Annotated in this window: 195 protein-coding genes, 1 tRNA gene, 1 other RNA gene and 3 pseudogenes (2 of these 200 cut by a window edge); 107 read left to right on the top strand and 93 right to left on the bottom strand. The window is 72.8% G+C overall.

What is annotated here, in order from left to right; translation table 11 throughout:
* Positions 1–545 carry the beginning of a protein kinase domain-containing protein gene (locus tag ACSLTV_RS05425; RefSeq protein WP_435611711.1) on the bottom strand. Its footprint begins 1,690 nt before the window's first position, so the window shows 545 of its 2,235 coding nt (coding positions 1–545); it begins with the start codon at positions 543–545; the stop codon falls past the left edge of the window.
* Between the two features lie 89 nt (positions 546–634).
* A complete protein-coding gene (locus tag ACSLTV_RS05420) occupies positions 635–3,772 on the bottom strand; it encodes an efflux RND transporter permease subunit (RefSeq protein ID WP_432135617.1) in 3,138 nt (1,045 codons plus the stop codon).
* A gap of 259 nt (positions 3,773–4,031) precedes the next feature.
* On the opposite strand from ACSLTV_RS05420, the gene ACSLTV_RS05415 reads away from it, so the two are divergent.
* Positions 4,032–4,610, top strand: coding sequence for a Uma2 family endonuclease (locus tag ACSLTV_RS05415; protein WP_432135618.1), 579 nt, complete (start codon positions 4,032–4,034; stop codon positions 4,608–4,610).
* Between the two features lie 3 nt (positions 4,611–4,613).
* On the opposite strand, the gene ACSLTV_RS05410 is transcribed toward ACSLTV_RS05415, so the two are convergent.
* The 4 genes from ACSLTV_RS05410 to ACSLTV_RS05395 all read right to left on the bottom strand — a co-directional run bounded on the left by ACSLTV_RS05410 (position 4,614) and on the right by ACSLTV_RS05395 (position 7,712).
* Positions 4,614–5,294 (bottom strand): response regulator, encoded by a 681-nt coding sequence (locus ACSLTV_RS05410; RefSeq protein ID WP_432135619.1) that lies wholly within the window; start codon positions 5,292–5,294, stop codon positions 4,614–4,616.
* Complete coding sequence (locus ACSLTV_RS05405; protein WP_432135620.1) at positions 5,291–6,523, bottom strand: sensor histidine kinase; 1,233 nt, start codon at positions 6,521–6,523, stop codon at positions 5,291–5,293. Before ACSLTV_RS05405 ends, ACSLTV_RS05410 begins: the two co-directional genes overlap by 4 nt.
* A 93-nt stretch (positions 6,524–6,616) precedes the next feature.
* Positions 6,617–6,895 carry a PspA-associated protein PspAA gene (gene pspAA, locus ACSLTV_RS05400; RefSeq protein WP_432135621.1) on the bottom strand — a complete coding sequence of 93 codons (279 nt, stop codon included), beginning with the start codon at positions 6,893–6,895 and terminating at the stop codon, positions 6,617–6,619.
* Between the two features lie 34 nt (positions 6,896–6,929).
* On the bottom strand, positions 6,930–7,712 hold the full coding sequence (locus ACSLTV_RS05395) for a PspA/IM30 family protein (RefSeq protein ID WP_432155748.1): 783 nt from the start codon (positions 7,710–7,712) through the stop codon (positions 6,930–6,932).
* 237 nt (positions 7,713–7,949) lie between these two features.
* On the opposite strand from ACSLTV_RS05395, the gene ACSLTV_RS05390 reads away from it, so the two are divergent.
* The 3 genes from ACSLTV_RS05390 (at position 7,950) to ACSLTV_RS05380 (ending at position 10,531) form a co-directional block, all read left to right on the top strand.
* The gene (locus ACSLTV_RS05390; protein WP_432135622.1) at positions 7,950–8,579 is read left to right on the top strand and encodes a DUF3043 domain-containing protein; all 630 of its coding nucleotides are present in this window, start codon (positions 7,950–7,952) and stop codon (positions 8,577–8,579) included.
* An 83-nt stretch (positions 8,580–8,662) separates the two neighbouring features.
* Positions 8,663–9,364 (top strand): methyltransferase domain-containing protein, encoded by a 702-nt coding sequence (locus tag ACSLTV_RS05385; RefSeq protein ID WP_432135623.1) that lies wholly within the window; start codon positions 8,663–8,665, stop codon positions 9,362–9,364.
* A gap of 81 nt (positions 9,365–9,445) precedes the next feature.
* Positions 9,446–10,531: a S1C family serine protease gene (locus tag ACSLTV_RS05380; protein ID WP_435611710.1), complete on the top strand. Its 1,086-nt coding sequence runs from the start codon at positions 9,446–9,448 to the stop codon at positions 10,529–10,531.
* A gap of 111 nt (positions 10,532–10,642) precedes the next feature.
* Here the strand turns inward: ACSLTV_RS05380 and ACSLTV_RS05375 are convergent, their stop codons facing one another.
* The gene (locus tag ACSLTV_RS05375) at positions 10,643–10,855 is read right to left on the bottom strand and encodes a hypothetical protein (RefSeq protein ID WP_432135625.1); all 213 of its coding nucleotides are present in this window, start codon (positions 10,853–10,855) and stop codon (positions 10,643–10,645) included.
* 112 nt (positions 10,856–10,967) lie between these two features.
* Between ACSLTV_RS05375 and ACSLTV_RS05370 the strand changes: the two genes are divergently transcribed.
* Positions 10,968–12,176 carry a bifunctional adenosylcobinamide kinase/adenosylcobinamide-phosphate guanylyltransferase gene (locus tag ACSLTV_RS05370; protein ID WP_435611709.1) on the top strand — a complete coding sequence of 403 codons (1,209 nt, stop codon included), beginning with the start codon at positions 10,968–10,970 and terminating at the stop codon, positions 12,174–12,176.
* Positions 12,177–12,373: 197 nt separating this feature from the next.
* Here ACSLTV_RS05370 and ACSLTV_RS05365 read toward each other — a convergent pair whose 3' ends face one another.
* Positions 12,374–13,312, bottom strand: coding sequence for a class I SAM-dependent methyltransferase (locus tag ACSLTV_RS05365; protein WP_432135627.1), 939 nt, complete (start codon positions 13,310–13,312; stop codon positions 12,374–12,376).
* Positions 13,313–13,473: 161 nt separating this feature from the next.
* Here ACSLTV_RS05365 and cobT point away from each other — a divergent pair, with 161 nt between their 5' ends.
* Positions 13,474–14,652 carry a nicotinate-nucleotide--dimethylbenzimidazole phosphoribosyltransferase gene (gene cobT / locus ACSLTV_RS05360; protein WP_432155751.1) on the top strand — a complete coding sequence of 393 codons (1,179 nt, stop codon included), beginning with the start codon at positions 13,474–13,476 and terminating at the stop codon, positions 14,650–14,652.
* A 174-nt stretch (positions 14,653–14,826) separates the two neighbouring features.
* Here the strand turns inward: cobT and ACSLTV_RS05355 are convergent, their stop codons facing one another.
* Positions 14,827–15,648: a hypothetical protein gene (locus tag ACSLTV_RS05355; RefSeq protein WP_432135629.1), complete on the bottom strand. Its 822-nt coding sequence runs from the start codon at positions 15,646–15,648 to the stop codon at positions 14,827–14,829.
* Between the two features lie 177 nt (positions 15,649–15,825).
* On the opposite strand from ACSLTV_RS05355, the gene ACSLTV_RS05350 reads away from it, so the two are divergent.
* Positions 15,826–16,623, top strand: coding sequence for an adenosylcobinamide-GDP ribazoletransferase (locus ACSLTV_RS05350; RefSeq protein WP_432155752.1), 798 nt, complete (start codon positions 15,826–15,828; stop codon positions 16,621–16,623).
* A 19-nt stretch (positions 16,624–16,642) separates the two neighbouring features.
* Here ACSLTV_RS05350 and ACSLTV_RS05345 read toward each other — a convergent pair whose 3' ends face one another.
* From ACSLTV_RS05345 to ACSLTV_RS05325, 5 genes are all read right to left on the bottom strand, one after another.
* The gene (locus tag ACSLTV_RS05345) at positions 16,643–17,440 is read right to left on the bottom strand and encodes an endo alpha-1,4 polygalactosaminidase (protein WP_432135631.1); all 798 of its coding nucleotides are present in this window, start codon (positions 17,438–17,440) and stop codon (positions 16,643–16,645) included.
* Entirely contained in the window at positions 17,437–18,081 is a 645-nt protein-coding gene (locus ACSLTV_RS05340) for a spherulation-specific family 4 protein (RefSeq protein ID WP_435611708.1), read from the bottom strand. Before ACSLTV_RS05340 ends, ACSLTV_RS05345 begins: the two co-directional genes overlap by 4 nt.
* Positions 18,078–19,547, bottom strand: coding sequence for a hypothetical protein (locus tag ACSLTV_RS05335; RefSeq protein WP_432135633.1), 1,470 nt, complete (start codon positions 19,545–19,547; stop codon positions 18,078–18,080). The genes ACSLTV_RS05340 and ACSLTV_RS05335 overlap by 4 nt, the downstream gene beginning before the upstream one ends.
* Positions 19,544–21,067, bottom strand: coding sequence for a GT4 family glycosyltransferase PelF (pelF, locus tag ACSLTV_RS05330; protein WP_432135634.1), 1,524 nt, complete (start codon positions 21,065–21,067; stop codon positions 19,544–19,546). Before pelF ends, ACSLTV_RS05335 begins: the two co-directional genes overlap by 4 nt.
* Positions 21,068–21,188: 121 nt before the next feature.
* Positions 21,189–23,219: a hypothetical protein gene (locus tag ACSLTV_RS05325; protein ID WP_435611707.1), complete on the bottom strand. Its 2,031-nt coding sequence runs from the start codon at positions 23,217–23,219 to the stop codon at positions 21,189–21,191.
* A gap of 367 nt (positions 23,220–23,586) precedes the next feature.
* Between ACSLTV_RS05325 and ACSLTV_RS05320 the strand changes: the two genes are divergently transcribed.
* The 5 genes from ACSLTV_RS05320 (at position 23,587) to aceE (ending at position 32,485) form a co-directional block, all read left to right on the top strand.
* On the top strand, positions 23,587–25,137 hold the full coding sequence (locus ACSLTV_RS05320) for a leucyl aminopeptidase (RefSeq protein WP_432135636.1): 1,551 nt from the start codon (positions 23,587–23,589) through the stop codon (positions 25,135–25,137).
* 260 nt (positions 25,138–25,397) lie between these two features.
* Positions 25,398–26,786, top strand: a complete 1,389-nt coding sequence (lpdA, locus tag ACSLTV_RS05315) for a dihydrolipoyl dehydrogenase (protein WP_435611706.1) — start codon at positions 25,398–25,400, stop codon at positions 26,784–26,786.
* Positions 26,787–26,857: 71 nt separating this feature from the next.
* On the top strand, positions 26,858–28,642 hold the full coding sequence (gene sucB, locus ACSLTV_RS05310; protein ID WP_435611705.1) for a 2-oxoglutarate dehydrogenase, E2 component, dihydrolipoamide succinyltransferase: 1,785 nt from the start codon (positions 26,858–26,860) through the stop codon (positions 28,640–28,642).
* 183 nt (positions 28,643–28,825) lie between these two features.
* On the top strand, positions 28,826–29,458 hold the full coding sequence (locus ACSLTV_RS05305; RefSeq protein WP_432135639.1) for a GntR family transcriptional regulator: 633 nt from the start codon (positions 28,826–28,828) through the stop codon (positions 29,456–29,458).
* 315 nt (positions 29,459–29,773) lie between these two features.
* Positions 29,774–32,485 (top strand): pyruvate dehydrogenase (acetyl-transferring), homodimeric type, encoded by a 2,712-nt coding sequence (aceE, locus tag ACSLTV_RS05300; RefSeq protein WP_435611704.1) that lies wholly within the window; start codon positions 29,774–29,776, stop codon positions 32,483–32,485.
* A 69-nt stretch (positions 32,486–32,554) separates the two neighbouring features.
* Here the strand turns inward: aceE and ACSLTV_RS05295 are convergent, their stop codons facing one another.
* Together ACSLTV_RS05295 and ACSLTV_RS05290 are read right to left on the bottom strand one after the other, a co-directional pair.
* On the bottom strand, positions 32,555–32,698 hold the full coding sequence (locus ACSLTV_RS05295; protein ID WP_432135641.1) for a methionine/alanine import family NSS transporter small subunit: 144 nt from the start codon (positions 32,696–32,698) through the stop codon (positions 32,555–32,557).
* The gene (locus ACSLTV_RS05290; RefSeq protein ID WP_432135642.1) at positions 32,698–34,302 is read right to left on the bottom strand and encodes a sodium-dependent transporter; all 1,605 of its coding nucleotides are present in this window, start codon (positions 34,300–34,302) and stop codon (positions 32,698–32,700) included. The genes ACSLTV_RS05295 and ACSLTV_RS05290 overlap by 1 nt, the downstream gene beginning before the upstream one ends.
* Positions 34,303–34,443: 141 nt before the next feature.
* Here ACSLTV_RS05290 and ACSLTV_RS05285 point away from each other — a divergent pair, with 141 nt between their 5' ends.
* Positions 34,444–35,427 carry a helix-turn-helix transcriptional regulator gene (locus tag ACSLTV_RS05285; RefSeq protein ID WP_435611703.1) on the top strand — a complete coding sequence of 328 codons (984 nt, stop codon included), beginning with the start codon at positions 34,444–34,446 and terminating at the stop codon, positions 35,425–35,427.
* Positions 35,428–35,592: 165 nt separating this feature from the next.
* Positions 35,593–36,111: a DUF4240 domain-containing protein gene (locus tag ACSLTV_RS05280; RefSeq protein ID WP_432135735.1), complete on the top strand. Its 519-nt coding sequence runs from the start codon at positions 35,593–35,595 to the stop codon at positions 36,109–36,111.
* A gap of 11 nt (positions 36,112–36,122) precedes the next feature.
* Here the strand turns inward: ACSLTV_RS05280 and ACSLTV_RS05275 are convergent, their stop codons facing one another.
* Together ACSLTV_RS05275 and ACSLTV_RS05270 are read right to left on the bottom strand one after the other, a co-directional pair.
* Positions 36,123–36,488: a hypothetical protein gene (locus tag ACSLTV_RS05275; RefSeq protein WP_435611702.1), complete on the bottom strand. Its 366-nt coding sequence runs from the start codon at positions 36,486–36,488 to the stop codon at positions 36,123–36,125.
* Positions 36,472–37,392, bottom strand: a complete 921-nt coding sequence (locus ACSLTV_RS05270; protein WP_435611701.1) for a peptidoglycan recognition protein family protein — start codon at positions 37,390–37,392, stop codon at positions 36,472–36,474. Before ACSLTV_RS05270 ends, ACSLTV_RS05275 begins: the two co-directional genes overlap by 17 nt.
* Positions 37,393–37,583: 191 nt before the next feature.
* Here ACSLTV_RS05270 and ACSLTV_RS05265 point away from each other — a divergent pair, with 191 nt between their 5' ends.
* Positions 37,584–38,768: a MarP family serine protease gene (locus ACSLTV_RS05265; protein WP_432135646.1), complete on the top strand. Its 1,185-nt coding sequence runs from the start codon at positions 37,584–37,586 to the stop codon at positions 38,766–38,768.
* A gap of 10 nt (positions 38,769–38,778) precedes the next feature.
* On the opposite strand, the gene ACSLTV_RS05260 is transcribed toward ACSLTV_RS05265, so the two are convergent.
* Positions 38,779–39,270, bottom strand: coding sequence for an N-acetyltransferase family protein (locus ACSLTV_RS05260; protein WP_432135647.1), 492 nt, complete (start codon positions 39,268–39,270; stop codon positions 38,779–38,781).
* A 71-nt stretch (positions 39,271–39,341) separates the two neighbouring features.
* Between ACSLTV_RS05260 and ACSLTV_RS05255 the strand changes: the two genes are divergently transcribed.
* Entirely contained in the window at positions 39,342–40,229 is an 888-nt protein-coding gene (locus ACSLTV_RS05255) for a TIGR01777 family oxidoreductase (protein WP_432135648.1), read from the top strand.
* A 184-nt stretch (positions 40,230–40,413) separates the two neighbouring features.
* Positions 40,414–41,961 carry an NAD(P)/FAD-dependent oxidoreductase gene (locus tag ACSLTV_RS05250; RefSeq protein WP_435611700.1) on the top strand — a complete coding sequence of 516 codons (1,548 nt, stop codon included), beginning with the start codon at positions 40,414–40,416 and terminating at the stop codon, positions 41,959–41,961.
* A gap of 439 nt (positions 41,962–42,400) precedes the next feature.
* Here ACSLTV_RS05250 and ACSLTV_RS05245 read toward each other — a convergent pair whose 3' ends face one another.
* On the bottom strand, positions 42,401–43,885 hold the full coding sequence (locus ACSLTV_RS05245; protein WP_432135650.1) for a regulator: 1,485 nt from the start codon (positions 43,883–43,885) through the stop codon (positions 42,401–42,403).
* A gap of 233 nt (positions 43,886–44,118) precedes the next feature.
* On the opposite strand from ACSLTV_RS05245, the gene lipB reads away from it, so the two are divergent.
* The 4 genes from lipB (at position 44,119) to ACSLTV_RS05225 (ending at position 47,297) form a co-directional block, all read left to right on the top strand.
* Positions 44,119–44,919, top strand: a complete 801-nt coding sequence (gene lipB / locus ACSLTV_RS05240) for a lipoyl(octanoyl) transferase LipB (protein WP_432135651.1) — start codon at positions 44,119–44,121, stop codon at positions 44,917–44,919.
* A gap of 135 nt (positions 44,920–45,054) precedes the next feature.
* A complete protein-coding gene (gene lipA, locus ACSLTV_RS05235; RefSeq protein ID WP_432135736.1) occupies positions 45,055–45,990 on the top strand; it encodes a lipoyl synthase in 936 nt (311 codons plus the stop codon).
* A 268-nt stretch (positions 45,991–46,258) separates the two neighbouring features.
* Entirely contained in the window at positions 46,259–46,459 is a 201-nt protein-coding gene (locus ACSLTV_RS05230; RefSeq protein WP_432135652.1) for an SCO2195 family GlnR-regulated protein, read from the top strand.
* 136 nt (positions 46,460–46,595) lie between these two features.
* Positions 46,596–47,297, top strand: a complete 702-nt coding sequence (locus ACSLTV_RS05225; protein ID WP_432135653.1) for a DUF4191 domain-containing protein — start codon at positions 46,596–46,598, stop codon at positions 47,295–47,297.
* A 232-nt stretch (positions 47,298–47,529) separates the two neighbouring features.
* On the opposite strand, the gene ACSLTV_RS05220 is transcribed toward ACSLTV_RS05225, so the two are convergent.
* A complete protein-coding gene (locus ACSLTV_RS05220; RefSeq protein ID WP_432135654.1) occupies positions 47,530–47,997 on the bottom strand; it encodes an RDD family protein in 468 nt (155 codons plus the stop codon).
* 208 nt (positions 47,998–48,205) lie between these two features.
* Here ACSLTV_RS05220 and glnA (ACSLTV_RS05215) point away from each other — a divergent pair, with 208 nt between their 5' ends.
* The 5 genes from glnA (ACSLTV_RS05215) to pspAB all read left to right on the top strand — a co-directional run bounded on the left by glnA (ACSLTV_RS05215) (position 48,206) and on the right by pspAB (position 52,418).
* A complete protein-coding gene (gene glnA, locus ACSLTV_RS05215) occupies positions 48,206–49,615 on the top strand; it encodes a type I glutamate--ammonia ligase (protein ID WP_432135655.1) in 1,410 nt (469 codons plus the stop codon).
* Between the two features lie 274 nt (positions 49,616–49,889).
* A complete protein-coding gene (locus tag ACSLTV_RS05210; RefSeq protein ID WP_432135656.1) occupies positions 49,890–50,186 on the top strand; it encodes a DUF3303 family protein in 297 nt (98 codons plus the stop codon).
* A 202-nt stretch (positions 50,187–50,388) separates the two neighbouring features.
* The gene (locus ACSLTV_RS05205; RefSeq protein ID WP_432155767.1) at positions 50,389–50,679 is read left to right on the top strand and encodes a hypothetical protein; all 291 of its coding nucleotides are present in this window, start codon (positions 50,389–50,391) and stop codon (positions 50,677–50,679) included.
* A 234-nt stretch (positions 50,680–50,913) separates the two neighbouring features.
* Entirely contained in the window at positions 50,914–51,828 is a 915-nt protein-coding gene (htpX, locus tag ACSLTV_RS05200) for a zinc metalloprotease HtpX (RefSeq protein ID WP_432135658.1), read from the top strand.
* Between the two features lie 2 nt (positions 51,829–51,830).
* A complete protein-coding gene (gene pspAB, locus ACSLTV_RS05195) occupies positions 51,831–52,418 on the top strand; it encodes a PspA-associated protein PspAB (protein ID WP_432135659.1) in 588 nt (195 codons plus the stop codon).
* 216 nt (positions 52,419–52,634) lie between these two features.
* Here the strand turns inward: pspAB and ACSLTV_RS05190 are convergent, their stop codons facing one another.
* Positions 52,635–53,975: a DUF2252 domain-containing protein gene (locus ACSLTV_RS05190; protein WP_435611699.1), complete on the bottom strand. Its 1,341-nt coding sequence runs from the start codon at positions 53,973–53,975 to the stop codon at positions 52,635–52,637.
* A 310-nt stretch (positions 53,976–54,285) separates the two neighbouring features.
* Here ACSLTV_RS05190 and ACSLTV_RS05185 point away from each other — a divergent pair, with 310 nt between their 5' ends.
* Positions 54,286–55,479 carry a winged helix DNA-binding domain-containing protein gene (locus tag ACSLTV_RS05185; RefSeq protein WP_435611698.1) on the top strand — a complete coding sequence of 398 codons (1,194 nt, stop codon included), beginning with the start codon at positions 54,286–54,288 and terminating at the stop codon, positions 55,477–55,479.
* A gap of 93 nt (positions 55,480–55,572) precedes the next feature.
* On the opposite strand, the gene ACSLTV_RS05180 is transcribed toward ACSLTV_RS05185, so the two are convergent.
* The 4 genes from ACSLTV_RS05180 to ACSLTV_RS05165 all read right to left on the bottom strand — a co-directional run bounded on the left by ACSLTV_RS05180 (position 55,573) and on the right by ACSLTV_RS05165 (position 59,103).
* Positions 55,573–55,887, bottom strand: coding sequence for a hypothetical protein (locus ACSLTV_RS05180; RefSeq protein WP_432135662.1), 315 nt, complete (start codon positions 55,885–55,887; stop codon positions 55,573–55,575).
* A gap of 221 nt (positions 55,888–56,108) precedes the next feature.
* The gene (locus ACSLTV_RS05175) at positions 56,109–56,570 is read right to left on the bottom strand and encodes a hypothetical protein (RefSeq protein ID WP_435611697.1); all 462 of its coding nucleotides are present in this window, start codon (positions 56,568–56,570) and stop codon (positions 56,109–56,111) included.
* Between the two features lie 602 nt (positions 56,571–57,172).
* Positions 57,173–58,360, bottom strand: coding sequence for a helix-turn-helix domain-containing protein (locus ACSLTV_RS05170; RefSeq protein ID WP_435611696.1), 1,188 nt, complete (start codon positions 58,358–58,360; stop codon positions 57,173–57,175).
* A gap of 101 nt (positions 58,361–58,461) precedes the next feature.
* A complete protein-coding gene (locus ACSLTV_RS05165) occupies positions 58,462–59,103 on the bottom strand; it encodes an HAD family hydrolase (RefSeq protein ID WP_435611695.1) in 642 nt (213 codons plus the stop codon).
* A 143-nt stretch (positions 59,104–59,246) separates the two neighbouring features.
* On the opposite strand from ACSLTV_RS05165, the gene ACSLTV_RS05160 reads away from it, so the two are divergent.
* Positions 59,247–59,609 (top strand): arsenate reductase family protein, encoded by a 363-nt coding sequence (locus tag ACSLTV_RS05160; protein ID WP_432135668.1) that lies wholly within the window; start codon positions 59,247–59,249, stop codon positions 59,607–59,609.
* Positions 59,610–59,745: 136 nt separating this feature from the next.
* Complete coding sequence (locus ACSLTV_RS05155) at positions 59,746–60,456, top strand: hypothetical protein (protein ID WP_432135669.1); 711 nt, start codon at positions 59,746–59,748, stop codon at positions 60,454–60,456.
* Between the two features lie 3 nt (positions 60,457–60,459).
* On the opposite strand, the gene ACSLTV_RS05150 is transcribed toward ACSLTV_RS05155, so the two are convergent.
* Positions 60,460–61,347 carry an alpha/beta fold hydrolase gene (locus ACSLTV_RS05150; protein WP_432135670.1) on the bottom strand — a complete coding sequence of 296 codons (888 nt, stop codon included), beginning with the start codon at positions 61,345–61,347 and terminating at the stop codon, positions 60,460–60,462.
* A gap of 79 nt (positions 61,348–61,426) precedes the next feature.
* Here ACSLTV_RS05150 and ACSLTV_RS05145 point away from each other — a divergent pair, with 79 nt between their 5' ends.
* The 6 genes from ACSLTV_RS05145 to ACSLTV_RS05120 all read left to right on the top strand — a co-directional run bounded on the left by ACSLTV_RS05145 (position 61,427) and on the right by ACSLTV_RS05120 (position 68,254).
* Positions 61,427–61,882, top strand: a complete 456-nt coding sequence (locus ACSLTV_RS05145) for a MarR family transcriptional regulator (RefSeq protein WP_432135671.1) — start codon at positions 61,427–61,429, stop codon at positions 61,880–61,882.
* Positions 61,883–62,304: 422 nt separating this feature from the next.
* Positions 62,305–63,336 carry a glutamine synthetase gene (gene glnII / locus ACSLTV_RS05140; protein ID WP_432135672.1) on the top strand — a complete coding sequence of 344 codons (1,032 nt, stop codon included), beginning with the start codon at positions 62,305–62,307 and terminating at the stop codon, positions 63,334–63,336.
* A gap of 136 nt (positions 63,337–63,472) precedes the next feature.
* Entirely contained in the window at positions 63,473–64,498 is a 1,026-nt protein-coding gene (locus ACSLTV_RS05135; RefSeq protein ID WP_432155772.1) for an NAD-dependent epimerase/dehydratase family protein, read from the top strand.
* Positions 64,499–64,627: 129 nt separating this feature from the next.
* Positions 64,628–65,914, top strand: coding sequence for a sensor histidine kinase (locus ACSLTV_RS05130; RefSeq protein ID WP_432135674.1), 1,287 nt, complete (start codon positions 64,628–64,630; stop codon positions 65,912–65,914).
* Positions 65,899–66,555: a LuxR C-terminal-related transcriptional regulator gene (locus ACSLTV_RS05125; protein ID WP_432135675.1), complete on the top strand. Its 657-nt coding sequence runs from the start codon at positions 65,899–65,901 to the stop codon at positions 66,553–66,555. The genes ACSLTV_RS05130 and ACSLTV_RS05125 overlap by 16 nt, the downstream gene beginning before the upstream one ends.
* Positions 66,556–66,727: 172 nt before the next feature.
* The gene (locus tag ACSLTV_RS05120; RefSeq protein WP_432135676.1) at positions 66,728–68,254 is read left to right on the top strand and encodes a DUF1996 domain-containing protein; all 1,527 of its coding nucleotides are present in this window, start codon (positions 66,728–66,730) and stop codon (positions 68,252–68,254) included.
* Positions 68,255–68,356: 102 nt separating this feature from the next.
* On the opposite strand, the gene ACSLTV_RS05115 is transcribed toward ACSLTV_RS05120, so the two are convergent.
* Entirely contained in the window at positions 68,357–68,761 is a 405-nt protein-coding gene (locus ACSLTV_RS05115; protein ID WP_432135677.1) for a hypothetical protein, read from the bottom strand.
* 150 nt (positions 68,762–68,911) lie between these two features.
* Here ACSLTV_RS05115 and ACSLTV_RS05110 point away from each other — a divergent pair, with 150 nt between their 5' ends.
* From ACSLTV_RS05110 to ACSLTV_RS05090, 5 genes are all read left to right on the top strand, one after another.
* Positions 68,912–69,412 (top strand): tetratricopeptide repeat protein, encoded by a 501-nt coding sequence (locus tag ACSLTV_RS05110; protein WP_432155774.1) that lies wholly within the window; start codon positions 68,912–68,914, stop codon positions 69,410–69,412.
* Positions 69,413–69,461: 49 nt separating this feature from the next.
* A complete protein-coding gene (locus ACSLTV_RS05105) occupies positions 69,462–71,396 on the top strand; it encodes a hypothetical protein (protein WP_435611694.1) in 1,935 nt (644 codons plus the stop codon).
* A gap of 94 nt (positions 71,397–71,490) precedes the next feature.
* Positions 71,491–72,369, top strand: a complete 879-nt coding sequence (locus tag ACSLTV_RS05100; RefSeq protein ID WP_432135680.1) for a metal-dependent hydrolase — start codon at positions 71,491–71,493, stop codon at positions 72,367–72,369.
* Positions 72,369–73,409 (top strand): PDR/VanB family oxidoreductase, encoded by a 1,041-nt coding sequence (locus tag ACSLTV_RS05095; protein ID WP_432135681.1) that lies wholly within the window; start codon positions 72,369–72,371, stop codon positions 73,407–73,409. Before ACSLTV_RS05100 ends, ACSLTV_RS05095 begins: the two co-directional genes overlap by 1 nt.
* Positions 73,410–73,465: 56 nt before the next feature.
* On the top strand, positions 73,466–74,182 hold the full coding sequence (locus ACSLTV_RS05090; protein WP_432135682.1) for a TetR/AcrR family transcriptional regulator: 717 nt from the start codon (positions 73,466–73,468) through the stop codon (positions 74,180–74,182).
* 7 nt (positions 74,183–74,189) lie between these two features.
* Here ACSLTV_RS05090 and ACSLTV_RS05085 read toward each other — a convergent pair whose 3' ends face one another.
* Positions 74,190–74,543, bottom strand: coding sequence for a 5-carboxymethyl-2-hydroxymuconate Delta-isomerase (locus ACSLTV_RS05085; RefSeq protein ID WP_432135683.1), 354 nt, complete (start codon positions 74,541–74,543; stop codon positions 74,190–74,192).
* Positions 74,544–74,577: 34 nt separating this feature from the next.
* Positions 74,578–79,968: a pullulanase-type alpha-1,6-glucosidase gene (gene pulA / locus ACSLTV_RS05080; RefSeq protein ID WP_435611693.1), complete on the bottom strand. Its 5,391-nt coding sequence runs from the start codon at positions 79,966–79,968 to the stop codon at positions 74,578–74,580.
* A gap of 212 nt (positions 79,969–80,180) precedes the next feature.
* On the opposite strand from pulA, the gene ACSLTV_RS05075 reads away from it, so the two are divergent.
* Positions 80,181–82,247: a carbohydrate-binding module family 20 domain-containing protein gene (locus ACSLTV_RS05075; protein ID WP_432135685.1), complete on the top strand. Its 2,067-nt coding sequence runs from the start codon at positions 80,181–80,183 to the stop codon at positions 82,245–82,247.
* Between the two features lie 304 nt (positions 82,248–82,551).
* On the opposite strand, the gene ACSLTV_RS05070 is transcribed toward ACSLTV_RS05075, so the two are convergent.
* The 4 genes from ACSLTV_RS05070 to ACSLTV_RS05055 all read right to left on the bottom strand — a co-directional run bounded on the left by ACSLTV_RS05070 (position 82,552) and on the right by ACSLTV_RS05055 (position 87,721).
* Entirely contained in the window at positions 82,552–84,228 is a 1,677-nt protein-coding gene (locus tag ACSLTV_RS05070) for a glycoside hydrolase family 13 protein (protein ID WP_432155810.1), read from the bottom strand.
* A 164-nt stretch (positions 84,229–84,392) separates the two neighbouring features.
* Positions 84,393–85,304: a sugar ABC transporter permease gene (locus ACSLTV_RS05065; RefSeq protein WP_435611692.1), complete on the bottom strand. Its 912-nt coding sequence runs from the start codon at positions 85,302–85,304 to the stop codon at positions 84,393–84,395.
* Positions 85,305–85,317: 13 nt separating this feature from the next.
* Entirely contained in the window at positions 85,318–86,322 is a 1,005-nt protein-coding gene (locus ACSLTV_RS05060; RefSeq protein ID WP_432135687.1) for a carbohydrate ABC transporter permease, read from the bottom strand.
* A gap of 118 nt (positions 86,323–86,440) precedes the next feature.
* Complete coding sequence (locus ACSLTV_RS05055) at positions 86,441–87,721, bottom strand: extracellular solute-binding protein (protein WP_432135688.1); 1,281 nt, start codon at positions 87,719–87,721, stop codon at positions 86,441–86,443.
* Positions 87,722–88,230: 509 nt separating this feature from the next.
* On the opposite strand from ACSLTV_RS05055, the gene ACSLTV_RS05050 reads away from it, so the two are divergent.
* The gene (locus tag ACSLTV_RS05050; protein WP_432135689.1) at positions 88,231–89,265 is read left to right on the top strand and encodes a LacI family DNA-binding transcriptional regulator; all 1,035 of its coding nucleotides are present in this window, start codon (positions 88,231–88,233) and stop codon (positions 89,263–89,265) included.
* 132 nt (positions 89,266–89,397) lie between these two features.
* Complete coding sequence (locus tag ACSLTV_RS05045; protein ID WP_432135690.1) at positions 89,398–90,258, top strand: phosphatase PAP2 family protein; 861 nt, start codon at positions 89,398–89,400, stop codon at positions 90,256–90,258.
* A gap of 241 nt (positions 90,259–90,499) precedes the next feature.
* Here the strand turns inward: ACSLTV_RS05045 and ACSLTV_RS05040 are convergent, their stop codons facing one another.
* From ACSLTV_RS05040 to glnA (ACSLTV_RS05030), 3 genes are all read right to left on the bottom strand, one after another.
* Positions 90,500–93,508, bottom strand: a complete 3,009-nt coding sequence (locus ACSLTV_RS05040) for a bifunctional [glutamine synthetase] adenylyltransferase/[glutamine synthetase]-adenylyl-L-tyrosine phosphorylase (RefSeq protein ID WP_432135691.1) — start codon at positions 93,506–93,508, stop codon at positions 90,500–90,502.
* 156 nt (positions 93,509–93,664) lie between these two features.
* The gene (locus ACSLTV_RS05035) at positions 93,665–93,910 is read right to left on the bottom strand and encodes a hypothetical protein (RefSeq protein ID WP_435611691.1); all 246 of its coding nucleotides are present in this window, start codon (positions 93,908–93,910) and stop codon (positions 93,665–93,667) included.
* Between the two features lie 176 nt (positions 93,911–94,086).
* Positions 94,087–95,448 (bottom strand): type I glutamate--ammonia ligase, encoded by a 1,362-nt coding sequence (gene glnA, locus ACSLTV_RS05030; protein WP_432135693.1) that lies wholly within the window; start codon positions 95,446–95,448, stop codon positions 94,087–94,089.
* Between the two features lie 395 nt (positions 95,449–95,843).
* Between glnA (ACSLTV_RS05030) and ACSLTV_RS05025 the strand changes: the two genes are divergently transcribed.
* A complete protein-coding gene (locus ACSLTV_RS05025; RefSeq protein WP_432135694.1) occupies positions 95,844–97,031 on the top strand; it encodes a globin domain-containing protein in 1,188 nt (395 codons plus the stop codon).
* Positions 97,032–97,034: 3 nt separating this feature from the next.
* Here the strand turns inward: ACSLTV_RS05025 and ACSLTV_RS05020 are convergent, their stop codons facing one another.
* Complete coding sequence (locus ACSLTV_RS05020; RefSeq protein ID WP_432135695.1) at positions 97,035–97,472, bottom strand: RrF2 family transcriptional regulator; 438 nt, start codon at positions 97,470–97,472, stop codon at positions 97,035–97,037.
* A 259-nt stretch (positions 97,473–97,731) separates the two neighbouring features.
* On the opposite strand from ACSLTV_RS05020, the gene ACSLTV_RS05015 reads away from it, so the two are divergent.
* From ACSLTV_RS05015 to ACSLTV_RS05000, 4 genes are all read left to right on the top strand, one after another.
* Positions 97,732–98,454 carry a DUF3105 domain-containing protein gene (locus ACSLTV_RS05015; RefSeq protein WP_435611690.1) on the top strand — a complete coding sequence of 241 codons (723 nt, stop codon included), beginning with the start codon at positions 97,732–97,734 and terminating at the stop codon, positions 98,452–98,454.
* Positions 98,451–99,119, top strand: a complete 669-nt coding sequence (locus ACSLTV_RS05010) for a DUF305 domain-containing protein (RefSeq protein WP_435611689.1) — start codon at positions 98,451–98,453, stop codon at positions 99,117–99,119. The genes ACSLTV_RS05015 and ACSLTV_RS05010 overlap by 4 nt, the downstream gene beginning before the upstream one ends.
* Before the next feature lie 119 nt (positions 99,120–99,238).
* Entirely contained in the window at positions 99,239–101,179 is a 1,941-nt protein-coding gene (locus tag ACSLTV_RS05005) for a S53 family peptidase (RefSeq protein WP_435611688.1), read from the top strand.
* A gap of 126 nt (positions 101,180–101,305) precedes the next feature.
* Positions 101,306–103,345, top strand: a complete 2,040-nt coding sequence (locus ACSLTV_RS05000) for an NAD(+) synthase (protein WP_432135699.1) — start codon at positions 101,306–101,308, stop codon at positions 103,343–103,345.
* A gap of 32 nt (positions 103,346–103,377) precedes the next feature.
* Here the strand turns inward: ACSLTV_RS05000 and ACSLTV_RS04995 are convergent, their stop codons facing one another.
* From ACSLTV_RS04995 to ACSLTV_RS04985, 3 genes are all read right to left on the bottom strand, one after another.
* On the bottom strand, positions 103,378–104,436 hold the full coding sequence (locus ACSLTV_RS04995; protein WP_432135700.1) for an endonuclease/exonuclease/phosphatase family protein: 1,059 nt from the start codon (positions 104,434–104,436) through the stop codon (positions 103,378–103,380).
* 179 nt (positions 104,437–104,615) lie between these two features.
* Positions 104,616–105,245 carry a TetR/AcrR family transcriptional regulator gene (locus ACSLTV_RS04990; protein ID WP_432135701.1) on the bottom strand — a complete coding sequence of 210 codons (630 nt, stop codon included), beginning with the start codon at positions 105,243–105,245 and terminating at the stop codon, positions 104,616–104,618.
* Between the two features lie 61 nt (positions 105,246–105,306).
* The gene (locus tag ACSLTV_RS04985; protein ID WP_432135702.1) at positions 105,307–106,899 is read right to left on the bottom strand and encodes an MFS transporter; all 1,593 of its coding nucleotides are present in this window, start codon (positions 106,897–106,899) and stop codon (positions 105,307–105,309) included.
* A 178-nt stretch (positions 106,900–107,077) separates the two neighbouring features.
* Here ACSLTV_RS04985 and panB point away from each other — a divergent pair, with 178 nt between their 5' ends.
* The 3 genes from panB (at position 107,078) to ACSLTV_RS04970 (ending at position 110,013) form a co-directional block, all read left to right on the top strand.
* Entirely contained in the window at positions 107,078–107,953 is an 876-nt protein-coding gene (panB, locus tag ACSLTV_RS04980; protein ID WP_432135703.1) for a 3-methyl-2-oxobutanoate hydroxymethyltransferase, read from the top strand.
* Between the two features lie 174 nt (positions 107,954–108,127).
* Positions 108,128–109,153, top strand: a complete 1,026-nt coding sequence (locus ACSLTV_RS04975) for an ATP-binding cassette domain-containing protein (RefSeq protein WP_432135704.1) — start codon at positions 108,128–108,130, stop codon at positions 109,151–109,153.
* Positions 109,150–110,013 (top strand): ABC transporter permease, encoded by an 864-nt coding sequence (locus tag ACSLTV_RS04970; RefSeq protein WP_432155782.1) that lies wholly within the window; start codon positions 109,150–109,152, stop codon positions 110,011–110,013. The genes ACSLTV_RS04975 and ACSLTV_RS04970 overlap by 4 nt, the downstream gene beginning before the upstream one ends.
* A gap of 12 nt (positions 110,014–110,025) precedes the next feature.
* On the opposite strand, the gene ACSLTV_RS04965 is transcribed toward ACSLTV_RS04970, so the two are convergent.
* Complete coding sequence (locus ACSLTV_RS04965; protein WP_435611687.1) at positions 110,026–113,700, bottom strand: AfsR/SARP family transcriptional regulator; 3,675 nt, start codon at positions 113,698–113,700, stop codon at positions 110,026–110,028.
* A gap of 37 nt (positions 113,701–113,737) precedes the next feature.
* Positions 113,738–114,112, bottom strand: a complete 375-nt coding sequence (locus ACSLTV_RS04960) for a DUF6578 domain-containing protein (RefSeq protein WP_432135707.1) — start codon at positions 114,110–114,112, stop codon at positions 113,738–113,740.
* 118 nt (positions 114,113–114,230) lie between these two features.
* Between ACSLTV_RS04960 and ACSLTV_RS04955 the strand changes: the two genes are divergently transcribed.
* The gene (locus ACSLTV_RS04955; protein WP_432135708.1) at positions 114,231–115,004 is read left to right on the top strand and encodes a site-2 protease family protein; all 774 of its coding nucleotides are present in this window, start codon (positions 114,231–114,233) and stop codon (positions 115,002–115,004) included.
* Here ACSLTV_RS04955 and ACSLTV_RS04950 read toward each other — a convergent pair.
* Both ACSLTV_RS04950 and npdG read right to left on the bottom strand, forming a co-directional pair.
* Positions 114,986–115,168, bottom strand: coding sequence for a hypothetical protein (locus ACSLTV_RS04950; protein ID WP_432135709.1), 183 nt, complete (start codon positions 115,166–115,168; stop codon positions 114,986–114,988). The two genes, ACSLTV_RS04955 and ACSLTV_RS04950, sit on opposite strands and share 19 nt — an antisense overlap.
* A gap of 59 nt (positions 115,169–115,227) precedes the next feature.
* Positions 115,228–115,947, bottom strand: coding sequence for an NADPH-dependent F420 reductase (gene npdG, locus ACSLTV_RS04945; protein WP_432135710.1), 720 nt, complete (start codon positions 115,945–115,947; stop codon positions 115,228–115,230).
* Positions 115,948–116,087: 140 nt separating this feature from the next.
* Between npdG and ACSLTV_RS04940 the strand changes: the two genes are divergently transcribed.
* Complete coding sequence (locus ACSLTV_RS04940; protein WP_432155784.1) at positions 116,088–116,690, top strand: hypothetical protein; 603 nt, start codon at positions 116,088–116,090, stop codon at positions 116,688–116,690.
* Between the two features lie 147 nt (positions 116,691–116,837).
* Here the strand turns inward: ACSLTV_RS04940 and ACSLTV_RS04935 are convergent, their stop codons facing one another.
* The gene (locus ACSLTV_RS04935; RefSeq protein ID WP_432135712.1) at positions 116,838–117,071 is read right to left on the bottom strand and encodes a hypothetical protein; all 234 of its coding nucleotides are present in this window, start codon (positions 117,069–117,071) and stop codon (positions 116,838–116,840) included.
* Positions 117,072–117,134: 63 nt separating this feature from the next.
* Between ACSLTV_RS04935 and map the strand changes: the two genes are divergently transcribed.
* Positions 117,135–117,992 carry a type I methionyl aminopeptidase gene (map, locus tag ACSLTV_RS04930; RefSeq protein WP_432135713.1) on the top strand — a complete coding sequence of 286 codons (858 nt, stop codon included), beginning with the start codon at positions 117,135–117,137 and terminating at the stop codon, positions 117,990–117,992.
* Positions 117,993–118,100: 108 nt separating this feature from the next.
* Positions 118,101–118,748 (top strand): heme oxygenase (biliverdin-producing), encoded by a 648-nt coding sequence (locus tag ACSLTV_RS04925; protein WP_432135714.1) that lies wholly within the window; start codon positions 118,101–118,103, stop codon positions 118,746–118,748.
* A gap of 31 nt (positions 118,749–118,779) precedes the next feature.
* Here ACSLTV_RS04925 and ACSLTV_RS04920 read toward each other — a convergent pair whose 3' ends face one another.
* Both ACSLTV_RS04920 and ACSLTV_RS04915 read right to left on the bottom strand, forming a co-directional pair.
* The gene (locus tag ACSLTV_RS04920) at positions 118,780–119,016 is read right to left on the bottom strand and encodes a hypothetical protein (protein ID WP_432135715.1); all 237 of its coding nucleotides are present in this window, start codon (positions 119,014–119,016) and stop codon (positions 118,780–118,782) included.
* A gap of 152 nt (positions 119,017–119,168) precedes the next feature.
* Entirely contained in the window at positions 119,169–119,813 is a 645-nt protein-coding gene (locus tag ACSLTV_RS04915; RefSeq protein ID WP_432135716.1) for a PhzF family phenazine biosynthesis protein, read from the bottom strand.
* A 230-nt stretch (positions 119,814–120,043) separates the two neighbouring features.
* Here ACSLTV_RS04915 and efeO point away from each other — a divergent pair, with 230 nt between their 5' ends.
* Genes efeO through ACSLTV_RS04895 form a run of 4 tightly spaced genes read left to right on the top strand, consistent with a single transcriptional unit; the run spans position 120,044 to position 124,336 of the window.
* The gene (efeO, locus tag ACSLTV_RS04910) at positions 120,044–121,198 is read left to right on the top strand and encodes an iron uptake system protein EfeO (RefSeq protein WP_435611686.1); all 1,155 of its coding nucleotides are present in this window, start codon (positions 120,044–120,046) and stop codon (positions 121,196–121,198) included.
* Positions 121,199–121,214: 16 nt separating this feature from the next.
* A complete protein-coding gene (efeB, locus tag ACSLTV_RS04905; protein WP_432155788.1) occupies positions 121,215–122,468 on the top strand; it encodes an iron uptake transporter deferrochelatase/peroxidase subunit in 1,254 nt (417 codons plus the stop codon).
* A gap of 4 nt (positions 122,469–122,472) precedes the next feature.
* On the top strand, positions 122,473–123,360 hold the full coding sequence (gene efeU, locus ACSLTV_RS04900; protein ID WP_432135719.1) for an iron uptake transporter permease EfeU: 888 nt from the start codon (positions 122,473–122,475) through the stop codon (positions 123,358–123,360).
* Positions 123,329–124,336 (top strand): hypothetical protein, encoded by a 1,008-nt coding sequence (locus ACSLTV_RS04895; protein WP_432135720.1) that lies wholly within the window; start codon positions 123,329–123,331, stop codon positions 124,334–124,336. The genes efeU and ACSLTV_RS04895 overlap by 32 nt, the downstream gene beginning before the upstream one ends.
* A gap of 65 nt (positions 124,337–124,401) precedes the next feature.
* On the opposite strand, the gene ACSLTV_RS04890 is transcribed toward ACSLTV_RS04895, so the two are convergent.
* The 3 genes from ACSLTV_RS04890 to ACSLTV_RS04880 form a co-directional block, all read right to left on the bottom strand.
* Positions 124,402–125,139: a bifunctional DNA primase/polymerase gene (locus tag ACSLTV_RS04890; RefSeq protein WP_432135721.1), complete on the bottom strand. Its 738-nt coding sequence runs from the start codon at positions 125,137–125,139 to the stop codon at positions 124,402–124,404.
* A 90-nt stretch (positions 125,140–125,229) separates the two neighbouring features.
* Positions 125,230–125,850, bottom strand: a complete 621-nt coding sequence (locus tag ACSLTV_RS04885) for a TetR/AcrR family transcriptional regulator (protein WP_432135722.1) — start codon at positions 125,848–125,850, stop codon at positions 125,230–125,232.
* 101 nt (positions 125,851–125,951) lie between these two features.
* Positions 125,952–126,953 (bottom strand): Gfo/Idh/MocA family protein, encoded by a 1,002-nt coding sequence (locus ACSLTV_RS04880; RefSeq protein ID WP_432135723.1) that lies wholly within the window; start codon positions 126,951–126,953, stop codon positions 125,952–125,954.
* 93 nt (positions 126,954–127,046) lie between these two features.
* Here ACSLTV_RS04880 and ACSLTV_RS04875 point away from each other — a divergent pair, with 93 nt between their 5' ends.
* From ACSLTV_RS04875 to ACSLTV_RS04865, 3 genes are all read left to right on the top strand, one after another.
* Positions 127,047–128,351, top strand: a complete 1,305-nt coding sequence (locus ACSLTV_RS04875) for a multidrug effflux MFS transporter (RefSeq protein WP_435611685.1) — start codon at positions 127,047–127,049, stop codon at positions 128,349–128,351.
* A complete protein-coding gene (locus ACSLTV_RS04870) occupies positions 128,300–129,481 on the top strand; it encodes a serine hydrolase domain-containing protein (RefSeq protein WP_435611684.1) in 1,182 nt (393 codons plus the stop codon). Before ACSLTV_RS04875 ends, ACSLTV_RS04870 begins: the two co-directional genes overlap by 52 nt.
* A gap of 460 nt (positions 129,482–129,941) precedes the next feature.
* Positions 129,942–130,961: a small ribosomal subunit Rsm22 family protein gene (locus ACSLTV_RS04865; RefSeq protein WP_435611683.1), complete on the top strand. Its 1,020-nt coding sequence runs from the start codon at positions 129,942–129,944 to the stop codon at positions 130,959–130,961.
* 30 nt (positions 130,962–130,991) lie between these two features.
* On the opposite strand, the gene ACSLTV_RS04860 is transcribed toward ACSLTV_RS04865, so the two are convergent.
* A complete protein-coding gene (locus ACSLTV_RS04860) occupies positions 130,992–132,671 on the bottom strand; it encodes an alkaline phosphatase D family protein (protein ID WP_435611682.1) in 1,680 nt (559 codons plus the stop codon).
* A gap of 156 nt (positions 132,672–132,827) precedes the next feature.
* Between ACSLTV_RS04860 and ACSLTV_RS04855 the strand changes: the two genes are divergently transcribed.
* Positions 132,828–133,598 carry an SDR family oxidoreductase gene (locus tag ACSLTV_RS04855; protein WP_432135728.1) on the top strand — a complete coding sequence of 257 codons (771 nt, stop codon included), beginning with the start codon at positions 132,828–132,830 and terminating at the stop codon, positions 133,596–133,598.
* A 257-nt stretch (positions 133,599–133,855) separates the two neighbouring features.
* On the opposite strand, the gene ACSLTV_RS04850 is transcribed toward ACSLTV_RS04855, so the two are convergent.
* Complete coding sequence (locus ACSLTV_RS04850; RefSeq protein ID WP_432135729.1) at positions 133,856–134,182, bottom strand: nuclear transport factor 2 family protein; 327 nt, start codon at positions 134,180–134,182, stop codon at positions 133,856–133,858.
* A 263-nt stretch (positions 134,183–134,445) separates the two neighbouring features.
* Here ACSLTV_RS04850 and ACSLTV_RS04845 point away from each other — a divergent pair, with 263 nt between their 5' ends.
* The 4 genes from ACSLTV_RS04845 (at position 134,446) to ACSLTV_RS04830 (ending at position 137,882) form a co-directional block, all read left to right on the top strand.
* Positions 134,446–135,027, top strand: a complete 582-nt coding sequence (locus ACSLTV_RS04845; RefSeq protein ID WP_432135730.1) for a DoxX family protein — start codon at positions 134,446–134,448, stop codon at positions 135,025–135,027.
* Positions 135,028–135,072: 45 nt separating this feature from the next.
* Positions 135,073–135,474 carry a MazG-like family protein gene (locus ACSLTV_RS04840; protein ID WP_435611681.1) on the top strand — a complete coding sequence of 134 codons (402 nt, stop codon included), beginning with the start codon at positions 135,073–135,075 and terminating at the stop codon, positions 135,472–135,474.
* 28 nt (positions 135,475–135,502) lie between these two features.
* Positions 135,503–136,072, top strand: a complete 570-nt coding sequence (locus tag ACSLTV_RS04835) for a TerD family protein (protein WP_435611717.1) — start codon at positions 135,503–135,505, stop codon at positions 136,070–136,072.
* Positions 136,073–137,168: 1,096 nt separating this feature from the next.
* Positions 137,169–137,882, top strand: a complete 714-nt coding sequence (locus tag ACSLTV_RS04830; RefSeq protein ID WP_432135732.1) for a hypothetical protein — start codon at positions 137,169–137,171, stop codon at positions 137,880–137,882.
* A gap of 143 nt (positions 137,883–138,025) precedes the next feature.
* Here ACSLTV_RS04830 and ACSLTV_RS04825 read toward each other — a convergent pair.
* The 3 genes from ACSLTV_RS04825 to ACSLTV_RS04815 form a co-directional block, all read right to left on the bottom strand.
* Positions 138,026–139,206, bottom strand: a protein-coding gene (locus tag ACSLTV_RS04825) for an IS3 family transposase (RefSeq protein ID WP_435611680.1) whose coding sequence is annotated in 2 segments (ribosomal slippage) — positions 138,026–138,919 and positions 138,922–139,206 — 1,179 coding nt in all. Because the reading frame shifts where the segments join, the coding sequence is not laid out codon by codon here.
* 44 nt (positions 139,207–139,250) lie between these two features.
* Entirely contained in the window at positions 139,251–139,664 is a 414-nt protein-coding gene (locus ACSLTV_RS04820; protein WP_435611679.1) for a hypothetical protein, read from the bottom strand.
* Positions 139,665–139,724: 60 nt separating this feature from the next.
* Positions 139,725–139,952 (bottom strand): hypothetical protein, encoded by a 228-nt coding sequence (locus tag ACSLTV_RS04815; RefSeq protein WP_432137735.1) that lies wholly within the window; start codon positions 139,950–139,952, stop codon positions 139,725–139,727.
* Positions 139,953–140,063: 111 nt separating this feature from the next.
* Between ACSLTV_RS04815 and ACSLTV_RS04810 the strand changes: the two genes are divergently transcribed.
* The 4 genes from ACSLTV_RS04810 (at position 140,064) to ACSLTV_RS04795 (ending at position 147,176) form a co-directional block, all read left to right on the top strand.
* Positions 140,064–142,166, top strand: a complete 2,103-nt coding sequence (locus ACSLTV_RS04810; protein WP_435611678.1) for an AAA family ATPase — start codon at positions 140,064–140,066, stop codon at positions 142,164–142,166.
* Complete coding sequence (locus ACSLTV_RS04805; protein ID WP_435611677.1) at positions 142,159–143,418, top strand: McrC family protein; 1,260 nt, start codon at positions 142,159–142,161, stop codon at positions 143,416–143,418. The genes ACSLTV_RS04810 and ACSLTV_RS04805 overlap by 8 nt, the downstream gene beginning before the upstream one ends.
* A gap of 402 nt (positions 143,419–143,820) precedes the next feature.
* On the top strand, positions 143,821–144,933 hold the full coding sequence (locus ACSLTV_RS04800; protein ID WP_432137733.1) for a PASTA domain-containing protein: 1,113 nt from the start codon (positions 143,821–143,823) through the stop codon (positions 144,931–144,933).
* 29 nt (positions 144,934–144,962) lie between these two features.
* A complete protein-coding gene (locus tag ACSLTV_RS04795) occupies positions 144,963–147,176 on the top strand; it encodes a competence protein CoiA family protein (protein WP_432155797.1) in 2,214 nt (737 codons plus the stop codon).
* 44 nt (positions 147,177–147,220) lie between these two features.
* On the opposite strand, the gene ACSLTV_RS04790 is transcribed toward ACSLTV_RS04795, so the two are convergent.
* Both ACSLTV_RS04790 and ACSLTV_RS04785 read right to left on the bottom strand, forming a co-directional pair.
* On the bottom strand, positions 147,221–147,412 hold the full coding sequence (locus tag ACSLTV_RS04790) for a DUF397 domain-containing protein (RefSeq protein WP_432137731.1): 192 nt from the start codon (positions 147,410–147,412) through the stop codon (positions 147,221–147,223).
* Positions 147,409–148,308, bottom strand: a complete 900-nt coding sequence (locus ACSLTV_RS04785) for a helix-turn-helix domain-containing protein (protein WP_432137730.1) — start codon at positions 148,306–148,308, stop codon at positions 147,409–147,411. Before ACSLTV_RS04785 ends, ACSLTV_RS04790 begins: the two co-directional genes overlap by 4 nt.
* Positions 148,309–148,476: 168 nt before the next feature.
* Between ACSLTV_RS04785 and ACSLTV_RS04780 the strand changes: the two genes are divergently transcribed.
* Positions 148,477–148,929 (top strand): ATP-binding protein, encoded by a 453-nt coding sequence (locus ACSLTV_RS04780; RefSeq protein ID WP_432137729.1) that lies wholly within the window; start codon positions 148,477–148,479, stop codon positions 148,927–148,929.
* Between the two features lie 783 nt (positions 148,930–149,712).
* Complete coding sequence (locus tag ACSLTV_RS04775) at positions 149,713–151,260, top strand: FG-GAP-like repeat-containing protein (protein WP_432137728.1); 1,548 nt, start codon at positions 149,713–149,715, stop codon at positions 151,258–151,260.
* A gap of 419 nt (positions 151,261–151,679) precedes the next feature.
* Here ACSLTV_RS04775 and ACSLTV_RS04770 read toward each other — a convergent pair.
* Together ACSLTV_RS04770 and ACSLTV_RS04765 are read right to left on the bottom strand one after the other, a co-directional pair.
* Positions 151,680–152,366, bottom strand: a pseudogene (locus ACSLTV_RS04770) (hypothetical protein); the annotation flags it as partial.
* Positions 152,365–152,550 (bottom strand): annotated as a pseudogene (locus ACSLTV_RS04765) (NERD domain-containing protein); the annotation flags it as partial. The pseudogenes ACSLTV_RS04770 and ACSLTV_RS04765, both read right to left, overlap by 2 nt.
* 391 nt (positions 152,551–152,941) lie before the next feature.
* Between ACSLTV_RS04765 and ACSLTV_RS04760 the strand changes: the two are divergent.
* Positions 152,942–153,070, top strand: a complete 129-nt coding sequence (locus ACSLTV_RS04760) for a DUF6408 family protein (protein ID WP_432137727.1) — start codon at positions 152,942–152,944, stop codon at positions 153,068–153,070.
* A 49-nt stretch (positions 153,071–153,119) separates the two neighbouring features.
* Here the strand turns inward: ACSLTV_RS04760 and ACSLTV_RS04755 are convergent, their stop codons facing one another.
* From ACSLTV_RS04755 to ACSLTV_RS04730, 6 genes are all read right to left on the bottom strand, one after another.
* On the bottom strand, positions 153,120–155,126 hold the full coding sequence (locus tag ACSLTV_RS04755; protein WP_432155798.1) for a DUF2075 domain-containing protein: 2,007 nt from the start codon (positions 155,124–155,126) through the stop codon (positions 153,120–153,122).
* A 290-nt stretch (positions 155,127–155,416) separates the two neighbouring features.
* Positions 155,417–157,327, bottom strand: coding sequence for a DNA/RNA helicase domain-containing protein (locus tag ACSLTV_RS04750; RefSeq protein ID WP_432137726.1), 1,911 nt, complete (start codon positions 157,325–157,327; stop codon positions 155,417–155,419).
* A gap of 201 nt (positions 157,328–157,528) precedes the next feature.
* Complete coding sequence (locus ACSLTV_RS04745; protein WP_435611676.1) at positions 157,529–164,296, bottom strand: DUF3320 domain-containing protein; 6,768 nt, start codon at positions 164,294–164,296, stop codon at positions 157,529–157,531.
* Positions 164,297–164,569: 273 nt separating this feature from the next.
* An RNA gene (gene rnpB / locus ACSLTV_RS04740) (RNase P RNA component class A) lies at positions 164,570–164,968 on the bottom strand.
* A gap of 73 nt (positions 164,969–165,041) precedes the next feature.
* Positions 165,042–165,551 carry a TetR/AcrR family transcriptional regulator gene (locus tag ACSLTV_RS04735; protein WP_432137740.1) on the bottom strand — a complete coding sequence of 170 codons (510 nt, stop codon included), beginning with the start codon at positions 165,549–165,551 and terminating at the stop codon, positions 165,042–165,044.
* A gap of 22 nt (positions 165,552–165,573) precedes the next feature.
* A complete protein-coding gene (locus ACSLTV_RS04730; protein WP_432137724.1) occupies positions 165,574–166,029 on the bottom strand; it encodes a DUF4260 family protein in 456 nt (151 codons plus the stop codon).
* Positions 166,030–166,157: 128 nt separating this feature from the next.
* On the opposite strand from ACSLTV_RS04730, the gene ACSLTV_RS04725 reads away from it, so the two are divergent.
* From ACSLTV_RS04725 to yaaA, 3 genes are all read left to right on the top strand, one after another.
* Positions 166,158–166,907: a MerR family transcriptional regulator gene (locus ACSLTV_RS04725; protein WP_432137723.1), complete on the top strand. Its 750-nt coding sequence runs from the start codon at positions 166,158–166,160 to the stop codon at positions 166,905–166,907.
* Positions 166,904–167,494, top strand: a complete 591-nt coding sequence (locus ACSLTV_RS04720) for a hypothetical protein (protein WP_432155800.1) — start codon at positions 166,904–166,906, stop codon at positions 167,492–167,494. Before ACSLTV_RS04725 ends, ACSLTV_RS04720 begins: the two co-directional genes overlap by 4 nt.
* A 112-nt stretch (positions 167,495–167,606) precedes the next feature.
* Complete coding sequence (gene yaaA, locus ACSLTV_RS04715; RefSeq protein WP_432137721.1) at positions 167,607–168,389, top strand: peroxide stress protein YaaA; 783 nt, start codon at positions 167,607–167,609, stop codon at positions 168,387–168,389.
* 71 nt (positions 168,390–168,460) lie between these two features.
* Here yaaA and ACSLTV_RS04710 read toward each other — a convergent pair whose 3' ends face one another.
* The 4 genes from ACSLTV_RS04710 to ACSLTV_RS04695 all read right to left on the bottom strand — a co-directional run bounded on the left by ACSLTV_RS04710 (position 168,461) and on the right by ACSLTV_RS04695 (position 172,343).
* A complete protein-coding gene (locus tag ACSLTV_RS04710; RefSeq protein ID WP_435611675.1) occupies positions 168,461–169,747 on the bottom strand; it encodes a bifunctional RNase H/acid phosphatase in 1,287 nt (428 codons plus the stop codon).
* 9 nt (positions 169,748–169,756) lie between these two features.
* A complete protein-coding gene (locus ACSLTV_RS04705) occupies positions 169,757–170,500 on the bottom strand; it encodes a zinc ribbon domain-containing protein (protein ID WP_432137739.1) in 744 nt (247 codons plus the stop codon).
* Positions 170,497–171,351 carry a Nif3-like dinuclear metal center hexameric protein gene (locus ACSLTV_RS04700; protein WP_432137719.1) on the bottom strand — a complete coding sequence of 285 codons (855 nt, stop codon included), beginning with the start codon at positions 171,349–171,351 and terminating at the stop codon, positions 170,497–170,499. The genes ACSLTV_RS04705 and ACSLTV_RS04700 overlap by 4 nt, the downstream gene beginning before the upstream one ends.
* Before the next feature lie 254 nt (positions 171,352–171,605).
* Positions 171,606–172,343 carry a VOC family protein gene (locus ACSLTV_RS04695; RefSeq protein ID WP_432137718.1) on the bottom strand — a complete coding sequence of 246 codons (738 nt, stop codon included), beginning with the start codon at positions 172,341–172,343 and terminating at the stop codon, positions 171,606–171,608.
* A gap of 289 nt (positions 172,344–172,632) precedes the next feature.
* On the opposite strand from ACSLTV_RS04695, the gene ACSLTV_RS04690 reads away from it, so the two are divergent.
* The 3 genes from ACSLTV_RS04690 to ACSLTV_RS04680 all read left to right on the top strand — a co-directional run bounded on the left by ACSLTV_RS04690 (position 172,633) and on the right by ACSLTV_RS04680 (position 175,291).
* Positions 172,633–173,373: a class I SAM-dependent DNA methyltransferase gene (locus ACSLTV_RS04690; RefSeq protein ID WP_435611674.1), complete on the top strand. Its 741-nt coding sequence runs from the start codon at positions 172,633–172,635 to the stop codon at positions 173,371–173,373.
* Positions 173,374–173,600: 227 nt separating this feature from the next.
* A complete protein-coding gene (locus ACSLTV_RS04685) occupies positions 173,601–175,028 on the top strand; it encodes a hypothetical protein (protein ID WP_435611673.1) in 1,428 nt (475 codons plus the stop codon).
* 95 nt (positions 175,029–175,123) lie between these two features.
* The gene (locus tag ACSLTV_RS04680) at positions 175,124–175,291 is read left to right on the top strand and encodes a hypothetical protein (protein ID WP_432137715.1); all 168 of its coding nucleotides are present in this window, start codon (positions 175,124–175,126) and stop codon (positions 175,289–175,291) included.
* A 185-nt stretch (positions 175,292–175,476) separates the two neighbouring features.
* Here the strand turns inward: ACSLTV_RS04680 and ACSLTV_RS04675 are convergent, their stop codons facing one another.
* From ACSLTV_RS04675 to ACSLTV_RS04665, 3 genes are read right to left on the bottom strand one after another with little or no spacing between them, the layout of a single operon-like run.
* Positions 175,477–176,415: a 3-oxoacyl-ACP reductase gene (locus ACSLTV_RS04675; protein ID WP_432137714.1), complete on the bottom strand. Its 939-nt coding sequence runs from the start codon at positions 176,413–176,415 to the stop codon at positions 175,477–175,479.
* Positions 176,415–177,491, bottom strand: a complete 1,077-nt coding sequence (locus ACSLTV_RS04670; protein ID WP_432137713.1) for a Zn-dependent alcohol dehydrogenase — start codon at positions 177,489–177,491, stop codon at positions 176,415–176,417. The genes ACSLTV_RS04675 and ACSLTV_RS04670 overlap by 1 nt, the downstream gene beginning before the upstream one ends.
* A 56-nt stretch (positions 177,492–177,547) precedes the next feature.
* The gene (locus ACSLTV_RS04665; RefSeq protein WP_432137712.1) at positions 177,548–178,423 is read right to left on the bottom strand and encodes a MaoC/PaaZ C-terminal domain-containing protein; all 876 of its coding nucleotides are present in this window, start codon (positions 178,421–178,423) and stop codon (positions 177,548–177,550) included.
* A gap of 258 nt (positions 178,424–178,681) precedes the next feature.
* On the opposite strand from ACSLTV_RS04665, the pseudogene ACSLTV_RS04660 reads away from it, so the two are divergent.
* A pseudogene (locus ACSLTV_RS04660) lies at positions 178,682–179,122 on the top strand (DNA-binding response regulator); the annotation flags it as partial.
* A gap of 94 nt (positions 179,123–179,216) precedes the next feature.
* On the opposite strand, the gene ACSLTV_RS04655 reads toward ACSLTV_RS04660, so the two are convergent.
* Together ACSLTV_RS04655 and ACSLTV_RS04650 are read right to left on the bottom strand one after the other, a co-directional pair.
* On the bottom strand, positions 179,217–179,855 hold the full coding sequence (locus ACSLTV_RS04655; RefSeq protein WP_432137711.1) for a class I SAM-dependent methyltransferase: 639 nt from the start codon (positions 179,853–179,855) through the stop codon (positions 179,217–179,219).
* Positions 179,856–180,005: 150 nt separating this feature from the next.
* Positions 180,006–181,742, bottom strand: a complete 1,737-nt coding sequence (locus tag ACSLTV_RS04650) for an MFS transporter (RefSeq protein WP_435611716.1) — start codon at positions 181,740–181,742, stop codon at positions 180,006–180,008.
* Between the two features lie 254 nt (positions 181,743–181,996).
* Here ACSLTV_RS04650 and ACSLTV_RS04645 point away from each other — a divergent pair, with 254 nt between their 5' ends.
* The 5 genes from ACSLTV_RS04645 (at position 181,997) to ACSLTV_RS04625 (ending at position 186,476) form a co-directional block, all read left to right on the top strand.
* Positions 181,997–182,830: a PIG-L family deacetylase gene (locus ACSLTV_RS04645; protein ID WP_435611672.1), complete on the top strand. Its 834-nt coding sequence runs from the start codon at positions 181,997–181,999 to the stop codon at positions 182,828–182,830.
* A gap of 162 nt (positions 182,831–182,992) precedes the next feature.
* Complete coding sequence (locus tag ACSLTV_RS04640; protein ID WP_435611671.1) at positions 182,993–183,946, top strand: N-acetylmuramoyl-L-alanine amidase; 954 nt, start codon at positions 182,993–182,995, stop codon at positions 183,944–183,946.
* 170 nt (positions 183,947–184,116) lie between these two features.
* Positions 184,117–184,962, top strand: a complete 846-nt coding sequence (locus ACSLTV_RS04635) for a hypothetical protein (protein WP_432137707.1) — start codon at positions 184,117–184,119, stop codon at positions 184,960–184,962.
* Positions 184,963–185,064: 102 nt separating this feature from the next.
* The gene (locus tag ACSLTV_RS04630) at positions 185,065–186,075 is read left to right on the top strand and encodes an LLM class F420-dependent oxidoreductase (RefSeq protein WP_432155812.1); all 1,011 of its coding nucleotides are present in this window, start codon (positions 185,065–185,067) and stop codon (positions 186,073–186,075) included.
* Between the two features lie 101 nt (positions 186,076–186,176).
* The gene (locus tag ACSLTV_RS04625; RefSeq protein ID WP_432137706.1) at positions 186,177–186,476 is read left to right on the top strand and encodes a hypothetical protein; all 300 of its coding nucleotides are present in this window, start codon (positions 186,177–186,179) and stop codon (positions 186,474–186,476) included.
* Between the two features lie 36 nt (positions 186,477–186,512).
* Here the strand turns inward: ACSLTV_RS04625 and ACSLTV_RS04620 are convergent, their stop codons facing one another.
* Genes ACSLTV_RS04620 through ACSLTV_RS04610 form a run of 3 tightly spaced genes read right to left on the bottom strand, consistent with a single transcriptional unit; the run spans position 186,513 to position 189,735 of the window.
* Positions 186,513–187,583 carry a prenyltransferase gene (locus tag ACSLTV_RS04620; protein WP_432137705.1) on the bottom strand — a complete coding sequence of 357 codons (1,071 nt, stop codon included), beginning with the start codon at positions 187,581–187,583 and terminating at the stop codon, positions 186,513–186,515.
* A complete protein-coding gene (locus ACSLTV_RS04615; RefSeq protein ID WP_432137704.1) occupies positions 187,580–188,326 on the bottom strand; it encodes a class I SAM-dependent methyltransferase in 747 nt (248 codons plus the stop codon). Before ACSLTV_RS04615 ends, ACSLTV_RS04620 begins: the two co-directional genes overlap by 4 nt.
* Positions 188,320–189,735, bottom strand: a complete 1,416-nt coding sequence (locus ACSLTV_RS04610) for a glycosyltransferase family 4 protein (protein WP_432155804.1) — start codon at positions 189,733–189,735, stop codon at positions 188,320–188,322. The genes ACSLTV_RS04615 and ACSLTV_RS04610 overlap by 7 nt, the downstream gene beginning before the upstream one ends.
* A 209-nt stretch (positions 189,736–189,944) precedes the next feature.
* On the opposite strand from ACSLTV_RS04610, the gene ACSLTV_RS04605 reads away from it, so the two are divergent.
* On the top strand, positions 189,945–190,601 hold the full coding sequence (locus tag ACSLTV_RS04605) for a TetR family transcriptional regulator (RefSeq protein WP_432137702.1): 657 nt from the start codon (positions 189,945–189,947) through the stop codon (positions 190,599–190,601).
* Here the strand turns inward: ACSLTV_RS04605 and ACSLTV_RS04600 are convergent.
* The 3 genes from ACSLTV_RS04600 to ACSLTV_RS04590 all read right to left on the bottom strand — a co-directional run bounded on the left by ACSLTV_RS04600 (position 190,585) and on the right by ACSLTV_RS04590 (position 193,170).
* Positions 190,585–191,133 (bottom strand): hypothetical protein, encoded by a 549-nt coding sequence (locus ACSLTV_RS04600; protein WP_432137701.1) that lies wholly within the window; start codon positions 191,131–191,133, stop codon positions 190,585–190,587. The genes ACSLTV_RS04605 and ACSLTV_RS04600 overlap by 17 nt on opposite strands.
* A gap of 347 nt (positions 191,134–191,480) precedes the next feature.
* Positions 191,481–191,714 carry a ferredoxin gene (locus ACSLTV_RS04595; protein ID WP_432137700.1) on the bottom strand — a complete coding sequence of 78 codons (234 nt, stop codon included), beginning with the start codon at positions 191,712–191,714 and terminating at the stop codon, positions 191,481–191,483.
* A gap of 4 nt (positions 191,715–191,718) precedes the next feature.
* Positions 191,719–193,170 (bottom strand): aldehyde dehydrogenase, encoded by a 1,452-nt coding sequence (locus ACSLTV_RS04590; RefSeq protein WP_435611670.1) that lies wholly within the window; start codon positions 193,168–193,170, stop codon positions 191,719–191,721.
* A 207-nt stretch (positions 193,171–193,377) separates the two neighbouring features.
* Here ACSLTV_RS04590 and ACSLTV_RS04585 point away from each other — a divergent pair, with 207 nt between their 5' ends.
* From ACSLTV_RS04585 to ACSLTV_RS04555, 7 genes are all read left to right on the top strand, one after another.
* On the top strand, positions 193,378–194,406 hold the full coding sequence (locus ACSLTV_RS04585; protein WP_435611669.1) for an MBL fold metallo-hydrolase: 1,029 nt from the start codon (positions 193,378–193,380) through the stop codon (positions 194,404–194,406).
* Between the two features lie 304 nt (positions 194,407–194,710).
* Positions 194,711–195,961 carry a prenyltransferase/squalene oxidase repeat-containing protein gene (locus ACSLTV_RS04580; protein ID WP_435611668.1) on the top strand — a complete coding sequence of 417 codons (1,251 nt, stop codon included), beginning with the start codon at positions 194,711–194,713 and terminating at the stop codon, positions 195,959–195,961.
* 41 nt (positions 195,962–196,002) lie between these two features.
* A complete protein-coding gene (locus tag ACSLTV_RS04575; RefSeq protein WP_432155813.1) occupies positions 196,003–196,692 on the top strand; it encodes an SCO2322 family protein in 690 nt (229 codons plus the stop codon).
* Positions 196,685–197,806, top strand: coding sequence for an energy-coupling factor transporter transmembrane component T (locus ACSLTV_RS04570; RefSeq protein WP_432137696.1), 1,122 nt, complete (start codon positions 196,685–196,687; stop codon positions 197,804–197,806). The genes ACSLTV_RS04575 and ACSLTV_RS04570 overlap by 8 nt, the downstream gene beginning before the upstream one ends.
* Positions 197,803–199,653 carry an ATP-binding cassette domain-containing protein gene (locus ACSLTV_RS04565; protein WP_435611667.1) on the top strand — a complete coding sequence of 617 codons (1,851 nt, stop codon included), beginning with the start codon at positions 197,803–197,805 and terminating at the stop codon, positions 199,651–199,653. Before ACSLTV_RS04570 ends, ACSLTV_RS04565 begins: the two co-directional genes overlap by 4 nt.
* Before the next feature lie 335 nt (positions 199,654–199,988).
* The gene (locus ACSLTV_RS04560) at positions 199,989–200,891 is read left to right on the top strand and encodes an ECF transporter S component (RefSeq protein ID WP_435611666.1); all 903 of its coding nucleotides are present in this window, start codon (positions 199,989–199,991) and stop codon (positions 200,889–200,891) included.
* A 290-nt stretch (positions 200,892–201,181) separates the two neighbouring features.
* A complete protein-coding gene (locus tag ACSLTV_RS04555; protein ID WP_432158961.1) occupies positions 201,182–201,607 on the top strand; it encodes a transglycosylase SLT domain-containing protein in 426 nt (141 codons plus the stop codon).
* A 77-nt stretch (positions 201,608–201,684) separates the two neighbouring features.
* On the opposite strand, the gene ACSLTV_RS04550 is transcribed toward ACSLTV_RS04555, so the two are convergent.
* Entirely contained in the window at positions 201,685–202,917 is a 1,233-nt protein-coding gene (locus ACSLTV_RS04550; protein WP_432137692.1) for a cytochrome P450, read from the bottom strand.
* Positions 202,918–203,115: 198 nt separating this feature from the next.
* Between ACSLTV_RS04550 and ACSLTV_RS04545 the strand changes: the two genes are divergently transcribed.
* On the top strand, positions 203,116–204,285 hold the full coding sequence (locus tag ACSLTV_RS04545) for a steroid 3-ketoacyl-CoA thiolase (protein WP_435611665.1): 1,170 nt from the start codon (positions 203,116–203,118) through the stop codon (positions 204,283–204,285).
* A 68-nt stretch (positions 204,286–204,353) separates the two neighbouring features.
* On the opposite strand, the gene ACSLTV_RS04540 is transcribed toward ACSLTV_RS04545, so the two are convergent.
* Complete coding sequence (locus ACSLTV_RS04540; protein WP_432158962.1) at positions 204,354–205,328, bottom strand: superoxide dismutase; 975 nt, start codon at positions 205,326–205,328, stop codon at positions 204,354–204,356.
* Between the two features lie 205 nt (positions 205,329–205,533).
* On the opposite strand from ACSLTV_RS04540, the gene ACSLTV_RS04535 reads away from it, so the two are divergent.
* Positions 205,534–205,872: a hypothetical protein gene (locus ACSLTV_RS04535; RefSeq protein WP_435611664.1), complete on the top strand. Its 339-nt coding sequence runs from the start codon at positions 205,534–205,536 to the stop codon at positions 205,870–205,872.
* Between the two features lie 51 nt (positions 205,873–205,923).
* Here ACSLTV_RS04535 and ACSLTV_RS04530 read toward each other — a convergent pair whose 3' ends face one another.
* The gene (locus tag ACSLTV_RS04530; RefSeq protein ID WP_435611663.1) at positions 205,924–207,972 is read right to left on the bottom strand and encodes a bifunctional glycosyltransferase 87/phosphatase PAP2 family protein; all 2,049 of its coding nucleotides are present in this window, start codon (positions 207,970–207,972) and stop codon (positions 205,924–205,926) included.
* 321 nt (positions 207,973–208,293) lie between these two features.
* Between ACSLTV_RS04530 and ACSLTV_RS04525 the strand changes: the two genes are divergently transcribed.
* Entirely contained in the window at positions 208,294–208,965 is a 672-nt protein-coding gene (locus ACSLTV_RS04525; RefSeq protein WP_432137687.1) for an O-methyltransferase, read from the top strand.
* Positions 208,966–208,991: 26 nt separating this feature from the next.
* Here ACSLTV_RS04525 and ACSLTV_RS04520 read toward each other — a convergent pair whose 3' ends face one another.
* The 3 genes from ACSLTV_RS04520 to ACSLTV_RS04510 all read right to left on the bottom strand — a co-directional run bounded on the left by ACSLTV_RS04520 (position 208,992) and on the right by ACSLTV_RS04510 (position 211,180).
* Positions 208,992–209,384: a hypothetical protein gene (locus ACSLTV_RS04520; protein ID WP_432137686.1), complete on the bottom strand. Its 393-nt coding sequence runs from the start codon at positions 209,382–209,384 to the stop codon at positions 208,992–208,994.
* A gap of 229 nt (positions 209,385–209,613) precedes the next feature.
* A complete protein-coding gene (locus tag ACSLTV_RS04515; RefSeq protein WP_432137685.1) occupies positions 209,614–210,291 on the bottom strand; it encodes a hypothetical protein in 678 nt (225 codons plus the stop codon).
* Between the two features lie 229 nt (positions 210,292–210,520).
* Entirely contained in the window at positions 210,521–211,180 is a 660-nt protein-coding gene (locus tag ACSLTV_RS04510; protein WP_432158964.1) for a hypothetical protein, read from the bottom strand.
* A gap of 135 nt (positions 211,181–211,315) precedes the next feature.
* Between ACSLTV_RS04510 and ACSLTV_RS04505 the strand changes: the two genes are divergently transcribed.
* The gene (locus ACSLTV_RS04505; protein WP_432137683.1) at positions 211,316–211,819 is read left to right on the top strand and encodes a GNAT family N-acetyltransferase; all 504 of its coding nucleotides are present in this window, start codon (positions 211,316–211,318) and stop codon (positions 211,817–211,819) included.
* Positions 211,820–211,822: 3 nt separating this feature from the next.
* Here ACSLTV_RS04505 and ACSLTV_RS04500 read toward each other — a convergent pair whose 3' ends face one another.
* The gene (locus tag ACSLTV_RS04500; RefSeq protein WP_435611662.1) at positions 211,823–213,874 is read right to left on the bottom strand and encodes a DHA2 family efflux MFS transporter permease subunit; all 2,052 of its coding nucleotides are present in this window, start codon (positions 213,872–213,874) and stop codon (positions 211,823–211,825) included.
* A 177-nt stretch (positions 213,875–214,051) separates the two neighbouring features.
* Between ACSLTV_RS04500 and ACSLTV_RS04495 the strand changes: the two genes are divergently transcribed.
* The gene (locus tag ACSLTV_RS04495) at positions 214,052–215,239 is read left to right on the top strand and encodes a peptidoglycan-binding domain-containing protein (RefSeq protein WP_435611661.1); all 1,188 of its coding nucleotides are present in this window, start codon (positions 214,052–214,054) and stop codon (positions 215,237–215,239) included.
* Between the two features lie 154 nt (positions 215,240–215,393).
* Here ACSLTV_RS04495 and ACSLTV_RS04490 read toward each other — a convergent pair whose 3' ends face one another.
* On the bottom strand, positions 215,394–216,056 hold the full coding sequence (locus ACSLTV_RS04490) for an HAD-IA family hydrolase (protein ID WP_435611660.1): 663 nt from the start codon (positions 216,054–216,056) through the stop codon (positions 215,394–215,396).
* Positions 216,057–216,220: 164 nt separating this feature from the next.
* Positions 216,221–216,802: a TMEM165/GDT1 family protein gene (locus tag ACSLTV_RS04485; protein WP_432137679.1), complete on the bottom strand. Its 582-nt coding sequence runs from the start codon at positions 216,800–216,802 to the stop codon at positions 216,221–216,223.
* A gap of 374 nt (positions 216,803–217,176) precedes the next feature.
* On the opposite strand from ACSLTV_RS04485, the gene ACSLTV_RS04480 reads away from it, so the two are divergent.
* The 3 genes from ACSLTV_RS04480 (at position 217,177) to ACSLTV_RS04470 (ending at position 219,395) form a co-directional block, all read left to right on the top strand.
* A complete protein-coding gene (locus ACSLTV_RS04480; RefSeq protein WP_435611659.1) occupies positions 217,177–217,821 on the top strand; it encodes an HNH endonuclease family protein in 645 nt (214 codons plus the stop codon).
* 162 nt (positions 217,822–217,983) lie between these two features.
* Positions 217,984–218,436: a DoxX family protein gene (locus tag ACSLTV_RS04475; RefSeq protein ID WP_432137677.1), complete on the top strand. Its 453-nt coding sequence runs from the start codon at positions 217,984–217,986 to the stop codon at positions 218,434–218,436.
* A gap of 341 nt (positions 218,437–218,777) precedes the next feature.
* A complete protein-coding gene (locus ACSLTV_RS04470; RefSeq protein WP_432158891.1) occupies positions 218,778–219,395 on the top strand; it encodes a DedA family protein in 618 nt (205 codons plus the stop codon).
* Between the two features lie 16 nt (positions 219,396–219,411).
* Here the strand turns inward: ACSLTV_RS04470 and ACSLTV_RS04465 are convergent, their stop codons facing one another.
* A complete protein-coding gene (locus tag ACSLTV_RS04465; RefSeq protein ID WP_432137675.1) occupies positions 219,412–219,639 on the bottom strand; it encodes a DUF2277 domain-containing protein in 228 nt (75 codons plus the stop codon).
* Positions 219,640–219,753: 114 nt separating this feature from the next.
* Here ACSLTV_RS04465 and ACSLTV_RS04460 point away from each other — a divergent pair, with 114 nt between their 5' ends.
* Entirely contained in the window at positions 219,754–220,659 is a 906-nt protein-coding gene (locus tag ACSLTV_RS04460) for a ketopantoate reductase family protein (RefSeq protein ID WP_432137674.1), read from the top strand.
* Positions 220,660–220,786: 127 nt separating this feature from the next.
* A complete protein-coding gene (locus ACSLTV_RS04455) occupies positions 220,787–221,116 on the top strand; it encodes a hypothetical protein (RefSeq protein WP_432137673.1) in 330 nt (109 codons plus the stop codon).
* Between the two features lie 80 nt (positions 221,117–221,196).
* Here the strand turns inward: ACSLTV_RS04455 and ACSLTV_RS04450 are convergent.
* Positions 221,197–221,268: transfer RNA gene (locus ACSLTV_RS04450), tRNA-Val, on the bottom strand.
* A 201-nt stretch (positions 221,269–221,469) separates the two neighbouring features.
* Here ACSLTV_RS04450 and ACSLTV_RS04445 point away from each other — a divergent pair.
* The 3 genes from ACSLTV_RS04445 (at position 221,470) to ACSLTV_RS04435 (ending at position 224,362) form a co-directional block, all read left to right on the top strand.
* Positions 221,470–222,240, top strand: coding sequence for a DUF4097 family beta strand repeat-containing protein (locus ACSLTV_RS04445; RefSeq protein WP_435611658.1), 771 nt, complete (start codon positions 221,470–221,472; stop codon positions 222,238–222,240).
* Between the two features lie 74 nt (positions 222,241–222,314).
* On the top strand, positions 222,315–223,718 hold the full coding sequence (locus ACSLTV_RS04440; RefSeq protein ID WP_435611657.1) for a hypothetical protein: 1,404 nt from the start codon (positions 222,315–222,317) through the stop codon (positions 223,716–223,718).
* Between the two features lie 92 nt (positions 223,719–223,810).
* Positions 223,811–224,362: a DUF4383 domain-containing protein gene (locus ACSLTV_RS04435; protein ID WP_432139724.1), complete on the top strand. Its 552-nt coding sequence runs from the start codon at positions 223,811–223,813 to the stop codon at positions 224,360–224,362.
* A gap of 23 nt (positions 224,363–224,385) precedes the next feature.
* On the opposite strand, the gene ACSLTV_RS04430 is transcribed toward ACSLTV_RS04435, so the two are convergent.
* Positions 224,386–224,609, bottom strand: the end of a protein-coding gene (locus ACSLTV_RS04430; protein WP_432139723.1) for an amidase domain-containing protein. 952 nt of this gene lie beyond the right edge of the window; 224 of the gene's 1,176 nt are visible here — the last part of the coding sequence; its start codon lies off the right edge, out of view — the gene reads right to left on this strand; the stop codon is at positions 224,386–224,388.

Here is a 224,609-nt window from a genome sequence, read left to right as displayed (position 1 = left end):
TGCTCCGGGGACATGAAGGGTGGGGTGCCGATCATGTGGCCGGTCTCGGTCAGGGTCTGGTTCTCGGCGGCCCGGGAGATCCCGAAGTCGATGACGCGCGGCCCGTCGTCGGCCATCAGGACGTTGGCCGGCTTCAGATCCCGGTGGACGACGCCGGCGCGGTGGATGTCGCGCAGCGCCTCCACCAGCCCGAGCACCAGTCGCCGCAGCTCGGCGCCGCGCAGCGGGCCGGTGGCGCGGATGCGTTCGGCGAGCGAGGGCGCCGGCACGTACTGGGTGGCCATCCAGGGCCGTACGGCCTCCGGGTCGGCGTCCACGACGGGGGCGGTGAAGGCGCCGCTGACCTTGCGGACGGCGGCGATCTCCTGCCGGAAGCGGGCGCGGAAGACCGGGTTCTCCGCGTACTGGGCGTGGACCAGCTTCACGGCGACCTCGCGCCCGGATCTGGCTCTCGCCCGGTAGACGACCCCCATGCCGCCGGCGCCGAGCCGGTCGACGATCCGGTATCCGCCCAGTGATCTGGGGTCGTCCTTGTGCAGTGGCACCGCCCCGGTCCCCTTCCCCCGAAGAGCAGTCGCGAGCCCCAAGGATATGGGGGCGCGGGAGGGGGGAGGGGACGGGGCGGTCGGCCGGGTCAGACCCCGGCCGGTTCCGGCTCTCCGGAGGTCTCGTCCGCGTCGGCCGTGCCGTCGGCCGGCCGGTCGCCGCCGCCCTTCTTCGCGGCCCGCTTCCTGGCGCGGCGCTCCTTGCGCAGTTCCAGCACGGCGTAGAGGGTCGGGACCAGCAGGAGGGTCAGCAGGGTCGAGGTGATCAGGCCGCCGATCACCACCACGGCCAGCGGCTGGGCGATGAAGCCGCCCTCACCGGTGACGCCGAGGGCCATCGGGAGCAGGGCGAAGATCGTCGCCAGTGCCGTCATCAGGATCGGGCGCAGCCGGTGCCGGCCTCCCTCGACGACGGCCTCCACGACGCCGTACCCCTGCCGCCGGTACTGGTTGATCAGGTCGATCAGCACGATCGCGTTGGTGACCACGATGCCGATCAGCATCAGCATGCCGATCATCGCGGGAACGCCCATCGGGGTGCCGGTGGCGACCAGCAGGCCGATCGCGCCGGTCGCCGCGAACGGGATCGACACCAGCAGGATCAGCGGCTGGGCCAGCGACCGGAAGGTCGCCACCAGCAGCATGAAGACGATCGCGATCGCGGCGAGCATCGCCAGGCCGAGGTTCTTGAACGCGTCGTCCTGGTCGGAGGTGACCCCGCCGATCTCCGCCCGCGCGCCGGCCGGCAGCTTCAGGGCCTTGATCTTCGCCTGCAGCTTGGTGCTCACCGCGCCGGTGTTGTCGCCGGTCGGCTTGGCGGTGACGGTCGCCGCGCGCTGCCCGTCGATCCGGGTCATGGAGACCGGGCCGTCGACCAGCTCTACGGTGGCGATGTCGCCGAGCCGCACCGGGCCGAGCGGCAGGTTCCGCAGTTCCTGGAGGGTCGTCGCGGGCGTGGCCGACTTGATGACGATGTCGCGCTCGGTGTCGTCCAGTGTCGCCTTGGCGACCGGAGTGCCGCGCACGGCCCGGGCGACCGCCATGCCGAGGCTCTGGTCGTCGAACCCGGCCGCGGCGGCCTTGCCGTTGGCCCGGACCGACACCCGCGGCACGCTCTGCGAGAGGTCGCTGGTGACGTCGGTGACGTGGTCGAGGCCCGCCACGGCCTCGCGGACCTGCTCGGCCGCCGTGCGCAGCACCTTCTCGTCGGCCGCCTTGACGACCACGCTGAGGTCCTGGTTGCCGAAGCCGTCACCGGCGGCCACCGTGGTGGTGCCGATGCCGTCGAGCTTCTCCAGGCCGGCCTCGATGCGGTCCTGGACGTCCTCGTAGGACGCCGAGTCCTCCAGCATGACCTGGTACGACGCCTGGTTGCTGTCGGTGCCGCCGCCGAAGGCGGCCATGAAGCCGGAGGATCCGACGGTGACCTGGTAGTCCTTCACGCCCTCGGTGCCGGCCAGCAGCCGCTCGACCTTGCGGGCCTGGACGTCGGTCGCGGCCAGGCTGGTGCCCGGCGCCAGCTCCTGCTTGACGGTCAGCACCTGCTGGTCGCCCGGGTCGAAGAAGTTCGTCTTCAGCAGGGGCGCCATGCCGAACGTGCCGACCAGGACGACGACCGCGAGGGCCACGCTGGTCAGGCGGCGCCGGGTGGCGAAGCGCAGGACGGGCACGTAGACGCGCTGCAGGCGGCTGCCGGCCTCCTTCTCCTCGGCCCTGCGGCGTGCCTCGGCCGCGTCGGCCGGGGTGCCCTTCGGGGCGCGCAGGAACCAGTACGACAGCACCGGGACGACGGTCAGCGACACCAGCAGGGACGCCAGCAGCGCCGCGGTGACGGTGAGGCTGAACGCGCCGAACAGGGCGCCCACCATGCCGCCGACCAGGCCGATCGGCAGGAACACGGCGACCGTGGTCAGGGTGGAGGAGGTCACCGCACCGGAGACCTCGCGCACGGCCGTGAGGATCGCGCTGTGGCGCTCCTCGCCGTAGCCGAGGTGGCGCTTGATGTTCTCCAGGACGACGATCGAGTCGTCGACGACCCGGCCGATCGCGATGGTCAGCGCGCCCAGCGTGAGCATGTTCAGGGACAGGTCGCGGGTCCACAGGACGATCAGCGCGAGGACGACCGACAGCGGGATGGACACCGCGGTCACCAGCGTGGAGCGGATCGACGCCAGGAAGACCAGGATGACGAGGACCGCGAAGAGCAGGCCGAGCCCGCCCTCGGTGGTCAGGCCCTCGATGGCCTTGGAGACGGCGGGTCCCTGGTCGCTGACGACGGTCAGCTCGGCGCCCGAGCCGAGGTCGGCGCGCAGGCCGGGCAGCTTGTCCTCGACGGCCTCGGAGATCGCGACCGCGCTGCCGTCGTGGTCCATGGTGACCATCACGGCGAGGCTGGGCTTGCCGTCGGTGCGGGTGAGGGAGTCGGCCGGGGCCTCCTCCTGCTTGACGGCGGCCACGTCGCCGAGGCGGACCGGGCGCTTGCCGTCGGGGCCGCGGACGGCCAGGTTCTGGATCTGGGCCACGGAGGTGAAGCCGCCGCCGACCCGGACGGTGCGGTTGCTGCCGGCCTCGTCGAAGGAGCCGGCCGCGACGGTCGCGCCGCCCGCCTGGAGGGCCTGGGTGAGGCTCTGGCCGCTCAGGCCGGCCTTCGCCAGCTTGCCGTCGTCCGGGGTGACGGAGACCTGGAGGTCGCGGACGCCGGTGACGGTGACCTGGCCGACGCCGTCGATGTCCTTCAGCGCCGGTACGACGGTGGAGTCGAGCTGGTCGGCCAGCGCCTGCTGGTCCTTGTCCGACGTGACGGCGAGGACGACGGTCGGCATGTCGTCGGTGGAACCGGCGATCACCTGCGGGTCGACGCCGTCCGGGAGCCGCACCCGGGCCCGGTTGACGGCCTGTTGGACGTCGGCGACCAGCTGCTGGGTGTCGTTGCCGTAGTCGAAGGACGCGATGATCAGCGCGTTGCCCTCGCTCGCCGTGGAGGTGACGCCGGTGATGCCGTCGACGCCGTCGAGGTTGTCCTCGATCGGCTCGATGATCTGCTTCTCGACGACGTCCGGGGAGGCGCCCTGGTACGGCGCGACCACCGACACCATGGGCAGTTCGATGGTGGGCAGCAACTGCTGTTTGAGCTGGGGTATCGCGATCGCCCCGAACACGATCGCGATGAGGGACATCAGGCCTATGAGGGCCCGTTGCGCGAGGCTGAACCTCGACAGCCAGGACATGGATCAGGTCTCTCTTCTGGGAGCGGCAGAAGCGGGCGGACGTGTGGTCCTCCACCCTGTTCCATCCCACGATCATGATTCGTAGGCCCCAGGTCCATTTCTTTATGCCTCGCATACTCCGCGCGCAGTACGGGCGGCTGGATCCGGATCCCCCCGGGGACGGACGGGTATGCCACGATCGAGGGAACGGCTTCCGATCTCACGGGCAGGTGATCGTCCGATGGTCCACTCTGGCGACCGACCGAAGGAGGGGCGTGACATGACCGCTGTGGCGCACGAGCCCACCACGCCGGCCGAGGGGCTGCTGGACATCTTCCTCTCCCTCGACACCCCGGAGGGGTTCCGGGCCGAGTTGATCGAGGGGGAGATCGTTGTGACGCCGCCGCCGGACGGGGAGCACGAGCACTTCATCACCAGGCTGATGAAGCAGGTGATCCGGCGATCCCGGATCGACATGGACTTCTCCGGCAACAAAGGACTGATGCTGGAAAAGGGAGGCGACTGCCCGAAGGACCGTGTGGTCCCGGACGGGACCTTCGCTCCCGCTCATCTCAACCTCTACCGCGATGCCGACTCATGGATGCCGTACCACGGCGTGACCATGGTCCTGGAAGTCACCTCGACCAAGCCCAGGACGGACCGCGAGGCCAAACGCCGCTGTTACGCCCGGGCGGGCATCCCGCTGTACCTGCTGGTGGACCGCGACGCCTCCTCGGTCACGCTGTTCAGCGATCCCAAGGATGACGCATACCGTCAGCACTGCACCGTGCCCTTCGGCAAGTCACTCACCCTGCCGGAGCCGTTCGTCTTCGAGCTGGAGACGACTGACCTGCTCTGAGAGTCAGTCCGCCCGTGGCCGTACCAGCCCCGACTCGTAGGCGATCACCACGAGCTGGGCCCGGTCGCGGGCGCCCAGCTTGGCCATCGCCCGGTTGACGTGGGTCTTGACCGTCAGCGGGCTGACCTCCAGGCGTTCGGCGATCTCGTCGTTGGAGTGGCCGCCGGCGACCTGGACGAGGACCTCCCGCTCGCGGCCGGTGAGCGCGTCCAGGCGGGCGGAGTGCAGGGAGTCGGTGCCGTCGGCGCCGTCGGACTGGGCGAGGAAGCGGGCGATGAGGCCCTTGGTGGCGGTCGGGGAGAGCAGTGCCTCGCCGCCGGCGGCGACGCGGATGGCGTTGAGGAGTTCCTCCGGCTCGGAGCCCTTGCCGAGGAATCCGGAGGCGCCCGCGCGCAGGGACTGCACCACGTAGTCGTCGACCTCGAAGGTGGTCAGGATGACCACCCTGACCTGGGCGAGGGACGGGTCGGCGCTGATCAGCCGGGTGGCGGCGAGGCCGTCGGTGCCGGGCATCCGGATGTCCATGAGGACGACGTCCGCCGCTTCCTCCTTGGCCAGCCGCACCGCCTCCGCCCCGTCGGAGGCCTCGCCGACGACCTCCATGTCGGGTTCGGAGTCGACCAGTACCCGGAAGGCGCTGCGCAGCAGGGCCTGGTCGTCGGCGAGCAGGACACGGATGGTCATACGGTCTCCCCCGGCTCCCCCGCCCTGGCGGGGCGGGCTCTCAGGGGCAGGATCGCATGGACGCGGAAGCCGCCGCCGTAGCGGGGACCGGTGGTGAGGGTGCCGTTGAGCGCGGTGACGCGTTCCCGCATGCCGAGCAGGCCGTGGCCGCCGCCGGTCGCGTGCGGCCGGTCGTCCGGCGGGGCGCCGTCGTCGAGAACGGTGATCTCCAGGCGGGGGCCGACGCGGACCACGCTGACCTCGGCCCTGGCCTTTGGGCCCGCGTGTTTCTGCACGTTGGTCAGGGCCTCCTGGACGACCCGGTAGGCGGCGAGGTCCACGGCCGCCGAGAGCACCGTGCCGTCGTCGGCGCGGGCAACCTCCACCCGGAGCCCGGCGCTGCGGAACGTTCCCGCGAGGTCGTCGAGGCGGTCCAGGCCCGGAGCGGGCTCGGTGGGGGCCTCGGGGTCGCCGGACTGGCGGAGCAGGCCGACGGTGGCGCGCAGCTCGTTGAGCGCGCTGCGGCTGGCCTCCCGGACGTGGGCGAGGGCCTCCTTGGCCTGGTCGGGGCGCTTGTCCATGACGTGCGCGGCGACGCCGGCCTGCACGTTGACCAGGGCGATGTGGTGGGCGACCACGTCGTGCAGGTCGCGGGCGATACGCAGCCGTTCCTCGGCGACCCGGCGGCGGGCCTCCTCCTCCCGCGTGCGTTCCGCCCGCTCGGCCCGGTCCCGGATCGCCTGGACGACGGCCCGGCGGCTGCGCACCGCGTCCCCGGCCGTGGCGCCGATACCGGTCCAGGCGAAGATCCCGAGGTTCTCCTGGGCGTACCAGGGCAGGGGGCCGGCGAGCATGGCGGTGCCGGTGAGGACGGTGACGGTGAGCAGGCCGACCCGCCAGGTGGTGGGGCGGTCGGTGGTGGAGGCGACGGTGTAGAGGGCGATGACGGCGGACATCGCGACCGGGGCGCGGGGGTCGCCGGTGACGGACTCGACGACGCAGACGGTGCCGGTGAGGGCGAGGACCGTTCTCGGGGCGCGGCGCCGGAAGACCAGGGCGAGCGCCCCGAGGGTCATCAGCAGCAGACCCAGCGGGTCGGGGGTGTGGATGCCCCAGGTGACGCCGTTCTCGCCGTGCGGGTCGACGAAGGAGCCGGCGACCATGCACAGGAGCACGGCGGTGGCGAGCGCCGCGTCCAGGGCGAGGGGGTGGGCCTGCAGCCGGCGCCGGGCTTCGGCAAGGGGGGGCACTGGGGAGTTACCGTCGCTTTCCGTGACCGGCCGCGGTGTGCCCCGCCGGGGGCTCCGGTCCCGGGGCCTCGGTCCGTGCCCGGCGGGCGGGGGTCAGCCCGGGATCAGGCCGTCGTCACTGAGCAACTCCCGGACGTCGTCCAGGGTGGCGTCCGGGGACGGCAGGATGAGCTCGGAGGGTTCCAGACAGTCGTCCGGCAGGGGCGTGCCGAGGCGGCGGACGGCGTCGAGGAGGGCGGTGAAGGTGCGCCGGAAACCGGCCTCGTCACCGCCCTCCATCTCGGCGAGCAGTTCGTCGTCCAGCTTGTTGAGCTCGGCGAAGTGGGAGTCGTCCAGTCGGACCTGGCCCTCGCCCATGATCCGTACGATCACATCGGCCTCCTCGGCTCCGAGCCCCGGCGCCGGGTCACTGCTTGTCGAAGCGCGGGGTGTCCTGCGGCTGCTGCTGGGGCTGCTGCTGTCCGGTGCCGCCCTCGATGGCCTGCCGGTCCGAGGTGCCCCCGGCCAGCTCCGCCTTCATGCGCTGCAGCTCCAGCTCTACATCCGTACCACCGGAGAGCCGGTCCAGCTCGGCCTGGATGTCGTCCTTGTGCATGCCGGACTGGTCGTCGAGGGCACCGGAGGCGAGGAGTTCGTCGATCGCGCCGGCCCGCGCCTGCAGCTGGGCGGTCTTGTCCTCGGCGCGCTGGATGGCCATGCCGACGTCGCCCATCTCCTCGGAGATGCCGGAGAACGCCTCGCCGATGCGGGTCTGGGCCTGGGCCGCGGTGTAGGTGGCCTTGATGGTCTCCTTCTTGGTGCGGAAGGCGTCCACCTTGGCCTGCAGGCGCTGGGCCGCCAGGGTGAGCTTCTCCTCCTCGCCCTGGAGCGTCGCGTGCTGCGTCTCCAGGTCCGTGACCTGCTGCTGGAGGGCGGCCCGGCGCGACAGCGCCTCGCGGGCCAGGTCCTCGCGGCCCAGGGCGAGCGCCTTGCGGCCCTGGTCCTCCAGCTTGGAGGACTGCGACTGGAGCTGGTTCAGCTGGAGTTCCAGGCGCTTGCGGCTGGTCGCCACGTCGGCGACGCCGCGGCGCACCTTCTGCAGCAGCTCCAGTTGCTTCTGGTACGAGTAGTCGAGGGTCTCGCGCGGGTCCTCGGCCCGGTCAAGGGCCTTGTTCGCCTTCGCGCGGAAGATCATCCCCATACGCTTCATGACACCGCTCATGGGCTTCGCGCGCCCCCTTCTGACGGACTCCAGCTCAGCTGCGACAGAACCCACAGTACGGGCCCTGCCTCCATTGACGCACTGTTCGCGGGATGATGCGCTCATCCCCGAGGACGACTGGGGACCGGCCCTCTCCGGCGTAAGGAGTAGGTGGATCCCGCATCGCCCGCTCTGTCCCTTACGACGTCCGGTGTTGCCGGATCGTTCCCCGCCGGGCGACGGTCCATGCCCGGTCAGCGCTTACCCTTGTGTTTTGTGTTCCGTAGCCGTGCCAAGGAAGAGAAGGCCCAAGCCGCCGACAAGGCGCTGGTGACCGACTCCAGTCAGCCCCGTGACCCGCAGGCCCCGAAGGGCCGGCCCACGCCCAAGCGCAGTGAGGCCCAGGCCCAGCGTCGCAGCGTGGCCAATACGCCGACGACGCGCAAGGAGGCCGCCAGGCGTCAGCGCGACGAGCGCCGCGCCCAGATGGAGAAGCAGCGCCGGGCGCTGGCCGGCGGCGACGAGCGGTACCTGCCCGCGCGGGACAAGGGTCCGGTGCGCAAGTTCGCGCGTGAGTTCGTGGACTCACGGTTCAACGTGGCGGAGTTCTTCCTGCCGATGGCCGTGGTCATCCTGGTGCTGACGCTGGTGCGGGTCCAGCGGGTGCAGGCGCTCGCGCTGCTGCTGTGGCTCGTGGTGATCGTGCTGATCGTGCTCGACTCGATCCTCAGCGGGATCCGCCTGCGCAAGCGGCTGCAGGAGCGCTTCCCCGACGAGAACCGGCGCGGCGCGGTGGCGTACGCGCTGATGCGCTCCCTCCAGATGCGCCGGCTCCGGCTGCCCAAGCCTCAGGTCAAGCGCGGAGAGCGGCCCTGAGCACGAGTTCCTTCTCCGGGGGTGCGGCCAAGGCCTGGCTGAGCAGGATCGGCGGGCTGCGCGATGTCGTACGGCAGGAGCTGGTGGCCCGGCAGCTCGACGAGCAGATCACGGCGCGGTTCCCGGTCGGGCAGCGCCTGCGGGTGCTCGACGTGGGGATGGGACAGGGCACGCAGGCGCTGCGGCTGGCGCGCCTCGGTCACTCGGTGACCGGCCTGGAGCAGGACGCGGCGATGGTCGCCGCGGCCCGCGAGGCGCTGGCCCGGGAGCCGGAGGGCATCCGGGAGCGGATGCGGATCATCGAGGGCGACGGCCGGGACACGGGGGTGCACTTCCTGCCCGGCAGCTTCGACGTGGTCCTCTGTCACGGTGTGCTGATGTACATCGAGGAGCCGGACGCCCTGCTGGCGGGGCTGGCCCGGATGCTCGCGCACGGCGGTCTGCTGTCGCTGCTGGTGCGCAACGGCGACGCGCTGGCCATGCGGCCGGGTCTGTCGGGCGACTGGGCGGGCGCCCTGGACGGTTTCGACACCGTCAGCTACCGCAACCGGCTGGGCCTGGACGTGCGCGCGGACCGGCTGGCCACGCTGACCGGCACCCTCGCGGGGATCGGGGCGCCGCTGGCCACCTGGTACGGGGTGCGGGTCTTCACCGACACGGCGGCCGACGGGGCGGACCTCCCGGCCGATGTGGAGACGCTGCTGGCCGTCGAGGAGCGGGCGGGCCGGACGGACCCGTACCGCGCGGTGGCGGCGCTGCTGCACCTGTGCGGTGTGCGGGGCTGACCCCGTCGGGTCACCGGCCGGCGACCCCCTGTCGGGGGAACAGCGGGGGCGGGATCACCGCTCCGACACGAGACTCGGGGCATGGACGCCTCCCCTGCCCGCGTCGCCCGGACGGCCGCGGCCGTCGCCGCGCTCCTGTGCTGCCTGGCCCCGCTGTCGGGCTGTTCCGGCGGCGGCTCCGGTGACCGGGACGGCGATGCCGCGGCGACCACCGCGCCGGCCGCCGCGCCCGTCGCCAGGGCGGACGGCGATCTGGAGGACGCGTACCAGAAGGTGATCGAGGACGTCCTGCCGTCGGTGGTGCAGATCCGGGCCGGCCGGGCCGTGGGCTCGGGGGTCGTGTACGACGACGAGGGGCACATCGTCACCAACGCGCACGTGGTCGGCGAGGAGAAGACCTTCCGGGTGACGACGGCGGGCAGCGAGGATCCGCTGCCCGCGACGCTCGTCTACTCGTACCCCCAGCAGGACCTGGCCGTCATCGAGCTGGACGAGGTGCCGGACCGGCTGCGGGCGGCCTCCTTCGGGGACTCCTCGAAGGTGGAGGTCGGGCAGATCGTGCTCGCCATGGGGTCGCCGCTCGGGCTGTCGTCGAGCGTGACGCAGGGCATCGTCTCGGCGACCGGGCGGACCGTCAGCGAGAGCGGCGGGGACGGTGGCACCGGCGCGACCATCGCGAACATGGTGCAGACGTCCGCCGCGATCAACCCCGGCAACAGCGGGGGTGCGCTGGTCGACCTGGCCGGGAAGGTCATCGGCATCCCGACGCTGGCCGCCGTCGACCCGGGGTTCGGCGGCAGTGCGGCGCCGGGCATCGGGTTCGCGATCCCGTCTTCGATGGTGCGGACGGTCGCCGACCAGATCATCGAGGACGGCAGGGTCACCGACTCGGGCCGGGCTGCGCTCGGCATCACGGCGCGCACGGTCGTCGACGACGAGTACCGGGCGGCCGGGGCCGCGGTGGTGGACGTGGTGGAGGGGGGCGCTGCCAACAAGGCGGGACTGAGGCCCGGGGACATCATCGTCGGGCTGGGCGACACCCGCGTCACCACGGTCACCTCCCTGGCGGAGGCGCTGGCCGCGGACCGGCCCGGACAGCGCACCACGGTGACCTTCACGCGCAACGGGGAGCGGCGCACGGTCGAGGTGACGCTGGGCGCCCAGTGACGCCCGCGCTCGACGACGTCCTGGGGGGCGACGACATCCTGGGGGCGAAGGCGCCCCGTACGCCGGACGCGGCGAGGGCCGGTGTGCGGCCCCCGCCCGCCTGACGTCAGGTCAGGAGTCCTCGGGGTGGAGGCTCATCGGGCCGTAGATCTCGGTGCCGTCCTCGAAGAGCCTCACCTGGTCCGCGCCGCCGGCCGCCAGTTCCTTCCAGTGCTCGCCGATCCATGACTCGGCGTCACCCTGGGTGGTGAACTCCTCCGGCTCCACCGCGGGCGCGACCTCCGCCCCGTCGGCCTTCTCGAACCGCCACGTCCATGCCGCCATGTACGCCTCCCTGGTGTGAACCCGTGCGGAGCAGGGGCCGGATCTTGGTCCGGCTCCTGCTGGCAGCCTAGCCGGATGCGCAAGACCTGCGGGGACACGCGAAAATCGGTGTGTGGACGTGACTCTGCTCGGTACCGGTGCTCCCGCGGGCCTGCCCCGCCCCGACTGCCCCTGCGCGGCGTGCGCCGGCTCGCTGGGCGAGGACGCCCGGGCCGCCACCGCGCTGCTCGTCGACGGCTCCCTCCTGCTGGACCTCACGCCGGGGGCGGCGTTCGCGGCCGCCCGGGCCGGGCATTCGCTGAGCGGGGTGCGGCAGGTGCTGCTGTCGCACCCGCACGACGGTCCGGCGGTGGAGGTGCCGGCCGGGCTGCCGCAGCCGGTCCGGGTGCCCGACGGGCGGGAGTTGACGCTGCTGACGGGGCACCGGGTGCGGGCCGTGGCGATGGACGCGGGCGGCACCGGGTACGCGGTGAGCGGGCCGGACGGGCAGCAGCTGCTCTATCTGCCGCCGGGGAGCGCGCCGGCCGGGCTGGAGCGGGGGCCGGGGGCCTCCGAGGGGTACGACCTGGTGCTCGTGGACGTGGTGGGGCGGCCGGACGCGCTGGCGAAGCTTCGGGCGGTGGGCGCGGTGGGCCCCACGACGGACGTGGTCGCCGTCCACCTGGACCATGACGTGCCGCCGGGGCCGGAGTTGCGGCGGCGGCTGGCCGCGGCCGGGGCGCGGGCCGTCCCGGACGGCGAGACGCTCGCCGTGGGCGGTTACGACGAGGTGCCCGACGTGCCGCGCCGGACGCTGGTGCTGGGCGGGGCGCGCTCGGGCAAGTCGGTGGAGGCCGAGCGGCGGCTGGAGTCCTTCCCCGACGTGCTCTACGTGGCGACCGGGGGCGCGCGCGGCGGGGACGCCGAGTGGGCGGACCGGGTGGCCGCGCACCGGGAGCGGCGGCCGGGGTCGTGGCGGACGGCGGAGACCTGCGATCTGGTGCCGGTGCTCGGGGGGAGCGGGGCGCCGGTGCTGATCGACTGTCTGTCGCTGTGGCTGACGGACGCGATGGACGCCGTCGGGGCGTGGGACGACGCGCTGTGGGCGGACGGGGGTGAGCGGGAGCTGCGCAAGCGGGTGGCGGAGCTCGCGGCGGCGGTGCGCGGGACCCGGCGGACGGTGGTGCTGGTCTCCAACGAGGTGGGCTCGGGCATCGTGCCGGCCACCGCGTCCGGGCGGCGGTACCGGGACGAGCTGGGGCGGCTGAACGCGGCGGTGGCGGCCGAGTGCGAGGAGGTTCTGCTGGTCGTGGCGGGGCAGGCGGTGGTGTTGCGGGGGTAGGGGCCAGGGGCGGTCGGCACCGGGGCCGGGCCTGTGGCCGGCCGGCGGGGGCACGACCGCACCGGGCCTGTGGCCGGCGGAGACACGCCCACGTCGGCCCTGTGGCCCGCGGGGGACACCACCGCGGCCGGGCCGCCGTGCACGCCGTATGCCGCCGCTGCCGCTGGCGCTGGCGCTGGCGCTGGCGCTGGACCGTCTCAGCCGCCGCCCGTCTTCCGGGCGATCAGGCGGTACGTGTTGGAGAAGGGCGTGTGCCGCAGGACCGGGGACAGGGCCAGGTCCAGGAACAGGGTCAGGGCGGATGCCGGCCGGGCGACGGCCCGCATCCGGGTGCGGGACAGGCGCACGCGTACGGCTGCCGCGAGGTCGCGCGGCAGGTGCGGGGCGCTGCTGTCCGTCGAGACGACGGCGCAGCCCTGCGCCTCCAGTTCGGCGCGGAGGTTGGCGGGCGGGATCAGGTGCAGGTGGCGCGGCTGGTCGTAGGCGGGCCACCACTTGCCCAGCAGCGACGCGGAGGCGCTGGACGGGTCCGGGAGCTCCACCAGCAGGTGGCCGCCCGGGCGCAGGGCCGTGACGGCGGCCCGGAGTTCGGCGCGGGGATCGCTGGTGTGCTGCAGGTGGTGCAGCATGCTGACGACGTCGTAGCGGGCGCGCAGCCGGGACGTCAGCTCGGGCGCCGCGAGACTGCCCACGTGGGCCTCCTCCACCCGGCCGGCCGCGCGGGCCCGCCGCACCCGCGCCGTGGGGTCGAGGCCGTCGAACGCCGTGTAGGTGAACAGCTCCCGCGCCGTCTCCGGGAAGCGCGCGTCGCCCGTCCCCACGTCCAGCCAGCTCTCCGGCTCGGGGAACGCCAGCATCGTCCGGGCGGTGGCGCGCAGCCGTCTGCGGTCGGCGGCGGTGACCGGGTCGGCCGGGTAGAGGGCCAGGCCCTCCGGGGTCAGGCGCGGGTTCTGGAAGGCGTGTGCGCAGTCCCGGCACTCGTCCAGGGTGAAGGTGCCCGGGCGGTGCCGGTGGCGCAGGTCGGGGGTGCGCAGCCGGGTGCGCAGCCGGGTGGAGCCGCACCAGGGGCAGTCGTCGCGGCGGGGTTCGTGGATGGGCCGAGGGGGGCGTGGGGTGCGGGGCGGGCGTGGGGGCATGGACGGTGGCTCCCGGTGCGATACCTGACGGGTCATGTCGTACGACATTCCATGGCAAAACGGAACGTATGGGATCGCGATCCCGGGTGCAAAGACGCGGCGGGAGTGTGGTGGCGATCGCGGCGCGGATCCGTTCGATCGGTGCCGGTACTGTTCGGCGAATGAGCTCGCTTAATCTCGACGACTTCACCGATCTCATCGAGCGCCCCGACGGCGGGGTGCGCCGCGACGCGGAGGCACGCCGGGAACGTCAGATCGTGCCGCCCGGGTCGCTGGGGCGTCTGGACGACCTGGGTGAGTGGCTGGCGGCAGCGCAGGGCCGGGTGCCGGTACGGCCCATCGAGCGCCCGCGTCTCGTCCTGTTCGCCGGCGACCACGGCGTCGCCGAGCTCGACGTCTCGGCGCGGCCCGCGGGCAGCGCCGCGGACCTGGTGCGGGAGGTCCTGGAGGGGGCTCGTCCGGCCGCGGTGCTGGCGCGCCGGCTCGGGGTGCCCGTGCGGGTGGTGGACATGGCGCTGGACTGCGAGCCGGACGCGTTCCCGCAGGACGTGGTGCGCCACCGGGTACGGCGGGGCAGCGGGCGGATCGACGTCGAGGACGCGCTGACCCCCGAGGAGGCCGAGGCGGCCTTCCGGGCGGGCATGGCGGTGGCCGACGAGGAGGCCGACTCCGGTACGGATCTGGTGGTCCTCGGCGACGTGAGCGTCGGCGGCACCACGGCGGCCGGGGTCCTGGTGGCGGCGCTGTGCGGGACCGACGCGTCCGTGGTGACCGGGCGGGGCGGGCTGGCGATCGACGACCTGGCGTGGATGCGCAAGTGTGCCGCGATCCGGGACGCGTTGCGGCGGGCCCGGCCGGTGCTCGGGGACCAGTTGCAGCTGCTGGCGACCGTGGGCGGCGCGGACCTCACCGCGATGACCGGGTTCCTGCTGCAGTGCGCGGTGCGCAAGGTGCCGGTCGTGCTGGACGGTGTGGTGGCGGCGGCCTGTGCGCTGGTCGGGCAGCGGATCGCCTTCCGGGCGCCCGACTGGTGGCTGGCCGGGCACGCCTCCGGGGAGCCGGGGCAGGCCAAGGCGCTGGACCGGATGGCGCTGGAGCCGCTGCTCGACCAGGGGGTGCGGGTCGGCGAGGGCGCGGGCGCCCTGTCGGCGCTGCCGCTGGTGCAGGCGGCCGCCGCGCTGGCCGCCGAACTCCCTGAGCGGGACGGGACACCTTCCGGCGGTCCGGCCGATGCGGAGAAGGACGGGCAGGGCGAGCGGGGCGAGCGGGACGGACAGGCCGAGCAGGGCGCGGAGACCGAAGCGACCGAACAGGCCGAGCAGCGCGAGCGGACCGCATGAGCCGAGTCGGCTGAAGCAGCCGAACAGGCCGAGACAGCCCGGCTGAGCAAGCAGACCGAAGCGGCCGAAGCGGCCGACGGAACCGAGTTCCTGGCGGGGCAGGACCCGGCGTGAGCGGCCCGGCCGCGGGCGCCGGAACGCCGGCACCGCCGCACCCGGACTCCGGCGGCCGGCTCACCGCCCCTCGCCGCCACCCCCGGGCGGCACGGGCTCCGTGCCGTGTTCGGTCTGTTCGGTCGCCTCCGGCAGGGCCGGTGGTGGGGCGTCGGGGGCACCGCCGAGCCAGTTCTCCACGGCGCGGCGAGGGCGGGACCAGCGGCGGTCGTGGCGGTAGGCGCGCAGGGTCGCCCGGGCGCGGGCGCGGGGGCGGTGGGGATAGAAGCGGCGGGCCCAGAGCGAGTTGGGGCGGGCCAGACGGACCGCGCCGACCAGCGCGACGAGCGGGACGATCACCCCGAAGACCGCGACCCGGGTCTTGCCCTTGCCGAGGGCGACGAGCGCGAAGAGGAAGTTGGTGATCACGGTGACGATGGCCGCGCCCCGGTTCTGCAGCTCGTCCTCGGAGAGTCCGTTCACGCCGAACGGGGAGAACCCCGCGAGTACCAGGCCGACCAGGGCGGCCGTCATCACGACGGCCTCGACGCTCTTGCGGCCCTCCTCGCTCCAGTAGACGTCGTCGAGGTGCAGGATCAGCGCGAACTCGTCGAGGACGAGTCCGGCGCCGATGCCGAAGACGACGGCGCTGAGCGCCGGCCCGACGCCGTCGCGGCCGCCGGTCACCGCGCCGAAGCCGCCCACGAGGGTGAGGACGACGCCGGGCACGACGTGGTGGATGTGCACACCGCCGGCCTTCACGTTGCCGAACGGGCCCTTGCCCGCGCGGATGAGCCGGGTGATGACGCGGGTGACGAGGAAGGTCAGGACGAAGGCCGTGAGGGCGAGGAGCAGCGGCAGCTTGCCCGGCTCGACGATGTTCCGGTAGAGCCAATGTCCCATATAGGCACTCTAATCTCTTTTGTCGCTGTCTCACTTCCTCCCCGCCTTCCCTGTCACCCGCCTCCCCTGTCACCCCCTCCCCTGGCCCCGCCCTCCCCTGGCCCCGCCCTCGCCTGTCGTCCCTCCCCAGCCACCGCCCCCTCAGGTGCGGCCCATGGCGGCCGGTAGCCTGCGCGGGTGACCGACACCCCGACGACCCCCTCCCCCTTGGACGGCCTGCGCTTCGCCTTCGGCACACTCACCGTGCTGCCCGTCCACGTCCACCGCTGGGACCGCCCGGCCGCGCGCGGTGGCATGCTCAGCGCCCCACTGGCCGGACTGGTCGTCGGCGGTGCCGCGGCGGGCCTCGGCCTGCTGCTGCTCGCGTCGGGCGCGGGTCCTCTCCTCGCCGCCGTGGGGTCCGTCGCCGTGCCCGCCGCGCTGACCCGCGGGCTGCACCTGGACGGCCTCGCCGACACCGCGGACGGGCTGGGCAGCGGCAAGCCCGCCGAGGACGCGCTGCGGATCATGAAGCAGTCGGACATCGGGCCGTTCGGGGTGGTCACCCTGGTGCTGGTACTGCTCGCCCAGGTGGCCGCGCTGGCCGGGCTCTACGCCGACTCCTGGGCGCAGGGCGCGCTGGGGGCCGTGGTCTCCGCGGTCGCGGCCCGGCTGGCGCTCACCCTGGCCGCGCGGGCGGGGGTGCCCGCCGCCCGGCCGGAGGGGCTGGGGGCGGCGGTCGCGGGTGTGGTGCCGACGGCGGGCGCCGCGGGGGTCGCGGCCGGCTGTGTCGCGCTGGCGGCCGCGGCGGGCGCGCCCGGTGGACCGTACGACGCGATCCGCGCGGCGCTGGCGGTCGTCACCGCGCTGGCCGCCTCCGAACTGCTGCTGCGCCGCTGCACGCGCCGCTTCGGCGGGGTCACCGGGGACGTCTTCGGCGGCCTGGCGGAGACGGCGGCGACGACCGCGCTGGTGGTCCTGTCGCTGGGCTCCTAGCCAGGGGCCCGGCGCGGCCCTAACAGGCCTCGCGCCAGGCGCCCAGCTCGTACTTCTTCAGCAGGGAGCTGAGGCGCAGCCGGCGCGACTCGGCGCAGAAGCGGCTGGTGGGCAGCTCGTACTCGACGTGGAAGACGGCCTTGCCGGCCTCGATGAACGGGGTCAGGGACGCGCACTCGCCGTACTGGGCGCACTGCTCGTTGACCGCGAAGTCGAAGTCGCCGACCAGTTCGGGGATCTGGTCCAGGTCGTTCTTCAGGCCGACGGACATGCCCCGGTCGTGGGCGAGGCGGGCGATCAGCCGGTTGTAGCGGAGCTGGTCGTCGGCGGTCAGGGGGAACCCGGTGTCGTTGAGGTGGCCGTCCATGTTGTCCGGTTCCACCGCGTCGAACCCCTTGTCGCGGCACATGTCGAGCCGCTCGGCCATCAGCGGTTCCAGGACGTCGGTGCGGCGGATGTCGAACCAGCGCTCGCCGGGCCAGCCGTTGCTGCGGCCCACGACGGCCTCGGGGAACGCGTCGGCGTCCGGCCGCCAGTCCTCCCAGGCACCGGTGGACAGGTAGCAGATGACCTTGCGGCCGTCGGCGTGCAGGGCGTCGACGGTCGCCTTCGGGTTGTCGAAGCCGTCGATGTCGTAGACCGGGACGTCGACGGAGGTGTCCAGACGGTCCCTGAGCTGCCACTGCCAGCCGATGCCGGGGTGCGGCACCCAGCGCCCGGCCGTGGGCCGCGGGTCCGCTTCGTCGTCCCGCGGGGTCGTGGTGCAGCCCGCCAGCAGCAGCGCGAGCAGAGTGGTGAGCAGTATCGGGTGTCTCAACGGACCGGCTCCAGGGTGTGCGGCAACGTACCCCAAGGATGATCTCCCGTCCCCGGCACCGCACAGTGCAGTCCGGCCCCGAGGGAACGCGCGAGGCCCGCGCAGTCGGCGCCGGCCGGGACGCCGTGGACGAGGTGGCACTGCACGGCGGCCACCGCGGGGGCCGGGGGCCGCCGTGTGCGGTACGCCGCCCAGGGGTCCTCGAAGGTGACCAGGACGTCGGCGACGCGGGCGTAGCCGGGGTGGGGCGGGGTGCCGGGGTTGAGGGTGAGGGAGCGGCAGCCGGCCGCCCGGACGGCGTGCGCGAGACCGCGGTAGTACGGCAGGTCGCCGGGCCCCGAGGCGACCTGGTCGAGGAACACCCCGTCGGTGGCGTACCAGGCCCGGTGGCGGGCGAGGTCGTCCGCGACCTCGGCGGGCGGGCGCCGCCCGTAGGCGGTGTCGGTGTAGCCCAGCACCCGGACGTCCGCCGCCCGCAGCCGGGCCGCGACCTCGGCGAACGCCGGGTCGGGGACCGTGCCGGGGCCGCTCGCCGGGTTGAGGACGACGCCGTACAACCGGGGGGCGGCGGCGAGGACCGCCGCCCACTCGGCGGGCCGGACGGCCGGGTGCTCGTAGTACGGGACCAGCAGGGTGCTCATCGGTGGGCGGTCGCCCTTCCGAGCAGGGCACCGGCCAGGACGGCCTGGGCGGTGGCCGCCGCCGCGTACACGGCCACGGCGACCGGGTGTGCGGGCAGGTGGTGCAGCAGGGCTCCCGTCTGGGCGAGGGCGGCCAGCGAGCAGACCACGGCGGCACCGAGCACCGCGCCGAAGGACTGCAGCAGCAGGCCCGTCCACAGCACCACGCCGAGCAGCAGCAGTCCGGCCAGCCGCATGCCGGTCGGCTCGGGCGCGTGCGGCCACAGCAGCGCGGCGAGCACCCCCAGGGCGAGCAGGACCAGCAGGTACCCGGCCAGGCACAGCGTCACCGTACGGGCCGTCGCACGCCGGAAGGCGCGCGCGGTGCCGGCCGCGCGCAGCCCGGCCAGGCTGCCGCTGCGGAAGCGGTGCAGCAGCCACTCGGCGGGGCCCATGCTGAGGGTGAGCGCCACGGCGGCGGGCGCGGCCGGCGCGCTGTGCGCCTGTCCCGCGAGCACGTCGCCGAGCGCCGCGTACAGCACCAGGGCCCCGCTGGCCAGCCCGAACAACGCGTAGGGCAGGGAGCCGACCGGCAGCCGGGACACGCCGCCGGCGCGGCCCGGTGCGAACAGCTCGCCCATTTCCCGCAGCGTCGGCCGGACCTCGCGCAGCGCGAGGACCGTCACGGCGCCCGGTGAGACCACCAGGAGCAGGAGCCGCAGCGACGACGGAACGGGTTCGACGAGGGACAGCAGCGCGCCGCCCGTCATCGGGGCCAGGGCGGCCAGCAGGATCCGTTCGCGGCCCAGCACCAGCAGGACGGTCGAGGCCCCGAGATAGCAGGACTGGCCGGCGGCGAAGGCCAGTGCGGCCGGGTGGGCCGGTCCGGTCACCGCGAGCGCGGCCAGCGAGCCGAGCAGGGCGCCCACCGGGGCGCCGACCAGGAGGCAGCGGCGGGCGGCGGCCCGGTCGCCGAGGCCGAGCCAGGTGTAGGCCCGGTGGGACAGTCCCTGGTTCCAGCTCCAGCCGCACAGCGCGCCCGCGAGGAGCGGGACCGTGCCGGCCGGCAGGCCGAGGTCGTCGCGGGGCCCGGCCAGCAGGGGGGCGCCGAGCACGTGGGCGAAGCCGGGGAGGGCGAAGACCAGGCCGCGCAGCAGACAGCCGAGCAGGCTCACCCGCCAGGGGTCGGCCGGCGGGCCGTCGGGGCCGGGGTGGCGGCGCGGGACGCGTGCGTAGAGCTCCTCGGCGAGCGCGAAGGAGTTCCGCACGCCGTACCGCTCGCGTATCTGGTCGTCGGACAGGCCGTCGGACTCCAGCAGGGCGGCTATCTCGTCGGGGTGGACGGCGGCGGCGACGAAGTCGTCGAGTTGCGCGGCCAGTTCGTCGATCGGGTCGGGGGCGGCCCGGCGGGGCGTGGCCCGCTGGTGCGGGATCGTGGGCAGGGCGACGGGGCGGGCGCCCCGAAGCAGCCCCGGGGAGCGGCTCACCAGTCGGTTCCGTCCGTCGCGACGGCCGCGTACCAGGGGTCGCGCAGTTCGGCGGTCCAGTCGGCGACCGTCTCGACGGCCGGCCGGTAGATCTCGGGCAGCCCGGCGAGTTCCTGGTAGACCGTGCGGAAGTTCTCCACGCAGCGGCGCAGGGTGAACCGGTCGATGACCCGCTGCCGGGACAGCTCGGCCAGGCGCAGCCGCCGTTCGTCGTCCTTGAGGAGGGCCAGCGCCGCCGCGGCCATCTTCTCCGGCTCGCGCGGCGGCACCACCAGGCCGGTGTCACCGACGGCCTCGCGTACGCCGCCGACGTCGGTGGAGACGGTCGTACGGCCGCAGGACATGGCCTCGATCAGGGAGAACGGGAAGCCCTCGGAGATCGAGGACAGCATGACGACGTGGCCGGCCGCGTAGGCACGCCACACCTCGGTGACGCGGCCCTCGAAGCTGAGGCCGTCGGTGACGCCGAGTTCGGCGGCGAGCTTCTCCAGTCTCGTCCGGTACGCCTGCCCGCCGGGCGGGACCGGCCCGAACAGGCGCAGCCGGGTCTCGGGCAGCTCGGCGCGGACCGTGGCGTAGGCGTGGATCAGCGTCTCCAGGTCCTTGATGGGGTCGACGCGCCCGCACCAGGTGAGGGTGGGCACGTCGGGTTCCGGTCCGGCGTGCGGGAAGGCGGCGGGGTCGACGCCGTTGTAGACCGTGCGGATACGGTCCGGGGCGGCGCCGCCGCGCTCCTCCCAGCGGCGGTTGTACCGGTTGCACGGGGTGATCAGGTCGGCGGTGCGGTAGCCGTGGGAGTTCAGCGCGCGGTAGAAGGCGAGCATGAACGCCTTGACCGGCCAGCGCTGGGCGTCGCGCCGGTAGCCGAGATAGCGCTCGCGCAGGTAGATGCCGTGCTCGGTGAGGAGGAAGGGCACGCCCTCGAAGTGGCGGGCGGCGAGCGCCGGGAGGGTGGCCAGGCCGCTGCTGACGGCGTGCGCGACGCAGTCCTCGGGCATCCGTGCGGCCAGCGGGCGCAGGGCGTGTTCCAGCAGGTCGGTGGCGGTGAGCGCGTCGTGCACGGTGGGCCGGGCGGCGGCGGTCGGCAGATGCGGCATCGTCCATATCCACATCAGGGAGCGCAGCGCGGTCTCGGTGCGCAGCGCCGCCGGCAGCCGGCCGTCCCGGGCGAGTTCGGCCAGCTCGTACAGGGCGGAGCCGAAGTCGCAACGGGCCTCGGGGTCGAGGAAGGAGAGCAGGAGGCGCTCGTAGGAGTCGGCGAAGCGGCGGCGGGCCCGGCCGACGGGTGCTCGCGCGCGGCCGGGGCGCGGGCCCCAGGTCGGCAGGGTGGTGTGACGGTAGACGTTGGGCGGCAGCTCCCAGGTCACGGGTTCGCGGCCGGTGCCGGTGAGCGAGAGGATGTGGAAGTCCACCTCCGGCATGCCCTTGACGAGTTGGTCGCACCAGGTGCTGACCCCGCCGTGGACGTGCGGATAGGTGCCTTCGGTGAGCATGGTGACGTGACGGCCGGTTCGCGGCATCGCTGCGCTGGCTTCCCCCCTGTATGCGGATGTTGTCCTGGGGGAACTGCGCGCCGGAGGCCGGGTGCGGTCTCGATTCGGCCGGTCGCGCAGTTCCCCGCGCCCCTGAGGGCGTCGGTGTCTACGGCAGCTTCAGGACGACGGCCGTCTGGAGCGCCGCCGGCTGGGTCCAGTCGGAGCGGGCTCCCGCGTACGGGGTGCCGAAGACGGTGGTGCCGAGCAGGAGTTGCCGGCGAGTGCCCTCCGGGGCGGTGAGCGGGATCTCGGTGCCGGACGGGGCCGTCACCGTGACGGTGTCGCCGACCCGGTACGCGGTGACCTCGCCCGCGGCGACGGCGGCCTGCCAGTCGGCGCGGTTCTTCAGCTCGGTGCCGATGGCGGACTGCCGGGCGTTCTGCAGCGGGGTGTTGTCCGCGAACAACGCCCGGTAGCCGGCGAGCACCCGTTCCAGCACCGGGTACAGGATCCGCTCCTCGGCCAGGTTCGACTGGTGGACGTAGTGCGGGCGCGGGTCACCCGACAGGGCGTGGCCGAGGGCGGTGCGGGCCTCCATGGGGACGATGTAGTCGTCGTAGCCGGTGGCGGTGTCCAGCGGGGTGATGCAGGTGGACAGGGGGCTGTCCTCGCAGATGCCGCTGCCGCCGTCGGCCCGGGTGGTGTACACCCAGTTGTACTCGTCGGCCATCTCGGCCTTGGTGCCGACGTTGTAGTAGACGTTCATGGGATGGCGCGGCACGGTCGACGCGAGGCCCACGGCGCGCTGTTCGGGCTCGCGCGAGTTGTCCGAGCCGGTCCAGCGGATGCCGTTGTCGGCGAGCGCGCCGGCCAGGTTCGGGTTGTCGACGGGCTGCTGGGGCAGGGTGCGCAGGCCGGAGTGCTCTCCGGTGACCAGTTCGGTGCGGTCGAGCGGGAGCCCCTTGTTCACGGCCCAGTAGTAGTTGTCGCGGATCTCGGCGGAGATCTCGGAGCGGCTCACCCACCGGATGCTGCCGTCGGCGTTCTTCGCGCAGGTCCACGGGACGGTGGAGGTGTCCTGGACGCAGCCGAGGAAAGGGTGGGTGTAGGTGTGGTTGATCCACCGGTAGCGGGCCCGGTCGGCGAGCAGCCGGTCGGTCAGGGCGTCGGTGCCGCCGCCGTTCTCGGTCTTCCACTCCTCGCCGGCGCCGGCGTTGTAGACCATGTCCAGGGTGAACCCGTGCTGGGTCTGCCACTGGGCGGCGTACGCCGCGTCGGCCGCGGTCATCCGGATCGGCACGGTGCCCGGGCCGTCGCCGCCGACGCAGTCGAGGTCACCCGGGGTGCAGTTGCGTTCGGTGTCCCAGCGGGCGTCGGGCGCGAAGACGTCGTCGACGTGGACGGCGAAGTAGTTGCGGAGCTGGCCGAGGTGGACGCCCTCGGTGAGCCACTCGACGATGCCGCGGGCCAGCAGCCGGAACTGCTGCTGGTACTGGTTGTAGGCGAAGGTGACCACCAGCTCGCGGCGCCCGTCATGGGCGTACTCGCCGACCAGGCTGCCGGTCGTGTCGCCGACGGACACGTCGACGTAGCTGGTGAAGCCCTCCCGGGGCGCGCCCAGGTAGCCGTAGCTCTCCGACACGTCCGGGGCGTTGTCCTCCAGGGTGAACGCTCCGTCGAGGTAGCCGAACCAGCCGCCGCGCCCGGCCGCGGTGACGGCCGCCGGGCGGCCGTCCAGCGGGCCGGTGTAGGAGGCGTAGTCCAGGCCGACCTCCGGGTGGGCCCAGGTGTAGGCGTCCACCTGCGGGATGCCGTAGGTCCGCTCGTAGTCCTCCAGCGCGGTCTGCTCGGCCGAACCGGCGCCGAACGGGGCCTCGTTCGGCAGCACCACGCCCTGGAACCTGGCCCGCGGGGTGCCGCCCGCCGTGTCGCTGAGGAAGCCTGCGTCGACGGTCGGCCGGTCCGGGTCGTTCAGGTCCACGGTGGTGTACGGAACGCCCGTGTTCCTCAGCTGTGCGGTGATCGCCTCGACGGGGCTGTCGCCGTTGTCGACGACCAGCACCTTCAGGTCGACGCGCGGGGTGGTCGCCGCGGCCGCCGTCGGCGCCCCCGCCCCCACCGCGGTCAGCATCCCGGTCGCCGCCGCCAGTGCGGCGGCACTTCGCCATCTGTTCCGGCCGAGCGTGCGCTGCGTCATGGTTCGTCCTCCCCCAGCAAGTGGATCCGCGCGGGTCCGTTTGTGCGCCTCTCGCGGCAGATCCGTGGAATTCACGCGAAACGGTGGGCGGATCGCCGCACCGGACGCGACGAGTGTGACCCAGGTCATGGATTGGAAGGGTCGAGAAATGGCCACGACACCACCCACAGGTGAACGCTCGCAGGAATGAGCGAACGCGCGCGCACGCGTAGGCTCATCCCCGGGTCCGCCCGGCCGGTTCGCCGCGCCGCCGGGACGGCCCCCGTGCGATCGCGCCCGCGACCCCGCTCTAAGGTCGGCTGTCGGGCCGGTCGACCCACTCCGCTCGACCACAGAAACTCCACATCGGAAGCGAGATTTCACCACCGTGACTGCTCTCACTCTCAGCACCGCCGCGGCGCCCGGCCTGCGGGCCGACGCGATCGTGATCGGTGTCGCCAAGGGCTCCGCGTCCGGGTCCGGCGACCTGGTCGTCGCCCCGGGCGCCGAGGCCCTGGACCAGGCCTACGACGGGCGGCTCGCCGGCCTTCTGGACACCCTCGGCGCGTCCGGCGCCGAGGGCGAGGTGACGAAGCTGCCCGCGCCCGCGGGCTTCAAGGCGCCCCTCGTGGTGGCGGTGGGGCTGGGCGGTGAGCCCGAGAAGGACGCGGGTTACGACGCCGAGGCCCTGCGCCGGGCCGCCGGTGCGGCCGCCCGCGCGCTCGCCGGGACCAAGAAGGCCGCCTTCGCCCTGCCGCTGGCCGACGCCGGCGATCTCGGGGCCGTCGCCGAGGGCATCCTGCTCGGCGCGTACTCCTTCGACACCTACAAGGAGTCGAACCGCAAGGGCGCCGGCGCCGCCAAGGCCAAGAACGGCAAGGCGCCGCTCGCCGAGGCCGCCCTGCTCGGCGGCAAGCCGCGCGACGCCGCCCACAAGGCCGCGCTCGCCCGCGCCACGGCCGTCGTCGAGGAGCTGAACCGGGCCCGCGACCTGGTCAACACCCCGCCGAACGACCTCGACCCGGCCGCGTTCGCCGCGCTGGCGCAGACGGCCGCCAAGGACCACGGCATCAAGGTGCAGGTGCTCGACGAGAAGGCGCTGACCAAGGGCGGCTACGGCGGCATCCTGGGCGTCGGCGGGGGCTCCGCCGCAGCACCGCGCCTGGTGAAGCTGTCCTACAGCCACCCGAAGGCGGACAAGCACCTCGCGTTCGTCGGCAAGGGCATCACCTACGACTCGGGCGGCATCTCGCTGAAGCCGGCCGGCCACAACGAGACGATGAAGTGCGACATGAGCGGCGCGGCCGCCGTGTTCGCCGCGGTCGTCGCCGCCGCGCGGCTCGGCCTCCAGGTCAACGTGACCGGCTGGCTGGCGCTGGCGGAGAACATGCCGTCCGGCTCCGCCGTCCGCCCGGGCGACGTGCTGCGCATGTACAGCGGCAAGACCGTGGAGGTGCTGAACACGGACGCGGAGGGCCGGCTGGTGCTGGCCGACGCGCTGTGGGCGGCGTCGCAGGAGAACCCGGACGCGATCGTGGACGTGGCCACCCTGACCGGCGCGATGATGCTGGCGCTGGGCTCGCGCACGTTCGGCGTCATGGCGAACGACGAGGCGTTCCGCTCCACCGTGGTCGAGGCCGCCGAGGAGGTCGGCGAGCCGGCGTGGCCGATGCCGCTGCCGGAGCACCTGCGCAAGGGCATGGACTCGCAGGTCGCCGACATCGCGAACATGGGTGAGCGGATGGGCGGCGGCCTGGTCGCCGGCCTCTTCCTGAAGGAGTTCGTGGGCGAGGGCATCACCTGGGCGCACCTGGACATCGCGGGGCCGGCCTTCAACGAGGGCGGTCCCTTCGGGTACACGCCGAAGGGCGGGACCGGGTCGGCGGTGCGCACGCTGGTGCGGCTGGCCGAGCTGACCGCCGCGGGCGAGCTCGGCTGACGGCCGCCCGCCGCGGCGGGCTCGTCCGCCGCACGGCGGATTCGGGGCGCGGGGGCTTGTCGCACGGCTCCCGCGCCCCCTTGCGTGGGCGGGCGTGGGGTGTCTCACACCCCGGCCCGGCGTCTCGTACCGCGGCGACTAGTGCGAAGATGGGGCTCGGCAGGACAGGGCCCCACCTAAGGGCCGAAGAACGAGCGGCCGGACACCAGCCGCCTGCCGGTCACTGCAGACCGGTGGCGCACATGCATGGAGGACGTGACGTGGCGAACGACGCCAGCACCGTTTTCGACCTAGTGATCCTCGGCGGTGGTAGCGGTGGTTACGCCGCGGCCCTGCGCGGGGCGCAGCTGGGCCTGGACGTCGCCCTGATCGAGAAGGACAAGGTCGGCGGTACCTGCCTGCACCGGGGTTGCATCCCCACCAAGGCCCTGCTGCACGCGGGCGAGATCGCCGACCAGGCCCGCGAGAGCGAGCAGTTCGGCGTCAAGGCCACCTTCGAGGGCATCGACGTCGCGGGTGTGCACAAGTACAAGGACGAGGTCGTCTCGGGCCTGTACAAGGGTCTGCAGGGTCTCGTCGCCTCCCGCAAGGTGACCTACATCGAGGGTGAGGGCCGGCTGTCCTCCCCGACCTCCGTCGATGTGAACGGGCAGCGGATCCAGGGTCGCCACATCCTCCTGGCCACCGGTTCCGTGCCGAAGTCGCTGCCGGGTCTGGAGATCGACGGCGACCGGATCATCTCCTCCGACCACGCGCTGGTCCTGGACCGGGTGCCGAAGTCGGCGATCATCCTCGGCGGCGGTGTCATCGGCGTCGAGTTCGCCTCGGCGTGGAAGTCCTTCGGCGCCGACGTCACGGTCATCGAGGGCCTGAAGCACCTCGTCCCGGTCGAGGACGAGAACTCCTCCAAGCTTCTTGAGCGCGCGTTCCGCAAGCGCGGCATCAAGTTCAACCTGGGCACCTTCTTCCAGAAGGCCGAGTACACCGCCGACGGCGTCAAGGTCACCCTCGCCGACGGCAAGGAGTTCGAGGCCGAGGTGCTGCTGGTGGCCGTCGGCCGCGGCCCGGTCTCGCAGGGCCTGGGCTACGAGGAGGCCGGGGTCGCCATGGACCGCGGCTACGTCCTGGTCGACGAGTACATGCGGACGAACGTCCCGACGATCTCCGCCGTCGGTGACCTGGTGCCCACGCTCCAGCTCGCGCACGTCGGCTTCGCCGAGGGCATCCTGGTGGCGGAGCGGCTGGCCGGTCTGAAGGTCGTCCCGATCGACTACGACGGTGTCCCGCGGGTGACGTACTGCCACCCGGAGGTCGCCTCCGTCGGCATCACCGAGGCCAAGGCCAAGGAGATCTACGGCGCGGACAAGGTCGTCGCCCTGAAGTACAACCTGGCGGGCAACGGAAAGAGCAAGATCCTCAAGACCGCGGGCGAGATCAAGCTCGTCCAGGTCAAGGACGGTGCCGTCGTCGGCGTCCACATGGTCGGCGACCGCATGGGCGAGCAGGTCGGCGAGGCCCAGCTGATCTACAACTGGGAGGCGCTGCCGGCCGAGGTCGCCCAGCTCGTCCACGCCCACCCGACGCAGAACGAGGCGCTCGGCGAGGCCCACCTGGCCCTGGCGGGCAAGCCGCTGCACTCGCACGACTGACCGACCCTCGGTCGACATCCGTCGAACGCGACGACCCAGACTTCCGTAATTCGTTAGGAGCAACCGAAACCATGGCGGTTTCCGTAACCCTTCCGGCGCTCGGTGAGAGCGTCACCGAGGGCACTGTCACCCGCTGGCTGAAGGCCGAGGGCGAGCGCGTCGAGGCCGACGAGCCGCTGCTGGAGGTGTCGACCGACAAGGTCGACACCGAGATCCCCTCCCCCGCCGCCGGCGTTCTGGCCTCCATCAAGGTCGCCGAGGACGAGACCGTCGAGGTCGGCGCCGAGCTGGCCGTGATCGACGACGGCACCGGCGCCCCGGCGGCGGCCCCGGCCCCGGCCGCCGAGGAGGTCGCCCCGCCGGCCCCCGAGCCGGCCCAGGCCGCCCAGCCGTCCGCCGAGCAGGCCGCCCCCGCCCCGGCGCCCACCGCCGAGGCCGCCGCCGGCGGCGGCTCCGCCGAGGGCACGGACGTGGTCCTGCCCGCGCTCGGCGAGTCCGTCACCGAGGGCACCGTCACCCGCTGGCTGAAGTCGGTCGGCGACAGCGTCGAGGCCGACGAGCCGCTGCTGGAGGTGTCGACCGACAAGGTCGACACCGAGATCCCCGCGCCCACCGCCGGTGTGCTGCTGGAGATCGTGGTCGGTGAGGACGAGACCGCCGAGGTCGGCGCCAAGCTCGCCGTCATCGGCGCCCCGGGTGCCGCCCCGGCCGCCGCCGCCCCCGCGGCCCCGGCCGCCGCCGCCCCCGCGGCCCCGGCCGCCCCGGCCCCGGCTCCGGCCGCGCCCGCCGCTCCGGCCCCGGCTCCGGCCGCCCCCGCCGCCCCGGCTCCCGCCGCCGCTCCGGCCCCGGCCGCCCCCGCGGCTCCGGCGCCCGCTCCGGCTCCGGTCACCCCGGCTCCGGCCGCGCCCGCCGCGCAGCCGAGCGACGAGGGCGCCTACGTCACCCCGCTGGTGCGCAAGCTCGCCTCCGAGCACGGCGTCGACCTGGGCTCCGTCAAGGGCACCGGCGTCGGCGGCCGTATCCGCAAGCAGGACGTGATGGCCGCCGCCGAGGCCGCCAAGGCGCCCGCTCCGGCTCCGGCCGCCGCGGCGGCGCCCGCCGCCAAGAAGGCCGCCCCGGCCCTGGAGGTCTCCCCGCTGCGCGGCCAGACCGTCAAGATGCCCCGCATCCGCAAGGTCATCGGCGACAACATGGTCAAGGCGCTGCAGGAGATGGCCCAGCTGTCGTCGGTCGTCGAGGTCGACGTCACCCGGCTGATGCGTCTGCGCGCCCAGGCGAAGGACTCCTTCGCCGCCCGCGAGGGCGTCAAGCTCTCCCCGATGCCGTTCTTCGTGAAGGCGGCGGCCCAGGCGCTGAAGGCCCACCCGGTCATCAACGCCCGGATCAACGAGGCCGAGGGGACCATCACCTACTTCGACACCGAGAACGTCGGTATCGCGGTGGACTCCGAGAAGGGCCTGATGACCCCGGTCATCAAGAACGCCGGTGACCTCAACATCGCCGGTATCGCCAAGGCCACGGCGGAGCTGGCGGGCAAGGTCCGCGCCAACAAGATCACTCCGGACGAGCTGTCCGGCGCGACCTTCACCATCTCCAACACCGGTTCGCGCGGCGCGCTGTTCGACACGATCATCGTGCCGCCCGGCCAGGTCGCGATTCTCGGCATCGGTGCCACGGTCAAGCGTCCGGCCGTCATCGAGACCGAGGAGGGCACGGTCATCGGCGTCCGCGACATGACGTACCTGACCCTGTCCTACGACCACCGTCTGGTGGACGGCGCCGACGCCGCGCGGTACCTGAGCGCGGTCAAGGCGATCCTGGAGGCGGGCGAGTTCGAGGTCGAGCTCGGGCTGTAACCCTCAGGCGTCCGTGCGGTGCCCCGGCCGGTTCCTCCGGCCGGGGCACCGTCGTTTGCCGTGTAAGCCTCGTCTCACCTGCGCCAAAGCGCCCCCGTGCGCCTCTCCACGGCGGCCTCGCGGCCTTATTGTCTTTACGTCGAACGCCCTAGGGGCCGCTGGGCCCTTCCCTGAGGAGCCCTCATGACCGCGCCCGTCATCCACTCGCTGCGCGAGCAGATCCGCGAGCACATCGTGGAGGGGATCGTGAGCGGGCGCTGGAAGCCGGGCGAGCGGATCGTGGAGCGCCGGATCGCCTCCGAGCTGGAGGTCAGCCAGACACCGGTCCGGGAGGCGCTGCGCGAGCTGGAGTCGCTGCGCCTGATCGAGTCGGCGCCGAACAAGGGCGTGCGGGTGCGGAACCTGACCGCGGCGGACCTGGAGGAGAGCTACCCGGTCCGGGCCGGCCTGGAGGCCATCGCGGCCGAGCTGGCGGCGGAGCGGCTGGCGGCGGACTGCTCGGCGCTGGAGTCCCATGTCGCGGCGCTGTACGAGGCGGACCGCAGGTCGGACGGTACGGCGCAGGTGCGGCACACGGTGGCCTTCCACCGCGAGATGGTCCGGGCGGCCGCGAACTCGGTGCTGCTGCACACCTGGGAGGGGCTGGGCATCGAGGTGTTCACCGCGCTGTCGATCCGCTGGCTGGGCACGGTGCAGCAGTCGTACGCCGAGGAGCACGAGGAGCTGGTCCAGGCGTTCCGCCGACGCGACCCGAGGATCGCCGACCTGGTCAAGTCCCACGTCCTGGGCTGCGCCCCGCGCCACGGGAGCGAGTGAGACCGTCCCCGCGAGGCCCCCGCGAAACCGTCCCGGCAGCATCCGAACACCAGAGCAGCCGCCCGCTCAAACGCCGCCCCACCTGCGAAAACAAGGCGGAATGACGTCACCCGGTGCCACTCCCGGAGGCACCGCGTGCCTACTTTCTCGAGATCGAGAGGTTTTCTTCGTCAACCCTTTGATCGATCATCGATCAGGGAGTTACAGTCGCCGACGGGCTTGCCACCCAAGCCCCAGCCCTGTCCTGCCAAAGACCAAGGGCACCCCGAACCCTTACCGATGAGGGAACCCCCTTCGACTGAGGAAGGCGGCGACATGACCGACCCCAACGCCATCCAGCCGAGCGAGCTCGACCAGCTCCCCGACCGGGACCCGGAGGAGACCGCCGAATGGCAGGCCTCGCTGGACGCGGTCGCCAAGGCGGCCGGCCCGCACCGTGCCGCGTACCTGATGCGCCGCACGCTGGAGCGCGCGGAGGGCACCGGCATCGCGCTGCCCAAGCTCCTGGAGACGGACTACGTCAACACCATCCCCACCGCCGCGGAACCCGCCGTTCCCGGTGACGAGGAGATGGAACGCCGGATCACCGCCTGGAACCGCTGGAACGCGGCGGCCATGGTGACCCGCGGCTCCAAGCACGGTGTCGGCGGCCACATCGCCACCTTCGCCTCGGCGGCCTGGCTGTACGAGACCGGCTTCAACCACTTCTTCCGCGGCAAGGAGTCCGGCGACGCCGCCGGCTCCGGCGACCAGCTGTACATCCAGGGCCACGCCTCCCCCGGCATCTACGCCCGCGCCTTCCTGGACGGCCGGCTCACCGAGCGGCACCTGGACAACTTCCGCCAGGAGGCCGGCGGCGAGGGCCTGCCGTCGTACCCGCACCCGCGCCGCCTGCCCTGGCTGTGGGAGTTCCCGACGGTGTCGATGGGCCTCGGCCCGCTCTCCGCCATCTACCAGGCGCGCTTCAACCGGTACCTCACCAACCGCGGCATCAAGGACGTCTCCGCCTCGCACGTGTGGGCGTTCCTCGGTGACGGCGAGATGGACGAGCCCGAGTCGACGGCGGCGCTCGCGCTCGCCGCCCGCGAGGGTCTGGACAACCTGACCTTCGTCATCAACTGCAACCTGCAGCGCCTCGACGGCCCGGTCCGCGCCAACTTCAAGATCGTGCAGGAGCTGGAGGCCCAGTTCCGCGGCGCCGGCTGGAACGTCGTCAAGACCCTGTGGGGCACGGCCTGGGACGAGCTGTTCCAGCTCGACACCACGGGCGCTCTGGTACGCCGACTGCGCGAGGTACCCGACGCGCAGGTGCAGACGTACCAGACCCGGGACGCCGCCTACATCCGCCAGGACTTCTTCGGCAAGGACCCGCAGCTCGCCGAGATGGCCAAGCTGCTGAGCGACGACAAGATCCTGGAGTGCTTCCACCTCTCCCGCGGCGGCCACGAGGCCCGCAAGGTCTACGCCGCCTACCGGGCCGCGCTGGAGTGCAAGGGCGCGCCGACCGTGATCCTCGCCCAGACCGTCAAGGGCCACACCCTCGGCGAGGGCTTCGCGTCGAAGAACGCCAACCACCAGATGAAGAAGCTGACGGTGGACGAGTTCAAGGCGATGCGCGACCTGCTGGAGCTGCCCATCGCGGACAGCGCCTTCGCCGACGGCCAGGTCCCCTACGGCCACCCGGGCGCCGACGCTCCCGAGGTCCGCTACCTCCAGGAGCGCCGCGCCGCCCTCGGCGGTCCGGCCCCGGCGCGCCGCGTCCACCCGGTCGCGCCGCTGCCGGCTCCGGCCGAGAAGGCGTTCGCCTCCTTCGACAAGGGCTCCGGCTCGCAGAACGTCGCCACCACCATGGCCTTCGTCCGCCTGGTCAAGGACCTGGTCCGCGACAAGGAGACCGGCAGGCGCTGGGTGCCGATCGTCCCCGACGAGGCGCGCACCTTCGGCATGGAGTCGCTGTTCCCCTCCCTCGGGATCTACTCGCCCAAGGGCCAGACGTACGAGCCGGTCGACCGCGACCAGCTGATGTACTACAAGGAGGCCCAGAACGGCCAGATCCTCAACGAGGGGATCACCGAGGCCGGTTCGATGGCCGACTTCATCGCCGCCGCGACGTCGTACGCGACACACGGCGAGGCGATGATCCCGTTCTACATCTTCTACTCGATGTTCGGCTGGCAGCGCACGGCCGACCAGATGTGGCAGCTCGGCGACCAGCTCGGCCGCGGCTTCCTCATCGGCGCGACGGCCGGCCGCACCACGCTGACCGGCGAGGGCCTCCAGCACGCCGACGGCCACTCCCCCGTCATCGCCGCGACCAACCCGGCGGCGCTGACGTACGACCCGGCGTTCGCGTACGAGATCGCCGTGATCGTCCGAGAGGGTCTGCGCCGGATGTACGGCGAGGCCCGGCCGGGTGAGGACCAGGACGTCTTCTACTACCTCACCGTCTACAACGAGCCGCTGCCGCAGCCCGCGAAGCCGCAGGCGGCCGGCGTCGACGAGGGCATCGTCAAGGGCCTGTACCGCTTCAACACGGCGGAGTCGGCGGGCCTGTCCCCGGCGGCCAACGCGCCGCGCATCCAGCTGCTGGGCTCGGGCACGGCGATCCACTGGGCGCTGAAGGCGCAGCGGCTGCTCGCCGAGGAGTGGGGCGTGGCCGCCGACGTGTGGTCCGCGACCTCCTGGACCGAGCTGCGGCGCGACGCGCTGGAGTCGGACGCGGCGCTGCTGCGCGGCGAGGAGCGGGTGCCGTACGTCCGGCAGGCGCTGCAGGGCGCCGAGGGCCCGGTCCTCGCGGTCTCCGACTACATGCGCCAGGTGCCGGACCAGATCGCGCAGTGGGTGGAGCAGGACTGGTCCTCGCTGGGCGCCGACGGCTTCGGCCTGTCGGACACCCGGGACGCCGCCCGCCGCCACTTCGGTGTCGACGCCGAGTCGATCGTCGTCGGGGCCCTCGCCCAGCTCGCGAGGCGCGGCGAGGTCCAGGCCGCGGCGGTGAAGGAAGCCCGCGAGAAGTACGGCCTGTAGGACGTCTCCGCACGACGGCCGGACCGGCACCGCCGGTCCGGCCGTCGTGTCGTCGGTGGCCGGTGCCGCTCAGCCCTCCGCGCGCGGGATCCCCGTCTCGTCCGGCTCGGGGCCGGGGTCCGGATGGCGGCGGAGCTGGACGATGGCCGCCAGCAGGCCGCCCCAGACGATGAGCATGGCGATGATCATCATCGCGATGGCGCCGCCGGTCATCAGCGGTCCTCCTTTCCACCCGGGTCGTCCTTGTGGTGGTGGGACTCGTACTCCTCGGCGGTCTCCATGTCGAGGTCGATCAGCCCGCCGCCGGCCGCCTTCCACGGGATCAGGGAGAGCACCACGCCGACCAGCAGCGCGCCGATCGCCACGCTCCACCCCACCGCCAGCAGGAAGTCGGTGGAGTAGCCGGCGTAGTTCTCGTCGAACTCCTTGCGCAGGCTGTCGATCATCATCCAGCCGAGGACCAGGGGGGTGATCAGCCCCAGGCAGATCCGCCACCAGTGGCCGAGCCGCACGGCGGAGGTGGCGTCGGCGTCCCGCTGCAGCTCGGGCAGCTTGCGCAGCACCCAGGCGACCACGACGACGCCGACGAGCGCGGCCAGGGCGATGCCGTACTGGTTGATGAAGTGGTCGGAGGCGTCGAGGAAGTAGACGCCCTCGTCGGTCGGGAACAGCAGGATCGACACGATCGCCACCGCGCCGCCGACGCCGAACACGGCGGGGATGCGGTGCATCCCGGTGCGGTCCTGCACGGCGGAGACGACCACCTGCACGATGGAGATCAGCGAGGACAGTCCCGCGATCACCAGCGACACGAAGAAGACGACGCCGAACAGCCCGCCCGCCCACATCTCGGAGATGATCGTCGGGAAGGCGACGAAGGCCAGTCCCAGGCCCGCGGTGGCCACCTCGTCGACCGGCACGCCCGCGCTTTGCGCCGTGAAGCCCAGCGCGGCGAACACCCCGATGCCGGCGAGGATCTCGAAGGAGCTGTTGGCGAACCCGGCGACCAGGGCGGAGCCGGTGAGGTCCGCGCGCCGGCGCAGGTAGGAGGCGTAGGTGACCATGATGCCGAAGCCGATCGACAGCGAGAAGAAGATCTGGCCGTAGGCGGCCACCCACACGCTGCCGTTGCTCAGTTCGGACCAGTCGGGGCTGAACAGGGCGTTCAGCCCCTGGGCCGCCCCGTCCAGGGTGACGGCCCGGATCACCAGGGCGCCGAAGAAGACGACCAGCAGGGGGATGAAGAGCTTGTTGGCCTTCTCGATGCCGCGCCGGATGCCGAACGCCAGGATGACCAGCACCACGATCCAGACGGCGATGAGCGGCCACATCACGCCGGAGACGTACCCGGAGACGAACCCGGGCTCGTCGGCCGCCTCCAGGAAGGTGCCGAAGAGGAAGCCCTCCGGGTCGTCGCCCCAGGCCTGGTCGGCGGCGAAACCGACGTAGCGGACCGCCCAGGCGATGATCACTGCGTAGTAGGTGGCGATGACGAAGCAGATGGCCACCTGCCACCAGCCGAGCACCTCCGCCGGGCGGGCCATCTGCCGGAGCGCGGCCGGGGGCGAGGTCCGGTATCTGCGCCCGATCGTGTACTCCATGATCAGCAGGGGGATGCCGGCCGTGAGCAGGGCGATCAGATAGGGCACCAGGAAGGCCCCGCCGCCGTTCTCGTAGGCGACGGCCGGAAAGCGCCAGATGTTGCCGAGGCCGACGGCGGAACCGATGGCCGCCAGCAGGAAGCCGGTGCGGGTGGACCACTGTTCGCGGGGTTGACCGGCCGGGTGGTCCGCCGGTTGTTGCGCCATATTCGCCATGTGCGTGTCCTCGTTCAGGGACGTCCCGATGGAACCGCTGAACCGTGAAACCTCGAATGCCGTTCGACGTTAACAGCGGTGCGCGGTGCGCCACAGGGTGCGTACCGCCAGTCGGGTGACCCACGCGGCACAATGACGGACATGCGTGCGGCCCGGCTCATCAGGATGGTGCTTCTGCTGCAGTCCCGGCCCGTCATGACGGCGGCCGAACTGGCCCGGGAGCTGGAGGTGTCCGAGCGGACCGTGACCCGGGACGCGCAGGCGCTGTCGGAGGCGGGCGTGCCGGTCTACGCCGACCGGGGGCGGGCCGGGGGCTACCGGCTGGTCGGTGGATACCGGACCCGGCTGACGGGTCTGGCGCGCGGTGAGGCGGAGGCGCTGTTCCTGTCCGGGGTGCCGGGGGCGCTGCGGGAGATGGGGCTGGCGGACACGGCCTCGGCGGCCCGGCTGAAGGTGTCGGCGGCGCTGCTGCCGTCGCTGCGGGACGCGCCGGACAGCGCCGCCCGGCGGTTCCACCTGGACGCGCCGGCCTGGTTCCGGGAGCCGGAGCCGCCGGAGCTGCTGCCGGCGGTCGCCGAGGCGGTCTGGGCGGACCGGCGGGTCGGCGCGCGCTACCGGCGCGGGGACGAGACCGTCGAGCGGGAGCTGGAGCCGTACGGGCTCGTGCTGAAGGCGGGGGTCTGGTACCTGTGCGCGCGGGTGCCCGGCGGCGACGGGGTGCCCTGGCGGACGTACCGGATCGAGCGGTTCACCGACGTGGAGCCGCGCGAGGAGCGGTTCACGCGGGACCCGGACTTCGACCTGGCCGGCTTCTGGGCGGCGCAGGCGGAACGGTTCGCGCGGTCGCTGCTGCGTACCGAGGTAGTGGTGCGGCTCTCCCCGGAGGGGGCGCGCAGGCTGCCGCACGTCGTCGATCCGCTCGCCGCCCGCGAGGCGCTGGCCGGCGCCTCGGACCCGGACGGCGAGGGGCGGCTGACGGTGACCCTGCCGGTGGAGTCGGAGGAGGTCGCCCATACACAGCTGACCGCCCTCGGCCCGGAGGCGGAGGTGCTCTCCCCCGCGTCGCTGCGCCGCCGGCTGCGCGACGACGCGGCCCGGCTGGCGCGGCTGTACGGCCTCGGGTGAGCGGCGCGGCCGTGGCGGCCGCCTTTCTCGGTCGCGGAGATCCGCGGAGTCCCGGTCGGGGTAATCCGCCGAGTCCCGGTCGGGGAAATCCGCGGAGTCCCGGTCGGGGAAATCCGCGAACTCCGGGTGCGTGGCACCGCCCGAGGCACGATGCTGGAACCCGTGATGGACGAGACCGAGTTCTGGGAGCTGGTGGACTCCTCCCGCGAGGCCGCCGAGGGCGACCCGGAGGAACAGGCCGACGTACTGGTGTCCCGGCTGCTGGAACTGGACCCGGACGCCGTGCTGGACTTCGCCCGTCACTTCGAGGCCCGCTACAACCGCGCCTACCACTGGGATGTGTGGGGTGCCGCCTGGGTGCTGCTGGACGGCGCGAGCGACGACGCCTTCGACTTCTTCCGGTGCTGGCTGATCGGGCAGGGCCGGGACGTCTTCGAGGGGGCCCTGCACGACCCGGACTCGCTCGCCGACCTGCTGGACGACTTCGACGAGGAGATCGACGGCGACGGCGAGGAACTGGGGTACGCGGCCGACGAGGCCTACGAGCAGCTCACCGGCACCGTCGCCCCCGACCTCGGGATCTCCCCGGCGGCCGCCGAACCGGAGGGTACCCCCCTCGACTTCGAGAACGAGCGGGCGCTCGCCGAGCGGTACCCGAAGCTGTGGGACCGCTTCCGCGCGTAGGACCGGTCCGGTCACCCGGCCGGGGTGCGGCGGCGGCCCGTGTCCGACGGAAGGTAAGCCGGCGGCTGCTCGGCCCGTACGAGGTGGCGCGGCGGCGCCCCGTCGGGGTGCTCCAGCGCGGACGCGGTGGCGGCGGCCGGTCCGAGGACCACGGCGGTGACCGCGGCGGCCGCGGCCAGTACCGCCCAGGGCCGCCGGGGGCTCCTGACGTGCCGGCGTCCGCGGCCCGCACGGCCCCCGGGACCGCTCCGGGCGCGTTCGGCACACCCGATGCGGCCGATGCGGCCGATGTGGCCGATGCGGCCGATGCGGCCGATGTGGTCTGTGTGCTGGGTGCGCCCGGTCTCGGTGCGCCGGGTGTCACGCGTGTCCGCCATCTCCCCGCCCTTCGTCGGCTCCTGTCGGCACGACGGTAGGGCGGGGGGCTGGGCGGGCCCTGGGCGGCGGCTGGGGCGTCACTGTGAGGGGACGGCCCTGTAGGCGGGCGGCCTCCCCGCGGATGCCGGGCAGGTGCGCGGACAGGGCGGCGCCGGGGCAGCTCGTCATGTATCCGTCGTCGTGGCCGGCCACGGCGGGCAGCCGGACGGTCGTGCCGGCGGCGTAGCGGCTGCGGCTGTTGCTGGAGGTGAGGGGAACGGTGACGCGGGGGTCGATGTCGGACAGGCCGAGCTTCCAGGCGACGACGGCGGCTATGGCGTCGGTCATCGCCCGGGGGACGGGGACGCCCGCGGTGAAGGTGCCCAGGGCCGCGATGCCCGTGGTGCGGTGGTTGAAGCCCTGGGTGTGGGCGCCGGTGACGGGTCGGTCGACGCCGCCGGCGCGGCCCTCGTAGACGGTGCCGCAGCGGTCCACGACGAAGTTGTAGCCGATGTCGTCCCAGTCGCGGGCGCCGGTCTGCCCGGCGTAGAGGGAACGGATGATGCGGGGCGCGTCGGCGCAGTCGTAGCCGTTGGGCGAGTCGGTGTGGTGGATGAAGACGGCGACCACCTCGTCGTCGTAGCGCGGGGGTGGCTGGGCGCGCCGGGTGAGGGGGTCGAGCCAGGCGGAGCGGGGCACGATGGGCGGCCGGGGCGCGGTGTGGGCGGGGCGGGAGCGGTCGGTGGGCGGCCGGGTGCCGTCGGTGGACCGGGCCGTCGGGGCGTCGCCCTGGGCGCACATCGCGAGGACGGCGACGGCGGCGAGCGCGGGCAGGCCGCCGAGCACCACCAGGGCCGGCCTTCGGGTCGGTCCGCCCGCCCGTGACCGCATCGCCCCCAGCCGTCCGCGCAGCCCTGTCCGCATGGTCCCACTCTCGGGGCGTTCCGGTCCGTCCGCGATGTGTGCTGTGCCACCCGGTGGAACCATCGTCCCGTTCCACGACGTTTTCCGGGTTGCACGCGCGCGTGCACGGCGCGCGGGCCCACGCTCGTGTGGCTGGCTGATCACAGGGCCCTCCCCCCACGTACTCAGGGGTCCGAGAGAAAGGCGGCTCCGTGAACCTCCTGGACATCCTGCTGGTGCTCGTCGTGTCGGCCTACGCCGGCTCCGGCTACCGCCGCGGGCTGACGGCCGGCTGTGTCTCGCTGGCCGGCTTCGTCGGCGGCGCGGCCTTCGGCGTGTGGGTGCTCCCCTGGGTGATGGGCCTGGTGACGCCGGGGACCACGGCGGCGACGGTGACCGCGGTGTGTACGGTGCTGCTGCCGGCGGCCGTGGGGCACGAGCTGGCGGGCCGGCTGGCGGCGCGGCTGCGGCGCGAACTGGACGCGGGTCCGCTGCGGGTGGCCGACGGGATCGGCGGGGCGGTGGCCCACGGGGCGGCGGTGCTGATCGTGGCGTGGGTGGCGGCGAGCGTGCTGGGCGCGTCGTCGTCGCCCTCGGTGACCTCGGCGATCCGGGACTCCCGGCTGCTGGGAGCCGTGCAGGAGACGATGCCGGACACCACCCCGGCCTGGTTCGCGCGGGCCACCACCGCGCTCACCGAGGCGGGGTTCCCGCAGGTCTTCAACCCGTTCGAGCACGAGTCGACGGCCGAGGTGGCCCGTCCGTCCGGGGACAGCGTCACGGCGGCCGCGACGGACGCGGCCCGGCTGAGCACGGTGAAGATCGAGGGGGTGGCGGGCGACCAGGGCCGGGAGGGCAGCGGGTTCGTGTACGCGCCCGAGCACGTGATGACGAACGCGCACGTGGTGGCTGGCATCGACGAGCCGTCGGTGCGGGTGGGGGGCGTCGGCCGGTCGTACCCGGCGCGTGTGGTGCTGTTCGACCCCGCCAAGGACGTCGCCGTGCTGTACGTGCCGCGGCTGCGCGCCCCCGTGCTCTCCTTCGAGCCGTCGGCCGCGCGCGGGGACCGGGCGGTGGTGGCCGGCTACCCGCAGGACGGCGGTCTCGATCTGCAGGCGGCGACGGTGGCGGGCCGGGTGAAGGCGACCGGGCGCAACATCTACAACGACGAGGCCGTGGCCCGGGAGATCTACTCGGTCCGTTCCACGGTCCGCCCCGGCAACTCCGGCGGCCCGCTGCTGACCACCGAGGGCCGGGTGTACGGGGTGGTGTTCGCCCGCTCCACCTCGGACGCGGAGACGGGCTACGTCCTGACGGCCGCCGAGGTCGCCGAGGACGCGCGGCGCGCGGCGGACTCGACGGCCCCGGTGGACACGGGCGAGCTGATCAGCTCCTGACGGGCCGGGCTCACAGCCGCTGCCCCATGAACACGTCGTCGACGTACTCGCCCGCCAGCAGGAACTCCTCCGGCAGGACGCCCTCCACCGCGAACCCCTCGGACTCGTAGAGCCTGCGCGCGGGGGTGTTGTGGCCGAGGACGCGCAGGGTGAGACGGCGGGCGCCGCGCCGGCGGGCCTCGGCCAGGGCCGCGCGGATCAGCGCGCGTCCCACGCCCCGGCCGCGCGCGTCGTCGTCGACGACGAGTCCCTGGATCTGCAGGACGTGGGCGTTGGCGGCGAGCGGGGTGGGGGCGCCGAGCCGGAGGTAGCCGACGGGGCGGCCGGCCACCTCGGCGACCAGGCAGTCCTCCACGGCGTGCCGTTCGCCGAAGAAGGGCGGGAGGGGCGGCTCCGGCTCGGGCATCACCGCGTGCAGGGTGGACCAGGTGCGGTGGTCGAGGGCGGCCAGCTCCGCGTCGTCCTCGGCACGGGCGGTCCGTATGCGAAGTTCCTGGGACATGTGGGTCACCCTACGGCGGCGCTCACGCGATCAGACACGTGTTTCCCGGGTGCGCACAGCAGGATGGACGCATGCGACGTATTGCGGTGGCCGGTGCCTCCGGCCTGATCGGCAGCGCCCTGGTGCGGTCCCTGACCGCCGACGGGCACGAGGTGGTGCGCCTGGTGCGCCGGGCGCCCCGGGACGCGGACGAGGTGCGGTGGGACCCGGAGCGGGAGTACGTGGACACGGCCGGGCTCGCCGGGTGCGACGCGGTGGTCAACCTCGCCGGCGCGGGTGTGGGCGACCGGCGCTGGACGGACGACCGCAAGCGGCTGATCCGCGACAGCCGGGTGCTGGGCACCCGGACCCTGGCGCGGGCCCTGGCCGGGCTGGACGACGGTCCGCGGGTGTGGGTGAACGGCAGCGCGATCGGCTTCTACGGCGAGACCGGCGACCGGGTGACCGACGAGAGCGCGCCGGCCGGGTCGGGGTTCCTGCCCGAGCTGTGCGTGGAGTGGGAGGGCGAGGCGGCGCCGGCCGAGGCGGCGGGGGTGCGGACGGTGTTCACCCGCACCGGGCTGGTCGTGTCCCGGGACGGCGGGGCCTGGGGCAGGCTGTTCCCGCTGTTCCGGGCCGGTCTGGGCGGGCGGTTGGGCGACGGGCGGCAGTACTGGTCGTACATCGCGCTGCACGACGAGGTGGCGGCTGTCCGGCACCTGCTGGACCGTGACGACCTGTCGGGGCCGTTCAACCTGACCGCGCCCGAGCCCCTGACGAACCGTGAGATCACCGAGGCGATGGGGCGCGTGCTGCGGCGGCCGACGGTGTTCGCGGTGCCCGCGCCGGTGCTGCGGACGGCGCTGGGCGAGATGGCGGGGGACGTGCTGGGCAGTGCGCGGGTGGTACCGCGGCGGCTGCTGGAGTCGGGTTTCACGTTCGCGTTCCCGGGGATCGAGGACGCGCTGCGGGCCGCGTGAGAGCGCCCCGTGCGGTCACGTGACGCCCCCTCGGTCCATATGCGACCGTCGTGCGACCGTGCTCTGCTCATGCGCGACTGTTCCTGACCGTTCGCAGCCCTACCCTCGACCCGAACTCGGGTATCCGGGAAGCCAGTTGGGGGCATGACGTCTCCACCGGCCGCGCAACCGCGAGGAGGGGCACGTGCTAGAGCCCGCGTACCAGGCAGACGTCGTCGTGGTGGGAGCCGGGGTCGCCGGACTCTCGGCCGCCCACCGGCTGACCAGCGCAGGTGTGAGGACCGTGGTCCTGGAGGCCGCCCCCTGGGTGGGCGGCCGCATGTCGACCGAGAAGATCGACGGCTTCCGGCTCGACCGGATCGGACAGCTGCTGTCCACCGCGTACCCCGAACTGGGCCGGATGCCGGGCCTCGACGCCCTGGTCCTGCGCCCGTTCGCCCCCGGCGTCCTGCTGCACAGCGGCGGCCGGCACCACCGCGCGGGCGCGCGGACCGGAGTGGGGGGCGCACGGGGCGCACTGCACGTGGTGCGTGCCCTGGCGAGTTCGCCCCGGGTGCCGGGGCGCGCCTGGGGCTCGGGGGCGGCCCGGACGGCCGGGGCGCCGGGAGCGGTGCGGGCGGTCGCGCCCGCCTGGTCTGCCGGGGCGGGCCGGCCGTCGGGACTGCCGCTGCCCTCCGCACCGGCCAGGTCCCGCCCGGCCGGTGCGAGGGTGGGACCGCCCGCCCTCCGGGGGACCGGCGCCGGGCCGGTGCCGCCGCCGCGGGTCCGGCCGGGCGCCCCGCTGGGCACGGCCGTGGACCAGGCCCGGCTGGGCGCCGCGCTGGCGCGGCTCGGCGCCATGCCCGTGGAACGGCTGCTGGCCCGTCCGGAGTCCCCGGCCGGACAGGCCCTCGCCGGCCGGGGACTGCCCGCGCGGACCGTCGACGGGTTCCTGCGCCCGCTGCTCGCCGCCCTGCTGTGCGACCCGGACCTGACCACGTCCAGCCGGTGCGCGGACCTGGCGCTGCGGGCGTTCGCCACCGGCCGGCTGTGTCTGCCGGAGGGCGGTGCCGAGGCGCTGCCGGAGCTGCTCGCGCGGGCCCTGCCGCCGGGCACCGTGCACACCGGGGTGCGGGTCACGTCGGTCGCCACCGACCGGGTCACCACCGCCGAGCACGGGCAGTTCCGCTGCGGTGCGGTGCTGGTCGCCACGGACGCGCGTACGGCGGCCGACCTGCTGCCGGGCCTGCGGGTGCCGGAGTTCCACCCGGTGACGGTCGTCCACCACACCACGGACGAGCCGCCCGCCACCGGGGCGGCGCTGCTGCTGGACGCCGACCGGGGCGGCCCGGTCGCGCACACGGCGGTGGTCAGCGGTGTCGACCCGAGCCGCGCCCCCGCGGGCCGCACGCTGGTGTCGTCCACGGTGCTCGGCACACCGCCGCCGGGCATCGACACGGCGGTCCGCCGCCACCTGGCCCGGCTGTACGGCGTGCCGACGGACCGGTGGGAGACGCTGGCCGTCCACCACACCGCCGAGGCGGTCCCCGCGATGCGCGCCCCGCACGACCTGCGGCGCCCGGTACGGCTGCTGGCGGGGCTGTACGTGTGCGGTGACCACCGGGACACCAGCACGGTCCAGGGCGCCCTGCACTCCGCGCACCGGGCGGCCCGGGCGATCCTCGCGGACCTGGGCACGGCCGGCTCGCTGCACCTCGCCGACCCGGTCCGGACGACCCCGGAAGCCGCGTGACGCTGCCGCGGGGCAGCACACGGGGGAAGGACGCCCCGGGGCACGGACGAGCCGGCCCCACCGTCCGCCCCCGCCCACGGCACGACAGGCGCCGCCGGTCTACCCGGGAGCCCCGGGCTCTCGCATGGTCCCCGGGCCCTCGCGTGGGCCCCGGGGCAGGCGGGGACGGAGGACCCGGGGTGCCCCGGACGGCCGAGGTGACCGGGGCAGCCGAGGTGACCCGGGCGCCCGAGGTGACCGGGGGCGCCCCGGTCGGCCGGCGTTCCGGTCGGCCGGCGCCCCGGACAGCCGGCGCCCCGGACAGCCGGCGCCCCGGACAGCCGGCGTTCCGATGAACCGGACGACCCCGTCAGCCGGCGTTCCGGTCAGCCGACGGGCAGGGCTCCGCAGCCGGTCCGCGGGTCGCCCGGGCGCCCGCCACGGGCGCGGGTGGGCACGGTCAGCCCAGGGCGGCCGCCACCTTGTCGCGGTAGGTGCGCACCGCCGCCGCGTCCTTGTAGGGCTCCAGCCGCCGTTCGAACTCCCTGACGTACTCCACCGCCCGGACCGAGCGCATCTCAGCCGCCTGTCCGGCCGCCTCGGCGGCGAGCTGGCAGGCCTGGTCGAGCTCGCCGAGGCCGAGGCGCGCGGAGGCGAGGACGACCCGGCAGAACAGCCGGCTGCGGGCGTGGGCCGGGGGACGCAGCTGGAGGGCGCGCTCGGCGTGCTGGGCGGCGGCGCGGAACTGCTGGAGGTCCCGGTGGCAGTGGCCGAACTCGTCGGCCAGCTGCGCCTCGTCGAAGAACCGCGCCCAGAACGGCACCTCGTCGCCGGGCTTGGCCGCTTCCAGGGCGCGCTCGGCACGCACCAGCGAGGCGGTGCAGGCCCGGACCTCGCCCAGCACCCCGTGGCCGCGCGCCTCGACGGCGTGCAGCAGCGCCTGCACGGTCGGCGAGGCACCGGCACCGATGCCCTGCTGGGCCACCCGGGCCAGCTGCACCGCCTCCCGCCCGTGGCTCAGATAGACGGCCTGACGGCTCATGGTGATCAGCACGTAGGCGCCGTACGCCCGGTCCGCGGCGGCCTGCGACAGCCGCAGCGCCTGCACGAAGTAGCGCTGGGCGAGGCCGTGCGCGGCGATGTCGTACGAGGTCCAGCCCGCGAGGCGGGTGAGGTCCGCGGCGGCGGCGAACAGCCTGCGGCCGGTCTGCTCGCCGTAGACGCCCCGCAGCATCGGCTCGCACTCGTGCTCCAGGTAGCGCACCAGTGCCTGGCGCGCGTGGCCGCCGCCGTAGCGGTCGTCGAGGGCGCGGAACAGCTCGCCGACCGAGCGCAGGGCGTTGATGTCGCCGCCGGTGACCCGCTGGCCGGGGCCGCGCTCGCCCTGGCCGCGCGGCCGGGCCGGCGCCGCCCCGGGTCCGCCCGGTTCGGCCGCCGTCGGCACCTTGGCCGGGCGGCCCTGGACCGGTACCCGGACGGCGGTCGGCTCGCCGCGGGCCACCTTGTCGTCGGAGCGCCCGATCAGCCAGTCGCGGCTGGGCACGACCAGCCCGGCCGGGGTGAAGGCGATCTTGCGGAGCTCGGCGTGGCTGCCGGAGTCCTTGCGCCACAGCCCGCTGACGATGTCGATGGCCTCCTCGGGGGTGCCGGCGAACTCCAGACCGGCGTACACCGGCGCGCAGGCGTCCAGGCCGAGGTCCTGGGCGGTGAGCCGGCGGCCGAGGCGCCGGGTGAAGACCTCGGCGATCAGCGCGGGGGTGGTGCCGCGCGGCTGCTGCCCGCGCAGCCAGCGGGTGACGGACGTCTTGTCGTATCTGAGGTCCAGCCCGTGTTCGAGGCCGAGCTGGTCCACGCGCCGGGCGAGACCCGCGTTGGAGAACCCCGCTTCTGCGATGAGCGCGGCGAGTTGTCGGTTGGGGGTGCGCTGCGCGGGTCGTTCCGTCATGGTGCGGTGCGGTCTCCTGCCTTCCGGGCCTCTGAAGTGCCCGGATTGCCTGTGAGCAGCCCTTATGGCCTCGTGGACGGCGCGAATGTAGCTGAGCGTAAGCAGGCGGTCGCAACCTTCGGCGTTCGTTCATCCGATCGTGTGAGAATTGCCCGCCGGGCTGACGCGTGGCGGACAGTCGTACAGTGGCGTGGGCGTGTTTCACGCCTGACGACTTCGAGGAGGCGCTTGCCGTGAGTGAGCTGCGGTTCGTCCGGATGGGGTTCGGCGCGGACATGGTCGACTACCAGGTGGCGTGGGACGAGCAGCGCCGGGTGCACGCCGCCCGCTTCGCGGACGAGGCACCCGACACCTGCCTGCTCCTGGAGCACCCGCCGGTCTACACCGCGGGCCGCCGCACCGCCCCGGAGGAGCGCCCGCTCGACGGCACCCCCGTGATCGACGTGGACCGCGGCGGCAAGATCACCTGGCACGGCCCGGGCCAGCTCGTCGGCTACCCGATCCAGAAGCTGCCCCGCCCGGTGGACGTGGTCGCGCACCTGCGCCGCCTGGAGGAGGCGATGATCCGGGTCTGCGCCGACTTCGGCATCACCACCTCGCGCGTCGAGGGCCGGGCCGGCGTCTGGGTGCTGGGCGACCCGGTCGAGGCACGCCCCAGGCTCGGCGGGCTCACCCTCGACTTCGACCCCCGCGCCGCCGACCCGGAGTTCGACCCCCGCCTGAACGGTCCCGAGTACGCCCCGTCCAACGCCGGCCAGCGCCGCGAGGACCGCAAGATCTGCGCCATGGGCATCCGGGTCGCCAAGGGCGTCACCATGCACGGCTTCGCCCTCAACGTGAACCCGGACACCTCGAACTTCGACAAGATCATCCCGTGCGGCATCCGCGACGCGGGCGTGACCTCGCTCTCCTACGAGCTCGGCCGCGAGGTCACCATCGAGGAGGTGCTGCCGGTCGCCGAGCGGCACCTGCGCGACGTACTGGAGAACGCGGACCCGAAGCCGCGCGAGATCGAGAAGACGTCGGCGGCCTGACGTCGGACCGGGCCTTCGGGCATTCGAATCCACGGGCGTACCCTTGGGGGCGCCGAAGAATCAATCGCTAGGGAGCCGGTCGTGTCCGCAGTCGCACCCGACGGGAAGCAAGTGCCAAGCCCTGACGGGCGGCGAATGCTGCGCCTGGAGGTCCGCAACAGCCAGACCCCCATCGAGCGCAAGCCCGAGTGGATCAAGACCCGGGCGAAGATGGGCCCCGAGTACACCAAGATGCAGAACCTCGTGAAGGGCGAGGGCCTGCACACGGTGTGCCAGGAAGCCGGCTGCCCCAACATCTACGAGTGCTGGGAGGACCGGGAGGCGACCTTCCTCATCGGCGGCGACCAGTGCACCCGGCGCTGCGACTTCTGCCAGATCGACACCGGCAAGCCCGAGGCGCTCGACCGCGACGAGCCGCGCCGCGTCGGCGAGTCCGTGGTCACCATGGACCTGAACTACGCGACCATCACCGGCGTCGCGCGCGACGACCTGGAGGACGGCGGCGCCTGGCTGTACGCGGAGACGGTCCGCCAGATCCACCAGCAGACCGCCGCCCGTGAGGCCGGCCGCACCAAGGTCGAGCTGCTGGCCCCCGACTTCAACGCCGTGCCGGAGCTGCTGCGGGAGGTGTTCGAGTCCCGCCCCGAGGTGTTCGCGCACAACGTCGAGACGGTCCCCCGGATCTTCAAGCGCATCCGCCCCGGCTTCCGCTACGAGCGCTCCCTGAAGGTCCTCACCGACGCCCGCGACTTCGGCCTGGTCACCAAGTCGAACCTGATCCTCGGCATGGGCGAGACCCGCGAGGAGGTCAGTGAGGCGCTGAAGCAGCTCCACGAGGCGGGCTGCGAGCTGATCACCATCACGCAGTACCTGCGCCCGTCCGTGCGCCACCACCCGGTGGAGCGGTGGGTGAAGCCGCAGGAGTTCGTGGAGCTGAAGGAGGAGGCCGAGCAGATCGGCTTCTCCGGAGTGATGTCCGGGCCGCTGGTGCGGTCGTCGTACCGGGCCGGGCGGCTGTACCGGATGGCCGTCGAGAAGCGCGGCGGCTTCGTGGCGGGCCAGGCCGTGTGAGGGCTGCCCCCATGGCCGGGCGGCCGACTGTGTGAATTCACGCACAAGCGGCTACCGGCCGGTTCTGACCGGTTCGACGCGGTCCCGCCCGTCCTCCCAGCTGGGGGCACGGGTCGGGGCCGCGTTCGTGTTGCCGGGGCCCGGGATCGGCCGTATCAAGGCTTCATCGGTGTTTGACCGGTCGGTCACGCCCTGGTAACACCAATGAGTGACTCTGCTATCACACCCTGTAGGGCCTTACCCACCGCCACCGAGGGGGGACCTCATCATGCAGGCCGCGCCCGTACGCGCCACCGCCATCCCGTCCTTCACCGACGCGCTGCGCGCCGTCGAGTCGCTGCTCATGAGCGGCGGCCAGCGCACCGCCCGGCGCAACGCCTGGACGTCCGTCCTGGAGGACCGCCGCCGCGCCAAGGACCGCGTCGAGACGCAGCGCGTCCTCGAAGCGGCCGTCTCCGCCCGCTCCTGACCGGCCGCGGCCCCGCCCCAGGGGGCCGTCGCACCGCCGCCCCCGCCCCACGGGGGGCACCCCAGTCCCACCGCTCCCGGCCCGCCCCGGGACACCGCCGTCGTCGGCGCTCCCGCGGCCACGTAGACTTCGTGGCATGGCGAGGAAGGACAACGCGGCCGAGGCCGCGAACCCCGGGCGACTGAAGCAGATCGCCCTGACCTACAAGATGACCCGCAAGGCCGACAAGAAGATCGGTCTTGTACTCGCGGCTGTCGGAATCGTCACCTTCGGTGTCTTCCTCGCGATCGGTTTCTTGATCGGTCACCCCATCTATCTCGGCATCCTGGGCCTTCTGCTCGCCTTCCTCGCGTCGGCGATCGTGTTCGGACGCCGGGCCGAGCGGGCCGCCTTCGGCCAGATGGAGGGCCAGCCGGGCGCCGCCGCGGCCGTACTGGACAACATCGGCCGGGGCTGGACGACCACCCCCGCGGTGGCGATGAACCGCAGCCAGGACGTGGTGCACCGGGCCGTCGGCAAGGCCGGCATCGTCCTGGTCGCCGAGGGCAACCCCAACCGGGTGAAGAGCCTGCTGGCCGCCGAGAAGAAGAAGATGAACCGCATCGTCGCGGACGTGCCCGTGCACGACCTCACCGTCGGCACCGGTGAGGGGCAGGTCGAGCTGAAGAAGCTGCGGACCACGATGATGAAGCTCCCCCGGGTGCTCACCGGACCGCAGGTGACGGCGACGAACGACCGGCTGCGCGCCCTGGGCGACCTGATGAGCAACATGCCGCTGCCGAAGGGGCCGATGCCGAAGGGCATGAAGCTCCCGAAGGGCGGGCCGAAGGGCCGCTAGCCCCCAACCCACGATGCTGTCGGCCTCACGACCAGGCCCCGGGAACCTCCTACGGGTTCAGCCGGGGCCTTCGTCGTATCCCGTCCGCCGCATCCCGTCCGTCGTGTCCCGTCCGTCGTGTCCCGTCCGTCGTGTCCCGTCCGTCGCCGGGCGACGGAATGGCGCTGCCCGGTCGCGCGGTCCTCGCGCTCCCGGACGGCCGGACAGCCGGACTCGGACCGGACAGCCGGGCTCAGATCCGTACCTCCACCGTCCGGGCCAGCCGGTCGTGAAGACCCCGGCCGTCGCGGTCCCAGATCAGGGCCGGGACGGCGAGGCAGAGCAGGAAGGTGCGCAGCAGGGCGCGCAGCGGGCTGACCGTGCCGGTCTCCAGGCTCACGACCCGGATGCCGAAGAGACGCTTGCCCGGGGTGAAACCGATCGTGCCGACGGTGAGGGCACCCAGCGCGAAGAAGACGAGCAGCGCCCAGTTGCTGGTGGCGGGGCTGTAGCCGTCCGTGATGAGGCCGTATGCGATCAAGACGCACAGCGCCCAGTCGACGCCGATGGCACCGAGACGCCGGCCGGGGCGGGCCAGGGAGTTCGGCCCCTCCTCCGGCAGACCCAGCTGCTCACCCCGGTAGCCGAACTCCGCACCGGCGTCCTCCATGGCCGCGCGGGGCCCGGAGAGCCACGATCCGATTGCTTGCCTGTTGTCCACCCGTCCACGGTACTGCGCCCGTATATGCCCCCTGCGCCGAGGGTGGACCGGAGCTAGGCTCGGACCGGGGCCGGTTAACTTCAGCGAAACAAATGGGTCACGCCCGAGAAATCACCCGTCCCTAGGGTCGAGGACAGCGTGTGCCACCGCACTGGCCGCACGAACGAACTACCACCCCGGCATGGCGGTCGGGAGTAGGAGGAGCTGGATGTTCCAGAACGCCGACGAGGCCAAGAAGTTCATCGCGGACGAGGACGTCAAGTTCATCGACGTCCGCTTCTGCGACCTGCCGGGCGTCATGCAGCACTTCTCGCTGCCCGTCGAGGCGTTCGACCCGGACGAGGAGCTCGCCTTCGACGGTTCGTCGATCCGCGGTTTCCAGGCGATCCACGAGTCCGACATGGCGCTGCGTGCCGACCTGTCGACGGCCCGGGTCGACCCGTTCCGCCGCGACAAGACGCTCAACATCAACTTCTTCATCCACGACCCGATCACGGGCGAGCAGTACTCCCGTGACCCGCGCAACGTGGCGAAGAAGGCCGAGGCCTACCTGGCGTCGACCGGTATCGCGGACACCGCGTTCTTCGGTCCCGAGGCCGAGTTCTACGTCTTCGACAGCGTCCGCTTCCGGACCTCGGAGAACGAGTCCTTCTACCACATCGACTCCGAGGCCGGCGCCTGGAACACGGGTGCACTGGAGGACAACCGCGGTTACAAGGTCCGCTACAAGGGCGGCTACTTCCCGGTCCCGCCCGTCGACCACTTCGCCGACCTGCGCGCCGAGATCTCCCTGGAGCTGGCCAAGTCGGGCCTGCAGGTCGAGCGCCAGCACCACGAGGTGGGCACCGCCGGCCAGGCCGAGATCAACTACAAGTTCAACACGCTGCTCGCCGCCGCGGACGACCTGCAGCTCTTCAAGTACATCGTGAAGAACGTGGCCTGGCGCAACGGCAAGACCGCGACCTTCATGCCGAAGCCGATCTTCGGCGACAACGGCTCGGGCATGCACGTGCACCAGTCGCTGTGGGCCGGCGGCCAGCCCCTCTTCTACGACGAGGCCGGTTACGCGGGCCTGTCGGACATGGCCCGCTACTACATCGGCGGCATCCTCAAGCACGCCCCGTCGCTGCTGGCCTTCACCAACCCGACGGTGAACTCGTACCACCGTCTGGTGCCGGGCTTCGAGGCCCCGATCAACCTCGTCTACTCGCAGCGCAACCGCTCCGCGGCCATGCGTATCCCGATCACGGGGTCGAACCCGAAGGCCAAGCGCGTCGAGTTCCGGGCGCCCGACTCCTCCGGCAACCCGTACCTCGCCTTCTCGGCCCTGCTCCTCGCGGGCCTGGACGGCATCAAGAACAAGATCGAGCCGGCCGAGCCGATCGACAAGGACCTGTACGAGCTGGCTCCGGAGGAGCACGCGAACGTCGCCCAGGTCCCGACCTCCCTCCCGGCCGTCCTCGACTCGCTCGAGTCCGACCACGAGTTCCTCCTCCAGGGCGACGTCTTCACGTCCGACCTGATCGAGACGTGGATCGACTTCAAGCGCACCAACGAGATCGCCCCGCTGCAGCTGCGCCCGCACCCGCACGAGTTCGAGCTGTACTTCGACGTGTGATATCGCCCCAGGTCGAAGCGGGTTTCCGCTCGCCTGGACCGTCCTGGGCCGTCGGCCGGCCCTCCCCGCACGGGAGGGCCGGCCGACGGCTTTCGCGGCTCCGGGTGGGCGTGTGCCGCCACCCTCGCGGACCGGGCGACGCGGGAGCGGGACACGGACGGGGGGCGAGATGTTGCTGCCCGGCGCACGCGCGGTGAGGCTGACCCTGACATCAACGGACCCCAGCGGGCGATCGGGACCGAGCCGATCGCGGCGGGCGGAAGGAGCGCAGGCAATGAGGGTCATGCTGAGAGCACGTCTGGACACCCAGGTGTCCAACGAGGCGATCAAGAACGGCACGCTGCCGAAGATCATGCAGTCGATGGCGGAACGGCTCCACGCCGAGGCGGCCTACTTCGGGCCCAGCGAGGGCGGGCGCTCCTGCACCTTCGTCTTCGACATGCAGGACAGCTCCCTGCTCCCCACGATCGCGGAGCCGCTCTTCCAGGAACTCGGCGCGCGGATCGAGATCCAGCCGGTGATGAACACCGAGGACATGCAGAAGGGCCTCGCCGCCCTGCAGCAGGGCTGAGCCCCGGCCGGCGCCCACACCTGATCCGCCGGTCCGCCGGTCCCGCCGCGCCACGGCCCCTGACCTGGAAGTCCGGTCGGGGGCCGCTCGCATGACCGGCCTCCGCGGCCACCGCCGTTTCCCGGGGGCGGGGGTACGGGCGTATGTTCTATCGCATCGTTGCAGTCGTCGACTTCGACAAGGCGGTACGGGGGCGTACGGGATGGCGGGACAGACGCACGGGCGTGGACAGGGGCCCGACGAGCACGGTGACGAGCGCGAGTTCGACCTGCGCTGGGCGGATGCGGCCGAGCACAAGGAGCCGTCCGCGCGGGCGCGGATGCTGGCGGCCCGGTGGCAGGACAGCCCACCGGAGGCGGTGCCGTTCCGGGGGGATCCGGACGGGGTGGGGCGGCAGCGGTCGGGCTGGGGGGCCGTGGCACTCGTGCTGGGGTGTGTGGTCGCGGTGATCCTGGTGCTGGGTTACCTGGGCTTCCAGCCGCCGTACTGGTAGCGGCTGACCCCGTACCAGGAGCTGTCGGCCACCGCCGCCCCGCGCCTTCACGCGGGTCCCCTGGTCAGGGGACATGGGGACATGCGAACATGACCGGGCGCCGAGGCCGACCCCCGCGGTCAGGGACCTTTGCCGGGGCCGGGGCCGTTCGGGACCGTGCCTTCGGCGGGGGGCGGTGCACACTGGGCAGTGGGGCGAGTGTCTGACTGCGGGTGTGACTGCGGGGTGGTACAGATGCGGAGCCGGTTCCAGAGCGATCGGCGGCTGACCGTGCGGATGACGGTCACCATGTTTCTGCTCGGGCTTCTCTACGTGGCGTTCGTGGCGGCGCTGGTGCTGCTGCTGAGGTCGTGGGTGATGGTCGCGGTCGTGGCCGCGGCGCTGCTCGGCGCCCAGTACTGGTTCTCGGACCAGATCGCGCTGTTCGCGATGCGCGGGCGGGTGGTGGAGCGGGAGGAGTATCCCGAGCTGCACGCCGTGGTGGACCGGCTGTGTGCCATCGCGGACATGCCGAAGCCGGTCGTCGCCGTCTCCAGCATGGACATGCCGAACGCGTTCGCGACGGGGCGCAATCCCGACAAGGCCGTGGTCTGCGTGACGACCGGGCTGCTGCGGCGGCTGGAACCCGCCGAACTGGAGGGCGTCCTCGCGCACGAGCTGTCGCACGTGGCCCACAAGGACGTCGCCGTGATCACCATCGCCTCGTTCCTCGGTGTGATCGCGGGTCTGATCGTGCGGTTCGCGTTCTACTCGCAGCTGTTCGGCGGGCGCCGGGACCAGAACACCGCGGCCGTGTTCGCCGCCGTGATGGGCGTCTCGGCTGCCGTGTACGCGGTGAGCTTCCTGCTGATCAGGGCCCTGTCCCGGTACCGGGAGCTGGCCGCGGACCGTGCGGCCGCGCTGCTGACCGGCCGGCCCTCGGTGCTCGCGTCGGCACTGACCAAGGTGACCGGTGACATCGCGCGGATCCCGACGAAGGACCTGCGGACGGCGCAGGCGTTCAACGCGTTCTACTTCACCCCCGCCGCCGGCAAGGAGCCCGGCATCGAGCGCGTGTTCTCCACCCACCCGACCCTGCAGCAGCGGCTGGAGCAGCTGGAGCGGATCTCCGCCGAGCTGGGCGAGGCCGCGGCGCCCGGCGAGAGGTGAGCATGGGACTCCTGGACATCCTGCTCGGCCGGACGAAACCGGTCGCACCCGATCTCGGTCAGCTGTTCGCGCTGCCGTCCGCGGCGATCACTCTGGAGGCGGCGGCCGGCTTCACGCCGACCGGGCAGGGCGCGGTGTGCTTCGCCACGGTGGAGGGCGGGGCCTTCGAGCAGACGCACCGGGAGGTGCGGGCACTGCTGGACGCGGACACCGGCCGCACAGGCCCACCGGTGGAGCTGACCCGGGACGACTACGGCTACTCGTGGCTGGTCTCCCACCGCTCCCCCGACCAGCTCGTGGAGCTGGTCAACGACCTGCACGCGGTGAACAGCGCCCTGGAGGCCGACGGCTTCGGCCCCCAGCTGCTGTGCTCGCTGGCGGGCTTCCGCAGCGCCGACGACGGCCGGCGGCTGGCCCTGGTGTACCTGTACAAGCGGGGTTCCTTCTACCCGTTCGCGCCGCTGCCCGGCGGCGGACAGCGGCGCGACAACGCACTGGAGCTGCAGGTGAAGGCGGCCCTCGCGAACGACCTGCGGATCGAGGGGGACCTCGGCCGGTGGTTCCCGGTCTGGGGCGCGCCCGGCCTGTGACACCCCGCGCGGCTCGGGGGCGGGGTGGCTCGGGGGCCGGGGTCCTGCCCCCGGCCCGCCGGTCGGCCCCTGAGCCCGCGCTCGCGCCGGTGGCGACGCTCCCGCCCGGCCTGCCGGTAGCGGTGGTCGGGAAGGTCGCGGCGGCCGGGGCGGGGCGGTCGGGGCACGCCTCCCGCCAGGTGCGCGCGATCCGCGGCTGCCGCGCGCCGCACACGCTCACACCCCCGGCGCCGCCGCGACGACCCCCGCCGCGATGGCCGCGCCGAGCGCCGCGTGGTCGGCGTCCGTCTGGTCGGCGTACGCGAGGGCGAACTCGGTGACGGCCCGTTCGAAGGTGTCGGCGGAGCCGAGGTAGCCGCCGATGGCGATGCGGTCGCCGGAGCGGGCATGGGCCCGGGCCAGGGCGGTGCCGCACAGGCGGGCGTAGCCGAGCAGGTCGGCCGGCCCCATGCCGGCGACGTCGGCCGAGCCCTTCATGTCGCGCAGCTGACGCCAGTAGAAGGCGCGGCCCTGCGGCCCGGTCATCCAGCCCAGGAAGATGTCCCCGGCGGCCTGCAGCAGCCGCTGCCCGGCGACGACACGGTGGCCGGGATGGACGTACGGCCCGCTCGGCAGGTACTCCTCCAGGACGGCCGGCCGGGCCTCCTTGATCTGCAGGAACAGCGGGTCGTCCGCGTCGCGGCCGGTGAGCAGGACGACGAAACAGCGAGTGCCGACGCTGCCGACACCGACCACCTTGCGGGCGGCGTCGACGAAGCGGTAGCGGTCGAGGAGGAGGCGGCGCTCCTCGGCGAGGGTGGAGCGGTAGTCGCTGAAGATCTTGCGCAGCGCGGCGGTGTCGGAGGCGCCCGCGGGCTCCAGCAGCGGTGGGTCGTGGATGATGCGGCGCTGTCCGTCGACGACCTCGGTGAGCTTGCCGAGGGCCTGCAGGTGGGTGCGGCGGCGGGCGCGGGTGAGGCTGGCTTCGACGCGGCGTCGGGGGCCGGCGGAACGGGCGAGGGCGAGGAGCTGGTCGGCGTCCATCCGGGCGTACCAGACGTCGAGTTCTCCCTGCCGGGCCAGCCGCCGCATGGTGGTGCGGTACGCGGACGCGGCCTCGCGCGCGGCGAGGCGGACCTTGGGCTCCTTGTGGCCGTTCTCGCGTCCGGCGACGGCCACGGAGGCGGCGAGCCGTTTGACGTCCCACTCGAAGGGGCCGGTGTAGGTCTCGTCGAAGTTGTTGAGGTCGAAGAGGAGGGTCCGCTCGGGGGACGCGAACAGGCCGAAGTTGAGGAGGTGGGCGTCGCCGCACAGCTGGACGGTGAGTCCGGTGTGGGGCTGCGCGGCGAGGTCGGCGGCCATGACGGCGGCGGCACCGCGCAGGAAGGACAGCGGTGAGGCGCTCATCCTGCCGTACCGGATCGGCAGCAGCTCCGGCAGCCGGTCCTGGCCCTGCCGCTCCAGCAGGGCGACCGGGTCGTGGCGGTCGACGGGCGGCAGCCATGCGGCGTGTCCGGACCGGGGGACCCGTTTGCGGGCGCGTCTGCCGAGGTCGGCCCGGTCGGTCGGGGTCGTCATGTGCCGCGCCCCGGCTCGGGGCGCACCGGTGTGCGCTGCCGTGGCTTCATCCGGCCTCCCGTCCGCGCGTGCTCACCACTCACGATTCCCCGATGCCAGCAGTGAAAGCCGGACGCGGGCGGGGCGCACGCGGAGTACGGCGGACGGGTGACGGGGCGTTGTCAGTGGCGGCGGGCAGGATGGTGGGAGCGGCGGCGCGCCGCTCGGCACGGCTCGGGCAGGGCTCGGCACGGTTCGGCGGTCGGCGGTCGGCGGTCGGCGGTCGGCGCCTCGGTGCAACGGGTCCGGGACGGTACGGAGGACGGACGGGATGAGTCAGGCACGGCGGCACATCGGGGTGGCGGAGCGACGTGCCCGGCTGGTGGCCCGGCACCGGTTGGCGGCGGAGGCGCGGGCCGGGAGCCCGGAGGAGGTCGCCGACGCGCTGGTGGCGCTGCACGGCTCGGATCCGGCAACGGTGTACCTGGCCATAGGGGCGCGGCTGGCGGAGCCGGCGGCGACGGTGGCGCAGACGGAGCGGGCGCTGTACGCGGACCGGTCCCTGGTGCGGATGCACGCCATGCGGCACACGGTGTTCGTCTTCCCGACCGCGCTGACCGCGGTGGCGCACGCCTCGACGAGCCTGACGGTGGCGGCGCGGGAGCGGGCGTCGCTGCTGAAGAACATGGCGAAGGTGGGTGCGCCGGACGCGGTGTGGCTCAAAGAGGTCGAGGAGTCGACGCTGGCGGTGCTGGCCCGGCTGGGCGAGGCCACGGCAGCGGAGCTGGCGCGGGAGGAGCCGCGGCTGCGGGAGCGGTTCGCACACTCGGTCGGGAAGCCCTACGAGGCCATGCATTCGGTGTCGTCGAGGCTGCTTCGGGTGCTCGGCACGGAGGGGAAGGTGGTGCGGGGCCGTCCGCTGGGCTCGTGGACGTCCAGCCAGTTCCGGTGGGCCCTGGCACCGGAGCACCCGGAGCTGGACGGCGGCGAGGCGCGGGCCGAGTTGCTGCGGCGCTGGCTGGCGGCGTGCGGTCCGGCGACCGAGGAGGACCTGAAGTGGTGGACGGGGTGGCGGGTGTCGGACGTGCGGCACGCGCTGCGGGCGATCGGAGCGCGGGAGGTCGCGGTCGACGGGGGCCCGGCGTACGTGACCGCCGGTGACGAGGAGGAGGTGGCCGGCCCGGCGGAACCGTCGGCGGCGCTGCTGCCCGGTCTGGACCCGACGTCGATGGGGTGGCTGCGGCGGGACTGGTACCTGGCGCCGGAGCTGCGGGGCGCGCTGATCGACCGGGCCGGGAACATCGGGGCGACGGTGTGGTGGGACGGCCGGATCGTCGGGGGCTGGGCCCAGCGGGCGGACGGGGAGATGGAGTGGCGGGTGCTGGTGGAGGGCGGTGTGGGCCGGGAGGCGGAGGCGGCGATCGAGCGGTCGGCACGGCAGTTGCGGAGCTGGCTGGGCGACACCCGGGTGCGGCCGCGCTTTCCGGCGCCTCTCGACAAGGAACTCGGCGGATACGTCAAGTGACGCCGGGGGCGGCCGGGGCCTCGACGATCCGTCGGCAGGGCGGCCTCGAACCGCCTACCGGGTGCCGCGCGGACACGGCACCCGGCGCCGGCGTCACCGGCTGTAGCGCATCAGCGCCCGCACCATGTGGCAGGTGGTGTCGGACGGCGGGTGGACGCCGATCTGCTCGGCCGTGCTGCGGATCGTCTCGTTGCGGGCCTGGTTGGGCATGTAGACGCCCGAGTCGAGCAGGGCGATGGCGAGGCGCATCGCCTTGAGACGGCGGTTGTGCGTCATGTACCACTCCCTGGGGCGCCCGGGCGGCAGCGGCTGCTTCACCACGGGCGTGCACGGCAGTTCGAGCAGGACGGGTCGCTTGGCGGTGGACTGGGTGGGCAGCGGCTTCACCTTGGTTGCGGCAGCGGGCACGGGCATCCTCCTGTCGCGGTCAGGGCCCTCACCGGACACCCCGGCGGGACCCTCGAACACTGCTTCTATTCTACCGGTCACCACTGACAAAAGCCCCTGGCCACAGGGGCTTTGAGGCCGTCACGCGAGCACCTCGGGCCTCATGGGGATCCGGGTCGACCGGGCCCGTGGCGCGGGCCCGGAAGGAGTCCGTCACGGCCGCGGGGGCGCGGCGAACGCCGTCACGGCCGGAGGGCCGAGGCGGGCCCCGGCTTGCACGGTTCGCGGTGTGTGTAGACCGTGGGCGGGAAGCCGGTGGCGGACTCGGGCACGAACGCGTCGTACGGGCGGCCCGGCTCGATGCGGTCGCCGCAGCGCCCGCAGCTCACCCAGTGACGTAACGTCAGCCGGTTCAGCAGCCGCCCGGTCTCGCACAGTGTGGGGCGGTGAGCGCAGTGCCCGCAGCTCTGGACGTGGTCGAAGAACCCCGAGTGGGCGCGGCGGCCCGTGCAGGGGCGGCAGGCGCGGGGGAACCAGCGCTCGGGTGGTTCCCGCTCACCGAGGTCGACGGCCGACTCCGCGTTCAGCGCGTACCCGCACCAGACGCAGGTGGCGCCCCGCCGCTGGCCATCGTCCAGTTCCTGCTGGGCGGGCAGCTTCAGGGCGGCCAGCGCCTCGGACGTGATCTCCAGGGTGCCGTTCACCGGGCCGTCTCCGCTCGGTGGTGGGGGCAGGCGCACGGCGGGTAGTACGTTCCCGGCCTGGCCGGGAGCGAGCCGGGCGCCGGCGGCACGAGGCGCGGGCCGGTGTCGGCGGTGATCGTGCCCGCTCGGTTCACGGTGTAGACGCGAATCGTCAGGCCGCCAGGCTGCCGGCCGGTGTGAGGTACCTGATCGCGCTCTGCCATTGCGGCGCGTGGTGTGCTACTTGTGGGCACTGTCGGCGCTCCTCGTCAGCGTTGACCACGCCCCCGGACCTAGCCCGTCGCGGGGGTCTGTGGCTTCCATGCGGCAGTCACACGGCGGCACCGCTGTACGACATCCGCATGTGACGATCGGCCACACTCGGGTGCTGCCACGGACCACGACGTGTCCTGCCTCGCGCAGCGCTTTGTTCACTGCCCCGCAGTAAAAGCAGGCTTCGCCATGCAGGCGGGCGATGATCACGTCCCCACTGACGACCGTGGGCACGATGTGGAGCACGTCGGGCATGCCCGCCTCCATCCGCTGGGTTCTGCGCGTGCAACAGATGGTGGGGGCAGGAGAAGACCACAAGTACCCCTGTCAGGGGTAGCCGAGGACGCCTGCTACGTAGCGGCGCACCACTCGGCGAAGTTGGTGAGGCTTTCGGAGTCGGCTCGCTTCAGTCGACGTAGGGTGGCGGCGTCCTCACGGACCCAGCGGTGTTCTCGGGTGTGCTGAGGAGCGATGTGACGGGCCACTTTGAGAGATTCGAAGGCGTCGTCGGACAGCCCTGCCCACAGCTGGGCGCGCGCCAGCTCGATGTAGAAGCCTGAGCGCCGCTCAGCCGGAAGGTCCTTCGGCGGCTTCCACTCCCTGGCCACGTCCAGGGCACGGCCGACATGGTCGTCTCCGAGGCTGACAGCGACGGACACCTCGTGGATCCGCACGGAATCCGGACCGAACGCGGTGCCGTAGTAGACGTCCTCACGGACGCGGTCCGCCAGAGCACGGGCTTCGCTGAGGTGGTCGGTAGCCGCCGCATCGTCGCGCGCCCGGCCTGCGACGACGGCAGCCCTCATGTGCAGAGTGCCCGCCACGGCGGCTTCGGCCGACGTGGACGGGGCAGGAACGGCATCCACAGCCTGCTGCAACGCACGCAGTCCAGCGGCATGTAAGCGGGCTGCGAGGAAGGTCTCTGTCCGGACGTACGCGACGGATGCCGTCAGGAGCGGATCACCCGACTCGGGCACTGCCCAGCGCATGAGGTCGATCAGACGAGCGGAGAGATCCCGGGCGCCGAACTTGTAGGCGACGGCGTCGGCGGACCGGCAGGCGCTGACCAGCAGACTGGCAGCCTCGGCGCGCTCACTGGCGACCGCACCATGGTAGGCGCGGGCAAGCTCGGTCAGCAGGTCGGGCAGCTCTCGGGCGATGCGGGAGTATTGCGCGCCCAGCCTCCAGGTCACGGCCTGGCTGACCGCCGTCCGCAGCTCCTGTACAGGGCGGACGAAGCCGTCGTCCGGAAGGTCGTACGCGGCGATGGCAGCCGACAAATCAGGAAGCGCGTCGCGTACGCGGGTGTGTGCCGGGCTGCGATCGGTGCGCAGGCTGCTGGAGTCGACGCCGAGCGCGGCAGCGATGGCTTCGAGGGTGGCCTCGGTAACGCCTCGTTCGCCTCTCTCGATCTTCCGGATGGTCCCGAGTGCGACACAGGACATATCGGCAAGCTGCTGTTGCGTCAGCTTCGGCCGCCTGACGCTGCGATAATAGGCGATCCTTCGGCCCACTCCGCCATCGGTGTTCGCGGCCATGACATCTCCGTTCGACGCACCCGCTTCGGACCGTACTCGCACGGGGGCGCCACGCGTACAGGAACGGCCTCACCAACCCCCGTCCGGGTGGGGCTTGTTCATCAGCCCCCCACGATGGTTCGAAGCTCCATGAGGCTGTCGATGCACCAGTCGGCTGCGGCCACCACCTCCGGGTCACCCGCCCACAGATGCCCCCACGGCCCGCGCCGCAGGTGCGCCACACGCAGTCCTGCCGCACGTGCGGGGAAGACATCGTTGGCCGGATGGTCCCCCACATACACCGTGGCCCTGGCCGGAGCCTGCGCCACCTCCAGCACCCGCTGAAAGAACTCGGGGTGCGGCTTGGCCACGCCCCACTCCCCCGACGTGACAACAAGGTCGGCGGGCAGGCCCAGACCTCGCAGCAGTTCACCTGCCCGGACCGTCTGGTTGCCCGCGATGACGACGCGCGCGCCAGCTGCCCGGAGGGCGGCCAGGGCGGGGCGTACGTCTTCATGCAGGTCGCTGTCGTCGAGGTACTCACCACGGCCGGCCGCCTCGCGCGCACGGTACTCGGCGGCCACGTCGATCCCGGGCCGCATCAGGCGGAGAGCCTCGGCATTGTCCAAGCCGCGGGCGACGACGGCGCCGACGAGCGCGGAGAGCGTGTGGCGCGGGACAGACAGCCAGTCTGCCCAGGAAGCCCAGTACCGGTCGTCTCGGGTGATCGTCTCGCCGATGTCCAACACGATGGTCTCAATCACCTTGCGAGCGTACGGCTCCCTTTCCGGTGCGGGCCCGCCGCGGGAACGGGGGTGCGGCGCTCTGCCGCGCCCCTGTCGGCGGCCCGGCACAAAGCCCCTGGCCACAGGATCCGTCTGGCCGTGCCGCCGGTACCGTGCCCCCCATGGAGATCTGGATCAACCCCGCCTGTTCCAAGTGCCGGGGCGCGCTCACCCTGCTGGACGCCGAAGGTGCCGACTACACCGTGCGCCGGTATCTGGAGGACGTGCCGAGTGCCGAGGAGATCCGGGAGGTCCTCGCGCGGCTCGGGCTCGAACCGTGGGACATCACCCGCACCCAGGAGCCCGCGGCGAAGGAGCTGGGGCTGAAGGAGTGGCCGCGCGACGACGCGTCCCGGGAGCGGTGGATCGGAGCGCTGGCCGAGCACCCCAGGCTGATCCAGCGGCCCATCATCACGGCGGACGACGGTTCGGCCGTGGTCGCCCGCTCCGAGGACGCCGTGCGCGACGCGCTGTCCCGGAAGTGAGTCCGATCCTGGCGGCCAGGGGCCCAACTGCCGCGTGACTCACGTCACTTCACCGACTCCTGTCACCGGCTGAGTCATCCCGTTCGGTATCTCGTACATAGCGGCGTACGCTCCCCTACCTCTTCAGGAGGCGCGCATGTCGCGCAGGAGAACGCTCAGCAAGAAGAAGAAGCTCGCGCTGCTGGTGACCGCGGCGACGATGGCCGGAGGCGGCGCTTTCGTCCTGGCGAGCACCTCGAACGCCGCCCCGCCGGCGCAGACCGCGGCGGAGTCCACCGTCTGCCAGGGCCTGGCCACCGCGCTCGGCAACAACGAGCGGTTCATCGAGGGACAACGGGCCGCCCCGGACGCCCAGTCGGAGGCTCGGATCGCCAACCGGCAGGCGGTCATCGAGCAGATCAAGGTCCAGCAGAAGGCGTCGGGCTGCGTCGTGGGGGAGTCGGCTCAGGACTCCCAGGCGGCGCAGAACGGCGGTCAGGCCGAGCAGGGCGGTCAGGCCGGACAGGGCGGCGAGGGCGACCAGGCCGGGCAGGGCGGCCAGCAGGCCGCGCCGTCCGAGCCCGCCCAGAACGCGGGAAACGCCGGCGGTGCCGCCACCGGACAGCAGGTGTGCAACGGATCCACCGTCACCCTCTCCGGCGAGGGCGGTGCGCCCGCGGCGTCCAGCAACCAGTTCCCGGCCGGAACCCGGCTGAAGGTGACCAACCTCGACAACGACAAGTCCACGACCGTCGAGGTGACCTCGGTCTCCGGCAGCTGTGTGCTGCTGAACAACGCGGCCTTCGAGCAGGTCCGCGAGCCGGGCAAGTTCCTGATCCGCCGGGCGCTGATCGAGAAGGTGGGGTGATGCTCAGGACGACGATGTAGCGCAGTCGCTCAGAAAGTCGCTCAGGCGGCGGCCCAGGGCCGGGGAGGCGCCTTGGGGCAGCGCGTGGTGCGAGACGCCGGGCAGGATCTCCGTCTCGGCATCGCGCAGCACCTTCCCGGCCCGGGCCGTCACCGCCGAGGCGTCGTGCGTCCTGCTGTTCGCGGCCACGAGCAGCAGGACCGGCAGGTCGAGCGCGCGCAGGGCGTCCGCCGACGGGCGCGGTCCGGTCACCGGCCGGGCCGCCGGGAAGCCGGCCGCCGCCTCCTGCAGACGCAGCCAGTCGGGGTCGAGCTCCGCTCCCCCGGCAGCCGCTCCCCCGGTCTCCCAGGTGAGGAAGGCCCGCACCCGGCGCGGGGTGGGCCGCAGCAGCATCGGCAGGGCACGCAACAGGTAGGCGGCCCGGAACCCGGCGAAGCACTGGGTCGGGTCGAGGAGGACCAGACGGCGCACCCGGCGGGGCGCGTGCAGCGTGTGCTGCAGGGCGATCCAGGCGCCGTAGGAGTGCCCGCAGAGGTCGGCCCGCGCCACGCCCAGCCCGTCGGACAGGGCGTCGAGCCAGGCCGAGAGGTCGGCTGCCGTGCGCAGCGGCCGGTCGCCGCCCCTCGCGCTCAGCCCCGGCGCTCCGACGAGGTCGACGGCGTACACCCGCCGTGTCCGGGCCAGTTCACCGGCCTGTGCGTACCAGGACGCCGAGGTCGCTCCCCCGCCGCCCGGCAGGAGCACCAGCGCGGGCGCGTCGCGCGGGCCGCAGACGTTGACGTGCGTGGTGCCGTACGGGGTGGGCACGTCCAGCGCTTCCCGGTCCGCGGGCCATTTCGCCAGCACCTTGTCGTACGCCGCCCGGAAGGCGTCACCGTCGTGGGCGCTCATCGCCGTACCCCCTATTATTTCGCTGAGCGAGACAGTCGTTTCGAAGATACTCGCTGAGCGAGACAAAGGGGAGCCGGGCATGACAGCCGAACCGTCGGCCGAGGCGATGGAGATCGTTCACCTGCTGCGCGCGGTGACCGTCGAACTCGGCCTGCACAGCGCCCGGTTCGCCCAGGACAACGGCATGCATCCCACCGACGTGCGCGCCCTGATCGCCCTCATGGACGCCGCGCGCGCGGACGAGGAGCTCACGGCCGGGCGGCTCGGCGCGGCGCTCGGGCTGAACTCGGCGGGGACGACCGCGCTGATCGACCGCCTGGAGCGGGCCGGGCACGTGCGGCGGGTACGGGGGCGGCGGGACCGGCGGCAGGTGGTCGTCGAGCTGGAGGAACGGGCCGTGGCGCTCGGCCGGGCCCGTTTCGGGCCGCTGATCGAGCGGGCGGTGGAGCTGCTCAGCGGCTACGACGAACGGGAGCGGGCGGCGATCCGAGGGTTCCTGGCGGGCATGCGGGAGGCGGCCGGCGGGGCGGAGTGAACCAGGCCGGCCGACGGACGCGGTGGCGGACGCCGCGGAGTGGTCCCCCGACGGACGCGGTGGCGAGCGTGCGGGAGGCGGACGGCCGGGCAGGAGCAGGAACCGGTCCCCCGACGGACGCGGGCCCCTCCGGCACTCGCCCGCCTCGCACGATCCCATCGCATACGAGCCGCCTCCCCCGGCCGCAGGGGCGGGACAGCAGGGCGGGTCCGTGGGCACCCGCCCTGCCGACTCAACGACGGGGCCGGTGCCCTCACAGCGTGAGCCGGGCCACCGCACCACCAGGTAACACGGGGTTCACACACGAGCAATGGCCGGGAAATCGCCTGTTGACAGGCTCGCGGGCATCAAGCGCGGCGCCCCAGTGCCGCAGCGCCGCAGCACCCGCAAGTGCGTCAGACCCACCCCGAAGGAAGTGGCCCGTGACCTTCAAGGCTGAGTACATCTGGATCGACGGCACCCAGCCGACCGCCAAGCTCCGCTCCAAGACCAAGATCATGGCGGGCGAGCCCGCCGGTCTGGACGCGCTGCCGATCTGGGGCTTCGACGGGTCCTCCACGAACCAGGCCGAGGGCCACGCCTCGGACCGTGTCCTCAAGCCGGTCTTCACCTGCCCGGACCCGATCCGCGGCGGCGACGACATCCTCGTCCTGTGCGAGGTCCTGAACATCGACATGACGCCGCACGAGTCCAACACCCGTGCCGCGCTGGCCGAGGTCGCCGAGAAGTTCGCGGCACAGGAGCCGATCTTCGGCATCGAGCAGGAGTACACCTTCTTCAAGGACGGCTACCCCCTGGGCTTCCCCAAGGGCGGCTTCCCGGCCCCGCAGGGCGGCTACTACTGCGGTGTCGGCGCCGACGAGATCTTCGGCCGCGACGTCGTCGAGGCGCACCTGGACAACTGCCTGAAGGCGGGCCTGGGCATCTCCGGCATCAACGCCGAGGTCATGCCCGGCCAGTGGGAGTTCCAGGTCGGCCCGCTGGCGCCGCTGGAGGTCTCCGACCAGCTGTGGGTGGCCCGCTGGCTGCTCTACCGCACGGCCGAGGACTTCGACATCGCCGCGACCCTGGACCCCAAGCCGGTCAAGGGCGACTGGAACGGCGCCGGCGCGCACACCAACTTCTCCACCAAGGCGATGCGCGAGGGCTACGACGCGATCATCACCGCGTGCGAGTCGCTCGGTGAGGGCTCCAAGCCGCTCGACCACGTCAAGAACTACGGCGCCGGCATCGACGACCGCCTCACCGGACTGCACGAGACCGCCCCGTGGGACAAGTACTCCTACGGGGTCTCCGACCGCGGCGCCTCGGTGCGCATCCCGTGGCAGGTCGAGAAGGACGGCAAGGGCTACATCGAGGACCGCCGTCCGAACGCCAACGTCGACCCGTACCTCGTGACCCGTCTCCTGGTCGACACCTGCTGCTCGGCCCTGGAGAAGGCCGGCCAGGTCTGATCCGGCCCACGGCCGAAGTGAGGGGCGTCCGCCACACCGGCGGGCGCCCCTCACGCCTGTCCCGCCACACCGGCGGTGCTCTGCCCAGGGCAGAAGCCTGTTCCCACCCGCACGGCCGGCCCGGCAGAGTCGGGGCATGAGACTTCTGGTGCTGGGCGGGACGAGGTTCGCGGGACGGGCGCTGGTCGAGGTGGCCGTCGCACGGGGCTGGGACGTGACCGTGTTCAGCCGGGGGCGGGCCCCGGTCCCGGCGGGGGCGCGGACGCTGACCGGGGACCGGACGGCGCCCGGTGGCCTGGCCGCGGCGGCCGGTCCGGCGCACGGGCCCTGGGACGCGGTGGTCGACACCTGGTCGGGGGCGCCCCGCGCGGTGCACGAGGCGGCGCGGCTGCTGCGCGGGCGCGCCGGGCGGTACGTGTACGTGTCGAGCTGCTCGGTGTACGCGTGGGCACCGCCCGCCGGGTACGACGAGAGCGCGCCGGTCGTGGAGGGCGCCGAGCCGGACGCCGAGGGAACCGACTACTACCACGACAAGCGCGGCGGCGAGCTGGCCGCCGTCGACGCCTTCGGCGCGGACGACTCGGTGCTGGTGCGCGCGGGGCTGCTGCTGGGCCCGTACGAGAACGTCGGGCGGCTGCCGTGGTGGCTGACCCGGATGGCGCGCGGCGGGCCGGTGCTGGCGCCCGGCCCGCGCGAGCTGCCCCTGCAGTACGTCGATGTCCGCGACCTCGCGGCATGGCTGCTCGGGGCGGTCGAACAGGGGCTGAGCGGGCCGTACAACCTGATGAGCGCGCAGGGGCACGCCACGATGGGGGAGCTGCTCGACGCGTGCGCAGCCGTCACCGGCTCCGGCGCCGTCCTGCGCTGGGCCGACCCCCGGGTGATCCTCGACGCCGGGATCGAGCCGTGGACCCAGCTGCCGGTGTGGGTGCCGCCCGGCAGCGACCTGCATGACGCGCTGCACTCGGCCGATGTCTCGCGGGCGCTGGCGACGGGGCTGTCGTGCCGGCCGGTGGCGGAGACCGTCGCGGACACCTGGCGGTGGCTGCGGGAGATCGGGGGCACCGCGCCGATGCGCGCGGACCGCTCCCCCAAGGGCCTGGACCCGGAGCTGGAGGCGAAGGTCCTCGCGTCCCTCGGCACTGCCGGGAACGAAAGCTGACGACCCGTACGGCACCGGGGCCGCCCGGCGCAGGGGCGTGCCGCGCGGGCCCGGGGTGTACCTGGCACCACCCCTGACCGGGGGCATCGGGCCAGTGACCGGCGCCGGGGCGGTCGGCACACTGAGGGCATGAAGACCGACACGAGAGACGGCGGGGTCCGGGCGGGTGCCCGGGAGATGCTGCTGACCGTCGCACGGGGGCTCGCGCTGGCCACGGCCATGCTGCCGATCGCCATCATCTGCTTCGTCCTGACCGTCCTGTCCGTGGGGCTGATCCCGATCGGCATCGGGCTGGTCACCACCCCGGCGGTGCTGACGGCGGTGCGGGCCTTCGCCGACGTGCGGCGCCGGCTCGCCGCCGAGTGGTGCGGGGTGGAGATCCGGGCGGCGTACCGGCCGCTGCCCGAGGGCGCCAACCCCTGGACGCGCACCTTCGGGATGCTCCGCGACCCGCAGGTCCGGCGGGACGTGCTGTGGCTGCCGGTGGACATGACGGCCGGGTTCTTCACCGCGCTGCTTCCGGCGGTGCTGGTGCTGTACCCCCTGGAGGGGCTGGCGCTGCCGTTCGGGCTGTGGCGGGCCATGACGGGCGGCGCCTACGGCGAGTACGGGCCGTACTGGTACGGGTTCGTGCCGGTGAGCGGCCAGGCGACCGCGTTCGCGGCCGCGGCGCTGGCCGCGGTCCTGCTCTGGGTGGCCTACCGGTACGCGGCGCGTCTGATGGTCGTCCACTTCCGCCTCACCCGCGCCGTCCTCGGCTCCGGCCAGGCCGAACTCACCGAGCGGGTGCGGGTGCTGACCGAGACGCGGCGGGACGCCGTGGACGTCTCCGCCGCCGAGCTGCGCCGGATCGAGCGCGATCTGCACGACGGGGCCCAGGCCCGGCTGGTCGCGATGGGCATGGACCTCGGCACGGTGGAGGCACTCGTCGAGAAGGACCCCGCGCAGGCCAAGCTGTTGCTGGCGCAGGCCCGCCGGTCCTCCGCGGAGGCTCTCGCCGAGCTGCGCGACCTGGTGCGCGGCATCCACCCGCCGGTCCTGGCCGAGCGCGGACTCGGGGACGCGGTGAGGGCGTTGGCGCTCAGGCTGCCGGTGCCCACGGAGGTGGCGGTGGAGCTGCCCGGGCGGGCGGACGCGCCGGTGGAGTCGGCGGCGTACTTCGCGGCGAGCGAGGTGCTGACCAACGCGGTGAAGCACTCCGGCGCCGACCGGATCTGGGTGGACCTGCACCACGCCGACGGCCTGCTGCGGATCACGGTCACGGACGACGGCCGGGGCGGTGCCGCGGTCGGGGCGGGCTCGGGGCTGGCCGGGGTCGAGCGGCGACTGGGTACATTCGACGGCGTCCTGGCCGTCAGCAGCCCCGCGGGCGGCCCCACCATGGTCACCATGGAGATTCCGTGCGCGTTGTCCTAGCCGAAGACCTGTTCCTGCTGCGGGACGGTCTGGTGCGGCTGCTGGAGGCCTACGACTTCGAGATCGCCGCCGCCGTCGAGTCCGGTCCGGAGCTGGAGCGGGCGCTGGCCGAGCTGTCGCCGGACGTGGCGGTGGTGGACGTACGGCTGCCGCCGACGCACACGGACGAGGGCCTGCAGTGCGCCCTGAAGGCCCGCCGGGCCAGGCCCGGCCTGCCGGTGCTGGTCCTCTCCCAGCACGTGGAGCAGTTGTACGCCCGCGAGCTGCTCGCCGACGGCACCGGCGGGGTGGGCTATCTGCTCAAGGACCGGGTGTTCGACGCGGAGCAGTTCGTGGACGCCGTACGGCGGGTCGCGGCCGGTGGTACGGCGATGGACCCGCAGGTGATCCAGCAGCTGCTGGCCCGGCGCGGCGGGGGCGAGGGCAGGCCGCTGGACCGGCTGACGCCGCGCGAGCGGGAGGTGCTGGAGCTGATGGCGCAGGGCCGCTCGAACGCGGCCATCGCCGGCAAGCTGGTGGTGACCGAGCGGGCCATCGCCAAGCACACCGCGAACATCTTCGTCAAGCTCGGGCTGGAGGTGTCGGACGACGACAACCGACGCGTCCTGGCCGTGCTCGCCCATCTGGACGACGACCGCTGACCTGCACAATTCCCCTGGCCAGTGAGGCAGTTGTGACCCAGCGGGAGCACCGGGTCCGCAGGAAATTTCCGGGGTGGCTGAACACCTCCGGGACGGCGTCCGTATGGGAGGGCGCCGCTTCACTCCTGTCGGGCGCCTCGATGCTGCCCCGCAAGGAAGTCAGAGGAGTTCCATGGGACGCAACACACGTAAACGCCGTTCGTCGATGGCCAACAAGGCCATAGCCGCGTCGGCGGCCCTAGCGCTCGGTGGGGGCGGGCTGATCTGGGCGAACTTCTACGCCTCCGCCCATGAGTCGAACAACGGGTGGAAGCAGAACCAGACGAAGGCCGCCGCCGCCCGGGTGGCGACGATCTCCTGTCCGGATGTGGGTCAGCAGCTGACCGATGTGCCGCAGGGGGCCCGCTCCGGCGTGGCCTGGGAGCTGGCGAACCTCGACAAGCAGATCACCGAGGCGTACGCCCGGCTCTCGTCCACCCGCCGGGCGCAGGCCGGGGATGCGAACTTCGTGCAGAACGCCATCGTCGGCCCGCTCCGGGACAAGCGCATCGCGACGATCGACCGGATCCGCATCAACATCGAGCGGTCCGGCGGCCGGGCCCCGGACAACATGACGCAGTTCGCCGGCTGCACCACCCAGACCGCCGAGACCAACGCCGGCGGGAACGACGGGGGCCAGAACGGCGGCCAGAACAACGGCGGCGGGGACAACAACGGCGGTCAGAACAACGGCGGTCAGAACAACGACGGCGGCCAGCAGGGCGGCATCGGCGGCCAGGCCGGCAACGGCCCCGTCGCCGCGGACTTCGTCGACATCACGAAGGTCCAGCCGAACGTGCCGGCCAAGCCGCGCAAGAACCGCAACGCCTCCACCGGCAGCTTCAGCACCAGCTGCGGTGTGAACGCCAACAAGAACTACAACACCGACAACGTCATCGTGGCGCCCGGCGTGAACAACGGCGCGCACCACACGCACGACTACATCGGCAACCAGAAGATCAACGCCAACTCCAACAACGACACGTTCCTCCAGGGCGGCACCAGCTGCCGGAACAAGAGCGACCTGTCGTCGTACTACTGGCCGGTGCTGCGTCTGCAGGACGGCACCCAGGAGTTCGACCAGAACCAGGACGGCGGCGGCAAGGAGGGCAACGTCGGCCGGATCCTGACCGCCAAGTCGGTCCAGATCAAGTACGTCGGCAGCCCGAAGAGCAAGGTCGTCCCGATGCCGCAGTTCCTGCGCATCATCACCGGTGACGCCAAGACCACCACCAACGGCTTCGCCAACGCCAACGCGCACTGGAGCTGCACCGGGTTCGAGAACAAGGTCCAGCTGACGGAGCAGTACCCGCTGTGCCCGCAGGGCAGCAGCGTGGTCCGGTCGTTCGCGTTCCAGAGCTGCTGGGACGGCCAGAACATCGACAGCGCCAACCACCGCACCCACGTGGACTTCGCGGACGCCAACGGCAACTGCAAGAACGGCTTCAAGGCCATCCCGCAGCTGACGATGCGCCTGGTCTACGACGTGCCGCGGCCGGTCATCGAGAACGGCCAGGTGAAGAACGCCTTCGCGGTGGACGGCTTCCCGGAGCAGCTGCACAAGGCGCACACCGACCACGACGACTTCATCAGCATCACCAAGAACAACCTGGCGAACAAGATCGCCAACTGCATCAACCGCGGCCAGCGCTGCGCGTGACGCGGGCCTGACGGACCGAGAGCCGGCGGTGGGGATCCCCCACCGCCGGCTCTCGTCCGTGCGGGTGCCCGGCTCGGCGCGTGCGGTGCGTGGTGCGCGGCGTCAGCCGACGTGCGCCGAGTGGTCAGTGCCCTCCTCTATGTCCCCGCCGAGGGTCGCGCGCAGCACGTTCACCGTGCCGGTCTCGCCCACGGCGACCCACTTGCGGCCCACGAGGTAGTGGCCGCCGTAGTCCTTGGCGGTGTTGACCCACTCGCGCAGCCCGCGGTCGGTGGCGAAGGTGATCAGTACGAACCTGCCGTCGGCGTTCTGGCAGACGGCCTGGCGGATCTCGTCGGCGTCGGTCTGCATGTCCGGCGCGCACTTCACCTGCGCGGCCAGCCGTTCCAGGCTGCCGGTCGCGGTCTGCGGCACCGGGGCCGCCTCCGGTGTGCCGGACGCGCATCCCGCCAGTGCCAGCACCGCCGCGGCACCGGCCGCGGCGAGCATCGGTCGGGTCACCTTCATGTCTTCCTCCCTGCAGGGGCCTGGACTTGGATACGGCCGCCGCCCGCGGACCGCTCAACGCGCCTCCGCCGACGCGTCCCCCTCCGACGCGCCCCTCTCCGACGCGTCCCCGGGCCGACGCGTCCTCCACGGGCGTGCGACCCTGGCCCGGTGAATCAGGACTGGGAAGACCGTGTGGCCGCCGCCTGGGCCACGTACGACGATTACACCGAAGAGACCGCTCCCGAGTTCCGGGCGCTGATCGGTGCGCTCGCCGACGAGTTGCCGCGGGAGCATCCGTTCGCCCCGTTCGAACGGGCCTGCGCCTGGGACTCCACCGGGCATTCGGACAAGGCGGTGCCGCTGTACCGGGAGGCGCTCGCCCTCGGGCTCGACGGCTACCGGGGCCGGCGGGCGAGGATCCAGCTCTCCAGCTCCCTGCGCAACCTCGGCCGCGCGCAGGAGGGAGTCGAACTGCTGACGCCCGAACTGGACGGCCCTTCGGACGAGTTGGACGACGCGGTGCGAGCCGTGCTCGCGCTGTGCCTGTCCAGTCTGGGCCGCGACCGCGAGGGGCTGTCCCTGGTGCTCGGCGCGCTGGCCCCCCATCTGCCGCGCTACCAGCGGTCGATGGCGCACTACGCGCGGGCGCTGGTTCACCCGGAGGACTGAGTCGTCCGGGTGCCGGTGACCAACGCCCGCCGCGCTCGTTCTGAGGGACGTGCAGTCACAGGATGTCGCCCAGCGCCCCGCCTCCGGTTCCGGACCCGGTCCCCGCGCGGACCGGGTCGTCGACGTCGAGCAGGCCGAGGCCGCGCTCGTCGAGCACTATCCGCGTCTCGTCCGGCTCGCCTACCTGGTGCTGCCGTCGGGCCTCGGCCGCGGCCGGCGGGTGCTGACCGCCCACGCCCTGGCCCAGCGGGCGCTGCCCAGGGGCCGGTCGGCGGTGCCGGTCATCCCGTCCCAGTCGGCCGACCGGGACGGCGACCCCGGGTACGCCTTCGTCCGCCGGCGGGTGGTGCGCTCGGCGCTGGAGGCGGGGCTGCCGCTGATGCGCGTGGCCCGGCCCAAGCGTGCGCAGCTGCCGCCGCTGCTGCCACAGGTGTGGGGGTTGCGGCTGTTCCCGCGCTCCGGCGGTGCCGACGAACTCGCGCTGGACCAGCGGCTGGCCGCCCTGTCCGGCCCGGGCCGGGCGGCGTACGTCCTGCGGGGTCTGGAGAGGCTGCCGGACGGTGCGGTGCGCGAGGTGCTCGCCGGGTGCGGTGTCGAGGACGCGGACGCGGCGCTCGCCGAGGCGGACGCCGTCGGCGCGGACCACGCGCTGCTGGAGTCTCCCGAGTTCGACCCCTGTTCGCTGCAGGCGCGGCCCACCGACCTGATGCGCCGCCGACGGCACGCCAAGGCCGCCCTCGCCGCGGCGGCCGCCCTCGCGGTGTGCGGGGCGCTGATCGCGCTGCCCGGCGGCGGCTGGGGCGCCGACGGCGCCGCCGCCCCGTCGTACGCGCGCAACCCGGCGGCCGAGGCGGCGCTCGACCCGGGCCGGCTGGTGAAGGTCTCCCCCGTCGCCTGGAAGACCTCCTCGCGCACCGACTTCTCCGTCTGGCCGGCGCGCGGCGAACTCACCGGTGACACGGCCCTGTTGCGGCGGGCCCTGGCCGTCTGGGCGCGGCCCGGGGAGCGGGTGCGCGTCTCGGCGACCACCGGCACCCCGTCGGGCGGCCCGGCCGGACCGCCCCAGCTGCTGTACGCGGGGGCCGTCGACCGGGCACGCGTGGTGATCCTCTACGACGGTCTGCGGATCGCCCGCTACGCCGAGCCGAAGGACGGTACCGCCGGGGCGGCGCTGGACTTCGCGCGGGTCGACGGCGCGGCGGGCGCCGAGGCGAGCGCGATGGTGCTGGCCCGGACCGACGGCAACGTCCGCTATCTCACCGCCCCCTGGGTGACCGGGGTGGCCGAGCGGGACCTGTCGAAGCCCGGCGCCGGGGAGATGGACCTGACCCTGGCCCAGGGTGTCACCTCGCCGATGTCCAGCCCCGCCACCCGCTCCGGCGCGTGCACCACGTGGAACGTGCTGCGGGTGACCGACGCGCGGGGCTCGCACCTCCTCAGCGACCTCGGCGAGCTGGTACCGGCGCGGCTGACCACCGGCCGGCCGGGTGCGGCGAAGGACGTGACGGGCGCGGAGGCGCTGCGTACGTGGGCGCCGTTCGCCTGCTCGCTGGGCACGGTCCGCGGGCTCGGGGTGCGCAGTGTGAACGCCTGGCGGTACGCGAGCCAGCCGCTGCCCGACGGGAGCGGGACCGGCAGCTGGGTGTGCACCAGGGCGGAGACCTGGCGCGGGGACGGGACCCGGGCGCAGGCGCAGTTCGCGGTGCCGGGCGGGCTGTTCGGTGCGGTGGCCGCGCAGGCCGGGGACGTCCCGGCGTGCGGTCCGCGCGATCCGCACGTCCTGGCCGGGGTGCTGTGGAAGTCGGAGGGCGGGTCCTGGTACCTGCTCGCGGCGGGCGACAAGGACACCGAGTCGATCCGGGCGACCGGTGGGGTGAAGGGGTCCGGCGACGGTCATCTGCTGGCGCTGCCGGCGAAGCAGGGGGCGCAGGCCGGGCTGGCGGGCACCCTGGAGGGCGGCGGGGCGATCAGCGCGCTGAAGTGAACGATCAGCGCTGAGGTGAACCGCGCGGCCCGGCCCGTGAAATGGGCGCCGCACGGGGATTCCCCCTGGGTCTACCCATCAGTACATTGACAACATGTCTAACAAGGCGGAGCGGATACCGCTCACGGCGCGGAAGGTGTCCTTCTCCTGGGAGGACACCCCGCTGCACTGGGTGCCCGGGGACCCGTTCACCACGCACACCATCAACGTCCTGCACCTGCTGCTGCCGGCCGGCGAACGCTGGTTCGTGCACGTCTACCGGCAGGTGCTGCCGTACATCCGCGACGACCGGCTGCGCGAGGACGTCATCGGGTTCATCGGGCAGGAGGCGATGCACTCCCAGGCCCACGACGAGGTGCTGCCGCACCTGCGCGAACAGGGCCTGGACCCGACGCCCTACACCGCGCAGGTGGACTGGATGTTCGAGAAGCTGCTCGGCGACCGCACCCTGCCACCGGGCCGGGCGCGCCGCTGGTGGCTGATGGAGCGGGTGGCGCTGATCGCGGCCATCGAGCACTACACCGCGTTCCTCGGCGACTGGGTGCTCAACGCCGCGGAACTGGACCGGCGCGGCGCCGACCCCACCATGCTGGACCTGCTGCGCTGGCACGGCGCGGAGGAGGTCGAGCACCGGTCGGTCGCCTTCGACCTCTTCCAGTACGTGGACGGCGGCTACCGGCGCCGGGTGCGGACCTGGGCGCTGGCGTTCGCGACGCTGGTGTTCCTGTGGCAGCGCGGGGTCCGGTTCTTCATGGCGAACGACCCGACGCTCGACGACGGCCGGGCCGGCTTCAAGGACTTCTACCTGCGGGGCCGACGCGGCACCCTGCCCTCGACCGGCGCGCTCCTGCGCTCCGTCCCCCGCTATCTGAGCCGTACCTACCACCCGTCCCAGGAGGGCTCCACCGCCCAGGCCGTCGCCTACCTCGCGAGCTCCCCCGCCGCGCTCGCCGCACAGAAGAGGGCCGCGTGATGCGCAAGCCGCTCGCACTCGCCGTCGCCGCGGGGACCGTACCGCTGGTCAGGCGCGCCCTGCGGCGCCGGATCGAGGACTCGCCGCTGTGGCCGATGCCCGCCCTGCCCGAGCCCGTCTCCGGCCGGCCGCGCTCCCGGGCGCTGCGGCTGCGGATCGCCTCGCACGACAGGATCGCCGACGGGGTCGTACGGCTGCGCCTGGAAGGGCACGACCTGCCCCGCTGGGAACCCGGGGCGCACCTCGACCTGGTGCTGCCGTCCGGACGGGTCCGCCAGTACTCGCTGTGCGGGGACCCGGCGGACACCTCGTCGTACACGGTCGCCGCGCGGCTGGTCGAGGACGGGCGGGGCGGCTCCCGCGAGGTGCACGAACAGCTGCGCGAGGGCGGGGAGATCGAGGTGCGCGGGCCGCGCAACCGTTTCCCGCTGGCCGCCGCCGACTCCTACGTCTTCGTCGCGGGCGGCATCGGGATCACCCCGGTCCTGCCCATGCTGCGGGCCCTGCCGGAGGGCACCGCGTGGCGGCTGCTGTACTGCGGGCGCAGCCGCGCGTCGATGCCGTTCCTCGGGGAGGTCGAGGAACTGGCGGGCGAACGGCTCACGCTGGTCGCCGAGGACGAGGTGGGGCTCCCCGACCTCGACGCGCTGTTCGCGCGGCTGCCCGAGGGGACGGCCGTCTACTGCTGCGGGCCTCAGGGGCTGATGGCGGCCGTGGCCGAGCGGGTGCCCGAGGTGCGGCTGGAGCGGTTCGCGCCCCGCCCGGCGGCCGGCGGCGAGACCGGCTTCGAGCTCGAACTGCGCCGCAGCCGAAGGGTGTTGACCGTGCCGGCGGACCGGAGCGTGCTGGCCGTGGTGCGGGCGGAGCTGCCCGACACCCTCTACTCCTGCGAGCAGGGGTTCTGCGGGACCTGTCAGCAACGGGTGCTGGAGGGCGAGGTCGACCACCGCGACGAGCTGCTCACCGACGGGGAACGCGCCGACTCGATGCTGATCTGCGTCTCGCGGGCGCGCGGCGGACGGCTCGTCCTCGACCTGTGAACAGCCCCGGGAGGTCCGGCCGGTGCGCGGCCTGATCCGATCGGTAAGGTGTTCGCATGAGTACCGGGGTTCGCCGCAGAATGGGCGTCGAGGAGCGGCGGCAGCAGTTGATCGGCGTCGCGCTCGAACTGTTCGCCCGCCGTTCCCCGGACGAGGTCTCCATCGACGAGATAGCGACGGCCGCGGGCATCTCGCGGCCGCTGGTCTACCACTACTTCCCCGGCAAACTCAGTCTGTACGAGGCCGCGCTGAAGCGCGCGGCGGACGACCTGGCGAGCCGGTTCGTCGAACCGCACGAGGGCCCGCTCGGCGCCCGGCTGCTGCGGGTGGTGCGGCGCTACTTCGACTTCGTCGACGACCACGGGCCCGGCTTCGCCGCCCTCATGCGCGGCGGCCCGGCGGTGCCCGCCGACGGCGTCGGCACCCGGGAGCACGTCTCCACCACCAACGCGCTCATCGACTCCGTGCGGCAGCGGGCCTACGAGCAGATCCTGGCGCACCTGGGGATCGGCGACCCGCCGGCCCGGCTGGAACTGGTGGTGCGTTCCTGGATCTCGCTCGCCGAGTCCACGGCGCTGCTCTGGCTGGACGGGCGTCGCATCCCGCGCGGGGAGCTGGAACTGCAGCTGGTGCACGACTTCGCCGCACTCGCGGCGGTGAGCGCGGCCTATGACGACCGGACGCGCGACCTGCTGCGCCCGGCCCTGAAGAACGAGCCGGGTGACGGTCCCTTCGGGGACCTGGTCACCCGGCTCGTCGCTCTGGCGTCCTAGGACGGCTTCAGATCTCCGCCTTCCGGTAGGAGGGGTCGAGGTCGCGGACCTCGGCCGACAGGTGGAGCCGCACGCCGTCCGCCGGTTCGAGGTGCTTGCGCAGCACCTCCAGCACGGCCTCCGTGAGCCTGCCCTTGGTCTCGTCGCTCCGGCCGGCGAGCAGGGCGAGCGTGACGTTCACGATGGCGTGCCCGTCGGCTTCCTCCCCGACGGCCTCGTCCTCGGTGCGCAGGACCCGGGTCTTGCACGCCTCGATCCGTGCGGCAGCCGTCCCGACGACCACCGGGTGCAGCGCGAGCGCGACCTGCTCCCAGTCGACGTGGTCGAGACGCCCGGACCGTTCGATGGTGATCTGCGGCATGAGAACTCCTGTTCCTGCGCTGACGGCGACGGGATCACCCTAGTTGCCGGAACACCGCCACCGTTCGGGCCGGAACCGTGAAGGTGCCGGTGGTCCGCTCGTACGCCGCCCGCTTCACGGTGGCGTCCGCGCCCGCAGCCTGCACCGGGTGCAGCCGGTAGGCCGAGCCGGCGAGCGCGGTGACGGTCTGCCGCTGGGCGTCCGGCGTCGCGTTGAACACGACGACCAGATCACCGAGGCGCATGGTGATCACGCCGGGCGTCTCCTGCGGGCCGGACAGCGGGAAGGACAGCTGCGACTGCACCCGCTCGGCGGTGCCGAGGGAGAACGCCCTCTCCGTCGTACGGATCCGCAGCAGGTCCCGGTACGCCGCCGAGGCGCCGTCGATCTGCGCGCAGCCGACGCCGACCGTGGACAGCAGCGGCTTGGCGTACGGCCACTTGGACTCGTTGTCGGCCGCCATCGGCAGGCCCCGGCCGAAGCCGTTGCCGGCGGCGCAGTTCCAGTGGATGGCGTTGAACCAGTCACCGCTGTCGTAGGAGTTGCGGTCCAGGGACTTGGAGCGCAGCAGGTCGGTGCCGGCCTGGGACAGGGACGGGCCCTGCGAGAGGGTGGCCGTCGCCATGGCGAGGACCTGCATCCGGCCCCGGTCGGCCGCGCTCGTGGTGGCGGGCAGCTTGTAGGTCAGCGCGTCGAACAGCGACTCGTTGTCGTGTGCGTCGGCGTAGGCGAGGGCGTCGCCGGGGGCCGCCGCGTATCCGGCGGGCGCGCCGTTGTAGTCGACGTCGGAGCCCCTGACCTGCTTGCCGCTGGTGTCGGTGAAGCGGTAGCCGGCGAGGTTGCCGGACAGCCCGACCTTGATCAGGTCCTGGTAGTGCAGCAGGCGGGCCTTCTGCTCGGCGGGCGTGCCGTTGTGGGTGGAGGAGTTGGGGTCGGTGTAGAGCCCGGAGGCGAAGCCCTGGACGCCGGGGTCCTCGTCGAAGGGGCCACCGCCGCGCACCGCGTCGCGGGCCCGGTCGGAGAAGGTGGCGATGCCGGTGCCGGCCATGTTCTTCTGGGTGGCCTGCACGAAGCGCGCGTCGTCGGCGACCTCGCCGAAGTTCCAGCCCTCGCCGTACAGGATGATCTTCTTGCCGTCGACGCCGTCCTTCGCGACCGTCAGCGCGTCCAGGGCCTTGCGGACGGCGAGGATGTTGGCCTTCGGGTGGTGGCCCATGAGGTCGAAGCGGAAGCCGTCGACCTTGTACTCCTTGGCCCAGGTGACGACCGAGTCGACGACCAGCTTGCCCATCATGGCGTTCTCGGTGGCGGTGTTGGCGCAGCAGGTGCTGTTCGCGACCGAGCCGTCGGCGAGGAGCCGCTGGTAGTAGCCGGGGACGACCTTGTCGAGGACGCTGGTGCCGGCCTGCCCGGCGGCCGCCGTGTGGTTGTAGACGACGTCCATCACGACGCGCAGGCCGTCCTCGTTGAGCGCCTGCACCATCTTGCGGAACTCGACGTTGCGGGCGGTGCCGTCCGGGTCGGTGGCGTAGGAGCCCTCGGGGACCGTGTAGTGGTACGGGTCGTAGCCCCAGTTGAAGGCGTCCTTCGCGGCGATCGCCGCCACGCACTCCTGCTGCTCGGCGGAGTCGGCCGGCAGGGCGGCCAGGTCGCAGTCGGGGGTCGCCTGGTCGGCCTTCCTCTCGGGGATGGTGGCGATGTCGAACGCCGGCAGCAGGTGCACGTAGGAGGTGCCGGACCGCGCCAGCTCGCGCAGGTGCTTCGAGCCGTCGCTGTCCTTGTCCGCGAAGGCCAGGTAGGTGCCGGGGTGCGCCGCCGTCGGGTCGGCGACGGAGAAGTCGCGGATGTGCAGCTCCTGGATCTGGGCGTCCTTCAGCGGCACCGCCTTCGGCTTGGTGTACGTCGACCAGCCGCGGGGCGCGAGGGCCCGGTCGTGCAGGTCGACGATCAGGCTGCGCTCGGAGTCGGCGGTGAGGGCGAGGGAGTAGGGGTCGGTGACCTTGTTGGTGACGACCTTGCGGACGCTGGGCGCCCACACCTTGACGACGTACCGGTAGGGCTTGTTCTTCCAGGACCGGTGTCCGGTGACCGACCAGACGCCGGTGGTGTCGTTCCGCTTCATGGCGACGGTCCTGCCGTCCAGGTCGAGCGCGACCGACTGGGCGGTGGGGGCCCAGACGGCCAGGGTGGGCCGGCCCTTGCCGAACGTGGGGCCGAGCCTGGCCGCCGTGGCGTCGTACAGGTCGTCGAGGACGCCGGCGATCTGCACGCCGGTCGCGCTGAGCACCGCCCCGTTCACGGCCCGCTGGGAGGCGACGACCTGGCCGCGCAGGGCCGCGCGGACCCGGTCGCGGTCGCGCGGGTCGACCGACCAGGCGGTGTAGTCCTTCAGGTGCGGGAACCTCGCCTTCTGGGCGTCGGTGAGGGCGGTGCGCGTCAGGCGCAGCCACTTCTGGTCGGCGCCGGTCAGGGTGCCGTTCTCCACGGTGATCGAGCCGGTGCGGGAGTAGACCAGCTGGGTGGAGGCGGCCGCCTCGGAGCCGTTCCAGGCGAGGGTGTCCCGGTCGATCCACACCGCCTTGGAGGTGGTCAGGTCGAGCGCCGCCGCGCTGCCGGCGGGCTGCGGCAGCAGGTACTCCTCCTGGCCGCTCAACAGCCACACCTCGTGCCCGTCGGCGGTGAGGTCCAGTGACTGGTCGGCCGGGAGATCCTTCTCGTCGCCCTTGTGGATGATGTAGCTGAGGCTGGTGGCACCCTCGGTGAGCGGCACCTCGAAGACCGCGCCATAGGCATCAGTCTTCACCGGCTCGAGGGGGTTCGACCACTCGGTGGGCCGCGCGGCCCCGGTCCAGGTGTGCAGGCCCCAGCCGTCGTAGTCGCCGCCGGCGCGGTGGTAGTGCAGGACGGCCTTGGTGGTGTCCTGGGCCGGGTGGTCGGGCCGCTCGGTGAGGACGTCGGCCTTGCCCTGCTCGATCCACACCTCGCCCGTCCGGGTGACGTCGATGGCGCGGTCGGCGGAGACGTCCTTCGTGCCGTCCTTGTCGATGACCAGGAAGCCGACGTTGGACGCGCCCGGCTTCAGCTTGACGTAGGCGAAGGCGCCGTAGGCGTCCCGGCCGGCGAAGGGGTGGCTGTCCGGCCAGTCGGTGGCCTCGCCGTCGGCGAGGTCGCCCCAGGCGTACAGGCCCCAGTTCGCGTAGTCGCCGTCGGCGCGCTTGTAGTGGACGACCGCGTGGTCGCGGGAGGAGGCGGTGGGGATCTCCTCGGCGGGCGGGGCGCCCGTGGTGGAGGCGGCGGTGGCGCTCGCCCGGTGGCGGGCGGAGTCGACGACGACGGCCTTGTAGCGCAGGGCGGTCCCGGCGGGCACGTCCTCGCCGATGACCTGGGTGACCTTGTACGGGGCGTGGTCGGCGGAGCCGAGGACGCGCCACGGGCCGTTGCCGGTCTGGGCGGCGAAGACGACCCGGTCGAGCTGCCCCCCGTCGACGTCCGCGCTCAGCTCGACGGTGCCGGTGGCGCCGGCGGCCGGCGCGTGGAGGGTGATCGTGGGCGCGGTGGCCGGTGCGGCGAGCCGGCCGGCCGCCTTGAGGACGATCGCGGAGCCCGCCGGGACGGTGACCGTGATCCTGCGGTCGGCGTCGGAGGTGACCTTCGCGGTGGTGCCGTAGATGCCCTGGAAGGCCATGCCGGCCGAGCCGGTCGCGAAGGTCGCCGTCCTCGCCTCGCCGGCGTTGTTGAACGCGACGACGTACTCGGTGGTGTCCGTGCCGGTGCGGGAGAAGGCGTAGACGCCGGGCCCGTCGGCCGCGTAGCGCTCGGTCTGGACGCCGTCGGTGAGCGCCGGGTTGGCCTTGCGCAGCGCGGCGAGTTCGGCGATCCGCCGGTACAGCGGGGCGGTGGTGTCGTAGGCGTCGCTCGCGTGGGTGCGGTCGGTGCCGATCTGGTCGTCGTCGAGGTAGTCGGCGGTGCGGGAGGCGAACAGGGTCTGGCGGGCGTCCTTGTCACCGCCGTTGCCGGTGAATCCCTGCTCGTCGCCGTAGTAGACGACCGGGTTGCCGCGACTGAGGAACATCAGCTCGTTGGCGAAGCGGTCCTTGGCGAGCAGTTCGGCGTCGGTGGCGTCCGGGTTGTCCTGCTTCAGGAACGTCCCGAAGCGGCCCATGTCGTGGTTGCCGAGGAAGGTGACCTGCTCGTAGGCGTTGGCCTTGTCGGTCGTGTACTTGTAGTCGTCGCCGAAGACGGCGGCCAGCTTCTTCGCGCTGCCGCCCTGGGAGGCGTACTGCCGGGCCGCTTCCTGGAAGGGGAAGTCGAGGGTGGCGTCGAGGCGGCCCTGGGTGACGTACGGCGAGGTGACGGAGGTGTCGGCGGAGTAGACCTCGCCGAACATGAAGAAGTCGTCCCGGCCCCGCTTCGCCGCGTAGGCGTCGAGGGCGGTGGCCCACTGGGTCCAGAACTCCATGTTGACGTGCTTGACCGTGTCGATGCGGAAACCGTCCACGGCGAAGTCGCGCACCCAGCGCTCGTAGATCTTCTCCATGCCGTGGACGACCTCGGGACGCTCGGTCCACAGGTCGTCGAGCCCGGAGAAGTCGCCGTACGTGGTGGACTCACCGGCGTACGTCGAGTCGCCCCGGTTGTGGTACATCGTCGGGTCGTTGAGCCAGGCCGGGACCTTGCTGCGGCTGGTGGCCTTCGGCGTGCGGGGGAAGGAGCCGGCGTCGACCTCGGGGAAGCGGCGGGTGCCGTCGGCGTAGTCCGCGTCGTCGAACGGCCGTCCGTCCTCGGTCAGGTAGGGGAAGGCGCCCTTGGCGAGGTAGCCGTAGGACTTCTCCTCGTAGTCGACGACGTCGGCGGTGTGGTTGGTGATGACGTCGAAGTAGACCTTCATGCCCTTGGCGTGCGCCTTGGAGATGAGGTTCTTGAGGTCGCGGTTGGTGCCGAAGTGCGGGTCGACCTGGGTGAAGTCGGTGATCCAGTAACCGTGGTAACCGGCGGAGGCGTTGCTGCCGGTGCCCTGGACGGGCTGGTTCTTGAAGATGGGGGCCATCCAGATGGCGGTGGTGCCCAGGCCCTTGATGTAGTCGAGCCGCTGGGTCAGGCCCTTGAGGTCGCCGCCCTGGTAGAAGCCCTTGTCGGTGGGGTCGTATCCGGTGGTCAGCCGTGAACCGGTGAGTCCGCCCCTGTCGTTGGCGGTGTCGCCGTTGGCGAAGCGGTCCGGGAGGACGAAGTAGAACTGCTCGCGGGTGGCGTCGTGCCGGGCGGGCGCCGAGGCGAGTCTCGCGTCCGAGGGCGGCGGGGGCGGTGTCTGCGCCTGTGCGGCCAGTGGCTGCACCAGGGCGCTCGCCAGGGTGGCCGCGGTGACCGCCGCGACTCGTCCGACCTGCCGTATTCGGCGCCGCGGGGGCGCCGGCCATCTGGGTGTCACAGGCGTGAACTCCTTGCGATTGCGGCTCGATCGGGGCCCCGGAGGGCCCCACGGGTCCGACCCCGCGCGACCGTATCGCTAACGAAAGCTTTACAGCAAGACTGTTGAAACACACAGCAAGAACTTTCAACAAGAGTCTTGACGTTGCTTGATCAACCACCGCACTCTCACCATGCGTCAGCTACCTCCCCACCCCACATCCGGAGCCGCACATGCAGAACACCCCCCGACCGCCGGGCCTGTTGCGCCGGGCCGCGACCACCGCCGCCGCCGGCGCGCTGGCGCTGGCCGGCGCCCTCGCCCTGCCCGCCACGCCCGCCCAGGCGGACCCCACCGCCTCCGGCGACGTCATCGCCAACCTCTGGTCCTACAACTGGACGTCGGTCGCCGCCGAGTGCACGGACGTGCTCGGCCCGAACGGCTACGGCGCGGTGTGGGTCGCCCCGCCCTCCGAGTCGCTCAAGCAGGCGAACCACTACTGGTGGGACCTCTACCAGCCGTACTCCTACCAGCTCAGCGGTCGCCTCGGGACGGCGGCGCAGTTCGCCGACATGGTGTCCACCTGCCATGCGGCAGGGGTGAAGGTCTACACGGACGCGGTGATCAACCACACCGCGGCCCAGACCGGCACCGGCTATGCCGGCACGACGATCGGGAACAAGTACGACACCCCGGACTGGGACCCCGGCGACTACCACACCTCCGCCGAGTGCAACGACTCGGACCTGATCATCGACGACTGGGCGAACCTCTCCGAGGTGCAGAACTGCGAACTCCTCGGTCTGCCCGACCTGAAGACCGAGAGCGACCACGTCCGCTCGGGCATCGCCGCCTACCTCAACCAGCAGATCGCCCTCGGCGTTGACGGGTTCCGCATCGACGCCGCCAAGCACATGCCGGTCGCCGACCTCAACGCGATCTGGGCCAAGCTGGACGACACCACCTCGGGTGCGCAGCCGTACATCTTCCAGGAGGTCTACCCGGGCGCGACCCCGGCCGCCTCGGACTACTACGCCTCGGGTGACGTCCTCGACTTCACCTACGCGAGCAAGCTGAAGTCGGCCTTCCAGGGCAACATCGGCGACCTGCAGTCCCTGCCCTCGTCCGGGGTGCTCGACCCGGCCGGCTCGGTGTCCTTCGTGACCAACCACGACACCGAGCGCAACGGCATGCACCTGAGCTACAAGGACGGCGACACCTACCGGCTCGCCAACGTCTTCCAGCTCGCCTACAAGTGGTCGACGCCGACGGTCTACTCCGGCTTCGAGTTCTCCTCCTCGGACCAGGCCCCGCCGAACTCCGGCGGCTTCGTCAGCGACACGAACTGCTCGTCCGGCTGGTACTGCCTGCAGCGCGACCCGGCCATCACCGGCATGGTGAAGTGGCACAACGCGGTCGGCTCCGAGGCGGTGGCCAACTGGTCGACGAAGTCCTCGGACGTCATCGGCTTCGGCCGCGGCACGGCCGGCTACATCGCCATCAACAACGGCTCGACGGCGGCCACCCACACCTTCGCGACCGGCATGGCCGACGGCACGTACGCGAACGTCGTCGACAACGGCGCGACGACGGTGACGGTGACGGGCGGCAACGCGACGCTGACCATCCCCGCGAAGGGAGCGGTCGCCTTCTACGATGGCGAGTTCACCCCCTGCACGACCTGCGGGGGCGGTGGCGACCCCGTCTCCACGGTGACCGCCACCTTCAACGAGTACGCCCCGACCTCCGCCGGCCAGGACGTCTACGTGGTCGGCTCCCTGCCCGCCCTCGGCGGCTGGGACCCCGCCAAGGCGGTCAAGCTGTCGTCCGCCGGCTACCCGGTCTGGTCGGGCGCGGTGAACGTGCCGGTGGGCACCTCCTTCAGCTTCAAGTACGTCAAGAAGGACAGCGCGGGCAACGTGACCTGGGAGTCCGACCCCAACCGGTCCGCGACGGCCGGCACCTCGGCCCTGACCCTGAACAACTCCTGGAACCTCGCGGACACCGACGCGACCGACCTCACCTTCAACGTCGACGCCACCACCACCTGGGGCACCGGCGTCTACGTCGTCGGCTCCCTCCCCTCCCTGGGTTCCTGGAACCCGGCGAACGCGATCCCGCTGTCGTCCGCGTCCTACCCGACGTGGAGCAAGGCGGTGATCGTCCCCGGGAGCACGGCCTTCGAGTACAAGTACGTCAAGAAGGACAGCTCCGGGAACGTGACGTGGGAGTCGGGCACCAACCGCTCGTACACGACGGGCACGGCGACCGGCTACACGGCCGCGGACACCTGGAAGTAGCCCTCCGCCCAGGCCCCCGTCGAGTCCTCCACCGCTGATCGGCCCAGGACCCCGGCCCCACCCGGCCGGGGTCTTCGGGCTTGCCGGGTTCGGGAGTCGCCTGCGCGGTCTTCCCGACAGCGCGTGGAGCGACGTGACGCCCGTCGGGAGCACCCCGTCGTGACCGTCCGCCCCGGCGGTACGCGGGGCCGTCCGCCCCGGCGTCCGAGGCCGGCTGCGGGTTCCGTGCGCCGGGTGCGGGGGTGCACACGGCAGATGCCCGCCCCTCCGTGACGGAGGGGCGGGCATCGTCAGGGGCGGAGTGTCAGGCGGTGGTCCACCAGGCCGTCGTGTCGGCCGGGATCTTCGCCTCGCCGTCGGACTCGGCCACCTCGCCGCTGGTGAGGAGGAGACGGCCGTGGACGGGGACGCTGACGGACTCGGCGGTGGTGTTGGTGACGCAGACGAACTCGCCCCGGCGGAAGGCGAGGACGCCCTCGGGGGCCTTGAGCCACTCGACGCGGTCGCCGGTGCCGAGGTCGGCCTGGGCGCGGCGGACGGCCAGTGCCGAACGGTAGAGCTCCAGGGTGGAGTCGGGGTCGCCGGTCTGCGCCTCGACGCTGAGGCCGGCCCACTCGGCGGGCTGCGGCAGCCAGCTGCCGCCGGAGCCGAAGCCGTACGAGGAGCCCTCGCGGGTCCAGGGGATCGGCACCCGGCAGCCGTCGCGGAAGCCGTCCTGGCCGGCGCCGCGGAAGTACGCGGGGTCCTGGCGGACCTCGTCGGGCAGGTCGACGACGTCGGGCAGGCCCAGCTCCTCGCCCTGGTAGACGTAGGCGGAGCCGGGGAGAGCCAGCATCAGCAGGGTGGCGGCCCGGGCGCGGCGCAGGCCGAGTGCGCGGTCGCCGGCGGTGCGGATCTGGGTGCCGAGGCCGGGCGGGTTGGCGAAGCGGGTGGCGTGGCGGGTGACGTCGTGGTTGGACAGCACCCAGGTCGCGGGGGCGCCCACCGGGCGCATCGCCTCCAGGGTGCGGTCGATGACGGTCCGCAGCTGCTCCGCGTCCCAGTCCGTGGACAGGTACTGGAAGTTGAACGCCTGGTGGAGTTCGTCGGGGCGGACGTAGTTGGCGGTGCGCTCGACGGTCGGGGTCCAGGCCTCGGCGACGAAGATGCGTTCGCCGGCGTACTCGTCGAGGACCAGCCGCCACTCGCGGTAGATGTCGTGCACGCCGTCCTGGTCGAAGAACGGCATGACATCGTTGCCCAGCAGCTTGAGCTGGTCGTGGGCGCCGAGGTCGGGCAGTCCGGCCGCCTTCACCAGGCCGTGGGCGACGTCGATGCGGAAGCCGTCGACGCCCATGTCGAGCCAGAAGCGCAGGATGGAGCGGAACTCGTCGCCGACCGCCGGGTGCTCCCAGTTGAAGTCGGGCTGCTCGGGGGCGAAGAGGTGGAGGTACCACTCGCCGTCGGGGACCCGCGTCCAGGCCGGGCCGCCGAAGATGGACTCCCAGTCGTTCGGCGGGAGTTCGCCGTTCTCGCCCTTGCCGGGGCGGAAGTGGTAGCGGTCCCGCAGCGGGGAGCCCGGGCCGTCGGCCACCGCGCGCTTGAACCACTCGTGCTGGTCGGAGGAGTGGTTGGGCACCAGGTCGACGATGACGCGCAGGTTCAGCTCGTGGGCGTCGCGGATCAGGGCGTCGGCATCGAGGAGGTTGCCGAACATCGGGTCCACGGCGCGGTAGTCGGCGACGTCGTAGCCGGCGTCGGCCTGCGGGGAGGCGTAGAAGGGGCTGAGCCACACGGCGTCCACACCGAGGTCGCGCAGGTAGGGCAGGCGGGAGCGCACGCCTTCCAGGTCGCCCATGCCGTCGCCGTTGCTGTCGGCGAAGCTGCGCGGATAGACCTGGTAGATCACCGCGTCCCGCCACCAGTCGCGGCGCTTGGTGACGGCGGTGCCGGGGGCCGGGTCGGTGACGGCGTCGGTGGCGACAGTCTGCTGCTGGCTCATGGCGTCCTTGGCGTCCTTGATGAATAACGGAGTCATGGGTTCGGTCGGGTCGGCGGCGGGTGACGAGGCGGCCGCGGGTCAGCGGGGTCGGATGGACACCGCGGCCGCCACCCGCGCGGCGAACTGCGCGGGAACCTGCTCACCCGGGGGTCGGGCGAAGGGCGTCAGCCCTTCGTTCCGCCCGCGGTGAGGCCCGTCACCAGGTTCTTCTGCACGAGGTAGAAGAACGCGGAGACGGGTATCGCGATCAGCACCGCGGTGGCGGCCATCAGGTTGCGCTGGGCGTCGTGTTCGCTGACGAAGCTCTGCAGGCCGACGGCGAAGGTGTACTTGGTGTCGTCGAGCATGAACGTCGAGGCGAAGGCGACCTCGCCGAAGGCGGTGATGAAGTTGTAGAAGGCGGCGACCGCCAGGCCGGGCCGGGCGAGCGGCAGGATCAGCCGGATGAACGTCCCGAACGGCGAGAGTCCGTCGACCCGGCCGGCCTCGTCGATCTCGAAGGGGATGGTGTCGAAGTACCCCTTGAGCAGCCAGGCGCTGTAGGGCACGGCCGTCGAGCAGTAGACGAGGATCAGGCCGAGGTAGTTGTTGATCAGCTGCAGGTCGGACAGGATCTGGTACATCGGCACGATCAGCACGGCGATCGGGAACATCTGGGTCACCAGCAGCACCCACATCAGCTTCCGGTAGCCGGGGAAGCGCATGCGGGAGACGGCGTAGCCGGTGGTGGCCGCGACGAAGACGCCGATGACCGTGGTGCCGAGCGAGACGATCAGCGAACTCTTCATCCACTCGAAGAAGTTCGTGTGCTGCAGGACGAACGAGTAGTTGTCGAACGTCATCTTGTCCCAGATGCGGCCCGGGTGCAGGTAGTCGTCCTTGTCCGGCCCGAGGGAGAGGAAGACCAGCCAGGCGACCGGGAACAGCGCGATGACGGCGGCGGCGCTGAGGATGCCGTGGGAGGCGAGGGAGGCCAGCGGGCCGCGCTCGCCGCGGCCGCGGACCTTGCCCGCCCGGGCCGACGCGGTGGGGCGCTCGGTCGCCGGGGCGGAGTTCTCGACGGTGGTGGTGCTCATGATGACTCCTGCCTCAGATCGCGAGCTGCTGCTCGTTGCGGTTCAGCCAGCGGCGGTAGAACGAGGTGAACACGACGAGGACGGCCAGCAGCAGCATGCCGTAGGCGGCCGACTCGGCGAAGGCACGCGGCTGCTGTCCGAAGCCGAGGTAGTACGCCCAGGTGACGAGGATCTGCGCGTCGGGGGCGGTGGTGCCGAACAGCAGGAAGATCACGGCGAACTGGTTGAAGGTCCAGATGATGCCGAGCAGCACGACGGTGGAGCTGACCGAGCGCAGGCCCGGCAGGGTGACGTAGCGGAACCGCTGCCAGGCGGTGGCGCCGTCCATCTCGGCGGCCTCGTAGAGCGAGGAGTCGATGGACTGAAGGCCGCCGAGCAGCGAGATCATCATGAACGGCACACCGCACCAGGTGTTGACCATGATCGCGGAGAACCGCTGCCAGAAGGTGTCCTCCAGCCAGGCCGGAGTGGGCAGGTGCAGCGCGTCGAGACCGATGTTGATGATGCCGCCGTCGGCGAGCATGAAGCGCCAGCCGAAGACGGTGACGAACGTCGGGACGGCCCACGGCAGGATGAGGATCAGCCGGTAGAAGGTGCGGCCGCGCAGCTTCTGGTTCAGCAGCAGCGCGAGGCCGAGGCCGATGGAGTAGTGCAGGGCGACGCAGGCGGCCGTCCAGAAGATCGTCCAGATGAAGTGCGACCAGAAGCGGTCGTAGGCGGTGGGGCCCCACAGGATGTCGGCGTAGTTGTCGAGGCCGATGAACTGGTAGGTGGCGTCGATGTGGTTGGCGCCGATCGTGCGCGCGGTGTTGAGGCTGGTGGCGTCGGTCAGGGTGAGGTAGAAGCCGTACACCAGGGGATAGATGACGAGGACGCCGAGGACGACCACCACCGGGGCGATCATCGCGTAGGCGTACCAGTTCTTCTGGTAGCTGCGCTTCAGGCGCTGCCCCAGCCCGGGCCGGGGTGCGCGATCACCGTGGCGCTTGCCCGTGGCGCGGTCGATGGCGACTGTCATGTTCGACACCTTCTGAAAAGAGCGATGACCTGCTGGAAGATCGGTGGGTACGGCGCACAGGCCGGTGGCCGCCGGATCCCTCCCCCCCTGGTCACGGGGATCCGGCGGCCACACGGGCTCACTTGCTGAAGTCCGGCACCAGCTTGGTGATGGCGAGTTCAGCGTTGCTCAGGCCCTTGTCCAGGGGCTCCTTGCCACTGGCGATCTTGGGCAGCTCGGTGTCCAGCGGGCCCCACAGGGAGCTGTACTCCGGCAGCGCGGGGCGCGGCTGGGCGGAGGCGAGGACGGCGCCGTAGCCGGCGATGCCCGGGTCGGCCTTGACCTCGTCGGTGTAGGCGTCGTCACGGGTGGGCAGCGTGGAGTTCTTCAGCGCGATGGCCGACTGGGACTTCGCGCTGGTCATGAACTTGATGAACTTCAGCGCGGCCTGCTGGTGGGCCTTGTCGGAGCCGGCGTAGACCGAGAGGTTGTGGCCGCCGGTCGGGGCGCCCGCCTTGCCGGTGGAGCCGGCCGGGACGGTGGCGATGCCGAGGTTGGCCTTGTCCGCGAAGGCCGAGCCCTTGTAGAAGTTGGTGATCTCCCAGGGGCCCTGGATGATCGCGGCGACCTTGCCGTTGACGAACGCGTCCTGGATGTGGGCGTAGGCGTCGGCGGTGGTGTCGGCCTTGTGCAGGCCCTTGCCGTCGAACAGGCTCAGCCAGGTGCCGTACGCCTTCTTCGCGGCCGGCGAGTTCACGGTGATCTTCTTGGCGTCGGCGTCGACCGTGTCGGTGCCCTCGCCGTAGAGGAAGGGCTGGGCGTAGTAGCCGGCGGTGGCGGAGCCCCAGTAGCCGTCGACGCCGGTCTTGTCCTTGATGGTGGCGGCGGCCTTCTTCAGGTCGTCCCACGTCTTGGGGGCCTCGGTGATGCCGGCCTTCGCGAAGAGGGCCTTGTTGTAGACCAGGGCGAGCGTGTCGGTGACCAGCGGCACGCCGTAGGTCTTGCCTTCGTACTTCGCCTGCTCCAGCAGGTTGGACTTGAACTTGTCCTGCTCGGCGAGGGCCTCGGTGCCGTCCAGCGGCAGGAAGTAGCCCTTCTTCGCGAACGCCGGGGTCCAGCCGACCTCGGAGCGCAGCACGTCCGGGGCGCCGGAGGCGCCGGCGGCGGTGTCGAACTTGTTCTGCGCCTGGTCGAAGGGCACGTTGACGTACTTGACCTTGACGTCCTTGTTGGCCGCCTCGAATTCCTTGATCAGGGCCTGGTACGTCGGCGCCTCGTTCGTGGCGTTCGAGGTGTCCCACCAGGTGATGGTGACCGGCCCGCTCTTCGAGTCGCTGCCGCTGTCGTCCCCGCCGCCGCAGGCCGTCGCCGCGAGGGCGAGGGATGCCACCAGCGCGGTGGCCGCTATGCCACGCCGCATGAGTTCTCCTTGAGGGTGAAAGCCCGTCTGGCTGCAGGGAGCGGTCGTCCACCGTCCCTGCCGACTTCGCCGACTGCGCCGCTGGGGGTGCCCCCGCGTCATGGGACGTGGAGGAGGCCGTCGGGCGACGTGAACGTAACAGCGATGTAAGCGTTGCGAAAGACCTTGCAGAAAAAAAGTGCAAGAGATCTCTGAAGTTATTCGGGCGTGACCTCGACCAGACCGATCCGAGATCGAGCCATGCCTCTTTATGAGGACCGGTTACGCCCCGGTTTCACGCTGCGCGGCACCCCGGGCACGGGTTGTGCAAGACTCTGAAAGCTCTTGCCATCTGTTTGCAGTGAGGGGACCATCGCCGCAGAGGTCCCTTGCAGGAGCAGGAGCCCAGACGCCGACAACACTCACAAGGGAGCGCGATGACGCAGCAGCCCGCACCGGGCCGCCCCCCACTTCGCACCAGGCGTCCGATCGGTGTGCAAGGCGAGACCCGGCCGGTACAGTCGAACCCCGTGACCACACGGCTTGCCGATATCGCTGCGCAGGCGGGGGTGAGCGAAGCGACCGTCAGCCGGGTCCTCAACGGGAAGCCGGGCGTCGCCGCCACCACCCGCCAGTCCGTGCTCGCCGCACTCGACGTGCTCGGCTACGAGCGTCCGGTGCGGCTCAGACAGCGCAGCGCGGGTCTGGTCGGGCTGATAACCCCCGAACTGGAGAACCCGATATTCCCGGCCCTGGCCCAGGTCATCGGCCAGGCGCTGACCCGCCAGGGCTACACGCCCGTCCTCGCCACCCAGACCCCGGGCGGCTCCACCGAGGACGAACTCACCGAGATGCTGGTCGACCGGGGCGTCTCGGGGATCATCTACGTGTCCGGCCTGCACGCGGACACCACCGCCGACACCCAGCGCTACGAGCAGCTGCGCGGCCAGGGGGTGCCGTTCGTCCTCGTCGACGGCTTCTCCCCCAAGGTGCAGGCGCCGTTCATCTCCCCCGACGACCGCGCGGCGATGCAACTGGCGGTCACGCACCTGGCGTCGCTCGGCCACATCCGGATCGGGCTGGCGCTCGGCCCGAAGCGGTTCGTGCCGGTGCAGCGCAAGATCGAGGGGTTCGTCCGCGCGATGCAGGACCAGGTGGGACTGGATCCCGAGACGATCGAGACGGAGCTGGTCCAGCACTCCCTGTACACCCTGGAGGGCGGCCAGGCGGCGGCCACCGCCCTGATCGACCGCGACTGCACGGCCGTGGTGTGCGCCAGCGACATGATGGCCCTCGGCGCCATACGAGCGGCCCGGCAGCGGGGGCTCGCGGTGCCGCAGGACGTCTCGGTGGTCGGCTTCGACGACTCCCCGCTGATCGCGTTCACCGACCCGCCGCTGACCACGGTCCGCAAGCCGGTGCCCGCGATGGGGCAGGCCGCGGTGCGCACGCTGCTCGAGGAGATCGGCGGGACGCCCGCGCCGCACAGCGAGTTCGTGTTCATGCCGGAGCTGGTGGTGCGCGGTTCGACGGCGTCGGCCCCCGGGGGCCGGCATCGTCCCTGAGACGGAGGGATGGCCGGTTCCCCGCCGTGCGCGCGGAGGATCCGGTCACATCCGACCGCGGTAGGACGTGCACGCGCAACCCGACCGGAGGATGATCGGAGGAGAAGGGCTTTTCTGGCAGACTCTGGATTCATGGGTGATTTGCCGGTGACGTCACTGGAAGGCCGCGAAGAGGCCGTTCCGCCCCGCGTCACGGCCGAAGCGACGAATGCGCCGTCACGACGGATTCGCGCCCCCCGTCGGCCCCGGCTGTGGTTCGAGATCCTGCTGATCGCCGTGAGTTACTGGACGTACTCGCTGGTGCGCAACGCGGTACCGGAGCAGCGCGGCGAGGCGCTGCGCAACGCGGACTGGATCTGGCGGGTGGAGCACCAACTCGGCCTGGCCTTCGAGCAGTCGGTCAACCACGCCGTGGGTTCGGTGACTTGGCTGATCGTGGTCATGAACTACTACTACGCGACCCTGCATTTCGTGGTGACGCTCGGTGTCCTGGTGTGGCTGTTCCGCAGTCACCCCGGCCGCTACGCGGCGACCCGGCTGGTGCTGTTCGTGACCACCGCCACGGCCCTGGTCGGTTACTACGTGTATCCGCTCGCCCCGCCCCGGTTGATGCCCGGCGGGCACTTCGTCGACACGGTGCTGGCCCATCAGACCTGGGGCTCGCTGGCCTCCGGTGACCTGAAGGACATGTCGAACCAGTACGCGGCGATGCCGTCCATGCACATCGGCTGGGCGCTGTGGTGCGGGCTGACTATCTTCGCGCTGGCCCGCGCGCCGTGGGTCCGGGTGCTCGGCGTGCTCTACCCCGCCCTGACCCTGGTGGTCATCGTCGCCACCGCCAACCACTTCTGGCTGGACGCGGTGGGCGGCGTCCTCTGCCTCGCCTTCGGCTTCCTGGTGGCCGGGCTCTGGTACGGCACCCTGCCGTACGCCCTGCCGCGCGTGCTACCGCCCCGGGGCTCCGAGGGACGGCTGCTGCCGACCAAGGCATAGCCGGGGCGGGTGGGCGACGGCGGTGGCCTGGCCGTCCCTCCGGACCGCGCCCCTGGAGACGCCACGGGCACGCGGTCCGGTCCCGGCGGGCAGCGACGCCGACGACCTCTCTGGCCGGTGCCTGGACACCGGCGACCTCTCTGCCCGGTGCCTGGACACACCTACGGCACTCCCGCCCGCCGGCCACCCGCCTCGGCCCCGACCCCACCGGCACCGCCGGCCGCCGCGGGGCGCAGAGCCGTCACGCGCCGTAGAACAGTTCGTCCACGACCCCCCGCGCCCGCCGCGCCGTACGGCGGTACGCGTCGAGCAGCTCCCCCACGTGCCCGGGCCCGTAGCCCAGGTACCGGCCCACGGCGGCGAGCTCCCGGCTCTCGGAGGGGAACGTGTCGCCGGCCCGCCCGCGCACCAGCATCACCGCGTTGCGCACCCGTGTCGCCAGCACCCACGCCTCGTCGAGGATCTCCGCGCTCTCGGCGTCGATGAGGCCGGCCGCTCGCGCCGCCGCGAGGGCGTCCCGGGTGCGGGTGGTGCGCAGCCCGGGCTCGGCCCAGCCGTGCCGCAGCTGCAGCAACTGCACGGTCCACTCGACGTCGGACAGCCCGCCCGGCCCCAGCTTGGTGTGCAGCTTGGGGTCGGCGCCACGCGGCATCCGCTCGGCCTCCATGCGGGCCTTGAGCCGCCGGATCTCGCGCACGGCCTCGTCGCCGAGCCCCCGCTCCGGGTAGCGCAGCGGGTCGATCAGCTCGACGAAGCGGCGGCCCAGCTCCTCGTCGCCGGCGACCGGTTCGGCCCGCAGCAGCGCCTGCGACTCCCAGACCAGCGACCAGCGGTGGTAGTAGGCCCCGTACGACTTCAGGGTCCGCACCATCGGGCCCGACTTGCCCTCGGGGCGCAGGTCGGCGTCGATCAGCAGGGGCGGGTCGGCGCTGGGGATCTGCAGCAGCCGGCGCATCTCGGCGACGACCCGGTTCGCGGCCTGGGCGGCCTCCCGCTCGTCCACGCCGTCGCGCGGCTCGTGGACGAACAGGACGTCGGCGTCGGAGCCGTAGCCCAGTTCGTGGCCGCCGAAGCGTCCCATGCCGATGACCGCGAACCGGGTGGGCAGGGTCTCCCCCCAGCCGTCCCTGACCACTGCCCGCAGGGTGCCCGCCAAGGTGGCCGCGGTGAGGTCGGAGACGGCGGCGCCGACCCGGTCGACCAGGGCTCCCTGGTCGGGCTCGGCGGGGCGGGCCTCGGTGCCGTAGGAGCTGACGATGTCCCCGGCGGCCGTGCGGAACAGCTCCCGGCGGCGCACCCCGCGTACCGCGGTGACGGCCTGTTCGGCGGTGCCGGCGCGGCCGACGCCGGCGAGCATCTCCTGCTCCAGGTGCGCGCGCCCGCGCGGCTGGAGGCCGCCGCCCTCGGTTCCGCCGTCGCCGTCGCCGAGCAGGGCCACCGCCTCCGGGGCGCGCATCAGCAGGTCGGGGGCGAGGCGGCCGGCCGACAGCACCCGGGCCAGGTTCTCGGCGGCGGCCCCCTCGTCCCGCAGCAGCCGCAGGTACCACGGGGTCTTGCCCAGCGCGTCCGACACCTTGCGGAAGTTGAGCAGCCCGGCGTCGGGGTCCGCGGAGTCGGCGAACCAGCCCAGCAGGACGGGCAGGAGCGTGCGCTGGATGGCGGCCTTGCGGGTGACTCCGGAGGCGAGCGCCTCCAGGTGGCGCAGGGCGGCGGCGGGGTCGGCGTAGCCGAGGGCGACGAGTCGTTCGCGGGCCGCCTCGGGCCGCAGCCGGGCCTCGCCGGGGGCGAGCTGGGCGACGGCGTCGAGCAGCGGCCGGTAGAACAGCTTCTCGTGCAGCCGGCGTACGACGGCGGCGTGCCGCTTCCACTCGCGGTTGAGGTCCGCGACCGGGTCGGCGCGCAGGCCGAGGGAGCGGCCGAGACGCCGCTGGTCGGTCTCGTCCTCGGGGACGAGGTGGGTGCGGCGCAGCCGGTAGAGCTGGATGCGGTGCTCCATGGAGCGCAGGAAGCGGTACGCCTCGTCGAGCCGGGCGGCGTCGTCGCGGCCGACGTAGCCGCCGGCGGCGAGGGCCTTCAGCGCGTTCAGGGTGGTGCCGCTGCGCAGCGAGGGGTCGGTGCGGCCGTGCACCAGCTGCAGCAGCTGGACGGCGAACTCGACGTCGCGCAGTCCGCCGGGGCCGAGCTTCAGCTCGCGGTCGACCTCGGCGACGGGGATGTTCTCGACGACCCGGCGGCGCATCTTCTGCACGTCGGTGACGAAGTTCTCGCGCTCGGCCGCCTGCCACACCAGGGGTTCCAGGGCGGCGATGTACTCCTCGCCGAGCGCCGGGTCGCCGGCCACCGGGCGGGCCTTCAGCAGCGCCTGGAACTCCCAGGTCTTGGCCCAGCGCTGGTAGTAGGCGAGGTGGCTGCTGAGGGTGCGCACCAGCGGGCCGTTCCGGCCCTCGGGCCGCAGGTTGGCGTCCACCGGCCAGATGGAGCCCTCCACGGTCGTCTCGGAGCAGATCCGCATCATGTGGGAGGCGAGCTTGGTCGCGGCGCGCAGCGCCTTGCCCTCGTCGGCGCCCTCGGCCGGCTCGCCGACGAAGATGACGTCGACGTCCGAGACGTAGTTCAGCTCATGGCCGCCGCACTTGCCCATCGCGATCACCGAGAGCCGGCACAGCGCGGCGTCGTCGGGTGCGGCGGCCCGGGCGAGGGCCAGGGCGGCGCGCAGGGTGGCCGTGGCGAGGTCGGCCAGCTCGGCCGCGCACTGGGCGACGTCCGTGGTGCCGCACACGTCCCGGGCGGCGATGGCCAGCAGGCAGCGCCGGTAGGCGACGCGCAGGCCGACCGGATCGCCGGCCTCGGCGAGACCGGCCTCGAACTCTTCCACGCCGGGGTGCAGGTCGCTCGGCTCGTACTGGACGAGGGCGTGCCAGTCGCGGGGGTGCCGGGCGAGGTGGTCGGCGAGGGCGGCGGAGGCGCCGAGCACGCCGAGCAGCCGGTCGCGCAGCGGCTTGGCCGACGTCAGGGTGTCCAGCAGCTCACGGCGGGCGGTGGGTCCGGGCTGCGCCTCCAGCAGCCGTACCAGGCCGTGCAGGGCGAGGTCCGGGTCGGCGGTCGCGCCGAGCGCGTCGAGCAGGACCGGGTCGTCGCGCACCGGGGCCAGCTCGACGCTGTCGAGGAGACGCTCCGCGGCGGAGGGGTCGGTGAAGCCGTGCCGCAGCAGCCGTGTGAAGGTACTGCTCCTGCGCCCCGGCACCGTCATCTGCGGGCTCCCCTCGGATCAAGGTCGTACGGAGTCGAGCCTAGCCGCAGAGTCCGCGGGAGGCTCCGGGGAGTTCTCGGTGGCGCCGAGGGGGCCCGCGGACGAGGAGGGGCGGCCCGCTCGGGCCGCCCGGTAGGTGTTGCGTGGTGGAGTGGGTCAGCGGTTCTGTCCTGGCGGGGCGTGGCCCGCGGGGTTCTGGTTCTCGCTGTTCTGGGTGAGCCCGTTGCCCGTGCAGGTCGGCTGCTGACCGCCCGGCTCGTGGCCGCCTCCGTTGGTGCACGAGGTGTCCACCGGCTGGATCTTCGCGTCCGCGACGCTCGCGCCGCCCAGGCTCAGTGCGCACACGGCGGCAGCGGCGCCGACGGCCGCCCCGATCCGCTTCGCCCTCAGTCTGCTGGTCATGCGCTCAGCCTCCGATTCCGCTCTCGGCTGTGCGGCAGAACGTCTCGCCGGACTGTCGCGTCTCCTGGCCACGCTTGTCATGGTGTGGAGGAACGTCAAGACGAATCGGGCAGTTATTACGAAATAGTGTGCGTATGAAGGCGCCTCGGACACGGGCGCCTTCACCGGCGGCGCTCCTAGAGAACCGGCAGGCTCTTCCGCAGCTCGAACGCGGTGACCTCGCTGCGGTACTCCTCCCACTCCTGGCGCTTGTTGCGCAGGAAGAAGTCGAAGACGTGCTCGCCGAGGGTCTCGGCGACGAGGTCGCTGCGTTCCATGAGGGTCAGGGCCTCGCCGAGGTTCTGGGGCAGCGGCTCGATGCCCAACGCGCGGCGTTCGGCGTCGGAGAGGGCCCAGACGTCGTCCTCGGCGCCCGGGGGAAGCTCGTAGCCCTCCTCGATGCCCTTGAGGCCGGCGGCCAGGAGGACGGCGTAGGTGAGGTAGGGGTTGGCGCCGGAGTCGATGGAGCGGACCTCGACACGGGCCGAGCCGGTCTTGCCGGGCTTGTACATCGGGACGCGGACCAGCGCGGAGCGGTTGTTGTGGCCCCAGCAGATGTACGAGGGGGCCTCACCGCCGGCGCCGGCGGTGCGCTCGGTGCCGCCCCAGATGCGCTTGTAGCTGTTCACCCACTGGTTGGTGACCGCCGAGATCTCCGCGGCGTGCTTGAGCAGGCCCGCGATGAAGGAGCGGCCGACCTTGGAGAGCTGGTACTCGGCGCCGGACTCGTAGAACGCGTTGCGGTCGCCCTCGAAGAGGGACAGGTGGGTGTGCATGCCGCTGCCGGGGTGCTCGGAGAACGGCTTCGGCATGAAGGTCGCCTGGACGCCCTGCTCCAGCGCCACCTGCTTCATGACCAGGCGGAACGTCATGACGTTGTCGGCCGTGGAGAGGGCGTCGGCGTAGCGCAGGTCGATCTCCTGCTGGCCGGGGGCGCCCTCGTGGTGGGAGAACTCGACCGAGATGCCCATCGACTCCAGCATGGTGATCGCCTGGCGGCGGAAGTCCATGCCGATGTTCTGCGGGGTGTGGTCGAAGTAGCCGGAGTTGTCGGCCGGGGTGGGGCGCGAGCCGTCCAGCGGGCGGTCCTTCAGCAGGAAGAACTCGATCTCGGGGTGGGTGTAGAAGGTGAAGCCGAGGTCGGAGGTGCGGGCCAGGGCGCGCTTGAGGACGTAGCGCGGGTCGGCGAAGGACGGGGAGCCGTCCGGCATGAGGATGTCGCAGAACATGCGGGCGGTGCCGGGGGCCTCGGCGCGCCAGGGCAGGATCTGGAAGGTGGACGGGTCCGGCTTGGCGATCATGTCGGACTCGTAGACCCGGGCGAAGCCCTCGATCGCGGAGCCGTCGAATCCGATGCCCTCGTCGAAGGCCTGCTCCAGCTCGGCCGGGGCCACGGCGACGGACTTGAGGAAGCCCAGCACGTCCGTGAACCACAGGCGTACGAACCGGATGTCGCGCTCCTCCAACGTCCGGAGCACGAACTCCTGCTGCTTGTCCATCTTCCGCTTCCCCATCCTTGCTGGTCAGGCCGCCTGTCTCCGGTGCCGGTCGAGAGGCGGTCGGGCACCTGAGCATCCCACCACAACAGCGTTTCGTCCGCGTTGCCGACCTTGATCGGCCGGCCGGCCCCGGGATGAACGCCCGCGGCCGGCAGGTGTACCGCTCTGCCGCCCATCTTGCCTGCTCGGACCGACATCCGTAATGCCCGGCCCCGCTCGTTCGCACCCCGGCCCCGGTCCGCCGGGGCGCCGCCCGGGTCCGTCCGGTCCCGGCCACTGGTCCGTTCGGCCCCAGGACCGCGGCCGACCGGCCCCAAAACCGCCCAAGGTTAATTGGCATCCCGAATGCAAGTTTTAATGGATGCCGACAGACGGTCGATTCCCAAGGAGCCCTGATGCTGTCCGAGCAGTCCGCTGCCACCGTGCGTGCCACCCTCCCCGTCGTCGGCGCGGCCATAGGCGAGATCACCGAGCGCTTCTACCCGCGCATGTTCGCCGCCCACCCCGAGCTGCTCCGGGACCTGTTCAACCGGGGCAACCAGGCCGCCGGCACCCAGAAGCAGGCCCTCGCGGGCTCCATCGCCGCCTTCGCCACGTACCTGGTGGACCACCCGGACGAGCGCCCGGACGCGATGCTCGGCCGCATCGCGCACAAGCACGCCTCACTGGGCGTCACCGCCGAGCAGTACCCGATCGTCCACGAGCACCTCTTCGCCGCCATCGTCGAGGTCCTCGGCGAGGCGGTCACCCCGGAGGTCGCCGCAGCCTGGGACGAGGTCTACTGGCTGATGGCGAACGCGCTGATCGCGCTGGAGAAGCGGCTGTACGAGGAGAACGGCGGCTTCGAGTGGCGCGAGTGGGAGGTAGTGGAGCGGGTCGCCGAGACCGACGACGTGGCCACCTTCCGAATGCGCCCGGTGGACGGCGGCCCGGTGCGCGACTTCCGCGCCGGCCAGTACGTCTCGGTGGGCGTCCGGCTGCCGGACGGTGCCCGGCAGATCCGCCAGTACACCCTGAGCGGCGCGCCCGGCTCGTCCGTGCGGCAGATCAGCGTCAAGCGGGTCGCGGGCGGGACGACGCCGGAGGGCGAGGTCTCCAACCACCTGCACGCGCGCATCCAGGTGGGCGACGTGGTGCAGCTCTCGGACCCGTACGGCGACCTGGTGCTCGACGGCACCGAGGACACGCCGCTGCTGCTGGCCTCGGCGGGCATCGGCGTGACGCCCATGGTGGCGATGCTGGCCCAGCTCGCCGACCGCGGCCACCGCGCCCCGGTCACCGTGGTGCACGGCGACCGCTCCCCCGCCGCCCACGCGCTGCGCGCCGAGCACCTGGCGTACGCGGCGAAGCTCCCGGAGGCGGACGTCCACCTCTGGTACGAGGAGGACGCGCCCCTCGACAACGGTTCCGGTCTGGTCGACCTGGCCGACGTCCCGGTCGCGCCCGGCACGCGCGCGTACCTGTGCGGACCGCTGCCCTTCATGCGGATGGTGCGCTCCCAGCTGATCGCCAAGGGAGTGGCCCCGGCGGACATCCACTACGAGGTGTTCGGGCCGGACCTGTGGCTGGGCCAGGAGGGCTGAGGCTCAGTCCGGCCGCCGGCCGATCCGCAGCAGCAGCGGGCCGGTGGAGCCGGCGGTGACGTCGGTGATCGTCAACGGGTCCAGCGAGGCGTAGAACGCCTCCTGGGCCCGTCGCAGTGCCCCGCGCAGCCGGCAGTCTGCGTTGAGCGGGCAGGGGGTGTCGCCCTCGCACTCGACGACCTCGGTGTCGCCCTCGAAGGCGCGCACCACGGCCCCCACCGAGACGGTGCGGCCGGCCGCGCTGATGGCGAGCCCGCCGCCGCGGCCCCGGCGGGCGTCGACCAGTCCCATGTGCCGCAGCTCGGCGACGACCTTGGCGGCGTGGGTGTAGGGAACGCCCATGTCGGCGGCGACCTCGCGGGTGGCAGGGGTGGCCGCGGCCTCGACGGCGAGCCGCATGAGGATCCGCAGGGCCAGGTCGGTGGAGCGCAACAGCCGCATGGGAAGCAGCGTAGATAATGCGCATCCCCGGTTCAAAAAATCGTTTCACCCACGGGCCGCCACGGCGGAGAGCGCTTCCCCTTAGGATCAGCGGACTCGAACGTCCCCGCAGTCCCCGCAGTCCCCGCCGTTCCCCCGCTGTCCCCCGCTGTCCCCGGCTGTCCCACCCTCCCCGACATCCCGGTCGCCCCACCGCCCCGACCGGCCCCCACCGCCTCGTCGCTTTCCCGAGCGTCCCCACCCCCAGAAGGACTGGCCCATGGGTCCCGCCGACAAGACCGGCAACGCGGCGCGCACGGCGCGCATAGCCGAGATGCGCCGTGCCGAGCAGGCTCGCGCGCGGCGGACCCGCATCCTGACCGTCGCGGTGAGCGCGGTGGTGGTCGCCGGACTCGCCGCCGGTGGTGTCTTCCTGGTGCGCTCGCAGTCCGACGACGGCGGCGGCGCCTCGGTCAAGGACACGGCCGAGGACACGGCCAAGAACACGCCCAAGGACACGGCGGACGCCAAGAGCTCGGGCGACTTCCCCGCGGACGCCGACGGCGTGCACACCTGGAAGGGCGAGCCGTCCCGCAACCACGTCACGAGGTCGGTGGACTACCCGGTCGAGCCCCCGGTGGGCGGCGACCACCACCCGGTCTGGCTGAACTGCGACGCCCAGGTCTACACCGAGCCCGTGCGCAACGAGAACGCGGTGCACGCGCTGGAGCACGGCGCGGTGTGGGTGACGTACACCGAAGAGGCGTCCGAGGCGTCCGAGGCGGACGTGGCGGCGCTGGCGGCGAAGGTGAAGAGGACGCCGTACACGTTCATGAGCCCGGACGACCGGCAGAAGGACCCGATCATGCTGACGGCGTGGGGGGTGCAGCGCTCGGTGACCGGTGCGGGCGATCCGCACGTCGACGCGTTCCTGCAGAAGTACGTCCAGGGTGCGCAGACCCCCGAACCGGGCGCCTCGTGCACGGGCGGGGCGATGAAGTGAGGAAGCACGTCGCGTGGATCGCGGGGGCCGCGGCAGCCGCCCTGGTCGCGGCCGGCGCCATCACCTACGCGGTCGCCGAGGACGGCGGGCCGGCCGCCTCGGTGCCGACCGCCGACTCGGCGGACGCCGGGTTCGCCCGGGACATGGCGGTCCACCACCAGCAGGCCGTCGAGATGGCGTACATCGTGCGCGACCGCACCGACGACCCCGAGGTGCGGCGCCTGGCCTACGACATCGCGCAGACCCAGGCCAACCAGCGCGGCATGATGCTCGGCTGGCTCGACCTGTGGGAGCTGCCGAAGACGTCGCCGGCCGCGCCGATGGCGTGGATGGGGATGCGCGAACTGCCCGCCGAGGACGGCGCGCTGATGCCGGGCATGGCCACCGGCGCCGAGATGGCGAAGCTCGGCGAACTCGACGGCAGGCAGGCGGAGATCCTGTTCCTGCAGTTGATGACGGACCATCACGAGGGCGGCGTCCACATGGCCGAGGGCTGTGCCGCCAAGTGCGAGGTGGGCGTGGAGAAGCGGCTGGCGCGGGGCATGGTCGCCGCGCAGCGGTCGGAGATCAGGCTCATGGCGGACATGCTCGCGAAGCGGGGGGGCGAAGCCGCGTCCTTAGCGCCCGCCCGGCACCTGGGCCGTGGGCTCGCTTTTGCCAAATGACCCCGGCATTAGGTTACTTGGGCTCTCTTTGATCTTCGCATTCCCCTGGCATGAACGGTTCATCGAAAGAGTGGCGGGGCGAGTCGACCGCTCGCGACGGACCACTTCCAGGGGGCTCCATGAGATCCGAACGTGCCGTGCTGCGCGCCGGTGTGAGCATGGCGGCGACACTGCCGATGCTCGCCGGTGCGCTCGCGCTCGGCATACCCGCGGCGCACGCCGCGGACCACCCGGCCCGGCAGACGCTCGCCGGGACCCGGCCGGCGTGGGCCACGGCCGCCGCCGACCGCGGTGCCACCGCCGACGGCGCCGCGTTCTCCGCCCGCGTCTACCTCGCCGGCCGGGACGCCGCCGGCCTCGCCGCCTACGCCCGGGCCGTGTCCGACCCGCACTCCCCGTCGTACGGCAGGTATCTGAGCGCGGCGCAGGCGCAGAACCGCTTCGGCGCGACCGACGGCCAGGTGGCGGCCGTGAAGTCCTGGCTGACCTCGGCCGGCCTGCGGGTCACCGGCGTCAGCCGGCACTACGTCTCCGTCACCGGTGATGTCGCCGCCGCCGAGCGGGCGTTCGGCACCCAGCTGCACGAGTACCGCAAGGACGGGCGGACCTACCGCGCGCCCGAGCGGACCGCGACGGTGCCCGCCGGCCTGGCCGGGGCCGTGCTCACCGTCACCGGCCTGGACAACGCCCCGCACCGGGCCCGGGCCAAGGACCAGCTGCCCCCGCCGGACCAGGTGTTCCGCAACGCCGGGCCGTTCTCCTCGTACTACGGCTCGAAGACCGCGACCACCCTGCCCGACGCCTACGGCACCAAGGTCCCCTACGCCGTCCGGGGCTACACCGGCAGGCAGCTGCGCGCCGCCTACGGCGCGGGCCGGCGCACCGGGCGCGGGGTGCGGGTCGCCATCACGGACGCCTACGCCTCCCCGACGATCGCCTTCGACGCGGGCAGCTACGCGAGGAAGCACGGCGACGCCAGGTGGCGCACCGGACAGCTCACCCAGGTGCTGCCCGGCGAGTACACCAGGACCGAGGAGTGCTCGGCGGCCGGCTGGTACGGCGAGGAGACCCTCGACGTGGAGGCCGTGCACGCCGTCGCCCCGGCCGCGGACGTCGTGTACGTCGGGGCCGCGTCCTGCTACGACGACGATCTGCTCGACTCGCTGAGCAAGATCGTGGACAACCACCTGGCCGACGTCGTCTCCAACTCCTGGGGCGACATCGAGGCCAACCAGACGCCGGACCTGGCGGCCGCCTACGACCAGGTGTTCCAGTTCGGCGCGGTGGAGGGCATCGGCTTCTACTTCTCCTCCGGGGACAACGGCGACGAGGTCGCGAGCACCGGCACCAAGCAGGTCGACACCCCGGCGAACTCGGCGTGGGTGACGGCGGTCGGCGGCACCTCACTGGCGGTCGGCAAGCACGACAGGTACCTGTGGGAGACCGGCTGGGGCACCGAGAAGGCGACCCTGTCGGCCGACGGCACGAGCTGGACGGCGTTCCCCGGCGCGTTCACCTCGGGCGCGGGCGGCGGCACCAGCCGGACGGTCCCGCAGCCGTACTACCAGAAGGGCGTCGTCCCGCAGGCGCTGGCCACCGCCCACCACGCCGCGGGCAACCGGGTCGTGCCGGACATCGCGGCCATCGCCGACCCGAACACCGGCTTCCGGGTGGGCCAGACGCAGACCTTCCCGGACGGGTCCCAGCGCTACAGCGAGTACCGCATCGGCGGCACCTCGCTCGCCGCGCCGGTGATCGCGGCCGTGCAGGCGCTGGCCACCGAGGCCCGCGGCGGCAAGCCCATCGGCTTCGCCAACCCGGCGATCTACGCCAAGGCCGGCACCCGCGTCTACCACGACGTGACGGACGACCCGACCGGCTCCGGCCTGGCGGTCGCCCGCGTCGACTACGCCAACGGCTTCGACGCGGCCGACGGCCTGGTCACCTCCGTGCGCAGCCTCGGCAAGGACAGCTCGCTGTCCGCGGTGAAGGGCTACGACGCCGTGACCGGGGTGGGCTCGCCCGCCAGGGGCTACGTGGAGTCGTACCGGCGCCGCTGAGTGACCGCCGGCGACGGCACCTCAGGGGGCGCGGGGTGGCCCACACCCCGCGCCCCTTCGCCGTGCGGGAGTGTTCCGCACCCCCGCACCACCCCATCGCGTCGCTCTGACGATTACACTGGCCGGGTGCCTCCCTTGAACTTCTGGTCGATCTATCAGCACGGCTTCGCGCGCGTCGCCGCCTGCACGGGCCACACCGTCATCGCCGACCCGCCCGCCAACGCCGAAGCGGTCCTGCGGCAGGCGCGCCGGTGCGCCGAGGAGGGGGTCGCGGTCGCCGTCTTCCCCGAGATGGTGCTGTGCGGCTACTCGATCGAGGACCTGCTGCTCCAGGACGCGCTCCTCGACGAGGTCGAGGCGGCCCTGGCGAGCGTGGTGGCCGGGTCGGCCGACCTGCTGCCGGTGCTGGTGGTGGGTGCTCCGCTGCGCCACCGCAACCGGGTCTACAACTGCGCGGTCGTCGTGCACCGGGGACGGGTCCTCGGTGTCGTGCCCAAGTCGTACCCGCCGAACTACCGGGAGTTCTACGAACGCCGGCAGATCGCCGGGGGCGACGACGAGCGCGGCGGCACCGTCCGGGTCGGCGGCCGGGACGTGCCCTTCGGCACGGACCTCCTCTTCGAGGCGGCGGACGTGCCCGGGCTGGTGCTGCACGCCGAGGTGTGCGAGGACATGTGGGTGCCGGTGCCGCCGAGCGCGGAGGCCGCGCTCGCCGGGGCCACCGTGCTGGTCAACCTGTCCGGCAGCCCGATCACGGTGGGGCGCGCCGAGGACCGCAGGCTGCTGTGCCGTTCGGCGTCCTCGCGCTGCCTCGCGGCGTACGTCTACGCGGCGGCCGGCCTCGGCGAGTCGACCACCGACCTGTCCTGGGACGGGCAGACCATGATCTACGAGAACGGGGCGCTGCTCGCCGAGTCCGAGCGGTTCCCGCTCGCCGACCAGTACGCCGTCGCCGACGTCGACCTGGACCTGCTGCGGCAGGAGCGGCAGCGCATGGGCACGTTCGACGACAACCGCCGCACCCACCAGGCGCGCACCGGCCACTTCCGGACGGTCGGCTTCGAGCTGGACCCGCCGTTCACCGACCTGGGGCTGCGCCGCCGGGTGGAGCGCTTCCCGTTCGTGCCGGCCGATGCCGACCGGCTCGCCCTGGACTGCTACGAGGCGTACAACATCCAGGTCGAGGGGCTCCAGCAGCGGCTGGCGGCGATCGGCGGCCCGAAGGTGGTCATCGGGGTGTCCGGCGGCCTGGACTCCACGCACGCGCTGATCGTCGCGGCCCGCGCGATGGACCGGGCGGGCCGGCCGCGCAGCGACATCCTGGCCTTCACCCTGCCCGGCTTCGCCACCAGCGACCACACCAAGGGCAACGCCCACCGGCTGATGGAGTCGCTCGGCGTCACCGCGGCCGAGCTGGACATCACGCCGACCGCCCGGCTGATGCTCCAGGAGATGGGGCACCCCTTCGCCTCCGGCGAGCCGCAGTACGACGTCACCTTCGAGAACGTGCAGGCCGGGCTGCGCACCGACTACCTGTTCCGGCTGGCCAACCAGCGCGGCGGCATCGTGCTCGGCACCGGTGACCTGTCGGAGCTGGCGCTCGGCTGGTCCACGTACGGCGTGGGCGACCAGATGAGCCACTACAACGTCAACTCGGGCGTGCCGAAGACGCTGATCCAGCATCTGATCCGATGGGTCATCAGTACCGGCCAGTTCGGCGAGGAGGCCGGCCGGACGCTGGCCGCGATCCTCGACACCGAGATCAGCCCGGAGCTGGTGCCCGGCGAGGAGATGCAGTCCACCGAGTCCAAGATCGGGCCGTACGCGCTGCACGACTTCACGCTCTTCCATGTGCTGCGCTACGGCTTCCGGCCGTCGAAGATCGCCTTCCTGGCCTGGCACGCCTGGCACGACGCGAAGGACGGCGCCTGGCCGCCGAACTTCCCGGAGGCCGAGCGCGTCGCCTACGAGCTGCCGGAGATCCGGCGCTGGCTGGAGGTGTTCTGCCGGCGGTTCTTCGCCTTCGCGCAGTTCAAGCGCTCGGCGATGCCGAACGGGCCGAAGGTCTCGGCGGGCGGTTCGCTCTCGCCGCGCGGCGACTGGCGGGCGCCGAGCGACGGTTCGGCACGGGCCTGGCTGCGGGATCTGGAGCGCTTCGACCAGTAGGCCAGGGCCCGCGGGGCGGCGCGGACAGCGGCTCAGTCGGTGCCGAGGGTCACCCGCGCCGCCACCGGGAGGTGGTCGCTGCCCGTCTCCGGGAGGGTCCAGGAGGTGACCGGCTCCACCCCGCTGACCATGATCTGGTCGATCCGGGCCATCGGGAACGACGCCGGCCAGGTGAAGCCGAACCCGTGGCCGACCGCGCCCTGGGTGGAGCGCATCTGCGAGGTCACGGCGTTCAGCGCGCGGTCGTTCATGGTGCCGTTGAGGTCGCCGAGCAGGATCTTGCGCGACAGCGCGTCGGCGGCGATGGCCTCGCCGAGCGCGTCGGCGCTCTTGTCGCGCTGCCGGGCGGTGAACCCGGCCTCCGCCTTGACCCGTACCGACGGCAGGTGGGCGACGAACACGGCGACCGGCCCCTGCGGGGTGGTCACCGTGGCCCGCATCGCCCGCTTCCAGCCCAGCTTGATGTCGACGGCCCGCACCTCGCTCAGGGGGTACTTGCTCCAGAGCCCGACGGTGCCGACCACCTCGTGGTACCGGTAGGTCGTCGCCAGCGCCTTCTGGTACGTCGGCACGGCGGACGCCTTCAGTTCCTCCAGGGCGAGCACGTCGGCGCCGGCGGCGGCCACGTCGCGGGCGGTGCCGGACGGGTCGGGGTTGTCGGCGTTGACGTTGTGCGTGGCGACCGTGAGGTCGCCGTCGGCGCCGGTCTTGTCGGTGAGCAGCCCGCCGAAGGAGTTCAGCCAGACCGCCGCCGGGAGGGCCGTCGCGATCAGCGCGGTCGCGGACCGGCGCAGCAGCGCGCACAGCAGGAACACCGGGACGAGCAGGCCCAGCCAGGGCAGGAACGTCTCGGTGAGACTGCCCAGGTTGCCGTAGCGGTTGGGGATCCGCGCGTGCAGCAGGAGCACCAGGGACAGGGCCGCCGCGAGGGCGGCCACGACCAGGCCGCGGCGCCAGATCCGCGGGTCGCCGCGCCAGCCCGAGGTGAGCCGGCCGATCAGACGGACCGTCAGGCGCCGAAGCCGGTCGCTCCGGCGCTCGGGACCCGAGCCGCCGTTGTCCGTCTCCGTCATGTACGCCTGCTGCGCCATCCGTCGCCTCACCGCCTGCCGTGCACACCGTCCGTCCCCCGGTTACGACCCTAGGGGATGGGCGGTTCCGTTCCTGCCGTCGGGGACGGCCGTACGGGCAGGAGGACGAGCGGGGCGTCGTCAGGAGTTCCGCGCGGGGCCGCCTCGGGCGCGGCTGTGACCGAACGGGCACATTTCAACTAGTTCTGTGTTGAACTGACGGGGCGTAGGCCCTCCAGCAGCGTGTCCACGATCCGGGCCGACAGGCCCTCGGACAGGTCGCCGTCGGGACGCATCATGGTGCGCAGCAGCATGGGCCCGACCACGATGTCGTTCACCAGGTCGAGGTCCAGGTCGGCGCGGAGTTCCCCGTTCCGCTGCGCCCGGCGCAGGACGTCGAGGGCGAGGCGACGGCGGGGCTCGACGACGCCGTGGTGGTAGGCGTCCCAGACCTTGGGACTGCTCTTCATCTGGGCGTACACGGTGTGCAGGAACGCCGATCCCCGCTTGGCCAGGCCGCGCCGCCGGAGCGTCTCCAGCAGCGCGATCAGGTCGTCGCGCAGACCGGTGCCGGGCAGCTCGGGATCGGGGGGCTCGGCCGCGCGCACGACGTCGACGAAGAGCTCCTCCTTGCCGCTCCAGCGGCGGTAGATGGCGGCCTTGCCGACGCCGGCGGTGCGGGCGATCCGCTCGATGGAGATGTCGCCCAGCGGGACGCCGTCCTCCAGCAGCTTCATCGTCCCTTCGAGGATGGCCCGCTCCACCGCCTCGCTGCGCGGCCGTCCCCGGCCGGGGCTGCCCGCCTCGCCCTGTGTGCCGGCAAGACTCACCTGCGTCGTCCCTTCGTCGTCTCGGGCCAATTCTCCCAGGTCACCACCGGGCCGTCGGCGCCTACTCCGGTACCCCGGCCAGCTCCCGCTCACCCTCGGCCGGTTCACCGGCGGACGGCCGGCCCGGCAGGAACAGCGCGACCACGACCGCGCCCAGCACGGCCACACCGGCCCCGCACAGGGCGGTGACGTGCATGGCGTGCAGGAAGGCGTCGTGGGCGGGTGCGACCAGCGCCTCGCCCCGCTCGCCGAGTCCCGCCGCCACGCCCAGGGTGGCCTCGATGGACTCGCCGGCGGTCTCCCGCACACCCGGCGGCAGCGCGCCCAGGTCGCCCTCGATGCCCGTGCGGTACGACGTCGACAGCACCGAGCCGAGCACGGCGATGCCCAGGGCGCCGCCGACCTGCCGGAAGGTGTTGCTCAGAGCGGACGCGGAGCCGGCCTTCTCGCGGGGCAGCGCCTGCATGATGACGACGCTGGTCGGGGTCATGATGTGGGCCATGCCGGCGCCCATGAGGAAGAAGACGACCTCCAGCAGCCAGATCGGGGTGTCCTCGTCCAGCGTGGCGAACGCCACCAGGGTCGCCGCGATCAGCACCATGCCCGCCGTGGTGGTCGCCCGGTTCCCGAACCGGTCGACGACCAGCCGGGCGCGCGGCGCGAAGACCAGCTGGGCGAGGGCCAGCGGCAGCAGGAGCAGACCGGTCTGCAGCGGCGAGTAGCCGCGCACGCTCTGGGTGTAGAAGACCGAGAAGAAGGTGACACCCATCAGCGCGAAGAAGACCAGCGCGATGACGGAGATCGCCGCCGAGAACACCTTGTTCCGGAAGTAGGAGATGTCGATGGACGGGTGGTCGCTGCGCTTCTCGAACAGGACGAACGCCACGAGCACCGCGAGACCGGCGGCGATGGTCGCGAGGACGGTCGGGTCGGTGAAGTCGGCCAGCTCACCGCCCTTGATGATGCCGTAGACCAGCAGCACCAGGCCGACCACCGACAGCGCCACGCCGACCGGGTCGATCCGGCCGGGGTTCGGGTCGCGGGAGTCGGGCACCAGCCACACCATCAGCGCGAGGGCGACCACCACGATCGGCACGTTGACCAGGAAGACCGAGCCCCACCAGAAGTGGTCGAGCAGCACGCCGCCGGTGATCGGGCCGATGGCGATGGCGAGGCCGACCCCGCCCGCCCAGATGCCGATCGCCTTGGGCTGCTCCTCGCGCTCGAAGACGTTCATCAGGACGGCGAGGGTGGCCGGCATGACGAAGGCCGCGCCGAGGGCCATCAGCGCGCGGAAGGCGATGAGCTGACCCGGTGAGCCGGACTCGGCGGCCAGCGCCGAGCCGACGCCGAACACGACGAGGCCGCCCAGCAGCACCTTCTTGCGGCCGATCCGGTCGCCGAGCAGGCCCGCGCTGAACAGCAGGCCCGCGAAGACCAGGGTGTAGGAGTTGATCGCCCACTCCAGCTCGCTCTGGGTGGCGCCCAGGCCGGTCGGGGCGGGGGTGGAGATGGTCTTGATGGCGACGTTGAGGATCGAGTTGTCGAGCACCACGATCAGCAGGCTGAGCATCAGCACGCCCAGGATCGCCCAGCGGCGACGGTGCACGGCCTCCGGTATGCGGCCGGGTGCGGGAGAAGCGGCAGTGGTCATGCGTCGAGCCTAGGAGGAGAACCCCCGATTTCCGATACGGAACCGTCTCGTATCGGAATTCTTTACTGAGGTCTTACCCACAGGGGGCGCTCTGGCCCCCGTCGGCACGAAGTGCCACCATGGAGGTGGTCCGGGGACGCCGTCAGGGCGCCTCGAGATGACGTAAGGAGCCGTTGCCATGACGCAGCTTTCGGCTGCCCAGAGCGCACCGCACAAGCCCTCCGACGCCGGCAAGGCGCTGTACGGGGGCAAGACCACCCGCCGCATCACCGTGCGCGACATCGCCGCCGCCAAGGAGCGCGGCGAGAAGTGGCCCATGCTCACCGCCTACGACGCGATGACCGCGTCCGTCTTCGACGAGGCCGGGATCCCGGTGATCCTCGTCGGCGACTCGGCGGGCAACTGCCACCTCGGGTACGACACCACCGTTCCGGTCACCCTCGACGAGATGACCCTGCTGTCGGCGGCCGTGGTGCGCGGCACCCGGCGCTCCCTCGTCGTCGGCGACCTCCCCTTCGGCTCGTACCAGGAGGGCCCCGTCCAGGCGCTGCGCTCGGCGACCCGGCTGGTGAAGGAGGCCGGGGTGGGAGCCGTCAAGCTGGAGGGCGGCGAGCGCTCGCACCGCCAGATCGAGCTGCTGGTGGAGTCCGGCATCCCGGTGATGGCCCACATCGGGCTCACCCCGCAGTCCGTCAACGCCATGGGCTACCGCGTCCAGGGCCGGGGCGAGGAGGCGGCCGCGCAGCTGCTGCGCGACGCCAAGGCCGTGCAGGACGCCGGCGCGTTCGCGGTGGTGCTGGAGCTGGTCCCGGCGGAGCTGGCGGCCGAGGTGACCCGGGTCCTGCACATCCCGACGGTCGGGATCGGGGCCGGCGCCGAGACCGACGCGCAGGTCCTCGTCTGGACCGACATGCTGGGCCTGACCTCCGGCCGGGTCCCGAAGTTCGTCAAGCAGTACGCGAACCTGCGCGAGGTGATGACCGGGGCCGCCCGGGCCTTCGCGGAGGACGTCGTCGGCGGAACGTTCCCGCAGGAGGAGCACTCCGTCCACTGAGCCACCGCCGCACCACGGACAGCCCGCCGACTTCCCCCATCGGCGGGCTGTCCCCGTTCCGCCCGGCCCGGCGCGGACGCGCGCCCCGGGGTGTCGGTGGCGTGTCGGTGGTCTGTAGGCGGGTTGTCGGCGGCTGTCGGTCCCCTGTCGGTGGGCGCTGGCAGCGTTCTCGGCATGACGCGCATCGACAACGACCCCGCCGGCGCCGCGAGCGCCGTGACCGTACGGGGACTGGCCAAGCACTACGGCGAGACCAAGGCGCTCGACGGAGTGGACCTGGACGTGCGGGAGGGCACCGTGATGGGGGTGCTCGGCCCGAACGGCGCCGGGAAGACCACGCTGGTCCGCATCCTGTCCACGCTGCTCGCCCCCGACGCCGGACAGGCCACCGTCGCCGGCTACGACGTCGTACGCCGGCCCCGGCAGCTGCGCCGGGTGATCGGGCTCACCGGACAGTACGCCTCGGTCGACGAGAAGCTCCCGGGGTGGGAGAACCTGTACCTCATCGGCCGGCTGCTGGACCTGCCGCGCAAAGAGGCGCGGGCCCGGGCCGACGAGCTGCTGGAGCGGTTCTCCCTGACCGAGGCCGCGCGCCGGCCGGCGGGCACGTACTCCGGCGGTATGCGGCGCCGGCTCGACCTCGCCGCGTCGATGATCGGCCGGCCCGCCGTGCTGTTCCTCGACGAACCCACGACCGGCCTCGACCCCCGCACCCGCAACGAGGTGTGGGACGAGGTCAAGGCCATGGTCGGTGACGGGGTCACGGTCCTGCTGACCACCCAGTACATGGAAGAGGCCGAACAGCTCGCCTCCGAGCTGACCGTCGTGGACCGCGGCCGGGTCATCGCCCGGGGCGGCATCGACGAGCTGAAGGCGAAGGTCGGCGGCCGGACCCTGCGCGTACGGCCGGCCGACCCGCTCCGGCTGCGGCCGCTCGCCGCGCACCTCGACGGCCTCGGCATCACCGGCCTGGCGGCCACCACCGTGGACACCGAGCGGGACTCCCTGCTGGTGCCGGTGCTCAGCGACGAACAGCTCACCGCCGTCGTCGGCGCCCTCACCGCCCTCGGCGTCACCCTCTCCTCCGTCACCACCGAACTCCCCAGCCTGGACGAGGTGTTCCTGTCCCTGACCGGCCACCGCGCCGGCGCCCCGCAGGACACCGTGCCCGCCGACACCCGCGAGGAGGCCGCCGCATGAGCGCCACCACCACCGCCCCCGACCGTACGCCCGCCGCCGCACCGGAAGCCGCACCGGCCGACGCCCCGGCCGACGTCCGGATCCCGCTGCGCGGGCATCTGCGGCACACCGGTGCCCTGATCCGCCGCAACCTGCTGTGGATCCGGCAGGACCCGGAGTCGATGTTCGACGCCGTCCTCTTCCCGATCGTCTTCACGCTGCTCTTCGTGTACGTCTTCGGCGGCTCCATCGGGCAGTCGCTGGGCGCCGCCGGCGGCCAGGAGGCGTACGTGCAGTACGTCATGCCCGGCATGCTGGCCATGATGGGCATGACCATGGCCCAGGGCGTGGGCACCGGCTTCAACACCGACTTCAACTCCGGTGTCATGGACCGTTTCCGGTCCCTGCCGATCGGCCGCGGCTCGGTGCTGTTCGCCAAGATCGCCGTCGAGCTGATGCGCATGCTGTGCGCGACCTGCGTCCTGATGGTGGTCGGCGTGCTGGTGGGCTTCGAGATCACCAACTGGGCCGGGCTGCTGGCCTCCGTCGGCCTGGCCGTGCTCTTCGGCTCCTCCCTGATGTGGGTCTTCCTCACACTCGGCGTGGTCATGAAGAGCGCGCAGTCCGTGCAGGCGATGGGTTTCCTGGTGCTGATGCCGCTGCAGTTCGGCTCGTCGATCTTCGCGCCGACGGAGTCCATGCCGGGCTGGCTGCAGAACTTCACCGACTACAACCCGCTGTCCTCCCTCGCGGACGCCGCGCGCGGGCTGATGGTCGGCGGTCCGGTCGCCCACGGCCTGTGGATGACGGTCGGCTGGTCGGTGCTGCTGACGGCGGTCATGGCGCCGGTGGCCGTCCACAAGTTCCGCACCAAGCACTGAGCCGGTGACCGCTCAGACCAGGGCGGCGGCCTCCTCGTAGGAGAGGCCGCCGCCCTCGGCGTACGCGCGCCGGTACTCCTGCTCGCCGAGCGCGGACCGCACCCGGCCCTCGGCCAGCTCCAGGGAGACCCGCTCCAGTCGGGAACGGACGTGTTCGGGTGTCAGCAGCGCCTCGGCGGCGCCCAGGCAGCGGGCCGCGTCGGCGGCACGCGCACCGTCGTCGACACCGCCGAGAGCCACGGCGGCCACCGTGAGGTAGAGGGGGCGCACTTGCGGGGCGATGGCCTGGGCCAGCGTGTCCCCGGCCCGGTCCAACGCCGTGCGCACCGTCTCCAGGGCCTTCCCCGAGTGGCCGTCCACGGCGTCCAGCCAGGCCTCGGCGCCGAGCAGGAACGCCTCGAAGACGACGAAGTGCGCGATGCCGAAGTCCTGGCGCAGAAGCCGCAGTTGCTCGCGGGCCTCCGCGGTGCGGCCGGTGATGCCCAGCCAGCCGGACAGGAACAGCCGGGCGGCGGGCATGGCCTCGCTGGTGGCGTCCGTGCGGTCGATCACCTCGCGCAGGATGCGCTCACCCCGCTCGTCGTCGCCGGCCTCCAGCAGCACGCTGCCCAGCCGGGCGGCGAGGATCGACTGCTGGGCGCGGGCCCCGAGCCGTTCGGCGTGGGCCATGGCGTCCTCGTAGTCGGCGGCGGCCTCGCGGTAGTCGGCGCGGCGCTCATGGGCCTCCGCGCGGGCGGCCAGCGCCTCGGCCGCGCCCCAGGTGTCGCCCAGGCTCCGGAACCGCTCCAGCGCCTCGTCGGCGTCCCGGGCGGCGTCGCCGACCCATTCGGTGCGGTTGGCGAGCATGTTGGCGCGCAGTTGCAGACAGAAGGCGAGCTCCCAGTCGAAACCCGGGGTCTGCCGGCAGGTGCGGACGTTGGCGTCGATGATCTCGCGCAGCCGCTCCATGTCACCGGTCAGCATCACGGCGAAGAACCAGAGGATGCCGGGGGCACGGCAGGTCTGCGGCAGGCCGGGGACGTAGGTCGCGGCGATGGTGTGCAGCTTGTCCTGGGCCGCCGGGGTCTGCCACGCCTCCATCTCGGTGTGCATGGCGGCGAGGTGGGTCAGGTGCAGTCCGCGCCGGGCCTCCCACAGTTCCTCGCCGGTCAGCGGGGGCGGGGTGTCGGTGCACCGCCGTGTCACCGGGGCGGCCGGGCGGACCGGCTCGGCGAACGGGTCGGGGCCGAGGTCCATGACCGCGCGGGACCAGGTGCGGGACTCGATACGCAGGTCCCGGGTGTGCCAGTACCAGACCAGGGAGTGGACGAGGTACAGCCCCTCCTGCTCGTCGCGCGCGGCGACGGCGCGGCGCAGCGCGGTGCGCAGGTTCTCGTACTCGGTCTCGAACCGGGCGATCGCGGCACGCTGGTGGCGGCCGCGCAGCAACGGGTCGGTGGTGCGGGCGAGTTCGCGGTAGTACGTCAGGTGCGCGCGCTCGGCGTCGGCGCGCCGGCCGGCCTCGTCGAGGCGTTCGCCCGCGTACTCGGCGACGGTCTCCAGGAGCCGGTAGCGCATCTCGCCCTCGTCCGTGGGCGCGGCGGCCACCAGGGACTTGTCGACGAGCGAGCCCAGCGCCTCCAGGGCGACGGGGCCGCACACGGCCTCGGCGGCGGCCAGGTCGCAGCCGCCGGCGAACACCGACAGGCGGGTGAGGACGTCGCGTTCGTCGTCGTCGAGCAGGTCCCAGGACCAGTCGACGACGGCGCGCAGCGTCTGCTGGCGGGGCAGGACGGTGCGGCTGCCGGAGGTGAGCAGCCGGAAGCGGTCGTCGAGGCGGTCGGCGAGCTGCCGGGGGGTGAGCATGCGCAGGCGGGCGGCGGCGAGTTCGATGGCGAGGGGCAGGCCGTCCAGGCGGCGGCAGATCTCCGCGCAGGCCGCCGCGGTCTCCTCGTCGGCGTCGACGCGGAAGCCCGGCCGGGCGGCCGCGCCGCGCTCGGCGAGCAGCCGGAGCGCGACGGGCTGCGGCAGCGGCTCCACGGGGCGCAGCGACTCGCCGGGCACGCCGAGGGGTTCGCGGCTGGTGGCGAGGAGGGTCAGCCCGGGGCAGCGGGCGAGGAGTTCCTCGGCGAGGCGGGCGGCGGCCTCCACGACGTGCTCGCAGTTGTCGAGGATCAGCAGCATGCGGCGCCGGCCGCAGTGCTCGACGAGCCGCTCCACGGGATCGTCGTGGCGCTCGGCGACCGCCCGCATCTCCTCGGCGCCGGCGCTGTGCAGCAGGGTCTCCCGGCCTCCGACGGCGGTCAGTACGGCCCGGGGTACGGCGTCCGGGGCGTCGACCGGTGCGAGTTCCGCCAGCCACACCCCGTCCGGCGCGGCGTCCCGGAACCGTTCGGCGGCCTCCTGCGACAGCCGGGTCTTGCCCGCCCCGCCGGGGCCGAGCAGCGTCACCAGGCGGGCGGTGGCGAGATCCTCCCGCAGATCCTCGATGTCGGCCTCCCGGCCGACGAAGGAGGTGAGCCGGGCACGGAGGTTGCCGGGCGGCTGCGCCCCGGGGCGCGGCCGTCCGGCGTCGGGGGCCGGCCCTGCGGCGGCCCCGGCCGGGTCCGGCGACCCGGACGGCTCCGTCGACCCGGACGAACCGGAACGCACAGGTGCGGCCGGCCCCGCGAGCGGGTCCGGGCCCGCAGACGCTCCCGGAGCCGGGCCGGGGGCCGGATCACCGGACGAGACCGCAGCCGCCCCCGAAGCCACCCCACCCGGAGCCGACGCCGCACCGGAAGCCGCACCCGACGCCCCGGGCGAACCCGAGACACCACCGGAAACCGGACCACCGGACCCGACCGGGGACGCACCCGAAGCCGACGCCGCGCCAGAGGCCGGCCCCGGTGCCGCAGTCGGCGTCCCGCCCGGGGTGGTCGGCTCCTCGGGCGCCGTGGGGCGCCGGGCGGGAGCCGGGGCCGCGGGTCGGGTGGGCGCCCGCGGGGCGAGGAGTTGCGAGTGCAGGGTGCGCAGTTCGGGTCCGGGGTCGGCGCCGAGCCGGTCGGCCAGCAGCCGGCGCACGCCGTCGTAGGCGGCCAGGGCCTCGGCCGAGCGGCCGGCGTCGCGCAGGGCGCGCAGCCGCAGGCACTGCAGGGGCTCGTCCAGCGGATGCGCGTCGCACAGCGCCGTCAGCTCGGGCAGGGACCACTCGGCGTGGCCGAGCGCGAGGGCGGCGGCGTGGCGGGCGCGCAGCGCGTCCAGGCGGCGGGCCTCCCACCGTGCCGTCTCCGGGCCGCTGTCGGGCAGGCCGGTCAGGGCCGGTCCCTGCCACAGAGCGAGGGCGTCGTCGAGGGTGGCGGCGGCCTTGGGGGCGTCGCCGTCGGCCAGCGCGAGCAGACCGTCGGCGGTGAGGCGCTCGAAGCGGTGCAGGTCGACGTCGTCGGGGTCGGCGGTGAGCCGGTAGCCGCCGTCGACCGAGGCGACGGCGTCCGCGCCGAGCGCTCGGCGCAGCCGGCCGACCAGCGCCTGCAGCGCGCCGGCCGCGTCGGCCGGCGGATCGCCCGCCCAGACCTCCGCCACCAGCAGCCCGGCCGGCACCGTCCGCCCGGCCCGCAGCGCGAGGACGGTCAGCAGGGCACGCAGCCGCGCCCCGCCCACGGTGACGGCCGTGCCGTCGGGGCGGAGCACCTGAACGGTGCCGAGGATGCGGTAGCGCACGGGGTTCATTGTCCCTGTCGGTCGGGTGTGCTGGGGACGGCTCGGGTCAGGGGGCGGCCGGGACGTCCAGTGTCACCAGGACGCCCACCTCGTCGTGCCGTACGCCGCGCTCCCCCGGCTCGCCCTGCCGGAACCACTTCGGGCAGCGGTCCACCGGCCGCAGCGACCGGGTGCCGGGTACCGGCTCCCAGGTCCGCGAGCCCGGGCCGGTCTCGGCGTACCCCTGGGTGACCATCAGGATCTCCCGGACGCGGCCGGTGGTCTCGGGCCACTTGTCGCCGTGCCGCTCGACCACGTGGGGCGCCGGGGCGTCCGCGCCGTCGGCGGGCCGCAGCGGCCAGCCGACCTCGTCGCCGACCGCGAACGGCCGGCCGCAGCACTCCATCTGCCAGTCCTCGTAGAACACCTGCCGCATCCCCATGCCCCCACCTTCTCCGGAACCCCTGACCCGCCGCGAGACGTTTTCCGGTGCGCCGGGTACGGTCGGGGCGGTCCGCGCCCACACCGTCGCGCCCATTTCGTGAGAGTCAGGGAGCCCTATGACCACCGCCACCGCCCGCCGGCCCAGCGACCGGCGGGTCAGCCCGGTCTTCGTCGGCATCGTGGCCGTCACCGCGGTCACCGGGTGGGCCACCTGGAGCGGGTTCGCGGAGCAGCCCGGCGTGGCCGTGTTCCTGTTCGTGACCGCCGCCTGGGTCGTCTCCCTGTGCCTGCACGAGTACGCGCACGCGCGCACGGCCCTGCACGGCGGCGACATCACCATCGGCGCCAAGGGATACCTGACGCTGAACCCGCTGAAGTACACGCACGCGCTGCTGAGCATCGTGCTGCCGGTGGTGTTCGTGATCATGGGCGGTATCGGTCTGCCCGGCGGTGCCGTCTTCATCGAGCGGCACCGGATCCGGGGGCGCTGGCGCCACAGCCTGATCTCGGCGGCGGGTCCGCTGACCAACGTGCTGTTCGCCGCCGTGTGCACCGCGCCGTTCTGGCTGGACGCGCTGGACGGCGTCCCGGACGACTTCCGCCTCGCCCTCGCCTTCCTGGCGCTGCTGCAGGTGACGGCCGCCATCCTGAACTTCCTTCCGGTGCCCGGCCTGGACGGCTACGGCGTCATCGAACCGTGGCTGTCGTACGGCGTGAAGCGGCAGGTGGAGCCGTTCGCCCCGTTCGGGCTGCTGTTCGTGTTCGCGCTGCTGTGGGTGCCGTCGGTCAACGCGGTCTTCTTCGACCTGGTCGACACGGTGCTGCGCTTCCTCGGCGTGAGCGAGTTCGAGACGTACTACGGCCGGGACCTCTACCGCTTCTGGGCGTAGGCCGCCGCCCGGCCGCGCCGGACGTAGTACCAGGCCATGTTGGACGACAGGCCCGCCAGCAGCACCCAGACGACGCCAAGCCAGCTGCCCTCGACGAAGGAGACGACGGCCGCGGCCACGGAGAGCGCGCAGACGATCAGGGTGTACACGGCCAGGCGGGGCATGGGGTCGGCTCCTGTGAGGCGGGGGGACACTGCTGTGCCGTCCAGTGTCCCCCATGCGGTCACACGTCCGTGACGCGGAGCCCCGCGTGCGCCTTGTAGCGGCGGTTCACCGAGATCAGGTTCGCGACCAGCGACTCCACCTGGTGGGCGCCTCGCAGCCGGCCGGCGAAGATGCCGCGCATGCCGGGGATGCGGCCGGCCAGCGCCTGCACGGTCTCCACGTCGGCGCGCTCCTCGCCGAGGACCATGACGTCGGTGTCGATCTCGTCGATCTCCGGGTCCTGGAGGAGGACGGCGGACAGGTGGTGGAAGGCGGCGGTGACCCGGGAGTCCGGCAGCAGGGCGGCGGCCTGCTGGGCCGCGCTGCCCTCCTCGGGCTTCAGCGCGTAGGCGCCCTGTTTGTCGAAGCCGAGCGGGTTGACGCAGTCGACGACCAGCTTCCCGGACAGCTCCTCACGCAGGGACTGAAGGGTCTTGCCGTGGCCGTCCCACGGCACGGCGACGATGACGATATCGCTGCGGCGCGCGCACTCGGCGTTGTCGGCGCCCTCGACGCCGTGGCCGATCTCGTCGGCGGCGGCCCGGGCGCGGTCGGCGGCGCGGGAACCGATGATCACCTTCTGGCCGGCCCTGGCGAGGCGGTAGGCGAGGCCCTTGCCCTGCGGTCCGGTACCGCCGAGCACGCCGACGACGTGACCGGAGACGTCGGGCAGGTCCCAGGGGTCCTTGGCGGGAGCCTTACGGGCGGGCGCGGGCTGGGCACTGTCGGTAGAGGTCATGGCCCGACTTTACGCGGCGGCCTCCCCCGGGGCCGGGGCGGCGCTCCTCGCCGCTCCTCGCCCTGTCCGTTCGTCAGGTCGGGGGAACCGGCGGCGAACCGGGTGCCGGGACGGAGGTGACCGGGGCAGGATGCGGCGGCATGGACGCCGTACGGGTCGCGCTGCTGCGCGAGGTGCTTGCCGGGACCGAGTGGCTGGGGGCCACGCGCCGCTTCGCCGGGGCGTTGCGCGGATCGGTGGTGTCGCACGGGGGCGGTCTGCTGCTGGTGGGCACGGCGGCGTACGAGCCGTGGCACCTGGCGGCGCACCTGGTGGACGAGGCGGCCTGGTCGGACACGCCGGAGCTGGCGCCGACGCTGGTACGGCACGCCGCGCGGCCCGGGGATCCGCCGCATCTCGCGGTCGGGCTGGGCCGGATCGAGGCGGCGCGGCGCGGGGAGACGCTGCTGGTGGTGGCGCCGGACGGGGACGCGGCGCTGCTGGAGCGGGTGCACGGGGCGCGGAGGGCCGGTGCGACGGTGCTCGCGTTGGGGGACGGGGACGGTGAGTTGCAGGCCATGGCGCACGAGGGGCTGGCGGTGCCGGAGGGCGCGGAGCTGGACCTGGACACGGTGCAGCACCTGGTGAGCGCGGCGGCCGGCGAGGACACGGTCTCCTCGCCTCCCCGCGGCCGCCGTCGCTTCCGCGACCGCCTGGCCGCCCTGGCGGACTCCCTCACGGCCCCACCCCCGACGCCGTGGTGAGTGCCGTCGCCGACGGGGCCGAGGAGGGGAACGGGAACGGCGGGCCGCCGTCGCGGAGGCCGCGCCGTGATCAGGCCGCCGGGCGGCCGGCCGGTGCGGGCGTGCGACGGCGGGCGCTCGGGTGCCCCCGGTGTGCGGGCGACGCGGTCAGCTCTCGTCCGTCGGCTCGCCGGTCCGCGCGTCGTGCCAGCGCGGGTCGTTCTCCCACTCGAGGTTGCGTTCGCGGGCGGTCTGCAGGGCGTGTTCGGCGTCCTGGCGGGTGGCGTAGGGGCCGAAGCGGTCCTTGGCGGGGCACTCCGGGCCCTCCTCGACCTTCTTGTGCTCCAGGCAGTAGTACCACTCGCCCGGTTTGCCGACCGTACGCTTCTTGAACAGGGCCATGACCGGTTCCTTCCGTCGTCAACGGACATGGTCCCCCATCGCCGCTGTCTTAGACTCGCTGGCATGTCTGGCCAGTCGCTGCTCGTACCAGGGGAGCTGTCTCCCACCCGTTCCGTGCCCGGAAACATCCGCCGTCCCGAGTACGTCGGCAAGCCCGCGCCGGCCCCGTACACCGGACCGGAGGTGCAGACCCCGGAGACCGTCGAGGCGATGCGCGTCGCCGGGCGGATCGCCGCGCGGGCGATGGCGGAGGCCGCGAAGATCATCGCGCCGGGTGTCACCACCGACGAACTGGACAAGGTGGCGCACGAATACATGTGCGACCACGGTGCCTACCCCTCCACCCTCGGCTACCGCGGCTTCCCCAAGTCGCTGTGCACGAGCGTCAACGAGGTGATCTGCCACGGCATCCCGGACTCGACGGTCCTGCGCGACGGCGACATCGTCAACCTGGACGTCACCGCGTACATCGGAGGGGTGCACGGCGACAACAACGCCACCTATCCGGTGGGTGAGGTCGACGAGGAGTCCCGGCTGCTGGTGGAGCGCACCCGCGAGTCCCTCACCCGCGCGATCAAGGCGGTCAGGCCGGGCCGTCAGATCAACGTCATCGGGCGGGTCATCGAGTCCTACGCCAAGCGGTTCGGCTACGGGGTGGTCCGGGACTTCACGGGCCACGGCATCAGCTCGTCCTTCCACTCGGGCCTGATCGTCCCGCACTACGACAGCCCGCACGCCACGACGGTGATGCGGCCGGGGATGACCTTCACCATCGAGCCGATGCTGACCCTCGGGACCCACGAGTACGACATGTGGGACGACGGCTGGACGGTCGTCACCAAGGACCGCAGGCGGACGGCGCAGTTCGAGCACACGCTGGTGGTGACGGAGACCGGGGCGGACATCCTCACCCTCCCGTAGCCCGCGCCCCCACCCCTTTCGGTAACCCGTACGGAGGCCCGTCCCCACCGGGGGCGGGCTCCTGCTTGTACGCTTTTACCGACAGGTCGTCGGCAAAAGGCGGGTTCCATGGATTCCTTCTCGGCCGTCATCCGCACCGCGTCCCACGAGCAGCACACCGAGGCCGAGACTTCCCCCTTCATGAGCGCCCTGCTCGGCGGCAGGCTGCCCGTGAAGGCGTACACGCGCTACACCGAGCAGCTGTGGTTCGTGTACGAGGCCCTGGAGGCCGGCGCCGAGCGGCTGGCGGCCGACCCGGTGGCCGGGCCGTTCATCCGGCCGGAGCTGTTCCGGCTGCGGGCGCTGGAGCGGGACCTGGCCCATCTGCGCGGCCCTGGCCGGCGCTCGGCCCCGACGGCGCTGCCGGCCACCCGCGCGTACGCGGGCCGGGTGCGCGAGTGCGCCGAGCGGTGGCCGGCGGGCTACGTCGCCCACCACTACACCCGCTACCTCGGCGACCTGTCCGGAGGACAGTTCATCCGGGACCGGGCGGAGCGGACCTGGGGGTTCGCGAGGAAGGGCGACGGCGTCCGCTTCTACGTCTTCGAGTCCATCGCCAGTCCGGCCGCCTTCAAGCGCGAGTACCGGGCGCTGCTGGACGCCATGCCCGCGGACGACATGGAGAAGCAGCGGGTGGTGGCCGAGTGCCGACGGGCGTTCACGCTGAACACGGCGGTGTTCCGGGCGCTGGGCGAGGAGTTCCCGCTGTCGGCCTGAGCACGCACGCGCGCCCCGCACCCCGCGCCGTTCACGGCGTGGGCACGGGGCGCGTTCGCGCGACCGTGTCTCCGTGGTGGTCGCGGCAGTAGGCGCCGCCCCAGAAGAGGTCACTGGAGCTGGTGTCGATGCCGCCGAAGTAGGTGTCGCACGCGTCCCTGTCGTTGCAGTGACGCGGGTCGTGCTGGGCGGCGGAGGCGGTGGCCGCGCCCGCGGCGGTCAGCGCGACGGCCATGGCGGCGGCGGCAAGGACTGAACGAATACGCATGGGGTTCCTCTCCCAGGGGGACTGGACATGGCCAGAGGTCCCCTGGCGCCGCCGCGCCCACACGCCGGTCCGTCCGTACGGACGCGCGCCTTCCGCCCGTACGGACGGACGGACCGGCGCCCATCCGTCCGCCTGGGGCGGCACCGCCCGGGTCAGCGCTCCAGGAAGACCCGGCCGCCGATCTCCACCCAGCCGCCCGGCTGCGGAGCGGTGAGGATCTGGGAGCCGGAGCCCTGGGTGATGTTCAGGGCGCGGCCGAGACGGTCGGTGAGCAGCAGGGCCGCCGCACCCGTGGCCTCGTCCTCGTCGATGCCGTCGTCCCGGCCGGGGAAGGCCCGGGCGCGGATCCGCCCCGCCGGCTCGTCCTCCCACGCCCAGGCGTACACCCACTCGCCCTTGGGCGGCACCGGCAGCGCGTCGACCTCGGCGGCGGTGGCGTACGGGCGCAGGGTGCGCGGCGGCGCCCACTCCGGGCGCGCCTCGATCCAGCTGAACTCCCCGTCGAGGCGGGCGCCGACCACGCCGGCGGGAGTGACGAGTTCGGGCACGTCGAGCAGCCAGGCCGCGCCCACGCAGGGGTGGCCGGCGAAGGGCAGGCGCAGGGTGGGTGTGTAGATGTCGATGACGCCGCGCTCGGGGTCGTCCACGAACACGGTCTCGCTGAAGCCGAGCTTTCCGGCCAGTTCCTGGCGGTCGGCGCGGTCGGGGAGCCGCGAGCCGTCGCGGACGACGCCCAGTTCGTTGCCGTAGCCGCCGTTCGGCGCGCAGAAGACCCGGAGCACGTCGTAGTCAGTCACGCGGGCATTGAAGCACCCGGCCGCCACCGCCTTCCTCTTTGAGGTTCCCTTGACCTCCCCATGGGATCTGCTTTGCTCTTCCGTGATCTGATCGTGCTCTTACACCGTCTATGAGAGAGGAATCACGGCATGCGGGGTTATCACCTAGGTATGCCTTAGATAAGTTAGGCAAGCCTCACTGAACCTTGTGAGCTCTCTCACGTACGTTTCAAGCCAGACCAGGAGCCCGAATGCGCGCCGCCAGACTGTCCTTCGTCACCGCCGCCGCGGCCGCGGCGGCCCTGACCGCTGTCACGGGCTGCACGCAGAAGAGCGACGGCGGCGACGGCGACCGCGTGATCAACGTCACCGCCACCGACGACAAGTGCGAGACCTCCGCCAAGGAGATCGCGGCCGGCCACGTCGAACTCGCCATCGAGAACAAGGGCTCCAAGGTCACCGAGGTCTACCTGCTCTTCCCGGACGACCGGGTCGTCACCGAGCGCGAGAACATCGGGCCCGGCACCAAGCAGCGGGTCACCGCCGAGGTGAAGGCCGGCGAGTACCAGATCGCCTGCAAGCCCGGCATGAAGGGCGACGGCATCCGCCAGTCCCTGAAGGTCACCGGCGGCTCGGCCGCGAAGCGCGACCCGCGCCTGGACAAGGCCGTCGCCGAGTACCGCGCGTACGTACAGGAGCAGGCCGAGGCGACGCTCCCGCTGGCCGAGGTGTTCGCCAAGGCCGTCAAGGCCGGTGACCTGGAGGCGGCGAAGAAGGCGTACGCCCCCTCCCGCATCGGCTGGGAGCGCACCGAGCCGGTCGCCGAGTCCTTCGGCGACATCGACCCCGAGGTCGACGTGCGCGAGGACGGCCTGGAGGACGGCCAGGACCCGGCCACCGACTGGACCGGCTGGCACCGCCTGGAGAAGGCCCTCTGGCAGGACAAGAAGATCACCGACCGGGAGAAGCAGCTCGCCGACAAGCTGGTCACCGATCTGGAGGAGTGGGAGGAGCGCGTCGGCACGGCCGACATCTCCCCGACCTCCATGGCCAACGGCGCCAAGGAACTGCTCGACGAGGTCGCCACCGGCAAGGTCACCGGTGAGGAGGAGCGCTACTCGCACACCGACCTGGTCGACTTCAAGGCCAACGTCGAGGGCGCCCAGAAGTCCTACGAACTGCTCAAGCCGGTCGCCCAGGAGAACGACAAGGCGCTGGTCACCGAGCTGGACAAGCAGTTCGCCGCGCTGAACGCGCTGCTGGACGAGTACCGCCCCGACACGTCCTCGTACGACTTCACCTCGTACGACAAGGTGACCGAGGCCCAGCGCAAGGAGCTGTCCGACGCGGTGAACGCGCTCGCCGAGCCGCTGTCCAAGCTCGCGGCCGCCGTCGTCACCAAGTAACCGGAGGGCCACCGACATGACCGACACGGACAGCACCCCGAAGACGCCCACCCGGCGCTCGCTGATCGGCTGGGGCGGTGCCGGGCTCGCGCTCGGCGCCGCCGCGGCCGGTGGCGCGGTCGCCATGGCCCGCACCGGCGACGACGTGGACCCGGCGGGCGCCGACGCCGGTGCCGCGATCGCCTTCCACGGCGCGCACCAGGCGGGCATCGCCACCCCCGTGCAGGACCGGCTGCACTTCGCCGCTTTCGACGTGACCACCGAGGACCGCGCCGCGTTCGTCCAGCTGCTGAAGGACTGGACGGCGGCGGCGCGCCGGATGACCGCGGGCGACGCGGTCGGTGAGGGCGCCTACGGCGGACTGCCGGAGGCGCCGCCGGACGACACCGGCGAGGCCCTGGGCCTCAAGCCGTCCCGGCTGACCCTCACCATCGGCTTCGGGCCCTCCCTGTTCGCGAAGTTCGGCCTCGCGAAGCAGCGCCCCGACGCCCTGGTGGACCTGCCGAAGTTCCCCGGCGACGCCCTCGACCCGCGGCGCAGCGGCGGCGACCTGTGTGTGCAGGCCTGCGCGGACGACCCGCAGGTCGCGGTGCACGCGATCCGCAACCTGGCCCGGATCGGCTTCGGCAAGGTCGTCGTCAAGTGGTCCCAGCTGGGCTTCGGCAAGACGTCCTCGACGACGCCCGACGCGCAGACCCCGCGCAACCTGTTCGGGTTCAAGGACGGCACCCGCAACATCTCCGGCACCGAGACGGACCGGCTCGACAAGTTCGTGTGGGTCGGCGAGAAGGACGGCCCCGACTGGATGACCGGCGGCAGCTACCTGGTCGCCCGCCGCATCCGCATGCACATCGAGACCTGGGACCGCACCCCGCTGCAGGAGCAGGAGGACATCTTCGGCCGCGACAAGGGCGAGGGCGCCCCGGTCGGCAAGGCGAAGGAGCGCGACGAGCCGTTCCTGAAGGCGATGATGCCGACCGCGCACGTCCGCCTCGCCCACCCCGACTCCAACGGCGGCTCGACGATCCTGCGGCGCGGCTACTCCTTCACCGACGGCACCGACGGACTGGGCCGGCTGGAGGCGGGGCTGTTCTTCCTCGCCTACCAGCGGGACGTGCGCGAGGGGTTCGTCCGGATCCAGCGCAACCTCGCCACCGACGCACTGAACGAGTACATCCAGCACGTGGGTTCGGCGGTCTTCGCGGTCCCGCCCGGGGTCCGCGACAAGGACGACTGGTGGGGCCGGTCGCTGTTCGCCGAGGAGGCGTGAGCCGGTGTTCTCCAACTACCTGATCGGACTGCGGGAGGGCCTGGAGGCCAGCCTCGTCGTCTGCATCCTCATCGCCTACCTGGTGAAGACGGGCCGCCGCGACGCGCTGAAGCCGGTCTGGGCCGGCATCGGCGTCGCCGTGGCCATCGCCCTCGCCTTCGGCTGCGCCCTCGAATTCGGCTCGCAGGAGCTGACGTTCAAGGCGCAGGAGACGCTCGGCGGCTCCCTGTCGATCATCGCGGTCGGCCTGGTCACCTGGATGGTCTTCTGGATGCGGCGCACCGCCCGGCACCTGAAGGCCGAACTCCACGGCAAGCTCGACGCGGCGCTGCGGCTCGGCACCGGCGCCCTGGTCGCCACCGCCTTCCTCGCCGTCGGCCGGGAGGGTCTGGAGACCTCGCTGTTCGTGTGGACGTCCGTGCACGCGGCCGGCGACGGCACGCCCCGCCCGCTGATCGGGGCGGGCCTGGGCCTGGCCACCGCGGTGTTCCTCGGCTGGCTGTTCTACCGCGGGGCGCTGCGCATCAACCTCGCCAAGTTCTTCACCTGGACCGGCGGCATGCTCGTCGTGGTCGCGGCGGGCGTGCTGGCGTACGGCTTCCACGACTTGCAGGAGGCCGACATCCTGCCGGGCCTGACGAACCGGGCCTTCGACATCACCGGCGCCATCCCGCCGGACAGCTGGTACGGGACCCTGCTGAAGGGCGTGTTCAACTTCCAGGCCGACCCGACCGTGCTCCAGGTCACGGTGTGGCTGCTGTACCTGGTCCCGACGCTCGCGCTGTTCCTCGCCCCGGTAGGGTTCGCCTCCGGGAAGGGGAAGGTGAAGACACCGGATGACCAGTCGACGCAGTCCAAGGATGACCGGCCGTCCACGGCTCCGCGCTCATGACCGGAGCGGGTTCCGACGGGGGGCGCGCGGCGCCCTCCTGACGGCGTCACTCGCCGTCGTCGCCCTCGCGGCGAGCGGGTGCGTGGTGGTCCACGGGGAGCGCGAGGTCATCCCCACCGCGACGCCCGCCGAGGCCGAGAAGGCGGTCGAGCAGTTCACCGACGCCTACAACAAGGCCGACGCGGCGTACGACGCCTCCCTGGACGCCGAGTACACCACCGGTCCGCTCGGCGCGATCGACGCCGCCCGGCTGCGGGCCGGGCGCGTCAACAACCCCGACGGCAACCCGAAACACACCGACCTGGTGCTGTCGGACGTGAAGTACACCATCCCGCAGAAGGCGGGCTGGCCGCGCTGGTTCGTCGTGGACGCCGCGGCCAACAAGGGCGGCGCGTCGCGCTGGCTGATGGTGTTCCTGCGCAACGACGTCTCCGAGCCGTGGAAGGCGGCGTATCTGATGCTGGTGGCGCCCGACGAGGTACCCCGGTTCGCCGAGAACGCGGACGGGTGGGGCGAGGCCGTCGCCGCCGACGCCGCCGAACTGGCCGTGCCGCCCGGTGAGCTGAGCGACCACTACACGGCGTACCTGCGGCAGGGCGGCGACGGATACGCCGACGGCACGTTCACCGGCGCGCTGCGCGAGCGGCGGGCCAAGAACGCGGAGAAGCCCGGCCTGGTCACGCAGTACATCGACCAGCCACTCGTCGACGGCGACTACGCGCCGCTCGCGCTGCGCACCATCGACGGCGGGGCCGCGGTGTTCTTCAGCAGCCGGCACTTCATGAAGCAGACCGCGGCCCAGGGGGCGGCGGTGCCCACGCCGAACGCCAACGTGCGGGCGCTGACCACCGGGGAGATCAAGCAGTCGCTGACGATGGAGTTCGTCGCGAACACGGTGGTCGTCGACCCGGTGAAGGGCAAGAAGGTGTCGGTGCTGGGCCGGATCGAGGGGCTGACCTCGGGCAAGGGCGAGTGAGGGGCCCGGGGGCGGGCCCGCGGGAGCCTGTCGCGCGGATCGATCCCCGCGCAGGCGAGGAGCCCTCAGTGCCGTAGGGGCCAACCGCCCGTCGGGTGGTCCTCGTGCGCGCCGGCGTGTTTCGCGCAGGCGTCGGTGAGGGCCTCCAGGAGGGTCAGGGGGTCCGGCAGGGGGTTCTCCGGGCCGCGCACCCAGTGGACCGACCGGCCGTCGTCGCCGGGGAGGCGGGCCGGGGGGACCAGGACGTAGGAGCCCCGGCAGTGCCAGCGCAGCCCGGGGTGCTCGTCCATGGTCTCGGGGTGGCAGTCCAGCTCGCAGGGCCACCACTCGTCCTCGTCCTCGGGGGTGCCCCGGGTGAGGGTGAAGAAGGACATCCGGCCGTCGTCGCTCGCCGCGACCGGGCCGACGTCGACACCGGCGGCCAGCAGCCGGTCCAGCGCCTCGCGGCCGGCCTCCAGGGGGACGTCGAGGACGTCGTGGGTCATGCCGGTCGCGGTGATGAAGTTGGCCTGCGGCTGGTGCCGGGCCCAGCGCTCGACCTGGGCGCGGTCGGTGGTGGACTGGGTCTGCCAGGCGAACGAGACCGGGTGCCGGGCGGGGGTGGGGCAGCCCACGCGGTCGCACGAGCAGCCGTAGCCGGGGGCGGGGTGGGCGGCGGGGGCCAGCGGCAGCCCGGCCGCGGCGGCGGCCAGCAGCAGGGCCTCACGGCCGCCGTCGTCGGCGGCCTCCTCGGGAGCGCTGCCGCGCAGCCACCGGGAGAGCTTGCCCCGCAGGCTGGTCAGGCCCTGGAACTCGGCGCTCATCTGTCCCCTCGTCTCGCTGTCGTGCGGACAGCATGCCTCATGGTCCCACCATCATGCGCATCGGGGGGCCGGTGCCCTCAATTCGGACACTCACCGGGGCACCAGCCCGTACAGGGCGTAGTCGACGAGGACGTCCGTGTAGGCGTGGGAGAGCTCACCGGTGCGCTGCAGCCAGCGCTGGGCGAGCGGTGAGACGAAGAGCTCCAGGGCGATGCGCGGGTCGAGTCCGGCCCGTACCTGGCCCGCCGCCTCGGCGGCGCGCAGCCGGTCGACGTACAGCTGGAGGGAGGGTTCCAGCAGCTGGGCCACGAACTCCCGGCCCAGCCCCTCGTCGATCAGGCCCTCGGCGGCCAGCGCGCGGTACGGGACGTCGAAGCGGGGGTCCAGCAGTTCGTCCACGGTGGCGCGCAGCACCGCCTTGAGGTCGGCCGCCAGATCGCCGGTGTCCGGGATGGCGTACGACCGCGGCGCGGCGGCCTCGCCCTGCCCGTCCCGGTCGAGGAAGGCCTCCAGCAGCACCTCCGCCTTCGACGGCCACCACCGGTAGATGGTCTGCTTGCCGACCCCGGCGCGCGCCGCGATCCCCTCGATGGTGGTCCGCCGGTACCCGATCTCCCCGACGAGGGCGAGGGCGGCGTCGTAGATGGCCCGGCGGGACCTCGCGCTGCGGCGGGAGGCGTCGGGCAGCGGTTTGTCAGGGGTTTCGGCCATGGCCGTACGGTACCAATGCGGCGAGACGTCGCGTCTCGCAACGTGCGGGCCGGCATGAGGGGCGCGGGAACCGAGGCCGGCCACCCGCACCCCGGCGGGACCTAGAGACGCTCCCCGGGGTAGCGGACCCCGATCGAGGACCGCACCGCGTCGAGCGTGCGCATCACCGCGAGCGTCCCCTCCAGCGGTACGACGGGCGACTCGCTCTGCCCGGCCCGCACGGCCCGCATGACCTCGCGCGCCTCGTGCCGGAACGTCGTGCGCGGCCCGTCCGCGGGGTCGGCCAGGAACTCCTCCGGCTCCCGACCGGCCCGGTGCAGCACGAACCGCTCGGGGTGGAAGAAGCCCGCCGGGAGGTCGATCCGCCCCCGTGACCCGGTGACCGACGCGGTCGTCCCCGTGCCGCCGTCGATGGAGCAGTGCAGCGCGGCCAGCGCCCCCGAGTCCCAGGACAGCACCGCGCCGGTCTGCAGGTCGACGCCCTCCTCGGAGAGCACCGCCCGCGCGGCGATCCCGTCCGGCTCGCCGAGCAGGAGGTGGGCGAAGGAGACGGGGTACACCCCGAGGTCGAGCAGCGCGCCGCCGCCCTGATCGGGATCGCGCAGCCGGTGCGAGGGCGGGAAGGGCCCCTCCAGCCCGAAGTCGGCCTGCACGGTCCGCACGTCGCCGATCGCGCCGTCGGCGACCAGGTCCGCGAGCCGCCGGATCAGCGGGTTGCAGTACATCCACATCGCCTCCATCAGGAAGCGCCCCTCGCGCCGGGCCAGCGCGACGAGTTCCTCGGCCTCGCGCAGGTTCAGCGTGAACGGCTTCTCGCACAGCACGCCCCGCCCGGCCTCCAGGCACATCCCGGCGGCGGTGCGGTGCGCGGCGTGCGGGGTGGCCACGTAGACGACATCGATGTCGTCGTCCTTGGCGAGCGCAGCCCAGTCGCCGTAGGCGCGCGGGATGCCGAACCGCTCGGCGAACGCCCGCGCGCCGGCCTCGGTGCGCGACGCCACCGCCACGACCTCCGCGTCCGGCAGGTCGATGAGGTCGGCGGTGAACGCGGCGGCTATCCCGCCCGTCGCCAGAACGCCCCACCGCACCGTGTCCGTCGTCATCCCCAGCCCGCCCCTCGCGTCCGTCCGGCAGTCAGTACGAAGTTGTACGAGCTGAGAGCATAGGTGCCGCACGTGTCGAAGAGGGAGGGATACATGGCCGCAGGCGGGCCACCGACGTCGCAATCCACGGAATCCATACCGAACACGCCCCCGGCAGCGGTCGCGGCGCGCGCGGGGCGGCGCACCGGGCTGCTGGTGACGCTGATCCTCGGCGGGCTGACCGCCACTCCCCCGCTGTCCATGGACATGTACCTCCCGGCGCTGCCGGAGGTCACCCGCAGCCTGCACGCGCCCGCCGCGACCGTGCAGCTCACGCTGACCGCCTGCCTGGCGGGGATGGCGCTGGGCCAGCTGGTGGTCGGACCGATGAGCGACCGGTGGGGCCGGCGGCGCCCGCTGCTGGCCGGCCTCGCGGTGTACGTCGTGGCGACCGTGCTGTGCGCGGTCGCCCCGAACGTGCAGCTGCTGGTCGCCTTCCGGCTGGCGCAGGGCCTCGCGGGCGCGGCGGGCATCGTCATCGCGCGGGCCGTGGTCCGCGACCTGTACGACGGTGTGGCGATGGCGCGCTTCTTCTCCACGCTGATGCTGATCTCCGGGATGGCCCCGATCGTGGCGCCGCTGATCGGCGGGCAGATCCTGCGGGTGACGGACTGGCGGGGCGTGTTCGCGGTGCTGGCGGTGGTCGGCGTGGCGCTGACCGCCCTGGTGTGGGCCCGCCTCCCGGAGACGCTGGAGCCCGCCGAGCGGCACTCCGGCGGGGTCGGCGCCGCGCTGCGCTCGATGCGCGGGCTGCTGGCCGACCTGCCGTTCACCGGGTACATGCTGACCGGCGGGTTCACCTTCGCCGCGCTGTTCGCGTACATCGCCGCGTCGCCGTTCGTGATCCAGGAGATCTACGGTGCCTCGCCGCAGACGTTCAGCCTGCTGTTCGGGCTGAACTCGATCGGGCTGGTGGTGGCCGGCCAGGTCAACGGCAAGCTGCTGGTGGGCCGGGTCCGGCTGGACCGGGTGCTGGCGGCCGGGCTCGCGGTGATCGTGACCGCGGCCGCGGCGCTGCTGCTGATGTCGACGGGGGTGTTCGGCGAGGTGGGGCTGGCCCCGGTGGCCGGCGCCCTGTTCGTACTGATGTCGGCGATGGGGCTGGCGCTGCCCAACGCCCAGACGCTCGCCCTGATGCGCACCCGGCACTCCGCCGGGTCGGCGTCCGCGCTGCTCGGCACGTCGTCTTTCCTCGTCGGGGCCGTCGCCTCGCCGCTCGTCGGCGTGGCCGGAGAACACACCGCCGTCCCCATGGCGGTGGTGCAGCTGGCATCGGCTCTCGTGGCGGTGGCCTGCTTCGCGGGCCTGTGCCGTCCCTGGCGGGCCTCCGAGGACGTGGTGGAAGGAGCGGACAGCTGAGCGTGCCGAGACTGCGGGTCGACGCCCCGGAGAGGGCGGGCCTCGACCCCGAACAGATGGCTCTGCTCGCCCGTGGCGTGCGCGGGCTGACGGCCGGTGAGCGCCCGTGGGCGGCGGGCACGGTCGTCGTCGCCGGGCGCGGTCCGGTGATCGCGGTGCGGGAGGCGGCGGGCTGGGCGGTCCGGTACGCGGGCTACGACCCGGAGACCGACCGCGGCGTCGAGCTGCCGCCGGCCGAGCGGGTGCCGATGACCGTGGACACCCCGTTCGACCTGGCGTCGTTGACGAAGCTGTTCACGTCGGTGGCGGCGGTGCAGCAGATCGAGCGGGGGACGCTGGGGATGGACGCGCGGGTGGGTGCCTACCTGCCGGAGTTCCGGGGGGCCGCCGAGCACGGGGTGACCGTGCGGCACCTGCTCACCCACACCTCCGGGCTGCCCGCCGAACTGCCGCTGTACGACTGCGCGGACAACGCGGAACGGCTGGCGCTGCTGCGGGACCGGGGGCCGGTGGCGGCGCCCGGCGAGCGCCACCTCTACTCCGACGTGAACATGCTGCTGTTGCAGCGGCTGCTGGAGCGGCTGACGGGCCGCACGCTGGACGTCCTGTTCCACACCGGGATCACCCGCCCGCTGGGCATGGACTCGACCGGCTTCGGGCCCTGCCCGGGGGCGGCGGCGACGGAGGACCAGCGGCGGCCCTGGGCGAAGGCCGACCGGGGGATGCTGCGGGGCGTGGTGCACGACGAGAACGCGTGGGCGCTGGGCGGTGTGGCCGGACACGCGGGGCTCTTCTCGACCGGGAGCGACCTGGCGGTCTTCTGCCGGGCGCTGCTCGCGGGCGGCGCCTACGGTCCCGCACGGATCCTCGGGTCCGACTTCGTGGAGCTGCTGCTGGCGGCGCCGGGGCTGGGCTTCGCGGTGGACCAGCCGTGGTTCATGGGCGAGCTGGCGGGGCACGGGGCGGCCGGCCACACCGGCTTCACCGGCACCTCACTGGTGCTCGACCCGGCGACCGGCACGTTCCTGATCCTCCTCGCCAACACGGTCCACCCCCGCCGCCGCCCCCCGGACAGCACACCGCGCCGCGACGCGGCGACCCGCCTGGCCCGGGCGGTACGGCCGACTTGACCCGGCCTGCTCGGCCCGGGGCCGCGGGCTGGGGTCGTGGGGGGCGTGCGCCGGGCGAGGCGGCCGGGGTCTCGTGGCCCGTCCTCCGCCCGGCCCCACGCCTACTTGCCCCGGCCTGCTCATCCCAGGGCCGTAGGCGAGGGCCGCGGGCCGGGCGAGGCGGCCGAGGGCTCATGACCGCCCTCCGCCCCGCCCCACGCCTACTTGCCCCGGCCTGCTCAGCCCAGGGGCGTGGGCGGGGGGCGCGTGCCGGGCGAGGTGGCTGGGGTCTCGTGGCCCGTCCTCCGCCCGGCCGCAGGGGGGGAGGAGGCCGTGAGCCGGCCGACGGGGCGCCGGCTGCCTGGCCGCCCGGGGCCGTGGCCCGGGTCACGTGCCTCTCCGCGTCCTCCGGCCGCCCGTCTCCCCCGCGGCCGGCCGGAGGGGCGGGAGCACAGGGCCGGGGGCGAAATAGAATCGGCGGGTGAACCTCCCCCTGTCCCCGGCCGAGAGCCTGCGCGCCGCGCTCGATCGTCTGCTCGACGGCATTCCGCCCCGGCAGGCCGCGCAGGCGGTGGACCGCCTCATCGCCAGCTACCGGGGGGCCACCCCGACCGCCGCCCCGATCCTGCGCGACCGCGCCGACGTCGCCGCCTACGCCGCGTACCGGATGCCCGCCACGTTCGAGGCGGTGCGGTCCGCGCTGGACACGTTCGCGCGGGCGGTACCGGGATGGACCCCGGGCAGCCACGTCGACGTCGGCGGCGGCACCGGCGCCGCGACCTGGGCGGCGGCCGCGACCTGGCCCGGTGAGCGTCCCGTGACCGTCCTGGACTGGGCGGAGCCCGCGCTGACCCTGGGCCGGGAACTGGCCGGCGACCGGCCCGGCCTCGCGAACGTGCGCTGGGAGCGGGCCCGCATCGGCTCCGCCCTCACGCTCCCGGCGACCGACCTCGCCACCGTCTCGTACGTCCTCAACGAACTGACCGCCCCGGACCGCGGCGCCCTCGTGGACGCCGTGGCCGCCGCCGCGCGGGCCGTCGTGATCGTGGAACCGGGGACGCCGGACGGCTACGCCCGGCTGATCGGGGCCCGGGACCGGCTGGTGGCCGCCGGTTTCCGCGTCGCCGCTCCCTGCCCGCACAGCGCGGCCTGCCCGATCGAGCCCGGCACCGACTGGTGCCACTTCTCGGCGCGGGTGAGCCGCTCCTCGCTGCACCGGCAGGTCAAGGGCGGCTCACTGGCGTACGAGGACGAGAAGTTCAGCTACGTCGCCGCCGTGTCCCCGGATGCCGGCGCCCCCGTCGCCCCGGCGCCCGCGCGGATCGTACGGCGGCCGCAGATCCGCAAGGGCCAGGTGCTCCTCGACCTGTGCGAGGCCGAGGAGCGGCTGCGCCGGACCACGGTGACCAAGCGTCACGGCGACCTGTACAAGGCGGCCCGGGACGCCGAGTGGGGGGACGACTGGCCGCCGCCCGCCGGAGACGCCCGGGGCCGGTCGTGAGAGCCCCGGGCACCTGTCCGGTCAGCACGACTAGGCGGGCTTCAGTCCCGGGTCGCCGGCCTCGGTGACGAAGGACGCGGCCGTGGTGAGGGGCGCGCCCGGGGTGGTGACGTACGGCATGGTCTTGAAGTCGGCGCGGGCCAGGTCGTGGCCGAGCCGGACGGTGGCGTAGCCGCGCCGCCCGTCGTAGAACCTCAGGTGCGGGTTGGCCGCCAGATAGGTGGCCCAGTTGGACGGGTGCTCGGAGCCGTTGCCGCCGCTGGAGACGGAGGTGGTGACGATCTCCGTGCCGACGGTGCGCGAGCCGGGGTCGTCGAAGTCCCGCTTGATGTCGAAGCCGTAGTGCACGTGGACGTCGCCGGTGAGGACCATGAGGTTCTCGACGCCGGCCGCCTCCGCGCCCGCGAGGACCCGCTCGCGGGAGGCCGGGTAGCCGTCCCAGGAGTCCATGGAGAGCTTGGACGGCAGGGTGGTGGAGTTGTGCCGGCGGGAGAAGGTGACCTGCTGCGGGACCACGTTCCAGCGTGCGCGCGAGCGGCGCCAGCCGTCGATGAGCCACCGTTCCTGGGCGGCGCCGGTGAGGGTGCGGGCCGGGTCCTCGGACTCCGGTCCGGGGTACCGCCAGCCGTCGCCGTAGGCCTGGTCGGAGCGGTACTGGCGGGTGTCGAGGACGTCGAACTGGGCGAGCCGGCCCCAGTGCAGCCGGCGGTACAGGGTGAGGTCGGGGCCGTCGGGCCGCTGGGGGCGGCGCAGCGGCATGTTCTCCCAGTAGGCGCGGTAGGCGGCGGCGCGGCGCAGCAGGAACTCCTCCGGGGGGACGGAGTTCTCGGGGATGTCGCCGGCGTAGTTGTTCTCGGTCTCGTGGTCGTCGTAGGTGACGACGAAGGGGTGGGCGGCGTGCGCGGCGATCAGGTCGGGGTCCGACTTGTACAGGCCGTACTTGAGCCGGTAGTCGTCGAGGGTGACCATCTCGTGGCGGTAGACGTCGGGCACGGTGCCGGCCGGGTAGGCGCGGGCGCCGGCGACGTCGCTGACCGCGTACTCGTAGAGGTAGTCGCCGAGGTGGAAGACGACGTCCACGTCGTCCTGCGCGAGGTGGCGGTACGCGGTGAAGTAGCCCTGGTCGTAGCGCTGGCAGGAGACCATGCCGAGGGTGAGGGCGGCGGGCCGGGCGCCGGGGCCGGGGGCGGTGCGGGTGCGGCCGGTGGGGCTGATCCAGGTGCCGGCCCGGAAGCGGTAGTAGTAGACGCGGTCCTCGTCGAGGTGGTCGACGTCGACGTGCACGGCGTGGTTGAACTCCGGGTGGGCGACGGTGGAGCCGCGCCGGGCGACGCGGCGGAAGTGCTCGTCGTGGGCGAGTTCCCAGCGGACGGTCACGCGGGAGGCGGGCAGCCCGCCGTCGGGCTGGTGGGGGGCGGGCGCGAGGCGGGTCCACAGCAGGACGGCGCCGGGCCGGGGGTCGCCGGACGCGACCCCGAGGGTGAAGGGGTCGGCGGGGATGCGGGCCGCGTCGAGTTCCGCGGCGGCCGCGGTGCCGGCGGTGGGCAGGCCGACCGCGAAGGCGAGGGCGGCGGCCGCGCCGGTGACGGTGAGGAAGCGGCGCCGGTTCAGGTGGCGGGCGGCGGCGCGGAGTTCGGGGGCGTGCTGGGACTGCCGGGCTGCGGCGCTGACTTCCGGGGCGTGCTGGGACTGGCGGGCTGCGGGTGTCATTCCGGTCCTCCCCTGCGAATGGCTGCAGGAGGCATTGGAGTGGCCGGGGACGACACCGGGGCGACACCGGGACGACGTCGCTCTGGCGCGTGCACGACAGTCGTATGGCGGACGGATCAGTTCCGGATAGCGGACCGTCACCTACGCTGCGACACCATGAATGCCAAGGAAACTGCCGACGAGACCCCCATCGCGCTGGTGACGGGCGCCGGTTCCGGCATCGGCCGCGCGGTGGCCGTGGAACTGCTGCGCGCCGGATGGGCGGTGGCCCTGGCCGGCCGACGCCCCGAGGCCCTGGAGGACACGGCCGCGCGGGTGCCCGGCGCGAACCACCTCGCCGTACGCACGGACGTGTCGCGGCCGGACGACGTGGCCGCGCTGTTCACGGCGGTGCGGGAGCGGTACGGGCGGCTGGACCTGCTGTTCAACAACGCGGGCACGTTCGGGCCGGGCGGGACGCCGGTCGAGGAGCTGCCGTACGAGGCGTGGCGGCACGTGGTGGACACCAACCTCAACGGGGCGTTCCTGTGCGCGCAGGCGGCGTACCGGCAGATGAAGGAGCAGCACCCGCAGGGCGGCCGGATCATCAACAACGGCTCGGTCTCCGCGCACTCGCCGCGGCCGCACTCGGTGGCCTACACGGCGACCAAGCACGCCCTCACCGGGCTGACGAAGTCGCTGTCACTGGACGGGCGGCCGTACCGCATCGCCGTCGGGCAGATCGACATCGGCAACGCGGCGACCGAGATGACGGCGCGGATGGAGACCGGCGCGCTGCAGGCGAGCGGCGAGATCGCGCCGGAACCGGTGATGGACGTCGCCGACGTGGCACGCACCGTACGGCACATGGCGGAGCTGCCGCTGGACGCGAACGTGCAGTTCGCGACCGTCCTGGCGACGACGATGCCGTACATCGGGAGGGGTTGAGCCGCCCACGGGCCGTCAACTGCGCGACCTACACAACCGGAGTTTGGCCATCCGCAGTATTGCGCCCACTAGGAGACCTATGCTCGACTCGTCTCCACGGAACCTTCACACTTGCTGCACGAGGGTTCCGGGAGCCACTCCGAGGGGGGAGGGGGTGGCCGCCCGGGGCGCCGGGTGGGGGTGGGCCTCGCACGGGACCGCGAGGTGCGCACCGGCGCCGGGGCGGCCGCCACACCCCGCGAGCACGGGGTCTCGGGTCATGCCTGCCCGGTCTCGAACCGGGAGATGCGTCCGTCGTCGCCGACCTCGAAGTGCCAGCGGGTGCGCATCTCGCCCCAGGTGTCGTTCCGGTAGCGGGCGACGATGTCCCGGCCGCCGCGGGACTCGTTGTCGACCTCCAGATGACCGTGGGAGGTGAAGATCTCCCGGTCCACCCAGTCGGCGAGATCCCGGTCCGATCCGTCGTCCGCCATGGTCGCGTCGGGGGTGAGGCAGTCGAGGAAGGCCTCCCGGTCCCGGGAGTTCACGGCGGTGACGAAGGCCCGGACGGCCGGATCCCTGAGCTTGGCTGGCTGAATCGTCATGCCCGCAGCCTCACACCGCGCTCCGCCCACCGCACCCGGAGCGCCACCCGAACGGCGTCCCGGGCGGGCCGGACGGGTGTCGCGGGTGCGACGGTGGGAACGCATGGGTTCGGCCACCGGCCGGCCACGGCCGCGGCGCCGCGGCCGTCCGTACCGGAGGTACCGCGCACCACATGCGGTGCACGCACGGCGCACGCATCGGGCACGCACCGCGCACGTCCCGCCCATGTTCCGCCCACGTCCGCACAGGGAGTGACCTGACCGTGACCTCGTACGAGCGAAGTGACCTGGGCCTGCTGCTGCTCCGGCTGGGAACCGGCGGGGTGCTGGCCGCGCACGGCGCGCAGAAACTGTTCGGCTGGTTCGGCGGGCACGGGCTGGCGGGCACCGGCCAGTTCATGGAGTCCGTCGGCTACCGGCCGGGCCGGACCAGCGCGACCATGGCGGGCCTCGCGGAGGCCGGCGGCGGCACGCTGCTGGCACTCGGCCTGGCCACGCCCGCGGCGGGCGCCGCGGCGGCCGGCGCGATGGCCGGCGCCACCGCCGTGCACGCCCCCAACGGCTTCTTCAACCAGGGCGGCGGCTACGAGTACGCGGCCTCCCTCGGCCTGACCGCCGCGGGCCTCGCCGTGGCCGGCCCCGGCCGCCTCTCCCTCGACGCGGCCCTCGGCCACACGGTCAACCGCGGCTGGATGGTCCCGGCCGCCCTCGCGACCACGGCCGCCGCCACCGCCGTGGTCGTGGGCCTGCGCACCCGGCGCCTGCGGCGGCAGCGGGAGGGCGAACAGGAGGCACTGTTCGACCTCGACGAGCGGGACGCGATGCGGAGCGGGCCGGAGGCGTAACGGCACCGGCCGGCGGTGTCACACCTGCGTGGCAAGCTGCGGCCCATGGCTGACCACGACACCACCCCGCTCCCCACCAACCTCCCGGCCGGCCTCTGGCCCACCATCGACGCCCTGCACGCATGGCTGGAGCGCGACGAGTCGGTCGCCGGCCGGGAGGGGCTGCTGCTGCGGATGCTGAAACTGTCGGAGGAGGTCGGCGAGGTGGCCGAGGCGGTGATCGGCGCCGTCGGCCAGAACCCGCGCAAGGGCGTCAGCCACAGCTGGGACGACGTACGGGCCGAGCTGTGCGACGTCGTCGTCACGGCGCTGGTGGCCCTGCGCACCCTGACCCCCGAGCCCCGGGAGGTGCTCACCCGCCACCTGTCCGAGGTGGCGGCCCGGTCCCTGACCGCCGGAGGGGAGAGCGCGGCCGAGCAGCCGGGCCAGGCACAGAGCCGGGTATAGAGCTGCCCAAACCTCGACGGCGACCGGCATCAACACGCCGTCAAGGGGACACAATCGGCCTATGAACGACAGCGGTGAGGCGGGTCTGGGAAAGGTCGAGGTCAAACTGCGCTGGGACCCCAGCCCCCCGGGCCGCCCGCCGCACCACCTCGACATCGTCGCGGCCACCTACCCGGCCGACACGCCGTACGGACGACCGGCGTACGTCGTCCACTACGACAGCCGCTCCCCCGACGGCACCATCAACATGACCCGCCACAGCCGCACCGGCCAGGGCCTCGGCTACGTCGAGGCGATGACCTTCGAGTTCGACCGCCTCTCCCCCGCCTACGCCCGCGTCGTCGTCGGCATCGCCATCCACCAGGACGACGGCCCCCTGACGTTCGGCGACGTCACCGGTAAGGGCGTCATCGTCGTCGCGGGCCACCGCGAACTCCTCTCCGACGCCCTGACCGACGTCGCCGACGCGACGGCGGCGACGGTGGCCGAGTTCGTACGGGACGGGTCGGGCCGGTGGCTGATGCGGGAGATGCTGCGCGGGTACGACAGCGATCCGGTGGTGTTCGTGGCGGAGATGGGGCGGGTTCGGCAGGTCTGACGGCGGCTGCCCGGGCGAGCGTGACCAACCGGATCCCAAGAGGATCCGTACGGCTGTCAGGGACTTGTGGATCGGTTTTCGGGACGGGACGCGAAGGGCGTACCTTCCCGAGTGATCCAGTCCCCCCGAGGGCGTGATCAAGCCCGGTCAGCGGCAACAAGGCTCGCGATCAATGGATTCAGCGTCGCTCCTCCTCTGCAACTCGCTGCAGGCGCAGGCTACGCAAAATCCTGCGCACCTCGGCGTCCATCACCGACCACGAGGCGAAACGCCAGTCTGGGTCCACAGCACCGGGCGATACCGCGCCTCGCGCCTCCCATTCGCGGACCAGCGCCGCATACAGCGGTGTGAGATGCAGGTCCGCGGAGGGACGCGGGGCGGCGTGGCGAGGCGCAGCGCTCCGTCGGCAGGGCAACGGTGGCAGCGGCTCTGCCGCCGTCGGCTCGCTTCCCGGGCCGGGCACTGTCACATCCTTGCCGTCCCAGTGCGCGGTCCCGACCAACGCCCCCCAACTCTCGGACGTAGCGGCGGTGTCAGCCGGAGGCATCAGACGGAGATCCATGCTCTAGGAACGAAGGACTCACGCCGAGAGACACTCCGCGCGCCAAGTTCGTTGGGCTACTGAAGTGACGGGGAGCTACTGCATCACGGCCGTAAGCCGCAGCGGAAACAGGTTCGATCGGCCGCGCACGGCCGGGAAGACCGGGGGTGGACGCTGGTACGGATCGGGGCCTGTGATCGGTCGGCGGCACGTGGAGAACGAAGAACACCACGCAGGACGCCGTCCCCGCCCTGACAGGCTCAGGCCGGGGGTGAGAAAGGATCACCTTCGGATAAGGCGCATAACAATTCACCCGTTCGGGCTTACTCCAGGTGGACCCTGCTGTCGTTGTATCGGCGTGACTAAACCAAGTGGATATTCACTGCATCGCTCACTCGGAAACCATCACATTATCGGCACCCTCAGCCCCCGCACCTTTCGGAGTCCGGCCACTTCGATCATGAAGCCGTGGCCGGACAACCCTCTCGACGATCTTTTCTCCAGGCTGCAGCAGATCAAAACGGATATCGATGCGCGCTGGGAGGGAATCGTCGGATGAACGAGTACGGCCAGGCTTTTGAACCACATTGGAAAATGGAAGGACCCTATACAGCCGCGAGTGATTTCCCCTGGCAGCAGAGCGACACGCCCTGGGCGACGCCGGTACCACGTTCCGTTGTCTCAGGATTCTCCGGAGACACCCTCGATCAGGAACTTAATCTCCTCCTGGGGCAGGCAGCTTCAGGAGCGCCTGAAGAGACATCGGCCCACGCACCGCAGCGCGGCCCGATGGCACGACGCCATGCGCGTAAGCGGGCTGCCGGTGCCCGCTGGTGGAAGGTTTTCACGTCAACCCTCAACCGCTTGGTATCCATGGCTGTTTTCGCCGTGGTCAGCACGCTCAGCGGCCTGCTCAGCTACGAGCCGCTCCGGCGCCTGGCCACCCCGGCCGCGCACGACTTGGCGCTTTGGTGGCCCTTCCTTGTCTTCGGCCCCTGGCTGACGGCAGTTCTGGCGATTTCCTGTCGCGGCCTCCCCGCCCGAAGAACGTCAGGGTGGTGCGTCCTGCTGACCTTCACAGGTCTCACCGTGGTGCTGTGTCTGATCGGCGCCCCCAGGACACCGGCCGGCTTCGTCACTGCAGGACTTCCCCCCCTGGCAGCTCTCACCTGCATCGTTTTACTCTCGCCGGGGCGACGCGAGGCCAAGCGGGGGTCCACGGAACAGACGGCGAACAGCGGCGCGGCGGTGGCCGAGCGGACCTGGTGACCCGAGCCGCCCGCGACGCGGCGGCTGCTCCGGTGAGGACGATCAGTACCGCACTGTGCGTGCACGGAAGCTGAAGTTCAAAGTCGCGGTCTCCGGCTACGAGTACCTGACGGGACTGCTGCATGATCGGGTGACAGCGGGGTTTATGCAGCCAGAGCTGCGGCTGGGGTCATGATGGTCTCGTACTCGACGGGGGTCAATCGGGCCAGGCGTCTCTGACGCCGGCGTCGGTGGTAGGTGCGCTCGATCCAGGTCACGATTGCGATCCGCAACTCCTGGCGGGTGACCCAGGCACGGCGATCGAGGACGTTCTTCTGCAGTAGCGCGAAGAAACTCTCCATGGCCGCATTGTCGCCGGCCGCACCGACCCGGCCCATGGAGCCGACCAGGCCGTGACGTGCGAGAACGGACACGAACTTCCGTGAGCGGAACTGCGATCCGCGATCGGAATGAACAATGCATCCGGCGACCTGGCCGCGACGGGCGACGGCGGATTCAAGGGCTCTCACCGCGAGGCTGGACTTCATCCGCGCGTCGATGGAATAGCCCACGATGCGGCCGGAGTACAGGTCCTTGACCGCGCAAAGATACAGCTTGCCCTCGCCGGTCGCGTGCTCGGTGATGTCCGTGAGCCACAGCCGGTTCGGCCCGGCTGTGGTGAAGTCCCGCCGCACCCGGTCATCGTGGACAGGCGGCCCGGCCTTGGCATTCTTCCCGCGGCCCCGTCGCTTGCCGAAGGCGCTCCACCAGCCGTTGTCCCGGCAGATCCGCCAGGCGGTCCGCTCGGCCATCGCCTCACCGGCCGCCCGGGCCTCGTCGAGGAGGAAGCGGTGGCCGAACTCGGGATCGTCGCGGTGCGCGTCGAACAGCGCGTTGGCCCGGTATGCCTCGGCCATCTCGGCGTCGGTGACCGGCCTGTCCAGCCACCGGTAGTAGGGCTGGCGGGCCAGCCCGAGCACCCGGCACGTCACCGCCACCGGCACCCTGTGAGGGGCATCGGCGGCGGCCAGCTCGCGGACGAGCGGGTACATCATTTTGCCGGCAGGTTCGCCTGCGACAGATACGCCGCAGCCCTCCTGAGGACCTCGTTCTCCTGCTCCAGCAGCCGGATGCGCTTGCGGGCCTCACGCAGCTCGGCCGACTCACCCGATGCCGTGGCGGGCCTGGCGCCCTCGTCGGTGTCGGCGCGGCGCAGCCACTTCGACAGAGCGATCGGGTGGACGCCGAAGTCGGCGGCGATCTGTTCCAGCGTGACGCCGGGCTCGCGGTTGCGCGCGACCCGCACGACGTCCTCGCGGAACTCCTTCGGATACGGCTTGGGCACTGCAACATCCTTCCAGGCCGCCTCTCAGCAAGCCAGGTCAGGTGTCACCTGTTCGTGCAGCAGTCCCGTGACGCCCGACGCAGGCGGACACTCCACGTGGCGAGGTCGGGGAACACCGACAGCCTGGGCACCAGTTCGCGCAGTACCAGCCCCTCACGGAACCGGCTGAGGCCGGACACGGTCAGGCGGCACCCCTCCGTGAAGGAGCGCTCTCCGAAGACGACCGGCTCCTCCAGGACCCGCACGGAACTGGCCACCGTGGCCCGGCCGATGACACGTCCCAGGTCACGCGTCGGGTTGCCGAAGCAGCCCCGGGTGGAGTACAGGAAGATCTCGTCCCCCTCCTCCAGTCCGCGGGCCGCCCTGGAACGACCCGCCGGGAAAGCCATGCGCTGCTCGGCCAGCACCCAGCTCAGCGCGGCGCGGTCTCCGATGATCAGCAGGTGCGTGGACGGCATGACGAGCACCATAGCCCGAGGGCTGACGCCCCAGTGCGGCAGCGGGCTCCCTGTGGACGACTACACCGGCCGGTACACCGCCTGACCGGGGTCCGGTCTCGCGATAAGACCCTCATCGGCCAGCTCCCGCAGGTTTCGGCGGGCCTCCTTGCCGGCTGCTTCGTCGCTCGTGGGCTCATACCCGGCAACGCGCAGAGCCAGTACGGCACGGTCCGTGTCCCAGGTGCCTCCCAGAACCCGGATCACCGCGGCGAGCGCCTGCTTGTGCGTGAGCGGTGCCTCGGTCACTCACCCTCCCCTCCTGTGCAGCCGTCCCAGGATGTCACAGGCGGCGGGGCAGCACCCGGCCCTTCCCGACAACAGCGCTACCAGGGCGGTGGATCCGGCATCATGACCGCCATGACGGACCAGTTGGGCCTGCGGGCGGCGGCGGCGGATTTCGACCGGAGCAGTGCGGCGGAGGCCGACGCGGCCGCCGAGCACGAACGCAAGCAGGTGCTCTCGCAGTTCCCTCTCGACGAGTGGGCGACGCTGCCGCTGTCGCGCTACGCCCTGGGCCAGGCCGCCTCCGCCGGGGACGGGCCGACGTACTGCCGGCTGATGGAGTTCGGCACTCCGAACCTCGGCAGCATCAAGGGCGGCAGCGCGGCGAAGCACATCATGTACCACCACAACTCCGGTGAGTGGCGGGTGGCCGCCCCGCTGCGCGGCATGGAACCGCAGGAGGCGTGGGAGGTGCTGCGCGGGCAGTTCACGCGCGCCTTCGAGGCCATGGCCGCGGGAGACGTCGACGCCGTGGACGACCTGGAGGTGCTGCGGTTCGGTCCGACGCTGGTGACCAAGTCCCTGGCCACGTACTTCCCCGAGCATTTCCTGCCGATCTACGCCGCGGAGCACCTGCGCAAGTTCGTCGCCCTGCTGGGCGGGACCGCGCAGAGCGACGCACCGGCCTGGCACACCAACCGCCGGCTGCTGGAACTCGTGCGCGCACGGCCGGAGTTCGAGGGCTGGAGCGGGCAGGAGGTCATGCGCTTCCTGTACGAGACGTTCAACCCGCGTCCGCAGCAGCGCACGATCTGGAAGATCGCCCCCGGTGAGCGCGGCCGACTCTGGGAGGAGTGCCGGGATGCCGGGGTGATCCGCGTCGGGTGGGACGAGATCGGGGACCTCGGCCAGTACCAGAGCGACAGCGAACTGAAGCAGGCCCTCGACGCCCACTGGCCGCGCAGCAGCGGGGGCAGCCTGACGCTCGCCCGGCGGCTGCTGGCGTTCCGGGACCTGGAGGCGGGGGACCGGATCGTCGCCAACCGCGGGACGGACGAGGTCCTCGCCACCGGTACCGTCAGCGGGAGTTACCGCTTCGAGGCGGACCACGCCGAGTACCGGCACGTCGTCCCGGTGTCCTGGGACGTCTCCCACGCGCGGAGACTGCCGAGCCCCCAGCACGGCTGGCGGTCCACGTTCGCCAAGGTCCAGCCGTCGTTCCTCTCCCGGATCACCGAGGGGCCGGCCGATCCGGGCACGGCGTCCGCGGAGCCGTACGCTCGTGGTCCGGTCGCTCTGCCCGAGGACGTCACGAGTGTGCTGGAGGCGTTGGAGCGCAAGGGGCAGGTGATCCTGCACGGGCCGCCCGGCACGGGCAAGACCCGGCTCGCGCTGGGTGCCGCCCTCGCCCTGGCCGGCCGTGCGGAGGCTCTCACCGCGGCGCCGGACCGGCGGGCGGCGGCCCAGGCCGAGATGCTCGGGGACAGCCGCGTCCAGCTGGTGACCTTCCACCCGTCCTACGGGTACGAGGACTTCGTGGAGGGCTTCAAGCCGGATCTGAGCGCCACCGGCCCCGGCCTGACCCTGGCACTCACCGACGGGGTGTTCCACGCCCTGTGCGCACGGGCCGCCGCTCACCCGGACGACACGTTCCTGCTGATCGTCGACGAGATCAACCGCGGTGAACTGCCGCGCATCTTCGGCGAGCTGGTCACGCTGCTCGAACTCGACAAGCGCGGCCTCCCCGTCGCCCTGTCCGTCAGCAGGCGCACCTTCTCCGTACCGCCGAACGTGCGGATCATCGGCACCATGAACACGGCGGACCGCAGCATCAGCCACCTGGACGCCGCCGTACGCCGCCGCTTCGCCTTCCTGCCGGTCGGCCCCGACCCGGACGCCGTGGCCGGCACGGTGGGCCCCCTGGACCTGGCGCAGTTCTTCGAGTCCCTCAACACCCGCATCGCCCGCCACCTCGACGCCGACCACCAGATAGGGCACGCCTACCTGCTGCGCGACGGTGAGCCGATCGCCACCGAGGACGACCTGGCGGCCGCCTTCCACCACGAGGTGATCCCCCTCCTGGAGGACTACTGCCTCGGCCGCGCCGACCTGCTGCACCGCATCCTCGGCGGCCTCGTCGACGCGGACACCGGACGCCCGGCACTGATGTCGCCGCAGGACCTTGCTGCCGCGCTCGCGACCGAGTTCACCAGCGGCGCCCCCGACACCGATGCCTGACCGCGCCGAGGTCCGGCTCGCCGAGTACGGCTCCACGCTGCTGGCCGCCGACCGGCTCACGCCCCGGGACGTCGAGCGGCTGCGCGCCCTGCAGGCACGCGGCTGCCTCGGCCTGGACCAGGGCCCGACCGGCTGGCGGCTCAAGGCCGACGCGACCGTCGGCATCCTGGTGCTGGACCGCGTCCGCCTGGTCATCGAGCCCAAGTTCGCCATCCCCGGCGAACAACTGATGAGCTGGCTCTCCTACGCCCTCGGCGCCTCGGACCCGCTTCCGGCGACGGCCCGGCGCTGGTCCACCGGCCCGGACGGCTACGCCGACCTGGTGGCCGCGGCCCTGCTGGAACAGTGCGAGCGACTGGTACGGGAGGGACTGCGCCGGGACTACGTACGCCGCCGGAGCCTGGAACCGGTGCTTCGGGGACGCCTGGACGTCGGCGCCCAGGTGGCGCGGCGCTACGGGCAACTCGACCGGCTGCACGTCCGTACCTTCGACCGGGAGGCGGACATCTGGGACAACCGGGTGCTGGGGACAGCGCTGCGGGCGGCCGGTGCCCTGGCCACACACCCCGGCCTCGTCCGCGACCTGCGCTCCACCGCCGAGGCGTTCCCGCGGGCCGCGACCCCCGACGCCGCCCTGCGCGCCCTGGACCGTACCCGCTACACCCGCCTGAACGCCCGCTACCGCGCGGCACACACCTGGGCCCGGCTGCTGCTGCGGGGCGGCGGCGTGACCGACCTCCTCACCGACCGGGGCACCGCGGCGGACGGCCTGCTGCTGGCCATGCCCGCTCTGTGGGAAGGCGTCGTCCGGCGCCTGGTCGCCGAGGCCGCCGCACCACGGGGCGGTCACCGCGTACCGAGCGGCGGCGCGACGGGCATCACCGTCCGGGGCGACCTCGGCAGCTCCTCGGCCTTCCGGCCGGACGTGCTGCTCAGCCTCCCCCGGCCCGACGACGCGTCCGCGCGCACGCTGCTGCCGGTGGACGCCAAGTACAAGCGCTACGACCGCTACGGCGTCGGCGCCGGCGACGTCCACCAGCTCCTCACCTACAGCGCCGGCTACACCCCCGGCACCGCTCCCCGCTCGGTGATCGTCCACCCGAGCCCGAGCGGCCCTTCCCACCGGGTCCTCCGGATCAGCGGGCCCCAGGCCTCGCTCGGAAGCGTTCACGTCCTCGGCGTCGACAGCCGCGCGGCCCCGGAGGAGGCGGCCGCGTGGATCGGGTCGGTGCTGCCCTGGGCGGACTCGTGATCAACGCTCGCCGAGGCGGAGGTCGTCGGCCACGGGGCCGGCCGTGGGGCGCGGGCCCCTTCCTGGCGGAGGCCGGTGCCCCCGGCGCCACCGCCCGGACCGCCCGGATCCCTCAGGGCATCGGTGGCGGTGGAAGGCACGGGCCCTGGGGGCGCAGGGAACACGCTGAGTTCCTCGGCGCGGCGCTCAGAGCCTGGCGGGATCTGGACCCGGCGACTGGCCGTTCCCCGGGTCCCTCGCCGACCAGGTGCGCGAGGGCGAATCCGGCACCCACCGCTCCACTCTCACCCCGCCCCCGGGCCACGGCCCCGGGCGCTCCGCCTGTCAGCCGGGTCCCGGCAAGTTCGAGGTCCTGTGAGAGCCCACCGTGCCTAGGCTGTCACTTGAGGAGCTAAGCGCCACATGAACCCGTACAACACCCCAGCCCCGCCCCGCCCTTGGTGGAAGACCACCACGGCTGTACTCGGCGTCCTCGCGCTGGTCGCCCTGCTCGGCGCGTTCAGCTTCGCCCTGGGCTTCCTCGTGATGATCGCCGCCGTGGTGGCCGTGTGGGTGCTGCCACCGTGGCGCTGGTTCGTCAGGCTCGGCGCGACGTTCGGCGCCTTGGTTCTCCTGACGATCGGCGCGGGCCTGGGGGGTCAACTCGACGACGACGGGACAGGCAAGGCCGACGTCAAGACAGCGGACGCGGGCAGGGCAAGCGCCGAAGCCGTCTCTGCATCCCCGGCCGTGGCCGAACCCGCCAAGGCCGCCGACTACGTCGGACAGCCGCTGGACGAGGCCGAGAAGCAGGCGCGCTCCGCCGGCTACAGCACAGGCCACCACGACGCGGCGGCCGACGAAGACCGCACGATCATCATGCGCTCCGGATGGACGGTGTGCTTCCAGAAGGCCGACACAGCCGCGAAGACGATTGACTTCGCGGCTGTCAAGAGCAACGAGCCCTGCCCCGAGAAGGACGGCGGCCCGCTCCCGTGGCCGAAGATGCCCGACGTCGTCGGCGCCACTTACGACACAGCCGTCAGGGATCTGAAGCAGGCCGGCATCGACCTCGACCGCGTCGCGCTCGACGACGTCTACCTCGACATCGGCACTCCGACCGCCGAGGAAGCCGCAGAGGACGGCGACGAGTGGCGGGTATGCTTCCAGTCCCCGGACGAAGGAACCGAGGTCGACTCCGCCACCACGGTCCGCCTCGACATGGGCCAGTGGACCGAAGCAGACCTCGTCCAGCGCTGCCCGTCGGCAAAGGACACGACCTACAAGATTCCGGCCAACGCCCCGGACTACGACAACGACGACAGCAGCACCGGAGGCAGCGGTTCGGCCGACGGTGACTCCTCGGTCTCCTCCGACAGTTCCAGCGGAGGTTCCACCGACGGTGGGAGCGACGTCGGCACTGTCCACCCCGGCTCGTTCTGCTCCCCGCGCGGAGCGACCGGCGTCACCGAAGCCGGAACCCCCATGGTCTGCGGCCCCGGATCCGACGGCCGTAACCGCTGGCGCAGCGCTTGACCTGTTGCCCCACCCCATCAGGAGCCCCCGTGCCGTACGCAGAGGAAGAAGACACGCGCAAGGTCCAGACCGCAGTCATCGGCCGGGCCGAGTCGGACTGGCCGGTGTTCCTGCCGTACGACCATGACGACTTCGACCGGTTCATGCGGGGTCGCACGCGCGACGACTTCTACTGCGGCATCCTGCTCGGCGGCTGCGGCAAGAAACTGTCCCCGAAGCGGTACACGGACAAGAAGTGCCACTTCGCGCACCGGCCCCCCGTGCACTGCCGCCGCACGGAGATCGGTGAGGACAGCGCCGATCACCTCTACATCGGGCGGGCCGTCGCCGACTGGCTGAAGCAGCAGGGGCAGCGGGCGGTGCAGCCCGTCTACAAGCCCAGGGGGCACCAGGTCCGTGATGTCGTAGACGTGTCGTACGAGGCTGGACGCCGGTTCATACGCGTCCAGCTTGCCCGGCGGTCGAAGCGGGAGTGGGAGGAGGCCGACGCGAAGCTTCGAGTCCGGCACTCGCAACTCGACTGGTTCTTCGGACCGGACAGCCTCCTGGCCAACTGGCAAGTCGAACGGCAGGGGTACGCCCTTCGTGTGCAGTGCCGGTCTCTCGGGACGATGCGAACGGTGGAGATCGGCACCCAGTTCCCGGACAGACCCGTGGAGTGGTCCTCGCTCTCGGAGTGCACGCTGACCCCCGAAGGTATCGTCACCCCGAGTCTCCTGCGCACACCGAGCGGCATCGTTCCACGCCATGCGGCCCCCGCGGAACCCGCTCCTGGCCCGCCCGGCCTGCGTCTCGCCCCGGCCTCCGTCCTCATCACCGACGCCGTGCTGTCTCACGCCACCGACACCCACCGATGGTTCGATGTCTCCGTACGCGTCAACGCCCGCCTGTCGCTCCCCGCCCAAGCGGATTCGCCCGACGTTCACCAGGCGTACCTGCCCGTGGGCGCCACTCTCTCCCTCGATGGTGTGGGCACATGGCTGATCGAGGCCGGTGCACTACAGCGCATCCGGACCGACGCTGCCGACCGGCCCACGGACAGCGCCGAGCTCTCCCCCGACACGTACAGTCCCTCGCCCGAGGAACGGCCACTTCCCCCTGACGCCGCTGTTGTCGCCTCCTTCCGCAAGACGTTGGAGAACACCGCGCGGAGCAAGAACGTCGTCACGACGGCGACCCTGGGCAAGGGAGCGTCCCTCCACGGCCACACACTCTCCGTGGACCGGTGGCGGGAGCTCCTCCTCCGGGTCGAACAGCCCCGGACACCGGGTAAGCCCGTTCTGTCAGCCCTCATCACGGGGCGAGACGGCGGTCCAGCCCCGTTCTTCAGAGAGATACTGCACGGACTCGGCTGGACGAAGAGCTTCTCCGACGCCGAGTTGCTCGACATCTGGAACCGCGAGCGTGGCCGCGTCCACGAGGCCTACAGCAGTAGCCCGGCGAACCCGTCTTTCCTTCCCCGTCAGGAAGACCGCCGCGGGCCACTGGGCCGTGTCAGCGTGAAACGAACCGATTCCGCTGCCGAACGCCGCGCCGCCCTCGACGCTCTGCTTGACCTGGCTGACGAGGCACGACAGGCCAGGGACCTCGATACCTGCGAACAGGTCCTGAGCCTGGCGGAACGGGCAGCGCTGTCGACGGACACCCACGAGGCCCTGCGCATCCACACTGACTGGCTGGTGGACCAGCGCGCCAGCGAGTTGCTCAAGACCTGGGAGCGCCTGGCAGCGCTCATTGACGTAATGAACCGCGACGGAGACGACTTCCATCCGGACCAGTTGCGCCGTGCTCTCCGGAATGCCGAGGAACTCGCCGAAGAGGTCGGAGACGATCTTGCGGCGGAGGAACGCCGCGACATTGCCCGCTGGCAGCGGCACCTGGAACGAATGGCCGAGCGCCTCACGCTGTCGCAGATACGCGGCCATGCCGTCGCCGTCCGCGTGGCACTGCGGCAGGCCGCGCGCGAGGGACGCACCACGACATGGGGCGATCTGGCTCTGCGGATCGGGGCTCCGCTCGCGGCTCTCAACCCGGACGACAAGATCGCCGTACTGGTCGAGGTAGACCGCGAGACACCGGACGACAGGCCCCTGCTGGCCGCGCTGGTCACCGCGCACGGAGGCGACCGGCCGCATCCGCTCTACCAGCAGGTCCTCTTCAACCTGGACCGGATCGCTCCCTCACCCGAGGCCCTGTTCATGCACTGGCGCATGGCACTGCGCCGTCACTCAGAACTACGGTGAAGCCTGACCGAACCGCTGTCGGGAGGGCCATCACGCGCGCCGCTTCAGGCGTGCGTCACGAACCCCACGAACCGCGACCACTCCTCAGGCCCGACCATGAGGTCAGGACGCGTCAGGTCCTTGGAGTCCCGCACGTGGACGACGTGTTCGGCGATCGCGACCTCCACGCAGTCGTCGCCCTGTGTACCGCTGTAGCTGGACTTGAACCAGGCGAGTCCCTTAGTTCCGCTGCTCATAGCTCTCCTCGGAGTCGCTCCAACAGACACCTGGACTCCTTGGGGTTCAGGGCCTGTGAGCGCAGTTTGTCATAGCGCTGGCAGAGGAGGCTCATCTCTTTCGGGCCGGAGATCAGCCGACCGTTCTGCTGACCCTCGGAGTAGCCGAGCCGCTGCCCCTCCGGGGTCTCCAAGATCCGTACAGGACCGTCCAGGCAGCCGTGAAACTCCGACTCCAGTGGCACCACTTGAAACGTCACGTTGCGCGGCGCGGTGAGATCAAGCACATGGTCCAGCATGCCTGCATGCACCTGATCACCGCCGAGCCTGCGTCGGAAAACAGACTCCTCCACGATAAAGCTGAACGGCACCGTCACCCGCTCCCGCATCATCGCCTGCCGCTGCATACGCGCGACGAGTTGCGCCTCCGTCTGCTCGTCCGTCAGCAGCGGAATGCTGTTGTCGAACACCGCCCGCGCATACCCCTCCGACTGCAACAGCCCCGGCACCAGCCGGCACTCGTACGAACACAGGCTCACCGCCTCCCGCTCCAGCCGCGCCCACCGCCGGAACCACGCCGCCAGTCCCGCCTCACCCCTGGTCAGATGGCGCGCGGCCTTCCGTAGCGCACCGGTGTTGCCGAGCGCCTCCTCCGCCTGCTCCACGAACGCCTGGTCCGGCATCCGGCGGCCCAGCTCGATCGACTCGACGGTGTGCTTCGAGTACCGCACGCGGGCGCCCAGCTCCGCGCGGCTGAGCCCGGCGTGCTCGCGCAGTGCCTGGACGACCGCCCCGAACGTGCGCAGGCTGTCGGAGGGGTGCGGCTCCCGCTCCCAGTCCCCCGCCGGAGCCGACCGTACGCCGGCAGCACCGGCTCCGCGCTCGCCCTCGGCCGCGTCCCCGTCGATGATGTCCATCCGCCGCCCTCTCCGTACCGGACCGCGACGCCTCCTCACGGCTCCCGCGCTCACCACCCAGCGTGACGGAATACTCGGCGCACTGTCCACCGATTGTGCCCGTACGCTCACTCCGCGCACGGGGTGCCGGACTCGTTCCCACCCGTCTCCGGCCGCCACGCTGGTGCCATGAACCAACCCGCTCCCCAACTCATGGCTCCCACGCGCACCTTCACGCAACTGCTGTCGTCCACCCGGCGCGGCGCCCGCCTCGCCCGCCTGCTGGGCATCGCCGAGCTGCGGTCCTGGGGCGCGTCGCACGGCCTCACCGAGCGTGCCGAGGCCGTCGTCGCGGAACTGGCCGCCAACGCCGTCCTCCACGGCCGCTGTCCGGGCCGCTGCTTCCGGCTCACCCTGGCCTTCACCCCGTCGGCCGGTCGCCTTCGCATGGAGGTCGCCGACGCCCGCGGCGACCTCTACCCGCAGATCAGGACGGGCGCCGACGAACCCGGCACCCTCCGGACCGGCGGTCGTGGCCTGGCGCTGGTCGCCGCGCTCGCGGACCACTGGGACTGCGTCCCCTACCCGCCCAGCGGCAAGACCGTCCGCGCGGTGCTTCTGGCGACGCCGACCGAGGCGTGACCCACACGGCTTCGCCCGGAAAGGCCGACGCCGAGTTCCGGCAACAGACGCCGACCAAGCGGGGCCGGCCTGTCGTCGAGCTCCTGGAACGGCCCGGACCGCGCGGTCCTGACCTCGGCCACCCCTCGCCATCGGGTGCCACAAGTCTTGACCATGGCTCGAAGGCGCTTTGCAGGTGGCGACCCTGACATCCCCTCAGGTGGGATTTACATCTCCTCCACAGCCTTCCGTGCAACCTTTGCAAGGTGTGACAGAGATCACCAACCCCTCATGGGGAATGTCGCCGTATGCCTGACTTTCTGTGTTCGACCTGGGACTCGTTTCATGGTGGTATGGCGAAGCGGATGACGATTGCCGAGACGGGGGCCTCTCGCTTCGAGAGGTATGGGACTGCTTTCCGCGGGGGTTGAGGCATGCCCGGCGGAGCGATGTCGATATCGCATTCCTGTGCACCCTGATTCGGGCCCGGTGATGGATTTTCTGGCTGTCAGCGATGAACAGGGGGATGCAGTGAAGGAATACAGCAGAAAGTCCGTGAGGCCGCAGCACAAGCGGCTCGCGCTGCGTGCACTGGGCGCGCCGGGCGCGGACCGCGGCCGACGCCCCGGCCCGGATCGGAACTCCTGAACGCCGGTAGGTGAAACCGCGGACGCGGAGGGCCGCGATCACCTGCTCGTCGGGATCAGGTCCTCCAAGTAGCCGCAGGCAGACGCCGACCCGCTCACCGCTGCACGGTCCTGTGCCCACAGGACGCGCGGATCTCATGAATAGGAAGCCACATTCATGCACCTCTCCAGACGCCCCCGGCTCGCCGCGTCGGCCGCTGCCCTGATCGCGGCCCCCGTCATACTGAGCTCCGCCACCGCCCCCGCCGCCGCGCTCGACGGACCCGACGCCCCGGCGCAGCTGAACTACGTTGCGAAGATCACCGTCGGTGAACAGAGCGCCTGCACCGGCACCCTCATCGACCCGCAGTGGGTCCTGACCGCGGCCACCTGCTTCGCCGCGGACGGCAAACCACCCGCGGGCCGGCCTGCCGTGACCACCACCGTCACCGTCGGCCGTACCGACCTGACCCAGACCAGCGGCAGCGTCCTGCCGGCGATCCGGCTCGTCCCCCACGCCGACCGGGACCTGGTGCTCGTCAAACTCGCCGCCAGGATCACCGATCCCGGCATCACGCCGGTCCGGCTGGCAACCACGCCCGCCGCCGCGGGTGAGGAGCTGGTGAAGGCGGGCTTCGGCCGTACCAGGACCGAATGGGTACCCGACAAGCTCCACTCCGGGACGTTCACCGTCGCCTCCACCGCGGACACGTCGGTGAACCTCGACGGGTCCGACACCGCGACCGTCTGCAAGGGCGACGCCGGCGGTCCCGCCCTGCGCACCGTCGACGGCGCAACGGAACTCGTCGCCGTCAACTCCCGTTCCTGGCAGGGCGGATGTCTCGGCACTGATCCTGCCGAAACCCGTACCGGTGCCGTCGACACCCGGGTTGACGACATCGGCGACTGGGTCGATCACGCCCTCTCCCGCGACCCGGACGACCTCACCGGTGACGGCAAGGCCGACCTCGCGGCCGTCAAGGACGACGGCGTTCTGTGGATCTACCCCGGCACCGGAAACGCGACCGGCAGCACCTTCGGCACCCGCTTCCAGGCCGGCACCAGCTGGCAGAGCCAGGACGCCGTCACCGTCGGAGACCTCAACAACGACGGCATCGGCGACCTCCTGTCCCGTCAGGCGTCCGACGGCACGCTGTGGGTCTACCCCGGCACCGGAAAGCCCGGCATGGAAGCCTTCGCCACCCGCTACCAGGTCGGCAGGTACTGGCAGACCCAGGACGTCACCCGCGCCGCGGACTTCAACAACGACGGGCTCACCGATGTGCTGACCCGTCAGGCGTCCGACGGCACGCTGTGGGTCTACCCCGGCACCGGAAAGCCCGGCATGGAGGCCCTCGGCACCCGCTACCAGGTAGGCAGGTACTGGCAGTCCCAGAACATCATCACCACCGGCGACCTCAACAACGACGGGCGGCCTGACGTGCTGTCCCGTCAGGCGTCCGACGGCACGCTGTGGGTCTACCCCGGCACCGGAAAGCCCGGCATGGAGACCCTCGGCACCCGCTACCAGGTAGGCAGGTACTGGCAGACCCAGAACGCCGTCCGCACCGGCGACTTCAACGGTGACGGCCTCACCGATGTGCTGTCCCGTCAGGCGTCGGACGGCACCCTGTGGGTCTACCCCGGCACCGGAAAGCCCGGCATGGAGACCCTCGGCACCCGCTACCAGGCCGGCACCGGCTGGGGCCCCTACCGCATCTTCTGAGGTCGCCGAAGATCAGGGAGTCGCTGCCTGGGGCCTGCCTGCACGGCCCGGGCTCCTGCCCGCGACACCGACCGGGCCTGCCGTTGAGTCCGGCTGCCCGGACTGGACGAAAGGCATGGGGCGCAGGGACTGGCGGCGGCCGTGGGCTCACCCTTTGGCTGGCGGTTGCAGACGACAGCTCAACGGCGGTGGCGAGGCCGCGGACGGTCAACGACCGTCGGCGGTCTTGGCCTTCTCGGCCTCGCCACAGCCCTGAGCCGTACTGCCGGTGGCCTGCGACCGGATCCGGCACGGCAAGCCGATGAACCCGGAGGGGCCGCCCCTGCTCCACCCGCACGGACTGTCCGTCCGGGTACTGCGTGCACGCGCCGGAGCAGTTCCCCGGCGTCACGGCCGGGCCGTCGGCGGTGCGAGCGCGCTCACGCCGCGGCGGCCAGTGCGGGGAACACGACCACCGAGCCGTCCTTGTCGCGGGCGATGTCGATCGCCACGTCGGTCGTGCGGCCGTTGAGCGTGACGCCGTCGCCCAGCCGGTGAATCCGGTGTGCCGCGCTCATGAGGCGATCGACTTCACCAGGGGTGAAGACGGGCCGCAGACCGTTCGGGCGGGCCAGCTCCAGGGCCGACAGGCGCACCAGGACCCCGGCGATGCCCGACTCGATCTCTTCGAGCTGCCGCTGATCGCGCTTGAGGGCACCGGTGAAGCTCTCGAACGGGTTGGCGGGGTCGCTCTGGGTGTGCTCGACGGCCTGGAGGACGACCACCCGCCGCTTCAGCGCGACGGCCAGCGAGGCGAGTTCGAGGTGAGTGCGGAACGTGCCGCCCTGCTCGTCGATGCCGGGGAACGACTTGGTCAGCGTGCCGAGTTCGACGGCCTCACCCTCGGGCAGGCCGTCGAGCGCGCTCTGCCACCGGGCAAGGCGGCGTTCGGCTCTGCTCAGCGCCGTGTCGATGGCATGCACCGCCGAGTCGAGGCCCAGCGAAAGACCGAGTTTGCCCTGGTCGAGCAGAATGGACCTGGCTTTGTCGATGGCACCGCGGCAGCCGTCCAGTTCGCTGTGCTCGTCGTCGAGCTTGTCCTGCTGAAGCTGCTCCAGCAGTTCCGATGCAGACGCCGCCGGGGGCGACGACCAGCAGGTCGACCTCGCGGACGTGGCCGGTGTTCGCGGTGAAGGTGAAGTTCGACCAGGCACGCCAGGGATCGGAATCCGGGAGCTTGGCCCGGACCGCCTCCAGGCCGCGGCGTTCGTGGTCGGACTCGGTGACCGTGACCCACCGGCCTTCCCGCATGCCTCTTCCCCGCTCCTCGTGTCCCGCGGGGGCGACCGCTCCCCGTCATGGCCAGGCCCCTGGCCCAGATCCTGGTGGCTGGGCGCGTCATGAGGAGAGACAGTGAAGGACTGCGATGTGACGGCGATCGACGCCGGCCCGTCCGGTGCGCACGCGTCCGGCGTGTGGGCGGAGGCACTACGGCGTCCGAAAACGATCTGTGCCAACCGGCCCGTGCACTAGCGTGTCACCCGCTGCGCACCTTCCCGGAGGTACGTCGGCGGTGTTCCAGGTGCCGGTCCTCGGCGATGAGCGACGGATGGTCTCCACCGCGTGTGCCACGCGGTGTGACTGCGGATGCCCGGTAGGGCGATCCCTGCCATTCCCAGCTCACGCTCAGGAGTGGAAACCGATGAACCTCGTTGACTACAAGATCGCACGTCGTGACCGGATTCGTCAGATTCTGGCCGACGTCACGGTGGGCGTGATCACCAATCTTCTGGTGACGCTTCTTGCCGTGGCAGCGCGCCTGGTCTTCTGACCGGCGGTCGGCGGGCCCGGGAGCCCGCCACTCCCCCTTCGGCACACCTTCAGAAGAGACGCATCTCCCCCGGCGGCGTGTTCTTCCGCTGACGCTTCCTGCGGCGGCGCCGGCCTCGGCCGGGACGCGGCAGATGCGGCTGTCGCGCCTGCTCCGGCAGGTTCTCCCAGGTGGGTCGCAGACCGTGGAGCTGGACGTCGCCGACGAGCCCCTTCAGGTAGTCCCGGGTCTCCTCGTCCGTGGAGTAGAGCACGGTCGCCCGGCTCGCCCTGGTCATCAGCACGTGGTACGCGTGCCGGACGAGGCGGGCGAACTCGTCATCGTCCACGCTCTTCGGTTTCACCTTGGGGTCGAAGGAGCCGGGAACAGCCACCCGCTTGACGCCCGCCTCCTTGTCCGCCCTCTCCTTGCCCCGGCGGAACACCCAAAGGTCGCCCCGGCGCACCATGTCCTCACCCATGATCACGCCGCACCAGTCCCACTCCAGGCCCTGCGCGGTGTACACACAGCCGATCTGGCCGAGGCCGTTCTCGTGCACGGACCAGATCTTGGACGGCGGGACGGTCTTGTTCTCGCAGAAGGACTCGCTGTCCGCGTTCCACGGCCGGTGCCACTCGCCTATCCGGACGTCGGGTTCGAGCCGCTTCTCCTTGCCCAGTGGTTTCGTCCAGGGCCAGCAGTATCCGGCGACCATCCGCGCGGAGGCTCCCGCCTCCGCCTCGGAGCGGATGATCCGCTCCAGTTCCTCCGGACTGTCCACGACCTCGACGTGCATCAGGCCGTCCGGGGTCCACGGCTCGGGCTCCGCGTCGGACACCCCCAGCGCGCCGCGTACCCACCGGATGTAGGCGTCGCTGCCGCCGCAGCGGAACTGCTCGCTCAGGCGATAGCGGAGGAGGTGGGCGTCGTAGCGTCGCGCCGCGTCCTCGACGAGTGCGACGGTGCCGACCTCCTGCGGGCGCACGGACTGAGCCTCGTCGAGGAAGAACACCGTCAGCCGGGAGGCGTCGAGGAGTTCGTCCACCTGGGGTTTGGTGCCCCAGTCCTCGGGTTTCCAGAAGCGGTTGGTGGAGCGGTCCCGCAGGCGGTGGGCCTCGTCGCAGATCAGCACGTCCAGAAGCGGGTTGGGTGGAGTGACGAAGTTGCTGAAGTAGGTGAAGGTCTCCTTGAACTCCCGGTCGCCGTAGCCGACGTGCTCCTGCAGTGCCCCGTTGAACGCCCGGCTGCCGCTCGCGTACTTGACGGTGCGGCCTTCCGCCTCCAGTTCGGCCTTGACCTGGAGTCCGATGGCGCTCTTGCCGGTACCGGCGCCTCCGGTGACCAGGAACACCACGCGCCGCTCATCGGGAATCAGAGCGGGTCGCCGGGGGTCGGGCAACACCTTGGAGGCGGTGTCCAGGATCTGGTCGGCGACCTTCTTCTGCCGGCCGCGCAGGGTGAAGACCGTGTCCTCGCCATGGGAGCGGATCATGGCGTCGAGCAGTGGAGTGTTGCGCAGGCCCATGCTCCGCAGCAGGATCTCGGCCGCCGAGTCGGCGCCGTCGGCGGCGAAACTGCTCCGCAGGTCCGACAGCAGTTGGGCACGGCGGTCGCTCGTGTAGACACGGGCGTAGGAACCGGTCGGCGCGTCCACGCCGACCAGCGGGAGCACCGAGGCATCGGTGGCGTTGCGCAGATAGGCGAAACCGCCGCACTCGAAGTCGAGTCCCTGCAGGGGCCCTCTGTGACTCGTGAACGCCTCGTAATACTCGCGCAGTTGCAGCGCGGGATGCTTCTTCTGCCCCATGCCGGGGACGTGCACCAGCTCCGCGGTGGCTCGCTCCACCCGGGTCACCGTCGACCACCGCTTCAGCTCGACGAGTTGGACGGACAGTCCCCTTTCCTCGGGATGGTGGCCAACGAGGACGACGTCGATCAGCCGCGGGTCTCCGGCGCGGTCCGTCTCGTCGAGGGTGGCGGCGCACTCCACGACCATCTCGACGTTCCCGCGGTCGGCGGCGACCAGGTCCTCCGCAAGATGTACCAGGCTCTCCGCCCAGGCGGAACGTTCGGTCAACGACGCTTCGGTGCTGAGGAAGTGCTTCCACCTCGCCGCGAGGTGGGGCACCATACGGCGTCTGGAGTTCAGGGTGAGCAGATCCCGCGCTGGCAGTTTCAGCAGGAGCATGGACACGAGGTGGATCCCCCAGGGCACGAGTGACTCGTGCGGATGGGGGGCATGTCCACCTGGGGAAGCCCGTCGGGCCGCAATGGCGTCTGGGATCTTAGGAAAGCGATCGCCCCCGCGGACGCACCGGACACGCCGGTCGGCTGGAAGCACGACCATCATGGCCGGATATCGCGCACTCACCGCCGCGCGACGGGCTCCTCGATCGTGGCGGGCCGTGCCTCCGGGCGGCCGGTCACCAGTTCCCGCAGCTTCTCCCGGGTCTCCGGGTCGGTCGAGTACACGATCGTGCCGACCATGCCCCGCGTCAGCAGCACCTTGTACGTGTTCCGGATGAGACGGTCCACGTCGGAGTCCGGTGTGGACTTCTTGAAGACCGGATCCTGGGACGCGGTGCGGTCGGTGACCCAGCGGTCGCCCCGCCAGACCAGGTCGGGGCCGATGATGACGCCGGACCAGTCGTACTCGAACCCCTGGGCCGTGTAGACGCAGCCGATCTGCCCGAAGCCCGCCGGGTCCGTTGCCCACAGGGCGGACGGGGGCGCACCGGAGACCGACCGGTCTCCCCGCAGGTTCCAGGGCCGGGCCCAGCCCCCGATGACGACGTCGGCAGGCAGTGGTTCGCCCGGCTTGGGCTCAGGAGACCACCGCCAGCAGTAGCCCGCGGACATCCGGGCGCCATAGTTCTCGGCGCGGCGGGCGTCGAGGAACGCCTCCAGTTCCTCAGGACTGTCGGCGACCAGCAACTGCATGCGGTCGTCGGGCTCCCACACGACCGGCCCGCCGGGCTCGAGGCCGAGCAGCCGGACCACCCAGCGCAGGTAGGCGTCGCTGCCCCCGCAGCGGAACTGGCTGTCCAGGGGGACGACATGGCAGTCGATGCCCCGTCTCGACACGGCCTCACGGATCTCGGCCACGGTGCCCATCTCACCGGGACGCACCACTTGGTGCTCGTCGAGGAAGAAGACCGGTACGTGGGCGACATCGATGAGTTCGTCGATCTGTGCCCGGCCGGTGCGCAGTGCCGCGCGGGTGTAGCGGTTGGCGGAGGTCTCCCGGATGCGGTGCGCCTCGTCGCAGATCAGAGCACCCAGACTGTTCTTTTCCGCGGTCATGAAACTGTTGAAGTACTTGAAGAGGTCCTGGACCTCCCGCTTCCGGGAGCCGGCCACCTTGCGCATCGTCTTGGTGAACGACTGCGAACCGGTCGCGTGGACCGCGGCGACACCCCTCCGGTACAACTCACCGAGCAACTGGAGCGCGATCACGCTCTTACCCGTCCCGGGGCCACCGGTGACGATGACGACTTCCTTGTGGTCGGAGCGCTTCGCCCTCTCCACCGCGTTGAGCACCATGCGGTAGGCGACCTGCTGCTCGTCGAGGAGGACGAACTGCTGCCGCTCCCTGACTTCCTTGGCCGCCACGGACATCAGCTGCCTCGACGGTACGGTGGCGCCCGCGAGCAGTTCGTCGGCCGCGCGGGCACCGGAGTGCCCGTCGCTCAGCTTCGACCGCAGGTGGTCCAGGAGCGCACCGCGACGGTCCCCCGTGAAGAGCCGTCCCCTGCCGTCGCGCTCGATCTCCCGCAGCCCAGCCACCCCGAACTCGGTAGCGTTGTGCAGGAAGGCCACCCCGTGGACCCGCTCGCCGTGTTCCGCCACCGCACCGTTGAAGTTGACCAGGTAGTCGCAGTAGCGCCGCACCTGCTCGATCGGGTTGAGCACGGGGTGCGCGTAGGGGTCCACATGGCACAGGGTGGGGTCGTCCTCGTGCGGAACCGCCTGGCTCCACTGCTTCAGCTCCACCACCATGTAGGACGGCTCCTGCGTGACCGGGTGCACTCCGGCGAGGACGACATCGGCACGCTTGCTGTTCAGCGGGAGCGCGTACTCCAGCATGACCTCGACGTCGCCCAGGCCGGCGTCGTTGAGCGCGGCGGCCAGAACGGGGATGCTGCGCTCCCAGGAACGCACCTCAGAGGTGCCGGGCCGGTAGCCGTGCATGTGGACGAACTGATCGGTGAGGTGCAGGAACAGCGAACCGTCGAGTGCCATGACGGCGACCGTTTTCGCGGACGCGCGGAACAGCAAGGACTTCCCCCAGGCAGCACGAAGAGACTCGTGCGGGTGGGGGCATGTCCTTCGAGACTCCACCGGGGTGGAGCGGAAGCCCGTCGGGCCGCGTTGACGATGTGGTTCAGGGTACCCGGCGGCACCGACGTGCCAGGTCCTCGCCTTGGCCCGTCGGTTCGGCGGCCTTCGGGGCGTACGGGGAGACCCCGTCCTGACCGATCAGGAGCCCTCAGCGGGCATCACGCCGCCCTCCGACTCGGTGAGGCCCCCTGCTGCGATCAACGTGTCGATGTCGCCGGTCAGCGCGTCCCGGATATCGGGTCCGAGTCGTGCCCACCCGAAGAAGCGAGCCACCTCCCGCAGCAGGTCCTCGCGGTGCACGCCCGGCCCTTCGTCGACCACGTTCCCGAGGACGAGCTGCCGCTCCGCCGCGGGAACCTCCGCCACCCGGCGGGCGCACCGCTCGGTCGGCGTGCGGGCGAACTCCATCGCGTGGCCGGGTCTGTCGTAGGCCGCGCCCACTTGGACGATCTTGCGCTGCTTGAGCAGGCGTCGCAGGGCTCGGTCGATGCGGTCGCGCACCACCGGGCCGGCTCGTCCCAGGCCCCACGCGAGACGGACCCGCGTGTAGACCACTTCCTTCTCTACGGGTCCCTCCACCTCGACCACGCACAGCGCCACGTCCGCCACCACGTCGAGGGCGTCGGGGTCCTGCAACTCCGCACCCGGCCTGCCCCGCTGCCTGCTCGACCGGTCACGTACCTCTGCCAGGAGATCGACGTCGACCTCCTGGTAGGGACGGCTCCAGGACGCGGGGCCGGCGTCGACGGTCACGAACTCCACGCGCGGGACCGCCGGACCACCGGCCGTTTCTCCGGCTTCTCCACCACCCGTGCTCGCAGCGCCGTCCCCGGCCTCTGCCGCCCCGTCACCCTCGCCGAGGTGCCCGCCGTCGCCGTCCACGCCGGCGGGCCGCGCCACACGCACCGCATGCGGATCCTCCGCGCACGCCGCCTCCACCGCGGCCCGCAACCGCGCCATCGCATCACGCCGGTTCCGGTACCAGTCCGTGCCCCAGATGCGGTGCAGCCTCCAGCCCAGGTCGCGCAGGACCGCTTCCCGCAGCCGGTCGCGGTCCCGTGCCGCGCGGGAGGAGTGATACATGGCGCCGTCGCACTCGATGCCCAGCGCGTACGTGCCGGGCGCGCCCGGGTGCCGCACCGCCATGTCGATACGGAAGCCGGCGACCCCCACCTGCGGCTGGACCTCGTAGCCCCAGCCGCGCAGGACGCCGATGACCTCCTCCTCGAAGGGGCTCTCCGGAACGGCGTCCGGGTCGGGGGCCTCCGTCCGGAGGATCGCGGGACCGTGCTGGGCGTACTGCAGGTACCGCTTGAGGTGCTGCACGCTCTTGTTGGCGCTGTCCGGCAGATCGCCTCCGTGGAAGGAGGCGACGACCTCCATGCGGCGCCGGGCGCGGGTCACGGCCACGTTGAGGCGCCGCCAGCCGCCCTCCCGGTTGATGGGGCCGAAGGTCGACAGGAGTTTGCCCCGGTGGTCGGGGCCGTAGCCGATGGAGAGGATGATGACGTCGCGCTCGTCACCCTGGACGGTTTCGAGGTTCTTGACGAAGAAACCGTCGAGGCGGCCCTCCGTGAAGTGGTGGTCGAGGTCCGGGCGGGCCGCCCTGGCCTTCTGCACGGCCTCCTCGATCGCCTCCGCCTGCGCTTTCGACAGCGCGACCACGCCCAGGGTGTGCTCGGGGCGGGTGTCGAAGTGGTGGATGACGCGTTGGGCCACCTTCGCGGCCTCGACGGGGTTGTCGCTGTTTCCGCCGCGGTCGTAGACACCGTCCGCCTTGATGAACTCCACGCCGATGTCCGGTCCCTGCTCCAGGGCGCCCGGGAACGTGACCATGGAGTTGTCGTAGAAGTCGTGGTTGCTGAAGGCGATCAGGTTCTCGTGTCGGCTGCGGTAGTGCCAGCGCAGGGGCAGGCCGCGCAGGACTCCGCTGGCCTTGCACATGTCGAGGACGGACTCGAAGCCGTCGGTGGCGTCCTCGTCCCATTCGTCGCCGTCGTCGCTGTCGGCGGCCGCGCTGAAGAACGAGGTCGGCGGAAGCTGTTTCTGGTCGCCCGCCACGATGAGGGCCTTGCCCCGGTAGACGGAGTTCACCGCGTCCTGGGGCAGCACCTGGGACGCCTCGTCGAAGACGACGACGTCGAACCCGAAATCCGCCGGGAGGAACTGGCTGACCGTCAGCGGGCTCATCATGAAGCAGGGCTTGATCAGCCGTACGACGTCACGGGTCTGCTGCAGCAGGTGCCGTACCGGCATGTGGCGCCGCTGCTTCTCGGACTCGCGGCGGAGCACGGCGGCCTGCCCCACCGATGTGCGGCGTGGGCGGCGGGAGTTGCATGCGGCGATGACCTCGGCGTGGGCCGCCGCCACCAAGTCCCGGTCCACCTGCCGGTAGCGCTCCACCAACTGGTCCCTCTCCACCGCTCGCATCGGTCTCAGCCTCTGGTCGGTGGCGAGCTGGTGCTCGACCCACGCGGTGAGCACCGCACGTTCCATGGCGGCGGGGAAGTCGTCGGCCGAGACCTCGCGGCGTGCGAGCTGGTCGGGCAGCCCGTCGAGGTGGTAGCGGCGCAGCAGGGTCAGTGCGTCGGCGCAGCTGGTCCACGCTTCCGGGCCGAAGGGGTCGTGGTCGAGGCGGGACAGGACGGACCGGGCCTCGGTGAGGGATACGGCGAGTTCGCCTCGCAGCTCCTCGGCCCGCTCAGCTTCGAAGTACTGGGTGAGTGCTTCGCGCTGACGGCTCCAGTCGCCGGCTCGGGCCGCGACGGACGGATCGGCCGACGCGGCCAGCATCAGCCGGGCCGCCACCTGCGGCAGGGGTGCGGAGTGGCCGCCGTGTGCGGTTCGGCGTACCTTCTGGGCCCAGTCAAGGGCATCCAGAATCGCGTCGCGGTCCGTCTCGGTGCCCTGGTAGAGGGAACCGAGGAGGCTTCGGTACGTGGCGTCGTTCGCCGCGAAGGAGGACTCGGCGGCGCGGGCGGAGACCACGCAGGCCACTGCCTCCCTGGCCCGTGCCAGGGTGAGGCCGGTGTCCTCGTCCATGACGCGGGCGGTCGAGCGGATGAGGTCGGCCGCGTCCTCGAAGGGCTCCACGTGCGCGCGGAGCCAGCTCGCCGCTCGGTCGAGGGGACGAGTGGCGAGTGCCGTGCCGACCACCGCGAGGTGGGGCCGCCGGGTGTACTCCTGCCACAGGTCCAGGTCGTTGCGGATCCGGTCGGTCTGCGCGAGGAGATCACGCGGTTCGGGCCGGCCGTCGGCCACCACCGCGACGAGGCTGGTCCGGCGCGCCGGTTCCGCGAGGGTGTCGGGTGCCAGACGGACGATCAACCGGGCTGCGTCCAGGGCGGCCCGCAGGGCCTCGGTGCGCGGGTGCCCTTCCGGCGCGTACCGCCCCAGCAACTCGCGCTGCTGATCCGTGGTGTACGGGCCCGGTTGCCGTCGCGTCAGGTCCAGGCCGCGGCGCAGGAGCGTCCCCATGGGCTCGTAGCCGGTCACACCACCGGGCGCGGCCTCCTGCAGGTCGTCCGCCCGCGTGTCGAGGCCCCGGTACCAAGGGCCCAGCAGAGCCCGGTCGGTTACGGCCCGGGCGTCGAACGCGGCGGTCTCCTCCTGCGCCGCGTGCGCGATGGTGACCGCCGAGCGTGCGGAGGCGAGCGTGTACTCGGAACCGGGGCCGCCGGCCCGACGGCCCACCGAGGCCACGGTGTCCAGGAGCGCGACGGCCTGCCGCAAGGGGGTGAGGTGTGCGCGCAGCCAGCGGGCGGCGGCGTCCAGCGGGAGCTTGGCCAGGTCGGCCGCGTGCGGTGCCAGCGACGGGCCGCTCAAGTCTCTCCGCCACGTGGCGAGATCGCTGCGCAGCGCCGCTCCCTGTCCGACGAGTGCGGGCCGCGGCTCTCGGCCGTCAGCCAGTTGGGCGGCGAGCAGACCGCGGCGGTAAGGATCGGCGACGGCCTCCGGTGCGAGTGCGTGGACCGCTTCGGCGTGCGTGAGTGCCTTGCGCAGCGCTGTGACGTCGGGCAACACCGTGCCCCTATAGCGGCCGAGCAACTCGGCCCGGGTCTCGCCGAGCGATCGCAGCCTGCGGTGAGCGGCGCACCAGGCGTCGGCGAGCGCAAGCTTGTCGTACAGTTCGCCGCGCCACGAGCCGCCGTGCGTCAGCCGGGCGACGAGCTTCCGGTCGGCGCGGACGCCGCTGGACAGCATGCCAGCGAGTCCCTGGCGGCCCTCCATGAGGCGGTGGAGTGCTTCGGGGAGTTCAGGTGTGGAGACGACTTCGGGCAGGAAGGTGTCGCGCGCCGCGTCCTCCGCGGCGGCCAGGTCTTCGGCAGCCGCGGAGATCTCCGCGACGGCTGCCTGGGCCTGGGGAAGCACCCGGGGATCGAGCCATGCTTCCAGCGTGCGGTCCGAGGCTGTGGCCAGCTCCACCAGGGTGGCCAGGTCCTCCGCCTGGGACGTCGCCTTCGGACGGTCGCACCCGAGGCACTCGGCCACCGAGTCGGCGTGCTCGGCTGCCGCATCGAGGGCGTCGGCGAGCCTGCCGAACCGCTCGGCCGACTCCGCTGCCTCGCGGCCGGTCAACGACGCGATGTCGGCGCCGGGCGGCTCCAGCGCGGCGAGAGCCTGCTCGTCGGCCGGTCGCTCCGCGCTCACTTCCCGACGCAGTTCGGCCCACCCCGGGCCTGCGTGGTCCGTCGCCAGGGCCTGGGCGGAGAGTACCCGGTCACGTCGTGCCAAGAATTCGCTCAACGCGTCGGCGACGGCCCCGACAGCCGCTTCCTCCACCCGCGCGGGGCCTTCGGGGACCAGCCACTGTTCGAGGGGACGGTGTTCGGTGCCGGACACGGTGAGCACGTCACACAGATGACGTGCTTCCTCGGGGCTACCGGGATGGGTGAGGCCGGTGAGGTGACTGATACCGGCGAGGCTCTGCAGGGTCCGTTCCAGCACGCCGGCGGTCGCGTCGAACTCACCGGCGAGCTGCCGGGCTCGCTCCTCCGTGAGTCCGGTGAGGTCGAGGCCGGGTGGAGCCATCGTCGACAGCGCCTTCTCGGCTTCCCCCGGTTCCGCCGTCAGCCTGGTGGACAGCTCCTGCCAGCGCTCGCCCACCGCCGCGCGGACGGCGGTGCTCGCACGCTGCGCCTTGCGCAGTTCCGCCAGGAAGGCGTCGGCCCGGTCGTCCACCTCGTCGGCGAACGAGTCCGTGGTCAGCCATGCTTCCGGGACGGGACTCCGCACGTCGAGCAGGTGCAGGAGCGCGATCAGACGGTCGATTCCGCTCTGGTCCGTTAGGGGCACTCCTCCGGGCGCGAGATCCCGGTAGCGGTCGACCGCTGTCGCGAGCGCGTCCCGCGCCGCCTGCGCCTGTTCCAGGGCAGGACGGGGATGCGGTAGGCCGGCTCGCAGACCACGCCAGGGGAACGACGGATCGGCGACCGCCTCCCACGCTTCGGAGATGGCTTTCGTCGCGTCGACGATCAGACGCAGGTCCTCGTCGCTGAGCGTCTCGGCCCGAAACGTCGTCTCGCCCGGCGTGGCCGTGTCGTCCCCCTGGCTCAGATAGGCCACCGGCGCGTCAGTGAGTCGGCCGACCCGGCCGAGCACGTCGTGCAGCGTTCTTTCCAGCGGGCTTCGGACCTCGTTCATCGCTTCGGCGTAGGCGCTGAGCGCGAGGCGCAGTTCCCTGGCCTGGGCGAGGGTCTGCTGCGACAGTTGCGGTGCGCGCGGCTCCTCCGCGAGTGCCCGTCCCAGCTCCTGGGCCACCGCTCTGCGGCTGGTGTTGTGGCTGTGGAGGGCCAGGGCGTACGAGTCGAGTCCGACCGACTTCAGCCGGTCGAGGACGACGTCGAGGGCCGCCGCCTTCTCACTGACGAAGAGCACACTGCGGCCCGCGTGCATCAGACCGGCGATCATGTTCGTGATCGTCTGGCTCTTGCCGGTGCCGGGCGGGCCGTCCAGGACGAACGACCGTCCGGCCACGGCCGCGGCGACGGCCTGCCGCTGCGAGGCGTCGGCGTCGAGCACCAGTGGAGTGTCCTCGGGCGGGCTCAGCTCGTCGATCCGGTCGAGCTCGATCTCTTCGAAGTCGAAACGGTCGGAGGCGAGTCCGGAGTTCGGGCCGAGCGCCATCGCACGGACGAGGGCACTGCCGAGGACGCGGTCCTCGTTGTCCAGCAGGTCCTGGTACATCGACTCCTTGTGGGAGGCGAAGAGTGCGAGCACCACTCGGTCGGAGACCTGCCATCCGGACTTGCCCGCCACCGCGCGAGCCGCGACGGAGAGCACTGCCTCCAGGTCCGAAGGGTCCTGTTCGCCGACCGGCGTCCAGTCGATGTGGAACTGCTCCAGCTTCACCCTCAGTGCCGGGTTGAGACGTGGTTCCTCGTCATCGCTCGCCCTGAGACGCACGCGGCCGTTGCGCGCGCGCTCGATGACCACCGGCACGAGGACCAGAGGAGCGTCGCTGCCCGTCTCGGCTCCGTCCTCACGCCAGCGGAGCATGCCGACACCGAGGTTGAGGGTCCACAGGCCGTAGTCGTTGAAGACCTGCGTCGCTTTGGCGCGCAAGCTGTTCAACGCGCGCAGGAGGGAAGGTGCGGTGGTCTTCTGGGTCAGGATTCCCTCGGAACGGTCATCCTTCTTCGCAAGGACCACGTCGCCGGGTCCCCTCTCCTCGCCGGCCTCCTCTTCCTCGTCCGGGAGGGGCGCGAAGTCCCAGCCACGGGCCAGACCTGCGAGCAGCTCCTGCGCGGACGGGGCCGCGATCTCCAGTGTCGCTGACCTGGTGTGGCGGAAGTTGAGCAGCCGGTTGCGGCCGCTCAGGTCCACCAGAGAGGTGCGCCAGTGGTCGAGCATCGCCTTGAGGCGGTCGAGTTCCTGGCTGCCCCCGAAGTCACCCGAGTTCGTCACGCTGGTCCCTGGTGTCGTTCGCTTCTGGACCAACGGATCACCGGCGTCGCCAGGCGGTCCCCTCTGCCGTCAACGCAAAAACGGCCACAGAAGTCCGTCCTGTCCTGGTGGCCGCAGAAGTCCCGCTGATCCCCCCTGGAAGCGGATTCTAGGGTCAGTACGGCAATGCGCGCAGCGCTAACGGCAAGACGATCTTCCCAGTGCCCGCCAAGCTGCGATTCAGCCCCGCCGCTCCGCGTGGGCACTCTGCCCCGGGGAAGCCACAGACAGCGGCAGACGAGTCGGGCTGTACGCCGGGTTCTGTGCCGAGGTGCCTCGCGGCGGCCTCGGTGACGGCCATCCATCTAGGGCCGGTGTTACCACCGGCCTCGTGCGGTCTACCCGCGGACTCGGGCGGGCAGCCCTCGGTCGTCCGCGCAGAGCGCCTGTTACGGCGCTCCTCTTGACCTTGCTCCAGGTGGGGTTTACCTAGCTGCCCAGGTCACCCTGGGCACTGGTGGTCTCTTACACCACCGTTTCACCCTTACCCGGCGCCTGAGCGCCGGGCGGTTTGCTTTCTGTGGCACTGTCCCGCGGGTCACCCCGGGTGGCCGTTAGCCACCACCCTGCCCTGTGGAGCCCGGACGTTCCTCGGGAAGCCCTGGGGCTTCACGCGGCCGTCCGCCCGGCTCGTCTGCCGTGCGGACCATGGTACCGGGCCGCCGCCGGCACTTACGCCGCCGTCCCCATGGCCGGGCCGCCGCCGTCACGGGCGCAGTGCCTCCAGGCCCCGCGTCCAGGCCGCCGGCAGGTCCGCGTCGGCCGGGAAGCGGTCCTGGAGCTCCAGGATCACCATGCCGTGCGCGAAGGCCCACACCGCCCGGGCCAGGTCCAGGTCGTCGCCGCACGCCCGCAGCAGGGGCCGGGCGGTGCGGTCCTCCAGGCCCGGTGGAAGGAGGTCGCGGGGCAGGGGGCGTTCGGTGGCCAGGCGGTAGAGGTGGGGGTGGGCCAGGGCGTACGCCCGGTACGCCTCGCCCAGCACCGGCAGCGAGCCCGGCGCCCGTGCCTGAGCCGCCTCCATCGCCTCCGCCATCTCCCGCAGCACCTGCGCGATCAGCTCGGCCTCCACGGACCGCTTGTCCGGGAAGTGCTTGTACAGGGACGGCGCCTTGATGCCGAGGCGGTCGGCCAAGGTGCGCATCGTGAGGGCGGCGGGGCCGGACTCCTCCAGGACGGTCCGGGCCACGCCCGCGATCTCCCGCGCCCTGGGCGTCAGGCCCTCCCCCGCCGTCACCCGCTCAGCCACGCTGGAAGCCCTCCTCGGTCCGCAGCCCGTATCCGAAGGCGCGATCGTACGAGATGTGGGCGAGCCAGCCGCACAGTGCGGCGAAGGCGGGCGCCCAGGTGAAGGGTACGAGGGTGTAGGCCAGGACCAGGACCAGGGGGATCAGCGCCCGGTGGGCCGCGTTGTAGTACGGCACCGCTCGCGGGGGCAGTTGCCCGGGCGCCATGCGGGGTGCGTCCCGTACCGCCACCAGGAACGTCAGGTCGGGCGCGATGAAGAACACGAGCGCGAGGGTGGCGGCGGCCCAGCCGTGGTGGACCGCCTCCAGCACCGCGAACGCCGACCAGAACAGCGCGCCGGCCAGCCAGGCGACCCGGCGGGCGACGGCGGTACCGGGGGTCGGGGTGGTGACGGGGGCGGGGGTGGCGGGAGTAGTGGGGGTGGTGGTCGCGGGAGTGGGGGGTGTCATGGCTGCCGCCTCCAGGATGGCTAACGTCGTTAGCCAGACGTTAGGGCTAACGGCGTTAGCCTGTCAAGGGTCCGGTCCGCGCCCGCCCGCCTTGACCTTGCCGCGACGTCAACGTCTTCACTGGTCCCATGCGGATCGGAGAACTCGCCGGGATCGTCGGCGTCACCACGCGGACCGTGCGGCACTACCACCACCTCGGCCTGCTCCACGAGCCCGAGCGGCTGGCCAACGGCTACCGGGACTACACCCTGCGGCACGCCGTCGTCCTCGCCCGGATACGGCGGCTGACCGAGCTGGGGATGGGGCTGGCCGAGGTGCGGGACGTGCTGTCGGACGACGCGGGCAAGGACCTCGCGGAGATCCTGGCCGAGCTGGACGAGGACCTCGCCCGGCAGGAGGCGGCGATCCGCGAGCGGCGGGCGCGGCTGCGGGCGCTGCTGGACGGGCCGGGCGTGCCCGCCGAGGGGCCGGTGTCGGGGGAACTGGCCGGGCTGTTCGCCGAGCTGGCCGACGGGTTCGACTCGCCGCTGGCCGCGAAGGACCGCGAGATGCTGGCGCTGCTCGACACGGTGGCCCCGCCCGAGCTGCGCGAATCGCTGGCGGGCGCGCTGCAGGAGGGTTTCGGCTCGCCCGAGGCGCAGGCGCGGGCGCGCGAGGCGTACGCGCTGCTGGACGGGCTGGCCGACGCCGAGCCGGACGACCCGCGGGTCGCGGCGGCCGCCCGCGCGCTGGCCGCCTGCACACCGCCCCACCTGGTACCGGAGTCGCCCGTCGAGCACGACGGCACGTTCCTGCGGGCCCTGTACGCGGACCTGGCCCCGGGGCAGGCCGCGGCGGTCCGCGCCGCCATGGAGATCCTCACGCAGGAGGGGCGATGAGACGACGTGGAGCACGGACGATGACGGCGGCGGCGGCGCTCGCGCGCCACGAGCTGCGGCTGCTGGCCAGCCTGCTGTTGTGGGCGGGCCGGCGGCGGCACGGGGTGGCCGGGGGGCGGGCGTTCGGCTACGCGCGGGGGCAGGGGGCGATGGCGTTCGGCCTGCTCTTCGTGTGCGCGGTGGAGACGGTCGGGGTGTCCGTGCTGCTGCGCGACTGGCCGGCCGCCCACCACGTACTGCTGGTCCTGGACCTGTACACGCTCCTCGTCGTCCTGGGGCTGCACGCGGCGACCGTGGTCCACCCGCACGTGCTGCGCGGCGACACCCTGCGCGTCCGCCACGGCGGCCATCTCGACCTGCGGATACCGCTGGACCGGATCACGGCGGTCCGGCGGGAGGCGCGCTGGTCCCACCCGCCGGCCGAGGGGGCGCTCGACGTCACCGTCGGCGGGCAGACGTCCATCGCCGTGGAGCTCGCCGAGCCGGTCACCCACGTGAGCCTGCTGGGCCGGCGCCGGCCGGTCGGTACGGTCCGGTTCCACGCCGACGACGCGGACGGCCTCGTGGCGGCGCTCCGGCGGGCATGAGGACGGCGTGAGGAGGGGGCGAGGAGGAGGGTGACGAGGGGGTGAGGAGGAGGGTGAGGAGGGCGGGGCGCGGGACCGTACCCTTGCTCGGAGCTCAACCGAAGGAGAACCCGTGCTCGTCCTGCTCCCGCCCTCCGAAGGCAAGGCGTCCGCCGGCCCCGGTGCCCCGCTGACGCTGGAGTCGCTGTCCCTGCCGGGGCTCACCGAGGCCCGTGCGGCGGTCCTCGGTGAGCTGGTGGAGCTGTGCGCGGCCGACGAGGAGAAGGCGCGGGACGTGCTCGGGCTGAGCGAGGGCCTGCGCGGCGAGGTCGCCAAGAACGCCGGGCTGCGCACGGCCGGGGCCCGGCCCGCCGGGGAGATCTACACCGGCGTGCTCTACGACGCCCTGGACCTGGCCTCGCTGGACGCGGCGGCGAAGAGGCGCGCCGGGCGTTCCCTGCTCGTCTTCTCGGGGCTGTGGGGCGCGGTGCGGGTGACGGACCGGATTCCGTCGTACCGCTGCTCGATGGGGGTGCGGCTGCCGGGGCTGGGCGCGCTGGGCGCCTACTGGCGGGCGCCGATGGCCGACGCCCTGCCGGAGGCGGCCGGGGACGGGCTGGTGCTGGACCTGCGGTCGTCGGCGTACGCGACGGCGTGGAAGCCGAAGGGCGAGGTCGCGGGGCGCACGGCGACCGTGCGGGTGCTGCACGCGCCGACGCGGAAGGTGGTCAGCCACTTCAACAAGGCGACCAAGGGCCGGATCGTGCGGTCCCTGCTGACGGCCGGGGCCGCGCCGGAGGGCCCGGCCGAGCTGGTCGAGGCCTTGCGGGACCTCGGGTACGAGGTGGAGGCGGCGGCTCCGGAGAGGGCCGGGCGGCCGTGGGCGCTGGATGTGCTCGTCACGGAGGTCCACTGAGATCCGCTGAGGTCCGTTGAGGTCCGTTGAGGTCCGTTGAGGTCCGCTGAGCCGGCGGCCGGTCCGGGTGGTCAGGCGCGCAGGTGTGAGGTGTCGTTGACCAGGCGGACGCTGGCGTTGCCGTCGGCGTAGTAGGCGATCGCCGAGACGGAGGCCGCGGACAGTTCCATGCGGAACAGGGACTCCGGCGGGGCGCCCAGGGCGAGCCGTACCAGCGTCTTGATCGGTGTGACGTGGGTGACCAGCAGGACGGTGCGGCCCGGGTGCGCGGCGACGAGCTTGTCGCGGGTGGCGGCGATCCGGTCGGCGGTCTCGGCGAAGCTCTCGCCGCCTCCCGTGGGGTGGGCCTCCGGGTCGGCGAGCCAGGCCTTCAGGTCGGCCGGGTACCGCTCGTGCACCTCGCCGAAGGTCAGCCCCTCCCAGGCGCCGAAGTCGGTCTCGCGCAGGCCTTCTTCGACGGTCACGTCCAGGCCGAGGCGGGCGGCGACGACGGCGGCGGTCTCCCTGGTGCGGGCGAGCGGGGAGGCCACGATGTGCTGGACGGTGCCGCGCCGGGCGAGGGCGTCGGCCACCCGCCCGGCCTGCTCGCGCCCCACGTCGGACAGGGACGGGTCGGTGCCGCCGCTGCCGGAGAACCGCTTCTGCGGGGTGAGGGGTGTCTCGCCGTGCCGCAGCAGTACGAAGGTGGCGGGGGCGCCGAGGTCGGGGGCCGAGGCCCAGCCGACCGAGGGGGTGGCCACCTTCCGCGCGGCCCGCACGTCGGCTTCGGCCCGCACGCCTGCTTCGGCAGGTGCGTCGGCTTCGGCAGGTGCGTCGGCTTCGGCCCGTACCTCGGCTTCGGCAGGGGCGGCTGCCTCGGCGCGTGCCTCCGCCTCCTCCCGTGCGTCGGTGGCGGCGCCCCCGGTCGCCCCGTCCGGCGTCCGCCGTACCCGGAAGTCCGTCCGCCCGGCCGCGCCCGCGTCCATCGCCTCGTTCGCCAGCCGGTCGGCGTGCTTGTTGCGCTCGCGCGGGATCCACTCGTACGTCACCTGGCCGGGCGGGAAGACCCGGGCGGCCTCGGCGGCGAGCGGCTTCATGTCGGGGTGCTTGATCTTCCAGCGGCCCGACATCTGCTCCACGACGAGCTTGGAGTCCATCCGCACGCGCACCCGCGCCGACGGGTCGAGGTCGCGGGCGGCGAGGAGCCCGGCGACCAGGCCCCGGTACTCGGCGACGTTGTTGGTGACGACCCCGAGGTACTCGGCGCACTCGACCAGGGTCCGGCCGGTCTCCGCGTCGGCGACCACGCTGCCGTACCCGGCGGGCCCCGGGTTGCCCCGCGATCCGCCGTCGGCCTCGACGATGAACTCCCGCGCCACAGCGGCCCCTTACAGCCCGGACTCGGCGGTGCGCACCAGGATGCGCCGGCAGTTCTCGCAGCGGACGACCGTGTCCGGCGCGGCCTTGCGGATCTCGCTCAGCTCGGTGATGGCGAGTTCCTGGCGGCAGCCCTGGCAGGTGCGGGCGTACAGCTTGGCGGCGCCGATGCCGCCCTGCTGCTCGCGCAGCTTGTCGTAGAGCTTGAGCAGGTCGGCGGGGACGGCACCGGCGACGACCTCGCGCTCCTTGGTCACCGTGGCCGCCTCGCCGTCGATCTCCTCGAAGGCGGCGTCGCGGCGCGCGGTGGCGTCGTCGATCTTCCCCTGCACGGAGCCGACCCGCTCGGTCAGCTCGGCGACCCGCTCCTGCGCGGCCTCGCGGCGCTCCATGACCTCCAGGACGACGTCCTCCAGGTCGCCCTGGCGCTTGGCGAGGGAGACGATCTCGCGCTGGAGGTTCTCCAGGTCCTTCGGGGAGGTGACGGCGCCGGAGTCCAGCCGCTGCTGGTCGCGGGCGGCGCGCTGGCGGACCTGGTCGACGTCCTGCTCGGCCTTGGTCTGCTCGCGGGCGCAGTCGCTCTCCTCGGTCTGCGCGGCCACCAGCAGGTCGCGCAGCTGGGTGAGGTCCTTGGTGAGCGACTCGATCTCGGCGTGCTCGGGCAGCGACCGGCGCTTGTGGGCGAGCTGCTGGAGGCGTACGTCGAGGTCCTGGACGTCGAGGAGTCTGATCTGGTCGGCGGGCGCGGCGTTCAGTTGGGGGCTCCAGGGGTGTCAGTGACGGTGGACGCCGCGTGGGCGGTCCAGGGGTCGGTGACCGTGGCGGAGACATGGACGCGAAGGTTCCATCCCTCCCGGTCGGAGATCTCGTCGAGCTGGCTCGCGGCCAGCTCGCACCAGGGCCACTCGGTGGCCCAGTGCGCCGCGTCGAGCAGCGCGAGAGGACTGTGGGCGCGGGCCTCGCTCGCCGGGTGGTGGCGCAGGTCCGCGGTGAGGAAGGCGTCGACGCCGGCCGCCCGGACGTGGTCGAAGAGGCTGTCGCCGGAGCCGCCGCTGACGGCGACGGTCCGTACGAGTGCGTCCGGGTCGCCGGCCACCCGGATGCCCTGCGCGGTCGCGGGCAGCCGCGCGGCGGCGCGCTCGGCGAAGTCGCGCAGGCTCAGCGGGGGGTCGAGTTCGCAGACCCGGCCGAGGCCGCGGCGGCCGCCCGGGTCGGTGGGGTCGGGCACGAGGGGCCGTACGACGCGCAGGTCGAGCGCGCCGGCGAGGGCGTCGCTGACGCCCGGGTCGGCGGTGTCGGCGTTGGTGTGCGCGACGTGCAGGGCGATGTCGTTCTTGATGAGGGTGTGCACGACCCGCCCCTTGAAGGTGGAGGCGGCGACGGTGGTGGTGCCCCGCAGGTACAGCGGGTGGTGGGTGACCAGCAGGTCGGCGCCGAGCCGCACCGCCTCCTCGACGGTCTCCCGCACCGGGTCCACGGCGAACAGGACCCGGGTGACCTCCTGATCGGGGTCGCCCACGACGGTTCCCACCGCGTCCCAGGACTCGGCCCGCTCGGCGGGCCACAGCTTCTCCAGCGCGGCGATGACTTCTGACAGACGGGGCACGGACAAAAGGCTACCTGCCCGTTCCCCGCCCCCGCACCGCCCTCCACGGGCCTCGCCGGGCCTCGCCGGCCGCCCGGCCACCCGGCCGCCCCCGCGGCACGCATCTCACCGGCGAGCGGCTCTGCTCCGGCCCCGCACGGACTCGGACAGCCCCGCCCACGCCTTCACCCGGGTGCGAACGACTCGCGGTCACGGGCGGGGACGCGGGCGAGGGCGGGGACACGGGCGAGACCGGCCGGAGCCGTTGCCCGGGGTCAGCGCGGAGTCAGGAGGCAGAACTCGTTGCCCTCCGGGTCGGCCAGGACCGTCCAGTGGATCTCGGACTGGTCGATACCGGGGTCGGTGGCGCCCAGGGCGCGCAGTCGGGTTTCCTCCGCTCGCATGTCGTCGCCGGGGTAGGGGCGGACGTCGAGGTGGACGCGGTTCCACCCGCTCTTGGTGTCGGGCGTGCGGACGAACTCCAGGTAGGGGCCCACGCCGGCGGCGGAGCGCAGGGTGGCGTGGTCGTCGGCGACCTCGTGCAGCGTCCAGTCCATCGCCCCGTCCCAGAACCGGGCCATCTCCCGCGGGTCGGCGCAGTCGACCACCACCGCGGCGATCGGCCCGGTGTCCTGGTAGACCGGGCGGGGTTCCAGGACGCAGAACTCGTTGCCCTCGGGGTCCGCCATGACCGTCCAGGGGACATCTCCCTGTCCCACGTCGGCGAGCGTCGCGCCGAGGTCCTTCAGACGGGCGACCAGCTCCGTCTGATGGGCGGCCGAGGTGGTGGCCAGGTCGAGGTGCACGCGGTTCTTGACCGTCTTGGGTTCCGGGCGGGCGACGAGGTCGATGCAGACGGCCCCCGGGCCGGGGTAGTCGAAGCCCACGGGTTCGAGGTTGGTCACGCCGGGCCCCTCGCTGTCTACACCCCAACCGAGTGCCTCCGCCCAGAACCGGCCGAGCGCGGAGTCGTCCCGGGCCTTCATGTTGATCTGTACGAGTCGTGTCGTCATACCGGCGATCTTAGGAACCGCGCCGCCATACCGACGATCCTGGGGACCACGTCGCCATACCGACGATCCTCGGAACCGCCGACGCCACGGGCCACCGCTACCGGGCATGGGCACGCTCCGGTGCCGGCCTTGGGCCCGCCCTGTGCCGGCCGTGAGCCCGCCCGCCATGTGTCGGCCGTGAGCCCGCCGGTGCCGACCTTGCACGGGCCGGCCCCGAACCGCGTGAGCGCGACCGGTGGAAGGGAAAACGCGTCGACAGCGCACCTCGCCCCCGGCAGAGTGGCCGCCCGTGACGAGCAGTGAGCTGTGGACCCGTGCGACCGCCGAACGCTACGACGCCGAGGAGACCGAGATGTCCTCGGCGGCCGTCCTCGAACCGACCCTCGCCTTCCTCGCCGAGCGCGCCGGAGACGGCCGGGCCCTGGAGTTCGCCATCGGGACGGGACGGGTGGGCGTACCGCTGCGCGAACGCGGCGTGCCGGTGGTGGGCATCGAGCTGTCCGAACACATGGCGGCGGTCCTGCGGCGCAAGGCCGACGAGGACACGCTCCCGGTGGCCGTCGGCGACATGGCCACCACCGTCGTGCCCGGCGAGTTCACCCTCGTCTACCTCGTCTACAACACCATCACCAATCTGCTCTCGCAGGACGAGCAGGTCGAGTGCTTCCGCAACGCCGCGCGTCATCTGGCGCCCGGCGGCCGCTTCGTCGTCGAACTGGGCGTGCCGCCGCTGCGGTTGCTGCCGCCCGGCCAGGTCGCGGTGCCGTTCGACGTCTCCGAGCGGCACCTCGGCTTCGACACCTTCGACCTGGTCGAGCAGATCCTCGTCTCGAACCACTTCACCCGCGACGGCGACGACGGCCCCTACCGCCGCACCGCCTCCCGGCACCGGTACGCCTGGCCGGCGGAGCTGGACCTGATGGCCCGGATCGCCGGACTCGAACTGGAGGACCGCGTCGCGGACTGGGACGGGGCGCCGTTCACCCAGGACTCCACGAAGCACATCTCCGTGTGGCGCAAGCCGGTGTGAGGCGCCCCGGCGCCGGCGGTGCATGCCCGAGCCGAGGGCGGGCCGCCGCGGCCCGTGACCGACCGCCACCGGGTGTCCGAGGCCCGGCCGGGTGGGGCAGACGGCACATTCGGGACCGTTGCGGAGGCGAATCGGTTTTCCGCCACTCGTACGGGCGAAGCCCCCCGTCCGTGGTCCCACGGGCGCGCGTGCGAAAACGTACCTTCGTCGCCGGAGGTGACCGACCCATGACGGCCTGTGCGATCGAACCCTCGGCGGACGCGGACGACGAACCCCGGACGCCCCCCGCGACCTGCGCGATCACGGCGGACGGCACCTACGCCGCCCGCCTCGCCCGGAAGGACGGCTGCTGGTTCCCGGAGCGCTGGACCCTGGCCGGGCCCGCGCCGTACGCCGTTCCGCTGCCCGGCAACCAGCCCGAGGAGTCCGGCACGGAGGTGCAGCCGCTGGCCGACGGCCGGGTGCTGATCCACCGCCGGGCCGCCGGGCGCCACGTGTTCTCGCTGCTCTACCCCACCGGCCCCGGCACCGGCGAACTGCCGCTCGGGGCCGTGGAGTGCCCGGACGAGTCGACCCGGCTGCGGCTGCTGCCGCCGGCCCCGGACGGCGAGCGGGCCTTCGCCCTCGCCGTGGGCCGCCGTTCCACCGCTCTGTGGCAGGTGGCCGGCGGAGCCTTCGGGCCGGAGCAGCTGGCCGACGTCCCGGGCCGCTGCTCGGGCGGTGTCTGGCTGGACCGCTCGGGCCGGATGCTCGCCCTGGACCGCGAGGTCGCCGGGCGGACCAAAGCGGTCGTGGTGGACCTGGAGCGGGGCGGCGAGGTGTCCCCGCTGCTGCAGATCGCCGCCGGCAGCGACGACCGGCTGCTGCTCGCCGACCCCGGCAGCGGTCTGCTGCTGATCGCGTCCGACGCCCCGTCGCCCGGCGAGCCGCGGCTCGGCTGGGGCGTCCTCGGCAGCACGCTCCCGGTCCGCTTCCCGGAGTCCCTGCGGCTGCCGGGCCGCGCGCTCACCCCCTTCGCGATCCAGCCGGGTCAGGTGCTGCTCCCGGAGAACTGCGCGGTGGCGCTGCGCGTCGACGGCCCGTTCGGCAGCTGGCTGGCGGTGTGGCGCCCGGCGGACCGGCGGCTGCACGAGCTCCCGCCGCCGGCCGGATGGCTGGCGGGCACCGGCCTGTGGACGCCGGACGGGGTGCTGCGTCTGCCGTACGTCACGGAGGACGAGCCCTGCGGGGTGGCCCGGGTGACGGTGCCCGAGCGGACGGCAATGGGGCAGGCGACGACGGAGCAGGCGGCGACGGAGCAGGCCGCAAGGGAACGGGCCGCAGCGGAACGGGCCGCAGCGGAACGTCCGGCAGCGGAACGTGCGGCGATGGAACGGGCGGAGCAAGCTCGCCCGGAGCGGTGCGCGTCCGGACCTTCCGAGAGCCCCGGGCCCGCCGACTCGTCGCGTGTCCCGCCCGCCACGGAAGTCGCCCCGGCCGACAGGGAGGTTGCTCCCGCTGCCACGAAAGTCGTGCCGGCCGTCCCGGAGGTCGCCCCCGCCGCCACGGACGTCGCCCCCGCCGTCACGGAGGCGTCGCAGCCCGAGGGGCCCGTCGCCCCCTGCCGTCCCGTGCCCCTCCAGCAAGCCCCTCTGGCACGGCTGGTAACGAACTAGCGGCGGTCGGCGTGGCCGCCTGGATTCGCCCCATGGTGGGTTGGTTAGACTCACCCGGCTGTAAAAAGATCATGTTGACGGGGTGAACTCTTCCGATGAGCGACGCAAGCACGACGCAGCCGCTGCCTTCCGAGGGCCAGGGGGCCCAGGAGGCCTCGGGCCACGGCAGGCACCGGGGGCCGGTGTCGCAGCACGACAGCGACACGGCGCCGCGCGGCCGGCACCGCAAGCCCGCGCACCAGGAGGCCCAAGCGGCTGCCTGACGGTACGTCGGGAAACACGAGGAGGGGGTGACCGCCGGCCGGCGGTCACCCCCTTCGCCCTGTGCGCCATCACTGGTCCGACGCCGGCAACGGCACCGACTCCGCCATCGGCACGGGCACCGGCCCCGCCATCGCCACCGGCACCAGCACCAGCACCAGCACCAGCACCGACGTCAGCGCCGACGTCAGCCGCGCCGCAGCCGCAGTACCTCCGCCGCCGCGAACGTCTCCCCGGCCGGCCGCTCCGCGTAGTACGGCGTCAGGACGGCGTCCAGTTCGTCGTACGTGAAGAGTTCCCCCTTGCTGTCGAACTTCGCCCCGATCCTGGGCCGTTCGACGACGGCGACCATGCCGCCGTGCACGACGAGCAGCTGCCCGTTGATCCCGCCGGCCGCCGGTGACGCCAGGTAGCCGACGAGCGGGGCGACATGCTCGGGGGCGAGCGGGTCGAGCCCGTCGGCCGGGCGGGCGGCGCCGGCGAAGACGTCCTCGGTCATCCGGGTGCGGGCGCGCGGGCAGATGACGTTGGCGGTGACGCCGTACTTCGCGAGCGCGAGGGCCGTCGAGGTGGTCAGGCCGACGATCCCGCCCTTGGCCGCCGCGTAGTTGGGCTGGCCGGCCGAACCGGCCAGGAACGCCTCGGACGAGGTGTTGACGATCCGCCCGTGGACCGGCCCGCCGGCCGCCTTGGACCGCTCCCGCCAGTGAGCGGCGGCGAACCGGGTGGTGTTGAAGTGGCCCTTGAGGTGGACCCGGATCACCGCGTCCCACTCCTCCTCGGACATGGCGAACACCATCCGGTCGCGCAGGATGCCCGCGTTGTTGACGAGGATGTCGAGCGTGCCGAACTCCTCGACCGCCGCGCCGATCAGCTGCCGGGCCTGGCCGAAGTCGGCGATGTCCCCGGCGTGCGCGACCGCCGTGCCGCCCGCCGCGCGGATCTCGGCGGCGACCTCCTCGGCGGGGGCCGCGGACGCGGCGCCGGTGCCGTCGCGGCCGGGCAGGCCGTAGTCGTTGACGACGACGGCGGCGCCGAGCCGCGCGAGTTCCAGCGCCTCGGCGCGGCCGAGTCCGCGGCCGGCGCCGGTGACGACGGCCGAGAGCCCTTCCAGCGGCAGCGTCATCAGATCTCCACGCAGGTGCGCAGTGCGGTCCCGGTGCGCATCTGGTCCAGCGCCTCGTTGACCTCGGCGAGCGGCACCCGGTGGGTGATCAGCCCGGCGAGGTCGATGCGGCCGGCCCGCCACAGGGCGATGGTCCGCTCGTAGGAGCGCAGGACGTCCCCGCCTCCGTACAGGGAGGGCAGGATCCGCTTCTCGTCGAAGAACAGCTCGAACATGTTGAGCTTCAGGAAGTCGTCCATGGCGCCCGCCCCGACGATCACGAGAGTGCCGCCGCGCCGGGTGGTCTCGTACGCGGTGCGGGCGGTGGCCGCCTTGCCGACGACCTCGAAGACGTGGTCGAACCCCTCGCCGGCGGTGACCTCCTGCTTGGCGCCGGGCAGTTCCTCGGGGGACACGGCCCTGGTGGCGCCGAACCGGAGGGCGGCCTCGCGGCGGGCGGCGACGGGGTCGACGGCGACGATCTCGGCGGCGCCGCGCAGCCGGGCGCCCTGGATCGCGGAGATGCCGACGCCGCCGCAGCCGATGACGGCGACGGACGAACCGGCCTCCAGGCCTGCGGTGTTGAGTGCCGCGCCCAGTCCGGTCGTCACGCCGCAGCCGATCAGCGCCGCGATGTCGAAGGGGACGTCGTCGGGGATGGGCACCGCGCAGCCCGCGTCGACGACGACCTCCTCGGCGAAGGTGCCGGTGCCGGCGAAGCCGAAGACGTCACCGGCGGGCCGCCGGAAGTTGGGCGTGCCGGCGTTCATGAAGCCGGCCAGGCACAGCTCGGTCTGTCCGCGCCGGCAGGCGGGGCAGGCGCCGCAGGCGGGCAGCCAGCACACGACGACCCGGTCGCCGGGCTTGACGCGGGTGACGCCCTCCCCCACCTCCACGACCTCGCCGGCGCCCTCGTGGCCGGGGACGAAGGGGCCGGGCTGCGGCAGGACGCCGCTCATCGCGGAGAGGTCCGAGTGGCACAGCCCGGTGGCCCGTACCCGGATCCGCACCCTGCCCGGGCCGAAGCCCACCGCCTCGACGTCGTCGAGGACCTCCAGCTTCTCCTGGCCGATCTCGTGCAGTACGGCTGCGCGCATGGTGCGGCTCCCCTCGACTCGTCAGGGCAGGCTTCAGGGCTCATGGGCGGACTGACTCAGGTGTGGCGCACGATCGTGTCCGTGAGGACCGGTGCGTCCTCCCGCTCGACCGCGCTGACGGCGACCCGTACGGCGCCGTCCCCGGGCCACATGCGGATGCGCAGGGTCTCCCCCGGGTACACGACCCCGGCGAACCGGGTGTCGTACGAGCGCACCCGGCCGGGGTCCCCGCCGAGCAGGGTGTCGACGACGGCCTTGAGGGTGACGCCGTAGGTGCACAGGCCGTGCAGGATGGGCCGGTCGAAGCCGGCGCGGGCGGCGAACTCCGGGTCGGCGTGCAGCGGGTTCCAGTCGCCGGAGAGGCGGTACAGGAGGGCCTGGTCCTCGCGCAGCGGCCGTTGGACGACGTGCGCCGGCTCACCGGCGGGCGGGTCGAGCCGCGCCGACGGCCCGCGGTCGCCGCCCCAGCCGCCCTCCCCGCGTACGAAGATCTGCGCGTCGTTGGTCCACAGCGGGCCGTCGGCGTCGGTGACATCGGTGCGCAGGACGAGGACGGCGGCCTTGCCCTTGTCGTAGACGGCGGCGACGCGGTGGGTGGCGGTGGCGGTGCCCTCGACGGGGATCGGCCGGTGCAGGGTGAGGGACTGTCCGCCGTGCAGTACCTGCGCGAGGTCGGCCTCGACGCCGGGCATCGACAGTCCGCTGATCACGCCGGGGGCGCCCGCTCCGGCGACGGTGGCGAAGCTGGGCAGGACGCGCAGCCGGTACTCCAGGGTGTAGCGCAGCTCGCCGGGGTCGGTCGCGGGGCTCTCGCGGTCCGGATCGGCGCCCGCGCCGATGCCGAGGTGGTAGAGCAGGACGTCCTTGGCGGTCCAGGAGATGTCCACGGTCCGGGGTTCGGCGGCGAGGGCCTTGGCTGCGTCGATGGGCATGGGGCTCCTGATGTCTGACGGGCCCGAGGGCCCGCGGTCCCAAGACTGTCTCAAGACCTCGGCGCGACCGTCCGCACCGTCGGCCGTGCCGAGGTCGTCACGGGCGGACCCGGAGCGCGCCACCACGGGCGGATCTAGAACGCGTTCCAGTCCGGCGCCCTCTGTATAGCCGAGCCCTCGCCACTTGTGAAGGCTCCTGACACATCGTCAGGTCGGGCGGCGTGCCGCACCCGTCCCTACGCTGGGGCCGTGAACGAGATGCCCCGGGAGCAGCGCCCGGTCCGGTCTGTCAGGGTCCTGCTCACGGAGGCCGCGGACACCGAGCGCGGGGCCGCGCTCGCGCTGCCGCTCGGCAGGGAGCCCGGCATCCGGGTCGTCGCGCGGGTCGGGCCCGGGGAACCGCTCGCCGACGCGGCCCTCGCCCACCGCCCCGACATCACCCTCCTCGACCTCGGCCGGCTCGGTGACGCCGCCGTGCTGCGCGAGCAGGTGCCGGACTGCCGGGTGGTGGTGCTGGCGACCTCGGGCCGCCCGGACCAGCTGCGCCGGGCCCTGGAGGCGGGCGCGGCCGGCTTCCTCATCAAGGACGGGCCGGTCGCGGAGCTGGCCGAGGCGCTGCACCGGGTGCTGACCGGGGAGACGGTGGTGGACCCGGCGCTGACGGCCTACCTGCGGCGCAGCACCGGCGGCGGCCCGGCATCCGACACCTCGGCGCGGTGAAGCCCCGGCTCACCCGCGGCGCAGCACCCGCAGCACGCCGACGTCCTGCACCTCGGCGCGGTGAAGCCCCGGCTCACCCGCGGCGCAGCACCCGCAGCGAGCCGGTGTCCGACACCTCGGTGAAGTCCCCGGACTCCAGTGCGCGCAGGTAGACGCGGTACGGCGCCTGGCCGGTGAACTCGTCCTCGGGGTGCGGGAAGACGTCGTGGATGACCAGCAGGCCGCCCTCGGCGACGTGCGGGGCCCAGCCCTCGTAGTCGGCGCTCGCGTGCTCGTCCGTGTGGCCGCCGTCGACGAAGACCAGGCCGAGCGGGCTGTTCCACAGGGCGGCGATCTGCGGGGAACGGCCGACTAGGGCGACGACGTGCTCCTCCAGCCCGGCCCGGTGCAGGGTGCGGCGGAACGTCGGCAGCGTGTCCATCAGGCCGAGTTCGGGGTCGACGGTCTCCGGGTCGTGGTAGTCCCAGCCGGGCTGCTGCTCCTCGCTGCCGCGGTGGTGGTCGACGGTGAGCGCGGTGACGCCGGCCGCGCGGGCGGCGTCCGCGAGCAGGACGGTGGAGCGGCCGCAGTAGGTGCCGACCTCCAGCAGTGGCAGTCCGAGCCGGCCCGCCTCGACGGCCGCCGTGTACAGCGCGAGTCCCTCGTCGACGGGCATGAAGCCCTTCGCCGCCTCGAACGCGGCCAGGATCTCGGGCTTCGGCGCCGCGGTCATGGGGTTCCTCTCGGTCGTACGGGCTTCTCGGCGCCCCATGGTGTCGCACCCCCCCGGCGCCGGGGCGACGGGGGGGTGCGGGTCGGCTCCACGGACTCCCGGGACCGGTCTTCCCAGGCCGCCTCAGGCTTGAGGCCGCCACAGGCCGCCTCAGGCCGACACGGTGTCCCCCGGCAGGGAGAGGTCCAGGTCGACCGGCCCCTCGTCGCCCGCGTGGGTGGCCGGGGCGTCGTGCGGACCGTGTCCGGCGGCCCGCGCCGCCACCACGTACGCCCCCTGCTCCGGCACGGCGAGCGTGTAGCCGCCGTCCGCGGCGGACAGCGTGGCGCCCGCCTGGCGGCCGCGGCGGTCGATCAGGGTGACCCGGGCGTGGGCGACCGGGGTGCCGTCGGCGCCGAGGACGCGGCCGCGGAAGCCGCGCAGGGCCCGCTCGGCGCGCTCCAGGTTGGCTTCCTCCTCGCTGCTGGCGCGCAGCTGGGGGGCTCGGTTCGGCCTGGGCAGGAAGAGGGCCATCAGCAGCCCGACGGCGACGGCGGCGGTGGCGATGAGGAAGGAGACGCGGAAGCCGTGCATGGTCGGGACGGCGACGCCGCCGACGTCGTTCGCCGTGTTGGCCAGCACCATGCCGATGACGGCGCTGGAGACGGAGGTGCCGATGGAGCGCATCAGGGTGTTGAGGCCGTTGGCCGCGCCGGTCTCGGAGGCCGGGACCGCGCCGACGATCAGCGCGGGCAGCGAGGAGTACGCGAGGCCGATGCCGGCGCCGAGGACGACCGCGATGACCAGGCTCTGCCAGGCGGCGCTCATCAGGCCGAGGCCGGCGCCGTAGCCGACGGCGATGATCAGCAGGCCGAGGATCAGGGTGACCTTGGGGCCGTACTTCGCGGACAGCCGGGCGTAGACGGGTGCCGTGAACATCATGGTCAGGCCGAGCGGCGCGACCAGCAGGCCCGCGACGACCATCGACTGCCCGAGGCCGTAGCCGGTGGACCTCGGCAGCTGGAGGAGCTGGGGCAGGACCAGGGAGACGACGTAGAAGGCGACGCCGACCATGATCGAGGCCAGGTTGGTGAACAGGACGGCGGGGCGGGCGGTGGTGCGCAGGTCGACCAGGGGGGCCTGGAGGCGCAGCTCGTAGAGGCCCCACAGGACCAGGACGGCCGCCGACGCGGCGAACAGGCCGAGTGTGGTGCCGGACGCCCAGCCCCAGTCGCCGCCCTTGGTGATGGGCAGCAGGAAGAGGACGAGCCCGGCGGACAGGCCGAGCGCGCCCGGGAGGTCGAAGGTCCCCTCGGCGCGCGTCGGGGACTCCGGGACGACGACGAGGGTGAGGACGATGGAGAGCACACCGAGGCCGGCGGCGCCGTAGAAGAGGGCGTGGAAGTCGGTGTGCTGGGCGACCAGGGCGGCGGCGGGCAGGGCGAGGCCGCCGCCCACGCCGATGGAGGAGCTCATCAGCGCCATCGCGGAACCGAGCCGCTCGCGCGGCAGCAGGTCGCGCATCAGGCCGATGCCGAGGGGGATGGCGCCCATCGCGAAGCCCTGCAGGGTACGGCCGACGATCATGGTGGCGAGTTCGCTGGTGACCGCGCTGACCAGGGCGCCGGCCACCATCACCGCGAGGCTGGCGACCAGCATGCGGCGCTTGCCGTACAGGTCGCCGAGCCGGCCCATGATCGGCGTGGCGACGGCGCCCGACAGCAGGGTGGAGGTCAGGACCCAGGTGGCGTCACCGGGTGCGCTGTCCAGCAGCTGCGGCAGGTCCTTGATGACCGGTACCAGCAGGGTCTGCATCACCGCCACCACGATGCCCGCGAAGGCGAGCACGGGGACGAGGGCGGCGGAGGGGGCTCTGCCGGAGGGCTGATCGGTCGGCGTAGGCGTCATGTGCATCACGAACTCGGTTCGGTGGGGCAACTATTCCAGTGCTTTCGCCATCTAACGAAATCTTGACCTTCTCTTGGGACGGTGAGGCGCCGGTCGGCGGCGCTCCTGGACGCCTTCTCGCATCCAGGAGGTGCCGGAATCCCACGGCGGGAACAGCCGGTCCGGTCGGCACGGTTGCATCGACGGGGGGACCTGCGCCGCGCGGGCGGGGAACCCGGAGACCACAAGACCGCTTTCGGCAGGAGAACTTTTTCATGACTGACCGGCCTTTGACGCTCATGGCAGTGCACGCCCACCCCGACGACGAGGCCACCGGAACCGGAGGGGTTCTCGCGCGGTACGCGGCGGAAGGTGTCCGCACGGTCCTCGTGACCTGTACCGACGGCGGCTGCGGTGACGGACCGGGGGGAGTCAAGCCGGGCGACCCCGGGCACGATCCGGCGGCCGTCGCCCTGATGCGCCGCCGAGAACTGGAGGCGAGCTGCGGCGTGCTGAAGGTCAGCGAGCTGGAGATGCTGGACTACGCCGACTCCGGAATGATGGGCTGGCCGAGCAACGACGCCCCCGGGTCCTTCTGGCAGACCCCCGTCGAGGAGGGCGCCGCCCGCCTCGCGGAACTCATGCGCCACTACCGGCCCGATGTGGTCGTCACGTACGACGAGAACGGCTTCTACGGACACCCCGATCACATCCAGGCCCACCGCATCACCATGGCGGCGCTGGAGCTGACCGAGCTGACGCGGAAGGTGTACTGGACGACGGTGCCCCGCTCGGGGATGCAGCGATTCGGTGAGATCATGCGCGAGTTTCATCCGGACATGCCGGAGCCGGATCCCGCCGAGGCCGCCGCGATGGCCGAGATCGGCCTCCCCGACGACGAGATCACCACGTGGGTGGACACCACCGCGTTCAGCGATCAGAAGTTCGACGCGTTGGCCGCGCACGCCAGTCAGGGGGAGAACATCTTCTTCCTCAAGATGGGCAAGGAGAGGTTCGGCGAGTTGATGGGCACGGAGACGTTCGTACGCGTGCAGGACGCCACCGGCGCCGCCATACCCGAGAACGACCTCTTCGCCGGACTGCGCTGATCCGCCCGTCCGACCGGCCGGGAAGCGCCTGAACCGCCCGGCAGGGCAGCCGGGCCCCACGCCGGCGCACCACCCCCCGCAGGCCGGCGGCCGGGCCCCCGCGCGGGATCCGGCCGCCGTGTCCCGGCCGGCTGTCCGGGGCCGGCCGCTAGGGTGGCTGCCGTGTCGTACACAGGTCCGGAATTCGATCCCCCTCGGCCCCGCCGCTCCCCGCTGCGCCGCCCGGCCGTCGTGGCCGTGGCCGCGCTGGTGCCCGGGGCGCTGGCCGGCTGGCTGGCGTACGGGGCGGTGGGCGGCTCGGGCGACGACGGCGGGTCCGGGCGGGCGGCGGCGGCCGACGGCGGGTCCGCCTCGACCGCTCCGTCCGGCCCGGCGACCCCGCGCACCGGCACCCCGCGCACCGGCACCCCGGAGGACGACGACGCGAAGGCCGGCACCTCCGCGCCGCTCAAGGGCCGGGTGATCGTCATCGACCCGGGCCACAACCCGGCCAACTTCCGCCACACTGCCGACATCAACCGCAAGGTGGACATCGGCACCGGCTGGAAGGAGTGCGACACCACCGGCACGTCGACCAACGACGGCTACACGGAGGCCGCGTTCACGCTGGACGTGGCCCACCGGCTGCGCGCGCTGCTGGAGGAACAGGGCGCCACGGTGAAGCTGACCCACGACGCCGACCGGTCCTACGGCCCGTGCATCGACGAACGGGCGCGGATCGGCAACGCGGCCCACGCCGACGCGGTCGTCTCGGTCCACGCCGACGGCTCGGGCGCCGGCAACCGGGGCTTCCACGTCATCCTGCCGGGCACGGTGCACAAGGGCGCCGCCGACACCCGGCCCGTCGTCGGCCCCTCCAAGGCGCTCGGCGAGAGCATCGCCGCCGACTTCGCCCGCGCCACCGGCACCTCGCCGTCGAACTACGTCGGCGACGGCACCGGACTCGTCACGCGCGAGGACCTCGGCGGGCTCAATCTGTCGACTGTTCCCAAGGTGTTCATCGAGTGCGGCAACATGCGCGACGCCAAGGACGCGGCACTGCTGACCAGTGGCGCCTGGCGGCAGAAGGCGGCGCAGGGGATCTCTGACGGAATCGTGGGTTTCCTGCGCGGATGACGGTCCCCGTGCCGATCCGGGCGGACAGCCCGATCTCGTGGACGATAGTGTCGCCTCTACGATGTGGGGCCACCCCCGCGCTTCACACAGGGGCCTGACGGCGACATGGTGACAGCGACGCCTCCTCGGCTGACGTACCGACGACGAAGACGACTGACGAAGGACCTAAGGTGAATATCCGCTCCCTCACTCGGGGCGACGGCGTGGTGATCGGAGCAGCGGTGTTGCTGTTCATCGCGTCGTTTCTCGACAACTACTCGTTCGAAGGCGCCTCGGACGAGGCCAACCTGCCCAACCTGTGGGACAGCGGTCCGGTCCTGCTCAGTGTTGTCCTCGCCGGCCTCATCGGTGCCGCGCTCGTCGTCGTCTCCCACGCCATGCCGCAGCCGCGCAAGGTCGTGGGCCTGGACCTCGGGCAGTTCGGCGTCGCCTTCACGGTGTTCGCCGCGTGGAGCGCGCTCGGCAACATCTTCGACCCGGCCGGCAGCGCGGACAACTTCGGCCGGGGCGACGGCCCGGACGCCGGAACCGGCCTGATCCTGGCCCTCATCGCCACCCTGGTCATGGCCGCCGCCGCCATCGCCACCCCCCTGGTGCCCGCCCTCAAGGCCGGTCTGGTCCCCGCCGCGCGGCCCGCAGCGCCACAGCCCTACGGCGCGCAGCCGCCCGGTGGTTACGGCTACCCGGGCGCCCCGCAGCCGGGCCAGCCGGGCCAGCCGGGTGGCTACGGTCACCCGCAGCCGGGGCAGCCGCAGCAGCCCGGGCAGCCCTTCGGCGGTGCCCAGCCGGCCGCCGCTCCCGCCGCGCAGCCGGCGGCGGACTTCTCGCCGTTCTGGTTCGCGGTGCCGGTCGCCCGGCCGCTGTACGCGGAGGACGGCTCCCCCATGCCGATCGCGGAACTGGCGCCGGGCACCTGGTACCTGGCGGTGGAGCAGGGCGGCCAGGGCCTGATCGCGCAGACGCAGGACGGCCGGCGCGGCGTGCTGCGGGACACCTCCGGGATCCAGCGCGGCTGAGCCACCCCACGCGTCGTACGCGGCCCCTCGCCCTTCCGGGCGGGGGGCCGTTGCCGTACAGTCGCCGCGCTGATGGCTGACGGTACGTCAGGAGGCGGTGGCATGCGGCTCGGTGTGGCACTCGGGTACTGGGGACGCGGGCCCGACCCGGGGCACGTGGAACTCGCGCGGGAGGCGGAACGGCTGGGGTACTCCTCGGTGTGGACGGCCGAGTCCTGGGGGTCGGACGCGTTCACCCCGCTGACCTGGATCGCCGCCCACACCTCGACGATCGGGCTGGGTACGGCCGTCGCGCAGATGGCGGCCCGCTCCCCGGTGGCCACCGCGATGCACGCGCTCACCCTGGACCACCTCTCGGGCGGGCGGCTGACGCTGGGGCTCGGGCTGTCCGGGCCGCAGGTGGTGGAGGGCTGGTACGGGCGGCCGTTCCCGGCGTCGCCGCTGACCGCCACCCGCGAGTACGTGGAGGTCGTACGGCAGGTGCTGCGGCGGGCGGGGCCGGTGGAGGTGGCCGGGCGGTTCCACGCGCATCCGTACCGCGGGCCGGACGGGACGGGGCTGGGCCGGCCGCTGAAGTCCGTCACGCACCCGCTGCGGCCGGACCTGCCGGTGCTGCTCGGCGCGGAGGGGCCGCGCAACGTGGCGCAGACGGCCGCGATCGCCGACGGCTGGCTGCCGCTGTACTGGTCGCCGAGCAGGCCGGACGCGTACGGGCCGGCGGTCGCGGACCTGCCGGACGGCTTCCGGGTGGCGCCGATGGCCCGGGTGAAGGTGTGCGACGACGTCACGGAGGGGCTGCTGCCGGTGAAGGCGATGCTCGGCTTCTACATCGGCGGCATGGGGCACGCCACCCGCAACTTCCACGCCGACCTCATGGCCCGCATGGGGTACGAGGAGGAGGCGCGGCGGATCCAGGAGCTGTTCCTCGCCGGGCGCCGGCAGGAGGCGGTCCGGGCCGTCCCGGACACGTTCGCGGACGAGATCTCCCTGGTGGGCCCGCGCGGGCGGGTGGCGGAGCGGCTGGAGCGGTGGCGCGGGGGCCCGGTGACCGATCTGCTGGCGCTCGCCCCGGACCCCCACACGCTGCGGGTGCTGGCCGAGCTCAACGGCTGAGCGCGGCCGGCGCGCGAAGGCGGACCCCAACTCCGGCCGGGTGCACGGCATATCGTCGTACGGAGGTGTTTCGAACGGCTTCCCCGGGTCACCCGGTGGGCATGTCCCCTCGGTATCGCACCGGTTCGAATCCTCTCGGCAGGGCCGTCGCGGCCGTCGCCGACGTCATGGCCCTGATCCTGGGCCTGTGGATCCTGTTGTACCTGCTGGACGCGAACCGCGCGAACGACTTCGTGCGGTTCGTGCACGACATGGCCGACTGGCTGGCGGGCTGGTCCCGTGACCTGTTCACGTTCGACGAGGCGTGGGCCAGGGTCGTCATGGGCTACGGACTGGCGGCCGTCGTCTACCTGTTCGTCGGGCACGCCCTCGCCAACGCGCTGAGCCGCCGTTCCTGGTGACCGGCTCGCCGGCCGCCCGGTCGGCGGGTCAGCGGGTCAGCGGCAGCAGTCCGGGTCCAGGCCCGTCGGCAGCTGTTCGCCGCCGAACACCGCGCAGGTGGCCTCGTGGCCGCCCAGGGCGGCCACGGCCAGCAGCAGGGAGCCCGCCGTCCAGGTGGTCAGTTCACGCGGCCAGACCGCCTCGTCGTCGAAGACGTAGCCCGTCCAGTACAGGCCCGACTCGGCGTCCCGCAGGTGCTGGATGGACTGCAGGATCTCCAGCGCCCGGTCGGACTCGCCCATCGCCCAGAGCGCCAGGGCGAGTTCGGCGGACTCGCCGCCGGTCACCCACGGGTTGGGCACCACGCACCGCACCCCGAACCCGGGCACGACGAAGCGGTCCCAGCCCTCCTCGATCCGGGCCTTGGCCTCCGCGCCGGTGAGCGCGCCGCCCAGCACCGGGTAGTACCAGTCCATCGAGTAGCGGTCCTTGTCCAGGAACCGCTCGGGGTGGCGCCGGATCGCGTGCCGCAGGGCACCGGCGGCCAGTTCCCAGTCGGGCTGCGGCTCCTCACGCTGCTCGGCGACGGCGAGCGCGCACCGCAGGGCGTGGTGGATCGAGGAGGAGCCGGTCAGCAGCGCGTCGGTGGCCGCCGTGCCGTCGTCGTCGCGCCGCCAGCCGATCTGCCCGCCGGGCCGCTGGAGGCGCAGCACGTACTCCACGGCCGCGTACACGGTCGGCCACATGCGGTCCAGGAACGTGTCGTCCCCGGTGGACAGGTAGTGGTGCCACACCCCGACGGCCACGTAGGCGACGAAGTTGGTCTCGCGTCCGGTGTCGGTGACGTCGTCGTGGGCGCCGTCCGCGTAGGCCGCGTACCAGGAGCCGTCCTCGTGCTGGTGGCGCGCCAGCCAGTCGTACGCCCGCTCGGCGGCCGCGTGCTCGCCGGCCGCGTCCAGGGCCATCGCGGCCTCGGTGTGGTCCCACGGGTCCAGGTGGTGGCCGCGGAACCAGGGGATCGCCCCGTCGTCCCGCTGCACGGCGAGGATGCCGCGCACGGTGGCGGCGGCCTGCTCGGCGGTGAGCACGCCGGGCAGGACCAGGTGCTCGGTGCGGGGGGTGGTCACCGGGCGTCCGCCTCTTCGGCGAGGCGCGGCAGGTGCGGCTTGGTCGCGTAGACGACGAAGCTCTTGCCGATCAGCGGGTTCAGCGCCTGCTCGGCGACGCGCGTCGCCAGCGGCTTCTTCATGATGTCCCAGACCAGCAGCTTGTGGTAGGCGCGCACCGGCAGCGCCTTGTCGTTGTCCACGCCGAACGCGCACTTCAGCCACCAGTAGGGCGAGTGCAGGGCGTGGGCGTGGTGGCTGCCGTAGGGCTTGAGTCCGGCCTCGCGGATCTTCCCGACCAGCTCGTCCGCCCGGTAGATGCGGATGTGGCCGCCCTCGACCTCGTGGTAGGCGTCGGAGAGGGCCCAGCAGACCTTCTCGGGGCCGTAACGGGGCACGGTGACGGCGATGCGCCCGCCGGGCTTCAGCACGCGCACCATCTCGGCGAGTACGCCCTTGTCGTCGGGGATGTGCTCCATCACCTCGGAGATGATGACGACGTCGAACGACTCGTCGGGGAAGGGCAGCGCGAGCGCGTTCCCCTCCATGGCGGTGGCGGTGGCGCCCTCGGGGGCCTCGCCGGCCTCCTTCATCGCCGCGAACCACTTGGCGACCTCGCGGATCTCCTCGCCGTTCTGGTCGAGCGCCACGACCTGGGCGCCGCGCCGGTAGCACTCGAACGCGTGCCGTCCGGCGCCGCAGCCGAGGTCCAGGACGCGGTCGCCCGGGGCGAGCGGGAACCGGGAGAAGTCGACGGTCAGCACGTGGCCCTGCTTTCGGGGGTCGATACGGCGGGTGCGGCGGCGGAGGTCGTCGAGCGGCCCGGGGCCGTGCCGGGGGCGGCGGTTCCCCCGCCCGGGCGCCCGCGGGCGTCGGAGCGGGCGATGGCCTCGCGGTAGCGGGCCACGGTGCCCTCGGCGGCGCGGGCCCAGGTGAAGTTCCGCAGCACCCGCTCGCGCCCGGCCGCGCCGAGCCGCGCGCGCAGCTCCGGGTCGCCGAACAGCCGCAGCAGGGCGGCGGCCAGCGCTCCCGGGTCGCCCGGCGGTACCGCCAGACAGGTCTCCCCGTCCCGCCCGGCCACCTCGGGGATGGCCCCGCCGGTGGTGGCGACCAGCGGGGTGCCCGCGGCCATGGCCTCGGCCGCCGGGAGGGAGAAGCCCTCGTAGAGGGAGGGCACGCAGGCGGCCTCCGCGGAGCGGACCAGGTCGACCAGTTCGGCGTCGGAGATGCCCTTGACGAACTCCACGGCGCCTTCGAGGCCGTACCGCTCCACGGCCTGGGCGACCGGTCCCTCGGTGGGACGCTTGCCGACGACGACGAGGTGCGCGGCGGGCTGCTCGGTGCGGACCTTGGCCAGTGCCTCGACGAGGAAGACGAGCCCCTTGAGCGGCACGTCGGCGCTGGAGGTGGTGACGATCCTGCCCGGCACGACGGGCACCGACGGGTCGGGCGCGAACAGGTCGGTGTCGGTGCCGATGTGCACGACGTGGACACGGTCGTCGCGGACGCCCAGGTGGTCGACGATCTCCTGCCGGGAGGTGCCGGAGACGGTGAGCACGGACGGCAGCCTGCGCGCGACGCGCTTCTGCATCCGGGTGAAGGCGTACCAGCGCCGCACGGAGTAGCGCCGCTGCCAGGTCCCCGCGGCGTCCAGCTCCAGCTGCCGGTCGACGGTGATGGGGTGGTGGATGGTGGTGACGAGGGGGGCGCCGATGTCGCCCAGCAGCCCGTAGCCGAGTGTCTGGTTGTCGTGCACCACGTCGAACTCGCCCCGCCGCGCCCGCAGATGGCGCCGGGCGCGCAGCGAGAAGGTCAGCGGCTCGGGGAAGCCGCCGGTCCACATGGTCGCGACTTCCAGGGCGTCGATCCAGTCGCGGTACTCGTCACGCTTCGGGGTGCGGAAGGGGTCCGGCTGGCGGTACAGGTCGAGGCTGGGCAGCTCGGTCAGGGTGAGCCCGGGGTGGCCCTCGTCGAGGACGGGGTACGGCTGGGCGCCGATGACCTCGACCCGGTGGCCGAGGCGGGCCAGCTCGCGCGAGAGGTGCCGTACGTAGACGCCCTGCCCGCCGCAGAACGGGTTCCCCTTGTAGCTCAGAAGCGCGATGTCGAGCGGTCGCTCACCGTCAGCCGCCATGTCCTTCCCGGACCGGGCCCGACTGGCCTCAGCGGTCACTCCGGGCCCCCTTCTGCCTGCACTGTCCCGCGAGACTACGACGGGACGCTAACCTAGAACAAGTTTCAGACTTGATCGTTCGGGAGGCTCTGAATCTACCGGCAGGTAGGGGCACTGTGGCCAGTGGATCAGGTGATTCACGCCACGGCCGGAGGCCCCGTCACGCCGGTGTGATCATCAGCGCTCACCGACTGTCACGGATCGGGATCATGCCTGCGGAAACCAGTGGTGCGCGTCCGTCCCCCACGCTCGGCTACACGCCCGCGGGGGCGTCCCCGGCGCCGCCCCTCACCGAGCGGCAGGAGGCCCGGCGCCGCCGCATCCTGCACGCGAGCGCGCAACTGGCCAGCCGGGGCGGCTTCGACGCGGTGCAGATGCGGGAGGTGGCGGAGTCCTCCCAGGTCGCCCTGGGCACCCTGTACCGCTACTTCCCCTCCAAGGTGCACCTGCTGGTCGCCACCATGCAGGACCAGTTGGAGCGCATGCACGGCACGCTGCGCAAGAAGCCCCCGGCGGGCGACACGGCCGCCGAGCGGGTGGCGGAGACCCTGATGCGGGCCTTCCGCGCGCTGCAGCGCGAGCCGCACCTCGCCGACGCCATGGTGCGCGCCCTGACCTTCGCGGACCGCAGCGTGAGCCCCGAGGTGGACCAGGTCTCCCGGCAGACCACGGCGATCATCCTGGACGCGATGGGCCGGGAGAACCCGACCCCGCAGCAGCTGTCCGCGGTCCGCGTCATCGAGCACACCTGGCACTCGGCCCTGATCACCTGGCTCTCGGGACGCGCCTCCATCGCCCAGGTGAAGATCGACATCGAGACGGTGTGCCGGCTGATCGACCTGACGGAGGTCAGGGAGCGGGAGTAGCGGTCTCCTCGCAGCGCATCCGTCCGCCGATGACCATCAGGCCCGTGAAGTCCCCGGACAGGATCTGCTCCTCGATCGGCCGGGTCCCGCTCGCGGCCTCCTTCGAGGTGGCTCCGGCGAGGATCTGCAGGTGCCAGCCGTCCTTGTCCACGAGCCAGGACACGCCGTCCTCGTCCTCGTCGGGGCTCTCCGCCCGCCACCCGCGCTTCTGCAGCTCGGCGACCACCCGCGCGGCGGCCTTCCGGTCCGGTGCGGCCGGGGTGCGTGATCCCGCGGCCACCTGGCAGGGGCGGGCCCGCATGGCCGGGGAGCCGGCGTCGGCGAACGCCGGCTCGGGGAAGCCGCCCGCCGCGGCGGCGGCCCGGACGTCCTCCTGCACGGCGGCGGCCGTGACACCCCCGGACTCCGCCGCCGCGCTCGCGGCCGGCGCGGAACCGCTCGCCCCGGGCGCCGCCGTACCGCCGCCTCCGCCACACCCCGCCAGGACCGCCGTCGCGGCGGCCACGGCCACCACGGCCCCCTTCACGCGCATACGCCCCCCGCCCCTCGTGGATCACGGATGCCGGGCCGCAGTCTCGCACGGGACCCGGCGGGCGCGCGGAAGGTCAGCAGAAGGGCACGGGACGCGGCAGGCGCACAGAAGGGACCTACGAGACGGGTTCCCTGCGCCGGCATGGTCCGGATCAGGTTCCGGGGGTCGCCGTTCGGCCCGACTGCTGCCGTTCGGCCTCTCAGCCCGACCGTCGCCGTCGGCCTCGGCGGAAACCTGGTGGTCTCTCGCCCAAGTCGGCTACTCCGGTTGGACTCCCTCACTCGCCTCGTAGGCCAATTCCAGAATAGAACGCCACGAAGAGGATGAAACCCCCCAGAAGGGATTTTTTACTCTTCCGGCGGGAACACCGCCTCCCCGCTGCCCAGCAGCGTGATCGTGATGGCCTCCACGGGGCAGTTCTCCGCCGCTTCCAGCACCCGCTCGTCGGCGTCGGTGTCCGGCTCGACCGGCCGGGACTGGCGGGCCGCGTCGAGACGGAAGCCGTCCGCCGCGCGGTGGACGCACTGGCCCGAGCCGATGCACAGGGAGCGGTCGACCTCCACGTGCCAGCGGTCGCCCATCCGGCTACGCCCCCGCCGGCAGGTGGATCATCTTGTGCTCCAGGTACTCGCCGTACCCCTCGGGCCCGAACTCCCGCCCCAGCCCGCTGTTCTTGTAGCCGCCGAACGGGCCCAGCATGTCGAGGCTGAAGGTGTTGACGGAGTAGGTGCCGGTGCGCACCTGCCGGGCGATCCCGATGCCGCGCTCGACGTCGGCCGTCCAGACGCTGCCGCTCAGCCCGTAGTCGGAGTCGTTGGCGATCCTCACGGCCTCGGCCTCGTCGCGGTAGGGCAGCAGGCAGATCACCGGGCCGAAGATCTCCTCGCGGGCTATCCGCATGGAGTTGTCGACGTCGCCGAAGAGGGTGGGCTCGACGTACCAGCCCCGCTCCAGACCCGCCGGACGCCCGCCGCCGGTGAGGATCTTGGCGCCCTCCTCCTGCCCGATCCGGATGTAGTCGAGGTTGCGCCGCTGCTGGCGCCGGGCCACCAGCGGGCCGACCTGGGTCGCCGGGTCCAGCGGGTCGCCGACCACGAGCGCGCTCGCCGCCGCCGCGAACGCGTCGGCGAACTCGTCGTAGCGCGAGCGCGGGACGAGGATGCGGGTCTGGGCCACGCACGCCTGGCCGTTGTTCATCCAGGCCGCCGGGACGATGCCGGCGACCGCCGTGGCCGCGTCCGCGTCGGGGAGCACCACGGCCGCCGACTTGCCGCCCAGCTCCAGGGTGACCCGGGTGAGGTGGCGGGCGGCGACCTCCATGACCCGCTTGCCGGCCGCGACCGACCCGGTGAAGGAGACCTTGTCCACGCCGGGGTGCCCGACCAGGTACTCGCTGACCTCACGGTCGGCCGGGAGGACCGACAGAACCCCCTGCGGCAGCCCCGCCTCGGCCGCGATCTCCGCGAGGAGGTAGGCGTCCAGCGGCGACTCCGGCGACGGCTTGAGGACGACCGCGCACCCGGTCAGCAGCGCGGGCGCGAGCTTGGCGGCGGCCACGAACTGCGGGACGTTCCAGGGCACGACGGCCGCGACGACCCCGACGGGCTCCCGGCGCACGAGGATCGGCCCGAGCACCCCGGCGCGCCGCTCCTCGTAGGTGAAGTCCCGGGCGACGGTGATCGCCGCGTCCCAGACCATCATCGCGCCGAGCGCCTGGGCGAGGACGCTCCAGGAGTACGGGGAGCCGTTCTCGGCGGAGATCACCCGGGCGATCTCCTCGTGGCGGGCGGCGATCCCGTCCTTGATGCGTGTGACGACGGCGATCCGCTCCTCCAACGGAAGCCGCGGCCAGGGCCCTTCGTCGAAGGCGCGGCGGGCCGCCTCGACCGCCCGGTCGACGTCGGCCGGCGAGGCGTGCGGCACCCGGCCGATGACCTCCTCGGTGTGCGGCGACACCACCTCGATGACGTCCCGGCCGAGAGGGTCGGTCAACTCCCCGCCGATGAACAGCTGTCCGTGTTCCCTGAGCTCGGTCATGGCCGACTGCCTCCCGGAGCCATGTGCCTGACGAACCGTCAGGCCACCTTTCTGGAACAGATACCAGTTCCGCACCAAGGAGTCCACGGACGGGAGGGCGACAGGCGGCCGACGGACGGGTGACGGACGGACCCGTATGCGTCGAGCCTCCTGTCGAAACGCGTTCTAGTTATAGTGACCGTACGCGGCGCGGCGATTGGGGAGTCCATGGCACAGGTGTACGACCACGGCGGCGGCGTCCGGTCCGTCCGGGTCCCCATCCCGGACAACCCGCTCGGCCACACCCTGGTCCACGTCGTCGACACCGACCGTGGCCCGGTGCTCATCGACACCGGATGGGACGACCCCACCGCCTGGGACACCCTCACCGAGGGCCTGCGGGCCTGCGGCACCGACGTCGCCGAGCTGTACGGCGTGGTCGTCACCCACCACCACCCCGACCACCACGGGCTGTCCGGCCGGGTGCGGGAGGCGTCCGGCGCCTGGCTGGCGATGCACCCGGCGGACCTGGCCGTCGTCCGGCGGACGCGGGAGACCCGCCCGGAGCGCTGGTTCGCGTACATGGCGGAGAAGCTGACGGCGGCCGGCGCCCCCGAGGAGCACGTGGCACCCCTGCGCGGCGCCGGGCACGGCCGCACACTGCCCGGCCTCTCCCCCGCCCTGCCGGACCGCGAGATCACCCCCGGCGAACTCCTCGACCTCCCGGGCCGCCGGCTGCGCGCGGTGTGGACCCCGGGCCACACGCCGGGCCACGTCTGCCTGCACCTGGAGGAGGAGCACCCCGGCGGACTCCCGGGCCACGGGCGGCTGTTCTCCGGCGACCACCTGCTGCCGGGGATCAGCCCGCACATCGGCCTGTACGAGGACCCCGACGACACCGCCGTCACCGACCCCCTCGGCGACTACCTGGACTCCCTGGAGCGCGTCGGCCGCCTCGCCCCCGCCGAGATCCTCCCGGCCCACCAGCACCCCTTCACCGACGCCCCGGCCCGGGTGCGGGAACTGCTCGCCCATCACGAGGAGCGCCTCACCGGCCTGCACGCCCTGCTGACCGCCCCGCTCACCCCGTGGCAGCTCGCCGAGCGCATGGCGTGGAACCGGCCCTGGCCCGACATCCCGTACGCCTCGCGCACCATCGCCGTGGCGGAGGCGGAGGCCCATCTGCGCCGGCTGGTGAAGTCGGGGCGCGCTGAGGCGGTGCCGGGGAGCGATCCGGTGGCGTACGCCGCCGTGTAGGCGGCCCGCCAGGTCACGGAAAGGTCGCCGGGACGCGGGGGCCCTCCGGGCCCGGTCTACCGCCCGGTACAGTAGCGGCGTCGTCATCACACCCGTACGGGGGGAAGCCGGTGCAATTCCGGCGCTGACCCGCAACCGTGAGCCGTCCCCGGACGGTGAGCCGGACTGCCCCGCGCGGACGTGACCGGCTCACGTGCGTCGGCGTCCGCCGCCGCACGGCAGGCACCGTCGAGGTCTACGGAGCCGAGCCGCCCGGGGTGTCCCGCGCTGCCCGGCTCCCCCTAGGGAGAGGCACCCGCCGATCATGAACGTCCGCCGCACCACCGCGGCGCTGGCCGCAGCCATCGCCGTGATCGGCGCCGCCACGCCCGCCGTCGCCGCCCCGCCGTCCCCGACCCCGTCGGTGGTGATACCCGACGGCCTGTACGGCCTGGCCGACCCGACGTACGACGGTGTGTGGCGCCAGTCGTACGCTCTGCTCGCGCAGCACGCCGTCGGTGTCGTCCCGGCCGACGAGGCGGTCGGCTGGCTGGCCGGCCAGCAGTGCGCCGACGGTTCCTTCCCCGCCTTCCGCGTCGACCCGGCGAAGCCCTGCGACGCCAAGGTGACGGTCGACACCAACAGCACCGCCGCCGCGGTCCAGGCGCTCGCCGCGCTCGGCGGCCATCGCACCGCCACCGACAAGGCCGTCACCTGGCTGAGGTCGGTCCAGAACAAGGACGGCGGCTGGGGCTACATGCCCGGCGGCCCCAGCGACACCAACTCGACGTCCGTGGTGATCGGCGCCCTCGACGCAGCCGGCCTGAAGCCGGGACAGGTCCGCAAGGACGGCAAGTCCCCCCACGACGCCCTGCTGACGTTCGCCCTGCCGTGCGACGGCTCCACGGACGCGGGATCCTTCGCCTACCAGCCGGACAAGAGCGGCAAGCTCGCCGCCAACGCCGACGCCACGGCGGCGGCCGTCCTCGGCGGGTTCGGCGCGACGCTCGCCGGACAGCGCCCCGCGCAGCCGCTGACGGGCGTGCCGGCCTGCGAGAAGACCACCGACCCGGCGCACGCCGCCCGCAACGCCGCCGCCTACCTGGCCCGCACCCTGGACAAGGACCACCACCTGGTCTCCACCCTCCCCGGCGCCGAGAACCAGCCCGACTTCGGCAACACCGCCGACGCCGCCCTCGCCCTCGCCACGGCCGGCCTGCGGACCGAGGCCACCGCCACCCTGGGCTGGCTGAAGGCCAACTCCGAGGCGTGGGCCGACATGACCGGCCCGGCGGCCTACGCGCAGCTGATCCTGACGTCCCTGGCGACCGGGGCCGACCCGCACGACTTCGGCGGCGCCGACCTGGTGGAGCGGCTGAACAAGAGCGGCCCGGCCCCCAAGTCCGTGCCGGCCCCGTCGTCCGCAGCGTCCGCGTCCGCCTCCCCCGCCTCCGCGGCGGCGGACCGCGACGACGAGGGCCTGGGCGCGGGCGCCGTCACGGGCATCGTCCTGCTGGTCCTGATCGCGGCCGGCGGCGCCGTCCTGGTGGTCCGGTCCCGGAAGCGGCAGGCGTGACCCGCCGCCGCCCCGGGGCCGCCCCGCCGGCACCGGCGGCCCTGACGCGCCGCCGTGCCGCGCTCGCCCTGTCGGCGGTCCTGGCCGCCCTGCTCCTGCCGCTGCCCACCGCGGGTACGGCCGGGGCGGCGACCGGCTACCGCTACTGGTCCTACTGGACCCACGACGCCCAGGGCTGGACGTACGCCACCGAGGGCCCCGCGACCGCGCGCCCCGCCGACGGTGACGTGCAGGGCTTCCGGTTCGCGGTCAGCGAGGACTCCGCGGACGCGGACCGGCCCCGGGGAGCGGCCGCCTTCGGGCCGATCTGCGCGGGCACCCCGGCCCAGGACGGCATGAAGCGCGTCGCGCTGGTCATCGACTTCGGCACGGCGGCCGACGCCCCGTCCGGCGAGAGCCCGCCCGCCCCGCGCACGGCCTGCGCGCGGGTGCGTGAGGACGCCTCCGCCGCCGAGGCCCTGGCGGCGGAGGCCAAGCCGCTGCGCTACGACGCCAACGCCCTGCTCTGCGCCATCGCGGGCTACCCCGCGAAGGGCTGCGGGGAACAGGTCTCGGTGGGGAAGCCGCAGGAGTCGCGGAAGCCCGAGGGCTCACCGACGGCGCAGAGCGAGGCCGCCGGGCAGGACTCCGACACCGGCGGCACCCTCCTCGGGCTGCTCGCCGGCGTCGGCGCCGTCGTCCTCGTCGCCGCGGCGACCCTGTGGCAGGTCAGGCGACGCCGCGATGCGTGAGCGCGCGGCCGTGCACCCCGGCGCCTGGTGGCTCTGGGCGCTGGGGCTCGGCACCGCCGCCACCCGCACCACCAACCCCCTGCTGCTCGGCCTCCTCGTCGCCGTCTCCGGCTATGTGGTGGCCGCCCGCCGCCCCGACGCGCCCTGGGCCCGCTCCTACGGCGCGTTCGTCCGGCTGGCGCTCGCCGTGATCGCCGTCCGCGTGCTGTTCGCGGTGGTCCTCGGCTCCCCGATCCCGGGCACCCACATCCTGCTCACGCTCCCCGAAGTCCCGCTGCCCGACTGGGCGAAGGGCATCCGCCTGGGCGGCCGGGTGACCGCCGAGGGGGTCCTCTTCGCCGCCTACGACGGTGCGAAGCTGGCCGCGCTGCTGATCTGCGTCGGCGCCGCGAACGCCCTCGCCAGCCCGTCCCGCCTGCTGAAGGCGCTGCCCGGCGCCCTGTACGAGACGGGCGTGGCCGTCGTCGTGGCGCTCACCTTCGCCCCGAACCTGATCGCGGACGTCCACCGGCTGCGCGCCGCCCGCCGGCTGCGGGGCCGCCCCGACCGCGGTGTCCGGGGCCTGCTGCACGTCGGACTGCCGGTGCTGGAGGGGGCGTTGGAGCGTTCGGTGGCGCTGGCCGCCGCGATGGACTCCCGCGGCTACGGGCGGACCGCGCGGGTCCCGGCCGCGGTCCGCCGTACGACCGCCGCTCTCACCCTCGCCGGGCTGCTCGGGGTGTGCGCGGGGACGTACGGGCTGCTGACCGCCGAGGGCGCCGGGTACGGGATGCCGGTGCTGCTGGCCGGGGTCGCGGCCGCGCTGGCCGGGCTCCGGCTCGGTGGCCGCCGTACGCCGCGCACCCGGTACCGGCCCGACCGCTGGGGTCCGCCGGCCTGGCTGGTGGCCGGCTCGGGCGCGGCGGTGGCCGCGCTGCTGGCGCTGGCCGCCGACCGGGACCCGGCGGCGCTGCGTCCCGGTGTGGTCCCGCTGGTGGCCCCCGAGTTCCCGCTGTGGCCGGCCGCGGCCGTCCTGCTGGGCCTGCTGCCCGCCTTCGTGACCCCGCCCCCGTCCCCGCCCTCTTCCCCTGTCCCGTCCCCCTCCCCCGCCGTCGCCGCCGAGGAGCCGCAGTGATCCGCTTCGAGGATGTCTCCGTGACGTACGAAGGGGCGCCCGGACCCGCCGTCCGGGGCCTCGGCTTCGAGGTGCCGGAGGGTGAACTGGTGCTGCTGGTCGGCCCGTCGGGGGTCGGCAAGTCGACGGTGCTCGGCGCGGTGAGCGGGCTGGTCCCGCACTTCACCGGCGGCACCCTGCGCGGACGGGTCACGGTCGCCGGCCGCGACACCCGCACCCACAAGCCGCGTGACCTCGCCGACGTGGTGGGGACCGTCGGCCAGGACCCGCTGTCCCACTTCGTCACGGACACGGTGGAGGAGGAACTCGCCTACGGCATGGAGTCGTTGGGCCTGCCGCCGGAGGTGATGCGCCGCCGTGTGGAGGAGACCCTGGACCTGTTGGGCCTGGCCGGCCTGCGGGACCGTCCACTGGCCACGCTCTCCGGCGGCCAGCAGCAGCGGGTCGCGATCGGCTCGGTGCTCACGGCCCACCCGAGCGTCCTCGTCCTCGACGAGCCGACCTCCGCGCTCGACCCGGCGGCCGCCGAGGAGGTCCTCGCGGTGCTCCAGCGCCTGGTCCACGACCTCGGTACGACGGTCCTGATGGCCGAGCACCGCCTGGAACGGGTCGTCCACTACGCCGACCAGGTGCTCCTGCTGCCCGGCCCGGGAGCGGCCCCGGTCCTCGGAACCCCGGCCGAGGTGATGACCGTCTCCCCGGTGTTCCCGCCGGTGGTGGAGCTGGGCCGCCTCGCCGGCTGGTCCCCGCTGCCCCTGACCGTCCGCGATGCCCGGCGCCGGGCGGGTGACCTGCGGGAACGCCTGAGCGGGCGGGAGGGGAGCGGCGGCGCGCCGACCGCTTCGGGCGCGGGGGCCCCGGCAGTACCGGCGTCCCGGGCGGGGTCTGCCCGTGCGTCCCGGGTGGGGCCGACGTCCGGGGTGGAGCCGGTGTCCCAGGCGGAGCCGACCGCCCAGGCGGAGCCGGCCTCCCAGGCGGGGCCGGCCTCCCAGGCGGGGCCGGCCCAGGTGGGGCCGGCGCTCCCGCGCGCACTCCGGCGGCTGTTCGGACGCCGGGCCGCCGGGGCCGAGCCGGTCGCCGGGGGCGCCGAGGTCGCCCAGGTCGCCGAGGTCCGTTCGCTGGCCGTCCGGCGGGGCCGGGTACAGGCGCTGCGGCGGGTCGACCTGACCGTGTCCGTCGGCGAGACGGTCGCGCTGATGGGGCGCAACGGGGCGGGGAAGTCGACGCTGCTGTCGGCGCTGGTCGGCCTGGTCGAGCCGGCCTCCGGCACGGTCCGTGCCGCGGGTGCCGTCCCGCACCGCACGGCCCCCCGCGAGCTGGTGCGCCGGGTCGGCCTGGTCCCTCAGGAGCCGCGCGACCTGCTGTACGCCGACACGGTCGCCGCCGAGTGCGCGCAGGCCGACCGGGACGCCGGGGCCGCGCCCGGCACCTGCCGGGCTCTGGTGTCGGAGCTGCTGCCCGGGGTCGCCGACGACCTCCACCCGCGCGATCTGTCGGAGGGCCAGCGGCTGTCGCTCGCCCTCGCGGTCGTCCTGACGGCCCGCCCGCCGCTGCTCCTGCTCGACGAGCCGACCCGCGGCCTGGACTACGCGGCCAAGGCCCGCCTGGTGTCCCACCTGCGGGCGCTGGCCGCCGAGGGCCACGCCGTCGTGCTGGCCACGCACGACGTGGAACTCGCCGCCGAGCTGGCCCAGCGGGTGGTGCTGCTGGCGGAGGGCGAGGTGATCGCCGACGGTCCGGCCGCCGAGGTGGTGGTCTCCTCCCCGTCCTTCGCACCCCAGGTGGCGAAGATCCTCGCCCCGCTGAAGTGGCTGACGGTGACCGAGGTGAAGGCGGCCCTCACATGACACGCCACCCCGTGCGACCCGAGCCGGACCGCCCCACCGCGTCCCAGCCGACCCCGCCCGAACCGGACCGCCCCACCGCATCCGAGCGAACCCCGCTCCACGCGCCCGGACGGCCCGGCATCTCCCAGCCGACCCCTCACCCGACGCCGAAGCCGACCCCGGCCGCACCGACGGACCCCCCGCAACCCCCGGCACCCGAGCCACCCCGCTCCACGCCCTCCGAAGACGCACACTCCACGACACCCGCCCCGGACCGCCCCACGACGCCCCGGCCGACCCCGCCCGGACCGGACCGCCCCGCGGATCCCGAACCGGCCCGGCGCACGGCGCACCCCGTGGCCCCGCGGACGGCTCCGGGCGCGGCAGCCCCGGGGGACGCCGGAGGCCGGCGCCGGGTCCGTGCCGTGCGGCTGGGGGCACGGTCCGTGGTCACGCTGGGGCTGGTCAGCGCGGTCGGGGTGGCGGCGCTGACCTGGCCTTTCTTCGCGCCGCCCGACTCGTCGGCGGTGGCCCACGCGCAGGACGCGCCCTGGCTCTTCGCGGGGCTGCTGGTGCTGCTGGTCGCGGTGGTGGCGGCGACCATCGCCGAGTCCGGGATGGGCCCGAAGGCGGTCGCGATGCTCGGTGTGCTGGCGGCGACCGGCGCCGCGCTGCGCCCGATCGGCGCGGGGACGGCCGGTCTGGAGCCGATGTTCTTCCTGATGGTGCTCAGCGGCCGGGTCCTCGGCCCGGGCTTCGGCTACGTCCTCGGCTGCGTGACGATGTTCGCGTCCGCGCTGCTCACGGGCGGGGTCGGCCCCTGGCTGCCGTACCAGATGCTGTGCATGGGCTGGTTCACCATGGGCGCGGGTCTGCTGCCGGGCCCGGAGCGGCTGCGCGGCCGGGGCGAGGTGCTGATGCTCGCGGGCTACGGGTTCCTGGCCGCCTTCGCGTACGGCACGGCCATGAACATGCAGGGCTGGCCGTTCCTGTCCGCCGACAGCACGACCATCGCGTTCGACCCGGACGCCGGACCGGCCGCGAACCTGGCCCGCTTCCTCGCGTACTGCCTGGCCACCTCCCTCGGCTGGGACCTCGGCCGGGCGGTCTGCACGGTGCTGCTGACCCTGGCCGTCGGCCCCGCCGTGCTGAAGGCGCTGCGGCGGGCCACCCGGCGGGCGGCCTTCGAGACGCCGGTCACCTTCACCCCTCACGAGGACCCCGCGCACCCTCCGGCCACGGTGAAGCACCCCACATGACCCACGTCACCCACTACACACCTTAGTAGGGCATTCCGGACATCATGCCCACACCAAAAGGGCCTCCGACCTGGCCTTTGAGACCCAGGTCACAGAGGCCGTCGGCTCTCCGCATGCGACCACAACTAGTACAAGGGGTATTTGCCAGCCCATTTCGGGCCTGCTTCTCTGGATGACGTCGCACGGCGCCGACGAGCCCCCCGGGCCTCGGCGCCGACGCACGCCGGCAGCACCGCCCCCGCGGCGCGGCCCGCCCGCGACAGCACCGTCCCCGAAGAAAAAGGTTCTCCGTGTCGTTCTCCGTCATCCGCCGCGTCGCCTCCGCCCCCAAGAAGGTCCTCACCACCGCCGCCGTGGTCACCGCCACCGCCGGCATGGCGCTGGCCGCGGCCCCCGCCCACGCCGCCCCGGCGTCCGCGGACTCGGCCGGCCAGGCCAAGGCGATCGCGAAGAAGATGATCCCGAACGCGGCGCAGTACAACGCCTTTTCCAAGATCGTCGAGCACGAGAGCGGCTGGGACGTCGACGCCGTCAACGCCTCCTCCGGCGCCTACGGCCTCGTCCAGGCCCTCCCCGGCTCCAAGATGGCCTCCGCCGGCTCGGACTGGAAGACCAACGCCGCCACCCAGATCAAGTGGGGCCTCGACTACATGAACTCCCGCTACGGCAGCCCGGTCGGCGCCTGGAACTTCTGGCAGGCCCACCACTGGTACTGAGCCGTACCCACCCCCCGCACCGCACCGTAGGCGGCGACCCCGGCACCCGGGGCCGCCGCCTTCGGCGTACACCGCGGCTACGCCGTCACCCGCAGCTCCTTGATCCCGTTGATCCACGCCGACCGCAGCCGCCGCGGCTCCGCCGCCGCACGGATGTCCGGCAGGGCGTCGGCGACGGCGTTGAAGATCAGGTCGATCTCCAGCACGGCGAGGGACTTGCCCAGGCAGAAGTGGGGCCCTCCCCCGCCGAAACCGAGGTGCGGATTGGGGTCCCGGGTGATGTCGAAGGCGTCGGGTTCCTCGAACACCTCGGGATCGTGGTTGGCGGAGGCGTAGAAGAGCCCGACACGGTCACCCTTCCTGATCCGCGCACCCCCCAGTTCGGTGTCCTGGGTGGCGGTGCGCTGGAAGGAGACGACCGGCGTGGCCCACCGCACGATCTCCTCGGCGGTCGTGGCCGGCCGCTCCCTCTTGTACAGCTCCCACTGCTCGGGGTGGGTGAGGAAGGCGTGCATGCCGTGGGTGATGGCGTTGCGGGTCGTCTCGTTGCCGGCGACGGCCAGCATCAGCACGAAGAACCCGAACTCGTCGGAGTTCAGATTGCCCTCGTGCTCGGCGGCGACGAGGGTACTGACGATGTCCTCGGCCGGGCACCGCTTCCGCTCGGCGGCCATGTTCATGGCGTAGGCGATGATCTCGGCCGCGGAACGCGCGCCGACCTCCTCGGTGATGGCGTACTCGGGGTCGTCGTAGGCGATCATCTTGTTGGACCAGTCGAAGATCTTCGCCCGGTCGTCCTGGGGTACGCCGATCAGCTCCGCGATGGCCTGAAGCGGCAGCTCGCAGGCGACCTCGGTGACGAAGTCGAAGGGCCCCGAGCGGCGGCGCGCCCCGTCCACGATGGCGCCGGCCCGCTCCCGCAACCGCCCCTCCAGCGCCCGGACGGAACGGGGCGTGAAGCCGCGCTGCACGATCTGCCGCACCCGGGTGTGCTCCGGCGGGTCCATGTTCAGCAGGATCAGCCGCTGCGCCTCGATGGTCGCGCGCTCGATGTGCTGGTTGAAGCGGATGATCGCGGTGTTGAGGCTGGAGGAGAACAGCTCGGGGTGCGTGGAGACGTACCGGACGTCGGCGTGCCGGCTCACCGCCCAGTACCCCTCGTCGTCGAAGCCGGCGATGCGCCCCGACTGCGGGATCCAGCACACGGGCTCCGCCCGGCGCAGCTCGGCGAACTCGGGCAGGGGCACGCGGTGATGCAGCAGGTCGGGGTCGGTGAAGTCGAACCCGTCGGGAAGCGCCGGACAGGGCATGGGCAGCTCCAGCCAGGGGGCACCAGGGAGTATGTGAACTGACGGTCTATCAGAAACAGGTTGCGGCGAAGGTAGTTGAGGGCGCCGAAGGCTGCAAGACCCTTGCGGTGAGCGACGTCACATCAGCAGACTGCAACAGGAACTAGAACACGTACTAGTTCCGCCTGCTGGAGCCGCCCCCCGGAAGGATCCGCACCCATGGCCGCCGAACCCGTGATCGTGGAAGCCGTCCGCACCCCCATCGGCAAGCGCTCAGGCGCGCTGGCCAACCTCCACCCCGCCTACCTCCTCGGCGAGACCTACCGCGAGTTGCTGGACCGCACCGGCATCCCCGCCGACGCCGTCGAGCAGGTCGTCGGCGGCACGGTGACCCACGCCGGCGAACAGTCCATGAACCCCGCCCGCACGGCCTGGCTGACCGTGGGCCTGCCCTACGAGACGGCCGCGACCACGGTCGACTGCCAGTGCGGCTCCTCGCAGCAGGCCTCCCACATGACCGCCAACATGATCGCGGCGGGTGTCATCGACGTCGGCATCTCCTGCGGTGTGGAGGCGATGTCCCGGGTGCCGCTGGGCTCCGGCTCCAAGCACGGCCCCGGCAAGCCGTTCCCCGACGAGTGGAACGTGGACCTCCCCAACCAGTTCGAGGCGGCGGAGCGCATCGCCCGCAAACGGGGCCTGACACGCGAGGACGTGGACCGGCTCGGCCTGCTGTCGCAGGAGCGGGCGGCGGCGGCCTGGGCGGAGGAGCGCTTCAAACGCGAGACGTTCGCGGTCCAGGTCCCCACCACGGAGGACGAACAGCGCGCCGGCCAGGGCATGTGGCGTCTGGTGGACCGCGACGAGGGCCTGCGGGACACCTCGCTCGACGCCCTGTCCGGCCTGAAGCCCATCATGCCGACCGCCGTGCACACCGCCGGCAACTCCTCGCAGATCTCGGACGGCGCGGCGGCCATCATGTGGGCCTCCAAGCGCATGGCGCGGGCCCTGAAGCTCAAGCCCCGGGCCCGCATAGTCGCCCAGGTCCTCACCGGCGCCGACCCCCACTACCACCTCGACGGCCCCATCGACGCGACCAACGCCGTCCTCGGCAAGGCGGGCATGACCCTGAAGGACATCGACCTGGTCGAGATCAACGAGGCGTTCGCGTCCGTCGTCCTGAGCTGGGCCCGGGTCTTCGACCAGGACCTCGACAAGGTCAACGTCAACGGCGGCGCCATCGCCCTGGGCCACCCGGTCGGCGCGACGGGCGCCCGCCTCATCACCACGGCCCTCCACGAACTGGAGCGCACGGACAAGGAATTCGCCCTGATCACGATGTGCGCGGGGGGCGCCCTGGCTACGGGGACGATCATCCAGCGGCTCTGACCGGCTCGCGCCGGCGAGGGCTCCCCCAGGAAGAGGGACACCCGCCGGCGCTGTGCCGCTCCGGTGCCCTAAAGCGGCACCGCCACGATCGTCGACGACATCGTCGGGTCCGACCAGTCGGAGTCGAAGCGGGCGTTGACGACGTAGAGGCGGTCGCCGTGGACGGCGGCCGTGGTGGGTTCGTCGAAGCGGGGGTCGGTGATGCGCCTGACGAAGGTGCCGCGGGTGCCGTCGCCGGTGAGGCGGAAGACGTCGACCGCGTAGGCCCAGTTGCGCACGACGTACAGGGTGCGGCCGTGCAGGACCAGGCCGTCGCCGTTGCTCACCGCGCCGCCGGTCAGGGCGACCTCGGTGGTCTCGCCGGTGCGCGGGTCGACCCGGTAGAGGAGGGCGGAGTTGTCGTTGACGACGAGCAGGCCTCGGCGGTCCGGGGTCAGTTCGATGCCGTTGGCGCCGAACGTCTGGCCGCCGGGCGGTGTCGGGGCCCAGGCGCCGGTCAGCGGCAGTGTGCGCACCGGGGAGGCGGAGGGGACGGTGCGGCGCACGGGCACGTGGTAGAGGACGTCGTTGAAGGAGTCCGTGAACCAGGCGCCGCCGCAGCCCACCACCACGTCGTTCACGAACGCCGTGCCGGTCGCCGCCTGCCAGGCCGCCAGCGGGCGCCCGGAGCGGCGGTCGACGACCCTGATCTGCCCGGTGTCGCCGCCGGCGATCACGAGCCTGCCGTACGGGGCGACCTTGAGGCCCACCGACATGGGGCCCTGCCCCTCGGTGATGATCCGGCCGCGTCCGGTGGCCAGGTCGGCGGCGTAGACCGAGCCGTCGAGGAGGGAGCCGGTGTAGGCGACGGCCCCGGGGCCGATCGTGATGCCCTCGGGCTGGAAGCCGGGCGGTGTGGCGATGGTGGCGGGCCAGGAAGCCGCGCTGCCGCCACCGCCGGTGGCGGCCTGGGCGGCGGAGGCCGGCGGTCCGGCCAGGGCGGCGGCGCCGCCGAGCGCCGCCGCGGTGCCGAGGAGGTGACGCCGGGTCAGGGAGCGTGCCACGGTGCGTGATCCTTCCGACGGTGGACAAGCCAGGCAGCCAGACCAGCACACCGCCCGGCGCACGGCAGCACGCCGCCCCCATCCTTCACAAAGGAATGCCGGGCCTCCCCTTCCGGCGGCCGCCCCGGAGGCGGCGCCGGCCCCTCGGTACGATGCGGACCGCCCCGTCCCACCGGCGGGGCGCCGACCGAGGGGAGGGTCCGGGATGGTGACCAAGGCGGCGGCCGTGACCGCGGCAGGGGCCGGTGCGGCCGTGGTACGGGCGCTCGGCGCCGAGGGCCGGGCCTGGCTGCCGGGCCGGTGCGCCGGGCTGGTCGGCCGGGGCGACGCCGCCCGGGAGGCCGGGGCGCTGGAGCGGCTGGACCGTACGGCCGCCGCGCTGGCAGCCGCCGAGGAGGGCGACCGGGACCGGCTGCGGGCCGTGCACGCCGTCATGTGGCAGGGCGAGTTCGCGGCCCTCCTGGACGCGGCCGGGACGGCCGACGAGCGCGACCGTCTGCTCGACGAGCTCACCGCGCTGGTGCGGGACGTCGACGCCGCCTGAACGAGCGGGAGCGCGCCGCCCGGGCTGTGAGCACAGGCATGCCGCCCGGGCTCAGGCGCTCGGCGCCGGTTCCTTCGTCGCCTCGGGCTCGGTGACGGCCGGCGGGCCGGGCGCCGGCCGGGCGCGGGGCCCCTGCAGAACGTAGGTCAGGGCGAAGCCCCCGGCGACGACCACGGCGCCGCCGGCCGCGTCGAGGACCCAGTGGTTGCCGGTCGCGACGATCGCGGTGGCGGTGAGCAGCGGGTGCAGCAGGCCGAGGGCCTTCATCCACCACCTGGGGGCCACGATCGCGATGATCAGGCCGCACCACAGTGACCAGCCGAAGTGCAGCGACGGCATCGCCGCGTACTGGTTGGTCAGGGAGGTCAGCGTGCCGTAGTCGGGGCGGGAGAAGTCCTGGACGCCGTGGACCGTGTCGATGACGTCGAGACCGGGCATCAGGCGGGGCGGGGCGAGCGGGTAGAGCCAGAAGCCCACCAGGGCGAGCAGGGTGGCGAGGCCCAGGGCGGAGCGGGCCCAGCGGTAGTCGACCGGGCGGCGCCAGTAGAGCAGGCCGAGGACGGCCAGCGGGACGATGAAGTGGAACGACGTGTAGTAGAAGTCGAAGAACTCCCGCAACCACCCGACGGTGACCACCCAGTGGTTGACCGCGAGCTCGAAGTCGAGGTGCAGGAAGCTCTCGATGTCGAGGATCTCGTGCCCGTGGGCCTCCGCGCGGGCCCGGCCGCCGGAGATCGTGCCGCCGGTCGCCGCCAGCCGGACCTGCGAGTACGCCGCGTAGCCCACCCGGATCAGCAGCAGCTCCAGCAGCAGGTTGGGGCGGGTGAGGACCCGGCGCAGGAAGGGCAACAGGGGGATGCCGGGGAAACGGGCGGGGACCGCGGGGGCGTACTCGGTGGGGACGGGCCGGTCGTAGTAGGGCGAGGTGCGCGGCAGGAAGGGAACGAAGGTGGCGGCGGCCAGCGCGGCCAGCAGGATCACGTTGTCGCGCAAGGGCGCCAGGAACGCCATGCCCGGCAGCAGCATGTCCGCCGGGAGCGTCATCACCAGCACCACGGCGGCCGGCCAGAGCAGCCGGTCCGAGGCGCGCCTGCCGACCCGGCCGACCACCGCGAGCAGCAGCCACAGCAGCTGGTGCTGCCAGCTCGTCGGGGACACGGCGATGGCGGCGCAGCCGGTGATCGCCACCGCGAGCAGCAGCTGCCCGTCCCGGGCGTAGCGCACCGCCCGGCGCAGTCCGAGGGCGACGACGGCCGCGCCCAGGGTCAGGGCCAGGGCGGTCTCCGGGGGGCCGGACAGGCCGAGGCGGAGCAGGGCGCCGTGCAGGGACTGGTTGGCGAGGGCGTCGGCGTCACCGCCGAGGCCGGCGCCCGCCAGGTGGTGCACCCAGTAGGTGTGGGAGTCGTGCGGCAGGACGGCCCAGGCGAGCAGGGTGCAGCCGAGGAAGGCGGCGCCGGTGGTGAGGGCGGCGCGGCGGCGGTCGGTGCACCAGAGCAGGGCGGCGAAGAGCAGGACGGTGGGCTGGAGCGCGGCGGCGAGCCCGATGAGCATTCCGCCGGCGTAGCGGCCGCGTACGACGAAGCAGCCGAGGAGGACCAGCAGGACGGGGATGATGCTGGTCTGACCGAGCCAGAAGGCGTTGCGGACCGGGAGCGACAGCATGAGCAGGCTGATCGCGACGGGTGCGGCGAACAGCGCGGTGCGCCGCCCGACGGGCTGGGGCAGGGCGCGGGCGGCGACCAGACCGAGCGCCGCGACCAGCAGCAGGGAGCCGAACGTCCAGCCCCAGCCGAGTCCCTGTTCGGCCGCTCGGGTGAGGGGCTTGAGGACGAGTCCGGCGAAGGGGGTACCGGTGAACCGGGTGGACGCGTAGATCGAGCCGTTGACGTGCAGGACGCCCTGGGGGCCGACCCAGGTCTCCAGGTCGGTCAGCCGCTCCCGGCTCGGCGTGGTGAGCACGACGGCGACCTGTCTGACCGCCAGCACGACCGTGATCAGCCAGAGCGCGAGGCGGGCCGCGTGCACACGCGTCGGGGGGGTGCCCGCCGCGGTCGCCCCGGCGGGTTCGGCCGATCGCCCGATGTGCTCCGCATCCACCACGCCTCGTCGGCCTCCCGCCCCGTCCGGTCCGCGCCCGGTCGCGCGGAAGTTCCCTTATGCACCCTAAGAGGCTCTCGCCCCCCGGGACAGAGACACGAGCCGTCGCCGTTTCACCTGACGACCGATCTCCTTTTGTCCGGAAGACGATAGTGCGCACGGATCCGGGGTGCCGCATCGAGGGACGGCGGAACCGGCGACTCCGTGACCCGAACGGCTGAAATCGATCCACCGCCCACGCTGAGGGGAACCCGTCCGAGGTTCCCGCCGTTGGCACGGCAGTCAGCTCTTTTCACGCGGTGAAGTGCACGAGAGGCGGAGCGCATGAGTGAGTCGCAGGTCTGGGACACCGTCGACGCCTACTTCGGCGCCACCCTGGCCCCGGACGACGAGATGACGGAGGCCGCGCTGCGCGACAGCACGGCCGCCGGGCTGCCGCCGATCAACGTGACGGCCGGGCAGGGCAAGTTCCTGCAGCTGCTGGCCGAGATCCAGGGCTCCCGCAGCATCCTGGAGATCGGCACCCTCGGCGGCTACAGCACGATCTGGCTGGCCCGCGCCCTGCCGCCCGAGGGCCGGCTGATCTCGCTGGAGTACAACCCCAGGCACGCCGAGATCGCCACCCGCAACATCGCCCGGGCGGGCCTGGACAAGCAGGTCGAGGTGCGCGTGGGGCCCGCCCTGGAGTCCCTGCCGCTCCTCGTCGACGAGAACCCGCCGCCGTTCGACCTGGTGTTCATCGACGCCGACAAGGCGAACAACGCCCACTACGTCGAGTGGGCGCTGAAACTCACCAGCGCGGGCAGCCTGATCGTCCTGGACAACGTGGTGCGCGGCGGCGAGGTCGCCGACGCGGACAGTTCCGACGACGGGGTGCGCGGCACCCGCGCCGCCCTCGAACTCATCGCCTCCCACCCGAGACTGAGCGGCACCGCGATCCAGACGGTGGGCAGCAAGGGCTACGACGGTTTCGCGCTGGCCCGCGTCCTGGCGTAGCCCCTCGGCGGCAGGCCCGCCGGGGCCTACACCTCGTGGTAGAAGCCGACGTTGACGCTGCGCGGGCCGGTGCGGTCGTGGATGACGATCTCGCCCGAGCCGCCGTAGGGCAGCGGCAGGGTGCCGCCGTACGCCAGTTGCTGCGCCTGCTCGCCCAGCAGCAGCCGGACCTCGGAGGAGGGGTCGGCCTGCGAGCCCTGCAGCCAGGTCACCTGCCAGGTGCCCGTGGGCCCGCACAGGAACTCCAGGTGAACCCGGGAGACGAACAGCCAGTCGTCGGGTGTCACGAGGCGGCACACGGACTTGTCCCGGCCCACCCGCAGCACGGCACCCGGTTCACTGGGCGCGTCGGCCATGAGCATGCCGGCCGTGGCGCCCTCTTCCGCCCCCGAGACGGACGCCATGGTGAGTTCGAGCACGTGCGCTCCTTAAGAAAATCCGCATGACTGGTGGAGCGCATGATAAATCGCCCGACGCCGCCCCGTCCGGCGCAATGGAGGCATGACCGAGCCAAAGCCGACCGGGGGTTCCGCGCACCGGGGCGGACGCGACGCCGGGTGCCGACGGGCTCCTGCCCGCCGGCACCCGGCTTGTCGTGCGACGACCCGTGGGACCCGGACGGAGGGCGCGCCGACGGCGCCCCTCGGTTCAGATGTGCAGCAGGCGGTTGGTCAGCTCCCGGTAGTCCCGCAGGGCGAGGCGCAGTTCCTCGGTCCCCGCCTCGTTCCCGGCCATCTCCTCGGCGCGGTCACCGCCGCCGTCCGTGGGCTGCCAGTGACCGCGCAGGGCGCGGCGCCGGTCGCTCATCGCGTCGGTGAACCGGGTCGTGAGTTCCTCCAGGACGTGGTCGGCCTCCTCCACGGCCTCCCGGGGCCGGTCCACGAACTCGGCGATCGCGTGCTGCAGGCGGGTCGTGAGCCGGTCGCTCTCGTCGGCCGGGAGCAGGGGGGCGTGCGGGTCCTCGATCCCGCCCTGGGCGTGCTCCGTGCCGCCCCGCGCGCCGAGCGCGTCCCGCCCCTCGGCCGTCTCGCCGCCCATCGTGGCGCGCACGTCCGGCTCGGGCGGTGCCTCTCCGGCCTCGGGGCCTCGCATGCGGGAGGTCCCCACCCCGGCCTCGGAGCCGCTCATCCCGGGAGCGGCGGACGGCGTGCCGGCGGCGCCCGCCGGGCCCTGGCCGTACGGGTCGGAACCCGCTCGCCCGGCCCCGGGCGTCTCCGCGTCCGGCACCATCGGGGCCGACCGGTGCGAGTCGCGGCCCCGCCGCTCGTCGGCTTCCCGCCCGTACGGATCCTCGGGGCCAGGTGCCGGTGTCCTGCCTGTCGTCATCCCACTCACCCCTCGTCGTCCTTCGTCGTCCGTCGTGCCTCGTCGTCCTGCGTCGTGTGCGTCCGTCGTGCCTCGTCGTCCCTGAGCGTCCGCCGCCGTCCGCCGTCGTGCGCCACCGGGGTCGTCCGACGGCATCCGCTGTTGTCATGCGCCACCGGGGTCGTCCGACGGCCTCCGCTGCCGTCGCCCGGCCGTCGGCGGTCGTCCGTCGTCGTGCTCGCCGGGCGCGTCACCCGTGCTTCGGGTGGTGCCGGTGGAACAGCCCCGGCCGGTGGCCGCTGCGGGCGGTGTCGGAGGCCGTCGCCCGGCCTGCCGGGGCCCGGTGGCGACCCGTGTCGTGGCGGTCCGGCGTCAGCAGGTCCTCGAACAGCGCGCGGGCCTCGACCAGCGCCACCCGCATGTCCTCGGTCCCGGAGCCGGACCCGTTCGCGGTGTGCGCGGCCCGGTGCACCCGCCGGTACCCGTTCACATGCTCGGCGTGGTGCACGGACAGGGCCTCGACCTGCTCCTCGTACCGCCCGCCGTCCGGGAAGCCGCGTGCCTCGGCCGCCTCCGCGAGCAGCCGGTCGGCCTCGCCGAGCGCCTCGCGCGGCGAGTCGACGAAACGCTCCTGAACGGCCGTCCAACGCGCCTCGAAGCGGTCGCGCTCGGCCGGTTCGATCGGGCGTTCCCGCAGGTCGCCGTAGCTCGCCACGAGGGAGTCGAGTTCCCGCTCGGCCGCATTGCTGTCCCCGTCGTGCCGGGCGACCGCCCGGTCGTACTCGGGTCCGAAACGCTGCTTGAGGTTCCGGCCGCCGCGCGGGCGACGCGCGCGTACGGTCATGAAGGCCACGACGGCCACGATGGCCACCGCGGCCACGATCAGAGCAATGATCACGGCTGTGGACATGGCTGCCTTCCAGTCGGGTCGGCCCCGCGGGCCGGTTCCCGGTCCGGGTTGCCCGCGCCGCCCCCTTCAAACAGCGCGTTGTGACGCGCGATATCCGGTTGCGAGCGGTGTGCGACCGGCCCCCACACTGGCCGCATGACATGGATCATCGCCCCGGAGCTCCCCGGCTCCCCGGCCGCCGCGGACCTGTGGCGCGCGTACTACACCGAGGTCAGCGACCGCTGGTACCTGCTGCACCGCGGTCACCGCACCGACCCGCGGGAACTGGAGCGGGAGATCGCCGCGCACTCGGACGAGGACCTGGCACCACCGCGCGGCCGGCTGCTGATCGGCCGTCACGGCGGCGAGCCGGCCGGCAGCGCGGGCGTACGGCTGCACCGGTCTCCGGGCGGCGCGGCGGCCGAGCTGACGCGGGTGTACGTACGGCCGGAGGCCCGGGGCACGGGCGGGGCGGCGCTGCTGGTGGCCGCCGCCGAGGAGGCCGCGCGCGAGCTGGGCGCCACCCGGATGATCCTCGACACGCGGGCCGACCTGGTGGAGGCGCGGGCCCTGTACGCGCGGCTCGGCTACGCGGAGACCGAGCCGCACAACGACGCCCCCTACGCCGAGCACTGGTTCGGCAAGGCGCTGGCCGGGTGAGCGTCAGGTGAGCGCGCGGCCGATCCTGGCCCCGGGACCGGTGTCGTGCGGCTCCTCGCGGTCGGAGCCGCTCAGCTCCTCGTTGAGGAGTTTCACCAGCCGTACCAGGTCGGTGGGCCGGTCCGGTCCCCACCAGTCGCCCAGCAACTCGGCCAGCGACTCCTCGCGGGCCTGGGCGAGCCGCTCGGCGACCTGCCGGCCCTGGTCGGTCAGGTGCAGGCCGAGGCCGTTCCGCACGGCGAGCCGGCGTTCCTCGGTCTGCCGGGCGGCCGCGATGATCACCGACAGCGGGACGGGGAGGTGTTCGGCGAGGCGGGCCGGTTCGACCGTGCCGTACTTCTTCATCCGCAGCACCAGCCAGCTCGTGGCGGGCAGCAGGTCGTAGCCGGCCCGCTCGGTGATCCGCCGGTAGATCTCGCGGCGGCCCTCGCGGCTGCCGAGGACGGACAGGGCGCGGCACACCTCGTCGTAGGAGGACCGTTCGACCGGGTTGCTGGCGTAGGTCTCGCTCAGGTCGGGCGCGGTGACCGAGGCGCGCAGCTTGTCCTCCTTGAGGAACCAGGCCAGGACGAAGCCGAGGAGGGCGACGGGCACCGCGTAGAGGAAGACGTCGGTGATCGACGCCGCGTAGGCGTGCAGGGCATCGGGGCGCAGCGAGGGCGGGAGGGCGGCGATGCCGCGCGGGTCGGCCTGGAGGGAGTCGACGGAGACGCCGGGGGGCAGCGGGACGCCGCCGAGGGCGGCGCCGAGTTCGTCGCCGAGGCGGCCGGCGAAGATCGTGCCGAAGATCGCCACGCCGAAGCTGGCCCCGATGGAGCGGAAGAAGGTGGCGCCGGAGGTGGCGACCCCGAGGTCCTCGTAGGAGACCGCGTTCTGCACGATGAGGACGAGGACCTGCATGACCAGGCCGAGGCCGAGTCCGAAGACGAAGAAGTAGGTGCTCATCACGGCGGTCGAACTGTTCTCGTCGAGCCGGTGCAGCAGGAGCAGTCCGAGGGTGGTGACGGCGGTTCCGGCGATCGGGAAGACCTTCCAGCGGCCGGTGCGGCTGACGATCTGCCCGGACAGCGTGGAGGAGAGCAGCAGGCCGAACACCATCGGCAGCATGTACACGCCGGACATGGTCGGGGAGACGCCCTGGACGACCTGGAGGAAGGTGGGCAGGTAGGTCATCGCGCCGAACATCGCGAAGCCGACGATGAAGCTGATCACGGCGGACAGGGTGAAGGTGCGCACGGCGAACAGCTTCAGCGGCAGGACGGGTTCGGCCGCCCGCCGCTCGACCGCCACGAAGGCGACGGCGAGGACGGCGCCGAGGACCGCGAGGCCGACGATCTGCGGGGAGCCCCAGGCCCAGGTGGTGCCGCCCAGGGAGGCGACCAGGACCAGGCAGGTGGCGACGGAGGCGATGAGGAAGGTCCCGAGGTAGTCGATGACGTGCCGGGCGGCGCGGGACGGGATGTGCAGGACGGCCGCGATGACGGCGAGGGCGACGACGCCGACGGGCAGGTTGACGTAGAACACCCAGCGCCAGCTGAGGTGTTCGGTGAACAGCCCGCCGAGCAGCGGGCCGAGGACGCTGGTGGCGCCGAAGACCGCGCCGAACAGCCCCTGGTAGCGACCGCGTTCCCGGGGCGGGACGAGGTCGCCGACGATGGCCATCGACAGCACCATGAGCCCGCCGCCGCCCAGGCCCTGCAGGGCGCGGAAGGCGATGAGCTGGGGCATGTTCTGGGCGGCCCCGCACAGCGCGGAGCCGACGAGGAACAGCACGATCGCGGCCTGGAAGAGCTTCTTGCGCCCGTACTGGTCGCCCAGTTTGCCCCACAGCGGGGTCGCGGCGGTCGAGGCAAGCAGGTAGGCGGTCACCACCCAGGACAGGTGCTCCATGCCGCCGAGTTCGCTGACGATGGTGGGCAGCGCGGTCGAGACGATCGTCTGGTCGAGGGCGGCGAGCAGCATGCCCAGCAGCAGGGCGCCGATGGAGACGAGGACGTTCCCGCCCACGTGCTCGTCATGCGGCTCCTGGGTGCGGGCCCGCGCTTCCACGGCCATGGCGACCTCCCTGCTCCGGCGGCTGTCCCGGCTGTCGTGACACTCCCATCGTGGTGGGTGTGTCCCGTAATGGCCTGTCGAGTCCGGTCGGAGGCGAGCATTCCGGTGGGATCTGGGGGTGTGGCGTGTGAAGCGTCTGCATAATTTCTGGAGTTCGCATGGGGGAGGGACGAACAGGTGACCGAGCCGAAGGGGCGCCCGGACGCGCGGCGGCAGGGGCGGGGGGACCCGTGCCCCCGGTGCGGCGCGGAGCGCGCCGCGGACAACACGCCGCTGTGCGGCTGCGCCGAGCGGGCTTCCGACGCCCTGCGCGACACCCGTACGGCGGAGGTGGCAGCGGCGGAGGACTTCGACCCGCTGCGCATCCGGCCGTACGTGGAGATCGGCGAGATCGTCGAGCCCGGCGGGCCGCCGGCCGGGCCGGGCGAGGAGACCATGCGGCTGCGGCAGGTGGGCCCGCCTCCCGCCGGGGGGACGGCGCCGCCGCCTCGGGGGCCGCTGCCTCCCGGCTCGCTCGCCACGGGGCCGTTCCCCACGGGGCCGTTCCCCACGGGGTCGCTGCCCACCGGGTCGCTGCCGACGCCGCTGGCGCCGTCGGCCGCGGCGCCCGACGCCATGGACCTGAGCCTGTTCGACCAGGTGCAGGCCGAACCGCCGGGTGGCGCCGTGCGGGAGCCGAGCGCCGGGCGGCGGCGGCGCTCGCTGGCGCTGGCCGCGGGCGGGGCGGCGATGACCGTAGTCGCGGCGGCCGGGTTCGCGAGCGGACTGTTCTCCTACGAGAAGCCCACACGGGACGGCGCCGCGGCCGAGGACGTACGGGCCGCCGTGCCCGAGTCGGCCGCCGGCACCTCCTCCGCGTCACCCTCCGGGGGCGCTACGGCCTCCCCGTCGGCCTCGGGGCACTCCTCGCCGTCCGCGTCACCCTCCGGGAGCGGTACGGCCTCCCCGTCGGCCTCGGCGTCGGCGGCCGGCGGCTCGCCGTCACCCTCCGACGGGGCCACGGCGTCCGGCGCCGCCGGGGCGGAGCGGGCGACCGGACCGGCCGCGCCGGTGTCGCCCACCGGGTCACCCTCGGCGACCGCCGGACCGTCCCCCTCCGACGGGGGGCCCGGCACCACCCATCAGGGCTCGGGGTCCACCACCACGGTGCTGCGGCGCGGGGACAAGGGCGGTGAGGTGGCGGAGCTCCAGGGGCGGTTGCGGCAGCTGTCGCTCTACAACAGTGACATCAACGGCAGTTACAACGAGCAGGTCGAGAACGCGGTGCGGATGTACCAGTGGTGGCGGGGCGTCAGGGGGGACGCGCCGGGCGAGTACGGGCCGTCGACGCGGGCGCGCCTCGAAGCGGAGACCAGGAAGCCGTAGGCGCCGTACGGCGCCATACGGGGTGCGGTCGCCTTCTCCGCGCGGGTCGTCCTCGGCCGCTCGCGCAGTTCCCCGCGCCCCTGAGGGCCGGACCCGCGCCGCCCTCGCACACCGGATCCGCATGACCGGACCGCGATGGTGCGGCAGGCCCGGGTCAGCCCACGTGCAGGTGGATGCCCTCGGGGCCGCGTTCCACGCGTATCTCGGTCAGGTCGCCGACCACCGCGTCGGGGCGGTGGAGCGCGGCGCGCGGGCCGACGCCGATGACGCGCATGCCGGCCGCGCGTCCCGCCGCGACGCCCGCGCCGGAGTCCTCGAAGACCACGCAGTCGGCGGGGTCGACGCCCAGTTCCGCGGCGCCCTTGAGGAAGCCCTCGGGGTGCGGCTTGCTCTCGCCCACCGACTCGGCGGTGATCCGCACGGCGGGCAGCTCCAGCCCCGCGGCCGCCATCCGGGCCGTGGACAGTGCGACGTCGGCGGAGGTCACCAGCGCGTGCGGCACGTCCAGCCGGGTGAGGGCGGCGAGGAAGGCCCCGGCACCGGGTACCGGCACCACGCCGTCCAGGTCGGCGGTCTCCTCTTCCAGCATCCGCGCGTTGTCCGCGTGGTTGGCCTCCATCGGCCGGTGCGGCAGCAGTACGGCCATCGAGGCGTACCCCTGGCGTCCGTGGACGACCTTCATCACCTCGTCGCCGTCCAGCCCGTGCCGGTCGGCCCAGCGCCGCCAGACCCGCTCCACGACGGCGTCGGAGTTCACGAGCGTGCCGTCCATGTCGAGCAGCAGGGCGCGGGCGGTGAGCGCGGCGGTGGCCGTCATGGGCAGCTCCAGAGGTCGGACGGAGACAGAGCGGTCCCCCGGGAACAGAGTGGTCCCGCCCGCCGGTCAGGGAAAACGGGCGGGAGCCACTTTGTTTCTCTACGGTACAAAACAATCGGCCCGGCACGCTACCGCGCGGGGCACCTGTTCACCGGCCGTTCAGCTCAGCCGGCCACCGCCTCCCACAGGCTCCAGCCGCCGAGGGCCATCATCAGCAGCGCCGCGATCCTGGTGATGAGCCGCAGCGGCACCCGCTTCATCAGGGCCTTCCCGCCGACGATGCCGAGCCCGGCCACGCTCCACAACGCCAGCACCGCCCCGAGTCCGACGGACAGCGGGTCGTCGTAGCGGGCGGCGAGATTGGCCGTCATGATCTGCGTCAGATCGCCGAACTCGGCGACGAGGATCAGCATGAACCCGGCCCCCGACACCTTCCAGAAGGACTGGTTCGCGGGTCGCCGGATCTCCTCCTCGTCCTCGTCGCGCTTCAGCAGGAGCATCGCGGCGCCGGCCAGGAAGAGCACACCGGTCAGCGCGTGCACGATCCGCTGCGGCAGCAGCGTCAGCACGGACCCGGCCGCGACGGCCAGCGTCACATGGAGCGCGAAGGCGGCGGCGACGCCCGCGAAGACGTACGAGGCGCGGTAGCGGGTGCCGAGGACGAGGCCGGCGAGCGCGGTCTTGTCGGGCAGTTCGGCGAGGAAGACGACGCCGAAGACGAGCGCCATGACGGTGATGCTGATCAAGATTCCTCAATCGGTCGGGGCCACCCCGCCGAGAGTGCTGGACCTTGGACGCACGACACATCGGCACGGCAGCACACAACGGCATCCGCGCCGGACGGCACGGATGTGCACTGCTTGCCGAAGGTCTCGCCGACGGGCCGCACGCGGTCCGCCTCCGGGCGCCGGCTCAGCGAGCTGAGCAGTATGTCGACGGTCCGGCGAAGAGCTACTCCCCTTCTGCTCCCCCCATCGTACGAGATCGTTCCGCCATAAACCTTGTCGTGTCATGAACGCGTCATTAACTTCTCACCGGGCGCACACCTCCCCGCAACGCCGCACGACGAGCATTCCCAGCGCTCACGCTCCAACAGCCCCACACCACAAGGGAGTTCCGCATGTCCAGGTTCTACGCGCGTCGACGACTGAGCATACTCGCGGCCCTCACCGGCCTCCTGGCCTCGCTCGCGCTGTTCGACCCCCCGACCGCCTCCGCCGCCCTGCCCACCCCGGTCAGCGCCACCACCGCCCGCGGCTACCTGGCCTCCCTCACCGTGGCCGCCGAGAACCGCACCGGCTACAGCCGGGACCTCTTCCCGCACTGGATCACCGTCTCCGGCTCCTGCAACACCCGCGAGACGGTCCTGAAGCGGGACGGCCGGAACGTGGTCACCAGCTCCACCTGCGCCGCCACCAGCGGCAGCTGGTACTCCCCCTACGACGGCGCCACCTGGTACGCCGCCTCCGACGTCGACATCGACCACCTCGTGCCGCTCGCCGAGGCCTGGGACTCCGGCGCGAGCGCCTGGACCACCTCGCGACGCCAGAGCTTCGCCAACGACCTGACCCGCCCCCAGCTCATCGCCGTGACGGACAACGTCAACCAGTCCAAGGGAGACAAGGACCCGGCCGAGTGGATGCCGTCCCGCACCGCCTACCGCTGCACCTACGTCCGCGCCTGGGTGCAGGTGAAGTACTACTACGGACTCTCCGTCGACCCGGCGGAGAAAAGCGCGCTCACCGGCTACCTGAACAACTGCTGACCCTCCCGGTACGGCAGACCCGGGGAGGGTTAAGCATTGGCTAAAACTTGAACTTGCAACAAACAGCGAGCCGTGCCTACGTTGGCGCTCGATTCGGTAATCGCCGTCCCCACCGGCCGCCCGCCCCAAGCGACCTGTTCGAACCGAAGGAGTGCCCTCCCCATGACCGAACGCCTCGACAGCGCCCAGCCCTACGCCATAGGCCTGTACCGCATCGTCGTCGGCCTGCTCTTCGCCTGCCACGGCGCGGCCTCGCTCTTCGGCATCCTCGGCGGTGCCGCCCGCTCCGGCGGCACGATCCCGGCCGGCACCTGGCCCGGCTGGTACGCCGCGGTGATCCAGCTCGTCTGCGGCGCCCTGGTGCTGCTCGGGTTCGGCACCCGCGCGGCCGCGCTCGTGGCCTCCGGCTCCATGGCGTACGCGTACTTCTCCGTGCACCAGGAGCTGGCCCTGTGGCCGCTGCAGAACGGCGGGGAGCCCTCGGCGATGTTCTGCTGGGCCTTCCTGCTGCTGGTCTTCACCGGCTCCGGCGCACTCGCCGTGGACCGCTTCCTCACCCAGCGCGCCTCGGGGGACGGCGAGCCCGCGGGGCAGCAGTCCACGGTGGCCGTCTGACCGGACCCGGCCCGTCCGGGCCGACCACGGCGCCTCCCGCCACGAGCGGGGGGCGCCTCGCCGTCCGTAGGCGGTCACGAGCGCGCGCCCGGCGGCGGACCGAGCCCTCCGGCCGCTCCCGGGCCGCAGGCGCATCGGTTCCCCCGCGCACCCGAGCGGGCCCCGAACACGGGCCTGCGTACGTATCCGGCCACTTACCGCTCGCCCGCACCGGCAGGCCGGGTGAACATCTCGTGTCGGACACACCCGCCCCCCGTGAATCCGCTGTCACACTCCGGGCGTACGCTGTATGGCTGTTATGGCCGCTACCGGCCACACGGGGGAGTCACGGGGAGTTCACGGTGTTCGAAAGTGTCGGGACGCTGACCGGCAGTCCATGGATCTACGCGCTGATCGCGCTGTCCGTGCTCCTCGACGTCTTCCTGCCGGTGCTGCCCAGCGGCGTGCTGGTGATCGCGGCGGCGACGGCCGCGGCCGCGGGGACGAAGGCCGCCGGGGCCGCCCAGGTCGTTCCCGACGACGTGCCGGACGTGGCGGCCCTGGTGCTCTGCGCCGCCACCGCCTCCGTGCTGGGCGACCTCGTCGCGTACCGGCTGGCCTGGCGGGGCGGCGAGCGGCTGGGCCGGGTCGTCGCCCGCTCCCGCCGGCTGACCACCGCGCAGGAACGTCTCGGCGATGCGCTGGCCAAGGGTGGCGGTCCGCTGGTCGTACTGGCCCGCTTCGCTCCCGCCGGACGCTCGGTCGTCTCCCTGATCGCCGGCGCCGCCCACCGCCGCGCCCGCGACTTCCTGCCCTGGTCCGCACTGGCGGGACTGTCCTGGGCGGGCTACAGCGTGGCCCTCGGCTACCTGGGCGCGCACTGGCTCGGGGCGACCTGGCTGGCCACGGGCGTCTCGGCACTGGCACTGGTCGCCGCGGGGGCCGGGGCGGCGTACCTGGTGCGGCGGCAGCCGGCGTAGCCCCCGCCCCGGCGCCCTACGACGCGCGGGAGCCCGCGCCCCGCACCTCCAGCCCCTCAAGCAGCTGCGCCGTCGCCTCCGCGACGGCGTCCACCGCGCGTTCGAACACCTCGCGGTTGTGGGCCGCCGGGGCGCGGAAGCCGGAGACCTTGCGGACGTACTGCAGGGCGGCGGCCCGGATCTCCTCCGGCGTCGCCTCCTCGGGCAGCGCGGGCGGGCGAAGGGTCTTGATGCTGCGGCACATGCCCCCAGTCTCGCCCCCTGACACGGCTGCTGACGAGGGGCCCTCCCCACTGGCATGATCACCTCCGTGGCGGCCACCGAACTACGGGGCCGACCGACGAGAGGAGCCATCACCATGGCGAACGACGAACCGACGGTGGCGGTGCTGGGCCCGGGCGGGGTCGGCGGACTGCTCGCCGCGCTGCTGTCCCGCGCCGGACACCGGGTCGTGTGCCTGGCCGGGGAGGACACCGCGGCCGTCCTGCGCACGCGCGGGATCACCGTCCGCAGCGCCGTCTTCGGCGACTTCACGGCCGAGGTCGAGGCCGACACCGAGCTGCGCACTCCGGCCGACGCCGTCCTGGTCGCCGTCAAGCACACCGCCCTGGACGCCGCCCTCGCCCGCGTCCCCGCCCCTGCGCTGGGCGACGCCCTCCTCGTACCGTTCCTGAACGGCGTGGAGCACCCGGAGCAGCTGCGCGCCCACCACCGGGCGGACCGGGTGGCGCCCGGCGTCATCCGTGTCGAGTCGACCCGGGTGGCCCCCGGCGTGATCGAGCACACCAGTCCGTTCGCCGAGGTGGACCTGACCGGCGACGCGGTGCCGCGCCCTCGTCTGGACGCCCTCGCCGCGGCGCTGACGGCCGCCGGCCCGACCGCGCGGGTGCTGCCCGACGAGACGGCCGCGCTGTGGGCGAAGATGGGCTTCCTCGCGCCGTTCGCGCTGCTCACCACGCGCTACGGGCTTCCGCTGGGCGAGGTGCGCACCCGGCACCGCGAGGAGCTGACCGCCCTGGTGGCGGAGACCGCCGCCGTCAGCGCCGCGTGCGGCGCGCCCGCCGACCCGGCCGCCGCGCCGGCGCGGTACGACGCGTTCCCGGCGGGGACCAGGTCGTCGATGCAGCGGGACGCCGAGGCGGGCCGGGCCGTCGAACTCGACGCCATCGGCGGTGCCCTGCTGCGCGCGGCGGAGCGGCACGGGGTGGCGGTGCCGGTGACGGCCCGGCTGGTCCGGGAGCTGCGCACGGCGACCGGCGGCTAGCGGCCGCCTCCCCCGCCGCTGCCCAACTCCCCGCCGCCCCGTCTCCCAGTCACTCGTTCGAATGAAGCCGCCCACAACCCCGGGAAGGAGCTCGCGACTGAAATTCGAACAGGCGTAGCATTAGCGCGTGGCTAAGACCTATGACTTTCCCAGCGACCTGCGCGCCGGTCAGGAGGAGCTGCATCAGGTCCGGGCCGAGCTGTCGGCCCTGCTGAAGCGGCTCCCCTGGTCGGTGGAGCCGTCGGACGGGTTCACCGACGACGGCGGATGGCGGAAGGTGGAGCGCCCCGCCTCCCCCGGATGGACGGCCGACGAACAGGCCGAGGTGGAGAAGCTGCGACGCCGTGAGCACGAACTCGCGGTCTTCGTGACCGGCCACCGCTTCTGGGAGGAGACGGCGCCCGGGGACCGGATGGACGCGCGCTCGCGCCTCAAGCACACCCACGAGCCCGGCTAGCGGCGCCGCGACGCGACGAGGGCCGACCCGCGATCGGGTCGGCCCTCGTGTCGACCGGCAGGTCGCCTGCGGGTCACCGGTGGGCGCGGACGGTTTCGAACCGCCGACATCCTGCTTGTAAGGCAGGCGCTCTACCCCTGAGCTACGCACCCCGCACCCCGGCTTCGAACGGCCAGGACGAGTCGACAGCCTACCTTGCCGGGGACCCTGTGCCGCAAACCCGTATACCGGTACGGTCCGGCCCCGCGCCGAGCCGCGTACGGGGGTTGTCCCCACCCTGATCCGGGAGCGGACCTCATGGTCGGCGGGCCGGGCGGGTCCCTACGCTCGAGGCCGGACTACAGGGGGATCCCATGAACCGTTCCGTACCGGGCCGCGCGGCCCTCGCCTCGGTGGCCGTCGTGCTGCTCGTCGCCACCGCCACCGCCTGCGGCGCCTCGGCCGCCGACGACGACCGCCCCGAGCACCGCTCCTTCGCCCTGGACGGCACCGCCCTCACCATCGACTCCGACGACTCGGCGCTGGAGATCGTCGCCGTCGACGGCCGGCCGGCGGACCGGATCGAGGTCACCCGGTGGTTCGAGGGCTCCGTCGTGGCCGGCGAGGACCCGAAGGTGACCTGGTCGATGGAGGACGACCGGCTGAAGCTGCGCGTGCACTGCTCGGGTGTGATCGCCGACTGCTCGGCCAAGCACCGGATCGAGGTGCCCCGTGGTGTCACCGTCAGCGTGGAGGACGGCGACGGCAGCGTGCGCGCGTCGGGCTTCCGGGACGCCCTGAGCATCCGCACCGGGGACGGGTCCGTGCGCGTCACCGACACCAGCGGCCCCCTGCGGCTGCGCACCGGCGACGGCTCGGTGCGCGCCGACGTCAGCTCACGGCAGGTCAGCAGCCGTACCGGGGACGGCTCGGCACACCTGCGGCTGGCCGCCGTACCGGACCGGGTGGACGCGGTCGGCGGCGACGGCTCGGTGACCATCGACCTGCCCCGGGCCGCCTACCGGGTGACCACGTCCAGCGGCGACGGCTCCGTCGACGTGTCCGTACCCCGCGACGAGACCAGCGCGCACGTGGTGTCCGTCCGCACCGGAGACGGCAGCGTCACAATCCGTACGGCGAACTGATCGGCCCGTGTGTTCGTCTCTTACCGGTGGGAGAATGACTCCGGGCAGGGCGGACCACAGCACGGGAGAGGCATGTGACGGCGATACCACGGCAGCCGCACCCGCGGACGGCACCCCGCGCCCCCGGCGCCCCGCCCCTCCCCCGCGGCTCCCGCGGCTCCCGCGCCGTGCGCGAGACCCTCACGCTGATCGCGCTGCCCCTGGTCGCCGCGCTGGCCGTCCCGGCCGCGTTCGCCGGCGGGGGCACCCGGCGGTGGTTCGGCGGACGGGCCGACAGCGTGCGGGCGGAGGCGCAGGCCGCCAAGGACGCGGCGGCGGCCGCGTTCTACGAACTGGACACCGCCCAGCGTGACCTGCGGATCTCCATCGAGACCATCACGGCGGTCGACGACTCCCCGGCGGCCCGCCGCGCCGTGACGGACTTCGCGGCGATCGGCCGCCGCATCGACGAGGTCAGCCACGCGTACATCGCCGCCGTCGACGCCCAGGACCTCGACCGGGACGACCTGGAGACCTCCGCCGCCGCACAGGCGCGCACCCGGCTGACCCGGGCGAAGGAGGAGCTGGAGCAGGTCAAGCGCGAGCTGGACCGGTTCGCGGACGGCCTCGGACCGCTGCTGGGCAAGGCCGAGACCCAGCTCGCCCGGCTGGCGCCCGCCGTGGAGCGGGCCCGCCAGGCGCTGCGGGCGGCCTCGGACGCGCTGGACGCCGTCCGCGCGGCCGGGCTGCGCGCCGACGACCTGGCCGCCCGGCTCGCCGCTCTCGCACCCGAGCTGACCCTGCTCAACCAGGGTGCCGGGCAGCAGGGCGTCCAACGGACCCTGGAACGCGCCGAGCGGGTCTCGCGGGAGGCCGAGGCGGTCCGCAGCGAGGCGGAACGGCTGCCGGAGAAAGCCGCCGAGATCGACCGCCGGCTGGTGTCGCTGCGCACTCGCGCCCAGGCACTGACCACCCGGGCCGAGCAGGTGGAGCCGGTGCTGAGCGAACTGCGCCGGCGTTTCGTCGCCGCCTGCTGGCAGGACCTGCAGCAGGTCCCCGCCCAGGCCGCCGAGAACATCCGGCGGGCCGAGGCCGAGCTGGCTCAGGCACGGGCCGCGCGCGAGGCCCAGCGCTGGCCGGACGCCACCGCCCTGCTGTCGACGGTGCGGGCGCTGCTGAACGCCACCGACGAGTCGGTGTCGGCCGCCGGGGACCGGCTGTCCCGGCTGAACGCCGTCCAGAAGGACCCGCAGCGGGAGATCGAGCGGACCCGGTTCGCGATCCGGGACGCCCAGCGGCTGGCCATGACGGGACGGACGACACCCGATCCGCGGCACGCGCGCCCGCTGGACGACTCGGTGGGCCGGCTGGAGCGGGCCGCCGCCGCGCTGGAGGGGCATCACCCTGACTACTGGCACTTCCTGACCGAGACGGAGGAGGTGCGGCGGACCGTCGCCGGGGTGGTGGCGCGGATCCGGGAGGAGCTGGGCGGCCACTGAGCCGTCCTGTTTGCCCGCGGGGCGCCTCGGGCGGATATTGAGAGGAGTAGGTACGGCCCCCGCTGGAACCCGGAGCTCTCAAGGAGGCGGAGATGGCCACCCACTCACTGCGCACGGGCTCACGACGGCGGATCCGGCTGGACGACCACCTGCCGGTCGACCACCGACTGAACACGGTCTACCGGATCGGCGCCGGCCTGATGGGCGCGTTCCTGCTGGCCTTCGGGATCCTCGGGATCACCGACAACATCGGGTTCTTCGACACCGGCGGGGACGAGGTCTGGGGCCTGAACACCAACGGCGCGCTCGGCTGGCTGTCGGTCGCGGTCGGCGTGCTGCTGCTGGTCGGCATGGTGATCGGCGGGAACTTCGCGTCCACGCTGAACATGACGCTCGGCGTGCTGTTCATCCTCAACGGGTTCCTGAACATGGGCCTGCTGGACACCGACTACAACTTCCTGGCGTTCGAGATCCAGAACTGTCTGTTCAGCTTCGCCGTCGGCATCCTGCTGCTGGTCTTCGGGATGTACGGCAGGGTCGGTTCCGCCCTGCCGCACGACAACCCGTACTGGCGGGCCCGTCACCCCGAGTTCGCGGAGGGACGGGACCGCCAGCTGGAGCGCCCCGAGGACCGTCCGGCCTGACCGGCCGGCCCGACCGGCGTGCGTCAGGTGCGGTAGGCGTAGTACGCGGCGGTCGGGTAGGAGGCGATGATGCTCGACACCGACCGGCGGTAGGTGTTGGTGGAGTGGTACGTCAGGTACGGCACGCCCTGCGGGCTGCGGTACGTGACGATCATGGTGTGGTCCTTGGACCCGTCCCTGTCGAAGTCCATCTGGAGCACGTCACCGACGTCCAGCTGGTAGACGTTGGTGAGGGGGGTGGTCCGCT

Origin of the sequence: Streptomyces sp. bgisy159 (assembly GCF_965341775.1) — a bacterium.
Lineage (GTDB): Bacteria > Actinomycetota > Actinomycetes > Streptomycetales > Streptomycetaceae > Streptomyces.
Note: the sequence above shows the minus strand (reverse complement) of the source record. Positions and strands in the feature narration are given on the sequence as shown.

What these genes read in the sequence shown, in the direction of transcription:
- ACSLTV_RS04480 (WP_435611659.1), top strand. Translation starts at nt 217,177, where the DNA reads ATGTCCAGGTTCTACGCGCGTCGACGACTGAGCATACTCGCGGCCCTC.
- ACSLTV_RS04650 (WP_435611716.1), bottom strand. Translation starts at nt 181,742, where the DNA reads ATGACGCCTACGCCGACCGATCAGCCCTCCGGCAGAGCCCCCTCCGCC.
- ACSLTV_RS04950 (WP_432135709.1), bottom strand. Translation starts at nt 115,168, where the DNA reads ATGCCCCGCCTGGCCGTGTACACCCTGATCGTCTGCGCGCTCTCCGTG.
- ACSLTV_RS04475 (WP_432137677.1), top strand. Translation starts at nt 217,984, where the DNA reads ATGACCGAACGCCTCGACAGCGCCCAGCCCTACGCCATAGGCCTGTAC.
- map (WP_432135713.1), top strand. Translation starts at nt 117,135, where the DNA reads ATGTCTGGCCAGTCGCTGCTCGTACCAGGGGAGCTGTCTCCCACCCGT.
- ACSLTV_RS05070 (WP_432155810.1), bottom strand. Translation starts at nt 84,228, where the DNA reads ATGAGCCAGCAGCAGACTGTCGCCACCGACGCCGTCACCGACCCGGCC.
- ACSLTV_RS04895 (WP_432135720.1), top strand. Translation starts at nt 123,329, where the DNA reads ATGACCGGCCGTCCACGGCTCCGCGCTCATGACCGGAGCGGGTTCCGA.
- ACSLTV_RS05230 (WP_432135652.1), top strand. Translation starts at nt 46,259, where the DNA reads ATGCAGGCCGCGCCCGTACGCGCCACCGCCATCCCGTCCTTCACCGAC.
- ACSLTV_RS04515 (WP_432137685.1), bottom strand. Translation starts at nt 210,291, where the DNA reads ATGACGACAGGCAGGACACCGGCACCTGGCCCCGAGGATCCGTACGGG.
- ACSLTV_RS05395 (WP_432155748.1), bottom strand. Translation starts at nt 7,712, where the DNA reads ATGAAGCGTATGGGGATGATCTTCCGCGCGAAGGCGAACAAGGCCCTT.
- ACSLTV_RS05005 (WP_435611688.1), top strand. Translation starts at nt 99,239, where the DNA reads ATGAGATCCGAACGTGCCGTGCTGCGCGCCGGTGTGAGCATGGCGGCG.
- ACSLTV_RS04695 (WP_432137718.1), bottom strand. Translation starts at nt 172,343, where the DNA reads ATGACGACACGACTCGTACAGATCAACATGAAGGCCCGGGACGACTCC.
- ACSLTV_RS05065 (WP_435611692.1), bottom strand. Translation starts at nt 85,304, where the DNA reads ATGAGCACCACCACCGTCGAGAACTCCGCCCCGGCGACCGAGCGCCCC.
- ACSLTV_RS05100 (WP_432135680.1), top strand. Translation starts at nt 71,491, where the DNA reads ATGTCTAACAAGGCGGAGCGGATACCGCTCACGGCGCGGAAGGTGTCC.
- ACSLTV_RS05090 (WP_432135682.1), top strand. Translation starts at nt 73,466, where the DNA reads ATGAGTACCGGGGTTCGCCGCAGAATGGGCGTCGAGGAGCGGCGGCAG.
- ACSLTV_RS04670 (WP_432137713.1), bottom strand. Translation starts at nt 177,491, where the DNA reads ATGCGCGCAGCCGTACTGCACGAGATCGGCCAGGAGAAGCTGGAGGTC.
- efeO (WP_435611686.1), top strand. Translation starts at nt 120,044, where the DNA reads ATGCGCGCCGCCAGACTGTCCTTCGTCACCGCCGCCGCGGCCGCGGCG.
- ACSLTV_RS04785 (WP_432137730.1), bottom strand. Translation starts at nt 148,308, where the DNA reads ATGGACATCATCGACGGGGACGCGGCCGAGGGCGAGCGCGGAGCCGGT.
- ACSLTV_RS04775 (WP_432137728.1), top strand. Translation starts at nt 149,713, where the DNA reads ATGCACCTCTCCAGACGCCCCCGGCTCGCCGCGTCGGCCGCTGCCCTG.
- ACSLTV_RS05035 (WP_435611691.1), bottom strand. Translation starts at nt 93,910, where the DNA reads ATGACCAGCAGACTGAGGGCGAAGCGGATCGGGGCGGCCGTCGGCGCC.
- sucB (WP_435611705.1), top strand. Translation starts at nt 26,858, where the DNA reads ATGGCGGTTTCCGTAACCCTTCCGGCGCTCGGTGAGAGCGTCACCGAG.
- efeB (WP_432155788.1), top strand. Translation starts at nt 121,215, where the DNA reads ATGACCGACACGGACAGCACCCCGAAGACGCCCACCCGGCGCTCGCTG.
- ACSLTV_RS04830 (WP_432135732.1), top strand. Translation starts at nt 137,169, where the DNA reads ATGAACGAGTACGGCCAGGCTTTTGAACCACATTGGAAAATGGAAGGA.
- ACSLTV_RS05060 (WP_432135687.1), bottom strand. Translation starts at nt 86,322, where the DNA reads ATGACAGTCGCCATCGACCGCGCCACGGGCAAGCGCCACGGTGATCGC.
- ACSLTV_RS04850 (WP_432135729.1), bottom strand. Translation starts at nt 134,182, where the DNA reads ATGACGATTCAGCCAGCCAAGCTCAGGGATCCGGCCGTCCGGGCCTTC.
- ACSLTV_RS05340 (WP_435611708.1), bottom strand. Translation starts at nt 18,081, where the DNA reads ATGAGCACCCTGCTGGTCCCGTACTACGAGCACCCGGCCGTCCGGCCC.
- ACSLTV_RS05130 (WP_432135674.1), top strand. Translation starts at nt 64,628, where the DNA reads ATGAAGACCGACACGAGAGACGGCGGGGTCCGGGCGGGTGCCCGGGAG.
- ACSLTV_RS04970 (WP_432155782.1), top strand. Translation starts at nt 109,150, where the DNA reads ATGAGCGCCACCACCACCGCCCCCGACCGTACGCCCGCCGCCGCACCG.
- ACSLTV_RS05415 (WP_432135618.1), top strand. Translation starts at nt 4,032, where the DNA reads ATGACCGCTGTGGCGCACGAGCCCACCACGCCGGCCGAGGGGCTGCTG.
- ACSLTV_RS04880 (WP_432135723.1), bottom strand. Translation starts at nt 126,953, where the DNA reads ATGACGACGGACACGGTGCGGTGGGGCGTTCTGGCGACGGGCGGGATA.
- ACSLTV_RS05390 (WP_432135622.1), top strand. Translation starts at nt 7,950, where the DNA reads ATGCCCGGTCAGCGCTTACCCTTGTGTTTTGTGTTCCGTAGCCGTGCC.
- ACSLTV_RS05245 (WP_432135650.1), bottom strand. Translation starts at nt 43,885, where the DNA reads ATGACGGAACGACCCGCGCAGCGCACCCCCAACCGACAACTCGCCGCG.
- ACSLTV_RS04625 (WP_432137706.1), top strand. Translation starts at nt 186,177, where the DNA reads ATGTCCCCTCGGTATCGCACCGGTTCGAATCCTCTCGGCAGGGCCGTC.
- ACSLTV_RS05155 (WP_432135669.1), top strand. Translation starts at nt 59,746, where the DNA reads ATGTCGCGCAGGAGAACGCTCAGCAAGAAGAAGAAGCTCGCGCTGCTG.
- ACSLTV_RS05160 (WP_432135668.1), top strand. Translation starts at nt 59,247, where the DNA reads ATGGAGATCTGGATCAACCCCGCCTGTTCCAAGTGCCGGGGCGCGCTC.
- ACSLTV_RS04780 (WP_432137729.1), top strand. Translation starts at nt 148,477, where the DNA reads ATGAACCAACCCGCTCCCCAACTCATGGCTCCCACGCGCACCTTCACG.
- ACSLTV_RS05145 (WP_432135671.1), top strand. Translation starts at nt 61,427, where the DNA reads ATGACAGCCGAACCGTCGGCCGAGGCGATGGAGATCGTTCACCTGCTG.
- ACSLTV_RS04935 (WP_432135712.1), bottom strand. Translation starts at nt 117,071, where the DNA reads ATGGCCCTGTTCAAGAAGCGTACGGTCGGCAAACCGGGCGAGTGGTAC.
- ACSLTV_RS04875 (WP_435611685.1), top strand. Translation starts at nt 127,047, where the DNA reads ATGGCCGCAGGCGGGCCACCGACGTCGCAATCCACGGAATCCATACCG.
- ACSLTV_RS04510 (WP_432158964.1), bottom strand. Translation starts at nt 211,180, where the DNA reads ATGTCCACAGCCGTGATCATTGCTCTGATCGTGGCCGCGGTGGCCATC.
- ACSLTV_RS04995 (WP_432135700.1), bottom strand. Translation starts at nt 104,436, where the DNA reads ATGGCGCAGCAGGCGTACATGACGGAGACGGACAACGGCGGCTCGGGT.
- ACSLTV_RS05170 (WP_435611696.1), bottom strand. Translation starts at nt 58,360, where the DNA reads ATGGCCGCGAACACCGATGGCGGAGTGGGCCGAAGGATCGCCTATTAT.
- ACSLTV_RS05120 (WP_432135676.1), top strand. Translation starts at nt 66,728, where the DNA reads ATGGGACGCAACACACGTAAACGCCGTTCGTCGATGGCCAACAAGGCC.
- ACSLTV_RS04645 (WP_435611672.1), top strand. Translation starts at nt 181,997, where the DNA reads ATGACTGACCGGCCTTTGACGCTCATGGCAGTGCACGCCCACCCCGAC.
- ACSLTV_RS04855 (WP_432135728.1), top strand. Translation starts at nt 132,828, where the DNA reads ATGAATGCCAAGGAAACTGCCGACGAGACCCCCATCGCGCTGGTGACG.
- ACSLTV_RS05210 (WP_432135656.1), top strand. Translation starts at nt 49,890, where the DNA reads ATGAGGGTCATGCTGAGAGCACGTCTGGACACCCAGGTGTCCAACGAG.
- ACSLTV_RS04535 (WP_435611664.1), top strand. Translation starts at nt 205,534, where the DNA reads ATGGTGACCAAGGCGGCGGCCGTGACCGCGGCAGGGGCCGGTGCGGCC.
- ACSLTV_RS05270 (WP_435611701.1), bottom strand. Translation starts at nt 37,392, where the DNA reads ATGCGGACAGGGCTGCGCGGACGGCTGGGGGCGATGCGGTCACGGGCG.
- ACSLTV_RS04730 (WP_432137724.1), bottom strand. Translation starts at nt 166,029, where the DNA reads ATGACACCCCCCACTCCCGCGACCACCACCCCCACTACTCCCGCCACC.
- ACSLTV_RS05410 (WP_432135619.1), bottom strand. Translation starts at nt 5,294, where the DNA reads ATGACCATCCGTGTCCTGCTCGCCGACGACCAGGCCCTGCTGCGCAGC.
- ACSLTV_RS04445 (WP_435611658.1), top strand. Translation starts at nt 221,470, where the DNA reads ATGAACCGTTCCGTACCGGGCCGCGCGGCCCTCGCCTCGGTGGCCGTC.
- pspAB (WP_432135659.1), top strand. Translation starts at nt 51,831, where the DNA reads ATGGGACTCCTGGACATCCTGCTCGGCCGGACGAAACCGGTCGCACCC.
- ACSLTV_RS04600 (WP_432137701.1), bottom strand. Translation starts at nt 191,133, where the DNA reads ATGCGCGTGAAGGGGGCCGTGGTGGCCGTGGCCGCCGCGACGGCGGTC.
- ACSLTV_RS05150 (WP_432135670.1), bottom strand. Translation starts at nt 61,347, where the DNA reads ATGAGCGCCCACGACGGTGACGCCTTCCGGGCGGCGTACGACAAGGTG.
- pelF (WP_432135634.1), bottom strand. Translation starts at nt 21,067, where the DNA reads ATGCCGCGAACCGGCCGTCACGTCACCATGCTCACCGAAGGCACCTAT.
- ACSLTV_RS04810 (WP_435611678.1), top strand. Translation starts at nt 140,064, where the DNA reads ATGACGGACCAGTTGGGCCTGCGGGCGGCGGCGGCGGATTTCGACCGG.
- ACSLTV_RS04885 (WP_432135722.1), bottom strand. Translation starts at nt 125,850, where the DNA reads ATGGCCGAAACCCCTGACAAACCGCTGCCCGACGCCTCCCGCCGCAGC.
- ACSLTV_RS04820 (WP_435611679.1), bottom strand. Translation starts at nt 139,664, where the DNA reads ATGCCGTCCACGCACCTGCTGATCATCGGAGACCGCGCCGCGCTGAGC.
- ACSLTV_RS05375 (WP_432135625.1), bottom strand. Translation starts at nt 10,855, where the DNA reads ATGGCGGCATGGACGTGGCGGTTCGAGAAGGCCGACGGGGCGGAGGTC.
- ACSLTV_RS05085 (WP_432135683.1), bottom strand. Translation starts at nt 74,543, where the DNA reads ATGCCGCAGATCACCATCGAACGGTCCGGGCGTCTCGACCACGTCGAC.
- ACSLTV_RS05305 (WP_432135639.1), top strand. Translation starts at nt 28,826, where the DNA reads ATGACCGCGCCCGTCATCCACTCGCTGCGCGAGCAGATCCGCGAGCAC.
- ACSLTV_RS04585 (WP_435611669.1), top strand. Translation starts at nt 193,378, where the DNA reads ATGGCACAGGTGTACGACCACGGCGGCGGCGTCCGGTCCGTCCGGGTC.
- ACSLTV_RS05280 (WP_432135735.1), top strand. Translation starts at nt 35,593, where the DNA reads ATGGACGAGACCGAGTTCTGGGAGCTGGTGGACTCCTCCCGCGAGGCC.
- ACSLTV_RS04675 (WP_432137714.1), bottom strand. Translation starts at nt 176,415, where the DNA reads ATGACGCTGCCGCTGGAAGGGCTCTCGGCCGTCGTCACCGGCGCCGGC.
- ACSLTV_RS04665 (WP_432137712.1), bottom strand. Translation starts at nt 178,423, where the DNA reads ATGCCCATCGACGCAGCCAAGGCCCTCGCCGCCGAACCCCGGACCGTG.
- ACSLTV_RS04580 (WP_435611668.1), top strand. Translation starts at nt 194,711, where the DNA reads ATGAACGTCCGCCGCACCACCGCGGCGCTGGCCGCAGCCATCGCCGTG.
- ACSLTV_RS04940 (WP_432155784.1), top strand. Translation starts at nt 116,088, where the DNA reads ATGGACGCCGTACGGGTCGCGCTGCTGCGCGAGGTGCTTGCCGGGACC.
- ACSLTV_RS05040 (WP_432135691.1), bottom strand. Translation starts at nt 93,508, where the DNA reads ATGACGGTGCCGGGGCGCAGGAGCAGTACCTTCACACGGCTGCTGCGG.
- ACSLTV_RS04680 (WP_432137715.1), top strand. Translation starts at nt 175,124, where the DNA reads ATGAGCGACGCAAGCACGACGCAGCCGCTGCCTTCCGAGGGCCAGGGG.
- ACSLTV_RS04465 (WP_432137675.1), bottom strand. Translation starts at nt 219,639, where the DNA reads ATGTGCCGCAGCATCAAGACCCTTCGCCCGCCCGCGCTGCCCGAGGAG.
- ACSLTV_RS04960 (WP_432135707.1), bottom strand. Translation starts at nt 114,112, where the DNA reads ATGGGGATGCGGCAGGTGTTCTACGAGGACTGGCAGATGGAGTGCTGC.
- ACSLTV_RS05380 (WP_435611710.1), top strand. Translation starts at nt 9,446, where the DNA reads ATGGACGCCTCCCCTGCCCGCGTCGCCCGGACGGCCGCGGCCGTCGCC.
- cobT (WP_432155751.1), top strand. Translation starts at nt 13,474, where the DNA reads ATGAGCTCGCTTAATCTCGACGACTTCACCGATCTCATCGAGCGCCCC.
- ACSLTV_RS05045 (WP_432135690.1), top strand. Translation starts at nt 89,398, where the DNA reads ATGGGTGATTTGCCGGTGACGTCACTGGAAGGCCGCGAAGAGGCCGTT.
- ACSLTV_RS04975 (WP_432135704.1), top strand. Translation starts at nt 108,128, where the DNA reads ATGACGCGCATCGACAACGACCCCGCCGGCGCCGCGAGCGCCGTGACC.
- ACSLTV_RS05015 (WP_435611690.1), top strand. Translation starts at nt 97,732, where the DNA reads ATGGGTCCCGCCGACAAGACCGGCAACGCGGCGCGCACGGCGCGCATA.
- ACSLTV_RS04605 (WP_432137702.1), top strand. Translation starts at nt 189,945, where the DNA reads ATGCCTGCGGAAACCAGTGGTGCGCGTCCGTCCCCCACGCTCGGCTAC.
- ACSLTV_RS04805 (WP_435611677.1), top strand. Translation starts at nt 142,159, where the DNA reads ATGCCTGACCGCGCCGAGGTCCGGCTCGCCGAGTACGGCTCCACGCTG.
- ACSLTV_RS05355 (WP_432135629.1), bottom strand. Translation starts at nt 15,648, where the DNA reads ATGGGACATTGGCTCTACCGGAACATCGTCGAGCCGGGCAAGCTGCCG.
- ACSLTV_RS04570 (WP_432137696.1), top strand. Translation starts at nt 196,685, where the DNA reads ATGCGTGAGCGCGCGGCCGTGCACCCCGGCGCCTGGTGGCTCTGGGCG.
- ACSLTV_RS05205 (WP_432155767.1), top strand. Translation starts at nt 50,389, where the DNA reads ATGGCGGGACAGACGCACGGGCGTGGACAGGGGCCCGACGAGCACGGT.
- ACSLTV_RS04500 (WP_435611662.1), bottom strand. Translation starts at nt 213,874, where the DNA reads ATGGCCGTGGAAGCGCGGGCCCGCACCCAGGAGCCGCATGACGAGCAC.
- ACSLTV_RS05020 (WP_432135695.1), bottom strand. Translation starts at nt 97,472, where the DNA reads ATGCGGCTGTTGCGCTCCACCGACCTGGCCCTGCGGATCCTCATGCGG.
- ACSLTV_RS04790 (WP_432137731.1), bottom strand. Translation starts at nt 147,412, where the DNA reads ATGAGCAGCGGAACTAAGGGACTCGCCTGGTTCAAGTCCAGCTACAGC.
- ACSLTV_RS04800 (WP_432137733.1), top strand. Translation starts at nt 143,821, where the DNA reads ATGAACCCGTACAACACCCCAGCCCCGCCCCGCCCTTGGTGGAAGACC.
- ACSLTV_RS05260 (WP_432135647.1), bottom strand. Translation starts at nt 39,270, where the DNA reads ATGTCCCAGGAACTTCGCATACGGACCGCCCGTGCCGAGGACGACGCG.
- ACSLTV_RS04505 (WP_432137683.1), top strand. Translation starts at nt 211,316, where the DNA reads ATGACATGGATCATCGCCCCGGAGCTCCCCGGCTCCCCGGCCGCCGCG.
- ACSLTV_RS05290 (WP_432135642.1), bottom strand. Translation starts at nt 34,302, where the DNA reads ATGGCGAATATGGCGCAACAACCGGCGGACCACCCGGCCGGTCAACCC.
- ACSLTV_RS05075 (WP_432135685.1), top strand. Translation starts at nt 80,181, where the DNA reads ATGCAGAACACCCCCCGACCGCCGGGCCTGTTGCGCCGGGCCGCGACC.
- ACSLTV_RS04985 (WP_432135702.1), bottom strand. Translation starts at nt 106,899, where the DNA reads ATGACCACTGCCGCTTCTCCCGCACCCGGCCGCATACCGGAGGCCGTG.
- glnA (WP_432135655.1), top strand. Translation starts at nt 48,206, where the DNA reads ATGTTCCAGAACGCCGACGAGGCCAAGAAGTTCATCGCGGACGAGGAC.
- npdG (WP_432135710.1), bottom strand. Translation starts at nt 115,947, where the DNA reads ATGACCTCTACCGACAGTGCCCAGCCCGCGCCCGCCCGTAAGGCTCCC.
- ACSLTV_RS04590 (WP_435611670.1), bottom strand. Translation starts at nt 193,170, where the DNA reads ATGACCGAGCTCAGGGAACACGGACAGCTGTTCATCGGCGGGGAGTTG.
- ACSLTV_RS05055 (WP_432135688.1), bottom strand. Translation starts at nt 87,721, where the DNA reads ATGCGGCGTGGCATAGCGGCCACCGCGCTGGTGGCATCCCTCGCCCTC.
- ACSLTV_RS04725 (WP_432137723.1), top strand. Translation starts at nt 166,158, where the DNA reads ATGCGGATCGGAGAACTCGCCGGGATCGTCGGCGTCACCACGCGGACC.
- ACSLTV_RS05115 (WP_432135677.1), bottom strand. Translation starts at nt 68,761, where the DNA reads ATGAAGGTGACCCGACCGATGCTCGCCGCGGCCGGTGCCGCGGCGGTG.
- ACSLTV_RS04525 (WP_432137687.1), top strand. Translation starts at nt 208,294, where the DNA reads ATGAGTGAGTCGCAGGTCTGGGACACCGTCGACGCCTACTTCGGCGCC.
- ACSLTV_RS04595 (WP_432137700.1), bottom strand. Translation starts at nt 191,714, where the DNA reads ATGGGCGACCGCTGGCACGTGGAGGTCGACCGCTCCCTGTGCATCGGC.
- ACSLTV_RS05025 (WP_432135694.1), top strand. Translation starts at nt 95,844, where the DNA reads ATGCTGTCCGAGCAGTCCGCTGCCACCGTGCGTGCCACCCTCCCCGTC.
- ACSLTV_RS04955 (WP_432135708.1), top strand. Translation starts at nt 114,231, where the DNA reads ATGACCACCGCCACCGCCCGCCGGCCCAGCGACCGGCGGGTCAGCCCG.
- ACSLTV_RS04545 (WP_435611665.1), top strand. Translation starts at nt 203,116, where the DNA reads ATGGCCGCCGAACCCGTGATCGTGGAAGCCGTCCGCACCCCCATCGGC.
- ACSLTV_RS04925 (WP_432135714.1), top strand. Translation starts at nt 118,101, where the DNA reads ATGGATTCCTTCTCGGCCGTCATCCGCACCGCGTCCCACGAGCAGCAC.
- ACSLTV_RS04685 (WP_435611673.1), top strand. Translation starts at nt 173,601, where the DNA reads ATGACGGCCTGTGCGATCGAACCCTCGGCGGACGCGGACGACGAACCC.
- ACSLTV_RS04965 (WP_435611687.1), bottom strand. Translation starts at nt 113,700, where the DNA reads ATGAACCCCGTGCGCTACCGCATCCTCGGCACCGTTCAGGTGCTCCGC.
- ACSLTV_RS04890 (WP_432135721.1), bottom strand. Translation starts at nt 125,139, where the DNA reads ATGAGCGCCGAGTTCCAGGGCCTGACCAGCCTGCGGGGCAAGCTCTCC.
- ACSLTV_RS05365 (WP_432135627.1), bottom strand. Translation starts at nt 13,312, where the DNA reads ATGCCCCCACGCCCGCCCCGCACCCCACGCCCCCCTCGGCCCATCCAC.
- ACSLTV_RS04435 (WP_432139724.1), top strand. Translation starts at nt 223,811, where the DNA reads ATGGCCACCCACTCACTGCGCACGGGCTCACGACGGCGGATCCGGCTG.
- ACSLTV_RS04840 (WP_435611681.1), top strand. Translation starts at nt 135,073, where the DNA reads ATGGCTGACCACGACACCACCCCGCTCCCCACCAACCTCCCGGCCGGC.
- ACSLTV_RS05285 (WP_435611703.1), top strand. Translation starts at nt 34,444, where the DNA reads ATGCGTGCGGCCCGGCTCATCAGGATGGTGCTTCTGCTGCAGTCCCGG.
- ACSLTV_RS05135 (WP_432155772.1), top strand. Translation starts at nt 63,473, where the DNA reads ATGAGACTTCTGGTGCTGGGCGGGACGAGGTTCGCGGGACGGGCGCTG.
- lipA (WP_432135736.1), top strand. Translation starts at nt 45,055, where the DNA reads ATGCTGCGCCTGGAGGTCCGCAACAGCCAGACCCCCATCGAGCGCAAG.
- ACSLTV_RS04490 (WP_435611660.1), bottom strand. Translation starts at nt 216,056, where the DNA reads ATGACGGCCACCGCCGCGCTCACCGCCCGCGCCCTGCTGCTCGACATG.
- ACSLTV_RS04460 (WP_432137674.1), top strand. Translation starts at nt 219,754, where the DNA reads ATGGCGAACGACGAACCGACGGTGGCGGTGCTGGGCCCGGGCGGGGTC.
- ACSLTV_RS04760 (WP_432137727.1), top strand. Translation starts at nt 152,942, where the DNA reads ATGAACCTCGTTGACTACAAGATCGCACGTCGTGACCGGATTCGTCAG.
- ACSLTV_RS05095 (WP_432135681.1), top strand. Translation starts at nt 72,369, where the DNA reads ATGCGCAAGCCGCTCGCACTCGCCGTCGCCGCGGGGACCGTACCGCTG.
- ACSLTV_RS05275 (WP_435611702.1), bottom strand. Translation starts at nt 36,488, where the DNA reads ATGGCGGACACGCGTGACACCCGGCGCACCGAGACCGGGCGCACCCAG.
- ACSLTV_RS04720 (WP_432155800.1), top strand. Translation starts at nt 166,904, where the DNA reads ATGAGACGACGTGGAGCACGGACGATGACGGCGGCGGCGGCGCTCGCG.
- ACSLTV_RS04920 (WP_432135715.1), bottom strand. Translation starts at nt 119,016, where the DNA reads ATGCGTATTCGTTCAGTCCTTGCCGCCGCCGCCATGGCCGTCGCGCTG.
- glnA (WP_432135693.1), bottom strand. Translation starts at nt 95,448, where the DNA reads ATGGACAAGCAGCAGGAGTTCGTGCTCCGGACGTTGGAGGAGCGCGAC.
- htpX (WP_432135658.1), top strand. Translation starts at nt 50,914, where the DNA reads ATGCGGAGCCGGTTCCAGAGCGATCGGCGGCTGACCGTGCGGATGACG.
- ACSLTV_RS04630 (WP_432155812.1), top strand. Translation starts at nt 185,065, where the DNA reads ATGCGGCTCGGTGTGGCACTCGGGTACTGGGGACGCGGGCCCGACCCG.
- ACSLTV_RS04655 (WP_432137711.1), bottom strand. Translation starts at nt 179,855, where the DNA reads ATGACCGCGGCGCCGAAGCCCGAGATCCTGGCCGCGTTCGAGGCGGCG.
- ACSLTV_RS05190 (WP_435611699.1), bottom strand. Translation starts at nt 53,975, where the DNA reads ATGACGACCCCGACCGACCGGGCCGACCTCGGCAGACGCGCCCGCAAA.
- ACSLTV_RS05225 (WP_432135653.1), top strand. Translation starts at nt 46,596, where the DNA reads ATGGCGAGGAAGGACAACGCGGCCGAGGCCGCGAACCCCGGGCGACTG.
- ACSLTV_RS05420 (WP_432135617.1), bottom strand. Translation starts at nt 3,772, where the DNA reads ATGTCCTGGCTGTCGAGGTTCAGCCTCGCGCAACGGGCCCTCATAGGC.
- aceE (WP_435611704.1), top strand. Translation starts at nt 29,774, where the DNA reads ATGACCGACCCCAACGCCATCCAGCCGAGCGAGCTCGACCAGCTCCCC.
- ACSLTV_RS05255 (WP_432135648.1), top strand. Translation starts at nt 39,342, where the DNA reads ATGCGACGTATTGCGGTGGCCGGTGCCTCCGGCCTGATCGGCAGCGCC.
- ACSLTV_RS04550 (WP_432137692.1), bottom strand. Translation starts at nt 202,917, where the DNA reads ATGCCCTGTCCGGCGCTTCCCGACGGGTTCGACTTCACCGACCCCGAC.
- ACSLTV_RS05185 (WP_435611698.1), top strand. Translation starts at nt 54,286, where the DNA reads ATGAGTCAGGCACGGCGGCACATCGGGGTGGCGGAGCGACGTGCCCGG.
- ACSLTV_RS05295 (WP_432135641.1), bottom strand. Translation starts at nt 32,698, where the DNA reads ATGACCGGCGGCGCCATCGCGATGATGATCATCGCCATGCTCATCGTC.
- panB (WP_432135703.1), top strand. Translation starts at nt 107,078, where the DNA reads ATGACGCAGCTTTCGGCTGCCCAGAGCGCACCGCACAAGCCCTCCGAC.
- ACSLTV_RS04860 (WP_435611682.1), bottom strand. Translation starts at nt 132,671, where the DNA reads ATGACACCCGCAGCCCGCCAGTCCCAGCACGCCCCGGAAGTCAGCGCC.
- ACSLTV_RS05325 (WP_435611707.1), bottom strand. Translation starts at nt 23,219, where the DNA reads ATGACGCAGCGCACGCTCGGCCGGAACAGATGGCGAAGTGCCGCCGCA.